This window comes from Rhizobium jaguaris, from assembly GCF_003627755.1.
Lineage (GTDB): Bacteria > Pseudomonadota > Alphaproteobacteria > Rhizobiales > Rhizobiaceae > Rhizobium > Rhizobium jaguaris.
Window position 1 is genome coordinate 1418360 of the sequence record NZ_CP032694.1, and the last position, 225308, is coordinate 1643667.

At 59.5% G+C, this 225308-nt stretch carries 207 protein-coding genes, 2 tRNA genes and 14 pseudogenes; 97 read left to right on the forward strand and 126 right to left on the reverse strand.

Annotated elements, in window-relative coordinates; translation table 11 throughout:
• Positions 1 to 111 precede the first annotated feature (111 nt).
• Both CCGE525_RS39540 and CCGE525_RS06915 read left to right on the forward strand, forming a co-directional pair.
• Positions 112 to 408: pseudogene (locus tag CCGE525_RS39540) on the forward strand (rhomboid family intramembrane serine protease); the annotation flags it as partial.
• Positions 409 to 564: 156 nt separating this feature from the next.
• Positions 565 to 1851 (forward strand): rhomboid family intramembrane serine protease, encoded by a 1287-nt coding sequence (locus CCGE525_RS06915; protein ID WP_245472101.1) that lies wholly within the window; start codon positions 565 to 567, stop codon positions 1849 to 1851.
• A 98-nt stretch (positions 1852 to 1949) separates the two neighbouring features.
• Here CCGE525_RS06915 and CCGE525_RS06920 read toward each other — a convergent pair whose 3' ends face one another.
• Together CCGE525_RS06920 and CCGE525_RS06925 are read right to left on the reverse strand one after the other, a co-directional pair.
• Complete coding sequence (locus CCGE525_RS06920) at positions 1950 to 3062, reverse strand: pyridoxal phosphate-dependent aminotransferase (protein WP_120703646.1); 1113 nt, start codon at positions 3060 to 3062, stop codon at positions 1950 to 1952.
• A 90-nt stretch (positions 3063 to 3152) separates the two neighbouring features.
• Entirely contained in the window at positions 3153 to 3545 is a 393-nt protein-coding gene (locus CCGE525_RS06925) for a PilZ domain-containing protein (protein ID WP_162950137.1), read from the reverse strand.
• 224 nt (positions 3546 to 3769) lie between these two features.
• On the opposite strand from CCGE525_RS06925, the gene CCGE525_RS06930 reads away from it, so the two are divergent.
• The 3 genes from CCGE525_RS06930 to CCGE525_RS06940 all read left to right on the forward strand — a co-directional run bounded on the left by CCGE525_RS06930 (position 3770) and on the right by CCGE525_RS06940 (position 6355).
• Entirely contained in the window at positions 3770 to 4216 is a 447-nt protein-coding gene (locus CCGE525_RS06930; RefSeq protein WP_120706298.1) for a baeRF12 domain-containing protein, read from the forward strand.
• A 265-nt stretch (positions 4217 to 4481) separates the two neighbouring features.
• Positions 4482 to 4919 carry a glyoxalase superfamily protein gene (locus tag CCGE525_RS06935; protein ID WP_120703648.1) on the forward strand — a complete coding sequence of 146 codons (438 nt, stop codon included), beginning with the start codon at positions 4482 to 4484 and terminating at the stop codon, positions 4917 to 4919.
• A gap of 68 nt (positions 4920 to 4987) precedes the next feature.
• Positions 4988 to 6355: an MATE family efflux transporter gene (locus CCGE525_RS06940; protein WP_120703649.1), complete on the forward strand. Its 1368-nt coding sequence runs from the start codon at positions 4988 to 4990 to the stop codon at positions 6353 to 6355.
• A gap of 46 nt (positions 6356 to 6401) precedes the next feature.
• Here CCGE525_RS06940 and iolB read toward each other — a convergent pair whose 3' ends face one another.
• From iolB to CCGE525_RS06965, 5 genes are all read right to left on the reverse strand, one after another.
• On the reverse strand, positions 6402 to 7199 hold the full coding sequence (gene iolB, locus CCGE525_RS06945; RefSeq protein ID WP_120703650.1) for a 5-deoxy-glucuronate isomerase: 798 nt from the start codon (positions 7197 to 7199) through the stop codon (positions 6402 to 6404).
• Positions 7200 to 7243: 44 nt separating this feature from the next.
• Positions 7244 to 8161, reverse strand: a complete 918-nt coding sequence (gene iolE / locus CCGE525_RS06950; protein ID WP_120703651.1) for a myo-inosose-2 dehydratase — start codon at positions 8159 to 8161, stop codon at positions 7244 to 7246.
• A gap of 68 nt (positions 8162 to 8229) precedes the next feature.
• On the reverse strand, positions 8230 to 10080 hold the full coding sequence (iolD, locus tag CCGE525_RS06955) for a 3D-(3,5/4)-trihydroxycyclohexane-1,2-dione acylhydrolase (decyclizing) (protein WP_120703652.1): 1851 nt from the start codon (positions 10078 to 10080) through the stop codon (positions 8230 to 8232).
• An 87-nt stretch (positions 10081 to 10167) separates the two neighbouring features.
• Positions 10168 to 12102, reverse strand: a complete 1935-nt coding sequence (locus tag CCGE525_RS06960; RefSeq protein WP_120703653.1) for a bifunctional 5-dehydro-2-deoxygluconokinase/5-dehydro-2-deoxyphosphogluconate aldolase — start codon at positions 12100 to 12102, stop codon at positions 10168 to 10170.
• Between the two features lie 181 nt (positions 12103 to 12283).
• Positions 12284 to 13159, reverse strand: a complete 876-nt coding sequence (locus CCGE525_RS06965) for a MurR/RpiR family transcriptional regulator (protein WP_120703654.1) — start codon at positions 13157 to 13159, stop codon at positions 12284 to 12286.
• A gap of 235 nt (positions 13160 to 13394) precedes the next feature.
• On the opposite strand from CCGE525_RS06965, the gene CCGE525_RS06970 reads away from it, so the two are divergent.
• The 5 genes from CCGE525_RS06970 to CCGE525_RS06990 all read left to right on the forward strand — a co-directional run bounded on the left by CCGE525_RS06970 (position 13395) and on the right by CCGE525_RS06990 (position 19479).
• Complete coding sequence (locus CCGE525_RS06970; RefSeq protein ID WP_120703655.1) at positions 13395 to 14507, forward strand: Gfo/Idh/MocA family protein; 1113 nt, start codon at positions 13395 to 13397, stop codon at positions 14505 to 14507.
• Between the two features lie 150 nt (positions 14508 to 14657).
• Complete coding sequence (locus CCGE525_RS06975; protein ID WP_120706299.1) at positions 14658 to 15875, forward strand: NAD(P)/FAD-dependent oxidoreductase; 1218 nt, start codon at positions 14658 to 14660, stop codon at positions 15873 to 15875.
• 126 nt (positions 15876 to 16001) lie between these two features.
• Positions 16002 to 16092, forward strand: a tRNA-Ser gene (locus CCGE525_RS06980).
• A 606-nt stretch (positions 16093 to 16698) separates the two neighbouring features.
• Positions 16699 to 17814 carry a porin gene (locus CCGE525_RS06985; RefSeq protein WP_120703656.1) on the forward strand — a complete coding sequence of 372 codons (1116 nt, stop codon included), beginning with the start codon at positions 16699 to 16701 and terminating at the stop codon, positions 17812 to 17814.
• 570 nt (positions 17815 to 18384) lie between these two features.
• Positions 18385 to 19479: a porin gene (locus CCGE525_RS06990; protein WP_120703657.1), complete on the forward strand. Its 1095-nt coding sequence runs from the start codon at positions 18385 to 18387 to the stop codon at positions 19477 to 19479.
• 128 nt (positions 19480 to 19607) lie between these two features.
• Here CCGE525_RS06990 and CCGE525_RS06995 read toward each other — a convergent pair whose 3' ends face one another.
• A complete protein-coding gene (locus CCGE525_RS06995) occupies positions 19608 to 20501 on the reverse strand; it encodes an alpha/beta fold hydrolase (protein WP_120703658.1) in 894 nt (297 codons plus the stop codon).
• Positions 20502 to 20587: 86 nt separating this feature from the next.
• Positions 20588 to 22642: a lytic transglycosylase domain-containing protein gene (locus tag CCGE525_RS07000; protein ID WP_120703659.1), complete on the reverse strand. Its 2055-nt coding sequence runs from the start codon at positions 22640 to 22642 to the stop codon at positions 20588 to 20590.
• Between the two features lie 218 nt (positions 22643 to 22860).
• Here CCGE525_RS07000 and dapA point away from each other — a divergent pair, with 218 nt between their 5' ends.
• Entirely contained in the window at positions 22861 to 23745 is an 885-nt protein-coding gene (dapA, locus tag CCGE525_RS07005) for a 4-hydroxy-tetrahydrodipicolinate synthase (RefSeq protein WP_120703660.1), read from the forward strand.
• A 138-nt stretch (positions 23746 to 23883) separates the two neighbouring features.
• The gene (gene smpB, locus CCGE525_RS07010; protein WP_120703661.1) at positions 23884 to 24363 is read left to right on the forward strand and encodes an SsrA-binding protein SmpB; all 480 of its coding nucleotides are present in this window, start codon (positions 23884 to 23886) and stop codon (positions 24361 to 24363) included.
• A 215-nt stretch (positions 24364 to 24578) separates the two neighbouring features.
• Here smpB and CCGE525_RS07015 read toward each other — a convergent pair whose 3' ends face one another.
• Entirely contained in the window at positions 24579 to 25163 is a 585-nt protein-coding gene (locus tag CCGE525_RS07015; RefSeq protein ID WP_120703662.1) for a LabA-like NYN domain-containing protein, read from the reverse strand.
• Between the two features lie 311 nt (positions 25164 to 25474).
• Between CCGE525_RS07015 and rpoZ the strand changes: the two genes are divergently transcribed.
• The 11 genes and pseudogenes from rpoZ (at position 25475) to recO (ending at position 34288) form a co-directional block, all read left to right on the forward strand.
• Positions 25475 to 25879: a DNA-directed RNA polymerase subunit omega gene (rpoZ, locus tag CCGE525_RS07020; protein ID WP_120703663.1), complete on the forward strand. Its 405-nt coding sequence runs from the start codon at positions 25475 to 25477 to the stop codon at positions 25877 to 25879.
• A 99-nt stretch (positions 25880 to 25978) separates the two neighbouring features.
• Positions 25979 to 28204 (forward strand): RelA/SpoT family protein, encoded by a 2226-nt coding sequence (locus CCGE525_RS07025; protein WP_120703664.1) that lies wholly within the window; start codon positions 25979 to 25981, stop codon positions 28202 to 28204.
• A gap of 192 nt (positions 28205 to 28396) precedes the next feature.
• Positions 28397 to 28546: a DUF3563 family protein gene (locus CCGE525_RS07030; RefSeq protein WP_120703665.1), complete on the forward strand. Its 150-nt coding sequence runs from the start codon at positions 28397 to 28399 to the stop codon at positions 28544 to 28546.
• 226 nt (positions 28547 to 28772) lie between these two features.
• Positions 28773 to 29360: a DUF2062 domain-containing protein gene (locus CCGE525_RS07035; protein WP_120703666.1), complete on the forward strand. Its 588-nt coding sequence runs from the start codon at positions 28773 to 28775 to the stop codon at positions 29358 to 29360.
• Between the two features lie 40 nt (positions 29361 to 29400).
• Entirely contained in the window at positions 29401 to 29805 is a 405-nt protein-coding gene (gene acpS, locus CCGE525_RS07040; protein WP_120703667.1) for a holo-ACP synthase, read from the forward strand.
• Between the two features lie 115 nt (positions 29806 to 29920).
• Positions 29921 to 30667 carry a signal peptidase I gene (lepB, locus tag CCGE525_RS07045; protein WP_120703668.1) on the forward strand — a complete coding sequence of 249 codons (747 nt, stop codon included), beginning with the start codon at positions 29921 to 29923 and terminating at the stop codon, positions 30665 to 30667.
• On the forward strand, positions 30664 to 31383 hold the full coding sequence (gene rnc / locus CCGE525_RS07050; protein WP_120703669.1) for a ribonuclease III: 720 nt from the start codon (positions 30664 to 30666) through the stop codon (positions 31381 to 31383). Before lepB ends, rnc begins: the two co-directional genes overlap by 4 nt.
• 123 nt (positions 31384 to 31506) lie before the next feature.
• Positions 31507 to 32451, forward strand: coding sequence for a GTPase Era (gene era, locus CCGE525_RS07055; protein ID WP_120706300.1), 945 nt, complete (start codon positions 31507 to 31509; stop codon positions 32449 to 32451).
• Positions 32452 to 32584: 133 nt separating this feature from the next.
• Positions 32585 to 32716, forward strand: a pseudogene (locus CCGE525_RS39545) (Crp/Fnr family transcriptional regulator); the annotation flags it as partial.
• Positions 32717 to 33051: 335 nt separating this feature from the next.
• Positions 33052 to 33429 carry a response regulator gene (locus CCGE525_RS07060; RefSeq protein ID WP_120703670.1) on the forward strand — a complete coding sequence of 126 codons (378 nt, stop codon included), beginning with the start codon at positions 33052 to 33054 and terminating at the stop codon, positions 33427 to 33429.
• Between the two features lie 79 nt (positions 33430 to 33508).
• Positions 33509 to 34288, forward strand: a complete 780-nt coding sequence (gene recO, locus CCGE525_RS07065; protein WP_120703671.1) for a DNA repair protein RecO — start codon at positions 33509 to 33511, stop codon at positions 34286 to 34288.
• A gap of 50 nt (positions 34289 to 34338) precedes the next feature.
• On the opposite strand, the gene CCGE525_RS07070 is transcribed toward recO, so the two are convergent.
• The 5 genes from CCGE525_RS07070 to CCGE525_RS07090 all read right to left on the reverse strand — a co-directional run bounded on the left by CCGE525_RS07070 (position 34339) and on the right by CCGE525_RS07090 (position 42807).
• Complete coding sequence (locus CCGE525_RS07070; protein WP_120703672.1) at positions 34339 to 35019, reverse strand: peroxiredoxin-like family protein; 681 nt, start codon at positions 35017 to 35019, stop codon at positions 34339 to 34341.
• Positions 35020 to 35092: 73 nt separating this feature from the next.
• Entirely contained in the window at positions 35093 to 38338 is a 3246-nt protein-coding gene (locus tag CCGE525_RS07075; protein WP_120706301.1) for an adenylate/guanylate cyclase domain-containing protein, read from the reverse strand.
• 133 nt (positions 38339 to 38471) lie between these two features.
• On the reverse strand, positions 38472 to 39320 hold the full coding sequence (locus tag CCGE525_RS07080) for an MOSC domain-containing protein (protein WP_120703673.1): 849 nt from the start codon (positions 39318 to 39320) through the stop codon (positions 38472 to 38474).
• A 9-nt stretch (positions 39321 to 39329) separates the two neighbouring features.
• On the reverse strand, positions 39330 to 39983 hold the full coding sequence (locus tag CCGE525_RS07085) for an HD domain-containing protein (protein WP_205587438.1): 654 nt from the start codon (positions 39981 to 39983) through the stop codon (positions 39330 to 39332).
• Positions 39984 to 40056: 73 nt separating this feature from the next.
• Positions 40057 to 42807, reverse strand: coding sequence for a DUF2339 domain-containing protein (locus CCGE525_RS07090; RefSeq protein ID WP_120703674.1), 2751 nt, complete (start codon positions 42805 to 42807; stop codon positions 40057 to 40059).
• A gap of 304 nt (positions 42808 to 43111) precedes the next feature.
• On the opposite strand from CCGE525_RS07090, the gene CCGE525_RS07095 reads away from it, so the two are divergent.
• The 3 genes from CCGE525_RS07095 to CCGE525_RS07105 all read left to right on the forward strand — a co-directional run bounded on the left by CCGE525_RS07095 (position 43112) and on the right by CCGE525_RS07105 (position 44995).
• Positions 43112 to 43441, forward strand: a complete 330-nt coding sequence (locus tag CCGE525_RS07095) for a hypothetical protein (RefSeq protein WP_120703675.1) — start codon at positions 43112 to 43114, stop codon at positions 43439 to 43441.
• Positions 43442 to 43584: 143 nt separating this feature from the next.
• Positions 43585 to 44091, forward strand: coding sequence for a superoxide dismutase family protein (locus CCGE525_RS07100; RefSeq protein WP_120703676.1), 507 nt, complete (start codon positions 43585 to 43587; stop codon positions 44089 to 44091).
• Positions 44092 to 44350: 259 nt separating this feature from the next.
• A complete protein-coding gene (locus tag CCGE525_RS07105; protein ID WP_245472104.1) occupies positions 44351 to 44995 on the forward strand; it encodes an EF-hand domain-containing protein in 645 nt (214 codons plus the stop codon).
• 59 nt (positions 44996 to 45054) lie between these two features.
• On the opposite strand, the gene CCGE525_RS07110 is transcribed toward CCGE525_RS07105, so the two are convergent.
• The 7 genes from CCGE525_RS07110 to CCGE525_RS07140 all read right to left on the reverse strand — a co-directional run bounded on the left by CCGE525_RS07110 (position 45055) and on the right by CCGE525_RS07140 (position 49217).
• Entirely contained in the window at positions 45055 to 45588 is a 534-nt protein-coding gene (locus CCGE525_RS07110) for a tyrosine phosphatase family protein (protein ID WP_120703678.1), read from the reverse strand.
• Entirely contained in the window at positions 45585 to 46205 is a 621-nt protein-coding gene (locus CCGE525_RS07115) for a YfbR-like 5'-deoxynucleotidase (RefSeq protein WP_120703679.1), read from the reverse strand. The genes CCGE525_RS07110 and CCGE525_RS07115 overlap by 4 nt, the downstream gene beginning before the upstream one ends.
• Positions 46202 to 47041 carry a CAF17-like 4Fe-4S cluster assembly/insertion protein YgfZ gene (gene ygfZ / locus CCGE525_RS07120; protein WP_120703680.1) on the reverse strand — a complete coding sequence of 280 codons (840 nt, stop codon included), beginning with the start codon at positions 47039 to 47041 and terminating at the stop codon, positions 46202 to 46204. Before ygfZ ends, CCGE525_RS07115 begins: the two co-directional genes overlap by 4 nt.
• Before the next feature lie 73 nt (positions 47042 to 47114).
• Complete coding sequence (locus tag CCGE525_RS07125; protein ID WP_120703681.1) at positions 47115 to 47879, reverse strand: hypothetical protein; 765 nt, start codon at positions 47877 to 47879, stop codon at positions 47115 to 47117.
• A 16-nt stretch (positions 47880 to 47895) separates the two neighbouring features.
• Complete coding sequence (locus CCGE525_RS07130; RefSeq protein WP_120706303.1) at positions 47896 to 48153, reverse strand: hypothetical protein; 258 nt, start codon at positions 48151 to 48153, stop codon at positions 47896 to 47898.
• A gap of 104 nt (positions 48154 to 48257) precedes the next feature.
• The gene (locus CCGE525_RS07135; protein WP_245472105.1) at positions 48258 to 48719 is read right to left on the reverse strand and encodes a TIGR02301 family protein; all 462 of its coding nucleotides are present in this window, start codon (positions 48717 to 48719) and stop codon (positions 48258 to 48260) included.
• A gap of 78 nt (positions 48720 to 48797) precedes the next feature.
• A complete protein-coding gene (locus CCGE525_RS07140) occupies positions 48798 to 49217 on the reverse strand; it encodes an NUDIX hydrolase (RefSeq protein WP_120703682.1) in 420 nt (139 codons plus the stop codon).
• A gap of 164 nt (positions 49218 to 49381) precedes the next feature.
• Here CCGE525_RS07140 and CCGE525_RS07145 point away from each other — a divergent pair, with 164 nt between their 5' ends.
• Complete coding sequence (locus CCGE525_RS07145; RefSeq protein ID WP_120706305.1) at positions 49382 to 49702, forward strand: YnfA family protein; 321 nt, start codon at positions 49382 to 49384, stop codon at positions 49700 to 49702.
• 36 nt (positions 49703 to 49738) lie between these two features.
• Here the strand turns inward: CCGE525_RS07145 and CCGE525_RS07150 are convergent, their stop codons facing one another.
• A complete protein-coding gene (locus CCGE525_RS07150) occupies positions 49739 to 50686 on the reverse strand; it encodes an IS110 family RNA-guided transposase (protein WP_120703185.1) in 948 nt (315 codons plus the stop codon).
• 328 nt (positions 50687 to 51014) lie between these two features.
• Between CCGE525_RS07150 and CCGE525_RS07155 the strand changes: the two genes are divergently transcribed.
• The gene (locus tag CCGE525_RS07155) at positions 51015 to 51779 is read left to right on the forward strand and encodes an SOS response-associated peptidase (RefSeq protein ID WP_120703683.1); all 765 of its coding nucleotides are present in this window, start codon (positions 51015 to 51017) and stop codon (positions 51777 to 51779) included.
• A gap of 77 nt (positions 51780 to 51856) precedes the next feature.
• On the opposite strand, the gene CCGE525_RS38250 is transcribed toward CCGE525_RS07155, so the two are convergent.
• From CCGE525_RS38250 to CCGE525_RS07180, 6 genes are all read right to left on the reverse strand, one after another.
• On the reverse strand, positions 51857 to 51997 hold the full coding sequence (locus CCGE525_RS38250) for a hypothetical protein (protein WP_162950138.1): 141 nt from the start codon (positions 51995 to 51997) through the stop codon (positions 51857 to 51859).
• A gap of 340 nt (positions 51998 to 52337) precedes the next feature.
• Entirely contained in the window at positions 52338 to 53198 is an 861-nt protein-coding gene (pssA, locus tag CCGE525_RS07160) for a CDP-diacylglycerol--serine O-phosphatidyltransferase (RefSeq protein ID WP_120703684.1), read from the reverse strand.
• A gap of 20 nt (positions 53199 to 53218) precedes the next feature.
• Positions 53219 to 53917 (reverse strand): phosphatidylserine decarboxylase, encoded by a 699-nt coding sequence (locus tag CCGE525_RS07165; protein ID WP_120703685.1) that lies wholly within the window; start codon positions 53915 to 53917, stop codon positions 53219 to 53221.
• A 303-nt stretch (positions 53918 to 54220) separates the two neighbouring features.
• Positions 54221 to 54919, reverse strand: coding sequence for an acid phosphatase (locus tag CCGE525_RS07170; RefSeq protein ID WP_120703686.1), 699 nt, complete (start codon positions 54917 to 54919; stop codon positions 54221 to 54223).
• A gap of 131 nt (positions 54920 to 55050) precedes the next feature.
• Positions 55051 to 56937, reverse strand: a complete 1887-nt coding sequence (locus tag CCGE525_RS07175; RefSeq protein WP_120703687.1) for an ABCB family ABC transporter ATP-binding protein/permease — start codon at positions 56935 to 56937, stop codon at positions 55051 to 55053.
• Positions 56938 to 57238: 301 nt separating this feature from the next.
• Positions 57239 to 59287, reverse strand: a complete 2049-nt coding sequence (locus CCGE525_RS07180; RefSeq protein ID WP_120706306.1) for a LysM peptidoglycan-binding domain-containing protein — start codon at positions 59285 to 59287, stop codon at positions 57239 to 57241.
• A 155-nt stretch (positions 59288 to 59442) separates the two neighbouring features.
• Here CCGE525_RS07180 and CCGE525_RS07185 point away from each other — a divergent pair, with 155 nt between their 5' ends.
• Positions 59443 to 60066 carry an LOG family protein gene (locus tag CCGE525_RS07185; protein ID WP_120706307.1) on the forward strand — a complete coding sequence of 208 codons (624 nt, stop codon included), beginning with the start codon at positions 59443 to 59445 and terminating at the stop codon, positions 60064 to 60066.
• Positions 60067 to 60094: 28 nt separating this feature from the next.
• Here the strand turns inward: CCGE525_RS07185 and rarD are convergent, their stop codons facing one another.
• The 10 genes from rarD to radA all read right to left on the reverse strand — a co-directional run bounded on the left by rarD (position 60095) and on the right by radA (position 70897).
• On the reverse strand, positions 60095 to 61006 hold the full coding sequence (gene rarD, locus CCGE525_RS07190) for an EamA family transporter RarD (RefSeq protein ID WP_120703688.1): 912 nt from the start codon (positions 61004 to 61006) through the stop codon (positions 60095 to 60097).
• 110 nt (positions 61007 to 61116) lie between these two features.
• Positions 61117 to 62733, reverse strand: coding sequence for a citramalate synthase (gene cimA / locus CCGE525_RS07195; RefSeq protein ID WP_120703689.1), 1617 nt, complete (start codon positions 62731 to 62733; stop codon positions 61117 to 61119).
• A gap of 101 nt (positions 62734 to 62834) precedes the next feature.
• Positions 62835 to 63794 (reverse strand): prolyl aminopeptidase, encoded by a 960-nt coding sequence (gene pip / locus CCGE525_RS07200; RefSeq protein ID WP_120703690.1) that lies wholly within the window; start codon positions 63792 to 63794, stop codon positions 62835 to 62837.
• Positions 63791 to 64267, reverse strand: coding sequence for a GFA family protein (locus CCGE525_RS07205; protein ID WP_120703691.1), 477 nt, complete (start codon positions 64265 to 64267; stop codon positions 63791 to 63793). The genes pip and CCGE525_RS07205 overlap by 4 nt, the downstream gene beginning before the upstream one ends.
• Entirely contained in the window at positions 64260 to 64742 is a 483-nt protein-coding gene (locus CCGE525_RS07210; RefSeq protein ID WP_120703692.1) for a GFA family protein, read from the reverse strand. The genes CCGE525_RS07205 and CCGE525_RS07210 overlap by 8 nt, the downstream gene beginning before the upstream one ends.
• Positions 64739 to 66130 carry a cysteine--tRNA ligase gene (cysS, locus tag CCGE525_RS07215; protein ID WP_120703693.1) on the reverse strand — a complete coding sequence of 464 codons (1392 nt, stop codon included), beginning with the start codon at positions 66128 to 66130 and terminating at the stop codon, positions 64739 to 64741. Before cysS ends, CCGE525_RS07210 begins: the two co-directional genes overlap by 4 nt.
• A 213-nt stretch (positions 66131 to 66343) precedes the next feature.
• Positions 66344 to 67084, reverse strand: a complete 741-nt coding sequence (locus CCGE525_RS07220) for an SDR family NAD(P)-dependent oxidoreductase (RefSeq protein WP_120703694.1) — start codon at positions 67082 to 67084, stop codon at positions 66344 to 66346.
• A gap of 51 nt (positions 67085 to 67135) precedes the next feature.
• Positions 67136 to 68620: an amidophosphoribosyltransferase gene (gene purF / locus CCGE525_RS07225; protein ID WP_120703695.1), complete on the reverse strand. Its 1485-nt coding sequence runs from the start codon at positions 68618 to 68620 to the stop codon at positions 67136 to 67138.
• A 164-nt stretch (positions 68621 to 68784) separates the two neighbouring features.
• Positions 68785 to 69399, reverse strand: coding sequence for a CvpA family protein (locus tag CCGE525_RS07230; protein ID WP_120703696.1), 615 nt, complete (start codon positions 69397 to 69399; stop codon positions 68785 to 68787).
• Positions 69400 to 69493: 94 nt separating this feature from the next.
• Positions 69494 to 70897 carry a DNA repair protein RadA gene (gene radA, locus CCGE525_RS07235; protein WP_120703697.1) on the reverse strand — a complete coding sequence of 468 codons (1404 nt, stop codon included), beginning with the start codon at positions 70895 to 70897 and terminating at the stop codon, positions 69494 to 69496.
• 155 nt (positions 70898 to 71052) lie between these two features.
• Here radA and CCGE525_RS07240 point away from each other — a divergent pair, with 155 nt between their 5' ends.
• Positions 71053 to 71688, forward strand: coding sequence for a LysE family translocator (locus tag CCGE525_RS07240; protein ID WP_120703698.1), 636 nt, complete (start codon positions 71053 to 71055; stop codon positions 71686 to 71688).
• Positions 71689 to 71703: 15 nt separating this feature from the next.
• Here the strand turns inward: CCGE525_RS07240 and alr are convergent, their stop codons facing one another.
• Positions 71704 to 72876 (reverse strand): alanine racemase, encoded by a 1173-nt coding sequence (gene alr / locus CCGE525_RS07245; RefSeq protein ID WP_120703699.1) that lies wholly within the window; start codon positions 72874 to 72876, stop codon positions 71704 to 71706.
• Between the two features lie 146 nt (positions 72877 to 73022).
• Here alr and CCGE525_RS07250 point away from each other — a divergent pair.
• The 3 genes and pseudogenes from CCGE525_RS07250 to CCGE525_RS07260 all read left to right on the forward strand — a co-directional run bounded on the left by CCGE525_RS07250 (position 73023) and on the right by CCGE525_RS07260 (position 75044).
• Positions 73023 to 73879, forward strand: a pseudogene (locus CCGE525_RS07250) (AraC family transcriptional regulator).
• 161 nt (positions 73880 to 74040) lie between these two features.
• Complete coding sequence (locus CCGE525_RS07255) at positions 74041 to 74745, forward strand: AzlC family ABC transporter permease (protein WP_120703700.1); 705 nt, start codon at positions 74041 to 74043, stop codon at positions 74743 to 74745.
• Positions 74742 to 75044 (forward strand): AzlD family protein, encoded by a 303-nt coding sequence (locus CCGE525_RS07260; RefSeq protein ID WP_120703701.1) that lies wholly within the window; start codon positions 74742 to 74744, stop codon positions 75042 to 75044. Before CCGE525_RS07255 ends, CCGE525_RS07260 begins: the two co-directional genes overlap by 4 nt.
• 45 nt (positions 75045 to 75089) lie before the next feature.
• Here CCGE525_RS07260 and CCGE525_RS07265 read toward each other — a convergent pair whose 3' ends face one another.
• Positions 75090 to 76586 (reverse strand): replicative DNA helicase, encoded by a 1497-nt coding sequence (locus tag CCGE525_RS07265; RefSeq protein ID WP_120703702.1) that lies wholly within the window; start codon positions 76584 to 76586, stop codon positions 75090 to 75092.
• Positions 76587 to 76931: 345 nt separating this feature from the next.
• Between CCGE525_RS07265 and CCGE525_RS07270 the strand changes: the two genes are divergently transcribed.
• From CCGE525_RS07270 to CCGE525_RS07280, 3 genes are read left to right on the forward strand one after another with little or no spacing between them, the layout of a single operon-like run.
• A complete protein-coding gene (locus CCGE525_RS07270) occupies positions 76932 to 77375 on the forward strand; it encodes a MarR family winged helix-turn-helix transcriptional regulator (RefSeq protein WP_120703703.1) in 444 nt (147 codons plus the stop codon).
• A gap of 8 nt (positions 77376 to 77383) precedes the next feature.
• On the forward strand, positions 77384 to 79030 hold the full coding sequence (locus tag CCGE525_RS07275) for an MFS transporter (protein ID WP_120703704.1): 1647 nt from the start codon (positions 77384 to 77386) through the stop codon (positions 79028 to 79030).
• 17 nt (positions 79031 to 79047) lie between these two features.
• Entirely contained in the window at positions 79048 to 80112 is a 1065-nt protein-coding gene (locus tag CCGE525_RS07280) for an HlyD family secretion protein (RefSeq protein WP_120703705.1), read from the forward strand.
• Positions 80113 to 80217: 105 nt separating this feature from the next.
• On the opposite strand, the gene rplI is transcribed toward CCGE525_RS07280, so the two are convergent.
• The 9 genes from rplI to CCGE525_RS07325 form a co-directional block, all read right to left on the reverse strand.
• The gene (gene rplI, locus CCGE525_RS07285) at positions 80218 to 80796 is read right to left on the reverse strand and encodes a 50S ribosomal protein L9 (protein ID WP_120703706.1); all 579 of its coding nucleotides are present in this window, start codon (positions 80794 to 80796) and stop codon (positions 80218 to 80220) included.
• A gap of 20 nt (positions 80797 to 80816) precedes the next feature.
• The gene (locus CCGE525_RS07290) at positions 80817 to 81797 is read right to left on the reverse strand and encodes a DUF2232 domain-containing protein (protein WP_120703707.1); all 981 of its coding nucleotides are present in this window, start codon (positions 81795 to 81797) and stop codon (positions 80817 to 80819) included.
• A gap of 163 nt (positions 81798 to 81960) precedes the next feature.
• Complete coding sequence (gene rpsR / locus CCGE525_RS07295) at positions 81961 to 82209, reverse strand: 30S ribosomal protein S18 (RefSeq protein ID WP_004122103.1); 249 nt, start codon at positions 82207 to 82209, stop codon at positions 81961 to 81963.
• 12 nt (positions 82210 to 82221) lie between these two features.
• Complete coding sequence (gene rpsF, locus CCGE525_RS07300) at positions 82222 to 82668, reverse strand: 30S ribosomal protein S6 (RefSeq protein WP_112797117.1); 447 nt, start codon at positions 82666 to 82668, stop codon at positions 82222 to 82224.
• A gap of 314 nt (positions 82669 to 82982) precedes the next feature.
• Complete coding sequence (locus CCGE525_RS07305; protein ID WP_120703708.1) at positions 82983 to 84041, reverse strand: adenylate/guanylate cyclase domain-containing protein; 1059 nt, start codon at positions 84039 to 84041, stop codon at positions 82983 to 82985.
• A gap of 164 nt (positions 84042 to 84205) precedes the next feature.
• Positions 84206 to 84652, reverse strand: coding sequence for an SRPBCC family protein (locus CCGE525_RS07310; protein ID WP_120703709.1), 447 nt, complete (start codon positions 84650 to 84652; stop codon positions 84206 to 84208).
• A gap of 149 nt (positions 84653 to 84801) precedes the next feature.
• Positions 84802 to 85650, reverse strand: coding sequence for a helix-turn-helix domain-containing protein (locus CCGE525_RS07315; protein WP_120703710.1), 849 nt, complete (start codon positions 85648 to 85650; stop codon positions 84802 to 84804).
• An 81-nt stretch (positions 85651 to 85731) separates the two neighbouring features.
• Positions 85732 to 86121 (reverse strand): nuclear transport factor 2 family protein, encoded by a 390-nt coding sequence (locus CCGE525_RS07320; RefSeq protein WP_120703711.1) that lies wholly within the window; start codon positions 86119 to 86121, stop codon positions 85732 to 85734.
• Between the two features lie 308 nt (positions 86122 to 86429).
• Positions 86430 to 87473 (reverse strand): aldo/keto reductase, encoded by a 1044-nt coding sequence (locus CCGE525_RS07325; protein WP_120703712.1) that lies wholly within the window; start codon positions 87471 to 87473, stop codon positions 86430 to 86432.
• A gap of 195 nt (positions 87474 to 87668) precedes the next feature.
• Between CCGE525_RS07325 and fabD the strand changes: the two genes are divergently transcribed.
• From fabD to gmk, 7 genes are all read left to right on the forward strand, one after another.
• Positions 87669 to 88613 carry an ACP S-malonyltransferase gene (gene fabD, locus CCGE525_RS07330; RefSeq protein WP_120703713.1) on the forward strand — a complete coding sequence of 315 codons (945 nt, stop codon included), beginning with the start codon at positions 87669 to 87671 and terminating at the stop codon, positions 88611 to 88613.
• A 28-nt stretch (positions 88614 to 88641) separates the two neighbouring features.
• Entirely contained in the window at positions 88642 to 89379 is a 738-nt protein-coding gene (gene fabG / locus CCGE525_RS07335; protein WP_120703714.1) for a 3-oxoacyl-[acyl-carrier-protein] reductase, read from the forward strand.
• Positions 89380 to 89673: 294 nt separating this feature from the next.
• Positions 89674 to 89910, forward strand: a complete 237-nt coding sequence (locus CCGE525_RS07340) for an acyl carrier protein (RefSeq protein ID WP_003547058.1) — start codon at positions 89674 to 89676, stop codon at positions 89908 to 89910.
• Between the two features lie 114 nt (positions 89911 to 90024).
• Positions 90025 to 91287, forward strand: a complete 1263-nt coding sequence (gene fabF, locus CCGE525_RS07345) for a beta-ketoacyl-ACP synthase II (protein WP_120703715.1) — start codon at positions 90025 to 90027, stop codon at positions 91285 to 91287.
• Between the two features lie 218 nt (positions 91288 to 91505).
• Positions 91506 to 92735 carry an endolytic transglycosylase MltG gene (mltG, locus tag CCGE525_RS07350; RefSeq protein WP_120706308.1) on the forward strand — a complete coding sequence of 410 codons (1230 nt, stop codon included), beginning with the start codon at positions 91506 to 91508 and terminating at the stop codon, positions 92733 to 92735.
• A gap of 106 nt (positions 92736 to 92841) precedes the next feature.
• Positions 92842 to 93729, forward strand: a complete 888-nt coding sequence (locus CCGE525_RS07355) for a YicC/YloC family endoribonuclease (RefSeq protein WP_120703716.1) — start codon at positions 92842 to 92844, stop codon at positions 93727 to 93729.
• 3 nt (positions 93730 to 93732) lie between these two features.
• Entirely contained in the window at positions 93733 to 94395 is a 663-nt protein-coding gene (gmk, locus tag CCGE525_RS07360; protein ID WP_120703717.1) for a guanylate kinase, read from the forward strand.
• 7 nt (positions 94396 to 94402) lie between these two features.
• Here gmk and rsmA read toward each other — a convergent pair whose 3' ends face one another.
• From rsmA to CCGE525_RS07395, 7 genes and pseudogenes are all read right to left on the reverse strand, one after another.
• Complete coding sequence (rsmA, locus tag CCGE525_RS07365) at positions 94403 to 95230, reverse strand: 16S rRNA (adenine(1518)-N(6)/adenine(1519)-N(6))-dimethyltransferase RsmA (RefSeq protein WP_120703718.1); 828 nt, start codon at positions 95228 to 95230, stop codon at positions 94403 to 94405.
• Positions 95230 to 96255 (reverse strand): 4-hydroxythreonine-4-phosphate dehydrogenase PdxA, encoded by a 1026-nt coding sequence (pdxA, locus tag CCGE525_RS07370; RefSeq protein ID WP_120703719.1) that lies wholly within the window; start codon positions 96253 to 96255, stop codon positions 95230 to 95232. The genes rsmA and pdxA overlap by 1 nt, the downstream gene beginning before the upstream one ends.
• A gap of 8 nt (positions 96256 to 96263) precedes the next feature.
• A complete protein-coding gene (locus CCGE525_RS07375) occupies positions 96264 to 97181 on the reverse strand; it encodes a SurA N-terminal domain-containing protein (RefSeq protein WP_245472135.1) in 918 nt (305 codons plus the stop codon).
• A gap of 236 nt (positions 97182 to 97417) precedes the next feature.
• A complete protein-coding gene (locus CCGE525_RS07380; protein ID WP_120703721.1) occupies positions 97418 to 99808 on the reverse strand; it encodes an LPS-assembly protein LptD in 2391 nt (796 codons plus the stop codon).
• Positions 99809 to 100893, reverse strand: a pseudogene (lptG, locus tag CCGE525_RS07385) (LPS export ABC transporter permease LptG).
• Positions 100890 to 102068: an LptF/LptG family permease gene (locus tag CCGE525_RS07390; protein WP_120706309.1), complete on the reverse strand. Its 1179-nt coding sequence runs from the start codon at positions 102066 to 102068 to the stop codon at positions 100890 to 100892. The pseudogene lptG and the gene CCGE525_RS07390 overlap by 4 nt, the downstream one beginning before the upstream one ends.
• A 103-nt stretch (positions 102069 to 102171) precedes the next feature.
• Positions 102172 to 102954 carry a phosphatase PAP2 family protein gene (locus CCGE525_RS07395; protein WP_120703723.1) on the reverse strand — a complete coding sequence of 261 codons (783 nt, stop codon included), beginning with the start codon at positions 102952 to 102954 and terminating at the stop codon, positions 102172 to 102174.
• 210 nt (positions 102955 to 103164) lie between these two features.
• Here CCGE525_RS07395 and CCGE525_RS07400 point away from each other — a divergent pair, with 210 nt between their 5' ends.
• Together CCGE525_RS07400 and CCGE525_RS07405 are read left to right on the forward strand one after the other, a co-directional pair.
• The gene (locus CCGE525_RS07400; RefSeq protein WP_120703724.1) at positions 103165 to 104658 is read left to right on the forward strand and encodes a leucyl aminopeptidase; all 1494 of its coding nucleotides are present in this window, start codon (positions 103165 to 103167) and stop codon (positions 104656 to 104658) included.
• 32 nt (positions 104659 to 104690) lie between these two features.
• Positions 104691 to 105140 (forward strand): DNA polymerase III subunit chi, encoded by a 450-nt coding sequence (locus CCGE525_RS07405; RefSeq protein ID WP_120703725.1) that lies wholly within the window; start codon positions 104691 to 104693, stop codon positions 105138 to 105140.
• 37 nt (positions 105141 to 105177) lie between these two features.
• On the opposite strand, the pseudogene CCGE525_RS07410 reads toward CCGE525_RS07405, so the two are convergent.
• Both CCGE525_RS07410 and CCGE525_RS07415 read right to left on the reverse strand, forming a co-directional pair.
• Positions 105178 to 105726 (reverse strand): annotated as a pseudogene (locus CCGE525_RS07410) (GrpB family protein).
• A 72-nt stretch (positions 105727 to 105798) separates the two neighbouring features.
• Complete coding sequence (locus CCGE525_RS07415) at positions 105799 to 106722, reverse strand: Gfo/Idh/MocA family protein (protein ID WP_120703726.1); 924 nt, start codon at positions 106720 to 106722, stop codon at positions 105799 to 105801.
• Between the two features lie 232 nt (positions 106723 to 106954).
• Here CCGE525_RS07415 and CCGE525_RS07420 point away from each other — a divergent pair, with 232 nt between their 5' ends.
• Both CCGE525_RS07420 and CCGE525_RS07425 read left to right on the forward strand, forming a co-directional pair.
• Entirely contained in the window at positions 106955 to 107530 is a 576-nt protein-coding gene (locus tag CCGE525_RS07420; protein ID WP_120703727.1) for a TRAP transporter small permease subunit, read from the forward strand.
• A complete protein-coding gene (locus CCGE525_RS07425; protein WP_120703728.1) occupies positions 107530 to 109296 on the forward strand; it encodes a TRAP transporter large permease in 1767 nt (588 codons plus the stop codon). Before CCGE525_RS07420 ends, CCGE525_RS07425 begins: the two co-directional genes overlap by 1 nt.
• Before the next feature lie 80 nt (positions 109297 to 109376).
• Here the strand turns inward: CCGE525_RS07425 and CCGE525_RS07430 are convergent, their stop codons facing one another.
• The 7 genes from CCGE525_RS07430 to CCGE525_RS07460 form a co-directional block, all read right to left on the reverse strand.
• Positions 109377 to 110483: a TRAP transporter substrate-binding protein gene (locus tag CCGE525_RS07430; protein ID WP_120703729.1), complete on the reverse strand. Its 1107-nt coding sequence runs from the start codon at positions 110481 to 110483 to the stop codon at positions 109377 to 109379.
• Positions 110484 to 110627: 144 nt separating this feature from the next.
• The gene (locus CCGE525_RS07435) at positions 110628 to 112688 is read right to left on the reverse strand and encodes a prolyl oligopeptidase family serine peptidase (RefSeq protein ID WP_120706310.1); all 2061 of its coding nucleotides are present in this window, start codon (positions 112686 to 112688) and stop codon (positions 110628 to 110630) included.
• A 123-nt stretch (positions 112689 to 112811) separates the two neighbouring features.
• Positions 112812 to 113702 (reverse strand): polysaccharide deacetylase family protein, encoded by an 891-nt coding sequence (locus CCGE525_RS07440; protein ID WP_120703730.1) that lies wholly within the window; start codon positions 113700 to 113702, stop codon positions 112812 to 112814.
• A gap of 207 nt (positions 113703 to 113909) precedes the next feature.
• Positions 113910 to 115799, reverse strand: a complete 1890-nt coding sequence (locus CCGE525_RS07445; protein WP_120703731.1) for an ABC-F family ATP-binding cassette domain-containing protein — start codon at positions 115797 to 115799, stop codon at positions 113910 to 113912.
• A gap of 49 nt (positions 115800 to 115848) precedes the next feature.
• Entirely contained in the window at positions 115849 to 116352 is a 504-nt protein-coding gene (locus CCGE525_RS07450) for a hypothetical protein (RefSeq protein WP_120703732.1), read from the reverse strand.
• Positions 116353 to 116544: 192 nt separating this feature from the next.
• Positions 116545 to 117564 (reverse strand): zinc-binding alcohol dehydrogenase family protein, encoded by a 1020-nt coding sequence (locus tag CCGE525_RS07455; RefSeq protein ID WP_120703733.1) that lies wholly within the window; start codon positions 117562 to 117564, stop codon positions 116545 to 116547.
• A gap of 36 nt (positions 117565 to 117600) precedes the next feature.
• Positions 117601 to 118020, reverse strand: coding sequence for a GlcG/HbpS family heme-binding protein (locus CCGE525_RS07460; protein ID WP_120703734.1), 420 nt, complete (start codon positions 118018 to 118020; stop codon positions 117601 to 117603).
• 347 nt (positions 118021 to 118367) lie between these two features.
• Between CCGE525_RS07460 and CCGE525_RS07465 the strand changes: the two genes are divergently transcribed.
• Both CCGE525_RS07465 and ndk read left to right on the forward strand, forming a co-directional pair.
• On the forward strand, positions 118368 to 118733 hold the full coding sequence (locus CCGE525_RS07465; protein ID WP_120703735.1) for a winged helix-turn-helix transcriptional regulator: 366 nt from the start codon (positions 118368 to 118370) through the stop codon (positions 118731 to 118733).
• 272 nt (positions 118734 to 119005) lie between these two features.
• Complete coding sequence (gene ndk, locus CCGE525_RS07470) at positions 119006 to 119428, forward strand: nucleoside-diphosphate kinase (protein ID WP_113229569.1); 423 nt, start codon at positions 119006 to 119008, stop codon at positions 119426 to 119428.
• A 73-nt stretch (positions 119429 to 119501) separates the two neighbouring features.
• Here the strand turns inward: ndk and CCGE525_RS07475 are convergent, their stop codons facing one another.
• Together CCGE525_RS07475 and CCGE525_RS07480 are read right to left on the reverse strand one after the other, a co-directional pair.
• Positions 119502 to 120011 carry a hypothetical protein gene (locus CCGE525_RS07475; protein ID WP_120703736.1) on the reverse strand — a complete coding sequence of 170 codons (510 nt, stop codon included), beginning with the start codon at positions 120009 to 120011 and terminating at the stop codon, positions 119502 to 119504.
• Complete coding sequence (locus tag CCGE525_RS07480; RefSeq protein ID WP_120706311.1) at positions 120008 to 120559, reverse strand: CGNR zinc finger domain-containing protein; 552 nt, start codon at positions 120557 to 120559, stop codon at positions 120008 to 120010. The genes CCGE525_RS07475 and CCGE525_RS07480 overlap by 4 nt, the downstream gene beginning before the upstream one ends.
• 64 nt (positions 120560 to 120623) lie before the next feature.
• Here CCGE525_RS07480 and CCGE525_RS07485 point away from each other — a divergent pair, with 64 nt between their 5' ends.
• Positions 120624 to 121520 (forward strand): branched-chain amino acid ABC transporter permease, encoded by an 897-nt coding sequence (locus CCGE525_RS07485; protein ID WP_120703737.1) that lies wholly within the window; start codon positions 120624 to 120626, stop codon positions 121518 to 121520.
• Positions 121521 to 121547: 27 nt separating this feature from the next.
• On the opposite strand, the gene CCGE525_RS07490 is transcribed toward CCGE525_RS07485, so the two are convergent.
• The 5 genes from CCGE525_RS07490 to CCGE525_RS07510 form a co-directional block, all read right to left on the reverse strand.
• Positions 121548 to 122015 carry a molybdenum cofactor biosynthesis protein MoaE gene (locus tag CCGE525_RS07490; RefSeq protein ID WP_120703738.1) on the reverse strand — a complete coding sequence of 156 codons (468 nt, stop codon included), beginning with the start codon at positions 122013 to 122015 and terminating at the stop codon, positions 121548 to 121550.
• A gap of 129 nt (positions 122016 to 122144) precedes the next feature.
• Positions 122145 to 122399: a molybdopterin converting factor subunit 1 gene (gene moaD / locus CCGE525_RS07495; RefSeq protein WP_120706312.1), complete on the reverse strand. Its 255-nt coding sequence runs from the start codon at positions 122397 to 122399 to the stop codon at positions 122145 to 122147.
• Positions 122399 to 122986: a CDP-diacylglycerol--glycerol-3-phosphate 3-phosphatidyltransferase gene (gene pgsA, locus CCGE525_RS07500; RefSeq protein ID WP_120703739.1), complete on the reverse strand. Its 588-nt coding sequence runs from the start codon at positions 122984 to 122986 to the stop codon at positions 122399 to 122401. The genes moaD and pgsA overlap by 1 nt, the downstream gene beginning before the upstream one ends.
• Before the next feature lie 212 nt (positions 122987 to 123198).
• Complete coding sequence (uvrC, locus tag CCGE525_RS07505) at positions 123199 to 125241, reverse strand: excinuclease ABC subunit UvrC (RefSeq protein ID WP_120703740.1); 2043 nt, start codon at positions 125239 to 125241, stop codon at positions 123199 to 123201.
• Entirely contained in the window at positions 125238 to 126005 is a 768-nt protein-coding gene (locus CCGE525_RS07510; RefSeq protein ID WP_120703741.1) for an SDR family oxidoreductase, read from the reverse strand. Before CCGE525_RS07510 ends, uvrC begins: the two co-directional genes overlap by 4 nt.
• Before the next feature lie 364 nt (positions 126006 to 126369).
• Between CCGE525_RS07510 and CCGE525_RS07515 the strand changes: the two genes are divergently transcribed.
• Positions 126370 to 127002, forward strand: a complete 633-nt coding sequence (locus tag CCGE525_RS07515) for an outer membrane protein (RefSeq protein ID WP_120703742.1) — start codon at positions 126370 to 126372, stop codon at positions 127000 to 127002.
• Between the two features lie 74 nt (positions 127003 to 127076).
• On the opposite strand, the gene CCGE525_RS07520 is transcribed toward CCGE525_RS07515, so the two are convergent.
• A complete protein-coding gene (locus CCGE525_RS07520) occupies positions 127077 to 127919 on the reverse strand; it encodes an oxidoreductase (RefSeq protein ID WP_120703743.1) in 843 nt (280 codons plus the stop codon).
• A 123-nt stretch (positions 127920 to 128042) separates the two neighbouring features.
• On the opposite strand from CCGE525_RS07520, the gene CCGE525_RS07525 reads away from it, so the two are divergent.
• On the forward strand, positions 128043 to 128945 hold the full coding sequence (locus CCGE525_RS07525) for a LysR family transcriptional regulator (RefSeq protein ID WP_120703744.1): 903 nt from the start codon (positions 128043 to 128045) through the stop codon (positions 128943 to 128945).
• 100 nt (positions 128946 to 129045) lie between these two features.
• On the opposite strand, the gene CCGE525_RS07530 is transcribed toward CCGE525_RS07525, so the two are convergent.
• A complete protein-coding gene (locus CCGE525_RS07530; protein ID WP_120703745.1) occupies positions 129046 to 129645 on the reverse strand; it encodes a glutathione S-transferase in 600 nt (199 codons plus the stop codon).
• Between the two features lie 31 nt (positions 129646 to 129676).
• Positions 129677 to 130528: a 23S rRNA (adenine(2030)-N(6))-methyltransferase RlmJ gene (locus CCGE525_RS07535; RefSeq protein ID WP_120703746.1), complete on the reverse strand. Its 852-nt coding sequence runs from the start codon at positions 130526 to 130528 to the stop codon at positions 129677 to 129679.
• Between the two features lie 63 nt (positions 130529 to 130591).
• Here CCGE525_RS07535 and CCGE525_RS07540 point away from each other — a divergent pair, with 63 nt between their 5' ends.
• The 3 genes and pseudogenes from CCGE525_RS07540 to CCGE525_RS07550 all read left to right on the forward strand — a co-directional run bounded on the left by CCGE525_RS07540 (position 130592) and on the right by CCGE525_RS07550 (position 134643).
• Complete coding sequence (locus CCGE525_RS07540) at positions 130592 to 132733, forward strand: molybdopterin-containing oxidoreductase family protein (protein ID WP_120703747.1); 2142 nt, start codon at positions 130592 to 130594, stop codon at positions 132731 to 132733.
• The gene (locus tag CCGE525_RS07545; RefSeq protein WP_120703748.1) at positions 132730 to 133323 is read left to right on the forward strand and encodes an NUDIX domain-containing protein; all 594 of its coding nucleotides are present in this window, start codon (positions 132730 to 132732) and stop codon (positions 133321 to 133323) included. The genes CCGE525_RS07540 and CCGE525_RS07545 overlap by 4 nt, the downstream gene beginning before the upstream one ends.
• A 151-nt stretch (positions 133324 to 133474) precedes the next feature.
• Positions 133475 to 134643, forward strand: a pseudogene (locus CCGE525_RS07550) (alpha-D-ribose 1-methylphosphonate 5-triphosphate diphosphatase).
• Positions 134644 to 134654: 11 nt separating this feature from the next.
• Here the strand turns inward: CCGE525_RS07550 and purN are convergent.
• Together purN and purM are read right to left on the reverse strand one after the other, a co-directional pair.
• The gene (gene purN / locus CCGE525_RS07555) at positions 134655 to 135332 is read right to left on the reverse strand and encodes a phosphoribosylglycinamide formyltransferase (RefSeq protein ID WP_120703749.1); all 678 of its coding nucleotides are present in this window, start codon (positions 135330 to 135332) and stop codon (positions 134655 to 134657) included.
• Positions 135329 to 136402 carry a phosphoribosylformylglycinamidine cyclo-ligase gene (gene purM, locus CCGE525_RS07560; RefSeq protein ID WP_120703750.1) on the reverse strand — a complete coding sequence of 358 codons (1074 nt, stop codon included), beginning with the start codon at positions 136400 to 136402 and terminating at the stop codon, positions 135329 to 135331. Before purM ends, purN begins: the two co-directional genes overlap by 4 nt.
• 223 nt (positions 136403 to 136625) lie before the next feature.
• Between purM and CCGE525_RS07565 the strand changes: the two genes are divergently transcribed.
• From CCGE525_RS07565 to ppx, 4 genes and pseudogenes are all read left to right on the forward strand, one after another.
• Positions 136626 to 137756, forward strand: coding sequence for an AI-2E family transporter (locus tag CCGE525_RS07565; protein WP_120703751.1), 1131 nt, complete (start codon positions 136626 to 136628; stop codon positions 137754 to 137756).
• A 2-nt stretch (positions 137757 to 137758) separates the two neighbouring features.
• Positions 137759 to 138471: pseudogene (gene hdaA / locus CCGE525_RS07570) on the forward strand (DnaA regulatory inactivator HdaA).
• Positions 138472 to 138548: 77 nt separating this feature from the next.
• A complete protein-coding gene (locus CCGE525_RS07575) occupies positions 138549 to 140750 on the forward strand; it encodes an RNA degradosome polyphosphate kinase (RefSeq protein WP_120703752.1) in 2202 nt (733 codons plus the stop codon).
• 11 nt (positions 140751 to 140761) lie between these two features.
• The gene (gene ppx, locus CCGE525_RS07580; RefSeq protein WP_120703753.1) at positions 140762 to 142282 is read left to right on the forward strand and encodes an exopolyphosphatase; all 1521 of its coding nucleotides are present in this window, start codon (positions 140762 to 140764) and stop codon (positions 142280 to 142282) included.
• 156 nt (positions 142283 to 142438) lie between these two features.
• Here ppx and CCGE525_RS07585 read toward each other — a convergent pair.
• The 4 genes and pseudogenes from CCGE525_RS07585 to CCGE525_RS07600 all read right to left on the reverse strand — a co-directional run bounded on the left by CCGE525_RS07585 (position 142439) and on the right by CCGE525_RS07600 (position 147884).
• Positions 142439 to 143796 (reverse strand): annotated as a pseudogene (locus CCGE525_RS07585) (esterase-like activity of phytase family protein).
• A gap of 127 nt (positions 143797 to 143923) precedes the next feature.
• A complete protein-coding gene (locus tag CCGE525_RS07590; RefSeq protein ID WP_120703754.1) occupies positions 143924 to 144976 on the reverse strand; it encodes an adenylate/guanylate cyclase domain-containing protein in 1053 nt (350 codons plus the stop codon).
• Between the two features lie 202 nt (positions 144977 to 145178).
• Positions 145179 to 146324: a ribonuclease D gene (gene rnd, locus CCGE525_RS07595; RefSeq protein ID WP_120703755.1), complete on the reverse strand. Its 1146-nt coding sequence runs from the start codon at positions 146322 to 146324 to the stop codon at positions 145179 to 145181.
• A 166-nt stretch (positions 146325 to 146490) separates the two neighbouring features.
• Positions 146491 to 147884, reverse strand: a pseudogene (locus tag CCGE525_RS07600) (multicopper oxidase family protein).
• A 164-nt stretch (positions 147885 to 148048) separates the two neighbouring features.
• Here CCGE525_RS07600 and CCGE525_RS07605 point away from each other — a divergent pair.
• Together CCGE525_RS07605 and aspS are read left to right on the forward strand one after the other, a co-directional pair.
• Positions 148049 to 148405 carry an endonuclease domain-containing protein gene (locus tag CCGE525_RS07605; protein WP_120703756.1) on the forward strand — a complete coding sequence of 119 codons (357 nt, stop codon included), beginning with the start codon at positions 148049 to 148051 and terminating at the stop codon, positions 148403 to 148405.
• A 397-nt stretch (positions 148406 to 148802) separates the two neighbouring features.
• Positions 148803 to 150593, forward strand: a complete 1791-nt coding sequence (gene aspS / locus CCGE525_RS07610) for an aspartate--tRNA ligase (protein ID WP_120703757.1) — start codon at positions 148803 to 148805, stop codon at positions 150591 to 150593.
• Positions 150594 to 150680: 87 nt separating this feature from the next.
• Here aspS and CCGE525_RS07615 read toward each other — a convergent pair whose 3' ends face one another.
• From CCGE525_RS07615 to CCGE525_RS07625, 3 genes are all read right to left on the reverse strand, one after another.
• The gene (locus CCGE525_RS07615) at positions 150681 to 151085 is read right to left on the reverse strand and encodes a hypothetical protein (RefSeq protein WP_120703758.1); all 405 of its coding nucleotides are present in this window, start codon (positions 151083 to 151085) and stop codon (positions 150681 to 150683) included.
• On the reverse strand, positions 151082 to 151864 hold the full coding sequence (locus CCGE525_RS07620) for a hypothetical protein (protein ID WP_120703759.1): 783 nt from the start codon (positions 151862 to 151864) through the stop codon (positions 151082 to 151084). The genes CCGE525_RS07615 and CCGE525_RS07620 overlap by 4 nt, the downstream gene beginning before the upstream one ends.
• A 239-nt stretch (positions 151865 to 152103) precedes the next feature.
• Positions 152104 to 153273 carry a serine hydrolase domain-containing protein gene (locus tag CCGE525_RS07625; RefSeq protein ID WP_120703760.1) on the reverse strand — a complete coding sequence of 390 codons (1170 nt, stop codon included), beginning with the start codon at positions 153271 to 153273 and terminating at the stop codon, positions 152104 to 152106.
• A gap of 66 nt (positions 153274 to 153339) precedes the next feature.
• Between CCGE525_RS07625 and CCGE525_RS07630 the strand changes: the two genes are divergently transcribed.
• Entirely contained in the window at positions 153340 to 153978 is a 639-nt protein-coding gene (locus tag CCGE525_RS07630) for a TetR/AcrR family transcriptional regulator (protein WP_205587440.1), read from the forward strand.
• Between the two features lie 84 nt (positions 153979 to 154062).
• On the opposite strand, the gene CCGE525_RS07635 is transcribed toward CCGE525_RS07630, so the two are convergent.
• A complete protein-coding gene (locus tag CCGE525_RS07635) occupies positions 154063 to 155250 on the reverse strand; it encodes a hypothetical protein (RefSeq protein WP_120703761.1) in 1188 nt (395 codons plus the stop codon).
• A 227-nt stretch (positions 155251 to 155477) separates the two neighbouring features.
• Here CCGE525_RS07635 and parC point away from each other — a divergent pair, with 227 nt between their 5' ends.
• Positions 155478 to 157733, forward strand: coding sequence for a DNA topoisomerase IV subunit A (gene parC, locus CCGE525_RS07640; RefSeq protein WP_120703762.1), 2256 nt, complete (start codon positions 155478 to 155480; stop codon positions 157731 to 157733).
• Between the two features lie 104 nt (positions 157734 to 157837).
• Here parC and CCGE525_RS07645 read toward each other — a convergent pair whose 3' ends face one another.
• From CCGE525_RS07645 to hemB, 6 genes are all read right to left on the reverse strand, one after another.
• On the reverse strand, positions 157838 to 158227 hold the full coding sequence (locus tag CCGE525_RS07645) for a type II toxin-antitoxin system death-on-curing family toxin (protein WP_120703763.1): 390 nt from the start codon (positions 158225 to 158227) through the stop codon (positions 157838 to 157840).
• Positions 158227 to 158448 carry an AbrB/MazE/SpoVT family DNA-binding domain-containing protein gene (locus tag CCGE525_RS07650; RefSeq protein ID WP_104822610.1) on the reverse strand — a complete coding sequence of 74 codons (222 nt, stop codon included), beginning with the start codon at positions 158446 to 158448 and terminating at the stop codon, positions 158227 to 158229. Before CCGE525_RS07650 ends, CCGE525_RS07645 begins: the two co-directional genes overlap by 1 nt.
• A 67-nt stretch (positions 158449 to 158515) precedes the next feature.
• A complete protein-coding gene (locus CCGE525_RS07655) occupies positions 158516 to 159400 on the reverse strand; it encodes a DMT family transporter (protein WP_120703764.1) in 885 nt (294 codons plus the stop codon).
• Positions 159401 to 160177: an arginyltransferase gene (locus CCGE525_RS07660; protein WP_120706314.1), complete on the reverse strand. Its 777-nt coding sequence runs from the start codon at positions 160175 to 160177 to the stop codon at positions 159401 to 159403.
• A 201-nt stretch (positions 160178 to 160378) separates the two neighbouring features.
• On the reverse strand, positions 160379 to 160837 hold the full coding sequence (locus tag CCGE525_RS07665) for an RDD family protein (RefSeq protein ID WP_120703765.1): 459 nt from the start codon (positions 160835 to 160837) through the stop codon (positions 160379 to 160381).
• 179 nt (positions 160838 to 161016) lie between these two features.
• Positions 161017 to 162030 carry a porphobilinogen synthase gene (gene hemB / locus CCGE525_RS07670; protein WP_120703766.1) on the reverse strand — a complete coding sequence of 338 codons (1014 nt, stop codon included), beginning with the start codon at positions 162028 to 162030 and terminating at the stop codon, positions 161017 to 161019.
• 145 nt (positions 162031 to 162175) lie between these two features.
• Here hemB and CCGE525_RS07675 point away from each other — a divergent pair, with 145 nt between their 5' ends.
• From CCGE525_RS07675 to CCGE525_RS07690, 4 genes and pseudogenes are all read left to right on the forward strand, one after another.
• Entirely contained in the window at positions 162176 to 162613 is a 438-nt protein-coding gene (locus CCGE525_RS07675; protein ID WP_120703767.1) for a DUF6163 family protein, read from the forward strand.
• A 131-nt stretch (positions 162614 to 162744) separates the two neighbouring features.
• Positions 162745 to 163260, forward strand: coding sequence for a transcriptional regulator LdtR (gene ldtR / locus CCGE525_RS07680; RefSeq protein ID WP_028753315.1), 516 nt, complete (start codon positions 162745 to 162747; stop codon positions 163258 to 163260).
• Between the two features lie 318 nt (positions 163261 to 163578).
• Positions 163579 to 164682, forward strand: a complete 1104-nt coding sequence (locus CCGE525_RS07685; RefSeq protein ID WP_120703768.1) for an IS110 family RNA-guided transposase — start codon at positions 163579 to 163581, stop codon at positions 164680 to 164682.
• A gap of 635 nt (positions 164683 to 165317) precedes the next feature.
• Positions 165318 to 166629: pseudogene (locus tag CCGE525_RS07690) on the forward strand (L,D-transpeptidase family protein).
• Between the two features lie 90 nt (positions 166630 to 166719).
• Here CCGE525_RS07690 and CCGE525_RS07695 read toward each other — a convergent pair.
• Entirely contained in the window at positions 166720 to 167145 is a 426-nt protein-coding gene (locus CCGE525_RS07695) for a hypothetical protein (RefSeq protein WP_120703769.1), read from the reverse strand.
• A gap of 327 nt (positions 167146 to 167472) precedes the next feature.
• Here CCGE525_RS07695 and glyA point away from each other — a divergent pair, with 327 nt between their 5' ends.
• The 4 genes from glyA to CCGE525_RS07715 are packed head-to-tail and all read left to right on the forward strand — an operon-like array spanning position 167473 to position 170989.
• Positions 167473 to 168771, forward strand: coding sequence for a serine hydroxymethyltransferase (gene glyA, locus CCGE525_RS07700; RefSeq protein ID WP_120706315.1), 1299 nt, complete (start codon positions 167473 to 167475; stop codon positions 168769 to 168771).
• A 9-nt stretch (positions 168772 to 168780) separates the two neighbouring features.
• Entirely contained in the window at positions 168781 to 169257 is a 477-nt protein-coding gene (nrdR, locus tag CCGE525_RS07705) for a transcriptional regulator NrdR (RefSeq protein ID WP_120703770.1), read from the forward strand.
• Positions 169258 to 169259: 2 nt separating this feature from the next.
• Positions 169260 to 170369 (forward strand): bifunctional diaminohydroxyphosphoribosylaminopyrimidine deaminase/5-amino-6-(5-phosphoribosylamino)uracil reductase RibD, encoded by a 1110-nt coding sequence (gene ribD / locus CCGE525_RS07710; RefSeq protein WP_120703771.1) that lies wholly within the window; start codon positions 169260 to 169262, stop codon positions 170367 to 170369.
• The gene (locus CCGE525_RS07715) at positions 170369 to 170989 is read left to right on the forward strand and encodes a riboflavin synthase (RefSeq protein WP_120703772.1); all 621 of its coding nucleotides are present in this window, start codon (positions 170369 to 170371) and stop codon (positions 170987 to 170989) included. The genes ribD and CCGE525_RS07715 overlap by 1 nt, the downstream gene beginning before the upstream one ends.
• 80 nt (positions 170990 to 171069) lie before the next feature.
• On the opposite strand, the gene CCGE525_RS07720 is transcribed toward CCGE525_RS07715, so the two are convergent.
• Together CCGE525_RS07720 and CCGE525_RS07725 are read right to left on the reverse strand one after the other, a co-directional pair.
• On the reverse strand, positions 171070 to 171588 hold the full coding sequence (locus tag CCGE525_RS07720) for a GNAT family N-acetyltransferase (protein WP_205587461.1): 519 nt from the start codon (positions 171586 to 171588) through the stop codon (positions 171070 to 171072).
• 53 nt (positions 171589 to 171641) lie between these two features.
• Complete coding sequence (locus CCGE525_RS07725) at positions 171642 to 172145, reverse strand: cupin domain-containing protein (RefSeq protein WP_120703774.1); 504 nt, start codon at positions 172143 to 172145, stop codon at positions 171642 to 171644.
• A gap of 201 nt (positions 172146 to 172346) precedes the next feature.
• Between CCGE525_RS07725 and CCGE525_RS07730 the strand changes: the two are divergent.
• The 3 genes and pseudogenes from CCGE525_RS07730 to CCGE525_RS07740 form a co-directional block, all read left to right on the forward strand.
• Positions 172347 to 172787 (forward strand): annotated as a pseudogene (locus CCGE525_RS07730) (6,7-dimethyl-8-ribityllumazine synthase); the annotation flags it as partial.
• An 18-nt stretch (positions 172788 to 172805) separates the two neighbouring features.
• Positions 172806 to 173288: a transcription antitermination factor NusB gene (nusB, locus tag CCGE525_RS07735; RefSeq protein WP_120706316.1), complete on the forward strand. Its 483-nt coding sequence runs from the start codon at positions 172806 to 172808 to the stop codon at positions 173286 to 173288.
• Positions 173289 to 173535: 247 nt separating this feature from the next.
• Complete coding sequence (locus CCGE525_RS07740; RefSeq protein ID WP_120703775.1) at positions 173536 to 175674, forward strand: sodium-translocating pyrophosphatase; 2139 nt, start codon at positions 173536 to 173538, stop codon at positions 175672 to 175674.
• 71 nt (positions 175675 to 175745) lie between these two features.
• Here CCGE525_RS07740 and CCGE525_RS07745 read toward each other — a convergent pair whose 3' ends face one another.
• Positions 175746 to 176255, reverse strand: a complete 510-nt coding sequence (locus CCGE525_RS07745; protein WP_120703776.1) for an outer membrane protein assembly factor BamE — start codon at positions 176253 to 176255, stop codon at positions 175746 to 175748.
• A 279-nt stretch (positions 176256 to 176534) separates the two neighbouring features.
• Between CCGE525_RS07745 and CCGE525_RS07750 the strand changes: the two are divergent.
• The 6 genes and pseudogenes from CCGE525_RS07750 (at position 176535) to CCGE525_RS07775 (ending at position 181039) form a co-directional block, all read left to right on the forward strand.
• Positions 176535 to 177114: pseudogene (locus tag CCGE525_RS07750) on the forward strand (ubiquinol-cytochrome C chaperone family protein).
• A 9-nt stretch (positions 177115 to 177123) separates the two neighbouring features.
• Complete coding sequence (locus tag CCGE525_RS07755; protein WP_120703777.1) at positions 177124 to 177681, forward strand: YceD family protein; 558 nt, start codon at positions 177124 to 177126, stop codon at positions 177679 to 177681.
• 102 nt (positions 177682 to 177783) lie between these two features.
• Complete coding sequence (plsX, locus tag CCGE525_RS07760) at positions 177784 to 178830, forward strand: phosphate acyltransferase PlsX (protein WP_120703778.1); 1047 nt, start codon at positions 177784 to 177786, stop codon at positions 178828 to 178830.
• A gap of 19 nt (positions 178831 to 178849) precedes the next feature.
• Positions 178850 to 179821, forward strand: coding sequence for a beta-ketoacyl-ACP synthase III (locus CCGE525_RS07765; protein ID WP_120703779.1), 972 nt, complete (start codon positions 178850 to 178852; stop codon positions 179819 to 179821).
• Between the two features lie 107 nt (positions 179822 to 179928).
• Positions 179929 to 180267 carry an integration host factor subunit alpha gene (locus CCGE525_RS07770; protein ID WP_107107687.1) on the forward strand — a complete coding sequence of 113 codons (339 nt, stop codon included), beginning with the start codon at positions 179929 to 179931 and terminating at the stop codon, positions 180265 to 180267.
• 229 nt (positions 180268 to 180496) lie between these two features.
• Complete coding sequence (locus CCGE525_RS07775) at positions 180497 to 181039, forward strand: MerR family transcriptional regulator (RefSeq protein ID WP_120703780.1); 543 nt, start codon at positions 180497 to 180499, stop codon at positions 181037 to 181039.
• A gap of 168 nt (positions 181040 to 181207) precedes the next feature.
• Here the strand turns inward: CCGE525_RS07775 and CCGE525_RS07780 are convergent, their stop codons facing one another.
• A complete protein-coding gene (locus CCGE525_RS07780) occupies positions 181208 to 181489 on the reverse strand; it encodes a hypothetical protein (RefSeq protein WP_120703781.1) in 282 nt (93 codons plus the stop codon).
• A 397-nt stretch (positions 181490 to 181886) separates the two neighbouring features.
• Here CCGE525_RS07780 and CCGE525_RS07785 point away from each other — a divergent pair, with 397 nt between their 5' ends.
• Together CCGE525_RS07785 and CCGE525_RS07790 are read left to right on the forward strand one after the other, a co-directional pair.
• Positions 181887 to 182987 carry a porin gene (locus CCGE525_RS07785; RefSeq protein ID WP_120703782.1) on the forward strand — a complete coding sequence of 367 codons (1101 nt, stop codon included), beginning with the start codon at positions 181887 to 181889 and terminating at the stop codon, positions 182985 to 182987.
• Between the two features lie 353 nt (positions 182988 to 183340).
• Positions 183341 to 183670, forward strand: a complete 330-nt coding sequence (locus tag CCGE525_RS07790) for a hypothetical protein (protein WP_120703783.1) — start codon at positions 183341 to 183343, stop codon at positions 183668 to 183670.
• Positions 183671 to 183784: 114 nt separating this feature from the next.
• Here CCGE525_RS07790 and CCGE525_RS07795 read toward each other — a convergent pair whose 3' ends face one another.
• A complete protein-coding gene (locus CCGE525_RS07795; RefSeq protein WP_120703784.1) occupies positions 183785 to 184045 on the reverse strand; it encodes a hypothetical protein in 261 nt (86 codons plus the stop codon).
• Positions 184046 to 184226: 181 nt separating this feature from the next.
• On the opposite strand from CCGE525_RS07795, the gene CCGE525_RS07800 reads away from it, so the two are divergent.
• A complete protein-coding gene (locus CCGE525_RS07800; RefSeq protein WP_120703785.1) occupies positions 184227 to 184610 on the forward strand; it encodes a BA14K family protein in 384 nt (127 codons plus the stop codon).
• Positions 184611 to 184786: 176 nt separating this feature from the next.
• On the opposite strand, the gene CCGE525_RS07805 is transcribed toward CCGE525_RS07800, so the two are convergent.
• The 5 genes and pseudogenes from CCGE525_RS07805 to CCGE525_RS39685 form a co-directional block, all read right to left on the reverse strand.
• Positions 184787 to 185011, reverse strand: coding sequence for an Sf3a2-prov protein (locus CCGE525_RS07805; RefSeq protein ID WP_120703786.1), 225 nt, complete (start codon positions 185009 to 185011; stop codon positions 184787 to 184789).
• 50 nt (positions 185012 to 185061) lie between these two features.
• Positions 185062 to 185295, reverse strand: coding sequence for a hypothetical protein (locus CCGE525_RS07810; RefSeq protein WP_120703787.1), 234 nt, complete (start codon positions 185293 to 185295; stop codon positions 185062 to 185064).
• A gap of 24 nt (positions 185296 to 185319) precedes the next feature.
• Positions 185320 to 185658: a hypothetical protein gene (locus CCGE525_RS07815; protein WP_162950139.1), complete on the reverse strand. Its 339-nt coding sequence runs from the start codon at positions 185656 to 185658 to the stop codon at positions 185320 to 185322.
• Between the two features lie 557 nt (positions 185659 to 186215).
• Positions 186216 to 187064: an autotransporter outer membrane beta-barrel domain-containing protein gene (locus tag CCGE525_RS39550; protein ID WP_342637438.1), complete on the reverse strand. Its 849-nt coding sequence runs from the start codon at positions 187062 to 187064 to the stop codon at positions 186216 to 186218.
• 35 nt (positions 187065 to 187099) lie between these two features.
• Positions 187100 to 188431 (reverse strand): annotated as a pseudogene (locus CCGE525_RS39685) (autotransporter outer membrane beta-barrel domain-containing protein); the annotation flags it as partial.
• Positions 188432 to 188713: 282 nt separating this feature from the next.
• Between CCGE525_RS39685 and CCGE525_RS38925 the strand changes: the two are divergent.
• Positions 188714 to 188932, forward strand: a pseudogene (locus CCGE525_RS38925) (hypothetical protein); the annotation flags it as partial.
• A gap of 1 nt (position 188933) precedes the next feature.
• Here CCGE525_RS38925 and CCGE525_RS07835 read toward each other — a convergent pair.
• The 3 genes from CCGE525_RS07835 to CCGE525_RS07845 form a co-directional block, all read right to left on the reverse strand.
• Positions 188934 to 189010 (reverse strand) — tRNA-Pro (locus tag CCGE525_RS07835).
• 177 nt (positions 189011 to 189187) lie between these two features.
• Positions 189188 to 189862, reverse strand: coding sequence for a thermonuclease family protein (locus CCGE525_RS07840; protein ID WP_120703792.1), 675 nt, complete (start codon positions 189860 to 189862; stop codon positions 189188 to 189190).
• A gap of 91 nt (positions 189863 to 189953) precedes the next feature.
• Positions 189954 to 190340: a hypothetical protein gene (locus tag CCGE525_RS07845; RefSeq protein ID WP_120703793.1), complete on the reverse strand. Its 387-nt coding sequence runs from the start codon at positions 190338 to 190340 to the stop codon at positions 189954 to 189956.
• 258 nt (positions 190341 to 190598) lie between these two features.
• Here CCGE525_RS07845 and CCGE525_RS07850 point away from each other — a divergent pair, with 258 nt between their 5' ends.
• Positions 190599 to 190811 (forward strand): hypothetical protein, encoded by a 213-nt coding sequence (locus CCGE525_RS07850; RefSeq protein WP_120703794.1) that lies wholly within the window; start codon positions 190599 to 190601, stop codon positions 190809 to 190811.
• A gap of 214 nt (positions 190812 to 191025) precedes the next feature.
• Positions 191026 to 192051 carry an extracellular catalytic domain type 1 short-chain-length polyhydroxyalkanoate depolymerase gene (locus tag CCGE525_RS07855; protein ID WP_245472106.1) on the forward strand — a complete coding sequence of 342 codons (1026 nt, stop codon included), beginning with the start codon at positions 191026 to 191028 and terminating at the stop codon, positions 192049 to 192051.
• A gap of 56 nt (positions 192052 to 192107) precedes the next feature.
• Here CCGE525_RS07855 and CCGE525_RS07860 read toward each other — a convergent pair whose 3' ends face one another.
• From CCGE525_RS07860 to CCGE525_RS07885, 6 genes are all read right to left on the reverse strand, one after another.
• A complete protein-coding gene (locus CCGE525_RS07860; RefSeq protein ID WP_120703795.1) occupies positions 192108 to 192398 on the reverse strand; it encodes a helix-turn-helix domain-containing protein in 291 nt (96 codons plus the stop codon).
• A gap of 95 nt (positions 192399 to 192493) precedes the next feature.
• Entirely contained in the window at positions 192494 to 193699 is a 1206-nt protein-coding gene (locus tag CCGE525_RS07865) for a glycosyltransferase family 4 protein (protein ID WP_120703796.1), read from the reverse strand.
• A complete protein-coding gene (locus tag CCGE525_RS07870; protein ID WP_120703797.1) occupies positions 193696 to 194958 on the reverse strand; it encodes an O-antigen ligase family protein in 1263 nt (420 codons plus the stop codon). Before CCGE525_RS07870 ends, CCGE525_RS07865 begins: the two co-directional genes overlap by 4 nt.
• A complete protein-coding gene (locus CCGE525_RS07875) occupies positions 194955 to 196517 on the reverse strand; it encodes an undecaprenyl-phosphate glucose phosphotransferase (protein WP_120703798.1) in 1563 nt (520 codons plus the stop codon). The genes CCGE525_RS07870 and CCGE525_RS07875 overlap by 4 nt, the downstream gene beginning before the upstream one ends.
• A 76-nt stretch (positions 196518 to 196593) precedes the next feature.
• Positions 196594 to 197739 carry a glycosyltransferase gene (locus tag CCGE525_RS07880; RefSeq protein WP_120703799.1) on the reverse strand — a complete coding sequence of 382 codons (1146 nt, stop codon included), beginning with the start codon at positions 197737 to 197739 and terminating at the stop codon, positions 196594 to 196596.
• A gap of 12 nt (positions 197740 to 197751) precedes the next feature.
• Positions 197752 to 198327 carry a polysaccharide biosynthesis/export family protein gene (locus tag CCGE525_RS07885; RefSeq protein ID WP_120703800.1) on the reverse strand — a complete coding sequence of 192 codons (576 nt, stop codon included), beginning with the start codon at positions 198325 to 198327 and terminating at the stop codon, positions 197752 to 197754.
• A 193-nt stretch (positions 198328 to 198520) separates the two neighbouring features.
• Here CCGE525_RS07885 and CCGE525_RS07890 point away from each other — a divergent pair, with 193 nt between their 5' ends.
• Complete coding sequence (locus tag CCGE525_RS07890) at positions 198521 to 200740, forward strand: GumC family protein (protein ID WP_120703801.1); 2220 nt, start codon at positions 198521 to 198523, stop codon at positions 200738 to 200740.
• On the opposite strand, the gene CCGE525_RS07895 is transcribed toward CCGE525_RS07890, so the two are convergent.
• Positions 200741 to 202018 carry a GNAT family N-acetyltransferase gene (locus CCGE525_RS07895; RefSeq protein ID WP_425375894.1) on the reverse strand — a complete coding sequence of 426 codons (1278 nt, stop codon included), beginning with the start codon at positions 202016 to 202018 and terminating at the stop codon, positions 200741 to 200743.
• A gap of 160 nt (positions 202019 to 202178) precedes the next feature.
• A complete protein-coding gene (locus tag CCGE525_RS07900) occupies positions 202179 to 202388 on the reverse strand; it encodes a DUF2842 domain-containing protein (RefSeq protein ID WP_120703802.1) in 210 nt (69 codons plus the stop codon).
• A gap of 112 nt (positions 202389 to 202500) precedes the next feature.
• Between CCGE525_RS07900 and CCGE525_RS07905 the strand changes: the two genes are divergently transcribed.
• The gene (locus CCGE525_RS07905) at positions 202501 to 203604 is read left to right on the forward strand and encodes a COX15/CtaA family protein (protein ID WP_120703803.1); all 1104 of its coding nucleotides are present in this window, start codon (positions 202501 to 202503) and stop codon (positions 203602 to 203604) included.
• A gap of 33 nt (positions 203605 to 203637) precedes the next feature.
• Here CCGE525_RS07905 and CCGE525_RS07910 read toward each other — a convergent pair whose 3' ends face one another.
• Both CCGE525_RS07910 and CCGE525_RS07915 read right to left on the reverse strand, forming a co-directional pair.
• Positions 203638 to 205179, reverse strand: a complete 1542-nt coding sequence (locus CCGE525_RS07910; RefSeq protein WP_120703804.1) for a tlde1 domain-containing protein — start codon at positions 205177 to 205179, stop codon at positions 203638 to 203640.
• A gap of 497 nt (positions 205180 to 205676) precedes the next feature.
• Entirely contained in the window at positions 205677 to 206543 is an 867-nt protein-coding gene (locus CCGE525_RS07915) for a LysR family transcriptional regulator (RefSeq protein ID WP_120703805.1), read from the reverse strand.
• A gap of 97 nt (positions 206544 to 206640) precedes the next feature.
• Between CCGE525_RS07915 and CCGE525_RS07920 the strand changes: the two genes are divergently transcribed.
• Positions 206641 to 207666, forward strand: a complete 1026-nt coding sequence (locus CCGE525_RS07920; RefSeq protein ID WP_120703806.1) for a zinc-dependent alcohol dehydrogenase family protein — start codon at positions 206641 to 206643, stop codon at positions 207664 to 207666.
• A 146-nt stretch (positions 207667 to 207812) separates the two neighbouring features.
• On the opposite strand, the gene argC is transcribed toward CCGE525_RS07920, so the two are convergent.
• From argC to CCGE525_RS07945, 4 genes are all read right to left on the reverse strand, one after another.
• Positions 207813 to 208739 carry an N-acetyl-gamma-glutamyl-phosphate reductase gene (gene argC / locus CCGE525_RS07925; protein WP_120703807.1) on the reverse strand — a complete coding sequence of 309 codons (927 nt, stop codon included), beginning with the start codon at positions 208737 to 208739 and terminating at the stop codon, positions 207813 to 207815.
• A gap of 135 nt (positions 208740 to 208874) precedes the next feature.
• Entirely contained in the window at positions 208875 to 209828 is a 954-nt protein-coding gene (speB, locus tag CCGE525_RS07930) for an agmatinase (protein WP_120703808.1), read from the reverse strand.
• Positions 209809 to 210186 carry an antibiotic biosynthesis monooxygenase family protein gene (locus CCGE525_RS07935; protein ID WP_120703809.1) on the reverse strand — a complete coding sequence of 126 codons (378 nt, stop codon included), beginning with the start codon at positions 210184 to 210186 and terminating at the stop codon, positions 209809 to 209811. The genes speB and CCGE525_RS07935 overlap by 20 nt, the downstream gene beginning before the upstream one ends.
• A gap of 669 nt (positions 210187 to 210855) precedes the next feature.
• Positions 210856 to 211521 carry a TetR/AcrR family transcriptional regulator gene (locus tag CCGE525_RS07945; RefSeq protein ID WP_120703811.1) on the reverse strand — a complete coding sequence of 222 codons (666 nt, stop codon included), beginning with the start codon at positions 211519 to 211521 and terminating at the stop codon, positions 210856 to 210858.
• A 179-nt stretch (positions 211522 to 211700) separates the two neighbouring features.
• On the opposite strand from CCGE525_RS07945, the gene CCGE525_RS07950 reads away from it, so the two are divergent.
• Positions 211701 to 212441 (forward strand): SDR family NAD(P)-dependent oxidoreductase, encoded by a 741-nt coding sequence (locus CCGE525_RS07950; protein ID WP_120703812.1) that lies wholly within the window; start codon positions 211701 to 211703, stop codon positions 212439 to 212441.
• 400 nt (positions 212442 to 212841) lie between these two features.
• Here the strand turns inward: CCGE525_RS07950 and rpsI are convergent, their stop codons facing one another.
• The 4 genes from rpsI to CCGE525_RS07970 form a co-directional block, all read right to left on the reverse strand.
• The gene (gene rpsI / locus CCGE525_RS07955; RefSeq protein WP_120703813.1) at positions 212842 to 213312 is read right to left on the reverse strand and encodes a 30S ribosomal protein S9; all 471 of its coding nucleotides are present in this window, start codon (positions 213310 to 213312) and stop codon (positions 212842 to 212844) included.
• A 2-nt stretch (positions 213313 to 213314) separates the two neighbouring features.
• Entirely contained in the window at positions 213315 to 213779 is a 465-nt protein-coding gene (gene rplM, locus CCGE525_RS07960) for a 50S ribosomal protein L13 (RefSeq protein ID WP_104822652.1), read from the reverse strand.
• Between the two features lie 238 nt (positions 213780 to 214017).
• Positions 214018 to 214854: an EamA family transporter gene (locus CCGE525_RS07965; protein ID WP_120703814.1), complete on the reverse strand. Its 837-nt coding sequence runs from the start codon at positions 214852 to 214854 to the stop codon at positions 214018 to 214020.
• An 877-nt stretch (positions 214855 to 215731) separates the two neighbouring features.
• A complete protein-coding gene (locus tag CCGE525_RS07970; RefSeq protein WP_120703815.1) occupies positions 215732 to 216061 on the reverse strand; it encodes a hypothetical protein in 330 nt (109 codons plus the stop codon).
• A gap of 112 nt (positions 216062 to 216173) precedes the next feature.
• Here CCGE525_RS07970 and CCGE525_RS07975 point away from each other — a divergent pair, with 112 nt between their 5' ends.
• The 7 genes from CCGE525_RS07975 to pstB all read left to right on the forward strand — a co-directional run bounded on the left by CCGE525_RS07975 (position 216174) and on the right by pstB (position 222533).
• Positions 216174 to 216602, forward strand: coding sequence for a CoA-binding protein (locus tag CCGE525_RS07975; RefSeq protein ID WP_120703816.1), 429 nt, complete (start codon positions 216174 to 216176; stop codon positions 216600 to 216602).
• A 171-nt stretch (positions 216603 to 216773) separates the two neighbouring features.
• Positions 216774 to 218057, forward strand: a complete 1284-nt coding sequence (locus CCGE525_RS07980; RefSeq protein ID WP_120703817.1) for an O-acetylhomoserine aminocarboxypropyltransferase — start codon at positions 216774 to 216776, stop codon at positions 218055 to 218057.
• 35 nt (positions 218058 to 218092) lie between these two features.
• Complete coding sequence (locus CCGE525_RS07985; RefSeq protein WP_120703818.1) at positions 218093 to 218437, forward strand: cupin domain-containing protein; 345 nt, start codon at positions 218093 to 218095, stop codon at positions 218435 to 218437.
• Positions 218438 to 218773: 336 nt separating this feature from the next.
• Entirely contained in the window at positions 218774 to 219745 is a 972-nt protein-coding gene (gene pstS, locus CCGE525_RS07990) for a phosphate ABC transporter substrate-binding protein PstS (protein ID WP_245472136.1), read from the forward strand.
• A gap of 75 nt (positions 219746 to 219820) precedes the next feature.
• On the forward strand, positions 219821 to 220804 hold the full coding sequence (gene pstC, locus CCGE525_RS07995) for a phosphate ABC transporter permease subunit PstC (protein WP_120703820.1): 984 nt from the start codon (positions 219821 to 219823) through the stop codon (positions 220802 to 220804).
• Positions 220805 to 220815: 11 nt separating this feature from the next.
• On the forward strand, positions 220816 to 221667 hold the full coding sequence (gene pstA / locus CCGE525_RS08000) for a phosphate ABC transporter permease PstA (protein WP_120703821.1): 852 nt from the start codon (positions 220816 to 220818) through the stop codon (positions 221665 to 221667).
• 107 nt (positions 221668 to 221774) lie between these two features.
• On the forward strand, positions 221775 to 222533 hold the full coding sequence (gene pstB / locus CCGE525_RS08005) for a phosphate ABC transporter ATP-binding protein PstB (protein WP_162950243.1): 759 nt from the start codon (positions 221775 to 221777) through the stop codon (positions 222531 to 222533).
• Positions 222534 to 222680: 147 nt separating this feature from the next.
• Here pstB and CCGE525_RS08010 read toward each other — a convergent pair whose 3' ends face one another.
• Together CCGE525_RS08010 and CCGE525_RS08015 are read right to left on the reverse strand one after the other, a co-directional pair.
• Positions 222681 to 223925 (reverse strand): cytochrome P450, encoded by a 1245-nt coding sequence (locus CCGE525_RS08010; RefSeq protein ID WP_120703823.1) that lies wholly within the window; start codon positions 223923 to 223925, stop codon positions 222681 to 222683.
• A 41-nt stretch (positions 223926 to 223966) separates the two neighbouring features.
• On the reverse strand, positions 223967 to 225220 hold the full coding sequence (locus CCGE525_RS08015) for a GGDEF domain-containing protein (RefSeq protein ID WP_120703824.1): 1254 nt from the start codon (positions 225218 to 225220) through the stop codon (positions 223967 to 223969).
• Between the last annotated feature and the right edge of the window lie 88 nt (positions 225221 to 225308).

A 225308-nucleotide genomic window follows, 5' to 3' on the forward strand; every position in this document is an offset into this window, starting at 1 on the left:
CGCAATATAATCGATCTATAGTTGTGAATATGGTTGTGATAAAGCTCTCAGAATTCGCTGTAAACGAGTAGACTGATGCCCCGTTGATGGCCCTTTCTTTGAGACCTCGAAATGAGCACCCAACTGTCGCTGAAATTTGAGTTTGCCTATGACAAGGGCAGACTGCTGCTATTTTCCTTGGTTCTGTCGGTTTTTGCTGTCGGCTGCGTGTGGATATCCTATCGTCCCGTTAGGACCGAAAACCCTCTGATCGGCCCGATCCTGATGTGGCCGGCAGCGGTACTTCTTGGCCTTGCTGCACTTAGCTTGCTAGCCAAGCTGTTTAGAAGCGCGCCGGGACTGGTGATTTCGGGCGCCGGAATTCACATCGAAAGCTTCGCTGCCGAAACAATACCATGGCTGGCCCTACGAGACCTCGAAAGAATTCAGAGCAGGGGAACGGACAACCTTGTACTTCGCCTCGATCCGGCTGTCGCCGGCACTCTGAACCGACGCGGATTGATAAGCAGGCTCCCGAAAGTGCTTCGGGGCTCAGGGACGAAGGCGGGAATTTCGCTGAAAATCTTGCAGGGCGATCCGGACTGGATATTCGAGCAATGCTGGGATTTTCTAAGAAGGGCCCGCGAGGACAACCGCACCGCCGCGACAAATGCCGGCTCCGCCGCGCTATTCGATAGCGATTACGAGACTGTGCATGCCGCCGCAATACATGGCCAGCCCCTGTTTACGTATGCGCTGATTGCCGTCCTGGCTAGCGTTTATGCAGGGGAACTCGCCTTTGGCGTCGACGCTCCCGACAAGGGTTCCCCGACAGTTCAAACGTTGCTGGTGTTGGGAGGAACCTTTCGCAACAGCGTTCTCGTCGCTGGTCAATGGTGGAGGCTTTTTACCGCGCCTTTCCTGCATGCGAACCTCCTTCACCTGGCCTTTAACTGCTTCGCGCTTTGGTTCGCCGGCAGGCTGCTCGAACGCCTCATCGGCTGGCGCTGGTTCGCTGGTCTGTTTTGCATCAGCGCCCTCGGCGGATCCGTAGCCTCCTTGCTGATCAATCCCGACAATCTCGTGGCCGTTGGGGCCTCCGGTGGGATCGTCGGCCTGTTTGCCGCCATTATCGTGCTGAGTTTTCATTTCCGCTCCGGTTCGCTCCCGACGTCGCTGCGAGTTGGAGCAATCCGAATATTGATACCGTCCTTGATACCGTTCATATCGCGAACGCAGGACGGCATGCACATCGACTACGCAGCGCACCTGGGAGGAGCCGTGGCCGGCGGAGCAATAGCCCTGATACTGTTGACTGCCTGGCCTCGCGTGCGTCCGCGTCCCCGTTTCAGTGCTGCAGCGTTAACAATCAGCATCGCGTTTGGTGTCATTGCAGCCGTCTCGCTCTGGCCCATCAGCCAGATCCGCGCCGACCTTCTCACGAACCCGTTTGCACAATATTTCCGGGGGCAATATCAACTGGCGGCACAGGACTTCGCCGTTAAAGCGCAGCAGGACGAGAAAGCCGCGCCCTATTATCATCTCTGGCGTTATCTCGCTCAAGAGCAGGGCAAGGACGCTGACGCAGCTGCCGACCTACGTGCCGAGGCCGGGAAGCTTGATCAAGCGAAATGGCCCTATCCCGTCTACAGGCTCTTGCTCGGCGAATTGAATCCCGCCGAGGTGATTGCAAAAGCCTCTGACAACAACGCTCTCTGCGAAGCGATCTTTTATGTCGGCGAATGGCATCTGATCCGGAAAGAGATTCCGGATGCCCGCCAGCAATTTCGGGCCGCGTCGCTGTCTTGCCCTTCAACCTTCATGGAATATGACGGCGCCCGAGGAGAGTTGCAGAGACTTCTCGCACAGTAGTTTTCAAAAACGACCCGACGCAAGTGACGGCTCCGGAAGTGAGGTCAATTGCTGTGCCGGCGACAGAAATCGCCGATGATTTTCAAACGCCGCTGTACTCAGCCGATCGCCTTCAACACCTTTGGCAGTGCTTCGGCCAGAAGATCGAGATCGCCCTCGGGACCGACGCTGATGCGGATGCAGCGATTGAGTGGCGCCACGCCCGGCATGCGGATAAAGACGCCATGCTGAATCAGCCCATCGACGATGGCACGTGCGTAGGCACCGTCGCGGCCGCAATCGACGGCGACGAAATTGGTAGCGGAGGCAAGCGGCGAAAGCCCGTTGTCACGGGCGATCATGCCGATGTGCTCGCGGGCAGCGTGAATCTTGCCGACGACTTCGGCGAGGTAGGCCTGATCCTTCAGTGCCGAGAGCGCGGCGGCCGTCGCCAGCCGGTTCATGCCGAAGTGATTGCGGATTTTGTCGAAAGCGAGCACCGTTTCCGGCACGCCGATGGCATAGCCGACACGGGCGCCGGCCAGGCCGTAAGCCTTGGAGAAGGTGCGGGTGCGCAGGACGTTCGGCAGGCCGATCAGCGCCAAGATATCGGGCAATGAACTGGCAGGCCCTGTCTCGCTGTAGGCTTCGTCGAGAACGAGAAGGCAGCTTTCCGGCAGAGCGCGGGCAAAGGCGACGATCTTGTCGGCATCCCACCAGCTCCCCATAGGATTATCGGGGTTGGCGAAATAGACCAGCGGCGCATTCTCGCGCCTTACCGCCTCCAGCAGGCCGTCGAGATCCTCGCGATCATTGACATATGGCACCGTCACCAGCCGTCCGCCGAAGCCGGCGACATGGAAATTGAAGGTCGGGTAGCCGCCGAGCGAGGTGACGACGGGTGTTCCCGGCTCGACGACCATACGCACGATCAGACCGAGCAGGCTGTCGATGCCTTCGCCGACGGCGATATTCGCAGGCTTGACACCGAGATGCGCGGCGAGCGCCTCCTTCAGCGCGAAATTTTCCGGGTCATTGTATTTCCAGATATCGCCAGCCTGCTCGCGCATGGTCTCGATGACGGAGGGGGCGGGGCCGAAGCCATTTTCATTGGCGCCGATGCGCGCCCCCACGGTCAATCCGCGCTGGCGTTCAAGGGCCTCCGGGCCGACGAAAGGCACGGTGGAGGGAAGGGCGCTGATCAGCGGCGTGAAGCGCGAAAAGGCGGACATTCTGGCTAGTTTTCCCCAACTCGTTGCAAGGCGCAGCACAATAGGCGCTTGGCGAGCCGTTGCAAGGGCGGAAAAACCTGAAGCCGAGACCTATTGGCGCTTGCCGCGCGCTGCAAGCGCCTCGGCGTTGCCGATCATGAAATCGGCGCGCACGACGCGTCTCAATGTTTCCGGCTCGATCAGGTTGATGAAGCGAACGTTGACGCGATTGTCCATCCGATTGATTTCGGCACAGCCGATGCGATAGGCAAGGCCAAGAATGTTCAGATAATAATGCGTCGGCAGGCCCACGGTCGTACCGACCACGAAACTGGCGCCGCCTTGTGAAATGTCGACGATCTCGGCGCTACGCACCGAAATGCCTGTCAGGCATGGGCGCACGGAAATGAGACGGGCCGGCCGTTGAACGAAGAACCGTTCCCACCTGTGCTCGTAGACTTCGGATTTGACTTTCGCCAGATGCGTTGCGCGAAGCATTGTCATTCCCCGTTTGAGGCCACCGAATTCATCTCGGTTACAGCATGAACCTTGCACGAAGATTTTGCATAAGCGTCAATTGCGCCAATCGAATTTTAACGAATCGGGCGTTTTTCACTCGGTTGGGCGATATCGCGCGCCAAGCATGCGGTTTTTGAACCCTTCGCGTCATGAGACGTTCTCCTTCGTCGGCGGTTTTTTACCGTGACATGCAGCATGAGGACGGGATGATGGTCGATATCAAAATTTCGCGAGGAACCTGGGTCGTGGTTTGCGACGGCGCAAAGGCGCTGATCCTGAAGAGTTCGAACGGCGGCCCGCATCCGGATTTGCGAACCTGCGAAACCATGGAGCAGCCGCATGCACCGGATCGGGAACTTGGCGCGGACAAACCGGGACGCACGCACCAGGCCGAAGGTTTCGCCGGCAGCGCCGTGGAAGAAACGGAATGGCATGAACAGGCAGCGGTCGAGTTCCTGAAGGGCGTTGCGGTGAAGGTCGATGCGCTCGTGCAGACGAAGGGTATCAACCGCCTCATTCTTGTGGCGCCGCCGCGCGCACTTGGCGTCCTGCGGCCCCATCTCGGGGCTCATTCGCAAGCGGTCATCGTGGCCGAAGTCGCCAAGGACTTGACGAATTTTCCGGTCGATCAGATTGAGCGCCATCTAGTCGCTTGAAGAGACGGGAGGGCGCGAAAACACCGCCGTCCCTCGACGCACGCGCCTGCACGGCGTCGCTTGCTGCAGGCGCGTTGCCTCGTCTTGACATCGGCTTTGGTTTCGATCATACGAAAATCCGGTTCGAGGCGCCGGCCGCTCGCGGATGAAAATCCATGGTGAAGTCCTCGCGAACATGGTCACAGCCATCTGGCGCATGCTGACTGGCGGTAATGCGAGCTCCGATCTGCAGTCGTAAACGCATGCCTTCTGAGAGGCTGATTTCGTGACGACGATCTATCCGTCCATTGATGAATTGAAAGAGCAGGCCAAACGTCTGCGGCAGGCAATGGCTGCGCGCGGCGGCGATGTGGCCCACAGCGCGGCCTTGGAACTGATCGCCAAGCAATATGGGCTGCGCGACTGGAACACGCTGTCTGCACTTGCGGCAAAACCGAATGCAGCGCCCAGCGCACCGGTTGCCGTGGGAACCGCGGTCCGCGGCCGCTACCTGAACCAGCCCTTCACCGGCAAGGTTCTGGCGCTGTCGGAGCAGTCCGGCGGGCTTTACAGGATCACCATCCATTTCGACGCTCCGGTGGATGTCGTGACCTTCGAGAGCTTCTCGGCCTTCCGCCAGCGCATCAACGCCCAGATCGATGTCAACGGCATTTCGCCGCGCAGGACCTCCGACGGCGTGCCGCATCTGGTGCTGGACATCTAGCATTCATCCTTTCATCAATCGATCGCAGCCGTCATCTGGCGGCGCGCGATGCTGCCTGGATTTTTTCCATGACGAATCATTCCGAAAGCAACATGTTCCTGAGCGGCTGGCTGCCGGGCGTCTTTGCCCGCGCCGCCACGCCGATCATCATGATCACGACCATCAACGGCCTGTTTGCCGTCGTCGACGCTTATTTTCTTGGCGTTTATGTGGGTGCCGATGCCCTCTCGGCGGTCAGCCTCATTTTTCCGGCGCTGATGCTCCTGATTGCGCTGCAATCCTTGGTCTTCAACGGCATGGCGAGTATCCTGGCGCGCCGATTGGGGGCGGGAGACCGAGCCGGCGCAAAACAAGTTTTTAGCGCCGCCCACGGCCTGGCCCTGGCGGTGGTCATCCTGGTCAACGCCGTCTATTGGACAGCCGGGCGGCAAGTCATCGCCGCAAGTGCGGAGGGTAACGCAGCCGTCGCCGGCAATGCCGCTGTTTTCATGAGCGTCATGGTCGGTTTTGCGCCTGTGAGCTTCCTTTTGTCGGTGCATATCGACGGCCTGCGTTGCGAGGGCAAAATCGGCTTCATGACGCTGGTGACGCTTGCCTCGACCCTGCTCAATATCCTCGCCAACTGGCTGCTGATGGCGGTCATGCATTGGGGCGTCATCGGCTCAGCCGCCGGTTCGATTGGGGCGCAATTCATTTGCCTGGCGATCGTCCTGTTCTATCGCTGGCGGCGGCCCGGTACGCTCGGGCCGTCGATATCATTTCCGATGGCTGAATGGCGCGGGATCGTCGCTTTCGGTGCGCCGATGAGCCTCGGGTTCATCGGCATATCCCTGAGTTCGGCATCGATCCTTTTCAACCTGTCGATCTGGCACCAAGGAGACTATGTCGCGACTGTCGGCGCTTACGGCATCATCACCCGTGTGATGACCTTCGCCTATCTGCCGCTCCTCGGTCTCGGCATCGCCCTGCAGACGATATCCGGTCACAATCACGGCGCCGCGCTTCCGGCCCGTGTCGGCCAAAGCCTGCAGATCGCCATGGTATCGGCGCTAGTCTATTGCACTGTTGTGGAGCTGGTCGTCGAAATGTTCGCGGGCAGACTGGGCGGCGTTTTCGTTAGTGATTCCGTCATCATCGCCGAGGTGGGACGGATACTGCCGTGGACGGTCGGTGCCTATTTCCTGTTCGGGCAGATGATTGTGCTGTCGTCCTATTTCCAGTCGATCGGCGATGCGAAGCGAGCAGCGATCTTCGGCCTGGCACGGCCCTATCTCTTCACGCTACCGCTGACATTCCTACTGCCTTTCATCTTCGGCGAAACCGGAATCTGGGTGGTGCCGGTCTTCGCCGAAACAGGAATGCTTCTGCTCGCCTGGTTGGTGTTATCGCGCAACGCCAGGGACCGCGGCTGGCGATACGGTCTGCTGCCGGCGTGAGCATAAAGGCCGCGTCTTGAGACGCGGCCTTCCAGTTCGGTGGCAACTAGGCCTTGAGAAGCCACTCATGTTCCGGCGCGTTATGGAACTTCCAGACGCGTTTCGGACCGGCCATGACGTTGAGATAATAGAGGTCGTAGCCATGGCAGGCGGCGCAGGGATGGTATCCTTTCGGCACCAGTGTTACGTCGCCGTCCTCCAGCACCATGACTTCGTCCAGCGAGCGATCGTCGGTATAGACGCGCTGGAAGCCGAAACCCTGCGGCGGGTTCAGGCGATGATAGTAGGTCTCCTCGAGGAAGCTTTCGTTCGGCAGATTGTCTTGATCATGCTTGTGGGGCGGATAGGACGAGGTATGGCCGCCCGGTGTGATGACTTCGACCACCAGCAAGGAGTGAGCCGCGCCATCGTCTTCCGGCATGATGTTGTTGACGTAGCGGACATTGGTGCCCTTGCCGCGCGTCAGGGCAGGGTGGGTGCCCGGTGGGATGGCGCGCGCTTCATAGGAGCCGCCGCCCGGTGCCGAGCAGACGGCAAGTTCCAGCTCGGTCTCTGCGGTCACCGACCAGTTCGATCCTGCTGGAACATAGAGCGCGTGGGGCGCGCCCTCGAAAGGAGACATGCGCTCGCCGAGCGAGCCGAAATCCTTGATACCTGCCTTGGCGCTTCCCTTGCCGCTGACCCATACGAGGCAGACCTCGCGATCGCCGGTTTCCGCCGAAGCCGTCTCGCCCGGCTTCAGGCGATGGAGGTCGAACCCGACATAGGTCCACCCGGCGCTTTCGGGCGTGACATGTGTAACGCGACCATGGGAGCCATCGGGTTTGACCTTTAGATTTGGCATTGGTGTTTTTCCTTCGTTGCTTGGGGAGAGGCCTTCGGTTCCCTCTATCCCTTGGGAAAGCCCTCTGTTTCCACCGCATAGCCTGCTGTCGTCATGACACGCATCAATTCGGCATGCCCGATCTCGGCCATTTTCTGCGGCGGCGCCTTGCGCGGGTCCTGTTCGGCCTCGACGACGAACCAGCCTTCATAGCCGTAATCCGCCAGACGCTGGACGATGGCGCCGAAATCGAGCGAGCCGTCGCCCGGTACCGTGAACGCGCCGAGCGCCACTGCGTCGAGGAAGGACTGTCGGCTGCGATCCAACCCATCAATAACCGGCTTGCGGATATCCTTGACGTGAACATGGTTGATGCGGGCGTGGTGGTTGTCGATGGCGCGCAGCACGTCGCCGCCGGCAAAGGCCAGATGCCCCGCATCGAGCAGAAGCGGAATGCCGTCGCCGGAATTGCGCATGAAGGCGTCGAGTTCCGGCTCGGTTTCCACGACGGCGGCCATGTGATGGTGATAAGAGAGCGGCATGCCTTGCTCGGCGCACCATTCGCCGAACTCGGTCACGCGGCGGGCATAGGCCTTCATCTCGTCATCCGAAAGGCGCGGCTTGGTGGCGAGCGGCTTGGAGCGGTCGCCCTGGATGGAACGGCCGACTTCACCATAGACGATGCAAGGCGCATTGACCGCCTTGAACAGCTCGATCATCGGAGCGATGCGGTCCTTGTTCGCAGCAAGCTCCTCATTGACAAGCGTGCCCGAGAACCAGCCGCCGCAGAGCGTCACGTCGGCGGCCCGTAGGATGGGCAGCATTTCATCAGGATTGCTGGGGAAACGCCGGCCCTGTTCCATGCCGGTGAAGCCGGCGCTGCGCGACTGGCGCAGGCATTCCTCGAGAGATACGTCGTCGCTGAGCTCAGGAAGATCGTCGTTCCACCAGGCGATGGGCGACATGCCGAGTTTGGCCTTCATCAATGGTCTCCTTGAAAGCATTGTTTGGAGGAGCAGGACCGCTCCTCCAGAAAAATGACGGAAATCGATCAGCCTATACGCTGGGCGTTGCGCGCTTGCTCGTAGGCGGCGCGGGCCTTGTTGACCTCGGCGCGCGGGCTGACCTCGGGAACAGCGACATCCCACCAATGCCCGCCTTCGTCCGTCGTGATCAGCGGATCGGTATCGATGACGATGACCGAAGTGCGATCGTTCTTCTTCGAAGCCTCGATCGCCTGCTCCAGCTCGGCGATGGACGCGACCTTGACGGCCACGGCGCCCATGCTCTCGGCATGCGCTCGGAAATCGATCTCCGGCATCACCTCGTGACGGGCATCCTTCAAGAGATTGTTGAAGTTCGCGCCGCCGGTCGCCATCTGCAGCCGGTTGATGCAGCCGTAGCCTCTGTTGTCGAGGAGGACGACGATGAGCTTCAGGCCGAGCATGACCGAGGTCGCCAGCTCCGAATTCAGCATCATGTAGGAGCCGTCGCCGACCATGACGACAACCTCCTTGTCCGGCCGCGCCATCTTCGCGCCAAGGCCGCCGGCGATCTCATAGCCCATGCAGGAGAAGCCGTATTCCATGTGATAGCTGCCGGGCGCGGTCGCCGGCCACAGCTTGTGCAACTCGCCGGGCAGACCGCCCGCAGCGCACAAGAGAATGCTTTTTTCGCCGCTGATCGTGCGGGTGACGGCGCCGATCACCTGGGCATCGGAGGGCAGGGCGGTATTCGTCGTCGCCATCGCCTTGGCGGCAGCTTCCAGCCAGATCTTCTTTTCCCGCGTTGCCTTCTCAACAAGCACTGCCGGCGCTTTCCAGCCAGCAAGGCCTGCGGACAGAACTTTCAGTCCTTCGCGCGCATCTGTCACCAAGGGGTGACCATTGTGCTTCAGCGCGTCATAGGCCGCGATGTTGAGGCCGACCATCGTGAGTTTTTCGTTCTTGAACAGCGCCCAGGAACCGGTGGTGAAATCCTGGCAGCGGGTGCCGACAGCGATGACCAGATCGGTTTCTTCAGCAATCGCGTTTGCGGCCGACGTCCCGGTGACGCCGACCGAGCCGAGCGCCAGCGGGTGCGTCTCGTCGATCGCCGATTTGCCGGCCTGTGTCACAACGACAGGTATGCTATGCGCTTCCGCGAAGGCTGCTAGCTCCTTCGTCGCCTGCGAATACAGCACGCCGCCGCCGGCGACGATCACGGGTTTTTCGGATTTGCGGATCAGCGCGATGGCGTTTGCCAGTTCGTCCGCATCCGGCTGCGGGCGGCGCAGCGCCCACACATGTTCCTCGAAGAAGCTCTCCGGATAGTCGAATGCCTCAGCCTGCACATCCTGGCAAAGCGACAGTGTCACTGGACCGCAATCAAGCGGATCGGTCAGCACCTGCATGGCACGCTTCAGCGCCGTGATGATCTGCTCGGGTCGGGTGATGCGATCGAAATAGCGCGAAACCGGACGGAAGGCGTCGTTGGCCGAAACCGTGCCGTCGCCGAAGTCCTCGATCTGCTGCAGCACCGGATCGGGCGCGCGGTTGGCGAAGACATCACCTGGCAGGAAGAGCACGGGGATGCGGTTGACATGCGCCACGCCGGCGGCAGTCACCATATTCAGCGCGCCGGGGCCGATCGATGTCGTGCAGGCCATGAAGCGTTGGCGGAAACTGGTCTTCGCATAAGCAATGGCAGCATGCGCCATGCCCTGCTCATTGTGGGCTCGGAAAGTTGGCAGCTCCTCGCGCACCTGATAGAGCGCTTCCCCCATTCCGGCGACGTTGCCGTGTCCGAAGATCGCCCAGACGCCGCCGAAGATCGGCAGCTTCTGGCCATCGATCACGGTCATCTGCTTTTTGAGGAAATGCACGACGGCCTGAGCCATCGTCAATCGGATCGTCTTGCCCATGGGGCGCCTCCCAAATGCATCTTAGTCCATTGTTTGCGTATCGCTTTACCCGAAAACCGGTATCCAGTTTTCCGAGCGATGCGCCAGCTATTCCAGGCCGCGGGTTTTCAGCCACGCCTGCGTCAATTGCCGGAAGCGGCCAGCCATGTCGGCGATCGCTTCCTCGTCGTTCATGCCGCCTGACATCCAGGCGCGTGCCGCATCGGAAAAGATCGTCCGTCCGACGGCGAAACCCTTGACGGAGGGCGCGGCCAGCGTCGCTTCGAAGCTGCGGATCAATTCCTCCGCCGGCGCTTCCAGGCCAAGCAGCACGATACCCCTGCACAATGGATCATTTTTGGCGATCACGGCATCGATTTTTTTCCAGGCCGTCGTCGATTCCTGCGGTTCCAGCTTCCACCAGTCCGGCTTGATGCCAAGTGCGTAAAGCTCTTCCATCGCCGTCGGGATCGTATCGTCGGTAAGCGGTCCGTTCTTGCCGGCGATGATCTCGACCAGCAACTCACGGCCGACCTTGCGGGCTGCTTCGAACAGGGTCCGCAGCTTCTCCTGCTGCTCGGCCTTCAATTCCGCGGGGTCGTCGGGGTGATAGAAGCAGAGGCACTTGATGCAATGGTTGAGCGGCCATTCGGTGAGCTGCGAACCGATATCCTGGCTGAATTCGAATTTCAGCGGTTTCGAGCCCGGCAATTCGACGGGGCGGCCGATCCAGGAGAAATTCTTGGTGGCGGCATCGAAGAATGCATCGCGGCCGAAGCGCTCGTCGATCAGCATGCCATAGCCGTCGCGCCCGCCCGAAACCCGCGCGGCCGCCTCAACCGCAAGCCGCTTGAAGGCAACGATCCTGTCGTGGGCGATGCCCAGCTCGTCGGCGACACTGACGAGCTGCGAACGATGATCGATGGCAAGCGCCATCAATAGCGGGATTTCGCCACGGCGTGTCGTCGCCCAATGGATGTGATTGATCGCCTCATCTTTACGCAGCGCCCGGTGCTTGCTGCCCGTCTTCAGGAAGAAATCGAGTTCGGCCCAGGTCGGATATTCCGGCGAGCAGAGCAGGCGCGAGACCGCGAAGGCGCCGCAGGCATTGGCCCAGGTGGCGCAGGTCTTAAGCGGTTCGTCGCGCAGGAAGCCGCGCAGGAAGCCGGACATGAAGGCATCGCCGGCTCCAAGCACGTTGAATACTTCGATCGGAAAACCCTGGCCGACAATGCCGGCCTCGAGGTCGTCGGAGATCGGGCCGTCATAAACGATGCAGCCCATGGCGCCGCGCTTCAGCACGATGGTTGCCGAAGAAAGGCGGCGGATTTCCTTCAATGCGCCAAGCACGTCATCGGCGCCCGAGGTAATCATGATCTCCTCTTCGGTGCCGACGATCAGGTCGCAATCCGGCAACGTCTCTTTCATCTTCGAGGAGACACGATCCGATTTCACATAACGTTCGAACCCTTCGGCGTGGCCGGCGAGGCCCCAGAGATTCGGCCGGTAATCGATATCGAAGATCACCTTGCGGCCGTTCGCCTTGGCGATGCGGATCGCCTTGTGCTGAGCGGCCTCCGTATTCGGCTTGGAGAAATGCGTGCCAGAAACCAGCACGGCGCGGGAGGACTTGATGAAATTCTCATCGATGTCACCCTCGTCGAGCGCCATGTCGGCGCAGTCGGAACGATAGAAGATCATCGGCGAGACGCCTTCGGCCTCGACCGCCAGCAATACCAGAGCCGTCAGCCTCTCCTTGTCGGTGGCGATCCCCGCCGTCGCGACGCCCTCGCGTGCCGCCTGTTCACGGATGAAACGGCCCATCTGCTCGTCGCCGACGCGGGTGATCAAGCCGGATTTCAAGCCGAGGCGAGCGGTGCCGATGGCGATATTGGCGGGGCAGCCGCCGACGGATTTCGCGAAGGAAGCGATATCCTCCAGGCGTGAGCCGATCTGCTGGCCATAGAGATCAACGGAGGAGCGGCCGATGGTGATCACATCGAGTGTCGGCTCCGGCTGGGCGCCAGGATTGTCGTGTGCCATGATGTCCTCCCGTCTAGGCATGATCCCGATAACTCTTCAGTTTTCGATGAGGTCATGCGTCATTGAAAGTGCCGGCCCGTCTTCGTTTCGTCCGGCTCCGGTAGATATTGCGGTCATCTCCCGTGGCCGCGATTATGATTTAATGAAACATTGGTTCCGTTATTTTGTCAATTCGGAATATTTATTCCATTTTGGTTTTGTGAAATTTTGCAACCGCATCTTTCCTGCGCCGTTCGGCAATGGCGACGGGGAAGGCCATGATGAGAGCCATGGAGGCCGAGAGCGACCGGAAGCCGGCAAAATCAGCCTCAGCCACTTCGAACCAGTGGGTGGCGCAGGCCGTCAGCGGCGAAAAGGCCGAATCGGTAATGGCGATCACCGGCACGTTGCGTGCGGCGAGATCCTGTGCCTGCGCCAAACTGTCGGCGGCATAGGGTGAGAAGCTGGCGGCAATCGCTGCGTCTCTTTCCGTGGCAAACCGGGCAAGCTCGCCATCGATGCCGTTTGGTGAAGCAACGATCTGATGACGGATGTTCAATTTGGAAAAGGCATAGGTCATATGCGCCGTCAGCGGATAGGAGCGGCGCTTGGCGATGAGGTAGATCGTCTCGGCGGCGGCGAGCACATCCACAGCCTTGGCGAACGTATCCGTCTCGATCGTGGCGGCAAGCTTGTTGATCGACTGACTGGCGGCAGAAAGGAAACCGGAGAGAATGCCGGCTTCTTCATCCTCGATGCCGGATTGTTCCAGTGTGATCAGCCGCTCTTCATAACTCAGCGTCCGATCGCGCAGCCTTTCGCGGAAAATGCTCTGCAGGTCGGAGAACCCCTCATAGCCGAGATGATGGGCGAGACGCACGAGCGTTGACGGCTGGACATCTGCTGCAGTGGCGATGCTTGCCGTGGTGCCAAAGGCGATTTCATCCGGATTCCCGAGCGCGAAAGCCGCGATCTGGGCCAGACGTTTCGGCATGGCGTTCTTGCGCTCGATGATAGTGCTGCGCAGACTTTCAAAATCCCGCGGCACCTTGGTTCGCGTTTCGATTCCGTTGTCCATGCCTTTACCCTTTTCGACGCCATGCCCGCCAATGAAACAAATATTCCATATTTTGCACGATAACGGATTTTGAATAGCTCGGCACGATTATTTTTAAGTCAATGAATTTACGGGAATAATTTTCATTCCTCCGATTCTGTGCTGCGATTGATCGGCCCGCCCGCTTGTCAAAACGGTCCAAATATTCCAAAAATCCATGAGAGTTTCGGGAGAAGGCTTGAGGAGGGAAATGCATATGAAGCCGTTGGGCGTCGGATTGATCGGAACCGGCTATATGGGCAAATGCCATGCGCTTGCGTGGAACGCGGTCAAGACCGTCTTCGGTGACGTCGAGCGGCCGCGCCTTGTGCATCTTGCGGAAGCCAATCCCGATTTGGCAAAGGAGCGTGGCGATGAATTCGGCTTCGAAAAGACGACCGCCGACTGGCGCGAGCTGATCGCCGATCCTGAGGTCGACGTCGTCTCCGTCACGACGCCCAATCAATTCCATCCGGAAATGTCGATCGCGGCGCTGCAAGCCGGCAAGCATGTCTGGTGCGAAAAGCCGATGGCGCCTGCCTATGCCGACGCCGAACGCATGTTGAGCGCCGCCAAAGCCTCAGGCAAGGTCGCTATCCTCGGCTATAATTATATCCAGAACCCGGTTATTCGGCATATCAAGGCGCTGATCGGCGAAGGCGCGATCGGCGAGGTCAATCATGTCCGTGTCGAGATGGATGAAGACTTCATGGCCGATCCGGAAGTCTTTTTCTATTGGAAGAGCGAGTTGGCCGGCGGCTATGGCGCGCTCGACGATTTCGCCGTGCACCCGTTATCGCTGCTCTGGTTTCTGTTCGGCCATGTGGAAGCTGTAATCACCGATATGGTGAAGCCTTATGCCGAACGGCCGTTGAAAGAAGGCGGGCGGCGCGCTGTCGAGAACCACGATCTCGCCAATGTGCTGATGCGGCTCGATGGCGGCATTTCCGCGGTGCTGATGGCGAATCGCTCCGCCTGGGGACGCAAGGGCCGCATTGCGCTGCAGATCTTCGGCTCGAAAGGCTCAATCACCTACGACCAGGAGCGCATGAACGAATTCGAGCTTTATCAGGCGGAGGGCAGGGGCAGCGAACAGGGGTTCCGTAAGATCCTCGCAGCACCGGCCCATAGACCCTATGACCGGTTCATCCCGGCGCCCGGCCATGGGCTCGGCTTCAACGACCTGAAGATCATCGAATGCCGCGAGCTGATTCGCGCCATCTCCGGCGATGCGGCGTCGGTCGTGAGTTTCACGGATGGCTTGCGCATCGAGAAGTCGGTTCATGCCATGGCGCAATCGTTCCATGAGCGCCGCTGGGTCGAGATATAGGCCTGAGTTCCGCCCTAATTTTCTCCCGATCTCGGGCGCAAGGTCAGCTATGATTGACGCTTGCAAGGGTAGGCGTTACCCCTGAAATCCGTGAGGGCAACGTCCTATATCAGGATGACGAGCCGCTATAACGATAATGGAGTAAGGATCGTGACGGGCAGATTGGTCATTGTCGGGGCCGGACAGGCCGGTTTCGCGCTTGCAGCCAAATTGCGGGCGCTCGGAGATTTGAGGCCGATCACCATCATTGGCGCGGAGGAAAACCTCCCCTATCAGCGGCCACCGCTTACCAAGAAATACCTTCTCGGGGAGATGGCCTTCGATCGCCTGCTGTTCCGCCCGGAACATTGGTACGCCGACAACAATGTCGAGATTCGCTTGTCTACCTGGGTCGAGCAGATCGACCGGACGGTAAAGCAGGTCGTCACACAGGACGGCTCGGTGCTGGATTATCACACGCTGGTACTGGCAACAGGCGCCGCGCCGCGCCCTCTGCCGCCCTCCGTCGGAGGCGCTCTCGAAGGCGTCTATCTCGCCCGTAACAAGCGCGATGCCGATCAGCTCGCCGGTGAAATGCGTGCGGGCCGCCGTGTCCTCATCATCGGCGGCGGCTATATTGGCCTCGAAGCGGCGGCAGTTGCCCGCCACCGCGGCCTCGAAGTCACGCTCATCGAAATGGCCGACAGGATCCTGCAGCGCGTCGCCGCCAAGGAGACGGCAGACATCATGCGGGCGATTCACAGACAACACGACGTCGTCATCCGCGAAAAGACCGGCCTCAAGCAACTCGTCGGCAAGAATGGCCATGTCGTTGCCGCCGAATTGTCGGATGGCTCCAGCATCGACGTCGATTTCGTCGTCGTCGGCATCGGCGTCGCTCCGAATGACCAGCTCGCCAAAGAAGCGGGACTGGAAGTCGGCAACGGCATCATCGTCGATTCCTTTGCCCGCACCTCCGATCCCTCCATCTTCGCCGTGGGCGATTGTGCCGAGCTGCCCTGGGACGGCGGCCGCATCCGTCTCGAATCGGTACAGAACGCCGTCGACCAGGCCGAAGCCGCAGCCGCAATCATTGCCGGCGGCGATGAGGCCTATGATCCGAAGCCATGGTTCTGGTCGGATCAATATGATGTGAAATTGCAAATCGCTGGCTTCAACCTTGGCTATGACGAAACCCTTCTGCGCCCCGGAACCCGCGAGGGATCGGCTTCGGTCTGGTATTTCAAGAAGGGCCGTTTCATCGCCGTTGACGCCATCAATGACGCGAAGGCCTATGTGACCGGCAAGAAGCTGCTGGAAACCGGCACCAGCCCGGACAAGGCCGTTCTGGCCGACCCCGCCGCAGACCTTAAGCAATTGCTGGCTTAACGGAACTGCTGGCAGGCTATCTGGTTCTTCCCGCAGGATGCGCGCATTGCCTAATGCAGGGAGAACGTGCACGGAGGCGAAAAAGCGCTTGCGTCGATAAATGATTGGCCGTATCAGGGCCGCACCGGAGAGGTGGCCGAGTGGTCGAAGGCGCTCCCCTGCTAAGGGAGTATACGTCAAAAGCGTATCGTGGGTTCGAATCCCATCTTCTCCGCCATCCTATTTCGCGTCGCGGACGCGCTAATTCCCCCGCTATCGATATCTTCCGCGATTTCTTAGATCCGTCCGCTGCCGATTCTCTTTTTGTCATCCCGCTGCAATCTTGCGGGCGGATAGTCGGTAACGACCGATTCTCCGTCGAATCGGTCGCAGCAGAATCACTTGCTGGCGATGTGGTGCTGAGTGATGAGAGTGGATTTGGCTTGCTCCGCGCCGCTGGTGGCTGTTTTTGAAATGGCGAGCATGACGTTGCGGAACCCATGAAATTGCCCTGAATCGGCCATTATGACGGCTGATCTAGTCTCCACGTCATCAATTAAAACCGGCCTGTAAGTGCTGGTACCGTAACGGCTTTCTTAACAAAATATAAATAAATGCGATGTCCGTGTGGCGGACTTGTGTCCTTTCGGCAACAGGACTTAGCGAAGGCTCATGTAAATCCCCCTTTCCGATAAGATGTAGATTGCGTGACAGTTCGCGTCTTGTATTTTCAATCTCGGAAGCAAGGGCGATTGATCGTCCACTTCTTGAAACACGAGGATGGGGCAGGGAATGCCTTCGGGTAGTTCTCATTCTCGATTGAAACTTTGACTGGAGGTCAATAATGAACATCAAGAGCCTTCTTCTCGGCTCCGCTGCTGCTCTTGCAGCAGTATCCGGTGCTCACGCGGCTGACGCTGTTGTTGCCGCTGAGCCGGAGCCGCTCGAATACGTTCGCATCTGCGACGCATACGGTGCAGGCTATTTCTTCATTCCGGGTACCGAAACCTGCCTTAAGATCGGCGGCAAGGTGCGTACGGAAGGCCAGTGGGGCGACGCTTATGGCAATCATGGCGGGGCTGGTAACTGGGACTTCGGCACGCTGTGGCATACCCGTGCTGAGTTGAACATCAACACCGCGACCGACACTGAATACGGTCCGTTGAAGACGAACACCATCCTTCGTTGGGATTGGCAGGAAGGCGGCTCCACGGGCACGAACCTTCTGTGGGCGTACATCAGCCTCGGCGGCTTCAGCGTCGGCAAGCAGGACTCCTGGTACAACCAGTTCGTTGGTTACGCCGGCGACGTCATCAACGACGACGTGATCTATGATGGTCCGTACGAACTCAACCAGATCACCTACAACTATGACGCCGGCAACGGCTTCACGGCTGTGGTCTCGGTCGAAGATTCCAACTCCGCTTCGGACATTTCCACCTACGGCGGTGCTTGGGAGCAGTCCAGGGCCAACCACTACGCTCCGAACGTTGTTGCTGGTGCTGGCTACAAGGCCGGTGCATGGTCCATCAAGGTCGTCGGTGGTTATGACTCCATCGTCGAAGAAGGCGCCATCAAGGCTCGTCTCGACGCTGACTTCGGCGTATTCTCGGCCTTCTTGATGGGCGGCTGGAACACGGACGGCTCCAAGCTGAACCAGTATGCTGGCTCGAACCTGGATTCGTCAGCTTGCACGCACTCGGACGGCACCATTCATGGCGCAGACTGCGGCTGGGGCGACTGGGCAGTTTGGGGTGGCGTTGGCGTTCCGATCAACGACAAGCTGAAGTGGAACCTGCAGCTCGCTTACACCGACTCCAAGATCTTCGCCGCTACGACGAACATCAAGTGGAACCCGGTTAAGAACCTGCTCATCGAGCCGGAAGTATCCTACACCAACTGGGATTCGATCGGCCAGGACGAGTGGGCTGGTATCCTCCGTTTCGAGCGCAACTTCTAATCTGATTTGACCTCGGTCAAAATCTGATTGTCACGTCAGTGACGAAAAGCCCGGCTTTCGAGCCGGGCTTTTTGCTTCTGGGCAATCGCGTCCAGCTATGGCATATCGCGCAAAAGTGCACGGAGGTTTTGCGATAATGATATGCGCAAAATCAGGAGCCTGAAGCGCAAGGACGGATCCCAAAGAGCGCGATGCGCTTTAAGAGGGTATAGGAAAGATGGCGTCCCGTTTCCTTTGAGTTAGAGTATTCTAATTAAGAATAGTTTTGCAACTTAAGTATTTTCGAAAGTAACTTAAAGTATAGTTCAATATTGAACATGACGATCATGTGACAATTTTGCGACGTGATTTTTGTGCAACGCGAAATTCGAAACAATCGTCACATATGATTATAGTTTGTCTCTGATATTGCTCTAAAAATTTCGATCTGTAGTTTCCCAAATCGGAAGCAAGGCTTAGCGTCTTGGTTCTCCCAGATCAGGGGTCAACTTTGAACACAAGGTGGGGTAGGGCACGTCGTTTTTCGGCGCGAATTCTCATACCTAATCGATATTTAGAACTGGAGTTATTATGAACATCAAGAGCCTTCTTCTCGGCTCCGCTGCTGCGCTGGCAGCAGTTTCCGGTGCTCATGCGGCTGACGCTATTGTTGCTGCCGAGCCGGAGCCGCTTGAATACGTTCGCATCTGCGACGCATATGGCGCTGGCTACTTCTTCATTCCGGGCACCGAAACCTGCCTTAAGGTTGGCGGCATGGTTCGTACCGAAGGTGAATGGTATAACGCTTACAATCCGGGCCCGAAGGGCGATCGCGGCACCTTCTGGCACACCCGCGCTCAGCTTTCCATCGACACGGCATCGGACACCGAATACGGTTCGCTGAAGACGGACACCGTCTACCGTTTCGACTGGTCTGAAGGCGGCTCCACGACCCCGAAGCTGCTGTGGGCTAACATCAGCCTCGGCGGTTTCCTGGTTGGTAAGCAGGACTCGCAGTACAACCTGTTCACCGGTTACGCCGGCGACGTCATCAACGACGACGTGATCTGGGACGGCCCGTACGAACTCAACCAGTTGACCTACAACTACGACGCCGGCAACGGCTTCACGGCTGTCGTCTCGCTCGAAGACTCCAACTCCGGTTCGGATTCGTCTTCCTTCGGCGGCGCTTGGGTTCAGTCCAAGCAAAACCACTATGCTCCGAACGTCGTAGCCGGTGCTGGCTACAAGGCTGGCGCTTGGCAGTTCCGCGTCGTCGGTGGTTATGACTCCATCGTCGAAGAAGGCGCTGTGAAGGCTCGTGTCGACGCCAACTTCGGCGCCTTCTCGGCCTTCCTGATGGGCGGCTGGAACACGGATGGCTCCAAGCTGAACCAGTATGCCGGCTCGAACCTGGACCCGTCGGCTTGCCCGGCTGACCGTGGCGATCTCTGCGGCTGGGGTGACTGGGCTGTTTGGGGTGGCGTTGGCTATAAGATCAGCGACCAGCTGAAGTGGAACGTCCAGCTCGCCTACACCGACTCGAAGATCTTCGAAGCCACGACGAACCTCAAGTTCAACCCGGTTAAGAACCTGCTCGTCGAGCCGGAAGTTACCTACACCAACTTCGATTCTGTGAACCAGGATCAGTGGGCTGGTATCCTCCGCTTCCAGCGCAGCTTCTAATTCGGTTCGCCGAATCGAATTGGACGTCGTCATACTCTGATCAGACCTCCGATCAGAAGAGGATTGGCCCGGTTTTCCCAACCGGGCCTTTTCTTTTTTACGCTGCGCCTTCTAACGATGCGTGCAATTCAAATCGTCGCCAGGAAATGCTGGATTGCAGCCGGAATATCCCAAAGGTGCAGAATCGGAGCATGTCCTTGCCCCACGGCAATTTTTGCCGCCATGCCCGGATGCCGCTTTCCCATCTCCTCGAGGGTAGCTGTCGTGAGCAGTTTCGAATTCTCTCCGCGAATCACCATCAACGGTATGTTCTGAAAGGCCTCGAACTGCGGCCAGAGATCCGGGATAGGAGCTTCAAGATCGAGGGACTCCATTTGTGCGGCAACGGCGGGATCGAAATCCGCAACGACTTTGCCATCAGTGGTGGCATAGATCGCCCGCGCCATGTCGCGCCAATCGTCTTCCGCAAGCGCCGTGAAGCTGCGACCATGATTTTCCTGCAGAATTTCGACGGCCTCGTCCCAATCCGTCGGCTTCTTGCCGCGGTTCAGATAGTCGCGGATATCGGCAAGCCCATCCTTTTCGAGAACGGGACCGATGTCGTTGAGAATGACTGCCTTCAGAACATCAGGTTGGCTGGCCGCCAGCAGATGCAGGACAAGACCACCGCGCGACGTGCCGATGAAGATAGCCTTCGGAATATCCAGCGCGGCGCATGTTGTGAGCACGTCCTGAGCCTCGACCGCGAGGTTATAGTGGCTCTTGTCGTCGTCCCAGGCCGACGAGCCGCGCCCGCGGGCGTCGAGAGTAATCACCCTGCGCGGTGCGGTTGAGTCACGCGACAAAAGCAGTGCCAACTGATGGAAATCCCGCGAATTGCGGGTCAGACCAGGTAAGCAGACGATCGGCGGCAGGTTTGACGTCACTGAATTGCCGCCGCTGTAATCGCGTGCATAGAGCCTTAGCCCGTCCGGTGCCGAGATAGTTCTGACAACAAAGCCGCTTTCATCGTCACTGCTCATGGATAACCCCTCGTGGTGAATAGCATTTCACGAGGGATGTAACGCCATTTTAGCGTTTCAAACAATCGCACTTGCCGACACAGAGATCAGCCGCGTCCGTAAATCAGATCGTGCTCGATATCAGTCTTCTGGCCGAGCCGGGCCTTGTAGACCTGATAATTTTCCATGACGCGCTGGACATAGTTGCGCGTTTCGGGGAAGGGGATGCGCTCGATCCAGTCGACGACATCGTCGATCGATTTGCCGCGCGGGTCGCCGTAACGGCTGATCCACTCCGGAACCTTGTTCGGGCCGGCATTGTAGGCAATGAAGGTCAGAATATAGGAGCCGCCGAAGGCGTCGATCTGTTCGCCGAGATAATGGGCGCCGAGTGTGGCGTTGTAGCCGGCATCCTGCGTCAGCTTGTCCGCGGAATAGGCCATGCCATGACGGCCGGCGACCGCCTTGGCCGTCTTCGGCAGAAGCTGCAGCAGGCCGCGCGCGTTGGCGGCGGAAACCGCTGCCGGGTTGAAGGCGCTTTCCTGCCGGGCGATTGCGTAGGCGAGCGCCTTGCCGGAGCCGGAGATATTGGCATTGTCCGGAATGACGCCGATCGGGAAGGCGAGCGCTGCAACATCGACACCGCGGCCATAGGCGATCTTGCCGACCTGAAGGGAAAGCTGGTGATTGCCGGAGCGTTCGGCCCGCGCCGCCAGCATGGCGATCTCGCCGGGGCTCTGCAATTGTTTGGCCAGCGCTCGATAAAGGGCGTCGGCCCGCCAGCCGTGACCTGCCGCTTCGAGATGCGCGATGGCCTCGACGGCTTCGCGGGATTGGAAGCGCTGCCGGTCCTCGGTCGTTGCGGAGGGGTACCTGACATTCAGCGTCCGCCGGCCCAGTTTCTCTGCGGAGAGCTGGCCATAAAACGTGGCCGGATAAGAGGCGGCCTTGGTGTAGAAATCCTCAGCCTTGCCCGGACCGCCGGCTTCTGCGGCGCGCCCGAGCCAGTACCAGGCGCGCGATTGCGAGATCGGACCGTTCGATACCTGCAGGATCTTACGGAAATGTGCTTCAGCCGTCGCACCGTCCTGCAGCCCGCGCAGGGCATACCAGCCGGCGTGGAATTCTGCCTCACCGACATCCTGTGGATTGTCCGCGACGCTGGCATCGACGATGCGGTAGGCGGTCTTGAATTCACCTTGATCCACCAGGCCGCGGCTGACGATGCGCTGCTCATCCCACCATTGGCTGGCATTGATGAGCGCGCCACGGTCGCGCGGCATTTGCATCAGAAGGTTGGCGGCATCGTCATATTTGTCCTGACGGCGCAGGTTCTCGATCCGCATGAAAAGATAGGCGGGGTCGTTTCGCCATTGCGGATCCATATTGGCAAGCAGTGTTCCGGCATTGGCCGAATGATTGTTGACCGCCGCCCAAGTTTTGTAGAGCGATAGCGCCCTTCCGAGGTCACCGAAACGCTTGGCCTGCGCGGTGCGGCCGCGATAGAGCAGATAGTCCATGCGCGCCTTGTGATCGGCCGGTGACAGGAGACCGGAGAATTCGGCAAGGATCTTGTCTTCGAAGGACTTGTCCAGCCCCTCATTGCGCCAGATCTTGCGGATGAGCTTGGCGGCTTGCGCCGAAGCACCCCGCGAAACCAGCGCACGTGATAGGATGACCGCGCCTTCCGGGGTTTCCGGCTGCGTATTGCCGAAGGCGGCAAGCACTTGATCGGCCGGCGGATTTTCAGTGTAAAGCGCGCGTTCGGAATTGCCGCGCAGGCTGGCGAGACCCGGCCAGCCGGCGAGTTCGCGCGCGGCCGCGGCGATTTCGCCGGAGGGAACGCCGGGTTGGCCCGAGGTGGCGATCGCCCAGGTCAGAATGTGACGGTCAAGTGTGCCCTGGCCCATGCTGTTGCGAATGGCGAGCGCTTGCAGCGGGTTCTTGTTGGAGAGAGCATCAAGGCCGGCTTTAAGGTCGCCACTAACGGGCGCGATGGCGGAGCCGCGCGGTATAGACCCGGTGCTTAACGGATCCGGCATGGTCATTGCGACGTCGGTCGTCTCTGGGGTCGATGTCTGTTCGCCGGGAAGTTGCGAGGCAAAAGTGCCCCATGCGACCGCCACGCCCACAGCGGCCAAGATCATGACAGGTCTTTTCATCCGGCTACTCACAACAAAAAACAGGCCCCCTCCATTTGCCGAATTTTATATTAACGAAACCTTAGCGTTGGCCCGAATTTCAATCAATTATGATATCGGAAACTGCCCTTTACCATCGAAAGCGCGCTTGTCGCCGTCAAGTGAGCGCTTTATGGTGCGCGGATTCATAACCATGGATTGCGGCTGAAGCATGAAAGCGGCGCCGCGAGGAGACTTGCATGTTCCAGGGGTCCATTCCCGCACTCGTCACGCCCTTCACAGACGCCGGCAAGGTGGATGAAGCGTCCTTTGCTTCCCACGTCGACTGGCAGATCAAAGAGGGCAGCAGCGGGCTTGTTCCCGTCGGCACGACGGGTGAATCTCCGACCCTGTCGCATGATGAGCACAAACGGGTTGTCGAGCTTTGCATCGAAGTGGCGGGCAAGCGCGTTCCGGTCATGGCCGGCGCCGGCTCCAACAATACCCGGGAGGCGATCGAGCTTGCCCAGCATGCCGAAAAGGTCGGCGCCAACGCAGTTCTGGTCGTCACGCCCTACTACAACAAGCCGACGCAGAAGGGGCTCTACGCACATTTTTCGGCCATCGCCGAAGCGGTGAAGCTGCCGATCTATATTTACAATATCCCCGGCCGCTCGGTCGTCGACATGACGCCGGAGACGATGGGCGCACTGGCCAAGGCGCATGCAAATATCGTTGGCGTCAAGGATGCGACCGGCAAAATCGAGCGGGTTTCCGAACAGCGCATCACCTGCGGCCATGACTTTCGCCAGCTTTCCGGCGAGGACGCGACAGCGCTTGGCTTCAATGCTCATGGGGGTCTCGGCTGCATCTCGGTGACGGCCAATGTCGCGCCGCGTCTCTGTGCAGAATTTCAGGCGGCGACGCTTGCCGGCGACTATGCCAAGGCGCTGGACTACCAGGACCGCCTGATGCCGCTGCATAAGGCAATCTTCCTGGAGCCGGGCCTTTGTGGCGCGAAGTACGGCCTTTTCCGTTTAGGCCGCATGAGCCGCAACGTGCGCTCGCCACTGCTTTCGACGCTGGAGCCGAGCACGGAAGCGGCGATCGATGCCGCCATGCGCCACGCCGGTGTCCTGAACTGACGGTACGCAAACGCACTCGCGAATCTTCTGACGCGACCGCTCTCTTCACAAGGAGAGCGGTCTCGCTTATTTAAGGTTTGACATCTTGGCGCGCCGACGGCCGCTGCCGGAATTGACGCACGAAAAAGAAGAAGAACCATGGCACCCAAAGGCAGCCAACGCGTGGTGAAGAAGATCGTCGCGGAAAACCGCAAGGCGCGCTTCAACTACGAGATCATCGACACCTATGAGGCAGGACTCGTGCTGAAAGGCACCGAGGTCAAGTCGTTGCGCGAAGGCAAGGCCAATATCGCCGAATCCTATGCCTCCGACGAGGACGGCGAGATCTGGCTCATCAATTCCTATCTGCCGGAATATCTACAAGCGAACCGCTTCAATCACGAGCCGCGCCGTCGTCGTAAACTGTTGCTCTCAGGTCGCGAGATCGGCCGATTGCGCTCGGCCGTAAACCGCGAAGGCATGACGCTGATCCCGCTGAAGATCTATTTCAACGACAGCGGCCGCGCCAAGCTGGAACTGGCGCTCGCCAAGGGCAAGAAGATCCACGACAAGCGCGAATCCGAGAAGGAACGCGACTGGAACCGGCAGAGGAGCCGGCTTCTAAAGGATAATGGGTGAGAAGCGGTCGGGCAAAGCCCGAGCAATCGATCCAGTGAATCGATTGCAGCGACGAACGCCGTGAGCCAAAGCGAAGGGCCGGCTGCTGCGGCGAACGCGGAACGCTAGCCAACGATCACAGCCGTCAGTGAATCGATTGCAATGACGAGCGCCCGGAACCTTAGCAAGGGACGGGCGGTGCGGCGAACAGGGAATGTACCTGCAGCAGTCCCAGATTACTCTTCGACATCCGCAGCGGCGGGAGTCGCTTCGACGGGACGCTGTGGACGCTCGGAGGGGTCGCGGCCGATTTCGGCCTTCAGCGACACGAGGTCGATGAAGTGATCGGCCTGACGGCGCAGGTCGTCCGCGATCATCGGCGGCTGGGTCGCCATGGTGGAGATGACGGACACCTTGCGCCCGCGACGCTGCAGCGCTTCCACCAGCGTGGTAAAATCGCCGTCGCCGGAGAAGATCACAAGATGATCGACAGTTTCCGATTGCTCCATGGCATCGATCGCCAGCTCGATATCCATGTTGCCCTTGATCTTGCGGCGGCCCATGGAGTCGGTGAATTCCTTCGCCGGCTTGGTGATGACCTTGTAGCCGTTGTAGTCTAGCCAATCGATCAGGGGGCGGATCGAAGAATATTCCTGATCCTCGATAAGAGCGGTGTAATAATAGGCTCGCAGCAAATATCCGCGCTTCTGAAAGGCCTTGAGCAGCTTACGATAATCGATATCAAAACCGAGGCTTTTTGAAGCGGCGTAAAGATTGGCGCCGTCTATAAAAAGTGCAATTTTTTCGCGTGGATCGAACATCGCTTACATATCCATTGTTACCATAACGCAATTACTTTTACTCAAAATGCAGTCAAAACAATGTCTTGTATGACGCCCAAGAATAATCCGCATTACTTTATGAATTATTCATATAAACGAGATTTAGGGCACGATTCGCGATATTCCAAGCAACCTATAGTTGAATGCGCAACTTGTCTAATGAATTTTAGCGCATTGTAGGGGGATTGGCAGCCCTGAAGCAGGAAAAACTTGAATTTGCCATCGTTTGCTTGTATCGGGCGTGTTACTCCGAGACATGATGAAGACATCACGACCGCAAAGGACAGGCAATGGCCCGTGTCACAGTAGAAGATTGCATTGATAAAGTAGAAAACCGGTTCGAGCTGGTGCTGCTCGCGAGCCACCGTGCCCGCCTGATTTCACAGGGTTCGTCGATCACTATCGATCGCGACAACGACAAGAACCCGGTCGTTGCGTTGCGCGAAATCGCCGATGAAACGCTGTCTCCCGATGACCTGAAGGAAGACCTAATCCATTCGCTGCAGAAGCACGTCGAAGTCGACGAGCCCGAGCCCGATCCGGCAAGCCTCCTGGCTGCCGGCGCCGCCGCTTCGGCTTCGGGTGACGAGGAAGAAGATCTGCCGGAAGCCGTCACCTTCGATCAGATGTCGGAAGAAGAGCTTCTCGCCGGCATCGAAGGCCTTGTTCCGCCGGAAAAAAGCGACGATTACTAATCGTCAAGCTTGATGCTCTAACCAAGAGCGATATGATGAAGTGATGCGTGCGCCGGTCGTATGACTGGCGCGCTTTTATTTTGCGGGAGTAGCTTGGGAATGATGCGGCAATACGAGCTTGTCGAGCGTGTGCAGAAATACAAGCCCGATGCCAATGAAGCACTTCTCAACAAGGCCTATGTTTATGCGATGCAGAAGCATGGGCAGCAGAAGCGTGCCAGCGGCGATCCCTATATTTCCCATCCCCTCGAAGTTGCCGCCATCCTGACCGACATGCGTCTGGATGAATCGACGATCGCCGTCGCCCTCCTGCATGACACGATCGAAGACACCACCGCGACGCGCGCCGAAATCGACGAGTTGTTCGGCGAGGATATCGGCCGCCTTGTGGAGGGGCTGACCAAGATCAAGAAGCTTGATCTCGTCACCAAAAAGGCGAAGCAGGCGGAAAATCTCCGCAAGTTGCTGCTTGCCATTTCCGACGACGTCCGCGTGCTCCTGGTCAAACTGGCCGACCGCCTGCACAATATGCGGACGCTCGACCATATGTCGCCGGAAAAGCGCGCCCGCATTTCTGAAGAGACGATGGAAATCTATGCGCCGCTTGCCGGCCGCATGGGTATGCAGGATATGCGCGAGGAGCTCGAGGAGCTGTCCTTCCGCCACATCAATCCCGAGGCGCACGATACGGTCACCAAGCGCCTCGAAGAGCTGTCGCGGCGCAATGAAGGTCTGGTAAAGAAGATCGAGACAGAACTGCGCGACCTGCTGGTGGCAAACGGTCTCGCCAACGCCATGGTCAAGGGCAGGCAGAAGAAGCCTTATTCGGTCTTCCGCAAGATGCAGTCGAAGTCGCTTTCCTTCGAGCAGCTCTCCGATGTCTATGGTTTTCGCCTCCTCGTCGACGACGTTCCGTCCTGCTATCGCGCACTCGGCATCGTGCATACGCGCTGGCGTGTCGTGCCTGGCCGGTTCAAGGATTATATCTCGACGCCGAAGCAGAACGATTACCGCTCGCTGCATACCACCATCGTTGGTCCATCCAGCCAGCGCATCGAGCTGCAGATCCGCACCAAGCGCATGCATGAAATCGCCGAGTTCGGCATCGCCGCCCACACGCTCTACAAGGACGGCACCAACAACAATGGCGATGGTGAGCTGCTGTCGCGCGAAAGCAATGCCTATTCCTGGCTGCGCCATACCATCGAGGCGCTGGCGGAAGGCGACAGCCCCGAAGAATTCCTCGAACATACCAAGCTTGAACTGTTCCAGGATCAGGTCTTCTGCTTCACGCCGAAGGGCAAACTGATCGCGCTGCCGCGCGGTGCCACGCCGATCGATTTCGCCTACGCCGTTCACACCAATATCGGCGACACCACGGTTGGCGCCAAGATCAACGGCCGCATCATGCCGCTGGTGACGCGCCTGACCAATGGCGACGAAGTCGAGATCATCCGCTCCGGCGTGCAGGTGCCGCCCGCCGCCTGGGAAGAGATCGTCGTGACCGGTAAGGCCAGAGCCGCCATCCGCCGCGCCACGCGATTGGCCATCCGCAAGCAATATGCCGGCCTCGGCCACCGCATCCTGGAGCGCACCTTCGAGCGCGCCGGCAAGGTTTTCTCGCGCGAGGCGCTGAAGCCGGCGCTGCACCGCCTCGGCCAGAAAGATGTGGAGGATGCGATCGCCGCTGTCGGGCGAGGGGAGATGTCGTCGCTCGATGTATTGCGCGCCGTCTACCCCGATCATCAGGACGAACGTGTCACGGTCAAGCCTGCCGGCGACGAAGGCTGGTTCAATGTCCGCAGCGTCGCGGGCATGATCTTCAAGATCCCTGGCAAGACCAAGGCCGATCTCGCTGCCAGTGTCGATGGGGTGGATGCCCTGCCGATCCGTGGTTTGGCAGCGGATGTCGAGGTGCATTTCGCTCCGACCGGTGCCGTACCTGGTGACCGCATCGTCGGTATCATGGAAAAGGCCAGGGGCATCACCATCTATCCGATCCAGTCGCCGGCACTGCAGCGTTTCGACGACCAGCCGGAGCGGTGGATCGACGTGCGGTGGGATCTCGACGAGGCCAACAAGTCACGCTTCGCCGCCCGTATTCTGATCAATGCGCTGAACGAACCGGGCACGCTTGCCAAGGTGGCGCAGACGGTCGCCGACATCGACGTCAACATCCGCGTTCTGAACACGGTGCGCGTCGCTGCCGACTTTACGGAGATGGCGCTGGATGTCGAAGTCTGGGACCTGCGTCAGCTCAATCAGCTCTTGGTGCAGCTGAAAGAGCTCGATTGCATCGCCACCGTAAAGCGGCTTTACGAATAATTATCCTTGGTAACAGCATCGATCCGGTGCGAGTTGCATATTTTGTGATCATTTTGTGACCAAATTTGCCTATCTCTGTGTCTAGCCATGCGTCAATCGCATGGCTGCGTGTATTTTAGAGCGGTGGTAATTAACCTTTGTCACGCCTATCTTCTGATCATCGAAGAAACGAAACAGAGAAGAGAGAAGACAATGTTTGGTCCTATCAAGAAATTCGCCCGTGCTTTGCGCGTTCCGAGTGCTGAAGAACGTGAACTGGCCTATTTGAATGGCTCGCACGACCGCTTTGACCTTGAATATCGTCAGCGCCAAGTCGATCGCGGCATGTTCCGCCAGCGTTAAACGCTGACAATACTTTTAAAATGGAATGGGCGCGCATGTTGCAGCGCCCTTGGAGCGTCCCGCTGAAAGCAGGCAGGATGTTCCGCATAAAAAACTAGAGCAGGCTTTTGCGGTTCTGTGAACACGCGGTCGCTCCAGGGCGCATAGGCGCCGCGGCTGGATAATCAGCGCATGATACGCTTCGCCGCTCTTGTCATGACGGCACTGGGTGCACTAGATAAGCCGCATGTTATTTCGTCGCAGAAAACCACTGACGTTGAAGGAAAAACTGCGGGATCATCTTTGGCCCCGTAAAGGTTTCATTCGCTCGTTCCAATATTTCGGAAAGCGCCTGGTGCGTCTTGCCGCTTCGCCGCATTCGGTGGCTGCCGGCTTTGCTGCGGGCATCGTCGTTTCCTGGACCCCGTTCATTGGCGTGCATTTCGTCATGGCGATCATCATTGCCTATCTCGTCGGTGGCAATGTGGTCGCGGCAGCACTCGGCTGTCTGGCTGCAGGCAATCCCATCACCTATCCCTTCATCTGGGGCTTTACCTGGGAAATCGGTCATCTGATCCTAGCGCGCGACAGCGGCGGCCAAGGTGGCGGCATCGATCTGCCTGCGCTCTGGCATAAGGGTGATCTCATGCAGATTTGGGACCCAGTCCTGAAGCCGATGCTGATCGGCGGCGTTCCGCCGGCAATCGTCACGGGCATCATCGCCTATGCGTTGACCTATTACGGGGTGAAGAGCTTCAAGACCCGTCGCAAGGCGCGGCTGATGGAGCGGGCGCGCGAGCGCCTGGCCCTTGCTGACAACGCATCGAGCGTCTGACGGAACGCGACATCGCCGCGGCCGGCTGGAGGGCCTTCTCATGATCATCGGGATAGGCAGCGACCTCATCGACATTCGCCGCGTCGAAAAGTCGATCGAACGCTTCGGCACACGGTTCACGGAGCGCTGTTTCACCGATATCGAGCGCGCCAAGTCCGAAGGGCGCAAGAACAAGGCTGCATCATATGCCAAGCGCTTCGCCGCCAAGGAAGCCTGCTCCAAGGCGCTTGGCACGGGCCTGGCGCAGGGCGTATTCTGGCGTGACATGGGTGTCGTCAACCTGTCGAGCGGCAAGCCGACGATGCAGTTGACCGGCGGCGCGGCCAAAAGGCTGGCGGCGTTGGTGCCGGAAAATCACCGCGCTGCCATTCATTTGACGATAACCGATGATTTCCCTCTCGCTCAAGCCTTCGTGATTATCGAGGCACTGCCGATTGCGGGCTGAATGACGATCATGTGTCGCTTTTAATATCTGTGCCATTGCCGCCGTGGTATGAAGCGGATAGAGAGTGCCTGAAAGTAAAGTGCGCCGGTGGGGTGCGAAAAAGGAATAAGACTGCGTGTCCGAGAAAGCCGAAAAACAGCAGAATGTCCTGTGGGAAAACTTCAAGGTCATAGTACAGGCTCTGGTCCTGGCTATGATCATCCGCACAGTACTGTTTCAACCTTTTACCATTCCGTCCGGCTCGATGATGCCGACGCTTCTTGTCGGCGACTATATCTTCGTCAACAAGTTCGCCTACGGTTATTCGAAATATTCGCTGCCTTTCTCGCCGGATCTGTTCAGCGGGCGTATCTTCGGCAGCGAACCGAGGCGCGGCGATGTCGTGGTCTTCCGCTTCCCGCCGAACCCGGACGTCGACTATATCAAGCGTGTTATCGGCCTGCCGGGCGATCGTATTCAGGTGAAGAACGATATCCTTTACATCAACGGTCAGGCTGTTCCGCGGCAACCGCACGGCACCTTCGCATCGGACTACAGCCAGGAGCCCGGCGACGATATTCCCGTTTACAGCGAGCGCCTGCCGGACACTGGCAAGGTCTACGATACGCTGGACCTTTCGCCGAACTCGCGCGGTGACAACACGCAGGAATATGTCGTGCCGCCGGGCAACTACTTCATGATGGGCGACAACCGCGACAATTCCGACGACAGCCGTTTCGATGTCGGTTATGTGCCGGCTGAGAACCTGATCGGGCGCGCCAGCGTCATTTTCTTCTCGCTCGGACACGACACCTCGTTCCGCGAAATCTGGAAATGGCCGACCAACATGCGTTGGGATCGCCTCTTTAAGGTTGTCGAATGACGAAAACGCAGACGCTCCAGCAGGCAGATCGTGTCAGGCTTGAAGCCGCAATAGGCCACGAATTCGCCGAGAAGGGGCGCCTCGACTGGGCTCTGACGCATGCCAGCGCCCGAACGCACAAGGCCGGCAATTACGAGCGGCTGGAATTTCTCGGCGATCGGGTTCTCGGCCTGTGCATCGCCGAACTGCTTTTCCAGACTTTCGGTGCGGCGACCGAGGGTGAGCTCTCGGTGCGCCTTAACCAGTTGGTCAGTGCCGAGACCTGCGCGGAAGTCGCCGACGAGATGCAGTTGCATCTCTTCATCCGCACCGGCGCCGATGTGAAGAAGTTGACCGGCAAGCGCATGCTGAACGTGCGTGCCGATGTCGTCGAAAGCCTGATTGCGGCGCTCTATCTCGATGGCGGCCTCGAAGTGGCGCGCAAGTTCATTTTGCGCTACTGGGAGCGCCGCGCCATCCGCCCCGATGGTGCAAGGCGCGACGCCAAGACGGAATTGCAGGAATGGGCGCATGCGAAATTCGGTGTCACACCCGTTTACAGGGTTGATGACCGCAGCGGACCGGATCATGATCCCCGCTTCACGGTGACGGTGGAAGTGGCCGGAACCGCGCCAGAGACCGGTATTGAACGCTCCAAACGCGCCGCCGAGCAGGTGGCTGCGACACGGATTTTGGAGCGCGAAGGCGTATGGCAGCTCCAGCCTGCTCAAAAATGACTGCCTAGAGCAATTCCAGGAAAAGTGCGAAGCGGTTTTCCGTCCGGAATTGCGTAAAAACAAAGGGTAGAGCGGGAAAGCGATTCCATGAAACGCTGAACCGCTCTAGAAATGACGGAAAAGATGACCAATCAGGAAGACATGGCCGCCGGCGAAGGCGCGGCTGAAAACATCAGCCCGACGCATTCCGGCTTCGTGGCTCTTATCGGCCCGACCAATGCCGGCAAGTCGACGCTCGTCAACCGCCTCGTCGGCGCCAAGGTGTCGATTGTCAGCCACAAGGTGCAGACGACGCGCGCCATCGTGCGCGGCATCGCCATCCATAATAATGCACAGATCGTCTTCATGGATACGCCCGGCATCTTCAAGCCGCGCCGGCGCCTCGACCGCGCGATGGTGACGACCGCCTGGGGCGGCGCCAAGGATGCGGATCTTATCATGCTGCTGATCGACAGCGAGCGGGGAATACGCGGCGATGCTGAAGCTATCCTCGAAGGACTGAAGGAAGTTTCGCAGCCGAAAATCCTTGTTCTGAACAAGATCGACCGCGTTCGCCGCGAAGACCTGCTGGCGCTTGCCGCTGCCGCCAACGAGAAGATCACCTTCGAGCAGACCTTCATGATTTCGGCCGAAAACGGTTCGGGCTGCGACGATGTGATGGACTATCTGGCAAAGACCCTGCCGGAAGGCCCCTGGTATTATCCCGAGGACCAGATTTCCGACCTGCCGATGCGCCAGCTTGCAGCGGAAATCACCCGCGAAAAACTGTTCCTGCGCCTGCATCAGGAATTGCCCTATTCCTCGCATGTCGAGACGGAGAAATGGGAGGAGCGCAAGGACGGTTCGGTGCGCATCGAGCAAGTGATCTATGTCGAGCGCGAAAGCCAGAAGAAGATCGCCCTCGGCAAATCAGGCGAAACGATCAAGGCGATCTCGACCGCCTCGCGCAAGGAACTGTCCGAAATTCTCGAGCAGCCGGTGCACCTCTTCCTCTTCGTCAAGGTGCGGGAGAACTGGGGCGACGATCCAGAACGCTTCCGTGAGATGGGGCTTGAGTTTCCGCGCTGACGGAACAGTTTCCCGTTGACTGTCTGACCTCTCGACAGCCGCTGGTAGATGGCGCCCTTCGGCGCGACGATTTTTCTCAAGGGCGCCTACAGCGCCCACCTCTTCCCGATTCTTTCAGACTGGGGCTTTCACTACGTTGAAAAAGCTCTCGGAACGCGGACTGATCCGCCGTCACGAGCGCGGTTGCGACGTGCTGAACGGCGAAGGACTTGCCGAACTCGCCGCATGGGCAGGGCTCGATTCGGGCAGACGGTCATTCATCTGATGTTCGATATTGACACGGACTACCCATGTCTTTTTTAAATGATAGCGAATGCTGTATCAGCATGAACTACATTCGCCGTCACTTTTCGACCAGTTTCACCTTTTACTAACCGCAGCGGCAAAAGCGATTGGAGCATGATGACGAGCCCATAGTGCCGCCGGGTGAAAAGTGCGAAGCGGGTTTAGGCAAGGTCATGTGACATGAGATCTAGCCAACACGGATGGGGGAATACCATCCATTCAACACGGGCCGATGATTGGCGCCGGAGGGATAGATGTGGGAATGTTTACGGGGCACCGCGCCGTTTGGCGTACGGACGCGGGGATGGCGCTGATATGACGGTTCAGCGCGTTCTCATTTTGGAAGACAATCTGATCATTGCGATGGAGGCGGAGGAAATCCTTCGTCTTGTCGGGGTCGAGCAGGTGGAAATCGCCTCGAACTTGGAGCAGGCGGTCAATGCCATTCATACCGAGCGTTATGATTTTGCGATGCTGGATGTCAATTTGGGGGATTCGATGAGTTTCGGTTTCGCCCGGTTGCTGGCAGGGCGCGGCATCGCCTTCGGCTTCGTCAGCGGTTACCCTGATACGCTCGACTTCCCACACGATATGCGGCACGTGCCGTTGCTCAACAAGCCCTTCGATGAAGCGGCCATGCGGGCATTCGTCGACAAGCTGGCGTCGATTAGCAGCCTGTCAAGCGACCAGTAGAGCCGATCGTCTCCCATGTGACAGCGCCTGCCGTTTGTCCTAAACTCGAATCACGACATTCTGCGGGATAAACCGGCCGATGCAGTGGCAGGATCAGGCGATCATTTTGGGCATCAAGCGCCTCGGCGAGACAAGCGTCGTCGCCGAGGTGATGACGCGTGATCGTGGCCGACATATGGGATTGGTGCGCTCCGGCCGATCGCGCGCCATGCAGCCTGTGCTGCAGGCGGGCAATCTGGTCGAAGTGACGTGGCGGGCGCGGCTGCATGAGCATCTCGGCGAGTTCCGCATCGAGCCGGTGCGGTTGCGGGCGGCACGGCTGATGGAAACGGCGACCGCCGTCTATGGCGTGCAGGCCATGGGGGCGCTGCTGCGCCTGCTGCCTGAACGCGATCCCCATCCGCATCTCTACGATGCACTCGATATCATTCTGGAAAACCTGCAGAACCCCATGGACGCCGGCGAGCTGTTCGTCCGCTTCGAGCTGGCGGTGCTCAACGATCTCGGTTTCGGCCTTGATCTGACCGCGTGTGCCGCGACGGGCGTGCGCGACGACCTCGCCTTCGTTTCACCGAAGACCGGACGTGCCGTCTGCCGTACCGCCGGTCTGCCTTGGGCCGACAAGATGCTGGCGCTGCCGCCCTTCCTTGCCGCCGGCGCCGTCGAAGCGGCGGATTGTGAAAGCCTCGCCGCCGCCTTTCGCCTGACTGGCTTCTTCCTGCATCGCCATGTCTACGAGCCGCGCGGCATCGAGATCGCCGCTGCGCGTGACGGGTTCATCCAGGCGGCGTTGAAAGCGCTGACTGCGGCGTCCTTGGAAATGCCGCAGGAGCGGCCGACCATTGCCGCCAAAAGATAGAGCATGATCCGAAAGGATCATGCTCCAAGGCGTGATTCCGAGCGCTGGCGTCAAACAGCCATATTCGATGCCGCTGACATCACTTCCCGAGGGGCGGGAATGCCGAACATATGGCGGCCAGACTCCTCCACTTCCGTGAAACACCACCGGATGACGCCGTCCCGATCGAGCAGGAATTCGCCGACGAGTTGACCTTCGCCGGTGGCGATCATGTGCTTGTCATCCTCGGTGAATTCATAGCCGTCCGCTTTGTCGAGGAACTCCATCGCCGCCATCGGGTCCATCGGCTGGGGAAGCTCATCCGGCATCTCGACGCGCATCGACCGCACCGTCTTCATGCCCACCTTGCGTGGCCAGTCAGTCTCGTCTTCGGTGAACTGGACATTCGGCAGGCCGAAAGCTCTGTGCGATACCCGTTCCGGATCTGAAGCGGCCAGCAGATTGGGAAGCGGATGGTAGCGGAAATAGAGGCGGGCACGGTCGATCGGCGTGTTGACGACGGTCAGGCTGTCGATGCCTTTTTCCTGCAACGCACCAGTGAGCTCGGACATGGCGGCGATCTGCCGGCGACAGAAGGGACAATGCAGCCCGCGGAACAATCCGACAAGCACCGGCTTCTGGCCGCGAAAATCGTCGATGGCTATCTTGCCCTGGCGGGTAATCGCATCCAGCACGACGTTCGGCGCGCGATCTCCAGGCTGCAATGGTCTTTCGGCGTGGTTCTCCGGCATCTTTCGTTCCTCCCTTTAAGTGCTTGAATCGATTCTCCTAATGGATCTCCGACGACCATCATGACGAGGGCAGTCAATCAAGAAACGGCAATACGACGAGCGTGCCTGGATCGAGGTTGTGTCGGGTGCACACATCCTGTGCAAGCGTGAAATACCGTTCCGCCTCATCCATGTCGTCGCGCTCGAGGCTCAATGTCGCTAGGCCATCATAGCACGGAAAGAGTAGTTGCGGCTCGTCAATTTCCTTCGCAACCTCAAGGGCTTCCTCGTAATACTTCTGAGCTAGCTTCGGCTGCCCGTGGCATTGATGGATCTGTCCAAGGACGATCAATGGCACGGAGAGATGGCCGCGCTGATCGAGCGCCCGGTCGATTTCGACCGCCTTCTCCGCTGCCGGCACACCCTCGGTGGCACAGCGATGGGTGAAGGTGCAGCAGGAAACGGCGAGATTGGCGAGAAGGCGGGCCTGGAAGCCGAGATCGCCGATCCGGGTCGCAACCTCCAGTCCGCGCCGGCAGACCTTGATGGCGGTGGCAGGATCGACAATCGTGTAGAGGACGCCGAGATTGGAATAGGCGCGACAGGCGGCACTTTGCAGATCGGCCTGTTCGGCCACGGACAAGCTGCGCTCCACTTCCTGTACGGCATCGCGACGACGTCCGAGCCGCGCAAGTGCCACACCCTTGGTATTCAGCGCCTCGGCCATGGCACGCGCCGCCTCCCGTCCAGCCTCGGTCGTCCCGTCGATCGGTAACGTTTGCAGACATTGCAGGGCCTGCGTCGCCCATTCGGCGGCGGCGGCCTGGTCGCCCATGCGGAAAGCCAGATAGCCGCGCTCCTGCAGAAGATGCGCATGTTCGACCGGCGCATTGATTGTCGCGATCATGGCTGCGGCCTCGGCGCAATGCGCCTCCGCTTGGTCGCGGCGCCCCGCATCGAGATGCAAACGGCCGACTTTTCGCAATATCCTCGCGGCAGAGATCCGATCATCTCGGGTGCGGTGGATCGCCAGCGCTCGCTGATAATGGTTGACGGCGGCATCACGGAGACCGGCTGGGCCGCAGAGATCGGCAAGCCGCTCCAGAAGCGCCAATTGCTCCGGCGTCACCTCCGGCTCGTCTGCAAAGGCGGCAAGTGCCTGACGGTAGAGGCGCATGGCATCGTCGTTGGCGTAGGTCTTGCGTGCCAGATCGCCCGCTGCCATCAGGTAGGTAGCCCCCTTGGCCCTCTCAGCGGTCAGACTGAAGTGATGGCCGAGTTGCGCCAGATGTTCGGGCCGGTCGGGCACCGAACCATATTGGCGTTCCAGAACCTGGCCGATCCGGCCATGAAGCTCCATGCGCCGTTGCAGCAGGAGATTATGGTAGATGACGGCGTGCAACAGGGACTGGCTGAAGCGGTAGGCGGGAGAAACGCCGGCATCAGGTCCGCGCATTTCCTCGATGATGTTGGCATCGCAAAGATAATCCAGCGCCGCGTCGACAGCAGCCGGGTCGGTGGCGACAGTGCGGAGCAGGGCGGTCTCGAACTTCGGGCCGACAACCGCCGCTTCCTGCGCCAACCGTCTTATCTCCTGCGGCAGGCGATCGACGCGGGCGAGCAACAGGGCCTGCAGATTCACCGGAATATCAACATCTGTGTCTTCCGCCGCAACATGCCAGCGCTGACCGTCATTGTGCAGCGTACCCATGTCGATCAGTCCCCGAAGGATCTCTTCGATGAAAAGCGGATTGCCGCCAGCGCGGTCGAGGATGCGCTTGCGCATCGTGCTCGGCAATTTGCCATGACTTTCGCCAAAAAAGGCAGCAAGCAGCTTCTGCCCATCGGCTGCGTTCAACGGGCCGAGACGTTGCACGGTGACGCTGACACGATTGGAGTCCAGCGGGTCCATCTGCGATGTCGGCCGGTAGATCGCAAGCAGCATCAGCCGGCTGCGCTCCAGCCGATCCAGCATGAAGCGAAGCACTTCCAGCGAGGCGGCATCCGCCCAATGCAGATCCTCGATGACAAGCAGCAGAGGACCCTGCGCCAGCCGCCGCTCGAAGACGGTGCGGACCGCATAGAAGATCTGCCGCCGCAATTGCTCCGGCTCGATATGCCGCATCGCTCCACTGGGGTCGCCAAGGCCGAGGACATGCAGAAAAAGCGGCAAAAGCCCGTCGATGTCCTGCTGCGTGAGATCGAGCGCGCGGAACCCCGCCGCTAGCAGCTGACGCGTCCTATCGAGATTATCCCGCTCGCCGATGCCGTAAGCGCTGCGTACGACAGCGCCAAGCGTGCCATAGGATTGTTCGCCAAGCGGGGAGCAGGTCGCTTTGCGGATGGCGAGGCCCTGGAAACGGGCGGCATTGCCGGCTATTCCAATGAATTCGTTGACCAGCCGCGATTTGCCGATACCCGCTTCGCCGATCAGGCGGACAAGCTGTGCCGCACCGCCGCAGGCGAGATCAAGGCACGTCAGCAGCCGCGACAATTCCGTATCCCGTCCGATCATCGGCGCCTGAAGGCCGAAACTTTCGAGCCCGCGCGCCGTATACGGCGCCTCCAATGCTCCCGTCAGCCGATGAACAAGAACGTTGCCGCTTTTGCCGCGCAACGTTTGCGCGCCGAGACTCTCGAAAGCAAAGGCATGTCGGGTGAGGCGATAGGTCAGCGGCCCGATGAGGATATCGTTTTCACCCGCCATGGATTGCAGGCGTTGAGCGGTGTTCACAGTGTCGCCGGTCACGGAATAGGATTTGGTACTGACCGCGCCAAAGCTGCCGGTGACAACAGGGCCGCTGTTAATGCCGATATGCAGGCGCAGCGGCACGCCGGCGCGTGATTGCCAGCGTTCGCCGACCTCAGTCGCCCGATCGATCATATTGAGTGCGGCGTTGAGCGCCCTTATCGGATCGTCCTCATGCGCGACCGGCGCACCGAACAGCGCCAACAGCGCGTCGCCAACGAATTTGTCGACGAAGCCGCCATAAGCCTCGACCGCCTGAGTCATCTCTTCGAACAATTCGTTCTGCAGCACCCGCATCACTTCCGGGTCGATCTGCTCGCTCAGTGTCGTGAAGCCGCAGAGATCGGCAAAGAGCACCGTCACCGGCCGCCGGTCGGCCTCACTATCCGATTTTGACGATATAGCCTCGATGTTCGGCTTGGTTGTGGGTTGGGCTTTGTCGGAAATCGAGGCGCCGCATCTGGGGCAGAAGGCAAAATCAGGCTGGCAGGGAAAGCCGCAGGCAGCGCAGGAGACAGGTTGCCTTGCGCCGCATCGCGGACAGAAAGCAAAACCACTCTGAATATCGAAACCGCAACCGGCGCACTCCAACGGACGCACCTCGCGAAAGCCCATGTGTTGCGGCTGTTTCAACCGCAACCAACGGGCTTCAAAATAAAGGACGACCATGAACATGAACCTGCTGCCCCGGGCCTGCAAGTACCAAACATGGGTGGCGGAGCGACTATCGCCGCTTGAATGCCCAGCCCTGCGGCCGTTCCTCGATTACCGTCACGTTATCGCCGATCTTCACCGAGCCTTCGCCGCGCGGTACGGCATTCCAGCCGAAGAGGGGGCCAGGGACACGGCGATCCGCGGACATGCGGACGCGCCCCATGGCGGGTATCGGGTTTGGAACGTCGCGCGAGCCGGTTTTCTGGTCCTGTGTCGTCATGATGCAGCGGGCGCAGGGCTTGACGAGATCGAGACGAATGCCGCCGATCTCGATCGCCGCCCAGCGATCCTCGGGCCAATCCTCATCGCAGTCGATGACGATGTTGGGGCGGAAGCGCTCCATGCCGACCGAGCCCTCGCCATGGGCGGCAAGGTCGGCATTCAGCGCCTTCAGCGAGCCGGTGGTGGTGATCAGGATCTGGTATCCGTCGGTAAAGGTGACTGGCGTCTCGGCACCAGCCCATTCCGGATTGGCGATGCGCTTCGCGAAGCTGTCGAAGAAGACAAGCTTGACCTCACGCCCGAGCCAGGCCGACAGCGCCTTGTTCGTCTCATCATCGGCGACGGAAGCGTTGACGACGGACTTCCAGACGTCCACCTCCATTCGGTTCTCCGGGTGCGGTGGCGGGACGATGATGTCGGCCTTGCCCTCCATTTTGAGGCGCAAGTGGGAGGGGCCGGGCTGGATGTCGATGCGCGCAAGATCCTGCAATTCGCGTTGAGTGATGAAATGACCGGAGGGGTCGACCAGCATGGCGCGACGATCGCCGATGAGGCCGAAAGCGTCGATAGTGGCGGATGGAATGGCAATGCCACGTGCGCTCTTGAGCGGATAGATGAAGAGATCGCTGACGCGCATGAATAGCCCTCAGATTTCGTCGATGAACATTGCCAGCACCGTTTTCAACCGGTCGTGCCGCTCGCCCGCGAACCTGCGGCCGGTTTCGGTCTGGAATCCATCCGCCAGTTTGAACAGCTTTGTCTCGAAATGGTCAATGGCAAAGCGCTTGTCGTCCAAAGGCCGCTCTGTGGCGAGAGGATCAAAGGGATCGTAGAGGCCGGAGCCCAGGCGGCCTGCGATATAGAAACAACGGGCAGCACCGACCATGCCGATTGCATCCAGCCGGTCGGCATCCTGCAGCATTTTCGCCTCCAAGGTTTCCGGCGGAATATTGGCGGAGAAGCTGTGCGTGGTGATGGCATGTGCCGCGGCGGCGATATCCTCGCCAGTCCACCCAAGCTCTCCTAAAATGCCCGAGGCCTTCTCGGCCGCAAGTCTCGATGCTTGCGCGCGATAAGGCGAATTCTTCTCCACTGCGACGCAGTCATGCAGCAATACGGCGGCGGCGAGGATACGGGCATTGCCGCCTTCTTGGGCCTGGATGGACATGGCGTTCTTGAAGACGCGCAGGATGTGAGCGATGTCGTGCGAGCCGTCGTCGCCATCGGCCGCATGCGGCATGAGGTCTGCAGCCAGCGTTTCGAACGGGGCAAAGGCCCGCGCCATTTTGTTGGTGTCCATCTTCGGCCCCGTATCGGAATGATCTGTCGGAATGATCCTGCGCGTTCCTATCGAGCGTAGAGATTCGCCGCAATCATTCCGTCGCTTTCTTGCCGGTGAGGACCTTCTGATAGAACAGTCCAATGCCGATCAGCACCGCGCCGAGGCCGATGAAGGACAGCGCGCGCAGAAAGCCTTCCAGGTTCGCCATGTCGATGAGGAAAACCTTCACGACAGCGACGAATACCAGCACAGCCGACGCGATACGCAGGCTGCGGGCATCGAAGCGCGCGCCGAGCCAGAGCAGGGCAATGCCGATCAGCAGCCAGACGACGGAGTAGGAATAGAGTTCTCCCTGGATGAAGCCGTTCCAGAACGGGATATATTCGCCCTGCCAGAAGCGGCGCACGGACAGCGTTGCCCACGCGAAGCCCATGACCGCGCCGGCGACCGCAAGCATCGTCACATAAGGCAGCGGCCGCCTGCTCCGCGCATAGAGCGCCAATCCGCCATAGGCGAGCGCCGGCAGAAGATAGCCAAGCATCAGGAGGTTGAAGAAAGGAATCCGGCCCGTGCTTTCGCCTGTCATGAAGGGATTGAGCCCGAACAGATGCAGCGTCAGGATCAGGATGACGGAGAGGACGCCGAGCGCCATTCCGCCATAACGAAAAACGGGGCTCGATGCGCTGAGATCGAGCGCCATCAGCGTCGCCGAGGCGCCGATCGCCAGCAATGTGTAGATCGATTGTTCGCCAAGTGTCGGAACGTTCGCGTTCAAGACGCCACGGTTCATCGCATGGCGCACCAGGATGGCGATGGTCAGCAGTACCAGGAAGCTCGCAAGCGCCTGCAGGGTGTTGCGCAGTTTGAGGTCCGGCGAACGCCTGACCTCGAAGGCAGACCAGACGGCGAGTGCCGCGGGGATACCGTAACCGGCAAGCAGCATGTTGAAGACTGGCGTGGTGCCGAGCTCACCGGGATCGACGATGGTCGGCCGCCAGGCGATGCGACCCAGGACGATGATCAACGCGGCGACCATCATCCAAGGCAAGGCCGGCCACGAGCGGGCGCGTCCAGCCCAGAGAAAGGCCATGCCAAGCACCGGCAGCAGGATCGTCGGGAGGGCATCATGGGTCAGTGCGTGCAGGGCGAAGACGAAAGCGGCGAAAGAACCGGCGGCGAGGATATTGGTCGGCAGCGCTATCTTCTCTTCGAGGGATCGGCGATCCTGCCATTCGGCGAGCGCCAGCAGAACAATACTAAGCCCGATGCCGTAGAACCCAAGCAGCCAGTCGCGCGTCCAATTGCCGAAGGTGACATAGCTGATCACCGCGATCGTCAGCGGCGTGGCGACCATGATGATGCTCCACAGCGCCGCAAAGGGTCTCTCGCTTTCGCCAAAACGCCTGAGAAAGAAGAAGCCGACAAGGACGAAGATCGCGCCGAGCCCGAGACCATCGTAGACCACAAGATGGGATAACGCCGGAACGATCTGCACTATGTTCAACTCCGCTCCGATCTCGGGCTGCATCAGAGCGACGAACATGCCGAATCCGGCTGACGTGGCTGCCAAGATCGCTGCCCAGGCCGCATATGTGCGGCTGGCGCCGAAGGCCGCGACCGTTGCAACAATCGCAGCAAAGGGAAAGGAAGCATTCGGGAGCGGGTAACCGTTCAAAAGACTGTAGGCAAGCAATGATAAGGCGACTGCGGCGGCGCCGATGGATGCTGTCAGCGTTATTCCAAGCGGCGCGCGCCTCAGGAACGCTGTCCAATGGCTGGCGGGCGAGGAGGCCGACGGTTCTTCGGTTTCGGCCGATCCGGCACTTTCCTCGGCCGTTGCTGTTGCTTCATAGCGTCCCGGCCAAATGAAAATCGTGCCGGTCATCATTGCCAGCATGGTTAGGGTGACCGGTGTCAAATCGGCCGCGTCGCTGTTGAAGATATACAGCAGCGGCCAGAGGCTGAGGAGAGCATTGGCGAAGGACGGCACGATGTGCCAGCGGCGCAGGCGCGATGCTGCAATGGTGGCGAGCCAGGTGAAGACGAGATAACCGAACAGCGTCCAGGGTCTCGGCGCCGTTGAGGCAATCAGCGCCGGTGTAATCATCGAGGCCAATAGCCCGAGACCCGCAAGCGCCTGTCCATGCAGCAGCGACAGCCCAAGCGTGGCGAGTGAGATCAGCCCCAGAAGGATGAAGGCGGCGGCCGGTCCGATAAAGCCGTAAATGCCATGGGCGGCATAGGTCGAGCCGAACAGCGCCACGACGCCAGCCGCTGTCAGTACGCCGGGAATCATCGCGTTCTGGAAGGTATTGGCGAGCACCGGCTCGGACCGGTGTCGGATGATTTCGCCGGTAGCAACGAGCACCAAGCCGAAGATGGCGGCAAGCACCAGCCGCACGGCAGGACTGAGCAGGCCGCTCTCGATCGAATATTTGACCAGGAAGATGCCGCCGAGCGCCAGTGCGATACCGCCCACCCAGACGGCCCAGCGGGCACCGATCGCGCTCTCCAGGCTTTCCTGTTTTTGCGCAAGCGCGGGGGCAATAACACCCGCCTCTTGCTGTTGAGCGCTACCTGCAGCGAAGGTCGTTTCTTTCACATCGGCGGCTGGCTCGGGGGCGGTTTCGGTCGATGGCTCTGTTGAAATGTCGGGGGGCTCGGAGACTGTCGCAGCGGACTCTGCCGCCGTTGCTGATTCGCCGATTCCGGCAGGCGGCACATGGCCGGCAAGCGCATTTTGCAGCTCTAGAACGCGGCTTTCCAGCCGTTGTAGCCTTAGATTGTAGCGCCGCAGGATCACAATGCCCACGACCACAACCAGAATCAGCAACAGGTCCATCATGTCCCTCCAAGGGCTTCTGTCGCCACATTATACGAAATGCGCGGAACAGTAAGGCTTATCAGGCTGATTTCCCCTATGATTTCAGAGGATTACGCAACGAAAAGTGATATGCTTCGCATAACGGACTACTGCAAGCTTATTAGTAAATTGCGATTTATAACTTGGGAACTATTGTTAATAGTCATTAACAATTCGTCTTTACCCGAGCGGCAAATCAGCCTATCAAACACATACAGCTTAACCAGAATGTATTGCGTACAAACGACGTCGCATGAGGCGGCTCCTACCCTAGGAGGTTTGTATGTCCCATGTATCTTCCACCAACAGTTCTTATCCTTATCGCGGCACGCTTTCGCGACTCGATGCGAATGGCGACGGAGTTTTGAGTCAAGAAGAGCGCAAAGCCGATGAGCGTCCGGGCATTCTCGAAACCGATGCGATCACAAGCGGCAAAACGAACGGCGCAATGGGCAGCCTTATGGCAAAGCTCATGCAACTGCCCGGTGGTGGCGCCACGCTGACGAACACATCGCCCGAGGCCGGTAACGCTGGCGATCTTGGCCTGCTGACGCCGATGGATGCCTATAACAGCACCTACGGTCAGTACGACACGGACAGCATGGCGGCCTGACCGACCGTTTTGCTCAAATCATTGTGGCGGTTCGCCGGTCAGCGGCGGACCGCTTATTTGTGTTCGGAACTCACTCATTTCTCCCTTGCGGGAACACCCATCCCCCTGATGCGTTGCATTGACGTCAAACGGGAGGATGTTCCATGAGGACTATCATTATCGCCGCAGCTCTGGCTTTGGCAGCAAGCCTGCCTGCGATGGCGCAGGACAGGCAGACGGCGGTTGCCAATTTCGTCGGTCCCGACGGCAAACAAGCCGGGCGCGCGGTTCTGACTGAGGCGAAGACGGGTGTCCTGATCGAACTCGACATCTCCGGCCTACCGGTTAACCGCTGGGTGGCTTTCCACATCCATGAGAACAACCGTTGTGATCATACGCACGGGTTCGAATCTGCCGGCGGCCATTACAATCCCACCAATGCCGAGCATGGCTTGCTCGCGGCAAACGGCCCGCATGCCGGTGACATGCCCAATCAATATGTCGATCAGGATGGCAAGCTACGGGCGCAGGTATTCAACGGCATGGTGAAGCTCGACGGCAAGAACGGCATTCGCGGCCGAACGCTGATGATCCATGCGGAGTCGGATGACTACCGCAGCCAACCCGTTGGCGGCGCCGGCAAACGGCTGGCTTGCGCGGTCATCGAATAGCTTGCGCAAGGGTGATTCGGGCATTCGTCTTGATTCTTGCCAAGCGCTGGTTGTCTTCCTTGCGCGGATGCCCACCGCCAATATGATTCGATGCCTGTCAATTGGGGTTAATGATCAATTAACACCTATCTTTGACCACTCCTGAAAATCGGCCTATCCTATCGGCATTTCAACGAACGTACTGCGTCTCACCGAAAACGCCCGATGGCGTTTACTTTAGGAGATTTGGATGAGTGGTATTTCTTCAGTTGGAAGCAGCATGACCGCTGCCTCGTACAATCCCCTTGATAAAAATGGCGACGGCATCGTCGACGCGCAGGAACTGCAGCAAGCAGCGCAATCCGGCCTTCTGTCGGCAAGTATCCTCAATGATGAAGACAGCAGCGACCCGAGCGCGACGGATGCATTTTCGAGCAATCTGGCATCTATGCTGCTGCAGATGCAGCAGAGCGGCGCCAGCGGCAGTAGTCAGACCGGTACGAATTCGTCGAGCGGCAGTTCGTCGAACCAGTCGCCGATGGATCAGTTGTTCGCCAGCCTCGATACCAATCACGACGGCAAGGTTTCGTCCGACGAGTTCGTTGCCGGACGGCCGAAGGACATGAGCGAAAGTGATGCGGCAAACCTGTTCAAGAGTCTGGATACCCAAGGCTCCGGCTCGCTGAACAAGGATCAGTTTGCCGAAGGCCTCGACGTGCTGAAGTCCACGGACTCGTCCGCCGCCGATATGTTGTCGCTGGAACAGACCTCCAGCGATAATAACGGTAGCGGCACGAGCACCAGCAGCAATAGCGGCCAAAATGCGCTGGAAGTTTTCATCAGCGAGATGCAAGCCTCGATGAATGTCTATCAGAATACCTATGGTCAGTATGACCCCGACCCGTCTGATAGTGCCGCCGCCTGATTGGCGCCCTCCGGATAGCCTAAAAGTAGACGGAGATTGCGCAAGCGCAGTCTCCGTTTTTATGTGACGTTGATTTCCGCCAGCAACGGCAGGACGAAGGATGCGTTGCCGTCCGCATCGGCGCCGCGGCCGATCGCTTTAACGGCGTCGACGAGCCGGCCTTTGCGGTCAAGTATCTGGTCGCCGATCATGATCAGCCGTGCATTCGGTGTCGCATAAGGCGAGGCGGCCCGCAGGCGATGGGCTAGCGCCAGATCGTCTTCCTCGGGATTGACGGCCAAGGCGGCGATCAGCGCTGCCGCCGGCGATCGTGACACGCCCATCCAGCAATGAATCAGCAGCGGCGAGGTCCGGTCCCAGCTCCTGGCGAAATCGATGATGTCGCGGACATGCGTCTCCTGTGGCGCGATGAGATCACCGGTACCGGCGAAGCTGATATCGTTCATGCCAAGCAGGAGGTGGCGTTCCGCCTTGATCACGGCCGGTCGGTGGAAGGTCTGCTCCTTCGCCATCAGGCTGATCATTTCGGAAGCGCCGTGGCGAACGGCCATCTCTGCAATGCGCGCCAGCGGTGATATCACGATCGCGGTCATGCCTCGGTCCTCACGGCGGCGGCGCGTTCGGCCTCGATCGCGTCGAAGCGCGCCAGGAAGAGCCGCTGCGCCTCGACTGCCGGCATCGGCTCGATCGGCAACATCTCCCGCGTGATGCCGCGAGGTTGACCAAAGAACTTTCGCGCTTCCTGCGGCGTAAAGCCTGCGAGCAGTGTCGCTTCGAAATAGGCCGAAACCGTATCGGCCTTCTTGATTCTTTCCTTCAGCTCCGGTCCACAATGCGGCGGTAAGGCAAAACGCCTGTAGATCGCGGCCTCCAGGCGCTTCTCTACCGCCTTGTAGTCGCCGCCAACCACGGATTTGAACGGCGAGATCATATCGCCGATGACATATTCCGGAGCATCGTGCAGCAGCGCCGCCAACAGCTCGTCAGGCGTTGCTTTGTTGAGATGGCGGAAGATTGCCTCCACCACAAGACTGTGCTGAGCGACGGAAAAGGCGTGATCCCCGGAGGTCTGGCCATTCCAGCGCGCCACGCGGGCAAGCCCGTGGGCGATGTCGCCGATCTCGACGTCGAGCGGTGAGGGGTCCAACAGATCGAGCCTGCGACCGGACAGCATGCGCTGCCAGGCGCGCGGGGTATCGCCCGCTGTCATGCCGAGGCCTCGTCGGCCTGCGCTGGGAAGGAGAGGCCGGACCAAGCCGGTAGCGTGAGCGAAACTTCGCGATCCGCCGCCAGGATCGGCGTGCCGGCCGCGATGGCTTCGCCGGCGCGGTCAATGCGGACAATGGCGAGGCCCTTGGCACCGTCGGTCGAGCCAAGCGCGCCGATCGGCTTGCCGCCGACGGTCAATTCGGTGCCGATGGCAGGCAGACCGGCGCTACCGGTCACAATGACGACCCGCCGGCGCGCCGTGCCGCGATGCTGCATGCGGGAAACCACTTCCTGCCCAACATAGCAGCCCTTGCGGAAGCCGAGGCCGCCGTTGAGATCCATCAGCACGTCATGCGGAAAAGCGTCCTGCAGGGCGAAATCCTGGCCGGAAACCGCAATGCCATTGGCGATGCGCAGCGTATGGTAGAGCGTCTCAGCATCGTCGCCATGTTGTCCCGGCGTACGCGTGAGCGTGATACCCGCCTTGGTGAAGCGGCTGTCTTTGCGGCTTTCAACCGCGTTCTCGCCCCAGGCGACAGTGACGCCTTGGGTTTCGACTGCAGAAAAATCGACGGGCGCTCGCAGCCGGTACATAGTGAGCCGCTTCAGAAGGCCGTCCTTTTGCACCGCATCGGTCTCCAGCAGAAAGCCGGAACCGTCGCGCCAGATCATGAAGTCAAAAAGTATCTTGCCTTGCGGCGTAAGCAGCGCGCCAGGGCGTGCCTCATCCGCGCTGAGCGAGGCAAGGTCGGTGGTAATGAGATTATGCAGGAAAGGCTCTGCCTCCGCGCCGGTGACGCGAAGAAAGGAGCGATCTCTGAGGAATACGGCTGGCATGGTGGACCCGCTGATTTGGCCTATCCATCAGAGGTAGGGCCTTCGGTCGAGAACCGCAAGTTCTGCGGCCGGATCATTCGCCGGAGGTGAAGAATTTCCATTTGCCGTCCGGCGTGATGCCGACGCGGTAGAAATTATAGCCACCGAATTCCAGCATGTCGGAGAAATCGCCTGCTGTAACGATGCGCATCAAATCGACCTTTTCCGGCGCAGCCAGCGTCTTGATGTCCTTTTCGGCGAAATAGGGCCAGACATACATTTCATCGGGCGTACCCTGGCCGATATGGGCAAAGCCGGTCGACATGATGTCGAGGAGAATCGACAGGATCTCGATGCCGTCAGGGTCGCCGGAAAGGTCATGCAATGTCTTGATCGGATCTTCGCTCGGATCGTCTGCCGTCACCTGCGTCTGGTTGAGGCCACCGCCGACGTTCATGAGCGGGCGCAGACGTTCAAGATCACCTGAGGCGGCTGCCTCGACGATCATCTCGCGCAGCTTGCGCACCGGCTCAGGTGCCTTGTTAATGTCGAAGAGAATCTCCACCGGCTTGCCGCCATTCGGGGCATTGCTGGATGCCGTGCTGCTCTGTCCGGCCTGGCTGTTGATCAGCGGGTCGGGCATGGGCAGTTTGTTTGAGGGGGCTTCAAGCGCTTCTTCGACCGGCTTGTCATTGCTGCTCTGGGCGGATTTCCCGTCAGCGCCTGGCCGGGTGGCGGGCGGATTGAGCTGGGAGAAGGCGAAGGCCGGCAAAGGCTGGGTGAGGCTGCCGAAAAACATGGCGGCGGCGGCGAGCAAGGCAATGGAACGTCGAGACTCATTGCCCGATACGGTGTGCATAAGGGATCTCTAGCTATTATTGCAGGGTGCGGTTCGGAGAGAATTCACCAGCAAGCATGCGTTCCCTAAGCGATTCGAGCAAGGCTTCCGCGCCTTGTTCTCCTTGATTGCGAATAGTCTCGCGGATGGCATGGGCAATTGCAGCGTCGGCGATGATTTCCGGCTCTATGCCGTCAGCCATCCCGTCAGCCCAGGCCTCGTTCTGGTATTCCAGCGCTGCCTGCCTTTTTTCGTGGACAATCATGTCGTCGATGTCGTTCAGGCTTGGTTCCATTGTTTCGTTCCTCGAGACGTCCATGTCCTTACCGCTTGATTAACGACTTTATCAGCCTTTTCCTAAAACGACACGGCTCGGTGGGAAAAGGGGTTAATAAATCGTCAATTTCCAAACCGAGCGGTTATTTCTGTGGCAAGTGTTGCACCTTCGTTACGGTATCGCTCCTCGGCGACGATGGCCTGCGGCGTGCAATCCGTGTAAACAGATGCGAAGGATCTATATCCCCGGTTGAACGAGGCGGTCAGTCTTTCTTTGCGTTTTGGCTCGTCTTTGGTCTCGGTGTCGAGCAATCGCTGCATATCGGTTCGCCAGGAATCTTCTTTTCCGGTGTGGCAGAGATTGCGCAGATAGTGGATCGAGCCAAGAATTTCAGCTAGCCGAGACAGCTGGTCGTCATAAGGCGTCGGCCGTTCGGTACCATCGCTTTGGTCCGGCACCTGTACCTCTGGAGCGGTCGCCGCAGGCTGCGCAAAGGCCGGAAATGCGGCCGCAAGCGCGGCGCAGATTGGAAGCAGCTTGATGAGGCGACGATAATTCATGGATCTAGTTGATATGGCAAGCATGACGGGAACAAGGCGAAAACCGCGCTTTCCACTCCGTTTTTGTCACGCATCGTTAACGCACGAGCCCTCGACGCGGCGTCAGACCCGCGCTGCCGCCAGCCGTTCGGCACATTCGAGCACGCTCACCGGAACGGGCAAGTGGCGGATCTCCTCCAGCGAATACCATCCGATCGCCGCGGCATCGTCGGCGGCCTCTGCGATCGCATCCTCGTCGGCATCGACCAGGAAGACCGACAGAACGAAATGACTGGTGAGCCTCCCGTCTGCTGCATGGCTCCCGAGATCGTAAGTTTCGAAAAGGCGGGGATTGCGAGCGGTTATTCCCGTCTCTTCCTTAAACTCCCGCAATGCCGTTTCCGCCGGCGTTTCGCCATCTTCGGCCCGCCCGCCCGGAAAGGCGTACATATCGGCGGATGGCGGATTGCGCCGCAACACCAGCAGGAAGCTGCCGTCACGTTCGAGGATGGCGGAGGAGGCGGGGCGGGGGATGGAGGTCATGGATCAATTCGCATTCTAATGGAAATATCGGCGACAATGACACGTGGTTATGGAAGCTTGCAGCTCCTTAAGATACGGCCCTTGTTGTCCGAAATGAAAGTCATTTTACTCGCGAACGAGAATGGCGGCGATTCGGGGCCGCCAGCAGGCCACAAAAAATCATGATGACCTATGGACTTTATGCTCTCGCTGCACTGGCTGAAATCGCCGGCTGTTTTGCCTTCTGGGCATGGCTCCGGCTCGCAAAACCGATTTGGTGGCTAGCACCAGGTCTGGTCTCGCTCGCACTGTTCGCCTGGCTGCTGGCACTGGTGCCGAGCGACGCTGCCGGGCGTACCTTTGCGGCCTATGGCGGTGTCTACATCGTCGCCTCCATTCTCTGGCTCTGGATGATCGAAGGACGTTTGCCGGATCGCTGGGATCTCTCTGGTGCTGCCGTCTGTCTTGCGGGAGCGGCCGTCATTCTCTTTGGCCCTCGCAGCTAGAGCAATTCCAGGAAAAGTGCGAAGTATCCGTCTTAGTCAAGCGTGTTCAGGTGTCCAAAATCGATCCTCTCGGATGAGTGCGTTTGCGAGAATGACGAGCTTTCGCATGATGGCGGTAATGGCGGCCTTGGCGGCTTTTCCGCCGGCGGTGAGTTGCTGGTATTTGCTCTTGAGGGGTGGATTGAAGCGAATGGCGACGAGGGCCGGCATATAGAGGGCGCGGCGAAGCTGGGTCCTGCCGCCTTGAATGAAGCTTTTGCCTTTCCATTGGCCGGACTGTCGCACGACCGGCGCGAGACCGGCCAGGCTGGCGGCCTGTTTGTTGGCCAGTGTTCCAAGTTCCGGCATGTCGGCAATCAGCGCCAGGGCGCAGGTTGCCCCGATACCGGGAATGCTGGTGAGGATGTCGAGACGGCGCTGCAATTGCGGCTCGGCGGCAATCAATCGACGGCTTTCGGCATCGACAGCCTCGATTTGGGCGTCGACCTGCCGCAGCCGTTGCTCGGCCTGGCGCTGCAGCAGGGGGATGGTCACATTCTTCTGCCGATGCAGGAGAGCGTTCCGGTCCTTAACGAGCGCGCGGCGAGCGGCGAGCAGTTCGGCGAGAAGATCAAGCACTTGGCTGCGCATTGGCCGGATGTCCGGGGCCATCAATGTGCCGAACCGGGCCATGACGCGCGCGTCGATGCGGTCCGTCTTGGCCAGCCGGCCACAGGCTTTGGCGAAGGCGCGTAGGCGCTGCGGGTTCACCTTGACGCCGGGCAGGTCCGCCGTTGCCAGCATGCGTTCGAGGCGCCGATGGTAGGCGCCGGTCGCCTCGAAGACAATGCGCTCGGGCGCGTAAGGCAACAGCCAGCGGATCAATGCCCGCAGCCCTTTGGCGTCGTTGGGGAACTGCTTGTCGATGCCGTCCGGCAGGAGATGGACATCGAGGCGATCTTTCGAGATGTCGATACCGAGGGTTCGTGCTATCGTATGAGCCATCTTTTCCGTGTCCCATGCTTGTCATGCGGGCCGTCAAAGCCCGGCTATCCGTTCAGGCCTCATGGAAAAGAAAGGGGCGATCCTACTGCGCAACGGTTCTGTCAAACCAGCGGTTTCTCGATCCCACCCCTCCCGCCGTCTGTGGGTGTTCAGGCCCACAGGCGGCAATCCATTGTCGCCTCAAAACAAGACAAAGTCATAAGACAAGCGGTTTTCCGTCCGGAATGCGTAAAAACAAAGGGATAGAGCGGGAAAGCGATTCCGCGAAACGCTGAACCGCTCTAGCCTTCTCCTTGACCCGACTCTTTGGGAGTGCAACACAAGCCCGATGTGCGGACGATTTGCATTGACGCAAACGGAGAAGGAAGTGCGGGAATTGCTCGGTTATCTCGAGCATGAAGATTTCCCCGCGCGCTACAATATCGCTCCGACGCAGCCGATCCTGGTCGTCATTTCGGGCGACCGGCCGGAACGGGGCAGCAATCTGCCGGACCGCCGCGCCCTGCTTGTTCGCTGGGGTTTTACGCCTGCCTGGGTGAAGGATCCAAAGGAATTTCCGCTTTTGATCAATGCCCGCGCCGAAACTGCGATCGGCAAGGCTTCGTTCCGGGCGGCCATGCGTCACAGGCGCATTCTGATCCCTGCGTCGGGCTTTTACGAATGGCGGCGCCCATCCAAAGAAAACGGCGAGAAATCGCAGGCCTATTGGATCCGTCCGAAGCGCGGCGGCGTCATCGCCTTTGCCGGCCTGATGGAGACCTGGTCGTCGGCCGATGGTTCCGAGATCGATACCGGCGCGATCCTGACGACATCGGCGAACCGAACGATGCGGCCCATTCACGACCGCATGCCTGTGGTCATCAAGCCGGAAGATTTTACCCGTTGGCTCGATTGCAAAACGCAGGAACCGCGTGAAGTCCAGGATCTGATGGTGCCGGTTCAGGAGGATTTTTTCGAGGCAATTCCGGTTTCGGATCGCGTCAATAAAGTAGCCAATATGGGGCCGGAATTGCAGACGCCGGTGGTAGTCGATCCTTCGATCAAGCCGTCGAAGGAGCCAGATGCTGGCGGCGGCCAGCTGAGCCTCTTTTGAACGGCGCTATATACGGATTGGCGTCGCTATGAACCACCGGTGGCCAACTTGTGTGGCCACTGGCAGATGCGGCAGGCTTAGGCGAGCTTCTTTTCCCGCGGCTTCGATTTCAGCATCAAATGCGCTGCCAAGACGGCCTTGAGGCCGAGCGGGCGATAGAGTGTGCTGGGGTCGATCTTAGCCTGCGGTTGTGCCGTTTCGATTTTCTTCGTGGTCATGTGTTACTCCTCAATGTGTTCCCTAAGGTGTCTTTTGATTCACCGCCGTGCATCAACCTTTTGTCATAAATCATGACAAATCAAAGGCATTCGCCAATCAGCTTTTGTAAACACCGACCATATTTCGCGAGCGCAACGCGAAATTTTGACGCATCATCTATCTAATTTAGATGTTTATTTTTCGTTAACAGGTTGCGCTAACTTAGCCAAATCTAACACGGACAGGCCTTTGAGGTACGGCTGTCGCGCATTGCCCCACGCCGGCTAATTTCCATGTTTGATAGTGACACCAATTGCATCGATGAGCGATCGAACGCGTCGAATTGCCGCTGCGTCTCGATTAGATATGCCGGCCGATGTCGTCGTTGGAATCGTCGACATCGGGATCGGCGGGGCCATTGATGGTGAAGGTGCCGTATTTGCGCGTCCAGGAACGGGCTCCCAAGGGCAACGACAGGAGATAGGCAACCACGGTCACCACCATGACATGCCAAGTATAGCTCATCAGCAGCGCCACATAGACGACGAGGGCAAGCATGATCGGCAGCACGAGATCGCGGCGGATGCGGCTGCTTTCCGTTTTTCCGGACCAGACGGGCAAACGGCTGACCAGCAGGAAGCCGATCAGCACGGTGTAGGCAGCACCCCAATAGGCAAAGGTCTTGGTAGGCGTCAGGCCCAGGAAACCGAGATAGACCGGCAACAACACCAGCATTGCGCCAGCCGGCGCCGGGACGCCGACAAAATATTCAGACTGCCAGGACGCCTTGTTCTCGCGTTCCGCCATGACGTTGAAGCGCGCAAGGCGCAGGCCGGCCGCGATGGCGTAGATCAGGGCTGCGATCCAGCCGAGCGAGCGTGCCTGATCCAGCAGAAAGACATAGACGACAAGCGCCGGCGCGACACCGAAGTTGACGATATCGGCAAGCGAATCCATCTGCGCGCCGAACTTGGATGTGGCTTTCATCAGCCGCGCCACGCGCCCGTCGATGCCATCGAGGAAGGCGGCGACAAGCACGGCAACCACGGCGAGCTCGTAGCGGTTCTCGAAGGCGAGGCGGATACCGGTCAAGCCCGCGCAGATCGCCAGCACGGTGATCATGTTCGGCACTATGAGCCGCAGCGGGATTTCCCGGAGGCGCGGTCCGCGCGCCTCGTCGTTGGGACCATGCGGCTCGAAAGGCGGAAAAGGCGTCTTCATCTCGCTCGTTTCCTCAGAGCTCAGCTACGGCGGCTAACGATGGGGCCCTTCAGCGAGCCGAATTCGGCAATAACCGTTTCGCCGGCGATCGCCCTTTGGCCGACCGAGACGCGCGCCACTGCCCCCGCCGGCAGGAAGACGTCGAGGCGCGAACCGAAACGGATGAGGCCGATGCGCTCGCCCGCGTCGACCGGCTCGTTTTCATTGACGAAGCAGAGGATACGGCGGGCGACGAGGCCGGCGATCTGCACGACACCGATCTCGCCATGTTTCGTCTCGACGACGAGGCCGTTGCGCTCATTCTGCTCACTCGCCTTGTCCAATTCCGCATTGAGGAAGCTGCCCTGGCGATAAGCGATATTGGTGATCCTGCCGCGCATCGGCGAGCGGTTCACATGGCAATCGAAGACGTTCATGAAGATCGAGATGCGCAGCATCGGCTCGTGGCCAAGATTGAGCTCGACAGGCGGCGTTACCATCTGCACGCCGGAAACCCTGCCGTCGGCGGGCGATATGGCGAGATCGTCGTCCTGCGGCGTCATACGCTCGGGATCGCGGAAGAAATAGGCACACCAAAGCGTGAAGATCAATCCCACCCAAAAGAGCGGCTTGAAGATCCAGCCGAGAACCAGCGATGCAACAAAGAAACCCGCAACGAAGGGATATCCCTCCTTGTGAACGGGGACGATCGTGTTGCGAACGCTATTCAACAAGCTCATCGATGGCCTACTCCGTTAGGGCACCCTCACCAAAAACCGGATTCCGGCTGCCGGACGAGATCATGCCAGTCAAAAGAATGAGAACAAGCGGTCTTGCTCTGATTACCAGATGAGCGTGACTACAGGCAAACTCTGTCATGGGCAATGCTTTCGCACGCTCGCCCCCAGCGCAATCCGCGCGGGGCCAAGATGCCAACGATCCGTAGCGTTGAAAAGCGTTGCCTGTGGAAACTCGCGCCGGGCGTAATAAAAAGGCCGCCGGGAAGCGGCGGCCTTACATGTCCAGTGACGGTCGGGCGGAAATCAGAGGCCGAGAGCGGCGCGCAGCTCAGCCTTGGCGCCTTCATATTCGCTCGTGTAGTCATCATGCGTCATGATGGTCTGAGCGATGACGGTGCCGGCGATGCGGCCAGCTTCGATGTCGGACGCGTAATGGATGCCGCCGACCACGCGGTTATGGCCATATTCCCAGGCGCGGGCCATGATGGCGGCGCGCTTCTCCGGCACCATGTTCGCCAGCACAATGCCCATCAGCGTGCCGACCGTGGTGTGGCCGGACGGATAGGAGCCGGACTTGGAGAGCGGTACGATCGGCTTTACGAGATCGCTGTAGAGGTGCGGACGTGGGCGCTTCCAGACATCCTTGGCCGGATCGACGACGGCGCCTTCGGTCTCGACGACGCGATCGAAGAATGCCGAGAACTTCGGCAGGTTTTCCTTGGTGAATTTCGGGCTGTCGATAACATCGGAGAAGCGCCAGACGTTCTCTTCGGCATCGGCCACGGCGCGTGCCGCCATTTCGGGCGTGCGGGTAACCTGGATCGTCAGGATTTCACCGAGTTCGGCCTTCATCTGCGCCGAATCATTGGCAGGCGGCGGCGGCAGCAGATCGAGGAGATTGATTTCCTTGGCATCGCTGAACGGCTTGGCATCCCCGGCGAAAACGGGCGAGGTGAAACCGACGACGAGCAAAAGGGTTAAAGCTTTGGCAAAAGTACGCATTTGGGGGCCCCCATGATGTGAGACCCGTACCTAGCAGGCTGTCATCTCAACCGCGTGACAAGCGAAGTTTGCAACGCCTCCGCGCCGCACTTGCCCACAACGATTACGCAACATCTCGGCGACGCCGTTCTTCAGTTCGCAGGCGCCAGCCGATCGATGACGCCGAGGTCGTCGCTTTCGCGCACCTGCTTCAGATGTTCCTCCGCCTGTGTCGCCTCGCGCTGGCGGTTCCACATCGAAGCGTAGAGGCCGTTCTGTTCCAGAAGGGCGGCATGTGTGCCGCGTTCGGCGATCTCGCCGCTTTTCAGCACGATAATCTCGTCTGCCCCGATGACGGTGGAGAGCCGGTGGGCGATGACTAGCGTCGTGCGGTTCTTGGAGACGACGTCCAGCGCCGCCTGGATTTCCCGTTCGGTCGTCGTGTCCAGCGCCGAGGTCGCCTCGTCGAGGATGAGCACCGGCGGAGCCTTGAGGACCGTGCGGGCAATGGCGACACGTTGCTTTTCGCCGCCGGAGAGCTTTAGGCCGCGCTCGCCGACCTTCGTGTCGAAACCTTCCGGCAGATGGCGGATGAAATCGCCGATCTGGGCGATCTCGGCCGCGGTCGTCACCTCGTCCTCACTCGCTCCCGGCCGGCCGTAGCGGATGTTGTAGGCGATGGTGTCATTGAAGAGCACGGTATCCTGCGGCACCATGCCGATCACCTTGCGCAGGCTCTTTTGCTTCACTGTGCGCAGATCCTGACCGTCGATAGTTATCGCGCCGCTCTGCACGTCGTAGAAGCGATAGAGAAGCCGCGAGAGGGTCGATTTGCCGGCGCCGGAGGGCCCGACCACGGCGACCGTCTTGCCGGCCGGCACGTCGAAGGAGATGCCCTTCAGGATCGGCCGGGCGCTATCATAGGCGAAATGCACATCCTTGAACGAAATGGCCCCGTGACCGATGGCCAGTTCCTTCGCGTCGGGGGCGTCCGTCACCTCCGGCCTTACTTCCAGCAGATCGAACATCTCTTCGATGTCGGTCAGGCCCTGGCGGATTTCGCGATAGACGAAGCCGATGAAGTTCAACGGCACCGAGAGCTGCAGCAACATGGCATTGATGAAGACGAAGTCGCCGACCGTCTGGTGGCCGTTCAGGACAGACCAGCCGGAAATGACCAGCATGACCGTTGTCCCTAGGCCGAAGATCAGGCCCTGGCCGAAGTTCAGCCAGCCGAGCGAAGTCCAGACATCGGTAGCGGCCTTCTCATAGCGCGACATCGACTGATCGAAGCGCCTGGCCTCCATCTCCTCGTTGCCGAAATATTTGACCGTTTCGAAATTCAGGAGCGAATCGATCGCCTTGGTGTTGGCGTCGGTGTCGCTTTCGTTCATCGAGCGGCGGATGGAAATGCGCCAGTCGCTCGCCCGGACGGTGAACCAGATATAGAGCCAGACCGTAACGGCTGTTACCGCAAGATAGGAAAATCCGTAGCCGCGCCAGAAGATGATGGCGGTCAGCAGGAACTCGATGAAGGTCGGCAGCGTGTTGAGGATGGTGAAGCGGACGATCGTCTCGATGCCCTTGGTGCCGCGTTCGATGATGCGTGACAAGCCGCCGGTCTTACGCTCGAGATGGAAGCGCAGCGACAGCTCGTGCATGTGCACGAACGTCCGGTAAGCGAGCTGGCGCACGGCATATTGACCGACGCTGGCAAAGAGCGAGTCGCGCAACTGGTTGAGGCCGAGCTGGATGAGGCGCGTAACGTTGGTGGCGACGATCAGCGCGATGGCGCCCACCATGAAGGCTGGCAGGATGCCCTGCATGTCCAGCTTGCCATTCAGGGCGTCGACAGACCATTTGAAGAAATAGGGGACCAGCAGCAGGAAGAATTTCGAGATCAAAAGATAAACGGTTGCCCAGACGACCCGCATTTTCAGGTCCATGCGGCCTGCCGGCCACATATAGGGCCAGAGATTGACGATCGTGTTCAACGGATTGCTGGAATCCGCCGATATGGTCTTCTTGCGATCTGCCATGTCCGTCTCCGGCAAATATCTGAGGCAGCCGGGCAGTGGCGCGCTCGCGCAGCCTGGCTGGAAGCCCCGTCAGGTAACGAACAGGGCGATAGGGGTCGGCGGCACGCTTATACCATTTTTATGTCAGGTAAAAGCAGCGGCCACGCGTTGATTGCGCATAGAGCGCCGCGTGTTCAACTGAACTCACAAAGGTCGCTCTAGCTTTTTGAATCCAGAGCATCTTATCCGCTTACAGGTGAATCACCTGAAAGCGGGATGCTCTGGCCGTATTGCATCCGGTCCTGTTGTGAGAGGTTATGCCTTAGAGATGCCCGCCTGAAAGCCGCTTGCGATGCAGCTCTTCCGCATTGGGCAGTGCATCCTTCGGCAGGCCGAAGACCTGACCGGGCAGAATGCGGTCTGGATTGTTGATCTTGTCCTCATTGGCGAGATAGATCGTCGTATAACGCACGCCGGCGCCGTAAGTGCGGCGAGAAATCTGCCAAAGCGTATCGCCACGGCGGATGATGACCGCATTGGTGTTCTGCGAGAGCGGCGCCTGCTGCAGGATCTTGGGACCGCCGCCGCTGGAGGAGGTTTCGACGCTCGCTGACGCCGGGGTCGCATTCTCCGGCTTGGTGACTGTGGCCATCATCTCCCCGAGATTGGGCAGCGCATCGCCGACGGACTTCGGATCCTTCGGCAGAGCTTGCAACACTGCTAGCGCCCGGCCGGCCGCGTTTGCGGCATCGGCGGCCGCCTGTTTCAGCGTCGCACTGGCATCGATCGCCGGACGGAATTCCGAAAGTGACTTCAGAGCAATTTCCGTCCCTGAGCGGGCCGCGGCGAGTTGTTCCGCAGTCGGCTGCTTGCCATCCGCAAACAGGTCCTTCAGCAGGGTGAAAGCCTTGGCGGCGTCCTCCCTCAGCTTGCCAAGCTCACCTTCGTCGAGCGGTACCATCGTGGTGGCCGCAGCATTACCGCTGGCGCTGGAAGCCGCGGGTGTTTGCGCCGCAACCGTGACCTGATTGCCCTCGGGGCGGGTGAAGTTGACGCTGGTACGCAACACGATCTTGCCGGTGCCGTCCAGGACGTCGACACGGATCTTGTGGTCACCGACCGCCAGCGGCATCACCCCGTCGACGACAAAATGGCCATCGGCTCCCGCCACGATCTCGCCGATCAGCTTGTCGTCTGCATAGGCTCGAACCTTGGCGTTCGGCTTTGTCGTACCGGCGACGAAGACGTGGTCGTTTTCAATCTCAACTGCATTGACCATGACTTCAGGCACTTGACCACCGGTCGGCGCTGCGGGAGAGGTCGCCGCGTTGCCGGCAGGATTGGTGGAGGCAACGGCGGTGTTGTCCTGCGGTTTGGCGCCGGTGCCATCGTTGGCGGTCGCGAGCGCATTGGTCCCCGGCGCTTGCTCGTCAGAAGCAACGCGCCCTTGCTTGGCTGACGGCGCGGTGATGATGCGGCTTGCCGTCCCAGGCTTGGTAACCATGGCTAGAAGCTGGCTCTTGTCGTCCTTCGGAACCGAAATGGTAGCAACTTCCTCGGAGGTGACGGCCTTGCCGTCCTTTCCGATTGCACGTAGCACCAGTTGATGATCGCCGGTCGGCAACGGATTGTCGAGCACAGCGGCAAAATCGCCGGTCGGTCCGACATCGGTCGTCGTCAACACCTTGTCGCCATCGATGATCTCCAGCTTGGAATTCGGCTCGGCCTTACCGGCGATGACGGTGGAGCCATCAGGCTCGACACGCAGTACATCGAAGGAGGGCATCACTGGTCCCGCTGCTTGCGTCTGCGGCGCAGTCTGGCCAGCGAGCGCTGCCCGCGCCTTATCGATCGCAGCGACAGCATCGGCGATGTTCTTGGGAAGCGACTGAATGATGGCGAGTGCCTTGCCGGCGCCGTCATGTGCCTTGTTGACCAAGGCGGTCGTCGCGGCATCCGTGCCTTGAGGAACGGCAAAATTGACGATCGCCTGCAGCGCTGTGATCACTTTCGTCTTGGCCGCGGTGAAGACATCTTCGGTCGGCCCCTTGCCATCGCTGAAGAGCGCCTGGAGATCGGCAAGAGAGGCAACGGCCGTGCTGCTGAGATCGGTGAGCTTCTTGGTGACATCAGCGGCGTTGGTGGCCGTTGCGGCGGCACCTTGCGTTGCCTCGCCGGCCTTTTGTGCGGCATCGCCTGCCTTCTGCCCATTCTCCGTAATTGTGTTCTTCACCGCGTTGCCGGCCTGATTGATGGCGTCGCCGATCGACTTCTTGTCGCCATTGATGCGCGGCATCACAAAGAAGACCATCAGGACGGTCGCAATTACCAGCACCAACAGAGCCAGCAATCCGGCACGGTTCTTCATCATCATTTATCTCCAAGCGGCGGAGTCGTCTCCACTCTTGAAATTGCTAACGATTTCGCCTGCTTTTACAAGCTTTCTCAGCCATTTCTGCATGCTCTGGCGCAAGTTTTCCTTTGAAAATTCTTGACTGAGCATTTGCAGCATAGTTGTTTGCATTCATGAGTGACGATTCTGTGCCAATTCGATCCATCTGCGTCTATTGCGGCTCCAGGCCGGGGCGCGATCCTTCCCACATGGCTGCAGGGCGCGAGCTTGGTAAGAGCATCGCCGAGAGCGGGTTACGCCTTGTCTACGGTGGCGGAACGAAAGGCATCATGGGCGCTGTGGCGAGCGGCGTCCTGTCGCATGGCGGTCAGGTCACCGGCATCATTCCGGAGTTCCTCGTCGATATGGAAGCGACGCGCCATTCGCTCGGTCAATTGGACGAACTTATCATAACTCCTGACATGCATACGCGCAAACACGCCATGTTCGAGCGCGCTGACGCATTCGTGGCGCTGCCCGGCGGCATCGGTACGTTGGAGGAGATCGTCGAGATCATGACCTGGGGCCAGCTCGGCCGCCATGAGAAGCCTATGGTTTTCGCCAATATCAACGGTTTCTGGAATCCGATGATGGAGCTCATCCGTCATATGACGGAAGAAGGCTTCGTCCATACTGCCCATCGCGTACAGCCGCTGGTCATCGACCAGGTCGCCGACATCATTCCGGCAATTCGCAAGCACGCCGCCGAAACGGTGGGCTCACGCGGTGGCGAAGAGGCTGTCATCGCAAAGCTCTGATTAGGGATTTGCTAACCATGTTCAGTGGTTAGCGCCCCCGGCTCTGACGCAGCATCGACCAGCTATAAAGCGCCAGCCCCGCCCAGATCAACGAGAAGGCGATCATCTGCGTCGTGCCGAAAGGCTCCTTGAACAGGAAGACGGCGATGAGGAAGACCATGGTCGGTACGATATACTGCATGATGCCGATGGTGGAGAGCCTCAGGAGCTTCGCTCCATTGGCGAAGATCATCAGCGGCAGGGCGGTCACGAACCCGCAACCGAGCAAAAGTGCCATATCCGAGATGCCCGTGCGATAGAGATGGCCCTCGCCACGCGCCTCCAGATAGAGGATGTAGAGCAGGGCGGGGATGCAGAGCAGCAGCACCTCGATGAAGAAGCCCTGATTGGGTCCAACCGGCAGCGTCTTGCGGAAAAAGGCGTAGAAGCCCCAGGAGAAGGTCAGCGACAGCGCCACCCAGGGCAGGGTGCCGGCTTCAACGGTCAGAATGACGACCGCTGCGGCCGCGAGACAGATCGCAACGATCTGCGTTGGCGCCAGCCTCTCTTTCAGCAGCAAAGCGCCGAGCGCGATGCTGAACAGCGGATTGATGAAATAGCCGAGGGCCGCATCGAGTGAATGCCCGGCGCCGATGGCCCAGACATAGGTGCCCCAATTGATGGTAATCAACATCGCCGTCACCGAAGCCATGGCGACCGTGCGTGGGTGGCTGAGCGCCGCTTTCACATCGCCCATGCGGCCGAGCGCCAGAAGCACGGCGCCGGCAACGGGAACGGACCAGAAAATGCGGTGAGCGATAACCTCCATGGCCGGAATGTGCGCCATGGCCTTCATGTAGAGCGGCAGTACGCCCCAGAGCAGATAGGCCGTCAGCACGAAACCGAATCCGCGCGCACTGTCCTCGTTCTTGATATCGGCTGCGACCGTATCGGTGGCCATTGATGTTTCCCGCCGTGCTGTTTTCTTTTACGACGGGCTTACTCCAACACGTGTTGCGGGGCCAATTCATTTCCTTGACGGCATCGTCAAGGTTTTTGATAGGCGGCGGATCACTCCGCCGCGATCTTGCCTGCCATATGCCGGTTTTTCATCAGCTTGTAGATGACGGAATCCATCAGCGCCTGGAAGGAGGCGTCGATGATATTTTCCGAAACGCCGACCGTCCACCAGCGTACGCCGCTACTGTCGGTGGATTCGATCAGAACGCGGGTTATGGCCTCCGTACCGCCATTGAGGATACGCACCTTGAAGTCGGCCAGTTCCAGATCGTCGATCTCATGCTGGTATTTGCCGAAATCCTTGCGCAGCGCCAGGTCGAGCGCATTGACCGGGCCATCGCCTTCGGCAACCGACATGATGGTCTGGCCGTCGATGATGATTTTGACCACCGCTTCCGAGACGATCTTTACGCGGCCATGGGAATCGAAGCGGCGTTCGACCATGACGCGGAAGCCGTCGATCGCGAAGAATTCCGGAATGGTACCGAGGGTACGGTGTGCCAGAAGCTCGAAGCTGGCATCGGCGCCTTCGTAAGCATAGCCCGACGCTTCGCGCTCCTTGACGATCTGGATCAGCCGATCGAGCTTCGGATCGTCCTTGCCGACCTCGATGCCGCGCCGCTTCAGCGCATTGATGAAGTTCGATTTGCCGCCTTGGTCTGAGACCATGACCTTGCGGAAATTGCCGACGCTTTCCGGCGGCACATGTTCATAGGTACGCGGGTCCTTCAGCAGCGCCGATGCGTGGATGCCGGCCTTGGTCGCGAAGGCCGAGGCGCCGACATAAGGCGCCTGATGATCCGGCGAGCGGTTCAGCAATTCGTCGAAGGCATGGGACAGTCTGGTCAGGCCCAAGAGCCGCTCGGCATCGATCGCGGTTTCAAAGCGCTCGCTATAGGCCCTTTTTAGCGCCAGCGTCGGAATGAGCGTGATCAGGTTGGCGTTGCCACAACGTTCGCCGATGCCGTTGAGCGTGCCCTGGATCTGCCGCACGCCGGCTTCGACGGCGATGAGTGAATTGGCGACCGCCTGGCCGGTGTCGTTATGGGCATGGATGCCAAGACAGTCGCCGGGCACGCCCTCGGCGATTACGGCTTCGATGATGGCGCGCACTTCCGGTGGCTGGGCGCCGCCATTGGTGTCGCAAAGCACGACCCACCGCGCACCGGCCTCATAAGCTGTCTTGGCGCAGGCGAGCGCATAGGTCGGATTCTCCTTGTAGCCGTCGAAGAAATGCTCGCAGTCAACAAGCGCTTCCTTGCCGGCTGCGATAGCCGCCTTGACGCTTTCGGCGATGCATTCGAGGTTTTCCTCGTTGGTGCAGCCGAGTGCGACCTTGACGTGATAGTCCCAGGTCTTGGCGACGAAACAGATGGCGTCGGCCTTTGCCTGGATGAGGCTTGCGAGACCCGGATCGTTGGACGCGGAAACGCCGGCGCGTTTGGTCATGCCGAAGGCGACGAAGGAAGCCGATTGCGTCCGCTTTTCATTGAAGAAGGCGGTATCGGTCGGATTGGCGCCGGGATAGCCGCCCTCGACATAGTCGAGGCCGAATTCATCCAGCATGGTAGCGATGGAAATCTTGTCCTCGACCGAAAAGTCGATGCCGGGCGTCTGCTGCCCGTCGCGCAAGGTCGTGTCGAAGAGATAGATTTTTTCGCGTGCCATTCTGTTTCCTCCGGCGAACCGGTTTCGTCTTATTCTGTGTCTCGCCCCGCCGTAGGAGTGCCAAAGAGGCGGGGAGAAAGCCAAGTGAAGGTCTCTTGGGCTCAAACTTTCCCGGCAAACTTATCCGTCGCGCGGATGAGCTGGTCGAGAATACCAGGTTCGGAAAAGGCGTGGCCGGCGCCTTCGATCAGGTGGAACTCGGCTCTCGGCCATGCCTTGTGCAGAGCCCAGGCGTATTTTGCCGGGCAGGGCATATCGTAGCGGCCATGAACGATGACGCCGGGGATATCCCGCAATCGGAAAGCGTAGCGAAGAAGCTGGCCTTCTTCCAGCCAGCCGCCATTGACGAAGAAATGATTTTCGATGCGCGCGAAGGCATGCGCATATTCGGCTTCCTCGAACTTTCCGCTGGTCGCAGGGTCCGGCAACAGGGTGATGGTTTCGCCTTCCCAGATCGCCCAGGCCTTGGCGGCCTCGAGGCGCACGGCCTTGTCCTCGTGGGTCAGCCGGCGGTGATAGGCGAGCATCATCTCGTGACGCTCTTCCGGCGGGATCGGCGCGATGAAGCGCTCCCATTTGTCCGGGAACATCTCCGAGACGCCGAACTGATAGTACCAGTCGAGCTCCGCCCTGGTCAGCGTGTAGATGCCGCGCACGATCAGTTCGGAGACACGCTCGGGATGCTTTTCGGCATAGGCAAGTGCCAGTGTCGAACCCCAGGAGCCTCCGAAGATCTGCCATTTTTCCGCGCCGGCCATCTCGCGCAGCCGCTCGATATCGGCAACGAGATGCCAGGTCGTATTGGCGTTGAGCTCGGCATGCGGCGTCGACTTGCCGCAGCCGCGCTGGTCAAACAGCGTAACATCGTAAAGTGCCGGATCGAATAGACGGCGATGCGTCGGAGAGATGCCGCCGCCAGGCCCGCCATGCAGGAAAACAGCGGGCTTCGCACCGGGCGTGCCGACGCGCTCCCAATAGATGACGTGGCCATCGCCGACATCGAGATGGCCGAAGGCGTAGGGTTCGATCTCGGGATAAAGCGTACGCAGTATTTCCGTCATATTTTCAATCCTTCGGAGGGCCAAATTTCCGTATCGTGATCGGGGTGCTGGAAGGAGATGATCTGCTCCTGCCGTGCGTAAAAATCCGGGTCCTGGTGGACGGGTTGCTCAAATATGGTTTCGACCCAAGGTAGGCGCGAGGCGTAGTTCACCTGGATCCGCGGCGCCAAATCGTCACGTTCGTCGAACGCGCCGATGGCGATCTCGAGCCCGCCGGGATGGCGATAGGTCAGTGGCGTGCCGCAATTCTTGCAGAAGCCGCGATCAATGTTGACCGAAGACTGGAAGTAGGTGGGCTCGCCGCGCGTCCATTCCAGGCCGTCATGCGGCGCCGTGACCAGGGCGGAGAAGAAGTTGCCGAATTGCTTCTGGCACATGCGGCAATGGCAGATCGAGGGGCGGCCGAGTTGGCCGCGAATGCGAAACCGCACTGCGCCGCATTGGCATCCTCCGCTTCGGATGGCTTCAGTCATGGCTCTCCTCCTCTGGCCAGGTTTGGGTATCGTGATCGGGATGTTGGTATGAGGCGATGTTCAGCACGAAGGGCGCCTGCTCGGCATCCTCATCCGTCCGGTGCCCCGGCAGCAGATGCAGCCGATCGACGAAGTCTATCTTGCCTTCCACGCCGAACTGCACCACCGGCGGCAGCTTTGAGGGTTCGTCAAAGGCGCCGGCCGCCACGGCAATACCGTCTGGCGCCTCATAGGTCAGCGGTGTGCCGCAATCCGCACAAAAGCCACGCTTCACATGGTTGGACGATTGAAACGTCTTCCGATCGCCACGTGTCCATGCGAGCTCGGCGCCACGCGTCGACACCAGCGGTGCATAATAGGCGCCGAACGCTTTCTGGCACATGCGGCAATGACAGATCGACGAGTCCTTGAGCTCACCCCGTATGCGGAAGCGAACCGCACCGCATTGACAGCCGCCGGTGTAGGTTGCACTCATCGCTTGACCTCCCACGTCGTGGTACGCTCGCCGGTCGCTGGGTCCTTGCCATCTTTCAACTGAATACCTTCAGCTAAAAGTACCTCGCGCATTTTGTCCGCTTCGGCAAAATTCTTCGCCTTCAGCAGTTCCAATCGTACTCGCACCCGCCTGTTGATCTCCGAGACGACGGCGTCATCGATCTCCACTTTCTCGGGTAGCAGGCCGAGAAGTGCTGCGCTTGCGGCGAAGGTTGGCAGGGCGCCGGTATCGGCATTTGCGGCTTGCGCCAAGGCGTGCAGCGCCTGGATCGCGGCGACGGTGTTGAGGTCGTCGGCGAGGGCCGCCATTACGGCGGCGTCCGGTATGGCATTCCCGGCATCCGCCGCCGGCCATTTTGCCAGCAGCCGTTCAGCTTCTTCCAGTCGCTTCATGGAAAAGTCGATCGGCTCGCGGTAATGCGTCATCAGCATGGCAAGGCGCAACACGGCGCCCGGCCAGGTGCGGCCGCCGAATTTTTCGGTGTGCAGCAGCTCGTAGATGGTGACGAACTTGCCTTCAGACTTCGACATCTTGCGGCCTTCGATCTGCAGGAAGCCGTTGTGCATCCAGACATTCGCCATCACATCGGTACCGTGGGCGCAACGCGACTGGGCGATCTCGTTTTCATGGTGCGGGAAGATCAGATCCAGACCGCCGCCATGAATGTCGAAGATTTCGCCGAGATAACGTCCGCTCATGGCAGAGCACTCGATGTGCCAGCCCGGCCGGCCGCGCCCCCAGGGGCTTTCCCAGCCGGGTTCGTTTTCGTCGGAGAGCTTCCAGAGCACAAAGTCGCCCGGGTTCTTCTTGTGTTGGTCGACGGCGATGCGGGCGCCTGCCTGCTGCTCATCGAGATTGCGCTTCGAAAGCTGTCCGTACTCCGCCATGGATTTTGTGTCGAACAACACTTCTCCAGCCGCCTGATAGGCATGGCCCTTGGCGATCAGCTTCTCGATGATCTCGATCATCTGCGCGATGTTTTCCGTCGCCCGCGGCTGCACCGTCGGCTCGAGGCAGCCGAGCGCGATCGCGTCTTGGCGATACTGCGTCTCGGTCTTCTCGGTGACCAGGCGGATCGCTTCGTTGAGTGGCAGACCGGGATGATCACGCAGTGCCCGCGCGTTGATCTTGTCGTCGACGTCGGTAATGTTGCGCACATAGGTGACATGGCTTTCGCCATAGACCTGCCGCAACAGCCGGAACAGCACATCGAAGACGATCGCGGGCCGGGCGTTGCCGATATGGGCGAAATCATAGACCGTAGGACCGCAGACATACAGGCGGACGTTCTCGCGGTCGATCGGCTTGAAGTCGACCTTTTCGCGCGTCAGTGTGTTGTAGAATTTCAGTTGCGGCTCGGTGCCCATTTCATTCTCCCAAGGCCTAGATCCAAAAAAATATCGTCACCGGCGGGCCCGGGACGTTTGTCATCTTGGATTTTGGGAGACGAAAACGGCCAGGCCAGCGAAACGCTAGCGAATAATCTTCCGGCAGATAATGCAGATAACCGTTTTCATGGCCGGCTTTATCGCGCGACTACGGTGATTGGTCAAGAGCCGCGATAGGGCACCGATGACCGATTATTCCGGCATTCGGTAGTCGACGAGCTTGTTCTCGCGCACGACGAAGAGCTTGCCGGTTTCGGTCACGTCCGGGCCGGCGAGCGGCAGGATGGCTTGGGCGACGTCGCGGGGATGCGGCAGCGTCTCCGGATCTTCGCCCGGCATCGCCTGTGCGCGCATTGCGGTTCGGGTGGCGCCGGGATCGACGCTTGTGATACGCAGCGTAGTACTCTGGGTTTCGCCGGCCCAGGTGCGAGCAAGCGCCTCGACGGCCGCCTTGGATGCCGAGTAGGGACCCCAGAAGGGCCGGCAGCGATGGGCTGCAGCCGATGACAAGATGATGGCGCGGCCTGCGTCTGCGCGCATCAGCAACGGCTCGACGGAGCGGATCAGCCGCCAGGTCGCCGTGACGTTGATGGTCATCACCTTCTCGAAGACCTTCGCTTCGACATGGCCGACGGGCGAGATGACGCCGAGCACGCCGGCATTGGCAACCAGGATGTCGAGCTTGCCCCAGCGTTCGAAGATCGAGCCGCCGAGCGCATCGATGGCATTCATGTCGGCAAGGTCGAAGGGCACCAGCGTCGCCGCGCCGCCGACTGCCTTGATGGCGTCGTCGAGTTCTTCAAGGCCGCCAACCGTGCGGGCGCAAGCAATCACATGCGCGCCAGCTTTGGCTAGTTCCAGCGCGGTGAAATAGCCGATACCGCGCGACGCGCCGGTAACGAGGGCGATTTTGTCCTTGAGATTTATGCTCATGCTGCCTTGGTCCGAGTGCACTAGGGAAAGAGAAGGGCGAAAGGCCTCATGTCAGCCATTGCTGGCGAGCACGGAAAGCTTGCGCACATTGCTGGTGCTTTCCCGGTCGAGCAGGCGGGTCGGATAATCACCGGTGAAATAATGGTCGGTGAACTGCGGCTGCGCGTTATCGCGTGGAGCGCCCCCGACGGCGCGATAAAGGCCGTCGATCGACAGGAACTCCAGCGAATCCGCACCGATGAAATCGCACATCGCCTTCAGGCTAGTGTACTGGTTGGCAAGCAGCTTGTCGGCATCCGGCGTGTCGATGCCGTAGAAATCCGGATGGTAGATCATCGGGCTGGCAACGCGGATATGCACCTCGCGGGCGCCGGCGTCGCGGATCATCTGCACGATCTTGACCGAGGTCGTGCCGCGCACGATGGAATCATCCACCAGAACGACGCGCTTGCCTTCGATGATGGCGCGGTTGGCGGAGTGCTTCAGCTTGACGCCGAAGGCGCGGATCTGCTGCGTCGGCTCGATGAAGGTGCGGCCGACATAGTGGTTGCGGATGATGCCGAGCTCGAAGGGAATTCCGCTCGCCTGAGCATAGCCGATCGCCGCCGGCGTGCCGCCATCCGGGACGGGTACCACGACATCCGCCTTGACCGGGGCTTCCTTGGCAAGATTGATGCCCATGTTCTTGCGGGCGACGTAAACATTGCGGCCGCCGACCACGGAATCAGGGCGGGCGAAATAGACATATTCGAACAGGCAGAGACGCTCGGGCTGAGAAACTTCCGGCTTGCGGGCATCGACCGTGATCGAGCCGTCTGGCTGGATTTCGCAGATGATGACTTCGCCGTTTTCGACATCGCGGATATATTTCGCGCCGATGATGTCCAGCGCGCAGGTTTCGGAGCAGAAGATCGGCTTGCCGTCGAGTTCGCCCATCACCAGCGGTCGGATGCCGATCGGGTCGCGCGCTGCGATCAGCTTGGTGCGCGTCATGGCCAGCATCGAATAGCCGCCTTCCATCTGGCGGATCGCGTCGATGAAGCGGTCGGAGGAGGAGGGATGCTTGGAGCGGGCGATGAGATGGAGAACGACTTCTGTGTCCGATGTCGACTGACAGATGGCGCCGTCGGCGATCAGCTGCCGGCGCATGGTCAGGCCGTTGGTGAAATTGCCGTTGTGAGCGATCGCGATGCCGCCGACTTCCAATTCGGCAAACAGCGGCTGCACGTTACGCAGGATGGTTTCGCCCGTCGTCGAATAGCGCACATGGCCGATCGAGCGATCACCGGGCAGCCGGGCCAGCGTGGCGGGATCGGTATAATGATCGCCGACGAGACCCATCCGCCGCTCCGAATGGAAGCGTTGACCATCGAAGGAGACGATGCCGGCCGCTTCCTGGCCGCGATGCTGCAGGGCGTGCAAGCCGAGAGCCGTCAGCGTCGCCGCATCCGGATGCCCGAGAATGCCGAAGACGCCGCATTCTTCGTGCAGCGTGTCGCCGTCGATATCATCCTCGATAGAAAGGGAATGGTTCATGGCTGCAGGCCTTTGCTCTCAACGTGGGCGGATCGGGGCGCCGTTGCGACTAAATGCAAAAATAACTGAAAATCCGGCCGGAAAGAATATCGGGCCGGATCTTCGTATTTCGTGCCGCTCACATGGCGATTATCGCTCGGCGGGTCAAGCCTGTAAACGCACTGTTAATTGTTCGTCTGCGGCGCAGGCGCGTCATCGGACGGCGCGGCATCGTTCGGGGTGCCATCCTGTGGCTGCGATTGCTGTTGCTGCTGGTTCGGTGCGATCTTGTTGAGGATCTCGGCTGGAAGCATCGCCTGGATGTTTTCCGGAAGCGCCGATTTGAGCTTTTCGACCATCGAATCGAGGAAAGGCTTCGATTTGGCGTTGTTGACCCAATCCGGACGTGCGGGCGGCGCGACCAGCCAGTTCCAGAAGGCCACCACGACGACCATGAGCAACAGGCCGCGGGCAGCGCCGAAAAGGAAGCCGAGCGTGCGATCAAGCGCGCCGATACGGCTGTCGATGATGAAATCCGCAATCCGGATGGTGATGAAGGAAATGACGATCAGCGCGATCAGGAAGATGACGGCGGCAGAGGCGACGGTCGCTATCCGGGTGTCTGCCGTGTAATGCATCGCATAGGGTACGAGCAGCGAATAGAGATAATAGGCGGCGACGGCCGAGCCGCCCCAACTGACGATTGAGAGAATTTCGCGGGAAAAGCCGCGCACCATGGCCAGAACGGCAGAGAACAAAACGACGCCGATAACAATACCGTCAAAAATCGTAATGGGCATGTATAATCCACTCCAAGACTTGCCGCGCCGAGCGTGGCTGCCATCGGGCCTCAATATGTGCCTCTCTCCCCGTCAAGAACGGCTGAAGTAAGGCTCAGTCTTCGTCTTCTGCGCGCTTGAGCGCGCCCTTCGATCCGGCTATGCGCACCACCAGGTCCGGCAGGCTGTCGATCTCGTTCCAGCGTCCACCATTGCCTTTCGGCAGGTCGGCGGAGGCGGTGGGGAGAAGCGCTGCAGAAAATCCCAGCTTCTCGGCTTCCTTGAGGCGCTGAGCGGTGTGCGCAACCGGCCGGACGGCGCCCGACAGGCTGACTTCGCCGAAATAAACACAATCAGCGGGAAGGGCAAGACCAGCCAGGGATGAAACCAGTGCAGAGGCGACAGCGAGGTCGGCAGCCGGCTCAGAAATACGATAACCGCCGGCAATATTGAGATAAACATCGTGCTGGCCGAGCCGAACACCGCAATGCGCCTCGAGTACCGCGAGAATCATCGACAGTCGTGCCGAATCCCAGCCGACGATGGCGCGCCGAGGCGTGCCGAGCGATGTCGGCGCGACCAGCGCCTGCACTTCGACCAGCACTGGGCGTGTGCCCTCCATGCCGGCGAAGACGGCGGCGCCGGGTGACTTTTCGTTACGCTCGCCAAGGAAGAGTTCGGATGGGTTGGGCACGTCGCGCAAGCCACTGTCGGACATTTCGAATACGCCGATCTCGTCCGTTGGACCGAAGCGATTCTTCACCGTGCGCAGGATGCGGTAATGATGGCCGCGATCGCCTTCGAAATAGAGGACGGCGTCGACCATATGTTCAACGACACGAGGGCCGGCGATCTGGCCATCCTTGGTGACGTGGCCGACCAGCACCATCGCAGTGCCGGTCTGCTTGGCAAAACGGATCATCGCTTGGACGCCGGTGCGCACCTGTGTGACGGTGCCGGGCGCGGATTCGGCAAGCTCGCTCCACAGCGTCTGGATGGAATCGATGATGACGAGATCCGGCCGCTTGCCTTCGGAAAGCGTCGCCAGAATGTCCTCGACATTGGTTTCCGCCGCCAGCAGGACTTCTGTGTCAGCCGCCTTGAGCCGCTGGGCTCGCAGGCGAACCTGAGCCACTGCTTCTTCGCCGGAGACATAAACGATTTTGTGCCCGCGACGGGCGAGCGCGGCTGCTGCCTGCATCAACAGCGTCGACTTGCCGATGCCAGGATCGCCGCCGACAAGAACCGCCGAGCCGCGGACGAAGCCGCCGCCGGTCGCCCGGTCGAGCTCGGATATGCCGGTATGGATGCGCGGCGCTTCCTTGATCTCGCCCGAAAGCGTCGTCAGCGTCACGGGCTTTCCCTTCCTCGGCGTCTTTGCGGGGCCGCCGCCGATCCCACCCATCGGATCTTCTTCAACGATGGTGTTCCATGCGCCGCAACTGTCACACTTGCCGGCCCAGCGATTGTGGACCGTGCCGCAGTTCTGGCAGATGAATTGTGTACGGGCCTTGGCCATCGGATGCTGTTCTCAAAGTTCAAATGCTTCGCTTTTCGCAGCGAATCGCGATCGGTTGTCAGATAATGTCTTTCCCTGCCTATCAAAACTAATGATTTCCGTATCAACGGCGATTGTGTCAGCCTTTATGCCGGGTTTTCGATCGGTGATGACGGATGTTCGACTATACGCTTGCGCATTGGATCACATTTCTTTCGGCCGCAACGCTGCTCAATCTGTCGCCGGGGCCGGACATCGCCTTCATTCTCGGCCATACGTTCAGAAGCGGCAGGCGCTCCGGCTTTGCCGCGCTGTTTGGCATATGGAGCGGTGCCTGCCTTCATGTGTTGATGGCCGCAGCCGGGCTGTCGGCGATATTGGCGGCCTCGGCCATCGCGTTTTCGGCAGTAAAATGGGCAGGTGCCGCCTATCTCATCTGGCTTGGAATACAGGCACTGCGCTCGAAGGGCGAGGGCGCCTGGATCAAGGAGGCGGGGAAGGTATTGCCGTGGAGCCGTATCTATCGGCAAGGTATCCTGGTTTCGCTGCTCAACCCGAAAGTAGCCGTCTTCTTTCTCGCTTTCCTGCCGCAGTTCGTTGTTGAAGGCGCAGGCCCGGTCTGGGCGCAGCTCTTGCTCCACGGCAGCCTCATCATCGTGGTGGCCGCCTTCATCGAACCGCCGCTCATTCTTCTCGGAGGTCGCCTTGCCGAGGCATTGCGGCGCAACCGAACCGCGGGTCTGTGGCTGGATCGGGGGCTTGGAACATTATTCGTAGCGCTGGGTGTCCGCTTGGCGATCAGTGCGCGTTGAGCCGCGCTGACACTACTACTCGTCGGCCTCTTCCCAGACATACCGGCGCTCATGTCTGAGGCCCAGCCCGGTCAGCATCTCATAGCCGATCGTGCCGGCCACGCGGGCGGCGTCGTCAATCAGGATATTCTTGCCAAAGAGCTCGATATAATCGCTGGCACGGACCAGTTTTTCAGGCACGTCGGTCACGTCGAAGATGGTCAGGTCCATGGTGATGCGGCCGGCAACGGGCACCTTGTGACCGGCAATGAAGCCTTGGCCGCCGGGCAGGCCGGTCTGACGCAGCGGTACGCCACCGCTTGACAGGCTGCGCATATAGCCGTCGGCATAGCCGGCCGAGACGATGGCAAGCCGGCTGTCGCGAGTAAGCTCCAGCGCCCGGCCGTAGCTGACCGTCTCGCCGGCTCTGACGGAGCGGGTCTGGATGATCCGCGCCTCGGCGGTTGCGACCGGCCGCATCGGATTCGCCGCTCCGTTCACCGCCTGGCCGCCATAGAGGGCGATGCCGGGACGGGTGAGGTCGAAATGATAGTCCGAGCCCAGGAAGATGCCGGCAGAGTTGGCGAGACTCGCCTCGATGCCCTCGAAGGCGGCGCTGACCGTGCGGAATGCCTCGAGCTGCTGCTTGTTCATCGCATGGGCGGGGTCGTCGCCGCAGGCGAGGTGGCTCATCACCAGGACAGGTGCGAAACTCGCGGGGCGTGAGACGTCGTTGGCGAGTGCGACAGCGTCCTCCACGGTTAGTCCCAGCCGATTGAAGCCGGTATCGACCTGCAGCGCGCACGGGTAGTCCCCGTAGTCGGCGAGCACCGACATCCAGAAGGTCAATTGCTCTTCGGAAGCGATGACGGGCACAAGATCGTTTTCGAAAAATAGCCGCTCGGTCCCCGGCCAGATGCCGCAGAGCACGAAGATGCGGGCTTCCGGTGCGTAGAGCCGTAGTGTCACGCCTTCTTCGGCGGTGGCGACGAAGAAATCGCGGGCGCCGGCGAGATAAAGTGCCTCGCCGACATCTTCGATTCCCAGGCCGTAGGCATCGGCTTTCACCGCCGCCCCGGTCCGGGCCTTGCCGGAGCGGCGGGCCATGTCCCGCCAGTTCTCGACCAGGGCGCCTAGATCGACCGTCAACCGAAGGCCGGCGGAAGCGAAAGCGTCATTGTCTTCGAAGGGAAGGGAAAAGTCTGTCATGGATCGCCGCGATGAAAAGGAAGTTGTTCAGAGCACTGTAGAGAGCATTGTGGCAAAGAGAAAGCGGGGACAGTCAGATACCAGCCTTTCATACGGCGATCACTTTTGTTCAAGACGCGCGGGAGCCGGCGCGCTAATGTGCCAGGATGCAAAATGTTTCGCAGAAAGAGGCGGCTGACGCCATGCCGCTTGCCAAGGTGGAATCGACCCGCTTCTGGCGGGACGGCCGCTTTCGCGACATGGAGTGCCTGAGCGCGAGCTTCGTGACCCATGAATATGCGCCGCATGCGCACGACACGTTCAGCATCGGGCGATCGAAAGCGGCAGCCAGATTGCCACATTGCGCGGCAGGCGGGAAGAAACCGGACCGGGCGATCTCTATCTGATCGATCCTGGCGTGGTTCACGACGGTGCTCCGGGAGGCGAAGGCTATCGCTACCGCATGATCTACCCGGACACGAAGCTCTTCGTCGAGATTCTGGAAGATGTCACGGGCAAGGCCTTCAACGCGACGCCATCCTTTGCGGGTTCGTTGTCGCGCGATCCGCAGCTTGCCAGGGCCTTCCACAAAGCGCACCGCACGCTCGAGAGCGGCGCCGGCGCGCTGGAATCCGATGAAGGTATGTTCTCGGTGCTGGCTGCGCTCTTTGCGCGCTACGGCAGCACTATCGTTCTGCCTGTCGATACCAAGGAGCGTAGCGCCGTCGCCCGCGCCCGCGATTACCTCATTGAGAATTTCGACAGCGATGTGGGATTGGAGGAGTTGGCCAAGGTCGCGGGGCTGAGCCGCGCCCACCTGATCCGCGCTTTCCGCAGGGAGTATCACATTACGCCCCATGCCTTTCTGACCGACCGGCGGGTGATCATTGCCCGCCGATTGCTCAGAGAAGGCCGCATGCCGGCCGATGTTGCCATGGAATGCGGTTTCGCCGATCAGGCGCATTTCACCCGCCACTTCAAATCACGCACCGGAGTCACCCCGGGCCAGTTCCGCGTCGGCTAGGGCATTTTCGCTTTTCTTTGAATCGCGAAAACGATTGTCTTGCGCGTTCTGGACCGAAAAACGCTTCGCCCTTTTCCTGGAAATGCTCCAATCACTTTCGTTCAATACAGCGCCGCTGGGTGTCGGCTACCTATCCAACATTGTTGAAGTAGAGGTTGCCAATGTTGCAGCAAAACCCGTCGGCCGGTGAATTCAGAGCCGGAATGCGTGCCATTTTTCCGCTGATCGTCGCCGTTCTGCCGATCGGCCTTGTCTTCGGCGCGGTTTCGGTGACCAAGGGGCTTTCGCCGCTGGAGACCACACTGATGAGCGCGCTCGTCTTCGCTGGTGGCTCGCAATTTGTGGCGATGGATATCTGGACACATCCCGCAAGCTGGATTGGCGCCGGCTTCGCGGCCCTGCTCGTCAATATCCGCCACTTGCTGATGAGCGCTTCGATTGGCACGAAGATGCAATCTTTCTCCGGCATCAAACGCTACATCGCCATGCTGTTTCTCGCCGATGAGATTTGGGCCATGGCGGAATTCCGCGCTGGCGCGACGCGGCTCACACCCGCCTGGTATGCAGGCGTCGTCACGCCCTTCTACTTGACCTGGGTCGGCTCGTCGCTTGCGGGTGCTTTGCTTGGCGCCTTTCTCGGCGATCCCGCCGTCATCGGTCTCGACTTCGCCTTTCCGGCCGTCTTCATCGTGCTGGTCATGGGCTTCTGGAAGGGACCGGAAACCGGCGCCGTGCTTGCCGCAAGCGGAATTGCAGCCGTTGCGGCCCACCAGTACGTGCCCGGTGTCTGGTATATTGCAGCCGGCGCGCTGGCGGGGCTGGCAATGGCTTTCTGGAGAGGCAGAGCGCGGGAGCAGGCGGCATGACGCTCGATCTCAACACTCTACTCGCCATCTTCGCCATGGCTGCTGCAACGATCTTCACCCGTGTTGGCGGTCTTGTCTTGATTCGCTACGTGGAGATTGACGAGCGCCGGCGAACCGCAATCGAAGCCATTCCACCGGCCGTGCTGATGGCTGTCATTGCCCCGACAGCCTTTGCTACCGGCTGGGCGGAGACGCTGGCCTGTGCCGCCACCGCAATCGCCTCCCACCGCTTGTCGATGCTGGCAAGCGTTGTTGTCGGCGTTGCCACGGTGGCTTTGCTGCGGGCTGCGGGACTCTGAAGCGTTTCCGGGAAGAGCGCGTAGCAGTTCTCGGCAAGCTTCATGTCAATGTTCCTCGTACTGCGTGAAGGACGGGTCGGCGAGATCGGCAAAGCGTGTGAACTCCGACTGGAAGGCGAGCTTGACGGTACCGGTCGGCCCGTGACGTTGCTTGGCGATGATAACGTCGGCCGAACCCTTCACCTTGTCGAAGAGAACTTCCCATTCCGCATATTTCGGATCGGCCGGATCGCGCGGTTCGCTGTTCTTGACGTAATACTCCTCGCGGAACACGAAGAGCACCACGTCGGCGTCCTGCTCGATCGAACCGGATTCGCGCAGGTCCGAAAGCTGCGGCCTCTTGTCATCGCGGCTTTCGACGGCGCGCGAGAGCTGGGAGAGCGCAATGATCGGAACGTTCAGCTCCTTGCCGAGCGCCTTCAGGCCGGTGGTGATCTGGGTGATTTCTTGGACGCGGTTCTCGTTTGATTTGCCGGAGCCGGTCATGAGCTGAACGTAGTCCACCACCAGAACGTCGAGGCCGCGCTGGCGCTTCAGGCGCCGCGCACGCGCGGAAAGCTGAGCAATGGAGATGCCGCCGGTCTGGTCGATATAGAGCGGCACTTTCTGCATCATCATTGAGCAGGCGACCAGCTTTTCGAAATCGGCATCGTTGATATCGCCGCGGCGAATCTTCGATGAGGAGACTTCCGTCTGCTCGGAAATGATACGCGTGGCGAGCTGTTCAGACGACATTTCCAGCGAATAGAAGCCGACGACGCCGCCGTTCTTCGCTTTGGTGGAGCCATCCGGCTGCACCTCACCTTCATAAGCGGCGGCGATGTTATAGGCGATATTGGTGGCGAGCGAGGTTTTGCCCATACCGGGACGGCCGGCGAGGATGATCAAGTCCGAGCGCTGCAGGCCGCCCATCTTGCTGTCGAGCGAATGAATGCCGGTGGAAATGCCCGAAAGGCCGCCATCACGCTCCTTGGCGACGGCCGCCATGTCGATCGCCAGCGCCACGGCGTCGTTGAAGGCCTGGAAGCCGCCGTCATAGCGGCCGTTTTCCGCGAGTTCGAACAGCCGGCGCTCGGTATCCTCGATCTGCGTCTGCGGCGGCATGTCGAGCGGCGCGTCATAGGCGATGTTGACCATGTCCTCGCCGATGGTGATCAGCGCCCGGCGGAGCGCCAGATCGTAGATGGCACGGCCATAGTCCTCGGCATTGATGATCGAAACGGCTTCGGTCGCAAGACGGGCGAGATATTGCGCCACCGTCATGTCGCCGACTTTCTCTTCCGCCGGCAGGAAAGTCTTGATCGTGACCGGATTGGCAGTCTTGCCCATGCGGATGATGTCGCCCGCCACCTCGAAGATTTTTCGATGCAGCGGCTCATAGAGATGAATGGGTTTCAGAAAATCGGAGACACGGTAATAGGCGTCGTTGTTGACGAGGATGGCACCGAGCAGGGCCTGTTCGGCCTCGATGTTATTCGGCGCTTCGCGGTAATGCGGTTCGGCGGGAGCAATGGCGGCGATCTTTCGCGCTGCTTCGTTCATTTTCCGTCTCTTCGTATTTTGGAGTGCGGAATGGTTTGCGACGATCCGATGTCGCGGTCAATTGCAGAAGGGCGATGCCGTGTCGCGGGGCATCAATTCCTTCGGCCTATTCACATTGTTCCACTCATCCACAGGGACAACCTCTCCGAAATAAAGATAGCTGTTGTCGCCACTTTGCAACGGAATGACCGACACACGAATCACATACGAGAACTTCCATGAATCATTTTAGCTTGGTCCGCCGCCGGTGACATCCCGCAAGCTGGCAATCGCGCTTGAAAAGATGTGAGAACCCGGTTATTTCGTTCAAATAGGGTAGGTTACTAATAGTATAAAGCAGCAATAATGTCTGGAGCGCCGCCACGCCGAGAACTGTTCGACGAACTTTCCGCTTTCAATCGGAAGCTGAGAGCGGCGTTCGACGGCATGGTGCGCGAGCACGGCATGACGCTGGCGAGGGCGCGGGTTTTCCACAAACTTTCGAAGCGCGACGGCATCAATCAGAGAGAGCTGGCCGATGAGCTCGAGCTTGAGACCCCGACGTTAGTGCGCATCCTCGACGCCATGGAGGCGCAGAACTTCATCGAGCGCCGCGCGGTGCAGTCGGACCGGCGCGCCAAGCAGATATTTATGACGGAATCGGGAAAAGTCGTGGCAGCGGAAATCGAGGCTCTTGCCACTGGCGTGCGCGCGGATATCCTGCAGGGGATTTCGGACGATGATGTCGGCATGGCCCTCAAGGTCATCCGCGCAATGACCGCAAATCTGCAGAATGTGGGCAAGTCATGAGGTAGCGTATGAGCGGCGAGCCTGGCCCGGTCAATGTGGAAGCCAACGCCGCCGCGCCTGCCGCCCCGCCGCCGGTGCCGCGCTGGAAGGTCCCGCTTTACATTGGCGCCTCCGTCATGTTCTTCCTGACGCAGGGCCTCGGTCTCAATCTTGCCTTCGCCAATCTCACGCAAATCCAGGGAACGATCGCCGCAACGACGACTGAAGCCGCGTGGCTATCGGCGGCCTACATGGCGCCGAATGTCAGCCTCGCCATCGCACTGGTGAAAATCCGCCTGCAATATGGCGTGCGCAATTTTGCCGAAGTCAGCATCCTCGGCTTCGTGGTCGCCTCGCTGCTCAATCTCTTCGTCTCTGACCTGCATTCGGCCATCGTCGTCCGCTTTTTGAGCGGCATTGCGGGCGCGCCACTGTCGACACTTGGCTTCCTTTATATGCTGGAGGCCTTTGAGCCGGCCAAGAAGCTCACGATCGGCGTCAGCCTGGCGATGATGAATACGCTTCTGGCAGCGCCCATCACCCGTCTCGTTTCGCCCTCGCTCCTCGATTACGGCGAATGGCGCGGGCTCTATACGCTGGAAATGGCATTGGCACTGCTGGTGATGCCGATCATCTACCTATTGCCGCTCACGCCACCACCGCGGGTGAAGGTGATCGTCTTCGGAGACATTATCGTCTATCTGCTGGTCGCTATCGGTTTCGGTAGCCTCGCCATCGTCTTTTCCGTCGGGCGACTTTATTGGTGGCTGGAAGTGCCTTGGCTTGGCGTGCTGCTGGCGGTCAGCATCGCCACCGTGACGCTCGCCGCCGTCATCGACCTGCGCCGGGCAACGCCGCTGATCGATGTCCGCTGGCTGCTCAGCCCGGAGATCCTGCATCTGACCGCCATCCTCTTGATCTTCCGTATGATCGCTGCCGAGCAGACCTCGGTGATCATGACTTTCTATCAGAATGCCGTCGGCCTGCTCTACGATCAGCTGGCGATGCTCTACTGGATCATCCTGGCCTTCTCGGTTATCGGCGGCCTCGTTTGCACAGTGCTCATGAGCTATGGCTTGAGTTGGCAGATCCAGTTCATAGCACTCGTCATGATGGCCATCGGCTCCTTCATGGATGCGCAGGTCACCACCCTCACACGGCCCGAACAGATGTATCTCAGCCAAGCGCTGGTGGCAGCGGGCGCCGCCCTCTTCCTGCCGCCTTCCATGTCCGCCGGTTTCAAGGCTGCCTTTGCGAAGGGCGCGCCTTATCTGGTGACCTTCTTCGTGGTCTTCACCTTCACGCAAAGTATCGGCGGCCTGATCGGCTCGGCTTTCTATGGTACGCTGATCATCATCCGTGAAAAATTCCATTCCGCCGTGCTGACCGAGCGTGTGTTGCTGATGTACCCCCATGTCGCCGAGCGCGTTAGCCAGCTTTCCGCGTCTTACGGCAAGGTGATTGGCGACAGCGCACTGCTGAAGGGCGAGGGATTGGCATTACTCGCCGCGCAGGTCACCCGCGAGGCCAACACGCTCGCCTATGGCGATGCCTTCTTCGTTGCAGGTGTCATCGCGGTCGTGTCCCTTGTCGCACTCTCGCTGCATGTCTTCTACCGTTTCATCAAAGCGCGGCTCGCCGTTTTGCCGCCGCAGACCATGGCATCCAACCCCTGAGGAAATAAAATAGCTCCATGTCGAAGCTCGTTCGCTCCCCCATCGAAGTTATCGCCGTCCTCGCCGGTATCGGCGGTGTCATGCTCGTGCTTTATGCTTGGCATTTGCCGCCTTTTCAAAGTTCTGTCGAGACAACGGACGATGCCTACGTCAAAGGCTATGTCACGACCATCAGCCCGCAGGTCAGCGGCTATATCACGGACGTTCCGATCAAGGATTACAAGCTCGTCAAGCAGGGCGACGTGCTGGCCAAGATCGATGACCGCATCTATCGGCAGAAGGTGGCGCAGGCACGCGCGACGCTGGATGGCCAAAAGGCGGCGCTCGCCAATTCGCAGCAGCAGGAGCAGGCCGCGCGAGCCGGCATCGCCTCAAGCCAGGCGCAGATCGATAGCGCCAATGCCTCCTTGAAGCGGGCGCAACTCGCCTATGATCGTATTGCGACGCTGGTCGCCAAGGGCGTGTCGACAGCCGCCGATTCGGAGCAGGCTCAGGCGACGCTGGAGGAGGCGAAGGCGGCGGTCAATCAGGCGAAGGCGGCCCTGGACGTGTCGCAACAGAATCTGACGACGATCATCGTCAACCGCGCCTCGCTGGAAGCCGGCGTCAGTGGCGCGGAAGCCGCCGTGCAGCTTGCAGAGATTGATCTGCAGAATGCGACGATCGTCGCGCCAATCGATGGCCGCATTGGAGAGGTCGGCGTGCGTCTCGGCCAGTACGTGACGGCGGGAACGCAGCTCATGGGGCTGGTTCCGAAAGACGTCTGGGTTATCGCCAATTTCAAGGAAACTCAGCTCGACGGCATGAAGGTCGGCCAGCCCGTGACGATCTCCGTCGATGCACTCGGTCACCGCGAGTTTAAGGGCCATATCCAGCGCTTCTCGCCGGCGGCGGGCTCGGAATTTGCCGTCATCAGAGCTGACAATGCCACGGGCAATTTCACCAAAGTGGCGCAGCGCGTCGGCGTACGCATCAAGATCGACGAAAATCAGCCCCAGGCGGACGATCTTGCGCCCGGTATGTCCGTGGTCATTTCCGTCGACAAGAAATCGGCGCCGGTACAGGATACCGCGGAGAATTGAGGCAGCAGCGGGTAAACCTGCCGCCGCAGGCGAACAAGATTAGCAAAAAGCCTGGGTCGCGAGACCCAGGCTTTCCCATGTTCGCAGCCGATGCGAAGGCTTGAATCAAGCTTCGTCTTCGGCGTTGCCGTCAGCTTCCGGATCGAAGAAGTCTTCCGGACGCAGGGCATCTTCGTCGACGCCGTAGATGGCGTCAGCGGAGGTGAGCGTTTCGCCCTTGGCCTGACGCTCGGCTTCTTCAGCGGAACGGGCAACGTTGAGCTCGACGGTGATTTCGACTTCGGCGTGAAGTGCGATCACGACGTTGTGCAGGCCGATAGCCTTGATCGGCGTGTTCAGGTGAACCTGGTTGCGGCCGATGTTGAAGCCTTCTGCAGCGAGGATTTCAACGACGTCACGGGCGGCGACGGAGCCGTAGAGCTGGCCGGTTTCGCCAGCAGAGCGAACGACGATGAAGGACTTGCCGGCGAGAACGTCGGCAACCTTCTGGGCTTCGCTCTTGCGCTCGAGGTTGCGAGCTTCGAGCGTTGCGCGCTCCGATTCGAAGCGAGCCTTGTTGGCGGCGTTGGCACGCAGAGCCTTGCCGAGCGGCAGCAGGTAGTTACGGGCAAAGCCGTCGCGAACCTTGACCACTTCGCCCATCTGGCCGAGCTTGGAGATGCGCTCGAGGAGGATGACTTCCATTTTGTTGTTCCTTTCTGATGTCAGATTTTCGTGTCTGGTTGTTTGGAATTATCGGCATTCTTGCTCGGGGTCAGAGCGATCGCTTTGCGCGTATCGGAAAGACCGAGAATGAGGATGACTAAGGCGGGCAACGTCAGCATCAGCGACGTCAGGTAGCAGAGGATGAGCACGGGTAAGCGCCAGTCCTTGCCGCGTGTGCGGTAGTGGAGTGCCGCGAAGCCGGAGACTAAGAAGCCGGCGCCGAACGCGCCGAAAGCGGCAGCGCCGATCAATGCCGGGATGCCGCCGAAAAAGAGGGCGACGATGGCAGCGAGAAAGACGAAGATTGCATTCCGGTTCATACGCAGCGCCGACGGAATATCTTCGCGCGGACGCAAATTGCGGCTCGATGCCGCAACGATGCGGGTGGCGATGTGATAGGCGGCTAACAGCATCAGGACCCAGACGATGCCCCAGACGACGGGGACGGCGTAGAGCATAAAGGATTTCGTTCTGGCGACCGCTTCCGGATCGAGCTGCAGCGTGGGCTGCTGATCCTTCATGACCGTGACGTAGAGATCGACGACCTGTCCGACCAGTTCCGTGCCGTAGCCCATGATCGCGCCGACGATGACGATGACGGCAGTCGCCAGGCCGCAGAGATGCAGCATGATGTCCGATAGCGGGTACCAGGCCATCAAATGGTCGGGACCACCGAGTTCGGCGGCCGGACGTGCGAGATTGGCAAGGTGGCTGAGCCAGGCCGGAACCAGCGTCAGCAGGACGACGAAGAGCCCGAAATAGATCGACTGCGCGATCGTGCCAACAACCCCGGCAGCGACGACGGCGACGATGACGGCCATGTTGCCCCAGCCGAGGCCGACGATCAGGATCGGGAGAGCAGAAAGCGCACCGAACAGGATGAACAGCAATGGTTGCACCGTCGCGCCATACACAAGTAGGGCGGCGGTCAAACCGGCGAGTGCACCGATTCCAAGCTCTTTTGCGTTCAACTTTTTCACGTCGCTGTCCTGCTTCGTATCGAGCAGTTAGAGGATGCTTTCGCCACTCGGGCCTGAAAGCCGTCCCCAACATGGGGTTTCAAGGTTCCGATCCGCGCCCATCGCGGAAGGGAGAAGGGAAGGCATGACTGCCTTCCCCTAATTCATAAAGCGTCGGTCGCGATTAAGCGACGACGTAGGGCAGCAGGCCGAGGAAACGGGCGCGCTTGATCGCCTGAGCGAGTTCGCGCTGCTTCTTCTGGGAAACGGCCGTGATGCGGGACGGAACGATCTTGCCACGCTCGGAAATGTAGCGCTGCAGGAGGCGGACGTCCTTGTAGTCGATGCGCGGCGCATTGGCGCCCGAGAACGGGCAGGTCTTGCGGCGGCGATGGAACGGACGGCGGACCGGTGCGGAGGAAACTTCAGACATTCTCAAATCTCCTTATGCGCGGTCTTCGCGCGGACGGCGCGGACGGTCTTCGCGGTCACCACGATCCGGGCGCGGACCACGATCGCCGAAGCTGCGCTCCGGACGGTCGCCATCGCGGCGCGGACGGTCGTCACGGTCACGCTTCTGCATCATGGCGGACGGGCCGTCTTCATGCTTTTCAACGGCGATCGTCATGTAACGTAGGACGTCTTCGCTGATGCGCATCTGGCGTTCCATTTCCTGGATCGCAGCGGCCGGTGCATCGATGTCCATCAGGGCGTAATGAGCCTTGCGGTTCTTCTTGATGCGGTAGGTGAGGGACTTGAGGCCCCAGTTCTCGATACGCCCGACTTTACCGCCGTTAGCTTCGATAACACCCTTGTACTGTTCTACGAGGGCGTCGACCTGCTGAGCGGAAATATCCTGCCGGGCAAGGAATACATGTTCGTAAAGAGCCATGGATAGCTTTGCCTTTCTTGCGTTGGTCTGAACCCGATATTCGGCGGCTAAGCCTCAACGACTGCTCCTGAGAGGGGTGACCCCAAGCAAGAAAAGCGTTTCCGAGACGGTCGAGAGCGGAGACACGGGAGGCTGGAACGCTTCCGTTCCGAACGATTTTCAATGAAGAAAACCGGCCCTCCGTTCAGCCACCAGCCAGAAGACCGGGTTGCGAACAGGGCGGCTTATACGGATTTTTGCGCGAAAGGCAAGGGGAGGAGGTAAATTGTGCTGATTGGCTGCGGACATCCTGGCCTTGCCCGCCGTCGGTCGGCTTAATCCTCCGGCAATGTGAAGACGGCGCAGGGGTCGGCGATACCGCGCAATGGGTGCTTGCCCAACGGGATCAAAGCCATTGTCGTCTCGGCCGCCACTGCGCCCGAGATGAGCACACTGCGGCCAAGCGGCTTGCATAGCCCTTCAAGCCGACTGACCAGATTGACCGCAGGGCCTATGGCGGTAAAGTCCAGCCGGTCGGCCGCGCCGATATTGCCCCAGAGCATCTCGCCGAAATGCAATGCCGCACCAAAGGGTAACGGCGGCAGCCCCTGCGTCTGCCGCACCGCATCGAGATGGGCCATGCCGGCGCGGGCGGCAACGACGGCGCGCAGCGCGGCCTCGCAGGCCTCGCCCGGTGCGCCGGTGACCGGGAAGATCGCCAGCGCGCCGTCACCGATGAATTTCAGCACCTCGCCTCCGAAAGCGTGCACCGCCCCGGCAACGCGGTCGAACCAGGCATCAAGGGCGGTGATCATCGCCGCCGGCTCCGTCGCTTCGGACAGGGCGGTGAAATCGCGCAAATCGGCGCAGAGCAGTGCAGCGCGGATGGTCTCCCCGGTGCCGCGGTGCAGCGCGCCGGCTTGTACACGGGCGGCGCTGCGCCGGCCGAGATAAGCTTCGAGCAGCGCTGCCAGCGCCGCCTGCGCGGCCAGGGCAGCCAAGGGCGCTGCGGCGAAGCGCACGATCTGCCGCAGCCGATTGGTCTCGGCGGGCTCGAATGACCGCGTCCCGGCCCAGCCCAGCACCGGGCTGTCCGCCGCTGCGCCGACCGCGTCCTCCTGCACCGGGCCAAGCCCGGTCAGCCAGTCGTGTCCGGCTTGGCTGGGTGGACCGCCGGCGAAGCCCAGTGCCTCAATCACGGTCCCCGTTTCCGCCCGCCATAGCCAAATCCGCCGGGCGATGATCGGATGCGGTACCGCGAGCGACAGGGCCCCGCCTGCAAGCGGCAGACCGTCGGCGAGCAGCCGCCCGCCGAGCTCGGCCAAGAACCGTTCAGCGCCGGGCGAGGCGCCGGCCTCGTCAACCAGCCAGGCAAGGGGGGCGGGCAGATCCATGTGTTGATCATGCCACGGCGGCCGCAGGCTGTCATCTGCGGTGGCGATGACGCTTCTGCGTGTAATGCAAGCCCACGGGCCTGCCGCTGTCGCAACGTCGGCAGGTCGTATTTGCCGGGAACTGTAATCGGCTCAAGACCGACAAATTCGGGATTGGAAAGCGATCATTTTCTGCCGGCCATAGGATCCGGACCCGGATCGCGCCCGGCAGCGGCCTCGGATAGCCGTCCGAGATAGTGAGCCCAGCCTTCGGCATGACCGGCGCATTGTTCGGCATTGGGCAGGCCGGTGTGGGTCAGGCGCAGCAGCGTTCCGTCCGGTTGCTCGATCAGGTCGATCTCGACCAGGCTCGACCCCGGCGGAACCACTTCGCTGCCATCCCAGCCGAAGCTGTAGGCCAGCCGATGAACCGGTACCACCTCGCGAAAGGAGCCGCGAGCGAAGCGAGCGCCCGTGACGTTGACGAGATAGAGCCCCTCGGGCTGCGGCTCAATCTGCGCCTCCGTTCCCATCCAGCGCAGAATCTTCTCCGGATCGGTCAAGAGGGCGAACACTGCGGCTGGTGGCGCCGGGATGCGCCTTTCTTGGCGGACGACGAGGGGTTCTGGCATCGGTCTCTCCTTTGGTTGCATGGCCTGCCTCACCGGAGGCGGAGAATGGACAAACACATCCTATCGCGGAACGTCCTCAGGCGACAGCATGTAGTGGCAAATGCGCTCTCAACAAGGGTGGTGCCGACGCCTGCGGAAGAATGGATTCGTTAGTGATCCGCTGGAAAATTCGGCATCGGCGCATCCTCCATCATCTTGGCGTAAAGTCGTTCGGTCTGCTGATCGGTCGGGAACATGCATTCGAGCCGGAGCTCCTGCGATGCGATGGTCATCGGGGTGCCGACTGTCGTTATCAATGAAAAGAAGCCAAGCTTCTGGCCGTCCTTCACAAAGACTAGGGGGACGACGGGCGTGCTAGCGGGCGCTGTGAGCGCTTTCCAGTCGACATCGACATCTGGATAGGCGAGCAGCGTTTTCAGCAACTCTCGGGTCTTGTCGTCGACGACCCGACCGATGGACTCACGATGGACGCGCGCGAGCAAGCTTCTCGATGTCTCCGGCCAGTCGCGAATGAAGGGGCGCATCCCCGCGGGATCGAACATCAAATGCAGCAAATTGCGTGGCGATTTGCGCGCTGTCATGTCGACGAAACAATTGAAGAAGCGGGGCGCAGCAGTGTTGGACAGGAGGATGTTCCAATAGCGATCCATGACGATTGCCGGGAAAGGTTCATGCTGACGCAGCATGCGCCGCAGAGCATCCGTAACGGGTTGCATGTCCGGCGCGTCCCAGGAATCGTCCGAATAGATCGGCGCGTAGCCTGCGGCGAGCAGCAGAGTGTTGCGTTCGCGGAACGGCACATCGAGAGCCTCCGCAACGGTCAGCAGCCTCTGACGGCTGGGTACGCTGCGGCCGCTTTCGACGAAGCTGATGTGGCGCTGCGAAACGCCCGTCTCCATCGAAAGGTCGAGCTGGCTTTTGCCGCGTACCTCCCGCCAGTGGCGTAGCAACGGGCCGAGTTGTTTCGAGACAGATATCGCTGTGTTGCCGTTAGCCATGGAGGGCCTCTCTGAACTATGCCGTGCGGCTCCGCCCAAAGCGGCGGCTTCGCACAGCATCTTATGTCAGGCATGGGAAGGTTAGAATTGCACCGGCCCGACAGAACCGAACCAGTGACGCACTTTGGTGTGATCGGCCTCATCCATGTAAAAGAAGTGTGTCATGACGGGCTTGACGACGGGGTGGTTCGGATCGTCCGGGGTCATGGTAACGAAGCCGCGGAAGACCTTGAGGAACCCGCCGTCCCAATATTCGGTCACATCATGAAGGGCGGTAAATCCCGTATCGATGAAAGCGCGCAGACTTTCGCGGATAGTCTCACGGCCCCTCCACTCGGCGACGCCTAAATTGGCGGTGGCGTCTTCTGCGAAGCAGTCAAAGCCGGGGCCGAAGGTCTTGTCGTCAATTTCCTTCCAGAAGGCCAACAGCCAGTCCGGTGTTTCGCGCTTGCTGAAAATCATCTCACTCATTATCTGTCTCCTGATGTGTCGCTTAGGCAAGAGGCTACATCCGCCAGGGCAAAACCGCCGGCGCTTGGTGTCTACTCTCTCTCGTTCGGTGCTTATCTCTTGTGGAGATGCCCCGAAGTTACGCGCCGCTACGACACGTCTCAATTACATCAGGGGTCATATTTTCGCGGCTTGATCGGCCGCCCTTGCACCGACATTGGCTTACGCGTCGGGGCAGATGCTATCGGGCCTCGCAAGGGGATTTGGAATGCAAAGATATCCTGCGGTCGCTGCGCCTTGCCGCCGTGGCAAGGCGCTTTCACCGGACGTTACATCGGCCAGGGGTACTGCCGGTGTACCTTTTCGATCTCGGCAATCGCTTCTTCCGGCAGCGTGAGATAAGCCGAAGCAATATCGGTTTCGAGCTGCGCCATCGAGGTCGCGCCGATGATGACGGAGGTCATAAAGGGCTTGGTCAGGCAGTAGGCGAGCGCGAGCTTGGCCGGGTCGAGGTGATACTTAGCGGCGATCTCCAGATAGGCCTTAACCGGCGGTTCCTGTAGCGGCTGCAAGCGGCCGCCGATGTCGGTATTGATGGAGCCGCGCGAGCCGGCCGGCCGTGCGCCACCGACATATTTGCCGCTGAGAATGCCGCCTGCGAGCGGCGAATAGGCGAGCAGGCCGACATCTTCGTAATGCGACAGCTCGGCCAGATCGAGATCGAAGTGCCGATAGAGCAGATTGTATTCGTTCTGCGTCGAGACAACGCGGGGCAGGCTCCTTTGCTCGGCGATCGTCAGATACTTCTGGATGCCCCAGGTCGTTTCGTTGGAAAGGCCGATAGCGCGGATCTTGCCGGCCTTCACCAGCTCGCCCATCGTCTCCAAGATGTCGGTGATGTTGGCGATCGCCTTTTCGCGGTCCTGGGTGAAGGGGTTGTACCGCCAGTTCTGGCGGAAGTGGAAATGGCCGCGGTTCGGCCAGTGGACCTGATAGAGGTCGATATAATCGGTCCTCAGTCGCTTCAGGCTGCTGTCGATTGCGGCGCGGATATTGGCGGCATCCGCACCCTGGCCGCCACGCAGATAGTCGCGGCCGACACCCGCGACCTTGGTGGCGAGCACGATATCCCCGCGCTTGCCGGTCTTTTCGAGCCAGGTGCCGATATATTCTTCGGTACGGCCCTGAGTCTTCGGGCCGACGGGCGTCGTCGGATACATTTCCGCCGTATCGAAGAAATTGATGCCTTTATGCAGGGCATAATCCATCTGCTCGTGCGCTTCGGCCTCGCTATTCTGCGTGCCCCAGGTCATCGTGCCCAGGCAAATCTGTGAAACGGAAATATCGGTACGGCCTAAATTCTTATACTTCATGGAGAAACCTTGAGTCTGGCAGGAAAAGTCCTTTGGGAAGAGTCGGGCAAATCTAGGCGGGAAATGAGTGAGCGCAAGAAGAAAATCGAGAGTTCTCGCATCTGCAAAAGGCAGTGACTGCAGGGTTTGCGCTATTGACTCCACCGCAAACAATGTCATTGGGAAGCGAAACGACCCCGAAGGAAGCCTTATATAATGACTGTTGCTTTCACATTTCCCGGCCAGGGTAGCCAGACCGTTGGCATGGGCAAGGATCTCGCGGACAATTTCGCTGAAGCGCGCGCCGTTTTCGAGGAAGTCGATGAAGCGCTCGGTGAAAAGCTTTCTGACATCATCTTCAATGGCCCCGAAGACAAGCTGACGTTGACTGCGAACGCGCAGCCGGCGTTGATGGCCGTATCGATCGCCGTCACGCGCGTTCTCCAGGCAAGGGGCCTCGATCTGAAGAGCAAGGTCGCTTATGTTGCCGGTCATTCGCTCGGCGAATATTCGGCGCTGTGTGCCGCCGGCACTTTCTCGCTCGCCGATACGGCGCGGCTTCTGCGCATTCGCGGCAATGCCATGCAGGCCGCGGTTCCGGTTGGGGTCGGCGCAATGGCGGCGATCATCGGTCTGGAACACGCCGACGTCGTCACGGTTTGCGCCGAGGCTTCGGCCATAGGTGCCTGTCAGATCGCCAATGACAATGGCGGCGGTCAGATTGTCATTTCAGGCGAGAAGGCCCCGGTCGAAAAGGCTGCCGAACTGGCGACAGTCAAGGGTGCCAAGCGCGCCATTCTGCTTCCCGTGTCCGCACCCTTCCATTCGTCGCTGATGGCGCCCGCCGCTGAGGCAATGCGCCGGGCTTTGGCAGAGGTTGCGAAATCCAATCCGGTCGTGCCCGTCATCGCCAATGTTCGCGCGGCTCCGGTAACGGACGCCGGCACGATCGCCGATCTGCTGGTCGAGCAGGTTACCGGCCAGGTGCGCTGGCGCGAAACGGTGGAATGGTTTGCCGCCAACAACGTGACAACATTATATGAAATCGGCGCCGGCAAGGTGTTGACGGGCCTGGCCCGCCGCATCGACAAATCGGTTACCGGCATCGCGGTGAATTCGACCGCCGATATCGACACTGCGCTCGCCAGCTTGCTCGGCTGATACGATAATTAGGAACGAGGGAAATCACATGCTTGATTTGACCGGCCGCAAGGCCATGGTAACTGGCTCTTCCGGCGGTATCGGCGAAGAGATCGCAAGGCTGTTGCATAAGCAGGGCGCCATTGTCGGCCTGCATGGCACGCGCGTCGAGAAGCTCGAGGCTCTGGCCGCCGACCTTGGCGATCGCGTCAAGATCTTCCCGGCCAACCTTTCCAATCGTGGTGAGGTCAAGGCACTCGGCGTCAAGGCCGAAGAGGAGCTCGGCGGTGTCGACATCCTCGTCAACAATGCCGGCATCACCAAGGACGGCCTGTTCGTTCGTATGAGCGACGAGGACTGGGACAGCGTGCTGGAAGTCAATCTCACCGCAGTCTTCCGGCTGACGCGGGAGCTGACCCATCCGATGATGCGCCGCCGCTATGGTCGCATCATCAACATCACCTCCGTCGTCGGCGTCACCGGCAATTCCGGCCAGGCCAACTATTGCGCCTCCAAGGCCGGCATGATCGGCTTTACCAAGTCGCTGGCGCAAGAGATCGCGACGCGCAACGTGACCGTCAATTGCGTCGCCCCCGGTTTCATCGAGAGCGCCATGACCGGCAAGCTGAACGACAAGCAGAAAGAAGCGATCATGGGTGCCATTCCCATGAAGCGTATGGGCAGCGGCGCCGAAGTCGCATCCGCTGTCGCCTATCTGGCATCCTCCGAAGCAAGCTACGTCACCGGCCAGACGATCCACGTCAACGGCGGCATGGCAATGATCTGAAATAGCAAAAGTCTCTTGGGGGGAACTTTCCCTCCAATAGCATGTTGAGCAACCTGGAAGCGGCGATTTTCTGGCTTTGCGACAGACTTAAACCGTGTTAAGCGGGCCATGACTGTGTTCAGTGGTCCCGTAAATGCAGACGGACTGGGCCGCGTGTACGGCGGCCCGGCCGGATCTCAAGGCCGGGTTGAACGGGTTTGCCAGCGGCGCCAATGCAGGCGCTGCAGGCTTGAACAGGGTAGGGATGTCACACGGCATTCTGATCAGGACATAAATAAGGTCGAGGAAACCGACATGAGCGATATCGCAGAACGCGTAAAGAAAATTGTTATTGATCATCTTGGCGTTGACGCCGACAAGGTTGTTGAAAGCGCCAGCTTCATCGACGATCTGGGCGCGGATTCGCTCGACACCGTCGAACTGGTCATGGCCTTTGAAGAAGAATTCGGCGTTGAAATCCCCGATGATGCTGCCGACTCGATCCTGACGGTCGGTGACGCGGTAAAGTTCATTGAAAAGGCCCAGGCCTAATTATTTGCGCTTTGTAAGGGGCGGGCTCTCTGAGTCCGCCCTATTTCGTCCGGCTGGGTCGGACGGATCATATTCATACGCATGGCATTATAAAAAGACGGGGGTCTGCGGGCGATGAGACGTGTCGTTATCACGGGTACCGGCATGGTATCACCTTTGGGCTGTGGCACTGAGGTGTCATGGGCGCGCTTGATCGCTGGACATAACGGCGCGCGTCTTGTGACGGAATTCGAGGTCGAGGATCTCGCGGCGAAGATTGCCTGCCGCGTTCCCGTCGGCGATGGCAGCGACGGCACATTCAATGCCGATGACTGGATGGAGCCGAAGGAACAGCGCAAGGTCGACCCTTTCATCATTTACGGCATGGCTGCCGCCGATATGGCGCTGAACGATGCCGGCTGGCATCCGACATCCGATGAAGACCAGATCGCCACCGGCGTGATGATCGGCTCTGGCATTGGCGGCCTGGAAGGCATTGTCGAGGCCGGCTATACCCTGCGTGACAAGGGGCCGCGGCGGATCTCGCCCTTCTTCATTCCCGGTCGCCTCATCAATCTCGTTTCCGGCCAGGTTTCTATCCGCCACAAGCTGCGCGGCCCGAACCATGCGGTGGTCACGGCATGCTCGACCGGCGCACACGCGATCGGCGATGCAGCCCGCCTGATCATGCTCGGCGATGCGGACGTCATGGTCGCCGGCGGCGCAGAAGCTCCGGTTTGCCGTATCGCGCTCGCCGGCTTTGCCGCCTGCAAGGCGCTGTCGACGCAGCACAACGACGATCCGCATAAAGCTTCGCGCCCCTATGACCGCGACCGTGACGGCTTCGTCATGGGTGAGGGCGCGGGGATCGTCGTGCTGGAAGAGCTGGAGCATGCTAAGGCGCGCGGCGCCAAGATCTATGCCGAAGTCGTCGGCTATGGTCTTTCCGGCGACGCCCATCACATTACTGCGCCATCGGAAGACGGCGAAGGCGCGTTCCGATGCATGACCTCGGCCCTGAAGCGCGCCGGGCTGACGCCGGCAGACGTCGACTACATCAATGCGCATGGCACCTCGACAATGGCCGACACGATCGAGCTCGGCGCTGTCGAGCGGCTGGTCGGCAATGCTGCCTCCAAGATTTCGATGTCGTCGACCAAGTCGGCGACCGGCCATCTCCTTGGAGCCGCCGGTGCGATCGAGGCGATCTTCTCGACGCTTGCCATTCGCGACAATATCGCGCCGCCGACACTGAATCTCGATAATCCGGAACGCGAGACGGCCATCGATCTCGTTCCGCATAAGGCCCGTAAGCGGGACATCAATGTCGCACTGTCGAATTCCTTCGGATTCGGCGGTACGAACGCATCACTTGTCCTGCGTCGTTATGAGGCATAAAAACAGCGCGTAATTCCGAAAAGCAGGGAGTGCTTTTCGGCAAGGCCATGCGCCATCCTTGAATGTTACTGCGTCCTTCGCGTGTCCCATGGGATGCGCGAAGGAATGTCTGATCGGTCGAAAGCGGATCTTCAGCAGGCTCCGCTTTATCTTCTGAACCTGCTTTTTGCCGCATTGATTGGTCAAAGAGCAGGCAACGACAAATGAAGGGATTGCCGGTGAGCGATACGAACCAGAACAACGGAACTCCGAACGGGCAGAAGGGGCCGATCATCCCGAAATCGGCCAATGAAGCTCTGCGTCCGGAGCGTGTTCCGGACCCGCCGAAGCGCTCCCGCAAAGCCCGCAGCCAGATGGTGATCTTCCTGAACTTTCTGATGACGCTGGTCGTTTTCGTCGTCATTGCAGCTGTCATCGGAACCTACTATGCGATTTCGACTTATCAGGCAGCCGGGCCGCTGACCACCAACACCAATTTCATCGTACGCCCTGGCGCCAGCGTCAACGAGATCGCCACCCGCCTGGAGGCCAGCAACATCATCTCCGATGCCCGCATCTTCCGCTATCTGACGGCAACCTATCTGCACAATGGCGAAACGCTGCGGCAGGGCGAATACGAGATCAAGGCTGGCGCTTCCATGAAGGATATCATGGAGCTTTTGAAGTCCGGCAAGTCGATCCTCTATTCGGTCACCTTGCCGGAAGGGCTGACGGTACGGCAAATATTCAACAAGCTGCAGGCCGACCCGGTACTGGAAGGCGATCTGCCCTCTGCCTTGCCACCGGAAGGCAGCCTGGAACCCAATACCTATAAATTCACACGCGGCGCGAAGCGCACGGAAATCATCGATCAGATGAAGGCAGCGCAAGAAAAACTGATCGATGAGATATGGGACAAGCGCGATCCGGCACTGCCGCTGACGAATAAGCGGGATCTGGTCACCTTGGCGTCGATCGTTGAAAAGGAGACCGGGCTTGCGGATGAGCGCGCCCATGTGGCGTCCGTCTTCCTCAACCGTCTCGGCAAGGGCATGCGCCTGCAATCCGACCCGACGGTCATCTATGGGCTCTTCGGTGGCGACGGCAAGCCGGCCGATCGCCCGATCTTCCAATCGGACCTCAAAAAAGAAACGGCCTACAACACCTACCTCATCAAGGGCCTGCCGCCGACTCCGATCGCCAATCCGGGCAAGGATGCGCTCGACGCGGTTGCCAACCCCTGGAAGACACAGGACCTCTATTTTGTTGCCGACGGCACGGGTGGCCACGTCTTCGCCGCGACGCTGGAAGATCACAACGCCAACGTCAAGCGCTGGCGTAAGCTCATAGCGGAAAAGGGTGAGGATCCGAGCGCGATCGCGGTTGACGGTCAGCCGGACGACAGCGGCGCTACCGCCGCTGGTGGGGGCGCTGCTTCCGGCACACAGCAGAAAAAGAAGACGAACTAATCTTAGCTGCGCAGTGCTTTCGGGCGCACGGCGTAGCCTCACCTTGCATTGGTCCATGGTCTTCTGATTTTCAAGGGATTTTGGACGAGAACTATCGGAGGCTTGCATGGTATTGCAGTCCATGACCGGTTTTGCCCGGCGTGAAGGAACGAGCGGCCGCTCGCGTTGGGCCTGGGAGCTGCGATCGGTCAACGGCAAGGGTCTGGATTTGCGTCTGCGGCTGCCGCCGGGGTTGGAGCGCGTGGAAACCGATGTACGCAAGCTCATCACCGACAAGTTTTCGCGCGGCAACCTGCAGGTCGGCCTCTCCCTATCCGTCGATGAAAGCCGCGTCGAAGCGGTCGTCAATCAGGACGCGCTGGCGACGGTAATGGCGTTGCGCGGCCAACTCGCCGGCGTCATCGATCCTGCGCCGCTGCGCCTGGACACGCTGCTCGCCATCCGTGGCCTCGTCGAATTCAAGGAAGCCGAGGAGAGCGAAGAAGCGCTTGCATCGCGCGACGCCGACATCATGGCGGGCCTCGAGGCTGCGCTGGTCGATCTCAGCGATATGCGCCGGCGGGAAGGGCAGGCGCTTGGGCAAATCCTGCTCGGCCATGTCGCCGTTATCGAGACGCTGACGCTGACGGTGGAGCGCGACCCGTCGCGTTCGCCGCAGGAGATCGCTGCGAGGCTGCAGACGCAGGTTGCCATGCTCCTGGACGGGACCTCCGGCCTGGACCGTGACCGGCTGCATGCCGAGGCCGCTCTCATCGCCACCAGGGCCGATCTGCGCGAGGAAATCGACCGGCTGAAAGCGCATGTCGCGGCGGCTCGCGATCTTATCGCCAAGGGCGGACCTGTCGGACGTAAGCTTGATTTCCTTGCACAGGAATTTAACCGGGAATCGAATACTATCTGTTCGAAGTCGAATGCCGCAGCGGTCACTGCCGCCGGCATCGAATTGAAGGTGGTCATCGACCAGTTCCGCGAACAGGTCCAGAACTTGGAGTAAGCTATGAAGCCGGCGACATCCACATCCATTTCGATTGCCCGCCGGGGGCTGATGCTTGCCATTTCCTCGCCCTCAGGTGCGGGGAAATCGACGATCGCGCGCACCTTGTTGGAGACCGACAAGCAGATTGGTCTATCCGTCAGCGTCACGACGCGGCAACGGCGGCCGAGTGAGATTGCCGGCATACATTATCATTTTGTCTCGCTGCGGGAATTCGAGCGGCTTCGCGATTCCGACTCGTTGCTCGAATGGGCAGAGGTGCATGGCAATTTCTACGGCACGCCGCGCGAGCCGGTGGAGACGGCGATGGCCGAGGGCCGCGACATGCTCTTCGATATCGACTGGCAGGGCGCGCAGCAACTGCAGGAGAAGATGCCTGCCGATGTCGTATCGATCTTCGTGCTGCCGCCTACCATGACGGAGCTGCAATCGCGCTTGCACCGCCGCGCCGAAGATTCCGAAGAGGTAATCGCCACGCGGCTTGCCAATTCCAGGGCCGAGATCGCCCATTGGCGCGAGTATGATTATGTCATCATCAACGATGATCTGGACGCTGCTTTCGACGCGGTTCAGTCGATCGTCAAGGCCGAGCGCCTGCGCCGCGACCGCCGCCACGGCATGTTCGACTTCGTTCGTGGTCTGCTGGAAGAAACGCCGAAGCTCTGAACAGCCATCAAAGGCAGTTTGCCAGCCGGCAGAATTCTTCGACGGAAAGCGTTTCGGCGCGTCGCTGAGGGTCGATCTCGGCTTTTCGCAGTAGTGCTTCACCACCGAGCGGCTTCAGGCTCTGCCGCAGCATCTTGCGCCGTTGACCGAAGGCGGCCTGCGTCACCTTTTCCAAATTGTCGACGGAGCAGGGGATCGGATTTTCCTTAGGCGTCAGATGCACGACCGTCGAGACTACCTTCGGCGGCGGCGTGAAGGCCTGCGGCGGCACGTCGAACGCCATGTGCGCATTCGTGCGCCAGCCGCAGAGAACGCCGAGACGGCCATAGTGATCATCATCCTCATCGGCGACGATCCGTTGGCCGACCTCCTTCTGGAACATCAGCGTCAGCGATTGCCAGAAGGGCGGCCAATGATTTGGCAGGAGCCAGTTCACCAGCAACTGCGTGCCGACATTATAGGGCAGGTTGGCGATAATGTTGACCGGACCTTCGGGCGCCAGCGCCGCAAAATCCGTCTTCAGCGCGTCGCCCTCGATGACGTCCAGCCGGCCGGGATAGTGATCGGCAATCTCGGCGAGCGCCGGCAGGCAGCGCGGGTCGCGCTCCACGGCAATGACCTTGGCGGCTCCGAGAGCTAGAATGGCACGCGTCAGCCCGCCTGGCCCCGGTCCAACTTCGAAGACGGTAACGCCGTCAAGCGATCCGGCAGTGCGGGCGACCTTTTGTGTCAGATTGAGATCGAGCAGAAAGTTCTGCCCGAGCGCTTTGCGCGCATCGAGGCCGTGGCGCTGGATCACGTCGCGAAGCGGCGGCAGACCGTCGAGTGCGGCCATCAGTGATTGCTTTCCGTCGCGCGACTGATCTCACAAGCCAGCTTGAGGGCTGCCACGAGACTGTCCTCCTTGGCGACGCCCTTGCCGGCGATGCCGAAGGCGGTGCCATGGTCGGGCGAGGTGCGGACAAAGGGGAGGCCAAGCGTAACATTGACGGAATCGTCGAAGCCGAGCGCCTTGGCCGGAATCAAAGCCTGATCATGATACATGCAGACAGCGACGTCATAGCGACGGCGGGCATCGTCATGGAACATCGTGTCGGCGGGCAGGGGGCCAAAGGCATCGATGCCTTCGTTACGAAGTACTTCGATCGCCGGGCGGATGATGTCCTCATCCTCCTTGCCGATGGCGCCGCTCTCGCCGGCATGCGGATTGAGACCGGCAACGGCAAGGCGCGGCTTTGCGATGCCGAAACGCGTCTTGAGATCGTGGTCGGTGATCCGGCAGGTTTCGACGATGAGGTCAGAGGTTAGAGCCTGCGGCACATCCTTCAGCGGAATGTGGATGGTGACGGGAATTGCCCGCAGCTTCGGTCCGGCCAGCAGCATGACCGGCATCACTGGCTTGCCTGTGGCGCGCGACGCAAGATCGGCAAGGAATTCGGTGTGGCCGGGAAAGCCGAAACCGGCGTCGTAGAGAACCGATTTTGCGATCGGATTGGTCACAACCGCGGCGGTTTCTCCCTTCATGCTGAGCGAGACAGCCATCTCGATCGCTGCAATCGTCGCTTTGGCCGTTACGACATGCGGTTCGCCGGCAACCACATCCATGCCGGCAGCGATCGGCAATATCGGCAGCGCTTCTGAGAAGACATCAGTGGCAGTCGACGCATCGGCTTCCCGCAGCGGCACGGTCAGGTTCAACTGGCGCGCTCGCGCCGCAAGAACATTCGGGTCGCCGAGAAACAGAAAGGGCGTCAAACCAAGCTCGCGGCGGCGAAGCCAGGCGGCGAGCGTGATATCAGGTCCGATACCTGCTGGATCCCCCTGCGTGAGTGCGAGGGGGCGGGAAGGGCGCGAGGGCATCGGAGCGATCAGCGATAAAGGATCTGCGCCTTGGAGCGCAGTTCGTCGACGTACTTCTTGTCGTTGGCGCTGACGCCCTGGGCATTCGCCTTGCCGATATCTTCGGCGCGGAAGACGGCGGCCGCGGCAACGTCGTCGTTGACCTGGCGCTGTGAGCAGATGGCGACATATTCGACGCCGCGATCGGTCACGATCGCATCGGTCGTATTGCCCTTGGCCTTCTCAAGCAGCGGCTTCCACGCTTCCGGAAGATCGGGGGCGAGGACGCGGCCCAGATCCTGGACGGAGACGTCATGCATTGTTGCGGCAAAGACTTTCGCCTGATCGCAACCGGGGAACTTTGCCCGTGACGCCTCCGCTTCGGCCTTGCGTTGGCCGAGAATTGCGTTGCGCTTTGCAGTCGGAACAACGAAGACCATCTGCTTCAGGAAATATTCCGTCGTGACCGGCTTCGTCTTGTTTTCCGTCATGCGCGTCACGAGGTCGTCATTCGACATGCGGCCGCCGCTCGAGCCGAAGCGGGCATTGACGACGCGCGGCCAGCTCATGGAAATGGCAATATAGGATTTAAAGTGATCGACGGTGACGCCCATCTTGTCCAGGATCTGTCCAAGCTGCTGCGGCGACATTTTGTTGCTGGTGGCGAAACGGGCAAAAGCGTTGTCGACGTCCGTCGTCGACACCGACATGTGCACGCGGGCAATTTCCGAACGCTTCAGCGTCTCATCGACGAGTTGCTCTTGCGCCAGCTTGTTGAGATCGCCTTTCGCATGCTGCAATTTCAGGAAGTTGATGCGCTTGGCGATATCGCCCGATGTGATGACCGTGTTGTTGACGACGACCTTCACCTCACTTGCCGCGAAGGCAACATCGCTGCTTGGTACGGCAAAAGTGGCCATAACCAACGCTACGGCGCCGAATAGCATAGCGCGCTTCGGTGTCTTTCCAGAGAACATCAACTACCCCTTCCCAAAGGTCCTTGTCCGCACCGCGTCATATTGGGACGCCTTTGGCGCAATACGGTAATTTTGCGCCAATATCTACAACAAGCACGACGAATTGCAAAATCCTTGCGGCGAAACAATGACGCGGAGGGGAATGGCGATCCGATTCAAAGCAAAAGGGCCGGCTTCTAAGCCGGCCCTTTTTAAGATTTGATTGATCAGAACGTAGCGTCCTGGACGTTGCCAAGATTGACGTCGCCGAGCGTGCGGAATGTTATGCGGGCTCCAATAGACCAATCGCTTCCCGATTGGTTCGTTGAATCCTTCTTGTCCAGGAAGGAAACGGTGAAGATCGTGCATTCGTCCGCATAGGACAGGCCGACACCCTGACGCGTGATCTGGCTGTCGTTGAGGTCGTAGCTGACCGTGCCAAAGACAGACCAATATTCCTTGAATTTGATCTGGGCGCGAGTCTGGATTTCGTCCTGATCCGTGGTGAAGCCATATTGCGGCTGAGCGGCGATATGGGTGTAGGTCAGCGAGGTCTGGAAGGCGTCGTTCGCAAAGCCCACCTGGGTATCGCCGCGACGGAATGCGAAATCCTTTTCGTCGAAGCGGTAGGACGTCGAGAGCGAGATGCCCTGCGGAGTGGTGAGACCGAACATGGTCACATAATCGGAGCGGGTGGTTTCTAGCCCTGATTCCGAACCGGCCCAGACCAGATCGTCCGATGCGAACGAATTGCGCCCGGCAAGCTGGAACGATTCACCGAAGATGCTCTGCAACTTGTAGCCGCTGTCGAAGCTGCCGGTATAGCGCCAGCCAACGTTGGCGCGGGTGCCACCCTCGATGCGATCATAGCCGGAGAACTTGTCGCGGTCGAACAGATTGGTCGCATCGAAGACGAAGCTCTGCGCGTCCTCATTCGGCAGTTGCCCGGCCAGCGTCTCGTTCGGACGCACATAAATCTGCGCGATCGGCTCGAACACATGCGTGCTGTTGCTGGTCGTGATGAGGAAGGGATATTTGGCTTCGAGGCCGGCCGTCAGCATGCCACGCGTGGCATAGTCGCTGGTATCGAAATTGCCGGGATAGCTGAAGGATGAACCCAACGAGTTGGGCGAATCCATATTCAGGCCATAGACGTCGCCGCGGGCTGCGAGCAGCGGTGTCAGCACCAGACCTTGATCGGTGGTAAAGGTACGCTGCCACTGCAATTCCGTGCTGAGGCGCGTATCGCTGCCGGGAAGACCGAGAAAGCGGTCGTTCAGGTTGGCGTCGCCGAGATTGTTGACGTTATCCAGCACGGAGGCCTTGTCGCGCGATAGGTGCGTGAAATTCACGTTTGCGGACAGTTCGCCGCCGTAGACCGACTTCGGATCGACATAGTGATAGTCGATGGTCGGATAGACGACCGCTTGCTGCTTTTCAGCAGTGCTGTTGTTATCGGCATCCTGAATGTCATAGTAGAAGGCGCGCATATCGAAAAAATTGCGCTTGCCAAGACCGGTCAAATAGATGTCGTTCGTATGGGTGCTCTGGTTGAGACCTTGTAAGCCATAGGTGCGCGAAAAGTTATTGTCGCTTTGCACCATGACATCCCAGCCGAATGTCCAGCGAGGGTTGATCCTGAAATCGGCTTTCGAGTTGATCACGCCGCGGGTCTTGTTTTCGGCATCACTGGTGCCGGCGGTGAACTGCCCGGGGCTCATCTGATTGATACCGGCGACGCGCAGAATATGCGTACCGTTTTCAAAGCGTTGCCGGAATTCGCCTTCGAGCAGCAAGCCTTGGCTTGTATAGCCTGTGGCGCTGATCGTCGCGTCCATGCTCGGCGAGATCACGTAGTAATAAGGAATCTTCAGACCGAAGCCGAGATTCTGCGAGATGCTGGCAGACGGAAACAGGAAGCCGGACTTGCGCTTCACCGTATTGTCGGGAACCTCGATCCACGGAACGTAAGCGATCGGCTGGCCGAACAGCTCGAAGCGGGCATGCTCGAGGCGGACGGTATGTGTTACGCCGTTCTGCACCACGCGCTGCGCCTTGACCTGCCACAGCGGCGCACGGCCTTGTTCGGAGCAGGGCAAACAGGCGGTGTAGACGCCCTTTGTCAGGATCAATTGGTTGCCGCCAACACGTTCGCCCTTTTCGGCGACCATGCGCGTATTGTCAGGCATTTCAATCCGCAGAGCGTTGACGAAACCGTCGGAGAAGCTGTCGGTGACATCCATTTTGTCGCCGTACATGCGATTGCCGTCCGGAGTGATCAGCTCGACATTGCCGATCGCCGTCATCCGCCCGCTTTTCTGATTATACTCAACCTTCTGCGCGACCATCCTATAGCCGCCATAGTTGATCTGGACCGCGCCGCTCGCGGTGACGATCTGTGTATCCTTGTTGTAGACCAATTCGTTCGACGAAAGGATCAGCTTGGAGCCTTCCGGCACTTTGACCTTAATGGGAGAGGTCGCAGCGCCAGCGCCGCCGTTATTATTGTTGTCCTGGGCGTAAGCTACGACCGGGCTCATGACAAATGCATACGCAGCCGCGCCCATGACGAGGGCAGCCACAAATTTCCTGATACTCTTGCGGTTGCCTGCCGCCACTTAGCCGTCCTCCTGATGAAGCAGGATCGTTGCTCCGAATGCCAAAGCGACGATCACGGGTATCCATGTCGCCACGAAAGGAGGAACCACTCCGCTGCTCCCGAATGCCTTTACAAGCACGGTGACAACATAAAGCACGAAGCCTGAGAGGATTCCACCCAGAATCACGGAGCGCGATTGGTTGAATCTACTGAATTTTAAAGACACGGTTGCTGCAATCAGCGTCATTGCCACCAGGAGGAATGGCTGCGACAGCAGCGAGTGAAATTGCGTCTCAAGAGCCTTGGTTGAGATGCCAAAAGACCTTGCGATCGCAATTCGATTAGAAAGATCATAAAAAGCAATGGTTTCCGGCTGCGCCAAACGTTCGGATACGAAATCCTGTTTCAGATTCGTACGAACCTTTGCCGTCCCCTTATGATCTGGAATTTCGCCAGGGCTGCGCTCGACAACACCATTAAGAAGCCAGTAACCATCTTCCAACTTTGCCGACTGCGCGTCCTGCCTGAGAACGATATTCCCCTGTGAATCGAAGTGGATAAAGACGACGTTCATCAGCGTCGTTCCGTTGTCGAGAATGGCCTTGGCGCCAATGATGACGTCGTCTTTGCCATCCGACTGGCGCAGCCACGGAATCGAGAGTTTATTGTGATAGGACGGATCGCCGCGCAGATCGGCTTCCATCGTTTCCGCCTGCCGTTGTCCCCATGCTGCAACCGGATTGAGGGCAAACATCGTCAGAAGACCGACGAAGAAGGCGCCGACCACGAAGGGTGTCATGAATTGCCAGACGGAGATGCCGGCCGCGCGGGCAATCACCAGTTCGCGACGCCGGTTGAGGGCAATCAACACCGTCATGCCGACGAAGAGGGCGATGAACGGCACTGTCTGCTGCAGGATGAACGGCAATCTGACGGCCGTCATCAGCAAGCCGATGCTGACCGTATATCCGGGAAGGCCGGCAAGCCGGCCGGCGGTTTCGCTGAAGTCGACAAGATAAACGATCGAAATCACACCCAGGAAAAACCAAAGGTGGTGATGATGTAACGCATGAAGAAGTAGCGGCCGAGCGTACTGAAGATCATACGCCACCCCCGTTCGAGTTGTCGGGTGCTATCGGCATGCGATCCTGGATCTTCTGACGCCAGTTGCTGAAGCGGTTGCGGATCGACGCCGGCATCGACATCTTTCTGTTCCTGAACAGCAGAGCGATGGCAATCAGAGCCGCGCCGATGTTGACCGCATAGAGAACGCCGACGAAAGAGGGTGCGTTCTCGATCTGATTTACCGCATAAAAATTCGCCCACCGCAGTGCAAAAGCGATGGTCAGTGCCGAAACCATCGGATGCAGGCGCGCTTCACGATGAGATCGCGCATCGCCGGCAATGACCAGAGATATTAGAGCAAAGATGGCGGGCAGCGCCCAGTCGGTGAGACGCCGGTGCAACTCGGCACGGTAGCCGCCTGGTTTTGCTTTGTAATCCGCGTCGTTCGGGTCCGGATTAAGCAGAAAGCCGAGGCCGCGGTCGCTGGCGCGCAGCGTTGCCTGACCGCGGCTCTGCGTCATATCGGAAAGATCGAAGGAATAGGAGTCGAAATTAATGACGGAGACGTTGCCGTCCGGCGTCTTGCGGTGGACTTCGCCATCCCTCATCAGTAGCGACGTGCCGCTCGGGTCGACTGCACCTTCCTTGGCATAGTAGATGAGATCGAACGCCGGATCGCGCGAATCGACCACGAAGAGGCCTTTCAGGATACGTCCCGACAGGCGCTGGGTGATCTGCACATAAAGCCCGTCTTCGATCCGCCGAAAATTCTTCTCTTCGATAACGGTCGAGAGCAGGTCGGCATAGGCTTCGGCGACCATCTCGCGGGCGGCAACTCGGGCCTTCGGCTCGACCACATTGCCGACGACGAAAGAGAAAACGCTGATGGCCATCGCCAGAATCATGATCGGGCGGATGATGATGCTGCGCCGTGCACCCGCCGCCTCCATGACGGTCAGTTCCGAATCGGTGTTCATCGCAGTCAGCGTCTGCGTGATGCCGATCACCAGTGCAAAGGGCAGGACCACGGGGATGATCGTCGGCAGGATGAGGGTCGCTAGCGTAGCGAACGAACCAATCGACTGGCCGCTGTCGGTAACGAGATTGATGCGCTGCAGCACCTGGGTCGTCCAGATGATAGCGAGCACCGGCAGCAGCGCTACCAGGAACATCATGCCGACACGCCGTACGATATATGTTTCGAATAACTTCATGCCGGCCCTTAAACGCAATACCCCACCGTGCGAGCCGGCAGAGATTCATCCTCCTCTACGCTGTTTGCGTTTTTTTGGCGACAACCCACTCGCAAAAAAATCGTTAATTTTCCGAATTTCTTCTGCTGTGTGTCGTTTGGGATAAAGCCAGAAGAGCGGCAAATACAACCAGCGAAGAAAGCCAGCCCAGAACGGCATCCGACAGGTAGTGGCCGCCGAAGGCCACTCTAAGGGCTGAAATGAGAATCGAAGCGGCTGCGATCGGCAGGGCAAGTGCCGTCCGTGCCGGCTGTGGGATGATGAAGATCAAGCAAAACAGCCAGCCGGCGGCAGCAGCTTCGCCGGAAATGAACGAGCAGTTGCTGACACATTTTCCGGCGAAGGAACCGGCGTGAACGAAATCGAGTGCGCCGCCGAAAAGATCGGTCTGGCGAGGCCGCGGACGGCCCGAGAAGGCTTTGAGCCACAGATTGACGATAAGCACAGGGCCGAGGAGCAGCGAGCCGAGCGCGATCTTCAGATTGCGGGCCCTCAACGTTTTGAAGGTTGCGCCGTGCTGCTCCCAACATTGGACCAGCATCCAGCAGAGGCCCGCCGCGACGATATAGGGTACCTGGAAGAAAATCTCCCTGAGCAGACGCAGATGCGGATCGTCGCCATACGGGAAAGTGCCGCAGATCTGGCCGGCCCTGGCGGGGGCGACGCATTGCTCTGGCACGAAGAACATACTGGCGACGGCAAGATCGATCTGTGGAAAAACCGAAAACAGCCAGAGCAGTGCCCACCAGAGACAGAAGAGAACGACGAAAGCATCCCCCGCCGAGCGAGGTCGCAGGATTTCGGGGAAGCGATTCCGGCGATCGAAGCTGCTGAAATCTATGATCAATGTGGCATTCCGATAATTGATCGCGCCGGCCGGGCGGCGATACCCAGTATCTGAGATGACAGCCTATAGACCGTAGATGACAGGGATTTGAATGTGGCAAAGGTGTTTCTTCGCGGAATGCCTCGCCAAAAGCTTGTATTTGATGAGGAAACCTTGAATGATCGAAAGTGTATAATTCTATTTTGCACTACGCTTATTATCGGAGCAGAAATGTCTGTGAAATTCGAGATTTCCTTTGCCAAATCGGTTCGGCTGAATGGTGGCCTGGCCATTCTCCTGAAAGATACGGACAGCGAGCTGCCGGCAGGAGCTGAAAGCGCCGATCCGGCGAATGTGTTCGCCAAGGCCGCGCGCATCGCCCGTTTCACTGCGAAGGGTTTGAGCAGCCTTGATATCGTTGCGCCCGAGGGCTCGCCGGTCGATCGAATTTTCGTCATCGGCACCGGCAAGGCGAAGGAGCTGAATGCGCATGATTGGCTGAAGCTCGGCGGCGGCGCGGCTGCCAAGATCCGCAATGTCGACAAGGTCGCGATCTTTGTCGACATGCCTGGTGTCGAGGCCGGTGCCAAGGCGGCTGCCGATTTCGCCCTCGGCATGCTGCTGCGCGCCTATAGCTTCGATACCTACAAAACGAAGAAGAAAGATGACGAGGACAACGGCGCGCAGAAGACAGTCAAGGTTACGATAGTCACCTCGAATGTCGTCGCCGCAAAGAAGCTCTTCTCCGCATCGGAAGCGATCGCCGACGGCGTTATCCTGGCTCGCGATCTCGTCAATGAGCCGCCAAACGTTCTCGGCCCGGTCGAGTTTGCCGCGAAAGCCAAGGCGCTGGAAAAGCTCGGCGTCGAAGTGGAGATCCTGACAGAGCGTGAAATGCGCCGGCTCGGCATGGGCGCGCTGCTTGGCGTAGCGCAGGGTTCCGTGCGTCCTCCGCGCCTGGTGATCATGCAATGGAAGGGCGGCAAGCCGAAGGACAAGCCGGTCGCCTTCATTGGAAAGGGCGTGGTGTTCGACACCGGCGGCATTTCCATCAAGCCGGCTGCCGGCATGGAGGATATGAAGGGTGACATGGGCGGAGCCGCCGCCGTTACGGGCCTGATCCACACGCTCGCTGCCAGATGCGCCAAGGTCAACGCCATCGGCGTCATCGGTCTGGTCGAAAACATGCCTGACGGCAATGCCCAGCGTCCTGGCGACATCGTTACATCGATGTCCGGTCAGACGATCGAAGTGATCAATACGGATGCTGAAGGCCGGCTCGTGCTCTGCGATGCGCTCTGGTACACCAACGACCGTTTCAAGCCGCAGTTCATGATCAATCTCGCGACGCTGACCGGCGCCATTCTGGTCGCGCTTGGCAACCTGCATGCCGGCCTGTTCTGCAATGACGATAAGTTGGCGAACGAGCTGACTGCCGCCGGCCTTGCCACCAATGAGCGCCTGTGGCGCATGCCGCTCGGCAAGGAATACGACAAGATGATCGACAGCAAGTTCGCCGATATGAAAAATACCGGCGGTCGCCATGCCGGTTCGATCACTGCGGCACAGTTCCTCAAGCGTTTCGTGCAGGAAACGCCGTGGGCGCATCTCGACATTGCCGGCACTGCGATGGGCTCGATCCAGGACGAGATCAACCAGTCCTGGGGCTCGGGTTTCGGCGTGCGCCTGCTCGATGAGCTGGTCCGCGCGAACTACGAATCGTGACCTTCGAAGGTGTTTGAGATAGAAGGGGCGGCATGACCGACGTTCTCTTCTATCACCTGACCGAATCGAAGCTGGAGGATGCCCTGCCGCCGCTGATCGACAAAAGTGTCGAGCGCGGCTGGCAGGTCGCCATCCAGATGCGCGAGCCGGCGCGGCGTGATTCGCTGGATGCTCATCTCTGGACCTATCGCGAGGACAGCTTTCTGCCGCACGGCACGGACGAAAACGAGATGGCAGACAAACAGCCGGTGTTGCTCACCGTCTCGTCCGACAACCCCAACAGAGCCACCGTCCGCTTCTTCGTCGACGGCGCCGAAGCGTCAGGGATCGAGACCTATCAGCGCGTCGTCTTCATGTTCGACGGTTACGACCAAGAGCAGTTAGAAGGCGCCCGGGTGCAGTGGAAGAAGCTGAAGGGCGAGGGGCATAACCTCACCTATTGGCAGCAGACTCAGGATGGACGCTGGGAAAAGAAGGCGTAATCATTCTCCTCTCTCCCCGCTGGGGCGAGGGTAAGGCTCAGTCGCCAGACGCTGCAACGACCTCGTCGATGAACACTCTCTTCGCCTCGGTATAGGCGGCGCGATTGTCGGCCTATTCCTCGGCCAGATCGATTTTCAACGCCTCATAAGCTTGGGCAAGATCGGGTCGAGCGCGAAGCCTGTCGCGAAATAAGATAAACCGGGTCCAATGGGCGCCGCCATATTCAACAATATGAACAAGATGCGTGCGCGTCTCGCCTTTGATGCCGCGGCCGAAAATATGATCGTCGGGAATGATGTCGTTGCCGGCGTAATCATAGCCAAGCCCTTCCATCGGCTTGATGCAACGGAAACCGTCGTCGAAACGCCTGACGCCGATGGTGATATCGATGATCGGCTTGGCCTTGATCGCCGGTATCGAGGTGCTGCCGAAATGCTGGATATCGACGGCGAGATCGCCGAGGACATTGCGAATGGCGGTCTCTTCCAGGACATAGGCTTCCTGCCAACAGGCATTCGGCTCTGCTAGCGCGACAAGCTTGTGCTTCACACCCAGCCCAAAACTTTCCTCGCTTTCCGACGGCATCGCAGTCTCCCTGATCAATGAAGATACGCCACTTTAGCATTCCGCGCGGCGCATCTCATCGGTCGATGGAGTTTAGTCGTGGAAGGCCTCGACGAACTTGCGCTTGCCGAGCATGAAGGCGTCGGCGACGTGGCGAAGCGGCGCGAGGTCGACATCCGAGGTGCCGGCTTTGACGATATCGGCGAAGCGGCGATAGAGCGAAGGATATTCCGCCTCCGGGGCGGTGAACTTCAATTCGCCGTTCACGGAAAGCTTCGATCCGCCCTCGGAGAGCACCATCTGGCCAGCTTCAGTTTCAGCGACGATATCCCAGCTCTGCTTGCCGGTCTGGCGCCAGTCGAATTCGGCATGTACCGGCAGCCCCTCTGCGCTTTTGAAATGGAGGTCGGCGGCGATCGGCGAATCGCGGTTTTCGGGAAATTCTAGTACTGCGCCCGTGAGGAAGAGCGGCGGGAAGATGTACGTGACGATCGACAGCGCGTTGATGCCCGGATCGAAGACGCCGAGACCGCCGGCCTGCCAGATCCATTCCTGATTCGGATGCCAGTGGCGTACGTCTTCCTTCCAGCTGACATGGACGCTCTTGATGGTCGTCCCGGCGAGGAAGGCCTTGGCGGCTTCGACAGCAGGCGCGTAACGCGAATGCCAGCTGGCAAACAGGGAAACGCCCTTCGCCTTGGCAAGCGTCTCGAGATCGGCAACTTCGCTCAGCGTCGCGCCTGGCGGCTTTTCCAGGAAGACATGCTTGCCAGCCTGGAGAGCCTTATAGGCGGCCTCGTAACGATATTGCGGCGGCATGCAGAGCGAGACGGCGTCGATCCCGGGAACCGCGTCCAGCATGGCCTCTATGGATGTGAAGGCCGGAATGCCGTCGACGGTGCCGTGGCGGCTTGCCGTGGCGATCAGTTTGAAATCCGGATTGTTCGCGATGGACGGAAGATGCTGGTCGCGGACGATCTTGCCGACGCCGACGATGGCGAGGTTGATGGGGGACATGGGGTGTCTCTCGATTAGTATGATTATTTGTATGATCTTTTATCAGAATGCCGCAGGCGGGCAAGGCCGGGCAAGCGTAATTGCGAGCGATCCACTTGATGTGCAGCTTTCTCTGTGCTCCGCCATCACATTTGGAAAACCAGCTTACGCTCTTGATTCACAGTCTGAAATCGGCACTCTGCCTGTGCGCGGCAAGAGGATCTTGGGGAGACCGCTGCGGGGGAGAAAAATGATGAGAGCATTGCTCGGCTTCAGCCGGCTCGTGGATGCTGTGACGGAAATCATTGGCAAATCGGTTTCCTGGCTCATTCTGGTCGCCGTGCTGGTCAGCGCCGGAAACGCCATTGTCCGCAAGGTGTTCAATACCTCGTCCAACGCCTGGCTGGAAGCGCAATGGTATCTGTTCGGCGCCGCCTTCATGCTCGCTGCCGCCTATACGCTCAGTCAGAACGAGCATATTCGCATCGATATCGTCTACGGCGCCTTACCACGGCGGGTCCAGCACTGGATCGATCTGCTCGGTCATTGCCTATTTCTCATGCCCTTCGCGCTTTTGATGGTCTATGACCTCGCGCCCTATGTTCGCATGTCCTTCATGTCCGGCGAGGTTTCGTCCAGTGCCGGCGGCCTGATCATCTGGCCGGGCAAGGCGCTGTTGCTCGCAGGCTTCTTTCTGCTGGCGCTCCAGGGTGTTTCCGAAATCATCAAGAAGATCGCCGTCATGCGCGGCGATAAAGAGGACCCGACACCATACGTGCCGACGCATGCGCCTGTCGATGCCGAGACGCCTGCCGGGGAGGCGCGCTGATGATCGAATTCATCGCGGTGAACATGGCCCCGATCATGTTTGCTTCCCTGATCATCTTCCTGCTGATCGGATATCCCGTTGCCTTCGCGCTCGCCGCCAACGGACTGCTGTTCTTCTGGATCGGCGTCGAGCTGGCGCCTTATTCGGGCGGCGCCATCAATCTCTCCTGGCCTTTGCTCAACGCGCTGCCGGATCGGTTCTGGGGTGTAATGTCCAACGACACGCTGCTGGCGATCCCGTTTTTCACCTTCATGGGCATCGTGCTGGAACGCTCGGGGATGGCCGAGGATCTGCTCGATACCGTCGGCCAGCTCTTCGGTCCGATCCGCGGCGGTCTAGCCTACGCGGTGATCTTCGTCGGCGCGCTGCTTGCCGCCACCACCGGCGTCGTCGCGGCCTCGGTCATCGCCATGGGGCTGATCTCGCTGCCGATCATGCTGCGCTATGGTTATGACCGCAGCCTGGCATCCGGCGTCATCGCGGCGTCGGGCACGCTCGCGCAGATTATTCCGCCCTCGCTGGTGCTGATCGTGCTGGCGGATCAGCTCGGCCGCTCGGTCGGCGACATGTATGCCGGCGCGCTGATCCCCGGCCTGGTGCTGACCGGCATCTACATGCTCTATGTGCTGATCATGTCGATCGTCCGGCCGACATCGATGCCGGCGCTGCCGAAGGAGGCGCGCTCGCTCGGTTCCGGCGTGACCTCGCTTTTCATCGCACTACTGGTCTCCACTGGCGTTGCCTATGCGGCTCATGTCTACCTGACGCCGGCCTATGGTGAAAATGCCGATATTCTCGGCGCAACCGTCGGCGTCGCCTTCATCTATGTCATCGCCGTCATCGACAAAGCGATGAAGTTCAACCTGATGTCGCGGCTGGCGCAGCAGGTGATCATCGTACTGATTCCGCCGCTGGCGCTGATCTTCCTCGTGCTCGGTACTATCTTCCTTGGCATCGCTACGCCCACAGAGGGCGGCGCGATGGGCGCGGTCGGTGCGCTGGTCATGGCCGCGGCAAAGGGTCGGCTGAGCATGGATGTCGTACGCTCCGCATTGGCATCGACGACGCGGCTCTCCTCCTTCGTGCTGTTCATCCTGATCGGCTCGCGTGTCTTTTCGCTGACCTTCTACGGCGTCAACGGCCATGTCTGGGTCGAGCATCTGCTGGTGTCGCTGCCGGGTGGCGAGATCGGCTTCCTCGTCGCCGTCAACCTGCTGGTCTTCGTGCTGGCCTTCTTCCTCGATTTCTTCGAGCTTGCCTTCATCATCGTGCCGCTGCTGGCGCCCGCTGCCGAGAAGCTCGGCATCGACCTGATCTGGTTCGGTGTCCTGCTCGGCGTCAATATGCAGACGAGCTTCATGCATCCGCCCTTTGGTTTCGCGCTGTTCTACTTGCGCTCGGTGGCTGCAAAGGTGCCTTACCTCGACAAAGTTACGGGCAAGAAGACGATGCCGGTAACGACGGGGCAGATCTATTGGGGCGCTGTGCCCTTTGTCGGTATTCAGATCCTGATGGTGGCGCTGACGATCATGTTTCCGCAGATGGTCATGCACTACAAGGGAGCGGGAGCCGCCATCGATCCCAATACGATCAAGATCGAAGTGCCCGGCTTTGGTGCGCTCGGCCAGGATAATGGCGGTCTTGGTTTGCCGGGTGGCCTGCAGCTGCCGGGCGCCAATCCGCTCGACGACAAGCCAGCGGATCAGGGCGGGGAAAAGAAAAATCCGCCTGCTATCGATCTCAGTCAGCCGCCGTCATTCAATTGAGCAGGGAGCGATACCGCTGCCGTATTCCAACGAAAAACCCCGGAACGTCGTTCCGGGGTTTCTGATTTCCAATCCAATAATCAAATCTTCCCGGCTCGCTGCTGCGTCATCATATACACGTCGTAGCTGTATTCTGCGACCTGGGCATAGAGATAGTGGCCGCCGCGGAACGCCTTGATCGATTCCCAAATCTTTTTGAAGGTCGGGTTCGATGCTTCCATCTCGGCATAGACCTCGTTCGACTTGTCGAAGCAGGCGTTCATGATGTCAGCACTGAATGGACGCAGCTTCGCGCCTTCGGCCACAACGCGCTTGATGGCCGCCGGATTGAGGTAGTCGTATTTTTGCAGCATGTCGGCATCGGTTGCCTGGGCGGCCGTGCGCAGCAGCGACTGATAGGCCTTCGGCAGACCTTCATAGGCCGCCTTGTTGAACATCACGTGTACGGTCGGACCGCCTTCCCACCAGCCGGGATAGTAGTAATAGGGTGCGACCTTGTAGAAACCGAGTTTTTCGTCGTCATAGGGGCCGACCCATTCGGCTGCATCAATCGTGCCTTTTTCCAGCGCCGGATAAATGTCGCCGCCGGCGATCTGCTGCGGCACGACGCCGAGACGCTCCACCACTTTGCCAGCGAAGCCGCCGATGCGCATCTTCAGACCCTTGAGGTCCGCTACCGTATTGATTTCCTTGCGGAACCAGCCGCCCATCTGCACGCCGGTATTGCCGCTCGGAAAGCCGATCAGCCCTTGCGTCGCCAGGAATTCGTTGAACATGTCGATTCCGCCGCCGTGGTATTGCCAGGCATTCATGCCGCGGGCATTGAGTGCGAAAGGAACGGCGGCGCCCAGCGCCCAGACGGGATCTTTGCCCCAATAATAATAGGAGACTGTGTGGCAGGCTTCGACCGTGCCCGCCGATGTCGCATCGGCGGCCTGCAGGCCGGGCACGATTTCGCCGGCGGCGAAGACTTGGATGGTGAAGTTGCCGTCGGTCGCTTCTGAGACAAATTTGGACAGCACCTCGGCGCCTCCATAGATCGTGTCGAGCGATTTCGGGAATGACGAGGTCAGGCGCCAGTTGATTTTCGGATTGCTCTGAGCAATGGCCGGAGCTGCAAGAGCTGCCGCGGCAACCGAGCCGGCGCCGGCCACGCCGGCTTTCCTCAGAAATGAACGACGATCCATCTATTAACTCCCCCCAAGATGTGAGCGGGCGGGTTGGCCCGCTCTTCGTGATCACGCTGCAACTAATCATGTCATCCGACGCGTTTCAAGTGCATCGAAAAATCATGCAACTGCTGATTTTGCATAATCCTTAAAGGACGAAAGTCAGGTGTCGCTGAGTTTCACGATCGTCTCCCGAAGGAAACTGTAACCCAGTGCGATACGCGCCGCGAGCTGTGTCGATGCGCCGTCGCCGCCATGGCCGCCCGAGTGGAATTCATGGAACAGCGGATGATGGCCGAGGTCCTCCATGCGTGCCGCAAACCGCCGTGCATGTGAGGGATGAACCCGGTCGTCATTGCTGGAGCTTTCGATATAGATGGGTGGATAGGCGATCTCCGAGGCCGGCTTCAGATTCTGCAGCGGCGAGTAGGAAAGCAGATAGTCCCGGTCCGTCTGATCGTCGGGATTGCCATATTCGTCGATCCAGGCCTGGCCGGCCGGGAAGACATGGAATCGGGTCATGTCGAGCACCGGCACCTGGCACCAGATCGCGCCGAAGTCGCGCGGATAGCGGGTCAGCATCACGCCGGTCAGCAGCCCGCCGTTGCTGCCGCCATTGGCGGCGATGCGCGACGGCTTGGTGTAGCCGCGGGCAACGAGATCGCGGGCAACAGCAGCAAAATCGGCGAAGGCTCTGTGGCGGCCATGACGTTTGGCGGAGCGATGCCAGTTCGGGCCGAGCTCGCCCCCGCCACGGATATAGGCCTGCACATAGGCGCCGCCCTGTTCCAGCCAGCGACCGATGACGCCGGAATATTGTGGACGGACCGAGAAATCGAAGCCGCCATAGCCGTACATCAGCACCGGCAGTTCGCCGCCGGTCCACGTCTTCGGCAAGACCAGCCGGTACGGCACCCGCGTCCCGTCTTCGGAAGTAGCTTCGAGCAATTCGGACGTCATGCCGTCGGTATCGAAGTATGCCGGCGAACTCGCGGTGTGAACGAGTTCGAGCGGCATCCTGCGGTCGGCAAGATCCAGGCGATAGCAGGAGGGCGGCTGCAGGAATCCTTCGCCATAGACCTGCAGCGTGTCGTCGCCGAGATGCAGATCGGAATAAAGCGGCCAGACCGTCACTGTCTGGACATCGGTCGGCAGCGGGATTTCCTTGACGCCCGCATCCGTCTTGGTCAGGTCGAAGACGAAAAGGCGTGGCTGCAGGTTGTCCGAAACGACGAAGACGCACCATTCGCGCATCAGCAGGAATTGCGATACCGACTGGCGTTCGCCCGGCACGAACAACACACGCATCGCCTCAGCGCCGGCATCGGTGGCCAGCCGCGGCAAGGGTTGTATCGCCAGACTGCCGGCGGGTATGCGCTCATCGGTCTTGGCGAGCCAGAGGCAATAGGAATAGCTGAGGTGGACGTCGATATCCTTCGGCAGATCGACCCGTCGCAGCGAAAAATCCTGCTCTTTGACGAAAACGCTGGAATTGCCGATTTGGTGGCCTGTGATGAACAGGCGGATCGGTTTGGCCGTACCTTTCTTTGCGATGCCGGCAAGCACCGGATCGAAGACCAGGCAGGAACCATAGACGTCGGTATCGGCGGTTGCGTAAAGCAGGGGTGCCTTTGCTGGTGGCTGACCACGTTTCAGACGGCGGCCGACGCGGGGCCAGCCTGAGCGCGTCGAAGAGAGGCGGTCGATCGAGCCGAAATACGCAATCTCGTCCCGGCTGAGCCAAGTTGCATGGCAACGCGCCGGCGGCGTGTCGAACCCACCTTCAACGATGCTCTTGGCCTCGCAATCGAACTCCAGGAGACGTCCAAGATCTGAACCGCCGTCGGAGAGGCAAAGCAGCACCCGCGTCGGCTCCCAGGGGCAGGTTATCGCACCCCGCCAGAGCCAAAGCTTGTTCTCCGCTGCACAGAAAGCGTCGAGATCGAAGATCGGCTCCCAGGGCGCATTGGGCAAGGGCGTGAGACCGGCCGGCAGCCGAAACCACATGCCGAGGGGGTGATCTGGGCTGCGATGGAAGTCGAATAGCCAATTACCACGGCGCACCGCCTGGATCAGCCGGTCCTCGCGCTCGATCAGCGCTTTGATCGCCGCACTGTCCGCTTCGAATTCGGGCGTCATCAGGGCCTGCTCAGATTTTGCATCCCTCTCGGCGACGAATTGTAGGGTCAGTGGATCGTCGGCATGCTCGAGATGGAGATTCATAAGGGACCTGATACGCCATTGATGAAGTGAATCATATATAATCAAATCAAAATACATTCGGGGAAGCAACAGGGCTTCCCCGAATGTATTCTGTCAAAGAGTTTTGGGAGGCTTATCCCGCCCTCAGCGCATAACCCTGGCACTGGCCTCAGCGATCAAGTTAGTTGCAGGCGCGGAGCTGCCTTTGTACTTGAGCGTCACGACCTTGTAGCCCTCTCTTTCGAGGCGCGTTAGAAGGGTCGGGAGCATGATGGCAGTGCGCTGGTGGATGTCGTGCATCAGGATGATGCCGCGTCCGCGCTGGTGCAGCTGATTCATGGTGCGCGTCACGACGGCGGCGGGCGTCGAGTTGAAATAGTCCTTGCTGTCGATATCCACATCCATGACGACAAGATCGCGCATGGCGACGGCGGTGCGCAGGCGCTTGGAATCGGCGAGATAGGGGAAGCGGAAGAAGGAGACATCCGTGCCGATGACCTTGGCGACGGCGTGTTCGCCGTGAACGATCTCGGCCATCGCCATGTCGAAGCTCATCTTGTCGAGATCGGGGTGGCGGAAGGTGTGGCTGCCGATGGTGTCGCCGTCATCAAAGACCTTGCGGGCCGTCGCCGGATGCGCTTGCGCCATCTCGCCAACCATCATGAACGTCGCCTTGACGCCGAATTTGTCGAGCGTGGAGAGGATGCGCTCCGTCTTGCCTGGTGCCGGACCGTCGTCGAAGCTCAGAATGACTTCCTTGTCGCCAAGTTTGAGGTCGTGCAGCGAGGCGACTTCGAGTGTGCGTCCGGCCAGGTGATGCGGGCCGCCGGTATCGCCTGTTTCTCTGGTTTCAAGCTCGGCGCCGGCCCATTTGGTCGGCTCCATGTCGACGGGGTCATTGGCCTTCAACGGCTTATGATGCGGCTCGTCCGCAGCATAGCTCGTCTTCAGCGACGCGTCGTTGCCCGGCTTTGTAGCGCAGCCGGCAAGAGTTAGGGACACGGCAAGGCCGGCCAGGAGAAGACGAAAGGTCATCGGAATCGCTCAACAATATATTAATGAATGTTGGGCGCATTTTTTCCGATTATGGTTAATGATCGGTTAGTTTTGATGCACGGATGCCACAGGAATTAACCGTTTTTAGAGCGCTGCGCGTTCATGCGAACGAGCAAAGATTTATATAACGCTTTGAAATTTAAGCATCTTAACCGCTGAAGGTGATTTCATCTGAAGCGGCGTGCTTTAACCGGCCATCCCGCTCTCATACTCCGATGAGAGCTCAAGCCACTGCTCTTCGGCGACAGCCAGCTTTTCAGCCGCGTCGGAGCGCTGTTTGGCTTTCTCGGCTGCCTTGGCGGGTGCTTTCTCATAGAGAGCAGGATCTGCAAGTTCCGCATCAAGCGCCTGAATCAGTTTCTCCAGCTTGCCGGTCAAGGATTCGATTTCGTTGATCTTTTTCTTGAGCGGCGCGAGCGAGGCGCGGCGGTCGGCGTTGAGCTTGCGCTGATCTGCCTTGGAGACCGAATCATCGGCGCCGTTCGTCTTGGCCTTGTCGTCCCTCGGCTTCGGGCTGGCGACAACGAGGCTGCGATAATCTTCCAGGTCGCCGTCGAAGGTGGAAACCGTGCCGTCGCGCACCAGCCACAGCCGGTCGACGGTCGCCTCGATGAGATGGCGGTCGTGCGAGATCAGGATGACCGCGCCGGAATAGTCGTTCAGCGCCTGGATCAGCGCATTGCGGCTGTCGATGTCGAGGTGGTTGGTCGGTTCGTCGAGGATCAGAAGGTTGGGTGCATCGAAGGCGGCGAGACCCATCAGCAGCCGCGCCTTTTCACCACCGGAGAGATCCTTCACCTGCGTGTCCATCTTCTCTGTCGCAAGCCCCATCTGCGCGACGCGGGCGCGTACCTTCGCCTCCGGCGCGTCGGGCATGCGGCGGCGCACATGCTCGACAGCCGTCTGGTTTGGGATGAGATCGTCGAGCTGATGCTGCGCGAAAAAGCCGATCTTAAGATTCGACGCCAGCTTCACATCGCCGCTTTCGGCATCGAGACGACCGGAAACGAACTTCGCGAAGGTGGATTTGCCGTTGCCATTGGAGCCGAGTAGGGCGATGCGGTCGTCGGCATCGATGCGCAGGTTGAGGCGTTTCAGGATCGGCTTGCCGGGCTCGTAGCCGACCGCGCCGCCACTGACGGCGATGATCGGCGAGGCTGCCTGCTTTTCCGGCTCGGGAAAGCTGAAACCCATAACATGATCTTCGATGACGGCGGCGACTGTGCCCATGCGCTCCAGCGCCTTGACGCGCGATTGCGCCTGCCGGGCCTTCGTCGCCTTGGCCTTGAAGCGGTCGATGAAGCTCTGCAGGTGCTTGCGCGCCGCTTCGTTCTTCGCTTTCGCCTTCATCTGCAGTTCGTCGGCCTCCGCCTTCTGCCGCTCGAACTGGTCGTAGGAACCGCGATAGAAGGTGAGCTTCTTCTGATCGAGATGGACGATGGAATTGACGGCCGTGTTCAACAGGTCGCGGTCATGCGAGATGATGATGACCGTGTGCGGATAGCGGCGGATGTAATCTTCCAGCCAGAGCGTGCCTTCGAGGTCGAGATAGTTGGTCGGCTCGTCCAGCAGCAGCAGGTCCGGCTCAGAGAACAATACGGCCGCGAGCGCCACGCGCATGCGCCAGCCGCCGGAAAAGGAGGAGGCGGGGCGCAGCTGTGCGTCATGGTCGAAACCGAGACCGGCCAGGATGCTGGCGGCGCGCGCTTCGGCGGAATGGGCGCCAATATCGGCAAGGCGTGTCTGGATGTCGGCGATGCGATGCGGATCGGTCGCTGTTTCGGCTTCCGCGAGCAGGGCGGTGCGTTCCTTGTCGGCCTTCAGCACGATCTCGATCAGCGGCTCTTCAGTGCCAGGTGCTTCCTGTGCCACCTGGCCGATGCGGGCATTGCGCGGGATCGAGACCGAGCCGCTCTCGGCAGCAAGATCGCCTGTGATGACCCGGAACAGCGTCGACTTGCCGGCGCCATTCTTGCCGACAAGCCCCGCCTTCGTGCCCGCCGGAAGCGTCACGCTGGCATTGTCTATGAGGAGGCGGCCGGCAATGCGGGCGGAAAGCTCGGAAATCGAAATCATGGCGCGGTTTTGGCCGAACTCCGCGCCGAAGGCAAGAGCCGGAGCGCGCTTAGGCGTGAGTGCTGCCCGCTTGCTCCAACGGGCCGGCGCGGTCCTTCAGCCTCTCCGTCAGTTCGGTTTCATAGAGCAGCAGATTGCTGAGGAACGCATTGAGTCTGTCCATGGCCGCGGCATGCGCCGCCGTTTCGGTCTTGCGGGCGAAGCTCTGTTTTTTCACCAGTCCCTCGGCCAGTTGATCGGCGACCTCGCGCAGCATCTCGGCGGCGTCGATCTCGGATTTCCGGGCGACCAGGCCGCAATGGCTGACGAGGCGATATTTCAGGCCGATCTCGTCGAGACTGGCTTGCGAAGGGGCAGGGCCGAGCGCTGCGATCTCGCTGGCAATCGTACGATCCGAGCCGTGGAGAGCCTCATGGAAAAGCTGGTAGTTGCGCGGCAGGGCCTTGACCCTCAGCTTGGCCATGTGGCGGCCGATCATCTCGAGATCAGTCGCTGCCTCGCCGTCGTCATTGCCGATGGGATACGCCGAAACACCCGCGTGCGAACTCTTCATGCCTACTCTCTGACTGCTATCCGCTGATATATCTTGTCAACCTGCAGGCCCGCAGGTTAATACGACATGAACGCAGCTTCATATCGATGTGATCTTGCAGCAAAATTAGACAATCGGGCAACGCGTGACTGTATCGAGGAACAGTGGCTCGCGCAGCGACGGCCCCTAGCGGGCCGTCGCTGGGATTCAGGATCAGGCGAAGCCTTCGAGGACGACCTTGCCGATCGTCGATCCGCTTTCGAGCTGGGCATGCGCCTTCTTCAGGTTTTCCGCGTTGATCGGTCCGAGATGCTGCGTCGCGGTCGTCCGGATCCTGCCTTCGTCAGCGGCAGCGGAAACCTCGTCGAGGATCCGGCCCTGCTCGCCCATGTCGGGCGTCCCATAGATCGGCCGGGTGAACATCAGCTCGTGGTGGATCGACACCGCCTTGCGCTTGAACAGCATGATGTCGAATCCGGCCGGATCGTCGATCAGGCAGAAGCGTCCCTGCGGTGCGATCAGTTCCGCGATCTCGCTGACGTGTTCTTTCGTCTGCGTCGTGGAGAACACGAAGGCGGGCGCACCGATGCCGAGCGTGGCGATCTGCTGGGCGAGCGGCTTTGTATGGTCGATGACGTAGTGGGCGCCGAGCGAGCGGACGAATGCCTGCGTCTCCGGCCGAGAGGCGGTCGCGATCACCGTCAGATCGGTGAACTGACGAGCAATCTGGATGGCGATCGATCCGACGCCGCCGGCTCCGCCGATGATGACAATAGCGGGCGCGGCACCGGGCACCGGCTTCTTCACCTCGAGGCGGTCGAAGAAAGCCTCCCATGCCGTGAGCGAGGTCAGCGGCAGGGCCGCCGCATGCGCCCAGCCGAGCTTGGCGGGCTTGTGGCCGACGATGCGTTCGTCGACGAGGTGGAATTCGGCATTGGTGCCGGGCCGGGTGATCGACCCCGCATACCAGACCGCGTCGCCGACCTTGAACTTGGTCACCTCGGGGCCGACGGCGGCAACGATGCCGGCCGCGTCCCAGCCGACGATCTTCCACTCCGCGCCGGGCGCCGGCGGCGTGCTGCGGCGGACCTTGTAGTCGACCGGGTTCACGGAGATGGCCTTGACCTCGACGAGGATGTCACGGCCCTCAGGGGAAGGTTTCGGAAGGTCGATATCGACGAGCGAATCCGACGCGGTGATCGGCGACGGGGTTTTGTATCCGACTGCTTTCATGGGAATTTCCCTTCGATTTGAACGTGGTGTGTCGAGTCACTGACCGAACTTGCGCAGTGCTTCCTCGCCGGCTTCCTGGTCCTGGGCCCAGCTACCGCCGGAAATCCCGAGGCCGCCGATAATCGCGCCGCCTTCCATGATCGGGAAGCCGCCCGCGGCCGCCATGACGCGGGGAACGTGCCTGAGGTTCGACGCACCGCGATCGTCCAGCAGGTCGACCCACTGGGCGGTCGACAGGCCGAACGAGGCCGCGGTGTAGGCCTTGTCGATTGCGATGTTGACCGCCAGGTACGAGCTTCTGTCGCTGCGCTCGAACGCCTTCAGGTTGCCTGCGGCGTCAACGATGGCGACGACCGGCTCGAAGCCGACGCGTGCAGCGGCGGCGATGGTCTCTGCGATCAGCCTTGCGGCGGCCTCGCGGGTGATCGAACGGGATGTAAAACTGTTTTCCGACATGGATCATTCCTTTGCGCTGCTGGTGTTTCCCGGATACCGGTGGTGGCCGGAACATCCTTCCAGTGAGCGCCATGTAGCGGTTCCTGCCCGACCGGGGGATACGCACAACGTTTGCCTATAGTATCGTTCTGGATACCGTCGATCGGTCGCGCCGGCCGCCATGCAACGAGAAAGTCTATTTTATATCAGTGATTTGCGTAGTGGTCCCGTGGAACCTGTGAAGTGGAGGCTGCACCGATGGCGCCTCCGCGGCTGCGACGAGCCGCCTTGCAGCGGCATCCGAAATCCAATACGCAAATGCGAGTGGTACATGCCAACACGTATGTACATATCAGAAGGATACTGTCATGGCCAAGGTCCGCCATTCGCGTTTCGACTGCAATCCCGGCTGCTCGGTGGAAGCCGCCATCAGCCTGATCGACGGCAAGTGGAAGTGCGTCGTCCTTTTCCATCTGCTTGCAGGCACGATGCGCTTCAACGAGATCCGCCGGCAGGTCAGCGGTGTCACTCAACGGACGCTGACAAACCAGCTGCGCGAACTCGAGGAGGACGGCCTCATCGAGCGGAAGGTCTACGCGCAGGTCCCGCCCAAGGTCGAGTACAGCATCTCGCCACTCGGCAGGAGCCTCGAGCCGATCCTCATCGCACTGAAGGCCTGGGGTGACGGCAACATCGGTCGCTTCGGCAAGCCCACGGCCGCAAACGCCGCCTGATTGCCCGGATGCGGTATGTGCCGCTCTCCGTTGCTCGCTGTGTGACCGCCTCCGACACTTTCTACGGTGCGGCTGACGGCGCTCAATCGCTATTCTATGAATAAATCAGAGCGAGCCCAGTGGCGGTTTCCCGTTGCCGGGTCACCTTTGGCTGGCTCCGAATCGGTCACGCCGACTATGACAGCAGCGTGAAATTGGCGCATCCCCCTTGTTTTCAGGCTGTGGGGCGGGTAAACACCGCCCACTTTTCTCTGACGACAAGGAATTGACCCATGGCGATTGAACGCACTTTCTCGATGATCAAGCCGGACGCAACCAAGCGTAACCTGACCGGCGCCATCACCAAGGTTTTTGAAGACAACGGCCTGCGCGTCATCGCCTCCAAGCGCGTCTGGATGAGCAAGCGCGAAGCCGAAGGCTTCTACGCCGTTCACAAGGAACGTCCGTTCTTCGGCGAACTCGTCGAAGGCATGACCTCCGGCCCGACCATCGTTCAGGTCTTGGAAGGCGAAAATGCAATCCTGAAGAACCGCGAAATCATGGGTGCCACAAACCCGGCCAATGCCGCGGAAGGCACGATCCGCAAGACCTTTGCTCTTTCGATCGGCGAAAACTCCGTTCACGGCTCGGACGCTCCGGAAACTGCAGCCGTGGAAATCGCCTACTGGTTCTCCGAAACCGAAATCGTCGGCTGAATCAGTCATTCAGCCTTCGCGCTGAAGAGATTGAATTAATGGAAGAAAGCCGGGGTCAAGAACCCCGGCTTTTTCATGCCGGACAAGCCTCGTCATGCCCATAATCGATGCTGCCGTCGGCTTTGAAGACATCCGGGTTTTTCGTATAGCTCGGACCGACCACCAGCGGCTTCGTCGGCAGCACGGTCTGGTCGAGATCGGATTTCACCTCGGTCTTGATGGTCTGGATCGTTTTGTCGCTGGCATCGACCAACTTGATCGAGACCGAATAGGGGCGGTCCTTGCGCACGCAGCGCAGATCCGGGCTTTCGAGCGTGATCTTGTCCCAGAACGTATAGATCTTCTCGTGCACCACCAGGGGATCGCCGCCCATCGGGTTTTCAAATTCCGCGACCGCCGTTGTGCCTTCCGGGATCGGCGCGATCTTCTTCAGCGTAATCATGTAGCTGGCCGTCGCGACGCGATAATTGAAGACGAAGAGCCGGCCGCTGAGTTCGGTCGGGCCGTCGTCGGCCTGCCGCTGGCAGCCGGCGAACGTCAAGCCCGCAATTGCGGCCATCAAAACGATCGCCTTGGTTCTCATGGTGGGCTCTCCTCCTTCTTGCGCCGATAATACCGGTTCGCCTTGGCGCGGTTGCCGCAGACCGCCATGTCGCACCAGGCCCGGCTCTTGTTCTTGCTGCGGTCGATGAACAGCCAGCCGCAGTTGCGGCAGATTTTCATGCGGTCCGGATCGGGCATGGCAATCAGCCGCAGGGTGGAATGCACCGTCGCGGCATCGAGCCCGTCGGGCGAGGCAGCCCGTCGCCGCACCTTCGACAGTGCCTCCAATAGATCGGCCAGTAGTGCATCAGCGTCACGATCGAGCACGCGGGCTCGGAAATAACCGTCGATCGCTTCACGCAGGTCGATGAAGTCCGATTTGTTCTCCTGCCGCACCGGCAGTATATCGCCGAACAAAGCCCGCTCGGCACAGAAATTCGCTGCCGCTTTCGGAAAACTCTCCATCTGTCCCGGCGCTTCAAAACGATCGATGCGCCGCTCGTCGTCATGACGCAGGATGACGCTGTTGGCGACATCCAGTGCCAGCGCACCGCCGGAAAACCGATGTGGGGTCCAGGAAAAGCTCATGCTCAAAATTATAACTGGTAAAATGGATTTTACTAGTTACTATTCGTCGACGTCCGGAGGTTCCATGGCCTATCTCCTGCAGCAATTGGCGAATGCCGTTCCGCTCGCCGCACTCTACGCGGCGCTGGCCTTTGGCTATGCTGTTGCCTTCGGGGTGATGAAGCGCGCCGATATCACCTATGGAGCCCTTTTTGCCTTTGCCGGCCAGATGCTGGTTCTGTTTGCCGACGTCGGCTACACGAGGATGTTTCTTATTCTGCCGGCTGCGCTCGCCTTTGGTGCGGTCATCGCGCTCGCCTATACGCTGGGCTCGAGCTTTCTCATCGGCCGTTCGATCATGTTGCCGCTGTCGCGCAAATCGCCCAATACGATCATCGTCGCCGCACTCGGCATGACGATCATACTGATGGAAACGGCGCGGCTGGCTTCCAACACGCGCGGCATTTGGCTGCCGCCCTTCATGAACGAGATGATCGTCTTCTGGGATAGCGGCGGTTTCCGGGTAACGCTCACTGAGATCCAGCTCATCAACACGGCGCTAATGATCCTGGTGATCCTCGGCGGGGCCTATGTGCTCAGATATACCGGATGGGGCCGTGTCTGGCGGGCGGTGACGGACGATGCGCTCGCTGCCGAGCTTTGCGGCACAAGCGCCAATCGTGTCTTCCTCTCGGCTTACATAGCCTCGGCATTGGTCGCAACCTTTTGCGGCCTGCTCGCGACGTCGTATTACGGCACGATGGATTTTGGCGCCGGTTTGATGTTCGGCTTGAAGGTGCTGATGATCGCCGCTGTCGGCGGCTATTCCGATCCGTTGAAGTCGGCGGGTGGAGCCGCACTGCTTGGCCTGTTCGAGACCATGTGGGGTGCGTACGGGCCGTTTCTGTGGCGCGATTTCGTAATCTTCTCGCTGCTCGTGCTGCTGCTGGTGCTGAGCCGGCGCGAGCGCGTGGTTCCTTAGATCAATGCCAGAATTGCGCTCTAAAGCCTATTTTTCATCAGCCCATTTGGCCCGCGCGGCATCGTCTGCGTCCTTGGCAGAAACCCAATCGCCCTCTTGGCCGTCTTTCGCATGTTCCTTTTTCCAGAAAGGCGCTGAGGTCTTCAGGAAATCCATGACGAAATTGGCGCCGTCGAAGGCCGCTTGCCGATGCGAGGCGGCGGCTACGACGAGGACGATGTTTTCTCCGGGCGCAATCTTGCCGTAGCGGTGCATGGCGGTCAGGCCACGAAGTTCGAAGCGCTCGATGGCGAGCTTAGCAATACGGGTGATCTCCGCTTCCGCCATGCCGGGATAATGTTCGAGTTCCAGCGCGCCGAGGGTTCCGCCTTCGTCGCGGCAGAGGCCGGAAAACGTGACAACCGCTCCGATATCACGTCGTCCATTCGTGAGGCGGTCGATCTCGGCCTGCAGATCGAAATCTTCGCGCTGGACTTTGACGAATGGTGAAGTCATCGCAATTTCCTTATCGCCCCTTTGAAAGAGTTCACGAGACTTCCGGCCCTTCGCAAGGGCATCCTGAGCCTGCCGAAGGGGGCGTTCGTCGCTACAATCGATTCACTGGATCGATTGCCCGACCGCTCCTCACCCACCGGTCATTGGTGGAAACAGCCCGATCTCCCGGGCTCCGGCGATCGGCTCGTCATGATCGGCATGTTCCATATCGATAGCCACGCGGATCGCCTCCGGAAATTGAAGCGCCGTCTCGTATTCCTCGCCCAACGTCTTCAAATGATTCAGGAGATCGCCAACGGTGATCACCTCGGCGGGGAGCGAAATCTCTTCCTCTCCCTTGCCGATCCGTTCACGTACCCAGGCGAAATAGACGAGCTTCGTCATCATTCCTCATCCACAACATGTTTCAGCCCGGCTCGGAAATAATCGTAGCCGGTATAGATCGTCAGCAGCGCCGCGATCCAGAGCAGGACGATGCCCATCTCCGTCGTATAGGGTAGCACCTTGTCGCCCGCCGGCCCAGCCAGCAGGAAGGCGATGGCAACCAACTGCGCGGTGGTCTTCCATTTCGCAATGCGCGTCACCGGCACGCTGACCTTGAGCGCCGCCAGATATTCGCGCAGGCCCGAGACGAGGATCTCGCGGCAGAGGATGATGATTGCGGCCCAGAGCGACCAGCCAGCAATGGTGCCGTCGGCTGCCACCAGCAGCAGGATCGCAGAGACCAGCAGCTTGTCGGCGATCGGGTCCAGCATACGGCCGATATTCGAGGTCTGATTCCAGATGCGCGCGAGATAGCCATCCAAGAAGTCGGTGATCGAGGCAATGATGAAGATCCAGAGCGCTATCCAGCGTGCGAAGTCGGAGCTGTCCAGTTTGCCTTCGATGAAAAAGCACACGACGATCAACGGCACACAGAGAATGCGGCCATAGGTGAGCAGATTGGGAATGCTGTATGTGCGCGAAGCCATGGAAATCGTTTCGTTTCGGTTGTTCACTGGGTCAAAATGGCCTTGTCCCCCAAGGCGTCATCTCGTTCCAGCTATTTGATTTAGCATGATCTTATCCAAAAACCGTTCTGCACGTCTGGGGATCGTGTCTTAGATGGCGGTTTGAGGACCTTATCGTCAATATTGTTTCCGTTTTTTCATCGTCATTGCGTGGAATTTGCGACCAGCTTTTTTTATTTCGCGGCGTCCTCGTGAAAATGGTTGTAGACCTGCCGCGCCACGGCTTCCGATATGCCCTCGACGGCCATCAGGTCGGATAGTGCCGCGCGAGACACGGCCTTGGCGGTGCCGAAATGTTGCAGCAGCGCCCGCTTGCGCGAAGGACCGATGCCGCCGATCTCGTCCAGCGGGTTCTTCACCATCTCTTTTTTGCGGCGCGCCCGGTGCGAGCCGATGGCGAAACGATGCGCCTCGTCGCGCATGCGCTGGATGAAGTAGAGCACGGGATCGCGGGGCGGCAGGGTGAAGCTCTCGCGGGCGGGCGCAAAAAAGCGTTCGCGTCCGGCATCACGGTCGACACCCTTGGCGACGCCGATGGCAATGACGCTGTCGGTAATTCCCAGCTCTTCGAGGATGGCGCGCACCGCGGTCATCTGCCCTTGACCGCCATCGATGAGGATGACGTCCGGCCAGGCGGGGAAGGGCTGATCCGCAGCGTCAACGGTCGCGGTCTCCGCGTCGAGGCTCCGATCGGGCTTTCCCTCCTCCTTCAGAAGGCGGGAGAAGCGCCGTGTCATGACTTCGCGCATCATGCCGAAATCGTCGCCGGGCGTGATGTCGGTCGATTTGATGTTGAACTTGCGGTACTGGCCTTTGACGAACCCTTCCGGCCCGGCCACCACCATGCCACCGACCGCATTCGTGCCCATGATATGCGAGTTGTCATAGATCTCGATGCGCTGCGGCACGTAGGGAAGCTGGAATGTCTCCTTGAAGCCTTCGAGCAGCCGCGATTGCGAGGCGGTCTCGGCGAGCTTGCGACCATGCGCTTCGCGGGCATTGGCGACGACATGATCGACCAGATCGCGTTTCTCGCCGCGCTGCGGCACCAGGATCGTGACCTTGTGGCCCGCCTTTTCACTCAGCGCGGCCGCCAGCAGCTCGATCTCCTCGACCGTCTCCGACAGCAGGATCTGCCGCGGCACGGGCTTGTCGTCATAGAACTGCGCGAGGAAGGCATTCAGCACCTCGGCGCCGGAAAGCGACGGATCGGCTTTCGGGAAATAGGCGCGGTTCCCCCAGTTCTGGCCGGTGCGGAAGAAAAACACCTGGATGCAGGAGATGCCGCCTTCGTGATGGATGGCGAAGACATCCGCTTCCTCGACGCCAGCGGGGTTGATGCCCTGGTGGCTCTGCACATGCGACAACGCCGCCAATCGGTCGCGATAGATGGCGGCGCGCTCGAAATCGAGGTCTTCGGCGGCGGCGTTCATTGCCTCCGCCATGTGCGCCTTGACGTTCTGGCTCTTGCCGGAAAGGAAGTCCTTCGCCTCCTGCACCAGCTCGGCATAGCCTTCATCACTGATCTCGCGAGTGCAGGGCCCCGAGCAGCGCTTGATCTGATAGAGCAGGCAGGGCCGGGTGCGTGTTTCGAAAACGCTGTCGGTGCAGGTCCGGATCAGGAAGGCGCGCTGCAGCGAATTGATCGTGCGGCCGACGGCACCGGCCGAGGCGAAAGGACCGAAATAATCACCCTTGCGGGCGCGCGCGCCGCGATGCTTGAAGATCGCAGGCGCGCGATGATCGCCGGTAATGAGAATGTAGGGAAAGGATTTGTCGTCCCGCAGCAATACGTTGAAGCGCGGCCGTAAGCGCTTGATCAGATTCGCTTCCAGCAGCAGCGCTTCGGTTTCGGTGCGGGTTGTGACGAACTCCATATTGGCGGTTTCGCGCACCATGCGGGCGATGCGGTTGGAATGCACACGGCCCATCGCATAATTGGCGACACGCTTCTTCAGGCTGCGTGCCTTGCCCACATAGAGCACGTCGCCGTCTTCGTTGAACATGCGGTAGACGCCGGGATTGTTCGGCAGGCGTTTGACGAATTCCGCGATCAGCTCGGCGCCCCGAAGGCCGGTTTCGTTCTTGCCGCCTTCGTTCCAGTCGACGGGCGCGACAGGGGAGGCGCCGGCATCGCCTTCCACCTCGATGTCGTCTTCAATGTCCTCTGATTCGTCATAGAGAATGCCGCCGTCGGGCAGCTTTCGTCCGTTCATTCCATGCTCTCCGACACATCGGGCGTTTCCCAGGCAAGATGCTGGCCGCCATCGAGCGCTATCATTTGGCCCGTGATCGAAGGCGTGTCAAAAAGAAAGCGGATGGTACGGCCGAATTCCTCGAGCCCGGGCGCGGCCTTCAATATGAGCCCATCGATCTGCGCCTGGAAGTCCTCTTCCGTCTGGCGGACGCTGCGCACCGTCGGACCGGGTCCGATAGCGTTGACGCGGATACGTGGCGCAAAGCTCTGCGCCATCGTCTGCGTAGCCGTCCACAGAGCAGCCTTCGACAGTGTGTAGGAATAGAAGCGCGGGTTCAGCGCCCACACGCGCTGGTCGACCATATTGACGATCAGCCCCGGCACACCCCGTGGAAGTTGTCGCGCGAAATCCGCTGCAAGAATCGAAGGCGCGCGGACATGCACGGCGAAGTGCGCGTCGAAGGCTTCGGCGTCGAAACGGTCGGCAGAATCACCCTGGAAAATGGAGGCATTGTTGACCAGCAGATCCAGCGGCCCAAGCTCCGCAACGGCCCTTTCGATCAGCGTCGATGTCTCTGCGGAATTTTGCAGGTCGGCCTTGATCGCAATCGCCTTTCTGCCCTGCTGCCGCAATTTCGCCACAAGCTCGGTCGCTTCGGCGAGTGACTGATTGGCATGCAGCGCGACCGCAAAGCCATTAGCCGACAAATCCTCTGCGATCGCGCGGCCTATTCTTTTCGATGCACCCGTTATCAGCGCGGTGCGTAGTTTTTCCTGGCTCAAGATGCTGCCTTTTCGTCGCCATTACCCAACTAGAGCTCATATAGGGCGCCGATACACCATATGAAAAGGTGCTTCTGCAGGGCGAAATAGCGCTAATGACCTATGTAAAACTTAAGTTATATTTCGACATAAATAAGTATATGTTCTTTAATTAGTCATTAGGGTTAACAATTCGTCTGTTGCACTCAAGCAACATCGAAATTCAGCCACCTCTGTGCCACAATGATATCATATTTTAGCTCTTTGAATTCCTCAATTGCATTCCAATTTCAGTGTCGATCCGGGAGGGACATCTAGTAATTGCTCGTGGTGCTTCGAAGTCGAGGACAGTAAACGAAGAACACGGGACTGAAAGGAGAAAAGTATGCGTACTCTTATTGCGACCCTCATGGTCTCTGGTTTCGCTCTCGGGGGCTTCACCGCGGCTCATGCAGCCGATGCTGTGGAGCAGGTTCCGCAGCCGCCCGTTGCCCAGGAGGCTCCGCCGGCTATTAACAACTGGTCGGGCTTCTACATCGGTGGCACCGGCAGCTACAACATGGGCCATTTCAACCACAACGGTAACTCCTATGCTTGGGGTGGCTCGGCCTTCACCGGCTACAACTGGCAGCAGGGCCAGATCGTATATGGCGTTGAAGGTGACCTCGGCTATGCCGACTCCGAAGCGACCCGCAATGGCCTGACCGCCAAGAACGGCGTAAACGGCTCGGTTCGCGGCCGTATCGGTTACGACTTCAACCCGTTCATGCTGTACGGCACGGCTGGTCTGGCAATCGGCCAGAACAAGCTCGAGGACGCTACCTCGTCTGAAAGCAAGACGGCTGTCGGCTACACGGTCGGTGCCGGTGCTGAAACGTTCATTACCAACAACATTACGGCTCGTCTCGAATATCGCTTTACCGACTACGGTCGTAAGGATTTCCACCTCGACTCCGGCAGCTTCTCGCGTGGCTACGACGAGAACAGCGTCAAGGTCGGTATCGGCGTCAAGTTCTGATAATTTGATGGCATAATCTGACGAAAAAGCCGGGGTTCGCGCCCCGGCTTTTTCCGTTTCATGGTTCTGAATATTTATCCGGCGTCTCTCGGGAAGTCCGTGGAGGCGGCCAGTTCACGCCAGTCGGCCAGTTCTTTGGCGACATACTCGTTCTTCGCCTCGATCGCGCCGATCGTATCGGTGCCGAATGGCATGCGTAGCGGCGGATTGGCCGAATGTGCAAGCGTGATCATAGACTTTGCAAGCCGTGCCGGATCGCCGGGCTGGCCGTGGTTGTGACCGGCTGCGAAATCGCGCATGGCGCCGGCAGGGGTGTCCTTGTAGTCGGCAATCGAACTCGGGCTGACGGCGAGCGAGCTTTCGTCAAGGAAGTCGGTCCGGAAGAAGCCGGGTTCGACGACGGTGACTTTGATGCCGAGCGGCTGCAGTTCCGCCGCCATTGCTTCGGAGAGGCCTTCGACTGCGAACTTCGTCGAAGAATAGATGCCCCAACCGGCAAAGCTCTGATAGCCACCGACCGAGGACATGTTGATCACATGACCGGAACGCTGCCGGCGCATATGCGGCAGCACGGCGCGAGTGACCTTCAGCAGGCCGAAGACGTTCGTCGCATAGAGCTTCTCGATTTCCTCGGCGGTTGCCTCTTCCACTGCACCTAGCAGCCCGTAGCCGGCGTTGTTGAGAAGAATGTCGATCTTGCCGAAGCGCTTGACGGCTTCCGCGGCAGCTTCATGGGCCTGCGCCTCGTTCGAAACGTCGAGGGCGACGGGCAGGAGGTTCGGATGGTTGCCGAAGTTCTCGGCCAGCCCGGCAGGATTGCGGGCCGTGGCGACAACGCCGTCGCCAGCATTGAGAGCTTCTTGAGCGATGAGGGCGCCGAAGCCGCGGGATGCACCCGTGATGAACCAAACGCGCATGACTTTCTCCTTCGTGGGTTTGCAATTCCGTGGGTGGAATTGGCTTGCAGGAGAAAGGTAGCTTGATGGCTTCGTTGAGATAATCTACTTTTTCCTCCATGAAGTACTGAGAAAATCTCATCAATGCGACGCATCCGTTCGACCGATCTGGCGATCTTCCTGGCCATTGCCCAACACCGCAGCTTCCGCAAGGCCGCGGTAGAGCTCGGTGTGACGGCTTCCGCGCTCAGTCATTCGCTGCGGGCGATCGAGGAACGTCTGGACGTGCGGCTGGTCAATCGCACCACCCGCGGCGTCGGGTTGACGGAGGCCGGCGAGCGCCTGTTCGAGCGCATCCGCCCGGCTTTCCTCGATATCGACGATGCGCTCGAGGATCTCGATAAATTCCGCAGCCAGCCCTACGGCAAACTGCGCATCAATACGCCGCGCCCCGCCACCAAGATGGTGTTGCTGCCGATCGTGTCACGGTTCTTGAAGGCTTATCCGGCGGTCGAAATGGAGATCGTGGTGGACGATGGGCTGGTGGATATGGTCTCCGGCGGCTTCGACGCCGGCATCCGGTTCGGAGAAAGCATCGCCGCCGATATGATAGCCATCGCCATCGGTCCTCGTCAGCGGACGGCGATCGTCGGCTCGCCCGAACATTTTCAACGTTTCCCCAAACCGGTCACGCCGCATGATCTGAAAGATCATCCCTGCATCCGCTACCGTTTCCCGAGCGGCACCTATTATCGCTGGGAATTCGAACGCGGTGGCATCGAGCTGGAGATTGAGGTACAAGGGCCGCTGACGCTCGGCGATCATGAGATGATGTTCGACGCCGCCGTCAACGGCTCCGGTCTTGCTTTCATGTTCGAGGATCTCGTGCTGCCGGCTTTGCAGGACGGCCGGCTGATCCGCGTGCTGGAAGACTGGTGCCCCTATTATCCCGGCTTCTTCCTCTATTATCCGAGCCGCCGGCAGTTGCCGACGGCCTTGCGCGCCTTTGTCGATTTCGTGAAGAGCGACAGTGTCCGCCAGAGCTAAAGCATGTCGCGCAAAAGTGGGCAGCGGTTTTGCGATAACGACATGCGCAAAATCAAAGACCTAAAGCGCAAGGAGCGAATCTGAAAGATTGCGATGCGCTTTAGGCCTGCCGCGGCTTCATCGCCTGATAATCCGGAAAATGCTTCTCGAACTTGCGTGCCCAATCGATCAAGTCAGCATGATCCGCTTCCCACTGTCCTTCGAAGCGCAGTTGCAGATAGCCCAGCATGGATGCGAGTGCGAAATGCCCGCCGTGCAACTTCTTGCCGATCTTCGGCGGTTCGGCGTTGAGATGGGTCAGTGTGCGGCTCACCTTCGTCCACTGCCGGTCGATCCAGGGCTGATGCTGCTTCTCCTGATCGCGGAAACGCCGTTCGTAGACGATCGACAAGAGGCACTCGTTGGTGCCGTCGCATAGCGCTTCCAGCACTTCGGCCTCGGTGCGCTTGCCGTCCTTGGCCGGATAAAGCTTCTTGCCCTTCAGCCGATGGAAATGATGCATGATCGCGCGGCTGTCGAAAATGGCTTCACCGTCGTCGGTCAGCAGCGTCGGGATCTTGCCGAGTGGATTGTTATCGATCAGCACGGCCGGACCGGCATTGGTATCGACATGAATTTCGTTAAGCTCGATGCCGAGATGGCGCGCTGCCATCCGTACCTTGCTGGAGAAGGGGGAAGCGGGTGCGCAGAGAAGTCTCATGGAATCACCTATGCGATGTGCGAAAGAAATATCAGTGCTCACCGCGCAGCCAGAAGGCGCGCTGCGAGGCGAAACGGTCCTGCGCCAGCATATCCTTCAGGGCCGGCAGCAAGGCATGCAGCTCGTCCTTCAGCGTAAATGGCGGGTTGACAATGATGAGGCCGGAGCCGGTCAGACCGGTGAAGCCGCGATCGCTTTTGACCGCCAGCTCGGCGCAAAGCATTTTCGGAATCTCCAAAGCCTGCAATGCCTCGTGAAAGGCCTGGAGCGGCGCATCCTTCTTGAGCGGATACCAGAGGCAATAGGTTCCGCCGGGGAAACGGCGCCAGGCTTTCGCAAGGCCGTCTGCCAGCCGCTCATATTCGCCGTCTTCCTCGAAAGGCGGATCGACCAGGACGATGCCACGCTTCTCCTTCGGGGGCAGATGCGCGCCGAGCGCCAGCCAGCCGTCAAGTTCGGTGATGCGCGCATGGTGATCGCCCTCGAACAACCGATGCAGCCGCTGGAAATCTTCCGGATGCAGCTCCATCGCCGATAGCCGGTCCTGTGGACGAAACAGCATGCGTGCGAGCTTCGGCGAGCCGGGGTAGAACCGCAGGCCGCCTTCGGGGTTGAGTTCGCGGACGGCGGTCAGATAGGGCTCAAGCAAATCCGCCACTTGCGGCACGAGCTCTGCTTCCAGCAGCCGGCCGATCCCGTCTCGCCATTCGCCGGTCTTCTGCGCCTCCTCCGAAGAGAGATCGTAAAGGCCGATGCCGGCATGGGTATCGAGAACGCGGAAGGCCTTGTCCTTGTTCTGCATGTAGCGGACGAGACGGGCAAGCACCGCGTGCTTCAGCACATCGGCGAAATTGCCCGCGTGGTAGATATGCCGATAGTTCATTGTCGGTGAAGTCCGCATGAATTGTTGCGATGGGCCAGATTATGCCTTTTGGCCGGACAAGGCATGAAATATACAAACGCCATGAACATTGCGACCCCTATTCACGCCAAATCCCGTATCGGCCACACCGCCTGTCCACACGACTGTCCCTCCACCTGCGCGCTAGAGATCGATTTGACGGAGGATGGCAAGATCGGCCGCGTGCGCGGCGCCAACGACCATTCCTACACGTCGGGCGTCATTTGCGCCAAGGTCGCCCGCTATGCGGAGCGGCTTTACCATCCGGATCGGTTGATGCAGCCGCTGCGCCGCGCCGGTGCCAAGGGCGAGGGGCGCTGGCAGCAGATCTCTTGGGATGACGCGCTGGACGAGATCGCCAATGCCTTCATCAAAGCCGAGGCCAAGGACGGCAGCGAAGCGATCTGGCCCTATTTTTACGCCGGTACCATGGGCTGGGTGCAGCGCGATTCCATCGAGCGGCTGCGCCATGCAAAGCGCTACTCGGGCTTCTTCTCCTCGATTTGCACCAACCCCGCCTGGACCGGTTTCACTATGGCAACGGGTGTGCTGCGCGGTCCCGATCCGCACGAGATGGGCCGCACCGATTGTGTGGTCATCTGGGGCACCAACGCGGTTGCCACCCAGGTCAACGTGATGACCCATGCGGTGAAGTCGCGCAAGGAGCGCGGCGCCAAGATCGTCGTCATCGACGTCTACGACAATCCGACGATGAAACAGGCCGACCTGGCGCTGATCGTCAAGCCCGGAACGGATGCGGCCCTTGCCTGCGCGGTCATGCACATCGCCTTCCGCGACAGCTATGCCGATCGCACTTATATGGCGAAATATGCCGACGACCCCGCCGGCCTTGAGCAGCATTTGAAGACGAAAACGCCGGAATGGGCGGCTGCGATCACCGGCCTGTCCGTCGATGAGATCGAGGCCTTCGCCAAGCTCGTCGGCACGACGAAGAAGACCTATTTTCGCCTCGGCTACGGCTTCACCCGCCAGCGCAACGGTGCGGTCGCCATGCACGCGGCAGCCTCGGTCGCCACCGTGCTCGGTTCCTGGCAGTATGAAGGCGGCGGCGCCTTCCATTCCAACAGCGATATCTTCCGCATGGATGCGAGCGAACTGACCGGCCGGTCGATGAAGGACCCGGATATCCGCATGATCGACCAGTCGCAGATCGGCCGCGCGCTGACCGGCGACGCCGTCGCCTTGCGCCATCGCGGCCCGGTGACGGCCATGCTGATCCAGAACACCAATCCTGTGAATATCGCGCCGGAACAGCGGCTAGTGAAGCGCGGCTTTGCCCGCAACGATCTCTTCGTCGCCGTGCACGAACAATTCATGACCGATACCGCCGAGATGGCCGATATCGTCATTCCCGCCACCATGTTCGTCGAGCATGACGATATCTATCGCGCCGGCGGTCAGAACCATATCCTGCTTGGCCCAAAACTGGTCGAGCCGCCGCCGACGGTGCGCAGCAATCTCTTCGTGATCGAGGAACTGGCAAAGCGCCTCGGCGTTGCCGACAAGCCAGGTTTCGGATTTTCGGCCCGCGAGATGATCGACAGGGTTCTGGAGCGAAGCGGCCTGCCGGATTACGATTATTTCCTCGAGCATAAATGGTTCGATCGCCAGCCGGCTTTCGAGGACGCGCATTTCCTCAACGGCTTCGCCCATCCCGACGGCAAGTTCCGCTTCCGTCCCGATTGGGTCAACCAGCCGGCTCCGAACCGGCCGCCAGCCGCTGTCGGCCTGCTCGGACCCCATGTTGCGTTACCGGAGTTTCCGGATCAGGTCGACGTCATCGAGGTTGCCGATCCTGACCATCCGTTCCGGCTTGCCACATCGCCGTCGCGCAATTTCCTGAATTCGAGCTTTGCGGAAACGAAGACCTCGCGGCAGAAGGAAGGTCACCCAGAAGTAATGATCAATCCGGCGGACGCTGCGGCGTTGGACATCGCCCATGGCGATCTCGTTCAGCTCGGCAATCTCAGAGGCGATATCCGCATCCATGCGCGCATCACGACGGAGGTAAAGCCGGGCGTGCTGATCGCCGAAGGTCTGTGGCCGAACAAGGCGCATGTCGATGGAGAAGGCATCAATGTTCTGACCGGCGCCGATCCCGTCGCGCCCTATGGCGGCGCGGCCGTTCACGATAACAAGGTTTGGCTGCGCAAGGATAAGGCATGAGCAAGTTTGACAAGGCCAAGGTCGAGATCGTCCGCGAGAAGACGCTTTCCAATCAATGGACGCGGCTGAGCAGCCTCGACATCGACTACACGGATTCAACGGGCGACACGCATCGGCTGAAGCGGGAAATCTATCACCGCACGCCGGCCGCCTGCATCCTGCTCTATGATCCCAAGCGCGAGACAGTCATCCTCGTGCGGCAGTTCCGTCTGCCGGCCCACCTCACCGGCTTTCCCGGATGGATGATCGAAGTGCCCGCCGGATTGCTCGATGGCGACCATCCGGAAGAGGCGATCCGCCGCGAAGCGATTGAGGAGACTGGCTTCCGCGTCCGCGATGTCCATTTTCTTTTCAAGGCATTCACCTCGCCAGGCGCGGTCACTGAGATCATGCATTTCTTCGCTGCCGTTGTCGACACCACGGACCGTATTGGTAGGGGCGGCGGACTCGCTGACGAACACGAGGATATCGAAGTGCTGGAAGTGAAACTCGCCGACGCCATGGCGATGATCGAGGCAGGCGAGATCTATGACGCCAAGACGATCATGCTACTGCAATGGGCGACGTTGAACAGGCCAGGCCTGAAATAGCGTCGTTTGGCGGTGTTTAATTGCTGCCAAAATCAATGCGGCAGCATTCATCATGATGTCACGAATCGCGGCTACCGAGGGGCGCTCGCCGGATAGGTCCGGACCATCACCATACCTTCAAAACGATTGATGCTATTTCAGGAGAAAGCCGATGTGGCTCAGCAATTTCTCGCTCGTTCTTCCCGATGAGGTCGTCGATCAGGGATCTGTTCGCATAGAAGATGGTGTGATCGCGGAGATCCGACCCGAGCTGGTGGAGGCTGCGACGTTCGATGGCGGCGGGCGGCTGCTGATGCCGGGCTTCGTCGATCTGCATGGTGATATGATCGAGCGCGAAATCGCGCCGCGGCCGAATGCGACGATGCCCATCGATTTCGGCATCCATGAACTCGACAAGAAACTTGCCGCCGCCGGTGTCACGACCGCCTATGCCGCTGTCTCTTTCGCCACCGAAAGTGTCTACGGCCATGTCCGCTCGCTGGAGACCACCTCGGCCGTGATCCAAGGCATCAACAGCCTGCGCGACCACCTGCTGATCGACCACCGCGTCCATGCCCGTTATGAGATCACCAACGTCGGCGCAGCGCCGACGCTGGAGCGTCTGCTGGAAGGCGGTTTCGTCGACATGGTGTCGTTGACGGACCATACCCCGGGCAGGGGCAATATAACAACATCGAAGCCTACCTTCTCAGCATGTCGGAGCGCCGCGGCATCACCCGCGAAGCTGCCGAGGAAGTGTTGGCCCGGCGCATCGCCCTGCGGCACGATCCCGATATCGAACACAAGCTCCGCGATATCGTCGGCCTGACCTTGAGGCACAAGCTGTCGCTTGCTTCGCATGACGATGACAGCGCGGAAAAGGTGGCCGAGATGTTCGACCTTGGCGTAACGATCAGCGAATTCCCCGTGACACTGCCGGCCGCCGAAGAGGCGCGTCGCCGCGGTCTCTGGACGCTGATGGGCGCGCCGAATGCCTTGCGTGGCCAATCCATGTCCGGGAATCTGAGTGCGCTCGATGCCGCCGGCGCCGGCCTTCTCGGCATCATCGCCGCCGATTATCATCCGGCCGCCTTCGTGCCGGCGATTTTCAAGATTGCTGACGTCGCCAGCGGTGGCCTGCCGGCGGCGGTTGCCATGGCGACGGCTGGTGCCGCGCGCGCAGCAGGTCTCACGGACCGTGGCGAGATCGCAGTTGGCCAGAAGGCTGATTTGGTGGCCGTCGAGCATGGCGCGGTTCATCGCATCCGCGCCACCTTCCGCAACGGCCGCATCGTCTACAGCGATGGCACGCTGCATCCACTGATGGCAACGGCTGCGTAAGGGGAACGCAGCTAGATTTGGTTGATGTCACCGAGCAGTGAAATGATCTGTCGCCCATCGGCAACGGGTATCTGGGCGGCAGCAATCGCTTTGCCGCCCTCCATGCGCACCTTGCCTTGTGCCAGTAACCGGAGCGACTGCGGATAAAGCTGATGCTCGATCGTGAGCACGCGGGCGGCGAGCGTTTCCGCCGTGTCGTCGGTCAGCACCGGCACGGCTGCTTGGCCGATCGCCGGCCCTTCGTCCATGCCCTCGGTGACGAAATGCACGGTGCAGCCGGCGATCCGCTGGCCTGCGTCGATGGCGCGCTGATGCGTGTGTAGGCCGGGAAAAAGCGGCAGCAACGAAGGATGGATATTGATGATGTGGCCTTCGTAGCGCTGGATGAAGCGGCCGGAGAGCAGGCGCATATAGCCGCCAAGGCAGATAATGTCCGGCGAAAGCGCATCGAGCTGCGCGAGGATTGCCTCCTCATGCGCGTCCTTGCTGGCAAAATCCTTGCGGACGAAAGCGAAGGTGGCGATGCCCTCTGCAGCGGCTTTCGCCAAACCGCCGGCATCGGCCTTGTCGGAGATCACGCCGACGATCTCGGCCGGATAATCCGAAGCCGCCGCAGCCTTGACCAGCGCCATCATGTTGGAGCCGCTGCCCGAGATGAAGACGACGACGCGTTTGCGGGCCGAACTCATATCGCCAGCGTGCCCTTGTAGACGGTGCCGGCAGCGACGTCGTCGCGAGCGATCATGCGACCCAGCGTGACGATGGTTTCGCCCTCGGCCTCAAGTGCCGCCTTGACGGCACCGACATTCTCGGCCGCGACGACGGCAATCATGCCGATGCCGCAGTTGAAGGTGCGCAGCATTTCCTTGGCCTCGACGCCGCCTGTCTTGGCAAGCCAGGAGAAGACCGGCGGCACCTTGACCGCGGCAAGATCGATTTCGGCAGCAAGATGCTTCGGCAGCACCCGCGGAATATTCTCAGGGAAGCCGCCGCCTGTGATATGCGCAAGCGCCTTGATCGCATGCGTCTCGCGGATCGCTTTCAACAGCGGCTTGACGTAGATGCGTGTCGGCGTGAGCAGGGCTTCGCCGAGCGCCTTGCCGTCGGCAAAGGGAGCCGGCGCGTCCCAACCAAGGCCGGAGAGACCGACGATCTTGCGCACCAGCGAAAAACCGTTGGAGTGAACGCCGGAGGAGGCGAGGCCGAGAATGACGTCACCCTCGGCGATGTCGCCGGAGGGGAGAAGCTGCCCACGTTCGGCAGCACCCACCGCAAAGCCCGCCAGATCGTAATCGCCATCGGAATACATGCCCGGCATTTCCGCTGTTTCTCCGCCGATCAGCGCGCAACCAGCCTCTCGGCAGCCGGCCGCAATGCCGCCGACGATCGCGGCACCCTGGTCGGGATCGAGCTTGCCGGTGGCGAAATAGTCGAGGAAGAACAGCGGTTCAGCGCCTTGGACGACGAGATCGTTGACGCACATGGCGACGAGGTCGATGCCGACCGTGTCATGATAATTCGCATCGATGGCGATCTTCAGCTTGGTGCCGACGCCGTCATTGGCGGCAACCAGTACCGGATCGGTGAAGCCCGCGGCCTTCAGGTCGAAGAGGCCTCCGAAACCGCCGATTTCGCCGTCTGCGCCAGGGCGCCGGGTCGAACGAACCGCCGGCTTGATCTTTTCGACCAGCAGGTTACCGGCATCAATATCGACGCCCGCATCGCTATAGGTCAGACCGTTTTTTCCAGACTGGCTCATACTTCCGCCTCCGATTGGCCATCATTCCAATTGGAACAATTTTAATCGGGTCGCCATTGCATGACAGGAACCTTTATGCAAGGCGCTAGCGCAGGCAAACCCTCGATTTTCCCCGCTTCACAGCGCCCAAAGGCCGATTTCGGGCCGCAGGCTTGACCATAATTGCGGCGTCATCCTATGTCCTAAGCGAGCGGCCGGCGGGCGGCAAATAATGGGGAAATAGATGGAGCAGCAAGTCAGCGGGGCGAGCCTCAAGCGCCAGATCATCTTCTGGGTGATCGTGCTCGCGGTCTTGATTGTCTTTCTCTATCTCTTCAGCTCGATCCTCTTGCCCTTCATCGCCGGCATGTCGGTCGCCTATTTCCTCGATCCGGTCGCCGACCGGCTGGAAAGGATCGGCCTCAGCCGTTTCATGGCGACGGTGGTGATCCTCGTCGCCTTCGTGCTGGTCTTTGCGCTGGCACTGACGATTTTCATTCCGATCATCGTCAATCAGTTCAATGATTTCATTCAACATATACCGGGCTACGTACAGCAATTCCAGAAGTTCATCGCGCATACGCAGACCACGATGCTGCCGGATTGGATTCGCAATCAGCTCGGTGCCATCAAGGACAATTTCTCCAGCATATTGTCGGATGGACTGAGCTTCGTCGGCGGCTTGTTCGCGCAGATATGGAGCTCCGGCAAGGCGCTGGTCAACATCATCTCACTGATGGTCGTCACTCCGGTCGTCGCCTTCTATATACTGCTCGACTGGGATCGCATGATCGCCAAGGTGGATGCCTGGGTGCCACGCGATCACGTCTCGACCGTGCGCGAAATCGCCCGGGAAGTGGATCAGGCAATCGCCGGCTTCATCCGCGGCCAGGGCTCGCTCTGCATCATCCTCGGTGTCTATTACGGCGTCGGCCTGTCGCTGGTGGGTTTGAATTTTGGCCTGCTGATCGGTTTGTTCGCCGGCATGATCAGCTTCATCCCCTATGTCGGTTCGCTCGTCGGCCTCTTCCTGGCGGCCAGCGTCGCGCTGGTGCAGTTCTGGCCGGATTATCTCTGGATCGGGCTCACGCTCGCCGTCTTCTTCACCGGCCAGTTCCTGGAGGGCAACGTGCTGCAGCCGAAGCTGGTCGGCGAAAGTGTCGGCTTGCATCCGGTCTGGCTGATGTTCGCCCTTTTTGCCTTCGGCGCACTCTTCGGTTTCGTTGGCCTGCTGATCGCCGTTCCGGCCGCGGCAGCCTGTGGCGTCCTTGTCCGTTTCGCCCTTTCGCGGTACCTTCAGAGCGACCTCTATCATGGACGCTCGGAAACCGGTAAAGCGCGCAAAACCAAGGCCGGCAATCCTGAGAACAAATAGACATGACCGACGCGAAGAACGCTGATCTGAGGCGCAAGCCCGCCGAACAGCTGCCCCTGGCCTTCACCCATGACGCCGCGAGTGGCCGCGATGACCTGCTGGTGGCCAATCCCCTGAGCGCGGCCGTGAAGATCGTCGATTCATGGCCGCACTGGCCGTCGCCGGTGGTTATCCTCGCCGGGCCGGTCGGTTCGGGAAAATCGCATCTCGCCAGCATCTGGCGCGAGAAAAGCGGTGCAATCGCCATTCATCCGAAAGCCGGTTCCGCTGCCGCGGTGGCGGCGGCGGACGGCCCGGTAATCTTCGAGGATGTCGATCGCCTGGGCTTCGACGACACCGAGCTTTTTCACGTCATCAACAGCGTCAGGGAAAACGGCACGGGCTTGTTGATGACCAGCAGGCTCTGGCCAATGTCCTGGCCTGTCGCGCTACCCGATCTGCGCTCGCGGCTGAAAGCGGCGACGGTGGTCGAGATCGGCGAGCCGGACGAGGAGCTGTTGTCGCAGGTGATTGTAAAGCTTTTCGCCGACCGGCAACTTTATATCGATGACAAACTGTCCTTTACATTGTCAATCGAATGGAGCGGTCCCTGAACGCCGCGCAGTTGATCGTCGACCGGCTGGATCGGTTGGCGCTTGGTCGCGGCACCAGGATAACACGCCTTTTGGCTGCTGAAGTATTGAACGAATTCGGCAATTCCAACCCGGCTGATTGAGCGATAGGTGACTGTCACAGTTCCGTCGTCAAACTGCTATACGTGGCACAAAGTTCTAAGATGAGGGCAGGTGGAGCATGGACTCGGCGTTAACGGAACATCAGGACACCAACCAGCAAGCCCCGGAGGCCGCGCCGCCGATCAACGAATTACTGACCAGCCCCGAGCGCTTCATCAATCGCGAATTCTCCTGGCTGCAGTTCAACCGCCGCGTTCTCGAGGAAACGTTGAACACGGCGCATCCGCTTCTGGAGCGCATCCGGTTCCTCTCCATTTCCGCCGCCAACCTCGATGAGTTCTTCATGGTGCGCGTCGCCGGCCTCGAAGGCCAGGTCCGCCAGAAGATCCTCATGCGCACGCCTGACGGCAAGACACCGGCCGAACAGCTCGACGACATCCTGCGCGAAATCGACAATCTGCAGATGGAGCAGCAGGCATCGCTCGCCGTGCTGCAGCAGTATCTCGCCAAGGAAGACATTCTGATCGTCCGCCCGCCGGCACTTTCCGAGGTCGACCGGCAATGGCTCGCCAATGAATTCGAGCAGGCGATCTTCCCGGTACTGACGCCGCTTTCCATCGATCCGGCGCATCCGTTCCCGTTCATTCCGAATCTCGGCTTCTCGATCGCGCTGCAGCTGAATAGCAAGAACGGCCGCGAGCCGATGACGGCGCTGCTGCGCCTGCCGCCGGCGCTCGACCGATTTGTCCGCCTGCCAGACGCCAGCAACGTCATCCGCTATATCACGCTGGAAGATGTGGTGAACATCTTCATTCACCGGCTCTATCCAGGCTATGAGGTACAGGGTTCGGGTACCTTCCGCCTCATCCGCGACAGCGATATCGAAGTCGAGGAAGAGGCCGAAGATCTGGTGCGTTTCTTCGAAACGGCACTGAAGCGCCGCCGCCGCGGCTCGGTAATCCGCATCGAGACCGACTCGGAAATGCCGCTCGAGCTGCGCCAGTTTGTGGTGGAATCGCTGAACGTGCCGGAAAACCGCATCGCCGTTCTGCCCGGCCTGCTGGCCCTCAACACGCTGTCTGAAATCGCCAAGGCCCCGCGCGACGATCTGCGCTTCGAGCCTTACAATGCCCGATTTCCTGAGCGCGTCCGCGAACATGCCGGTGATTGTTTCGCCGCGATCCGCGAAAAGGACATGGTGGTCCACCATCCCTATGAATCCTTCGACGTGGTGGTCCAGTTCCTGCTCCAGGCTGCGCGCGATCCTGACGTTCTGGCGATAAAGCAGACGCTCTATCGTACCTCCAATGACAGCCCGATCGTGCGGGCGCTGATCGACGCTGCCGATATGGGCAAGTCGGTCACGGCGCTGGTCGAGCTTAAGGCTCGCTTCGACGAGGAGGCCAACATCCGCTGGGCGCGCGACCTTGAACGCGCTGGCGTGCAGGTTGTCTTCGGCTTCATTGAGCTCAAGACGCATGCGAAGATGTCGATGGTCGTGCGTCGGGAGGACGGCAAGCTGCGTACCTATTGCCATCTCGGCACCGGCAACTACCACCCGATCACCGCCAAGATCTATACCGACCTGTCCTACTTCACCTGCGATCCGAAGATCGCGCACGACATGGCGAACATCTTCAATTTCATCACCGGTTACGGTGAGCCGGAAGAGGGCATGAAGATCGCCGTCTCGCCCTATACGTTGCGCCCGCGCATCCTTCAGCACATCGAAGAGGAAATCGAGCACGCCGGGAACGGCCAGCCGGCGGCGATCTGGATGAAGATGAACTCGCTGGTCGACCCCGATATCATCGACGCGCTCTACCGCGCCAGCAACGCCGGCGTCGAGATCGATCTCGTCGTGCGCGGCATCTGCTGCCTGCGTCCGCAGGTGGTCGGCCTCTCCGAGAACATCCGCGTCAAGTCCATCGTCGGCCGCTTCCTCGAACACAGCCGCATCTTCTGTTTCGGCAATGGCCAGGGCCTGCCGTCAGAAAAGGCGCTTGTCTATATCGGCTCGGCCGACATGATGCCGAGAAACCTTGATCGCCGCGTTGAAACCCTCGTTCCGCTGACCAACAAGACCGTGCATGAGCAAGTTCTTGCACAGATCATGCTGGGCAACATCATTGACAATCAGCAGAGCTACGAGATATTGCCGGACGGTACTTCGCGGCGCATGGAAGTGCGCAGAGGGGAAGAGCCGTTCAACGCGCAACAGTATTTCATGACCAATCCCAGCCTGTCGGGCCGTGGTGAAGCTTTGAAATCCAGCGCGCCGAAACTGATCGCCGGGCTGTTGTCGGGCCGCAAGATATAAACTGGACCTGCATGGTTGAATCAGAAGCCCAGGGGCGCCTTCCCGGTATAGCCCCTGTCTCCGTCGTCGATATTGGATCGAACTCGGTTCGTCTTGTCGTCTATGAAGGACATTCGCGGTCGCCAACCATTCTTTTCAACGAGAAGGTGCTTTGCGGCCTTGGCAAAGGCATAGCGCTGACCGGAAAGATGGATGAGGAGAGCGTTGCGCGCGCACTCGCAGCCCTGCACCGGTTCAAGGCGCTGTCCGATCAGGCGCGTGCATCGACCATCTACGTTCTGGCGACGGCTGCTGCTCGCGAGGCAAGCAATGGCCCGGAATTCATCCATCAGGCTGAATCGATCCTGCAGCGCAAGGTGCGCTTGCTTTCGGGCGAGGAAGAAGCGCAGTTTTCCGCGCTCGGTATCATCAGCGGCTTTTTCAGTCCGGACGGCATTGCCGGCGACCTCGGTGGCGGCTCGCTCGAACTCATCGACATCAGGGGCAAGGAGATCGGCAAGGGCATCACCCTGCCGCTCGGGGGCCTCAGGCTTTCGGAATATGCCAACGGTTCGCTTGCCAGGGCGCGCAGCTTTGCCCGCAAGCATGTGAAAACAGCGAAATTATTAAGCAGGGGCGAGGGACGCACCTTCTACGCTGTTGGCGGTACCTGGCGAAACATCGCCAAGCTGCATATGGAGATCCGCAAATATCCGCTGCATATGATGCAGGGCTATGAAGTGCCGCTGGACGAGATGATGCGCTTCCTCGACCAGATCAGCGAGGCAAGGGAAACGAAGGAGCCGGCGCTGCTGTCGATCTCCAAGCATCGTCGTTCGCTGCTGCCCTTCGGCGCGGTGGCGATGCGCGAAGTTCTGGCGGAGATGAGGCCTTCCATCGTGTCCTTCTCGGCGCAGGGCGTGCGTGAAGGCTATCTCTATTCGCTGCTGACCGAGGCGGAACGCCATAGCGATCCGCTGCTGGTTGCCGCCGGTGAGCTTGCCATCCTGCGTGCCCGCTCGCCGGAACATGCCCGCGAGCTCGCCGAGTGGACCGGCCGGATGATGCCCTTCTTCGGCATCACCGAGACGGAGGAGGAAAGCCGCTATCGCCAGGCCGCGTGCCTGCTTGCTGATATTAGCTGGCGCGCCCATCCTGACTATCGCGGCTTGCAGGCGCTGAACATCATCGCCCACACCTCCTTCGTCGGCATCACCCATGCCGGCCGCGCCTTCATTGCGCTTGCCAACTACTATCGTTTCGAGGGCCTTAACGATGACGGCGCCACGGGGCCGTTGGCGACGATCGCCACGCCGCAATTCATCGAGCGGGCCAAGCTGCTCGGCGGCCTGCTGCGCGTCGTCTATCTTTTTTCGGCTTCCATGCCGGGCGTCGTCCGCCACCTGTCGTTCCGCCGCTCGCTGAGCCCGGACTTGGATCTCGAATTCGTCGTGCCCGCAGAATACCACGATTTTGCCGGCGAACGGCTGGAAGGCCGGCTGCAGCAGCTCGGCAGGCTGACAAACAGAAGATTGGCGTTTCGGTTCGAGTAGGAAGATACCTTCTCCCGTGGGGAGAAGGTCGCGCAAATGCCCGGGTTGAGGGTGGCTTGCACTGTAGGACGGCCCGCAACCCTCCAAAGGGCCGTCGCTCTTGCTCTGATCCGCTCGTTGGGTACCTTCTCCTCTCGCGGGGAGAAGGAAACACTGTTACTTGGCGTTCAGGAAATCACCGACTTCGAGAATGCTGAACTCGTTGTCGTCGGCCTTGTTGACAGCGCGGCCGGCCGAGAAGGGCAGGTTGTTGTCGTTGCCGATGATGATGTGAGTAGCATCGACGCGGTCGACGTTTTCGATGGTGACGAAGGGCATATCGTAGAAGCCGTCGCCGCCGCCCTGGCGCCGCTTGTGATCGGGATCTTCGATGTGCAGCAGATCGATATAGCCGATCTTGCGGACAGCCTTGCCGGCATTGGCGTCGTTAAATTCGATCTTGTAAACGCGCTTCAGTTCGGCCGGCGCTTCGAAGCAATCCGGCTTCGGCTGCTTCGGATCGGCGCAGACCTTGTCCTTTGTGCCGGCGCCGTTGTCGCGCTCGATCACCAAGGCGGTGCTGGCGTCCAGCATATTGAAATCGCCGATCGAGGCGCCCTTGTCTTCGAAGGGGTAAAGCCAGCTACGGCCGGTCCAGCTCTTGGAAGCGACGTCGAATTCGATGACACGGATCGCGGTATGGCCGTCGACACTCTCCATCTGGCCGTCATCCTTGTAGATCGCGCCTTCCAATAGACCATAGAGCTTGCTGCCGTCCTTTGACATGGCGAGGCCTTCGAAGCCACCCGAGCGCTTCAGGTTGAAGGCCGGCATCTTCTGCGTCGGATTGCCGGGCAGTTGCAGCAGGGGATTGTCCGGCGACATGACGGGCTTGCCGTTGAGCGTGGTCGGGAAAACGTCGGTCAGCGCGCCGTTCGTATCGAATTTCAGCAGGTAGGGACCGAATTCGTCTCCGATCCAGAAGCCGTCCGCGACCGGTTGGATCGACTCAATGTCGAAGTCGGCGCCGGTCAGATAGCGCTTGCCGGCGCCTTCGAGAACGATCGGGAAGGGCGCTTCTTGTTCGGGTCGGACAGGAACAGGTTCTTGACGACATCGACCTTGCCATTGTCCCAGTCGAATTTGACCTGGTGCAGGAACAGCATGGAATCGCTCGAATTTTGCTTGGAACCGAATCCGTTGTCGGTCAGCGTCCAGAAGGTGCCATCCGGCATGGTCTTGATCCCGGAAAAACCCTGGATCGCCTGGCCGTTGAAAGGCAGCTTCAGGTCGGTCATGCGGGCGCCGTCCATGCCCGGAACCGTGCCAAGGGCTTCGGTGCGCTTGCGGTCAGGCGTCGTGAACTTGCCGGACGTTTTGAGGAAATCCGGTGCATCGGCCGGCGCCGGCACAATGGTATTGGCCGGCAGAATGGCCTGCGAGGTCAGCTTTGCAGGAAATTGGGCTTCATCGGCCTTGGCCGCAGCGGCAATCAGAACAAAAAGTGCCGTGGAAGCGAAAAGAATTCGGGTCATCGTGTCACCTTGTTGAGAGGGATTGGCAAAACAACCCCCGCTTAACAGGCGAGCTATGTCGGCGAATTAACGCTTAGGTGAAGCTTTGGTGACTGTGGACAACTCATAGGGTGTAAATCCCAGGCGATTATTGCCCCTTGCTTATGGCCTTCCGCACCTGCTCTCTCGGCATATGCAGGGCGATCACGCCGAGCGTCTGGTCGCGGCCGCGAACGGCGTGATCGCCCAAATCTTCCGTGGCGATCTCCTCCGGAAGCTCTATCCGTCTTGCAAGGTCGGCCGAGATCAGCACTTGGCGTTCCAATGTCTTGCACAGAGATTCCAGCCTAGCCGTGGTGTTCACCGTGTCGCCGAAATAGGCAATCTTGTGGTGGTCGACGCCGATTTCGGCGGTGACGATGCCGCCGCCATGTAACGCCGCCCTCAGGCGCGGCACTCTGCCGTAGGATTTCAGCCAGGTTTCGGCATTCGCCTCGATATCGGCAAGGATGTCGAAGACACAGCGAATGCAACGGGCATTCTTCACGCCACGTTCAAGCGGCCAGGTGATGATGGCGGCATCGCCGATATAGTCGTCGATCGCGCCCTTATGCCGCCGCACCGGCTCGGCAAGCGCGCCAAATATGGAGCCCAGGTATTGCTGTGCTTTAAGGTCGCCACGCTCTTCAGCAAAAGCCGTCGAGCCGACGAGGTCGATGAAGAGAAACACGCGCTCTTCCTGCACCGGATTGCGGTAACGGCCGGTCAACAGACTGAGGAAGACGTCGCGGCCGAGCAATTCCCTGACGCGCCCGACGAAGATGACGACCGCGGTCACCATGACGGCGTAGATGTAGATATCGACCTGCAACAGCATGACGTTGGCCCAGCTGTCGGTGATCAGGTTCAAGGATTTCAGCAGGCCGCCGGCCACCGCAAAGCCGAAGGCGATCAAGGCGAAATCGGCAATCAAGGCCGAGACGATAAACGCCGGCGTGGGCAGGCGATGCATCCAACGGTTCAAGCGCGGCAGGATCATGCGGCGTTCGAAGGCCAGCGCCGGCACGCCGCAGAACAACGCGTAGACAGCGCCGATATAAAGCGGCGACGCATGGAAAAATAGCTTGCCGTAGACGACCCCACTTGCGGCGACGAAGATCGAGGTCACAATCCAGTTGAGCGCCGAAGGGAATCTTCCCATGCTGCCGATCCGCCAAGAGCTGGCGCATGCCCCCAAACCGGGATTGGTTTCGGAAAAGACCTGTGCACCATCAAGTATGTGATTGCGCTTCCATTTTGTCGGATGCGAGGCACAATCGCATTCGAAACCAACATCGCCATTTTTGGCGGATGTGCAACAGCCAAACGTTCGGTATTGCTGACGGTTGATAAAGGTCGCGCGGTTACAGGCTGACCGTCTCGACTCGCTTACCGACGAAGCGCAAGGCCACCTGGCCCTGGATCAGCTGCAGCGCCGTTTCGCCGAAAAGATCGCGTCGCCAGCCGGTGAGGGCGGCCACGTCGGCCTTCTCGCCTTCGGCGGCGATCTTATCCAGATCTTCGCTGTTGGCGATGACTTTCGGGGCGACACCGTGCTTTTCAGCGATGAGCTTTAGGAGAACCTTCAGCAGTTCAGCCGCCGCGGCCGTGCCCTCCGGTGCCTGCTGATGACGCGGCACATGCGGCATCTCGGCCTTGGGCAGCGCCAAAGCCTGGTTGATTGCATCCAACACGGCCGTGCCGGAAGCGGATCGTTCCCAACCCTTCGGGATTGTGCGCAGCCTGCCAAGCGCTTCCATGTCTTTCGGTTGCTGCTGGGCGATTTCGTAGATGGCGTCGTCCTTCAGCACGCGGGCGCGCGGCACATTGCGCGCACGTGCCTCGCGTTCGCGCCAGGCAGCGACGTATTTCAAGACGACCAGTTCCTGTGGTTTGCGCAGCCGCATCTTCAGCCGCTGCCAGGCGTCGTCCGGATGCAGATCATAGGTCTCGCGGGCTTCGAGGATCGCCATTTCTTCGAGCAGCCAGGAGGCGCGGCCCTCACGCTCAAGCTGCTCTTTTAGCGAAAGATAGACATCGCGCAGATGGGTGACGTCGGCGAGCGCATAGTCGAGCTGTTTCTCCGACAGCGGCCGGCGGCTCCAGTCGGTGAAGCGCGAGGACTTGTCGATATGGACGTTCTTGATGCGGCTGACGAGCTGGTCGTAGGAGACCGAATCGCCGAAGCCGCAGACCATGGCGGCGACCTGGGTGTCGAAGATCGGGTGCGGTATGAGGTTGCCGCGATTGAAGATGATTTCGATGTCCTGGCGGGCTGCGTGGAATACCTTCATGACGGCCGGATTGGCCATCAGCTCAAAAAAAGGTTTCAGGTCCAGGCCTTTTGCCAGTGGATCGACCAATACTTCGGTCGTCGGGCTCGCCATCTGGATCAGGCAAAGCTCCGGCCAGAAGGTCGTCTCGCGCAGGAATTCGGTGTCGATGGTAATGAATTCTGACTTGGCCAGCTCTTGGCAGGCCGCCTCCAATTGGGCGGTAGTTTCGATCATATCAACACATTCATGGTAAAATAGTTCGTTAACCTTCCTTCTCCTTTCGATCGGATATGTCAATACGTCGAAAGCCTAAGCCTCGGGCAGACGCCGCTTTTAAGTGGAATCGCTCAAAGCCCGGAAGTCGCCCTAAGCGAGCGTGGCGCAGGTTTCCGATTCCTGCCTAAGCCACGCGCACATAGCTGGTCATGCCCGTCTTCTGATGTTCGATGATATGGCAATGCAGCACCCAATCGCCGGGATTGTCGGCTACGAATGCGAGCTGCACCTTCTCGTTCGGCTGGATGAGGTAGGTGTCGGAGACGAAGGGCTGCACCTGGCGCGTCGAGGAGGAAAGTACGGTGAAGCTCATGCCGTGCAGATGGATCGGATGCGCATGCGGCGTTACGTTTTCCATGTCGATAACATAGCTCTTGCCGAGCTTCAGTTCGGCGAGCGGTGCGGTCGGATCAGACGTGTCGCCCGTCCACGGCACCTTGTTGATCGCCCAGAAACTGTAGCCGAGCGAGCCGCAAATGCTGTTGTCGGCGGTATTTTCGGCTGTGGCGCTGAGGATCAGAGGAATATGCTGGGCCGCGCCGATATCGGCCTTTGCGACCGGATTGTCTTCGAGAGGAGCCAAATCGCGAACATCGCGCTTCAGCGAGCTGCCGACCGACCGCAGCGTTGCCAGCACCTTCGGGTCTGTACCCCTTATATCCTCAAGCTTGACGATCGCGCCTTCGTCATCGGGCATGCGCACGGCCAACTCCAGGCGTTGACCGGGCCCGAGCTGCAATAAATCGAGCGGAAAGCGCTGCGGCACCGGATTGCCGTCGATGGCGATCACCGTTGCCTCAGCCCCTTCCATGCGGAAAGAATAGATGCGGGTAACGTCTGTCATGGCGAGGCGCAGCCGCACCAGCCCGCCGGAGGGGGCGTCATATTGCGGCTGTTGGCGCCAGTTCGCCGTGCGCACCGTCCCGTAGGTGCCCGACTTGGCGGAATCGCGCGGTCGGAACTGCGCGATGAATTGACTGTCGCCGCCGAGCCGCCAATCGCGCAGATTGAGGACCACTTCTGAGTCGAATGTCGGGTCTTTCGGATTTTCCACGACAATGACGCCGGTCATGCCATGTCCCATCTGAATCAGCGTGTTGCAATGCGGATGATACCAGAAGGTGCCGGCGTCCGGAGGCATGAAAGCATAGTCGAAGTGATCGCCGGTATAGACGTAAGGCTGCGTGAGGAAGGGCACTCCGTCCATCTTGTTCGGCACGCGGATACCGTGCCAATGGATCGTCGTCGGATCGTCGATGCCGTTGATCAGGCGTGCGGCGAAGGGCTCCCCCTTCTTCATGCGCAGGACGGGCGGCATGCCGGCGTCGCCATAGCTCAAAACGTCCTTGGTCGCCCCGGCATCCATCAAATCGGCTTGGGTATTCGCGGTCTTCAACACCTGCGGCTCCGGCGCCGCTATCGCGCTGCCGCCAAACCTGCCGGCGATGCCTAGCCCCACCCATAGGCACCGGCAACGGCAGAGGCTTTCAGAAGATTGCGGCGGGTGAGGATGGGCATGCGAGGCTCCGGAACACGGTGATTTACATGCTTGTTTAAAGTTGACTGTGGTATTCAGCAATAGCGCTGGGGTGGCTGAATTGCCGCATGGACTACTAGCAGTGGCACTGGCAGCTGGACCGGCTTCGTGCTTCGTTGGCAAGGCGAATAAAGCAGGAGGACCTATGCATCGCGACGTTCCGGACCAACACCGACAATTCGCCAAAGCCATGCGTCGCGACGCCACGAAGGCCGAGAACATGCTTTGGCAGGCACTGCGAGGTCGGCAGCTCGAGGGGTTCAAGTTCAGGCGGCAGGTTCCGGTCGACGGGTATATTCTGGACTTCGTGTGTTTCGAGGCGCGGTTGATCGTTGAGGTGGACGGTGCGCAACATGCGGAAAATAGGCGTGACGAGCGCCGGGATGCACACTTCGCAAGCCAAGTGTTCTGCGTTCTACGGTTCTGGAACGACGAGGTCGTTCAGAATCTTGATGGTGTTTGTTTGAGGATATTAGCGGAGTTGAGGAATATCGGAGAGTGAGTCAAACGCCGGCGCCATCCCGCCCTTGGCGGGCGGGAAAGCAATTTCATTGATTTAGGAATTGCGATATCGGCAGCTCCACACATGAGAGGCCCAGCGCAATTTCTAAGTCATTGAAATTGCAAGGGCGGGGGTCCGTTTCTTGCTCAACCCTGTTCAAGGGTTCTGCGCGCCCCTACCTACCCCCGCCCTTGCAAAAACTAAGGCTTAGACGAGGGACAAACCCTCATCTAAACCTAAGTTTTTGCTTTCCCGCCCGCCAGGGGCGGGATACGGCTCCGCATTCCAGCCTTGACAAATCGGGCGCACCATGCGCTTTTCCGCCCGATTTTCTCGTCGGCAGGCGAGGGGCTTTCGTCCGCATTCGCCGCCGTCCGCCAAGTCCAGGATATATACTATGCATCGCTATCGCAGCCACACATGCGCCGCCCTGCGCAAGTCCGACGTCGGTTCGACCGCCCGTATTTCCGGCTGGGTTCATCGCGTCCGAGATCATGGTGGCGTGCTGTTCATCGATCTGCGCGATCACTACGGCATTACCCAGGTTGTCGCCGATCCGGACTCTCCGGCTTTCAAGCTGGCCGAGACCGTGCGCGGCGAATGGGTTATCCGCATCGACGGCCTAGTGAAGGCCCGCACGGAAGATACCATCAACAAGAACATGCCGACCGGCGAGATCGAGCTTTATGCGCAGGAGATCGAAGTGCTCTCCGCCGCCAAGGAGCTGCCGCTGCCGGTTTTCGGCGAGCCGGAGTATCCGGAAGACGTTCGCCTGAAGTATCGCTTCCTCGATCTTCGCCGCGAAACGCTGCACCGGAACATCGTCAAGCGCACGCAGGTTATCTCCTCCATGCGCCGCCACATGGGTGAAGTGGGCTTCACCGAATATACCACGCCGATCCTGACGGCCTCCTCGCCGGAAGGTGCGCGTGACTTCCTGGTGCCAAGCCGTATCCACCCCGGCACCTTCTATGCCCTGCCGCAGGCGCCGCAGCAGTACAAGCAGCTGCTGATGGTCGCCGGCTTCGATCGTTACTTCCAGATCGCGCCGTGCTTCCGCGACGAAGACCCGCGCGCAGACCGTCTGCCGGGCGAATTCTACCAGCTCGACCTTGAAATGAGCTTCGTCACCCAGGAAGACGTCTGGAACACGATGGGACCGCTGATGACCCAGGTGTTCGAGGAGTTTGCCGACGGCAAGCCGGTCACCAAGGAATGGCCGCGCATCCCCTATGACGTCGCGATCCGCAAATATGGAACGGACAAGCCGGACCTGCGCAACCCGATCGTCATGGAAGCGGTGACCGACCATTTCGCCGGCTCCGGCTTCAAGGTCTTCGCCAACATGATCGCCTCGAACCCGAAGGTTCAGGTCTGGGCAATCCCCGCGAAAACCGGCGGCTCCAGAGCTTTCTGCGATCGCATGAACGCCTGGGCGCAGAGCCAGGGCCAGCCCGGCCTCGGCTATATCTTCTGGCGCAAGGAAGGCGAGAAGCTCGAGGGCGCCGGCCCGCTTGCCAAGAACATTGGCGAGGAGCGCACGGATGCGATCCGCACCCAGCTTGGTCTCGGCGACGGCGACGCCTGCTTCTTTGTCGCCGGTGATCCGGACAAGTTCTACAAGTTCGCTGGCGAAGCCCGCACCAAGGCCGGCGAGGAGCTGAACCTGGTCGACCGCGACCGTTTCGAGCTTTGCTGGATCGTCGACTTCCCGTTCTTCGAATGGAGCGAGGAAGAAAAGAAGGTCGATTTCGCTCACAATCCCTTCTCGATGCCCCAGGGCGGCCTTGAGGCACTGCAGAGCCAGGATCCGCTGACGATCAAGGCGTTCCAGTACGACGCCGTCTGCAACGGTTTCGAAATCGCTTCGGGCTCGATCCGTAACCAATCGCCGGAAATCATGGTCGCCGCGTTTGAAAAGATCGGCCTCAGCCAGGCGGATGTCGAAGAGCGCTTCGGCGGCCTCTACCGCGCCTTCCAGTACGGCGCGCCTCCGCACGGTGGCGCCGCTTTCGGTATCGACCGCATCATCATGCTGCTGGTCGGCGCCAAGAACCTGCGCGAGATCTCGCTGTTCCCGATGAACCAGCAGGCACAGGACCTGCTGATGGGCGCTCCTTCGGCCGCAACGCCGACGCAACTGCGCGAGCTGGCGATCCGCCCGGTGCCGCCGGTGAAAAAGGACTGAGGCTTTTAGTCATATCGAGATGACCCGGCGGTGTGTTTCACGCCGCCGGGCTTCCCTTCCGAAGACGCCTCTCCAATCGTTCCCTGCCTAGTCGTTTGATGTGACCTTCAGGCCGATCATCTTCGGGATCGACTCTCTTGCGTTTTTAGCGGCTTCTATGACCGTCGACATGGGGACGGGCTTGGCGGGCGTGGCGCTGATCGTCAGGCTTTTGGGATCGTTGAAATATTCGACGACGGCCATTGAGAGCGCTTCCCGGAGATCGGGAATTCCGAGCTGAGCGGTCGACGCCAGTATTTCTGCAGCAAGGGAGTTTGCCGATTGCGCGCGCGTCACATGATCCCATTTGCTCATATAATCGAATGCGCGATTGGTGAATGAAGCATCGTCGAAACGGATCTGAGCGCTATTCAAGGTCAGTTGCTGAACGAACGCGAGACCCAACAAGTATTTAGCATTCTTGGTATTTTGATCGTCCTCGGTGTCGGTCATGGAGGAGTATAGAGCCTCTGCGGTATTGTAGAATGCGGGGTAAGACCGGAGAGGCTGAGCTGGACATTCAGTTTCCCTATGTTCTCTAAATCAAACGTGTATTCCGTCAGGTCATACTTGCCCGTGGAAAGCTCCCAACTGCTTTTCATGGAAAACGCCGCGTGTACGTGCTGGAGCTCGAATTGCCTGATTGCTTCGGAGCTTACAGGCATCTGAGCCATGGAAAGATCGGCAACAATTCCGTCAATTGTAAAACTGGAGTCGATGCCCTTTTTGTCCGGACGTTTCATTGCGACGGAATCAGCGCCGGAGATGGAAAAAAGCTCTTCACCCAGCCTTGAGTAGGACACCGGGCCTACATGGGCATGATAAACGAATACCGAGTTTATATCGCTCAGGGTCGCATTCGCGGGAATTTCGAGGTCATCCACCCTTAGTCCCGCGGCACTGGCACTGAAGTCTTTTTGCTTTATTGAGACATCGGGAATAAGCACTTTTTTTATCGCATAACCGCCGGACTGTTCGGTCACGCCAGTCATCGCGACGTCGCCGAGGGCAATGCCGGTTCTTCTTCGCGGCGTATATGTCACGTTTCTCAGGACGATGGTTGAACCATTAACATCGACGTTTCCGGCCTCGATCGAGTCGCCTATTTGTGCGACTATGGCATTGTTGAGCTTCTTCAGGACGTCGGCTCCATCGAGCGCGAAAGCGGAGTTCGCAAAGAACATAAGGCCGGCGCCGACGACTGTTAGTTGACTCGTCCGATAGAAGATCATGATGGAGCATCCCGGCTGGAAAGGCTTTGATTTACACGGTTGGATTGCACATATCGCTGCAATCTCTAGCAACAGCTCGCATAAATTCCAATAGTAGTTGTATTTGCAATCTAGAATTTCCGGCCTTATCTCCGCTATCCGATGGGGCGTTGCGGTCTCGTGTTTTCACACGGCCCATTCTCCTGAAACGCAAAAACACGGCGACCGAAATCGCCGGGTTTTTTGTCGTTGGCAGAGAACTAAAGGGCAGCGTAGATCGCGTCGCGAAGATCAATGGTGAACTGTCCCCACATGCCTTCCAGCGTGGTGTTGGTAAGCGCCACGACTGTCAGCTTTTTCTGAGGGTCGACGAACCAACTGTGGCCGTAGACTCCACCCCATTTGATCGTGCCCACAGAAAACGGGGCTTGTGCTGCAACGGGGTCGATGACGACGGACCAGCCATAGCCGAAGCCGAAGCCGGCTTGCAGTGCCTGCATATGGCCGCCCGCCTGATCGGCCATCATCGTCTTCACAGTATCGGCCGACAGCAGCGGTGCCCCGCTCTTGCGCATCGTTTCCAGAATGGCCAGCACGTCGCTTGCCGTTCCGGCCATGCCGGCGCCACCGGAGTGATAGGAGGCGGGATCGAATATCCTGTCAGGCGCGAAACGGATCACGCCATCGAGTATCGGAACGAGCGCGTCATCCCCCATCCGCTCCGGCTCCGATGCGCCATTCATATAGGCGGCGGCGAGGCGGCTGCGATCACGAACGGAGAACGCGGTATCGGAGAGGCCAAGCGGCTTCATCACCAACTCCGCGACGGCATCGCCGAGCGCGCCGCCGGTTTCCTTTTCGATGATGCCGCCGAGCACATCCATCGCCAGCGAATATTGCCAGCCCTCGCCGGGCGGAAAGAGAAGGGGAGCGCTGCCGAGGCGCTTGAGGTTATCAGCAAGTGACAGGCCGGGCGTGTCGAGGCCATCGGATACGCCAGCCCGATGGTAGGGGCCGTCTTGCTCCTCCGCGAATGTGTAACCCAGTCCGGATGTGTGCGTGAGAAGGTGCCGGATACGGATAACGGCCTCACTTCCATCAGGCAGCCGCGGCTTAAAGTCCGGTAGCCATTTGGTGATAGGATCCTCGAGCCCGATGCGGCCCTGTTCGACGAGCCGCATGGTAGCGATGGTGACGATCGGCTTGGTGATGGAGGCAAGCCGGAAGATGGCATCTTCCTGCATCGCCGCCGCGTTTTCCCGATCCGCCAGACCGGCAGCTCGACGATAAATCAGTTCTCCATTTCGGGCGATGAGAACCACTGTCCCGACCAGCCTCTTGTCCGCCAGGGCGGAATCAATCGCAGCATCGACGCCTTCAGCAAGGCTGCCGTCGCGTGGACGCATGGAATTTTCCAGGGGAAGACTCATGGGGCAAAACCTTCTATAATCACAATGACCATTCCTGAATAAACCAGATTGGAGATTATTTCTAGAGTGACCATTGTGAAAAATAAAGAAGAGGCAGAAAATTCCTCGCCGCGCAAACGTGGGCGCCCGCCGGCTTTCGATCGGGAGACGGTTCTTGCCGCCGCGCGGGACACCTTCTGGAAGCATGGCTATGACGGTTCCTCCATCGCCGATCTGACGGCCGCTATGGGGATCACGCCGCAAAGCCTCTATGCTGCCTTCGGCTCCAAAGCCGAGCTCTACCGAGAGACGCTCGAGCAGTATCGGCGCATGCCACGAGCGGAGCCCGGTAATCCGTTCATGGACAAAGTGGATACGGTGACCGCCTTCGAGCGCTTTCTGACGAATTCCGCCAAGATCTTCACGGCGCCGGAGCATCCAAAAGGCTGCATGATATCGACGGCGGTGCTGAATTGTGCGGAGGAAAACGAGCCGATCGCTCACTATGTCGCATCGATGCGCCTGCAGGCGCTGGCTATCTTCACGGCACGGATCGAACGCGGTATCGCGGAGGGCGATATACGGCCGGATGCCGACGCCAAATCGCTTGCACGCTTTCTGGGCGCAATCGTGCAGGGCATGTCCGTCCAGGCGCGCGATGGTGCAACCACGGATGAATTGCTTGCCCTATTGTCTCATGCTCTCGGCGAACTGAAAAAATATTAGTTGCGGCCGGAGATATAGCCGGCGGCAAAGAAAAACCCGGCGATCGAGATCGCCGGGTTTCTGAATAGCTTGGAGATCGGCAGCTTAGTCGTTGGACGAAACCTTGAGGCCGATGACCTGCGGGATCGACTGCGGGGCTCCCATGGCGGCGCCGATGATCATCGGCAGCGGCACCGGCTTGTCCGGCGATGCCTTGACCGTCAAGCTCTTCGGATTGTCGAGATAGGCGCTGACGGCCGCGGAGACCGCATTCTGCAGCTCCGGAATGTTGAGCTGAGCCATCATGATCGGCGTCATCGCCTTCAGCGTGTCAGCCAACTGCTTGCCGGAAACGCCCTGCTGCTTGCCGGCAAATTCGAGTGCGCGGGAGGTGATCGAGCTATCGTCGAAGCGGATCTGCGCACTGTTGAAGGTCAGCTGCTGCAAAAGACCGAGCATGGCAAGACCGGCGGATTGCTGGGCATCCTGCTGGTTCGGATTGGAGCGGACGGTCTTGAGCGCATCCTGCAGCGACTTGGAGAAGGCGGGCGTGTAGCCGGAGAGGCTGAGCGCGATGTTCAGCTTGCCGACATCCTTGAAGTCCAGGGAATATTCGGTGATGTCAATCCTGCCCGGAGCTATCTCCCAGCTTCCCTTCATGGCGATCTTGCCGCTCAACTGCTGTAGATTGAGCTGGTTGATGGCCTCCTTGGTCTGCGGATCGGCGACCTTGCTGAGATCGGCCGTGATGCCGTTGACGTTAGCATTGAAGTCGAGACCGGACTTGTCGGCTCGCTTGTTCAGCGTGGCGTCGGCGTCGGTGAACGAGAAGACCTTCGTGCCATCCTTGGTGAACGAGAGGGAGCCGGCATGTGCGGTTTTATAGAGCAGCAGGGAGTCGAGATCGCCCTTGGTTGCATCGGCCGGGATTTCGACGCCACTCATCTTGAGATCGGAGGCTGCGATGGTCACGTCGTCCTTAGTGGTGGCAACGTCGGGAAACGCGATCTGATCGACCGTGTAGCCGCCGCCTGCTTCCGCGACGCCAGTCAAGGTGATATCGCCCACCTTGACGCCATCAGTCGTGCCAGCCGCTTTGACGCTCGCGCCTTTCAGCGTCACCGTCGTGCCGCTGATATCGATGCTTTCGGCTGCGATCGAGCCGCCCTGCTGAGCGTAGGCGTCATTGATCTTTTTCAGGAGGTCGTTGCCGTCGAGCGCAAAGGCCGAGTTGGCGAAGGACAGAATGGCGGCGCTGGACAGCATCAGCCGTGTTGTCCGATAGAAAGTCATGGTGGCTTTTCCTCATTGAGCTGGTGTGGCGGGCGTACATATTTTGCGCGTACTGCGGCGAGTTATATTCACGTTCGCCTAAATTTCCAATGACAATGGCGATAGCAAATACTTGCATTAGAATTGTGTCCAACGTTACCTCAGATCGTGCTTGAATTGAGGCGTCATCCACAAGTGCCTTCCACTGATTTCTTGCCGAAAACGGGTATCTCCGCTAGTCAAGAGCCATGGGACAAAATCTTTTACCGCCTGGTGGCGGCGACGATGACAGCATCCTTCCGGTCGATCTCAAGGCCGCGCTCGAGGAACGTTACCTGGCCTATGCCTTGTCGACGATCATGCATCGCGCCCTGCCGGATGTTCGCGACGGCCTGAAACCGGTTCACCGACGCATCGTTTATGCGATGAGCGAGATGGGCCTGCGCCCCAATGCTGCCTTCCGCAAATGCGCCAAGATCGTCGGCGAGGTGATGGGTAACTATCACCCGCATGGCGACCAATCGATCTATGACGCGTTGGCTCGTCTGGCGCAGGATTTCTCGCAACGCTACACGCTGGTCAACGGCCAGGGCAATTTCGGCAATATCGACGGCGATAGCCCCGCCGCCATGCGCTATACCGAATCCAAGATGACGGCGGTTTCAGAACTGCTGCTCGAGGGCATCGACCAGGATGCCGTGGATTTTCGCGATACCTATGACGAGTCGAATTCCGAGCCCGTCGTTCTGCCTGGCGCTTTCCCGAACTTGCTCGCCAACGGCTCCTCGGGCATCGCTGTCGGCATGGCGACCTCCATCCCGCCGCATAACGCCCACGAACTCTGTGACGCGGCGCTGCACCTGATCCGCGATCGCGATGCGACCGTCGAGAAACTGGTGGAATTCATTCCCGGTCCGGATTTCCCGACCGGCGGCATCATCATCGACGACCGCGACAGCATCATCGAAAGCTACAAGACCGGTCGCGGCGGTTTTCGCGTCCGTGCCAAATGGGAAACCGAAGATCTCGGCCGCGGCGGCTATCAGATCGTCATTACCGAAATTCCGTTCCAGGTGCAGAAGTCGCGGCTGATCGAAAAGATCGCCGAGCTGCTTCTGGCGCGCAAGCTGCCGCTGCTTGAGGATGTTCGCGATGAATCCGCCGAGGATATCCGCGTCGTCCTGATACCGAAGAGCCGCACCGTCGATCCGATGATCCTGATGGAATCGATGTTCAAGCTGACGGAGCTGGAAAGCCGCTTCCCGCTCAACATGAACGTTCTGTCCATGGGCCGCATCCCGAAGGTCATGGCGCTGAATGACGTGCTGAAGGAGTGGCTGGATCATCGCCGCGAAGTTTTGTTGCGCCGCTCGCGCTTCCGGCTTGCCGCTATCGAAAAACGCCTGGAAATCCTCGGTGGCTTCCTGATCGCCTACCTCAATATCGACGAGGTCATCGCCATCATCCGCGAGGAAGACGAGCCGAAGCCCGTCATGATCGAGCGGTTCGGTCTGACGGACAATCAGGTCGAGGCGATCCTCAACATGCGGCTGCGCTCCTTGCGCAAGCTCGAAGAATTCGAAATCCGCAAGGAATTCGACGGCCTGACTCAGGAGAAGGCCGATATCGAGGCCTTGCTCGCCTCCGACGACAAGCAGTGGCAGACGGTCGCCTGGGAAATCGGCGAGGTAAAGAAGAAATTCGCCAAGGCGACCGAACTCGGCCGCCGCCGCACGCAATTTGCCGAAGCGCCTGAGGCCGATGACGCGGCGATCCAGCAGGCGATGATCGAGAAGGAACCGATCACCGTTGTCGTCTCGGAAAAGGGCTGGATCCGCGCGCTGAAGGGCCACATCTCCGACACATCGACGCTCACCTTCAAGGAGGGTGACGCCCTGAAGGTCGCTTTCACGGCGCAGACGACCGACAAGATCCTGATCATTACGACGGGCGGCAAGGCCTACACGCTCGGTGGCGACAAGCTGCCTGGCGGCCGCGGCCACGGCGAGCCGCTGCGTATCATGGTCGACATGGAAAATGACCAGGACGTGCTGACCGCCTTCGTCCACGATCCTCAGCGTAAGCAACTGGTCGTCTCGACTGCTGGCAACGGCTTTATCGTGCCGGAAGTGGAACTGGTCGCCAACACCCGCAAGGGCAAGCAGATCATGAACTTGACGACGCCGGATGAGACCAAGCTGCTGGTGCCCGTCTCTGGCGATCACGTCGCCGTCGTCGGCGAGAACCGTAAGATGGCGGTTTTCCCGCTGGCGCAGATCCCGGAAATGTCGCGCGGCAAGGGCGTGCGCCTGCAGCGCTACAAGGATGGCGGCGTCGGCGACATCAAATGTTTTGCGATCGCCGACGGCCTGACCTGGGAAGACAGCGCCGGCCGTACGTTCACCAAGACCAAGGACGAGCTGGTAGAATGGCTTGGCGACCGTGCCGCAGCCGGCCGCACTGTGCCGAAAGGCTTCCCCAGAAGCGGCAGGTTCTCAGGCTGAGGTCAGCGGTGGCAAAGTCCGAGCAATCGACCCGGTAGGCCGCGATTGCAACGACGAATGCTTTGGGCGGAAGCAAAGGTTGAGAGAGACGGAACGCGAGCCCGTTATTCCTCGTAGGGAATGCAAACGTCTCTAAGGAAACGCGTAGCGCCTTCTTCATCAATTTCACCGGCGGCAACGGCAAGCACAAAGCTGTAGAGATTGGCGTCCGTTGTCTGGATCTTGTAACCATTGTCCATAAGGAAGATAGCCGCGGCCACGATGGCGATGCGCTTGTTGCCATCCACAAATACATGGTTTTTGGCCAAGCCAAAAAGATAGGCTGCAGCGAGTTCGGCAACATCCTCGCTACCGTATTGGGCTTTATTGATAGGACGCGCCAAGGCGGATTCGAGGGCACCTTCGTCTCGTAATCCGTATGAGCCTCCAAATCGTTTGATTTGTATCTTGTGCAATTGTTCGACGAGCGTTCGCGTCAAGAAGATGACAGGCATTATTCTGCCAACTTCTTCAGCGCCACTTTGTATTGATCCATGAAACGCTGCGCATGTTCCATTTGACGCGCAAAGTCCGCGTCCGTGGGCTGCAGGCGCAGTTCACCGTCTTGCATGCTGAGTTCGAGCGTATCGCCGGCCTCAAGGCCCATTCGATCAAGAATTTCTCTCGGAATAATCACGCCTTCGGAATTGCCGATCTTGCGGATAACGACGTTCATGGTTTTGCTCCTCATGTAATAACGGCGTTATAACACTTCGAATGGGCTGCTGCAAATATGCAGTTCGCTACCCCAACGCAGCCGCCATTCTCGCCCTGACCAGCGCCTGCCATAACGAATGAGCAGCGAGCGCCAGGATCAGCACCAGCCCGCCGGTAAGCGTCATGTTGCTTGGCGCTTCGGCAAAGATCAGCCAGACCCAGATCGGCGCCAGGATCGTTTCCAGCAGATAGAACATCGCCACTTCCGGCGCCGAGAGAAAGCGTGTGCCGGTGGCAAGGCACCAGAAGGAGAGGGGCATCAGGACCGCGCCGTCGAGCAGGATCCAGGCGGGATGATCGATGGCGATGCTTGACGGAATGACATGGTAGAGGCCGACCGCGGCAGGGATAATGGCGGACAATAGAGATGCAAAGCCCATATCCCGGCGCGAGGCTCGGGCGATTGTGATGGCGCAGGCGATGAAAAAGGACGCGAGAACCGACAGCGCGTCACCGAGGAAATGGCCGCCCTCCATGCCATCCTGCACGATCAGGCCGACGCCGAAGATCATCGCGATCATGGTGACGATGGTGGAATGAGCAGGGCGCTCCTTCAGGAAAATCCAGGAGAGGAGTGCGGCAAACATCGGATTGAGAGCGATGATGAACACCACATTCGCTGCCGTCGTATAGTAGATGGCGAGGAGAAAGGTGATGGTCGTCAAACCGTAGAAGAGGCCGACTGGAAGCCCGATCCAGCCCGGCAGAATGCTGCGCAGCGACCCGGTGACGCGGCGGATGACGATAAGTGCAACCAGCGACACGAAGATCGTCGCAAGGCTGCGCACCGACAGGACAGACCAGACGTCGCCGCTCGAAAGCCGAATCAGTGGGATATCCATCGACAGCGCGAGACCGCCGATCGTGGTCAGCAGCAAGCCTTTTCCGTGATGCGAGAGATGGGAGACCATTCAGTGAGAGATGTCTTCGACGGCATCCGCCGGGTCGAAGCGCTCCCAGCCGCGTGGCGTCAGATGCTCCTGCGGCTGGAACCGTGTCTTGTAGTCCATCTTGCGCGAGCCTTTGACCCAATAGCCGAGATAGACGTGCGGCAGGCCGAGCGCCTTGGTCCGCTTGATGTGATCTAGGATCATGAATGTGCCAAGCGAGCGATGGTCGAGATCGGGATTGAAATAGGAATAGACCATCGACAGCCCGTCGCTCATCACGTCGGTTAACGCCGCTGCCAGTAGCTCGCCCTTCGGCCGCTGCTCCAGTCCGGAGCCTTCCTCGCGCCGGCGATATTCGATGATGCGGGTGTTGACGTGGGTATCTTCGACCATGATCGCGTAGTCGAGTACGGTCATATCGGACATGCCGCCTTGCTGATGGCGATCATCGAGATAGCGGCGGAAGAGGGAATATTGTTCGCTCGACGGCTGCGCGGGAAATTCGGTGGCGATGATATCGCTATTGGACGCCAAAACGCGCTTCATGGACCGGCTGGGAATGAATTCCTGAGCGAGAATGCGAACGGAAATACAGGCGCGGCAGGATTCGCAAGCGGGGCGGTAGGCGATGTTCTGCGAGCGACGGAAGCCGCCCTGGGTCAAAATGTCGTTCATTTCCGCGGCGCGCGGACCGACGAGATGGGTGAAGACCTTGCGCTCCATCTCGCGCGGCAGGTACGGGCAGGCTGCCGGTGCCGTCAGATAAAACTGCGGGGATGGCGTCGACTGCGTGTTCATCTGCCGCTGATTGACCTTTCGTTCGGCATTCGGCTTCTCATTTTTACAAGCATGGCCCAAGTTTAGAAAACGTCAACTATGTCCTTTGTGCAAGGTCACAGTTTCCCGGCTTGTTTAGAAGCAAAACGCCCCTTCGTGCATGGTGGTCGGTCCGGACGACCGGACCGTTCGGATATGGTATTGGGTTGATATCGGCGTAATTTAGGCCGTTCGGATGATGACGGTGCCGAGCAACAGGTCATGGACCAGGCGGCTGCGTTCTATGAACAGGCCCGCCAGCAGAATGAGCGGCGTCAGAACCGAGTTCAGGATCCAGAACAACGCCAGATGCACGATCGCGGTGAGAAAATCCATCGGCCGGCCATCCAGTCGCACCATGGCGATGCCCATAGCCCGCATGCCGAGCGAGGCCTGATGCGGCCCACCAAGCGTCCAGCCGAAATAGAAACCGGCGACGATGATGAACAGAACGGGGTAGAGCACGAAGCCCAGCCCAAGCGTCAGTATCGAAACGAAGAATAGGAGGACCGCTGCCGGGATGCAGAGCAGACCGACGATGACGTAATCGAGGATGAAGGCGAAGATGCGCCGGCTCAGCACACCACTATAGGCGCGCCAGTCGTCCGGTGCTGCATAAAGCGGGCTGGGGTTCAGGCTCATTGTCTTCCTCCTTCGCGAATAACCCCTTCAATCGTTCCGATTTAAGGAAAGGCTTGTCCGCAGGTTAAAGATTCTACTACGACCTTTACGCATCCGACAGGACGCGCGGCGCAGTAGGGAAACATTTGCCGAACATATGGTGAGAGGTCCGGCAAATGCAATAAGCTTGTGGCCAGTGATTACCTCTTTGCCAGCTGTCTCGCCACTTCCACCGCAAAATAGGTAAGGATACCGTCGCAGCCGGCGCGCTTGAAGGCGAGCAGGGTCTCCAGCATCACCCGTTCGCCGTCGATCCAGCCGTTGGCGGTGGCCGCCTTGATCATCGAGTATTCGCCGGAGACTTGATAGGCGAAGGTCGGAAGGCCAAACGCCTCTTTCAGCCGCCAACAGATGTCGAGATAGGGCAGGCCGGGCTTGACCATCAGCATGTCGGCGCCTTCCTCGACGTCGAGGGCAGCGTCTCGTACCGCCTCGGTGCCGTTGGCCGGGTCGATATAATAGGTCTTCTTGTCGCCTTTCAGCAGGCCGCCGGTCGAGATCGCCTCGCGATAGGGGCCGTAGAAGGCCGAGCTGAACTTGGTGGCATAGCTCATGATGCCGACGCTCTGGTGGCCGGCAGCGTCGAGCGCATGGCGGATGGCGCCGATGCGCCCATCCATCATTTCCGACGGTGCAATGATATCGGCGCCGGCATCTGCCTGGTAGACGGCGGCGCGTGCCACCTGTTCGACGGTCTCGTCGTTGACGATCTCGTTGCCGCGCAGAATGCCGTCATGGCCATGGCTGGTGAAGGGATCGAGGGCGACGTCGGTGATGACGCCGATATTCGGCACAGCCTTCTTGATGGCAGCGCTGGCGAGATTTATGAGGTTGTTCTTTTCCAGGCTGTTCGAGCCGGTTTCGTCGCGCAGTTCCATTTCGATATTCGGGAATGTAGCGAGCGCCGGAATGCCTAGGTCGGCCGCTTCCTTTGCGGCTTCCACGGCCTTGTCCACGGTCATGCGATTGACGCCCGGCATGGCCGGGATCGGCTCGATGATGCCGTTGCCGGGGATCACGAAGATCGGCCAGATCAGGTCGTCGACAGTCAGCCGGTTTTCCTGGACAAGGCGGCGCGTCCAATCGGCCTTGCGGTTACGCCGCATGCGCCGATGCCCCGTGATCTCGTCAACAAGGTGCGTCTTGTCTTCCATGGTCCCGCCATCCTTTTTGGTCTATCTATGGCCTTAATTTGCAAGCAGCGTACCTATCACGCTGTCCCCAGGATTTAAAACCCGGCGAAAGGCCGGAGCCATTATAGCTCTGGCGAGCCTGTGGCCTCCTACGTATTGTTCGCACATGGAACCTGATTCTTCGACCTTACCCAAGAACACGCTGACGGACATCCTGTTCGTGCTGTTCCTGCGGCTGATTGCGATCGGCTGTTTCTGGCTCGGCCTGCAATATTGGTCGATGCTGGTCGGTTATTCGCTGGAAGGTCATGCCCGTTTCGATCTGCTCAATCTGCCCTGGAAGGTGGCAGGCGCCGGTCTTGCCGTCGTCTTCCCGGTCGCAGCCCTTGGCTTGTGGCTGACGGTCTCCTGGGGGCCGGTGATCTGGGTGCTGGCAGCCGGTGGTCAGGCACTCATGTACGGGCTCTGGCCGCAGATCTTCGGCTCCAATCCGCTGATCGTCATCCTGCATGCCTGCGTCGCCGTTCTCTATTGTATTTTCCGCATTTTGCTCTGGCAGGAACATCGCCGGCGCCAGCAACAGGTAATGGTTGATTTACCCTGAGACACCAAGACTTCGCGGTAAGGTGCTGTTAAGCCTGCAGTTTAAGTAGAATTTTATGTGTATTCGATAGGGTCTCATTCAAGGCGGGAAGAAAACGACACCGCCAAACAAAACAGTGAGGCCAAGTCATGATGAACACGAAAATCAAGCCGCAGGCAGTTGCGAATGCTCGGGACCAGCAGATCGAAGATATCCGTGGTCTCTATATGGAATCGCTCCACCTCGTGGAGCGCCTCCACCGCCGTCTCCTCGATGTTATCAAGGACGAGTTCGACCGCCAAGGCCGCGACGACGTCAACGCCGTCCAGGCGCTGCTCCTTTTCAACATCGGCAATTCAGAACTGACCGCCGGCGAACTGCGCTCTCGCGGTTTCTATCTCGGCTCCAACGTTTCCTACAACGTCAAGAAGCTGGTCGACCTCGGCTTCATCAACCATCAGCGCTCGCGCATCGACCGCCGCTCGGTTCGCATCAGCCTGACGGAAACCGGCCAGGACATCGCCGAAACCGTCGCCAAGCTCTACGAGCGCCACATCGCCTCCATCGACAAGGTCGGCGGCATCGGCACGGACGAGTTCACTCAGATGAACAAGCTCCTGCAGCGTCTGGACCGCTTCTGGAACGACCAGATTTTGTATCGCCTGTAATTAACGGCGGCAGATCTACGACACGACTCTCCAGTAGAATAAGCCGGATACGTTCCCTGCGTGTCCGGCTTGCTCTTGTCAGAGCGAGGATAGTACTCGTACTGGCTGTGGGCTTTTTGCCACGTCCCGCCGTGACCTTGCGGTGCACAACAGCATCCGCGCCATCTGTGCCATTGACGCCAAAGTATCAGGCGCTATTAACCTCGCCCATCTAGACTAAATGTTCGCCTGGGACCGGGTGACCCGTCTCACAATATGCAGGTATCGAGGGTTGCGAGAGCGATGCCCTCGTAGAGCCTCATGCATAGGAGACGGGCCATGGACGAGACTATCACATATGTCGGATTGGATGTTCACAAAGAGACGATCGCGGTGGCGCTCGCTGACGGCGGTGGGCGCGGTGACGCGCGCGCGTTTGGCCAGATCGTCAATACGCCAACGGCCTTGACCCGCATGCTGGCCAAGCTTTCGCAGCCGGGTCGGACATTGAAGTTTTGCTACGAAGCGGGACCTTGCGGCTACGGCATTCAGCGGCAACTGTCTGCCGCAGGTCATGATTGCGTGGTCGTCGCCCCTTCTTTGATCCCGCACAAACCAGGCGATCGCATCAAGACAGACCGTCGGGATGCCAACAATCTGGCAAGACTTCATCGCGCTAGAGAACTGAGCGCTGTTTGGATACCAGATACAGCCCATGAGGCGATGCGTGATCTGGTTCGGGCACGGCTTGCCGCTGTGCGCAGCTTGCGGCAAGCGCGCCAGCAGCTCAGCGGATTTCTGCTTCGTCATGGCTTTCACTACAGCCGGCCGGCCTGGACGCAGATGCACCGCCGTTGGTTGGCCGGTCTTTGCTTTGAACAGCCAATCCACCAAATCGTTCTCCAGGATCACATCGCCACAATCGAGGCGGCAACTGAGCGGCGGGATCGGCTGACGAAGCAGATCGAGACCATGTTGAGTGACTGGTCATTGGCTCCGGTGGTCGTCGCGCTGCAATCACTGCGCGGCATGGCTCTGGTGACGGCCGCTACGATGATTGCCGAATTGGGCGATCTCAGCCGCTTCACAAACCCGCGCCAATTAATGGCCTATCTCGGGCTGGTACCATCGGAGCATTCAAGCGGTGGAACTCGGCGGCAGGGCGGCATTACAAAAGCAGGCAATACAACGGCGCGTCGAATGCTGATTGAAGCCGCTTGGAGTTATCGGTTTCCCGCAAAGATCAGCCGTGATCAGTTGATCCGCCAGGAGCAGCTCCCAAAAGCGATCCGCGACACGGCATGGAAGGCGCAGGAGCGGCTGTGCGGCCGCTATCGCAAGCTCACGAAGGCCGGAAAGCCGGCAACGACCGTAACCACGGCGATCGCTCGCGAATTATCCGGATTCGTCTGGGCGATTGCATGCCAGGTCTCACCGCGTTGAGTATAGCTCAATCCTGAACTCAACAAGGAGGACAGAAGAGTCAAAAAGCCATATGCGCCTGGGCAAGGCTGGGGGCACGGTCACGGCAGGAGAACCCTCGATTCCACTATCAGCCGGTTACATTCCGACGCTGCGAACTAGACAGAGGAAGCTCCGCGACGCATCAGGTCCGGCGGTAACCAACCCGCGCATCAGAGCATGATCAACCGTCGTTATATGACCGTGCTTCCTGCTTTCCCCAGGATGCATCCACACCAAACGAAACGCCCTGACGACAGGGCGACGATTTTTCTATTCCTGCATCTTGTAAGGGCGAACATGAGAGTGGTATTTTAGCAACGCAAAAAGGTGGTTCTTCCGCTACGGCAGGCCAAAGCAAGTTTCATGCCGGGCGACACGAATTGGCCATATTGCTATGACAGCGGAAACGAACGGCAAACGGCGCTTTTCAAGTCTTGATCTTCATGCCTTAGCGCTTTGGGCTCGCAACATTGTGATGGTCCGGAGCGAAGTTTTTGTGGTGCTTTAAGGCGTTGGATTGATAGTGAGCTGCGTTACTTGGAGCGAGCTGCTGAATTTACTGCTTTCTCTCTTGGCTGCGGATGAAATCGATCGCAGCGTCGAACGGTAGGGATATGTCGAAGAAAAACGGAATTGAACCTTTCTCGCGCCGCTCCTTCCTGCGGTCTGCGGCAACTTTTGGCGTGGCAGCTTTGGCAGCTCCGGCAATTGCACAGGACCAGACGCCTCTCGATGCGCTGATCAATAATCGTGCCCGCGGCAATTGGGACGATCAGTTCGATGCGAAGGCCGCCGCGCGTACCGCCGCAGCGGTTGTTTCCAACACGCCGATCCTCGGGCCAGATTCCGTACCGAACATCCAGCAAGCGATCGCCCAGTATCAGAGCATCGTTGCCAATGGCGGCTGGCCGCAGATCAACCCGACGAGCCAGCAGCCGCTTCAGCTCGGCGCTACTGATCCTGCCGTGCAAGCGCTACGTCAGCATCTGATGATAACCGGCGACCTGCCGCGTGGGGCAGGCATGTCGTCTTCCTTCGACTCCTATGTCGACGGCGCCGTCAAGCGCTTCCAGGCTCGCCACGGCCTGCCGCCGGATGGCGTTCTCGGCGAATTCACGCTGAAGGCGTTGAATATCCCGGTTGATGTTCGCCTGCAGCAATTGAACACCAACCTCGTTCGCCTGCAGACTTTCCCGGCCGATCTCGGCCGCCGTCACGTCATGGTCAACGTCCCGGCGACCTATGTCGAAGCCGTGGAGGATGGCCAGGTGGCGCTGCGCCATGAGGCGATCGTCGGCCGCCTCTCACGCCCGACGCACCTCATCAATTCAAAGATCTACGAGGTCATCCTCAACCCTTACTGGACGGCACCGCGCTCGATCATCGTCAAGGACATCGTGCCGCTGATGCGCAAGGATCCGACCTATCTGAAGAAGAGCAATATCCGCCTTCTCGACGGCAAGGGTAACGAAGTTGCACCTGAGACGATCGACTGGAATTCGGACAAGGCGCCGGATCTGATGTTCCGCCAGGATCCGGGCAAGCTGAACGCTATGGCGTCCACGAAAATCAACTTCCATAACCCCAATAACGAATATGCACGACACGCCGGAGCAGGGCTTGTTCAACAAGCTGATGCGTTTCGACAGCTCGGGCTGTGTGCGCGTTCAGAACGTGCGCGACTTGGCGACCTGGCTGCTGGCCGAAACGCCGGGTTGGCCGCGCCAGCACATCGAGCAGGTCATCTCCACTCGCGTCAACACGCCGATCACATTGGCGACGGAAGTCCCAGTCTATTTCGTCTATATTTCCGCCTGGGGCGCTGCCGACGGCATCGTTCAGTTCCGCGACGATATCTACCAGCTCGACGGCAATTCCGAGTTGGCGCTGGATACGACGCAGGGCATGGAGCAGCCGGTTCAATAATCGGCCTGATTGCCACCGACATTCGGAAAAGCCGCGTCTTCGGATGCGGCTTTCGCGTATCGGGTAGCAACGGCCACTGGATTTAACCGCCTACTTGTGTTTGCCGCCACCGTGTCCTTTTGCAGAGGATGCGCTAGACCGGTTGCCTGTGATGGTTGGGTCCGCCGGTGCAGAATTGTCCTCTATCAATGCGTTGGCTTGATACCCCTGCACATCTGCCTTCTTCAGGCCGGCATTACCTTCGCCAGTCGTGCAGCTATAGGAGGTGGAAAGGCCGTTCCGGATGAGGGTGTCGCTACCGGGGCCATTGTGAACGAAGACCATGTCGTGTCCGACAAGACGCGCCGTCTTCTTGGAGAGTTGCTCCTTCTTCATTTGAAAGAAGGTACCGTCGATTTCAATGATTTGCTTCTGCCACATCACACGAAGATGCGGTTTTCCATCGCATTCCTGAAAGGCGTGGGCAGTGTCGCACGCGAAGCCTGCAATAAGAAACAAAATCACTATGAGGCGCACCTTCGATCCCTCCGTGATTTTTACTTCGGGGACAATAAATTGTGCTTGGCGTATATTAAATTATAAAGCCGACACACCGTAAAGTACCTCACGGTGATTAGTCCAAAGAGACGGCATGAGGAAGAACTGCGCCCGGAGACCGTTGTTCTGGCGGGAGTCGATCGGTATTTGGAGCTGGTGGCAGTTGCTACCTAATTGCGCTTTTTCGCTTGCTGAAGGCGTTCATCGTAGAATGCCCAGCAAATGTCGCTGATCGTATTGCTCTCGGGCGACCCTGACGCTAATACCGTCTCCATTGCCGTTCCGGCCCGTTCAGGAGCTTCCACGATGACCAATGCTTCCACCGAACCCTTCTTCAATCGCTCGCTTGCCGATACCGATCCGGAAATCTTTGGCGCGATCAATAAGGAATTGGGTCGTCAGCGGCATGAGATCGAGCTGATCGCCTCGGAAAACATCGTTTCCCGCGCCGTATTGGAAGCGCAGGGTTCGATCATGACGAACAAATACGCCGAGGGTTATCCGGGCAAGCGCTATTATGGCGGCTGCCAGTTCGTCGATATCGCCGAAGAACTCGCCATCGAGCGCGCCAAGAAGCTGTTCGGCGTCAATTTCGCCAATGTTCAGCCGAATTCCGGTTCGCAGATGAACCAGGCAGTCTTCTTGGCGCTGCTGCAGCCGGGCGACACGTTCATGGGTCTCGATCTCAATTCGGGCGGTCATCTGACGCATGGTTCGCCGGTCAACATGTCCGGCAAGTGGTTCAACGTCGTTTCCTACGGTGTGCGCGAAGGCGACAACCTGCTCGACATGGATGCGGTTCAGCGCAAGGCCGAAGAGCATAAGCCGAAGCTCATCATTGCCGGCGGCACCGCATATTCCCGCATCTGGGACTGGAAGCGCTTCCGTGAGATCGCCGATAGCGTCGGCGCCTACCTGATGGTCGACATGGCCCATATTGCCGGCCTCGTTGCCGGTGGCCAGCATCCGTCGCCGTTCCCGCATTGCCATGTTGCAACGACCACGACCCACAAGTCGCTGCGTGGCCCACGCGGCGGCATGATCCTTACCAATGACGAGGATCTGGCAAAGAAGTTTAATTCGGCCGTGTTCCCCGGCCTGCAGGGCGGCCCGCTGATGCACGTCATCGCTGCCAAGGCCGTGGCGCTCGGCGAAGCGCTGCAGCCGGAATTCAAGGAATATACCGCGCAGATCGTCAAGAATGCTAAGGCGCTTGCCGAAACGCTGATCGCCGGCGGACTCGACGTCGTTTCCGGCGGCACGGACAATCACCTGATGCTGGTCGACCTGCGCAAGAAGAACGCCACTGGCAAGCGCGCCGAGGCCGCTCTCGGCCGCGCCTACGTGACCTGCAACAAAAACGGCATCCCGTTCGACCCGGAAAAGCCCTTCGTCACGTCCGGCGTTCGTCTCGGTACGCCGGCCGGCACGACGCGCGGTTTCAAGGAAGCCGAATTCCGCGAGATCGGCAATCTCATCATCGAAGTGCTCGATGGCCTGAAGGTCGCCAATTCCGATGAAGGCAATGCCGCCGTCGAGGCCGCAGTGCGCGAGAAGGTGGTCAATCTCACCGGCCGCTTCCCCATGTACGGCTACATGGGCTGAGGAGACCGCATGCGCTGCCCTTATTGCGGTTCGGAAGATACCCAGGTCAAGGATTCGCGCCCGGCGGAGGATAACACCTCCATCCGCCGGCGGCGCATCTGTCCGGATTGCGGCGGCCGTTTCACCACCTTCGAGCGCGTGCAACTGCGCGAGCTGATGGTTATCAAGAAAACCGGCCGAAAGGTGCCCTTCGATCGGGATAAGCTGGTGCGCTCCTTCGAGATCGCACTGCGCAAGCGCCCGGTCGACCGCGATCGTATCGAGCGTGCCGTCTCCGGGATCGTTCGCCGCCTGGAGAGCTCCGGCGAGACGGAAATCAGCTCCGAGCAGATCGGCCTGCAGGTGCTGGAAGCCCTGAAGAGCCTCGATGACGTCGCCTTCGTGCGCTATGCTTCCGTCTATCGCGATTTCTCGCATGCGGAGGATTTCGAGCAGGTGATCACCGAAATCAATGCCAAGATCGCCCGCGATCCGCTGGACACCTGATCATGGCGCCCCGGCCTGAGGACGAACGTTTCATGGCCGCGGCGATCCGCCTGTCGCGCTGGCATTTGGGTCTCACCTCTACCAACCCGTCCGTCGGTTGCCTGGTCGTCAAGGACGGCACCGTCATCGGCCGCGCCGTAACAGCGCTTGGCGGCAGGCCGCATGCCGAGCCGCAGGCCTTGGCCGAGGCCGGCGAGGCGGCGAGGGGAGCCACCGCCTACGTCACGCTCGAGCCCTGTTCCCACTACGGCAAGACGCCGCCCTGCGCTGAGGCGCTCATTGCCTATGGTGTCGCCCGCGTCGTCATCAGCGTGACCGATCCCGATCAGCGTGTTTCCGGTCGCGGCATCGCGATGCTGCAGGATGCGGGGATCGAAGTCGATGCGGGTATTCTTGAGGAGGACGGCAGGCGCTCGCTTGCCGGCTATCTCATGCGTCAGACGAGAAACCGGCCGTATGTGACTCTCAAACTTGCCGTTTCCGCAGACGGGATGATCGGCAAAACGGGCGAGGGGCAGGTGCGCATCACGGGCGATATCGCCCGCGCCCAAGTGCAGGTCTTGCGCGCCGAAAGCGACGCCATCCTTGTCGGCATCGGCACTGCGATCGCGGATGACCCGGAACTGACCTGCCGTCTGCCGGGGCTGGAAGGCCGCACGCCGTTGCGTATCGTCATCGACGACCAGCTTCAGCTTCCGCTCGACAGCAAGCTCGTGAAGACTGCACAACGGTACGGGCTCATGGTCGTCGCCGGCGATCCGCCGCCCTTCGATCAAAATACCGACAAGGCCTTCATAGGCCGCCGCGCCGCGCTGGATGCCGCCGGTGCCGAAGTGCTGCAATCCAATTCCAGCGAACCGGGAGAATTGCTTGAAGCGCTGGGGACGCGGGGCATTTCTTCTCTATTGGTCGAAGGAGGAGCCAGGACGGCGCAGCGTTTTCTCGCCGCCGATCTCATCGACCGCATCCTTCTGTTCCAGGGGCCGGGTACGATCGGCGAGGGCGGTATTGAATCGCCGGTCACGAAGACCAATATCCCACCCAGTTTCAGACACATCCGCGCGAGCCGGTTTGGCGACGATCGCTGCGACGAATTTGAAAGAGGTTTTTAATGTTTACCGGAATTGTCACCGATATCGGCAAGGTCGAATCGGTCTCGCCGCTCAAGGAAGGCATCAAGCTTCGCGTGGCAACAAATTACGATCCGGCAACGATCGATATGGGGGCCTCGATCTCCCATTCCGGCATTTGTCTGACGGTAACAGGCTTGCCAGAAGCCGGCAGCAACGGCCGCTGGTTTGAGGTAGAGGCTTGGGAGGAAGCCCTGCGGCTGACCACCATCGGCACCTGGGAGGCCGGCAGCAATATCAATCTCGAGCGCTCGCTGAAGATTGGCGACGAGCTCGGCGGCCACATCGTCTCCGGTCATGTCGACGGCAAGGCGGAGATCCTGTCAGTGACGGCGGAAGGCGACGCCACCCGTTTTCGTCTGCGCGCGCCTGGGCATCTCGCAAAATTCGTCGCTCCCAAGGGCTCGATCGCGCTCGACGGCACGTCGCTGACGGTAAACGCTGTCGACGGCACGGATTTCGACGTGCTGCTGATCCGTCATACGCTGGAGGTCACCACCTGGGGTGAACGCAAGGCTGGCGATTTCGTCAATTTCGAAGTCGACACCATGGCCCGCTATGCCGCGCGACTGGCGGAATTTCCGGCTGCCCGCGAAAGCTGATCCCGGACACCTCAATAATGCTCATTGTCCGCCGCCATCGGTTCGATGGCGGCGTTTTTGTGCGAGCACTTTTTCCGCCGTTACCGCTCGAACATGACGTTGGGCTTGTCCTTGTACATCACTTCGCCGATCCGGCGGAAACCGACCTTCTCCGCAACCCGCAGCGACGATGTATTTTCCGGATCGATGATGCAAGTCATACGCCGCCCAGAAAACTTCTCGTCGGCCCAGGCGATGGCCGCGCTGACGGCTTCCGTCGCATAGCCCTTGCCGTGCAGCGATGGTGTGATCCCCCAGCCGGCCTCCAATGTGCCCTCCGTGGTCGGGACCATGTCGCGGTGCAGGTCGAGAAAGCCGACTTCGCCGATGAAACGACCGCTGTGACGCTCTTCGACAGCGAAGAAACCAAAGCCGAGGTAATGCCACATGCCGGCATAACGCAACAGGCGCGACCAGGCTTGTTCGCGTGTCGACGGCTCGCCGCCGATATAGCGGACGAGGTCTTCCTGCGTCCAGAAGGCCGCATAGTCCTCGAAATCCTCCAGCCGATGCGCGCGGAGAATGAGGCGTTCGGTCATCAATGTCGGAACCATGGTCATGGCGGGAGCAGCTTCCTTCCGGTCTACCATTTCTAGATTCATGCTCATTCGTTTCACGCTCCCGTTTCGCCGTCCCAATAGTCCACGGCGCCGCCCTCGCGCCCGATGAAGCTGAATCGCCGCGGCGTCTCGCCGGCGCGATTGGTCTTCGCCATGAACTTGCCGGAGTCGGGATATTCGACAATCTCTGTCTGGGCCTTGGTCGAAATGACGAGATAGATCAGCACGCCCGGACCGATATTGATGAGCTGATGGGCGGTTTCCTGACCGCCGGCGGGTGCTCCTAATACATCGCCTTTCGCGACCAGAATACGCTCGCTCCCGAAGCGATATTCGCCTTCGCCGTCGAGAATGACGAAAAGCTCCTCCTCGACGTGGTGATTGTGAAATGGACAGCCGGATTTGCCGGGCGGCACTTCGTTATAGCTGATGCCGAGATCCTTCAGCCCGAGCAGCGCGCCGAAGGAGACATCGCTGCCCGCAAAAAATTCTCCCTGCTGCCAATGATCGAGCTGTAGCTCGCCAAGGTTGACAGCGTGTCTGGTTTTCTCCGTCATCAGGTTCCTCCCTGCCAGTGCGAAATTATTAGCGAAGCGAGTGAGCTGGCGGAAGATACAATTTCTGGCACGCTTCAATGTTCCCCAAATCCGGATCAGAATCAGCGCAGGCATCCGAAAAACACTTGCCAAGCGCGGCCCGCCGTGGTTTGACCCGCCCTTATCAAGGTGCTGCCCGCCCTCTCACTCAGCAGGTGACGTATGTCCAGCTCTACCAATGCCCACATCCTCATCGTCGAAGCCCGCTTCTACGATGACATGGCCGATGCTCTTCTCGATGGCGCCAAGACTGCGCTCGAAGAGGCCGGCGCGACATACGAAGTCGTCACCGTGCCCGGTGCGCTGGAGATTCCGGCCGCAATCGCCATGGCGCTTGATGGAGCCGATAACGGCGGCACCGAATATGATGGCTATGTCGCCCTCGGCATGGTCATCCGCGGCGAGACCTATCATTTCGACATCGTCGCAAACGAATCTTCGCGTGCGCTGATGGATCTGGCCGTCAGCGAATCTCTAGCGATCGGCAACGGAATCCTGACTGTCGAAAACGACGATCAGGCCTGGGTGCGCGCGCGCCGTTCGGATAAGGACAAGGGCGGTTTTGCCGCCCGTGCAGCGCTGACGATGATCGCGCTGAAACAAAGTTGGGTGCATAAGTTCATGGGTAATCAGGATAACGAGCGACCGGCAAAGACCGCGAACCAGCGGGGCGCAGCACGCCTCGCCGCCGTTCAGGCGCTCTATCAGATGGACATTGGCGGAGCCGGTGTGCTGGAGGTGGTGGCTGAATACGAGGCACACCGTCTTGGGCAGGAACTGGACGGCGAGACCTATCTGAAGGCCGACGCATCCTGGTTCCGCTCCATCGTCTCCGGTGTCGTGCGCGAGCAGACCCGGCTTGATCCGCTGATCGGTTCCGCTCTGCAGGACGATTGGGCGCTGTCACGCCTCGACAGCACCGTGCGCGCCATCCTGCGCGCCGGCACTTTCGAGCTTCTCGACCGCAAGGACGTACCTGTCCCGGTCATCGTCACCGAATATGTCGAGATCGCTCACGCCTTCTTTGAAGAAGATGAGCCGAAGCTCGTCAACGCCGTGCTCGACCGAATCGCCAAGCAGGTCCGCGGCGAAGCCAAGAAATAAGGCTCGACCTCAGCGCCGGTACTTGTGCCGGGCCGCTTTCGTTTTCTTCGTTCGCGCTCGATTTCATCGACGAATATTCTTTTGAACCTTCATCGGGTGTTTTCCCCGTGGATGGTCTTGACGCGACGTTTTCCCAAACGCAATCTCGCGCTGCACATTTGCCGACCCTTGGAGGAGGGGCTGGCGATTGTTGCAGGCGGCCGGACGAGGGAGTGAACTGCCGGCTTTTTTGGAGGGAAAAAGCGAAATGTCGATTCTTTTAGGTGTTATCGCGTGCGGACTGCTCTCGGTGATTTACGCCGTCTGGGCAACTCGGTCAGTGCTTGCCGCTGACCAGGGCAATGCACGCATGCAGGAAATTGCAGGTTATATTCGGGAAGGCGCGCAAGCCTACCTGGCGCGTCAATATAGAACCATTGCCTTAGTCGGCATCATCGTTTTCATCCTGGCCTGGGTGCTCCTGTCGCGCGAAGCCGCCATCGGCTTCCTGATTGGCGCTGTTCTGTCAGGCTCCGCAGGGTTCATCGGCATGCATGTCTCCGTGCGCGCCAATGTTCGCACCGCGCAGGCCTCGTCCCACAGCCTGTCGGCCGGTCTCGACATCGCTTTCAAGTCCGGCGCGATCACCGGCATGCTGGTCGCCGGCCTCGCCTTGCTCGGAGTCTCCATTTATTTCTATGTGCTGACCAGCATTCTCGGTCATGAGCCGGGCTCGCGCGACGTTATCAATGCGCTGGTGGCGCTCGGTTTCGGCGCTTCGCTGATTTCGATCTTCGCCCGCCTCGGCGGCGGTATCTTCACCAAGGGCGCCGATGTCGGCGGTGACCTCGTCGGCAAGGTGGAGGCCGGTATTCCCGAAGACGATCCGCGCAATCCGGCGACCATCGCCGATAACGTCGGCGACAATGTCGGCGACTGCGCCGGCATGGCCGCCGACCTCTTCGAAACCTATGCGGTCTCCGTGGTTGCCACCATGGTTCTCGCCGCGATCTTCTTCGCCGGCACGCCGGTTCTTGCCTCGGCCATGGTCTATCCGCTGGCGGTCTGCGGCGCCTGCATCATCACATCGATCATCGGCACCTTCTTCGTCAAGCTCGGCACGAACGGTTCCATCATGGGTGCGCTCTACAAGGGCCTGATTGCCACCGGCATCCTGTCGATCATCGGTCTCGCGGCCGCCACGTCGCTGACAATCGGCTGGGGTTCGATCGGGACCGTCGCGGATTTCAATGTCACCGGCGCGAAGCTGTTCATCTGCGGCATCGTCGGCCTGATCGTCACGGCGCTGATCGTCGTCATCACGGAATATTATACAGGCACCAACAAACGCCCGGTCAATTCCATTGCCCAGGCCTCGGTCACCGGCCATGGCACCAACGTCATCCAGGGCCTTGCTATTTCGCTCGAATCGACGGCGCTACCGGCGCTCGTCATCGTCGGCGGCATTCTTGCCACCTATCAGCTCGGCGGCCTGTTCGGCACCGGCATCGCGGTCACCGCCATGCTCGGCCTTGCCGGCATGATCGTTGCGCTCGACGCCTTCGGCCCGGTCACCGACAATGCCGGCGGCATCGCTGAAATGTCGCACCTTCCGCCGGAAGTGCGCAAATCGACTGACGCGCTGGATGCGGTCGGTAACACCACCAAGGCGGTGACGAAAGGCTATGCCATCGGCTCGGCCGGTCTTGGCGCATTGGTGCTGTTCGCTGCCTATTCGAACGACCTGAAATATTTCGCGGCCCATGGCGATCAGTTCCCTTATTTCACGAATGTGGGCACGATCTCCTTCGATCTCTCCAACCCCTATGTCGTTGCCGGTCTGCTGTTCGGCGGCCTGATTCCCTATCTCTTCGGCGGCATCGCGATGACGGCCGTCGGCCGTGCGGCCGGCGCGATCGTCGAAGAAGTACGCAAGCAGTTCCGCGAAAAGCCGGGCATCATGAAGGGCACCGAACGTCCCGATTACGGCCGTGCCGTCGACCTTCTGACCAAGGCGGCCATTCGCGAGATGATCATTCCATCGCTGCTGCCCGTGCTGGCGCCGATCGTCGTCTATTTCGGCGTACTGCTGATCTCCGGCTCGAAAGCTTCGGCCTTTGCCGCGCTCGGTGCCTCGTTGCTGGGCGTCATCATCAACGGCCTGTTCGTCGCCATTTCCATGACGTCGGGTGGTGGTGCCTGGGACAATGCCAAGAAGAGCTTCGAAGACGGTTTCGTCGACAAGGACGGCGCGCGTCACATGAAGGGCTCGGAGGCGCACAAAGCTTCCGTGACCGGCGATACCGTCGGCGACCCCTACAAGGACACGGCCGGCCCCGCCGTTAACCCGGCGATCAAGATCACCAATATCGTGGCGCTGCTGCTGCTTGCCGTTCTCGCTGGATAAAGGCGAGCACCGGACAAATGAAAAACCCGCGAAGCCTGCGCTTCGCGGGTTTTTTATGCGGTATATCCGACTTATTGGCCAGGGTTGAGGTTGTTGAGGAAGTTCTTCGCACCGTTGATGCCGTTGCCGCCGCCCTGCAGAATCTGTTGCAGGAAGGTCAGGTCGCGGCCGCCGGTCGGCGTCGTGCGGCTGATCATGTCGAAGACCTTGCCGTCCTTCAGCGTGTAGTTGGCCTGCTGCTTCACCACGCCGTCCTTGTCGAAATAGATCGCCAGAATGTTTTGGTCGACCAGCTTCGGCTTCATGAAGGCCACCGGGCGCACGCGCTTCTGGGAGATATAATAGAAGACTTCGCCGTCGAAGGTCGCCGTCGTCGACGGCGTCCCCAGCGAAAGCAGCACCTGCTCGCGGCTCGAGCCGACGGGCACGAGATTGAGCGATTGCTGGTCGAAGATGTAGCCGTTGTTCATGACCTCGCTGGTCTGGCAGCCCGTGAGCCCCGCGGTCGCAATCACCAGGGCGATAGCGGCACTACTGATGAAAGTTCTGTCAGACTTGAAATACCGTCTCGTCAACGACATCTCATCTCCCCTAATGAATCAAACCGATGGCCGAGCGGCCGATGTGACCTTGCTGTGCACATCATTGTGGCCTTTCCGCGATTGCGGAAGCCCCAACAATGTTGTTCGGCACTCTTCATCACCAATCATGCACAGCGTGACGACGGCTTGGGGCGGGACCTTGAAGTGGGCACAAACGGCATTGCAATTCGCGCCTGCTTCGGTAAACCAGCTTTCACGTGGATGCAACAAGGCCAAGCGCAACGGGGCGCTCTGAATGAGCCAATTCCGGGAATTTTCATGATTTTTGGGCTCTTCCGCAAAAGAAGTCACAACCAAATCATTGTCGTCAGGCAATATGACACCCTGACCTCGATGGCGCGCCAGCCGGTTTTTTATACGGACTATGACGTGCCGGATACGGTCATGGGCCGTTTCGAGCTGTTGTCGCTGGTGATGATCCTGTTTTTTCCGCCGGACGCGCTCGTCCGAGACCAGCGGACAGGAGCTTGCGCAGGAAATCGTCGATGCCTTTTTTGAGGATATCGACTATTCCATCCGCGAACTTGGAATCGGCGACAACAGCGTACCGAAGCGCATGAAGAAACTAGCCGGTATGTTTTACGGGCGGCTGGAAAGCTATGCCGCCGCGATGGACGGCAACGACCGCGAAGCGCTGGCTGCCGCACTTCGGCGCAATATCCATCCCAAGGCAGGCGAGGGCGCTCCTTCGATGATCGGTCTAGCGGATTGGATGATGACAGCAGAGGCGCATCTTGCGAGGATCACGGAAGCGGAGATCGCTACCGGCTCGGCAACGCTCCCGCAGCCGCCGCAGATCGGCGAGGCCTCGCCTCACGTCGGCGTAGACGCACCTTAGGAGACAAAAATGAAAAGACCTTACTCCGATGAAACGCCCTTTTCCTATCCGGTGAAAGTCGGCCATATCTCCGCCAACCCGGTGGATGTGCATGTCGAAGCGGACGACCGCGAGCTTGCGGGCCTGGCCAAGCTTTGGGATGTGCTCTCTGTCGAAAAGCTGGAAGCGGATCTGAAGATTTCCCGCTGGAAACGCGATGGCGTGCGCGTCAAGGGCACTGTTCGCGCGAAGATCGTCCAGGCCTGCGTCGTAACCCTCGACCCGGTCGAATCGGAGATCGACGAGAATTTCGAGCATATCTTCATCCCGGAGGATTCGAAGCTGGCGCGTGCGCCCTCGATGGATGCCGGCGAAATGGTGCTCGATCCCGATGGTCCAGATCTTCCCGAAACCTTCACTGGCGACACGATCGATGCCGGCGCCGTGGTGACCGAATTTGCCGCGCTTGCCATCGATCCTTACCCGCGCAAGCCCGGTATCGAGTTCGAAGATCACATCGAGGACACCGGCGAAGATGACAAGAAACCCTCGCCATTTGCTGTCTTGAAAGACTGGAAAAAGGAATAGCCCCCCCTGGCAATTGAAGATAATTCAGTTGTAACGCGGAGAGAAACCGGTATTTTGACGCCAATTTCGCCAGGCCCGGCGGATAAAAAGGACTAGGGACGCGTGATCAGAATTTCTCTTGACCTAATGGGTGGCGACTTCGGCCCTGAGGTTGTTATTCCTGGCGCGGCCAAGGCGCTGGATAGGCATCCCGATATCACATTCATCATGTACGGACAGAAGGATCGCTGCGAAGCGATCCTCGCCAAATATCCGAAACTCCGCGAAAAATCCGTCTTTCACGAGTGCGATGTCGCCATCAGCATGGATGAAAAGCCGAGCCAGGCGTTGCGCCGCGGCCGCTACATATCCAGCATGTGGCGGTCGATCGAGGCGGTGAAGGCAGGCGACGCCGATGTCGTCGTTTCCGCCGGCAATACCGGGGCGTTAATGGCGATGGCGAAGTTCTGCTTGCGCACCATGGCCAACATCGAACGTCCTGCAATCGCCGCGATCTGGCCGACATTGCGGGGCGAAAGCATCGTGCTTGATGTCGGCGCGACGATCGGCGCCGATTCGCAGCAATTGCTCGATTTCGCCTTGATGGGCGGCGCCATGGCGCGCGCGCTCTTCGAGATCGAACGGCCGACCATCGGCCTCCTGAATGTCGGTGTCGAAGAAATCAAGGGTCAGGAAGACGTCAAGGAAGCCGGCCGATTGATCCGCGAGGCCAATCTTGAGTCGCTCGAATATTCCGGCTTCGTCGAGGGCGACGATATCGGCAAGGGCACGGTCGATGTGGTGGTGACGGAGGGCTTTTCCGGAAATATCGCGCTGAAGGCGGCCGAGGGCACGGCAAAGCAGATCGGCACTTATCTGCGTGCCGCCATGACGCGCACGCTGCTCGCCCGCATCGGCTACATCTTCGCCAAAGGCGCCTTCGACCTGTTGCGCGAGAAACTCGATCCGAGCAAGGTCAATGGCGGTGTCTTCCTTGGTCTCAACGGTATCGTCATCAAGAGCCATGGCGGCGCCAACGCCGAGGCCTTTGCGGCTGCCATCGATGTCGGCTATGACATGGCCAAGAATGGCCTCACTCAAAAAATCGAAAACGATCTGAAAAAATATCATGCCAAACGGCAGCCGCCGATCGGACCGGAAGCGGCATGAGCGACAGGGTATAACCAGAATGATCCGTTCAGTTGTTCGCGGATTTGGGTCGGCGCTCCCCAAGCGCGCCATGACCAATCGCGAGATGGAGCAAGTCGTCGATACCAGTGATGACTGGATTGTGCAGCGCACTGGCATTCGCCAGCGTTATATTGCCGGCGAAGGCGAAACGACCGCCTCGCTCGGCGAGCAGGCGGCGCGGTCAGCACTTGCCAATGCCGGCCTGACGGCTGATGATATCGACCTGATCATCGTCGCCACCTCCACGCCGGACAATACTTTTCCTGCTACCGCGGTAAACATCCAGAACCGTCTCGGCATGCATCATGGCTTTGCCTTTGATGTCCAAGCCGTCTGCTCTGGCTTCGTCTATGCGGTGACGACAGCCGACGCTTACATTCGCGGCGGTGTGGCCAAGCGCGTGCTTATCATCGGCGCCGAAACATTCTCCCGCATTCTCGACTGGACTGACCGCACGACCTGCGTCCTCTTCGGCGACGGCGCCGGCGCGCTGATCCTGGAAGCAGGCGAGGGGACCGGCGCCAGCACCGACCGCGGCGTGCTGACGGCCAGCCTGCGCTCCGATGGGGCGCATAAGGACAAGCTCTATGTCGATGGCGGCCCTTCCACGACAGGAACGGTCGGCGTGCTGCACATGGCGGGCCGTGAGGTATTCAAACATGCCGTCGGGATGATCACCGATGTCATCCAGGCCACCTTCGACGCGGCAGAGGTCACGGCCGACGATCTCGACTGGTTGGTACCGCATCAGGCGAACCGCCGTATCATCGATGGCTCGGCCAAAAAACTCGGAATTGCTCCCGAAAAGGTTGTGGTTACCGTGGACCTTCATGGCAACACTTCAGCGGCGTCGATCCCGCTCGCGCTTGCCGTTGCGGCAGGCGACGGCCGAATCAAGAAAGGCGATTTGGTGATGCTGGAAGCCATGGGCGGCGGTTTCACCTGGGGCGCCGTCTTGCTGCGCTGGTAGGCCGCGTCTCTAAAATCCGATTCCTAACAAGAGCTTGACCGTTTGGCGCAAGGGCAATAGTCTCTTGCAGCTTAGATATAATTACGTAGCAATATGGGCGGGGAACTATGACGGGCAAGACAGTGACGCGCGCGGACTTGGCGGAGTCGGTATTCCGGAAAGTCGGCCTCTCCCGGACCGAGTCGGCAGAACTCGTCGAAACGGTGATCGATGAAATTTGCAACGCCATCGTGCGTGGCGAGACCGTGAAACTCTCCTCCTTCGCGACGTTTCAAGTGCGCGATAAGAATGAACGCATTGGTCGTAATCCGAAGACCGGCGAAGAGGTGCCCATCTCTCCGCGCCGCGTCATGACGTTCAAGGCGTCCAATGTCCTGAAGACGCGCATCCTGAAGGCCCATGCGAGCCGCAAGGCAAAAGCCCGGCCGGTAAACCCCGTTTCCTGATCCACGCTTAGCAGACATCGGCGGTGGCTGCGGTACGCGCGCTGGCACGCTGTTTTCAAAGTCTTTCGCGGTTATTTTTCGGCTTGCTTGTGAAAGAGCCGAAGAGACGACTTGAATTTCTCCCGGCAAACCGTTGAAATATGATGAGTCGTATCGCGATAAGCAGCGGTGCGAATATCCGGTTTCGCATGATCCTGCCTGAATGGCGCTGGAGTCATGCTGTGGGAGTATGACGATGGACAAGAGCCCGGATGCATTTCGCACGATCAGCGAAGTCGCGGAAGACCTTGATCTACCGCAGCATGTCTTGCGTTTCTGGGAAACGCGTTTCCCGCAGATCAAGCCGATGAAGCGGGGCGGCGGCCGGCGCTACTATCGTCCGGAAGACGTCGACCTGCTGAATGGTATCCGGCATCTACTGTATGACCACGGCTATACGATCAAGGGTGTTCAGAAGCTTCTGAAAACCAATGGCAACAAATTCGTCATCGCCGTCGGCCATGGCGATCTCGCGAGCGTCGAGGCGCTCGCCTCTGCCGCGCAAGAGCCGGTTGCGGCCGAGCCGCGCGTCGGCTCTCCCGATGACGATCAAATCGTTGGTCGCCCCAAAGCGCCGATCAGTCGCCGCTTCTTTAATTTCGTCAGCGGTGAAGACGACGTTCCCGATGTTTCCATCGGTAAATCGAGCGTCGGCAAGGAGGATCGGGCGCTGTTGCAGGAGACGCTCTACGACCTGCTGGAATGCAAGCGACTGCTCGATCAAGTGCGGTAAGGCAACGGCCGCTCGCTGACCTCTTCTGCTTTTACCTGGTGTTCGTGGCGTCGCTGACAGGTGGGAGGGACCGTGCTTTGAGAGGCGCGCAATCGGATGGCTTCCGCTGGCCCCTGGAGGCGGGAGCGACAGTCCGTCGAAATCTCCGCGCATTTCCGAATGTGGAGATCAGTTACACCTGCGTGGAACGATGGGATTTGCCTGGCTCGGCGCGACGATCGATTTGCCGTCGGCAGAGCGGGGCAGCGTCCAGCACGCGTTCGGGTCTTTTTCCTCTGGGGCGCTCGTATTGCGGTCACCGATAATGGTGTTGCGATAATTGCTGTAGTCGCCTGCCCCGGGACTGTCGCCCGAGCCGCCGCGATCGCCGCCATAGCTGCTAGAAGCCGCCATTGCCGTCGAGACCATGCCGACGGTGAGGAGAAATACGCTCAAGATTCTGAGAAACATGGGTTTTTCCCGCTGATTCAGCCATCTGCGCCGGAGCCCGGTTGCACAGACATCGCAATCCCGGCCCGTGGATTGTATTTATCTATCACGATCATTCAATACAACTAAAATATGTTCCGGACGAGGAGCCGGCATTTTTGAGGTGCTCGGTTTGAGCAAATGCTATTGGTAATGGCAAATGTAAGTGGCATTTTTGTCACTTACGGAATTCTACATTAATGTGACAATTAGCTTGCTTCGCTTATTAACTTGCAAGCTCACCGTGCCGGGTCCAGCTTCAACGGCGAAGCTTCGTTGCTTCACCCTCGATATGAGGGGGATTTAAATCAGGTTATGGCGCGGCCCGATATAATCCGCCGCAAAGCCCGATCCTGATGGATATTCGAATGGAGACACCATGAACATCAAGAGCCTTCTTCTCGGCTCCGCCGCTGCATTGGCGACGGTGAGCGGCGCCCATGCGGCAGACGCAATTGTCGCGGCAGAACCCGAGCCGCTGCAATATGTGCGCATCTGCGACGCCTACGGCACCGGTTATTTCTTCATTCCCGGCACGGAAACCTGCCTCAAGATCGGCGGCAAGATCCGTACGGAAGGCCAATGGTACGATGCTTATAATCCGACGAGCAGGGTCGGTACGCTCTGGCACGACCGCGCCGAGCTCAAAGTCGATACAGCGACGGACACGGAATATGGCGCCCTGAAGACCAACCTTATCCTGCGTTGGGAATGGAATGATGGAGGGGACACAGCTTCGAAGCTGCTGTTTGCCAATATCAGCCTCGGCGGCTTCACTGTCGGCAAGCTCGACTCGCAGTACAATCTCTATGTAGGTTATGCCGGCGATGTGATCAACGATGACGCGATCTATGACGGTCCCTACGAGCTCAACCAGTTGACCTACAATTATGATGGCGGCAACGGCTTTACCGGCGTCATCTCGTTGGAAGATACCAACTCCGCGTCGGATGAAGACAGTTATGGCGGCGCCTGGGTCACCTCGAAGGCAAACCATTACGCACCGAACGTCGTCGCGGGCTTGGGCTACACGACCGGCACGCTAGGTTTCAAGGTCGTCGGTGGTTATGACTCCATCGTCGAAGAGGGCGCAATCAAGGCCCGCGTCGATGCCAAGTTTGGCGGCGTGGAAGCATTCCTGATGGGTGGCTGGAACACGGATGGTGACAAGCTCAACCAGTATGCCGGCTCCTATCAGAATGAATCGGCCTGCACGACCTCCGATGGTGTTGTCCACGGGGCAAAATGCGGCTGGGGCGATTGGGCCGTATGGGGCGGCGTTGGCGTTCCGATCAATGACAAGTTGAAGTGGAACCTGCAGCTCGCCTACACCGACTCGAAAATTTTCGAGGCCACCACCAACGTCAAGTTCATGCCGGTCAAGGAACTGCTCATCGAGCCGGAACTGACCTACATGCACTATGACTTCATCAATGATGATACGGTTGCCGGTGTCCTCCGTTTCGAGCGGAATTTCTAGTTGGGTCCGATTGGACCGGTCTTCGATCGCTAGAGCGCAGTGCGTTCATTTGAACGCACGAAAGTTGTTAGTGCATAGTGATCTCTCAAAGCACGGCCATTTCATGCGGCCACGGATATAAGATTCGAAATGGAAGAAGGGCTGGCCATGGTGCCGGCCCTTTGTTTTTAAAGTCGTTTTGACTGGGCGCTTCATCCAAACAATTCTTGGCCGCTGGCGTCGCGCTACAATGGAAAAATACTAAAGCGATAGTGTCATCTGGTTAACTAGCCGGTGAGTGGGGGCTTGCGCTTGCTTACTCCCGGCTGTATTCAGCTGCGTAGTTATATTACTTTAAATTGCCGGAGAGAAATATGCGCATTCATACCGTCATGGCGATCAGTCTTTTCGCCATGTCGACCATTTTGTCTGGCTGCCAGACGCCGGAACAGTCTGCCGCCAGTGCTGAAATGACCTGTCAGGCTCAGGGATTACGCCCGGGCACGCAGCGCTACGGCCGCTGCGTCGGCACCACCTACCAGGCCAACCGCGCTCAGGCGCAGCAGGCCGAAAATCAGGCCGCTGCAGGTATCGCTGCCGGTATCATCGGCGGCGTCCTCGTCGGCGCTGCGGTCAGTGACAATCATTATCATCATGGCTACTACGGCCATCCCTATTATCATCGTTGCTATCGCTGCTGGTAAGCCGGGCGAGCCGCTCGTTTCAAAAATGAAAACTCCGCCAACATAGCGTCGGCGAAGTTTTGTAGGCCGTTCTTCTCCGTGTCGGCGCAATTCCACGCTAAAGGCTGAACCCTCCTAGAACGGCCGGGTCATCTCTTCCCTGCTGACCAGCTTCAGACTGCGATCGGGTTGGACAATATAGGTTTCGTAGACATCCTGGCCCCACTGATTGACGAAATGGTGCGGCACCCGCGTGCCTGGGGGCGATTGCGTCAGCTTCATTCGCGGCTGGCCGCCATAGGTGATGCTACCGGGGACCGGCTGCAGAGATTGTTCGGATGTCGTGCATGCGGCAAGCAGTGGCGCGCATAGCAAAAAGGCAATAAGTGGCTTCATCGCCGTAACTTTCTAATCACTTCTTATTCAATGAAAAACCGCCTTGGAAGAAAGACGGGAAAGCATCTGTGAGCGTGGCTGGAAGCCACTATATAAAGCTAATGCCGGTGCGGTTGGTGGCAAGGTTTTTTCACGCAGTTGTGCTTGGATCTGTCGCCCTTGCAATTCGAAGGAGTAAGACATGCGAACGATCACCAGATCTATGGCTGTGGGTTTTGGTGTGTTGCTGGTGGCAGGTACCGCGATGCCCGCCGGTGCCGTTACTATGCCCACGCTCACGGTACCGGAACAATCCGACATCATCCAGGTCCACGATCACGGCCACAACCACAACCGTATTCGCGGCGGACACAACAATAACCATGGCTTCGACGGCTATTATGACGATGACTATGACAGCGGCGTGCTGTTCAAGTCCTTCGTGACCGGCACGCTCTTCAACAGGCAACGCACGGAAGGCTATTACGCCGGCCACGCGCAGGCCTGCGCTGACCGCTACCAATCCTACCGCGCATCGGACAACACATACCAGCCGAGCCACGGGCCGCGGCGGGAATGCCGGTGAGTTGCCTGGCCTTCAACGACCCCTTCGCGTCATGCTCGCGCTGCAGGTCGATGAATATCTTTGAAGCCGTTTTGATGCGTGCATAAGGGCAATAAAAACGCCGCAGACCGATAGTTGCGGCGCTTCGCGCTCGGTGTTGATGCAGATGTCGCGAGCTGTAAAGGCAAGCTCAAAAACTAGGGTCCAACGTTTGTATTGCCCGGCGGCTTGTCGTCGCTTCTAATTTTCTGTCCATCCAGATACCCGTGCTCGAATGCCTTCGCCTCTGGACTGCCTTCTGGATAGGGATTCTCCTCGGGTTCGCCCGATCTTTTTCCAGCCTCTATCCAACGGGCATATGCGGCAGCCTCTTCATCGTGAGGAGCGTCGGCCATGGGAGATTGATCCTCGTGCTTTGCCATGTTCATCTCCGCAGAGAATGCCGCCGAAGGCCTTCTCCTCCCTTGGATTATCAGGATTGCTTCTTGATTGCTTCCATTATGGCCTCAAGCTCACCCACCGTAATGAGATCCAGCATGTGACGATCGGCCAGATCGACGAGAGCTGCGGCAACTTCACGCTCGTCCCATCCGGCCGCGACGGCACGTTTCGCTACTTCGGCAAAGGCGGAATGCAGTGCGAACTGGCACCAGGAATAGCGATCAGGGTCGGTTTGCTCGACAGGGGGCGGCTGAATATCCATCATACCTGAAATATCGTGATAACGTGCCTAAACATCAAGGGAACCGACGCGCTGAACCTTCATGTAAAAACCCGCCATTGCCGGCGGGCCTTCCCTTATTGCTGTGCAGGTGCCGTTGCCGGCGGCGTTGACGTTGCCGGTGGCTGCGTCGTGGTGGTTTGAGCCGGTGGAGTTGTTGTATTCGTCGGGCCTGTGCGAGGCCAGAGGCTCCACGCCAGTGCAGCTAGGATAATCGCCGCCAGGATAACCACCCACTGCGCCCAGGGAGGGCGGCGCGAGAGCGGTGTCGTTCTCAGGTCTGGGCTTGGCCCATTGGTATCGTTGCTCATGGTAATACTCCTCCACATCATAAACCTTTGGCTGCACCAAAGGTTCCGGTGATGAAGATGTGGTGTAGTATTTGCAGGTGTCTTACTGTCGACGCAGAACCGATCCTGTGAGACATGGCGGCCGAAGAGCCGATTAATCTCTGCTATACCATTTTTGTCCCACAATTTAGCGAGCCCGCCGCTGCAGCGTTGTTCATCCGCCAGCAGATAAGGAATACACTTTCATAAATCGCGGTAATCGTAGTTTTTACTTCTGACATACGCCTCAATAAAAAGAAAAGTAATCCTCGCCGCTTGCGTTAGATTGTGCTCACATAAATGACCCACATCACGACCTCCCCCCTGTGCCCCGTCATTATAGGCGGGGCTTTTTTTCTGGCCGGCTCGTAGAGGCTAGGATTTCTCAGCTTCAGCTCATTTTGATATGGCAATGAGGAGTTGCCGCAGCCCTCGCGGTGCCCCTGGCGGTCAGGTCGATAGTGCCCAACAATACGACCTGACCGCCGCCCCAGCTTGCCAGGAGCCTTACCGATGCGCACCGCTTCCCGTATGGAGCGGCAGGGTCATACTGGGGTTCTTCGCTGATGCGTTCGGCTACCACGTGTAGCGGAGGCCGAAATCTCCTCGAACGCCATCGCGCTCGCCGCCATCGGTGTTGCCTACCGCGAACTGATAGCCGGCCTGGGCATAGAAGCTCAGCCGGGCGTTGATCTTGGTTGTCACCCCGGCGCTTAGATCCACTCGCGTTCCTTCCTCCAGCAACGGAACCCGGTCGATGCCCGAAAACGTCGTGGTGGCCTGTGCCGCCCAATCCTGCCATAGGTTTGCCCGCACATACGGTTGCCAGATCTGGCCACCATCGCTGACGACCGTCCAGCGGCCGCGCAGACCGATCCGCCCGCTCGCTCCTGAGGTGTCGCCGATCGCGACCTCGCCCAGTCCGTCATTGTCATCGTTGAACGAGACATGTTGCCAGACGATCTGGGCCTGTGGCTCCAGCACGAAGCCCGAACCAAGCGTTGGGATGGGAATTGGATAGCCCGCTTCCAGCGAGGCAGCGAAGCCGGCGCCATCGGTGTCGAGACTGGCATAGCGCGTGGAAGCCGAACCTTGGTAGGCTGTCCCCTGCAACACCGCTTCGAGATACCAGCCGGTCGGACCGTAGTGCGTCCAATAGGCGCCGCCAGTCCATCCATTGAGATTGATGCTACCGGTCTTTCGCAGCTCATAGTTTGTCATGGCGTCGTTAGTAACCAGGCCAGTTACGTCGACATTGGCGTGTCCGTAAGCGAAATATATGCCGGCAACGTCGCTGTGGCCGGGCAGCCATTCGCCGTGCAGGAGATCGACGCCGGCCTGAAAGCCGCCGAGGTTGCCGTCGGTGTGCGGGTCGGCGAAAGCGCGATAGTGGTTATTGATCTGCTCACCGAAAAACGCCCCCAGACGGAACTGGTCCGGCTCCCGCCGTTACCCTGACCATCTCCGATCGCAAGCGTGTCGCCAATGCGCTCGTGCAAAGTGCCGAGCGTGGCGAGGCCGAGCTGCCGGGCAGTCGGCTGCACCGCGCCGTAAGTTGCAATCTCTGGCCCGATGATCGGGTATTCGCCCGGCGGCAGTACCGGCGGCAAATCCTCTGGCAACGCATCTGGCGGCAACTCGTCCGGCGGCGTGATCGGCCCATTCCCGCCATCACCTCCATTGGTTCCATTGCCACCATTGCCGCTCTCACCACCGTTACCGCCTTCGCCGCCGTCGCCGCCGCCCCCAAGAAAGGTCGAACGAAGGAACCAGTCGTTCGGATTGCCGCCATCGACGCCGCCGCGAAAGAGACGATAGTCGAAGGCTCCGCCGCGCACCTCGCTTCCTAACGTGAAGGCGCCATCATCCGTAGTGCCTCCGTTGGTTGCATCAACCACCAGGATGCCATTTGCCACCGTGTAGGCGCCGGGACTGTTCGGGCCGGGGGTGATGAACAGAAGCGTGTCGCCGGTGGCGTGGGCCGCGCCGTCGATGGTGACCGTGCCGCCATCGATGACGAGCTTGTCCGACGCCGAGTTGTCATCTCCGAGATCCGTTCTCAGGTAGATGGAGCCGTCTTGGCCATTGTAGGGTCCGAATACGGTGAGTTCGTTGCCGACGCTATTGGCGTCGCTGTTCGTAATGATAATCCTGCCGGCATTGTCGATCGCGCCTGCGGTCATCCCGTTCGGTGTCGCACGACCCGACATGTTGAGCGTACCGTTGGATGCGATGACGAACTTCGCAAGGCTTCCTGTGGAGGCATTCGTGAAGTTGATTGTGCCGCCGCCGATGACGCCGACATCGACGATCGGTCTATTGGCCGGATCGTCGATCACGAAACCGGTGCCATGAACCGTCATGACGGTGCTGTTCTCCAAGCTCAACAGATAATTCGGCGCGGCGAAAATGAGCTGACCAATCGATTGGCTATTCTGGTCGCGGACCGTCGTGTTGGCTGTGAGGCCGGTAAAGTATGCGGTTACGAGCGGGACCCCAGCACCACTGCCGGACGCGGGCACCCAGTTATTTTGGTTGTTCCACTGATTTGTCCCCGTTCCGCCGACCCATGCCTGCGGAGCCAATGTGGTCCCGAACGGCGCTACCGGCACCTGCTGCGCCGAGGCCGGTACGGAAAGCCCGAGCGATGCGACAAGAGGCAAGACAGAGATCCACGGAAGCAGGCATCGCCGCGGTATGGAAGCCACCACTGGCAATCCGTGGCGATGGCTGTGTGCATTGAAAAATCCGCGATTATTGAAACAGAATGCCCTGAAACCTAGTTCACGCATGCTGGTCCGCCCCCGGACTACGTCGCGACGACTCTAAAATCGCCGCGCGCCTTCGTGCTTCGGATGCGCATTGCGCTACCCACCGTACTCGTCTTTGGCAGCAGAATGCGGGTTGTACAATTAAAGATAGCATTTGCAGGAAATGCGCCTGCGTACAATCTTTATTAGAAAACACTTTTGCAATATGATTTGTCGATCGCTGTTGCCGTCGCGTCACAGTGATCGACGCCACTCTCCTTTGGGACGTGTCTGTGCCAGGACAGAGCGCGCGCGGCCAAACTGGCCCGACTGACTTTCGAGGTGAGCGATGGCGTGAGGCCAATGCAGCTCTACAGTGCCGGACCTCCAATTCTTCGGGACGGTGCAGTGCGCGTTGATCTGGCGCTTCGTCCTGCGAACTTCAAGCCGAGCGACCGCTCGCCAGCCGAACAGGGTCCCGGCCTCAGGGTCGAGGTGGCTAACAAGTTCAGAGGAAATTTGATTGGGAGTTCAAGGAGATAAATGGTCGGGGCGACTGGACTCGAACCAGCGACCCCTTGACCCCCAGTCAAGTGCGCTACCGGGCTGCGCTACGCCCCGACCTGCCGAAAAGGCTTGTTTCGTTTATGGTTTCGGCCTTCAGGATGCAAGTGGAAAATGCGATCGTCGGAATAATAATGGAACAAACGGCGCCGGAAGGCTGCTGCCATGTCCGTTCTCGCCAAGTTTCGCACCATGATCGAGGGCTTAACTTTTGTTTGGCCCCCGATCATTGATTCAGCCGCACCACGACGCGGTCTGCCCCGTCCAATGGCGGGCCAGCCCCTCAGCTACCAGCCGATCGCCAATGGACCGGCCGGCGCGCATCGCGATGCGGTACACGCCGCCATGCTGATCGTCACCGCGCCCACTGGCGGAGAGCACGAAAGTGTCGTCGTTGAGAAGCGCTTGCAGCCGCAGTTTGGCGGCGGTGGCTTTTTGCCGTTCGCCGACGCAATGCGATGGCTCGATATCGGGCACGTCAATGTCCGCCAGACGGATTTTGACTCCATTCTGCCAGAAAGTGTTGCCGTCGACGACGCAGTTCATGCCGGTTTCGCCGCCGCACAGGCCGAATCGCCCGCTGGCTTCAGGCGGGGCAGCGGCAGGTCTCCGGTCTGCCGGCACCGCTACGGGAATGACTTGGGGAGGGACCGGCAGCGTTGAAGCCGGCCGTTCGGGAACGACGGCAGCCGTTCTTATTTTCGGCTTGGCAGTCGGCAACGGCGCATCCACCGGCACATGCCGAACGCCGATGGCGCCGGCATAGGCCTGCAATGACGGCATATCTCTGCGATGCTGATAGGCGAAAATACCCGCCACGGCCGCTAGACCGACTATGCTCCATAGCCACATCGAATTGCCCGCTTTGGACTGTGGCTTGCGCCGCGCGCGCCGTTTCGCTTTTGCCATGGCTTCATTCCTCGATTACGAGGGAATTATCGCCAAGATTTCTTACCGATCCGTTGGCTTTCCGGTTGTCGGCTTTGTGCCGGACCCTTCTTCACTTCGTGGCGGCTGCCGCAGGCTTCAGCTTGACCGCCATTGTGACCTGGCCGCGCACCGTCAGCTTCGGCCCGCGGCCGTCGATATTGATGACATCGGTGTTGCTGGTGAGGCCGTTGATCTGGCAATCATCCGCGATGGTGTCGAGCAGCGCGGCGCAGTTGGTGGCGGCAATCCGATAGAAGGATTTGATCGCATCCTGCTGCTGTTTTTCGTCGTTGCCATCAGCGATCGGAATGGAGAGCGATATCCCGGATTGCACAGAAATATAGCCATCGGGAATCGGGTGGGGATTGCGCAACGGCAATGCCGAAAGGGACTGTGAAAAGGCCGGCGCCGCCGCGCCGAGCAGGAGCAGTGCCGCCGAGATCATACGCTTGTTCATCAGCAGGTCTCCGTTTCTTCGGCTCCTTTTGTCACGTTCCGATGAAGGCTTGGTGATTGCGTAACTTAAAATTGAAGTATCGTGAAGATCGAGGCGCATATTCCGCGAATCAGCAATGCTTCAACATTAAAGGCCGCATCCACAAAACCTTCCTTGCCAAGCCCCCGAGCAAAGCGCATAGTCACGTTATATTTCGTCGGTTTAAATGCGGGCACCGGCGAGTGTGTTTGCGTCTGCCCGACGGACGAGGCGGCGCTTATGTTGGAAACCTCCATCCATCCTCAGGATTTACCCTTGTTTTCTGACGATTTGGATCGTTTGGAAAAGGTGTTGGATGCCGTCTGCGAGGATCGCGGCATCAGTTTCCGCAGCCGTGAAGCCGAGCGTCTCGGCGCGCTGATCATCCAGCTCTATCGCCAGGGCGTGAAGGAAGACGCGAAGCTTCTCGCGCTTGCGAGAGCCTATCTCTGACGCCTCCGCCGTCAGCTCTCTAATCGATTTAAGCCGATTTCACATAGCAGCAATGATGCTTTGTGCCTGTTCGAATCCTTTTCGCTACCCTATATTTGCTGCATCGCACAAACAGAGTCGACTGCTCGATTTGCTTACCCCTGCGGGGTTGATGTGCGGCCGCCGCCCACCAAACAAAATCAACAACGGCGGGCGCGGATAATTTGAAAGGTCCATGATGAATTTCAAAGTTCCGAGCCGGCTTCGCCGTCTGCTCGTTGATTCCGTCGAGTTGCCACAGCTCAAATTTCCCATGACACGGCCGCATTCGCAGCCGGCGCGCCGGCGTGTATCCACGCAACTGGTACCGCAGCGTCTGACGGAGGTCTTGTGGTTCGGGCGCAATCCTGGCGACCTGCGCATGCTGGAATATGTGCCGCCCGGCGTCGAAGGTCCGATGCCGCTTGTTGTCGTCTTGCATGGCTGTCACCAGAATGCCGAGGATTTTGATCGCGCCAGCGGTTGGACCGCCTTGGCGCGCCAGCATGGTTTCGCCGTCCTCTACGCCGTGCAGAAGCCCTCCAACAACGCCAATCTCTGTTTCAATTGGTTCCGCCCGAGCCTGGTGACACGCGATCGCGGCGAACTGGGTTCGATCCGCGAGATGATCGATTTCAGCCGCCAGCTACACAAAATCGATAGCACCAAGATCTTCGTCATGGGCCTGTCGGCCGGCGGCGCCATGGCTTCGGCGCTGCTTGCCACCTATCCGGAGCTCTTCGCAGCCGGTGCCATCATCGGCGGCCTGCCTTTCGGCGCCGCCCGCGATGCCATGTCCGCGCTGGACGTAATGAAGAGAGCTGCCGCGCGCCCGGCCGACAAATGGGCGGAACTCGTCCGCGAAGCCTCGCCGGATGCCCCCCGCTTTCCGGCAATCTCCATCTGGCACGGGACCGATGACGACGTCGTGTCGTTTGGCAATGCCGAAGCGTCGGTGGCGCAGTGGCTGGCCGTACACGAGCGTCCGCAGACCAAGGGTCGGTTGCGCTTGTTCGAGGGCGGCGAGCGGCGCGAATGGCGTAACGACTATGGCGATAAGGTGCTGGAGTTGGTGACCCTGAATGACTTCGGCCACGGCTTGCCGATCGGCCCTGTCGTCGAAGGCAGGGAGCCGGCCAATGATACCGAGCGCTTCATTTTGCCTGCCGCTATCTCCGCACCCGCGGAACTGGTTCGGAGCTGGGGGCTGGCTAAGGTGTAGCGCCGAGACGCTCAGCCTAAATCGGTTGGGGAAAACCCGCCTTCAATGCGCGGATTTCAATCGTCGTTGGTGGCGTTGAGGTTTTCCGGCCGGATGCCGCCGTCTTCTGCCCAATGCTTGAAGCGAATGCCGGCGCCGCCGGCTTCGTCGCTTCCGCTGGCCATGAACGATATCCCCCGGGCTTCGAGAACGGAACGAACCGCGACAAGCGCTTTTGCTTCCGCCGAACTGACGTCAGTCTCCAGCGCTTCAATGGTTGTCACGGGCAGCTTGCTCTCAATGGCAAGCGTTTCTGTTGTCAGTCCGAGCATGGCGCGTGCGCCGCGTAATTGCGCTGATGTGATCATGACTCAAATTTAGCGCATAAACCTGAAAATCGGAACCGATTTCAGGCAGGAATCCTGTGCGAACCTGAATTGGTGCTGCATTCTTCCCTCATCCCTCAGGAAGCGCTGCGTAACACCATTTTCTCCGGCGTTCTTAGGATGTTAGGAACGCGATAGCCAAGCAATTCGAAGTAGATTTCCTCGGTCGCATCGGCCATGCCGGCGAGCGTATAGCCGTCCTTGCGCAGCCGCGCCTCGGCGGTGAAGCTTCGCAGCAATTTGGGGTCGGCAAAGCGCGTCATCGCTGCGACCAGTTCCGAGGAATCGTCGCTATTGGCGACGATGAAGCCGTTCTTACCGGGTTCGATCACCGTGCGCGCGCCGCCGACATCGGTCAGCAGCAACGGTTTGCCGCCGGCGGCAGCTTCCAGCATGACATAGGACATGGCCTCGTAGCGGCTCGGCATAACGACGACATCGAAGGCATCGACCGCGGTGGCGCCGGGAATAGCGCCATCAAGGTGCGCGCGATTTTCGAGGCCGGCGGCCTTGATCATGTCGCTGACGGTGTCGGCCAGTCCGCCGATCCCGATCATCAGCAGGTGTGCTTGCGGCAGGGTCTTGGCTATGCGGGCAAAAGCTTCGACAAGCCGCTCCGGCGCTTTCTGTGGCGTCAGCCGGCCGACGAAACCGAAAAGCAGCGCGTCCTGCGGTATTCCGTAGCGTGCACGGATGGCGGCGCGTTGACCGGATGGCGGCGCGCTGACGCCGTTGACGACGATCCGCAGCCGTTCCTCGGGAATTCCGAGCGACAGCGCGTGATTATATTCATCGCGGGACACGCAGATCAGGCGGTCGGACAGCCAGGCGCCGAGCAGTCTCTCAATGCCGCCATAGATCATCCGACCCCTAGGCCCGAGCGTCGGATCCATGGTGCGGAAAGCATGCGGCGTGTAAATCACGGGGATATGCGGACCCGGCAATCTCAGCCGCGTCAGCGCTCCAGCCTTGGAACTGTGGCCGTGAATCAGATGGAAGGGCCCATGCCGGGCAACAATCTTGCGAATTTGCCACCAAGCGGTGACATCCCATGGTCCCGGCGCGCGCCGCATGGCGAGGGGGATGACACTGTCGAGGCCCATACCCTCCAATTCAGCGACGAAAGCGGCTTCGGCACGCACCGGCGAATAGATCGCCGTCACCGAATGGCCGCGACGCTGCATGGCTAGACAGAGATCGAGGAAATGCCGCCCGGAACCGCCGCCGCTTGGTTCGAGAACTTGCAGCAGCGACAGGCGTTTGATGCCGACATTGATGGTCACGGTGCTGCTTCCCTTCGAGCCAAGCTGCGCTGATACTGTTGCTCGAGTGCCCCGCAGCCCCAGACGATGCCGATCAGCATGTAGAGATGGCGCCAATGGTCGGTGTCGATGACGTTGCCGATGCCGACATGGCCGAGAATGACGATCCAGGCGATCATCAAATAGGGCTGCCAGGGCCGTTCCTTCAAAAGGTTGCGGAAGCCGATATAGATGGTCCAGCAGATCATGCTGACCCAGCAGAGAAAGCCGAGCCAGCCGTAGGTGGTCAGCGTTTTCAGCCAGATATTGTGTTCGTCCTCCCGAAAGAGGGTGGAAAAGACGAGCGGTCCGATGCCGAGCGGCCGTTCCATCGACAGCATGAAGCCGATGCGATGACGCTCGAAACGGCCGAGATGACCGCCATCGTAGTCCTGCACGAGTTGCGTGCGCGTCGAGAACAGGTCGCTGACCTGATGGAATTGCAGCGCGACGATCAGAAGGACGACCATGAGAATAATCGCCGTCAGCGACATCACCAGAATGCGCAGCCGGAAAGCATTGCTGCGATGTTTCAGCAGCATGCAGAAGATCAGCATCGCCGACGCGAAGGAAAACAATCCCCAGGCGGCGCGCGAAAAGGAGAGGAAAATGCCGAAGGCCAGAACGAACAGACCTACCCCCTTGATCGGCGCCTTCTTCAAGTCACCGATCAGGATGCCGTGCATCAGGTAGATGGTCGGTGTCACCAGATAGGGACCAAAGACGTTGGGGTCTTGGAACGCGCCCATGGCGCGATCGTAACGGGTGAAGATTTCAGCGCCGGGAAAAGCGTGGAAGTAGCCGAGAATGCCGAGGCTTGCCGTGATCAGCGCGGCAATCACCCAGATATTGAAGATCAGCTTCAACCGCTTTTCGCTGTCTTCGATGATCGCGGCATAGAAGACCGAACTCAGCGCCAGGAAGGTGGAGACGGCGATGTAGATCGGTCCGTCCAGATGGGCGTTTGCGCCGAGATCGCGCATCTGCGTCAGCGACAGCATGCCGCCGACATTGAAGGTCAGGAATAAGGCCAGGAGCGGCGCGACATTGCGCGAGATTTTCAGCCCAAGGATGAACCAGATGCCGATGAGGAAGGCGACCCACAGCTCATAGGGCGCCGGTTCGGCGATGACGAAGCCTGACAGAAAGACCCCGAAGGCAACGCAAGCCGTGCCGATCAGCCGCAGTGCTGCGAGCTGCGGCCGGTCGACGCGCGGATAGGGGAGATTGATCGCGCTCAATAGGCGTTTTCCGTGTTGAGCAGACGGAAGGGCGTCAGGAACAAGATCTTCAGATCGAAGAACAGCGACCAGTTCTCGATGTAGTAGAGATCATAAGCCGTGCGGAACTTGATCTTGTCGTCACTATCGATCTCGCCGCGCCAGCCATTGATCTGCGCCCAGCCGGTAACGCCGGGTTTGACGCGATGACGGGCGAAATAGCCTTCAACTACATCGGCGTAAACGCGATTGTGGCTGGCCGCCAACACGGCATGCGGGCGCGGGCCGACGAGCGACAGGCTGCCGAGCAGCACGTTGAAGAGCTGCGGCAGTTCATCAATCGAGGTCTTGCGGATGAAACGTCCGACAGGCGTCACACGCGGATCGTTCTTCGTGACGGCATTACGGGCCGTCGGGTCGCTCATATTGGTGTACATCGAGCGGAATTTGAAGACTTTGATGATCTCGTTGTTGAAGCCATGGCGCTTCTGCATGAAGAAAACCGGCCCCTTCGACGTCGTTTTCACGGCGATCGCAGCGCCAAGCATGATCGGCCAGAGCAGGCAAAGCGCCAGCAGGCTGAAGAAGACATCGAAGACGCGCTTGGCGACGCCATCCCAATCGCGGATCGGCTTGTTGAAGATGTCGAGCATCGGCACCGCGCCGACATGCGAATAGGCGCGCGGGCGGAATCGCAACTTGTTGGCATGCGCCGCCAGGCGGATATCGACAGGCAGCACCCAAAGCTTCCGAAGAAGCTGCAGAATACGGTCCTCGGCGCTGATCGGCAGCGCAATGATCAACATATCGACGCGCGTCAGCCGGGCGAATTCGACCAGCTCGGCAACGGTGCCGAGCTTCGGGTAGCCGGCGACCATTACGGGCGAGCGCTTTTCGCCGCGATCGTCGAAGATGCCGCAGATGCGGATGTCGTTGTCGGGCTGATGTTCAAGCGCGCGGATCAGTTCCTTGGCCGGTTCGCCGCCGCCGACGATGACGGCGCGTCTCTCCATCACGCCATTGCGCGCCCAATGGCGGATGCCGTAGGCAAACACGGCACGCGCCACGGCGAGGAAGACTGCGCCGGCGGCGAACCAGATCCCGAGAACACGGATCGAATAGATATGGTTGAGATCGAAGGGCAGCAGGGCAAGGGCCATCACCGCAAACGCGGCCACCCATGACGCCAGGATCCGGTGCGGGAAACGGTGGGGTGCGCGCAGAATGGGAATCTGATAGGCATCCGCCACCTGCAAGAAGACGATGGCGAGACCGCAGAGCGCGATTGTCACGGCCGCTTCCGTCAGAAAGGGATGGGCGCCGGGCATGATCTGGAAGAAAAGGACCGCAAGCCCGACGGCGAGCAGCGACAGGAATTCGAAAAGCCGGTATTGCCCGATGATGATTGCCGGCGTCTGATTGTCCTCACGGAACTGTTCGGCGATCTGGCGGGCATAAGCGTTAATGTCGCCGGCCTGATGATCGCCGGTTTGTTCCTCAGCGCTGCGGGTGCGGATTTCCGAAACCTGCCTGCGAATATTGTCCAAGTTAAATTGCTCGGACTTCTCAATATGGCTCATGGCAATTCATCCGGTCGTTACCGGACATGGCCTAACAGATATGAGCTAATAAACGTTTACAACACTTGTTTGTATTCTAATGTTTGCCTCTGTATTCAAGTATATCGTAATATAACTCGATAGTATCTCTCGCCATTACCGCGGCCGAAAATGTCGATCGGACCGACTCGGCATCGGGCATGGTCTGCTGGCGCCATTTCGGCTCGGTAACCGCAACCGCCATGATGCGCGCAAGGTCGTCGGCGTTGCCTGCTTCGGCGAGGGCAGGGCTATGCTCGCCAAGCGCTTCGGCGATACCTCCGACACGCGAAGCGATCACTGTTTTTTCGGCGGCCAGCGCTTCGAGCACGATGTAGGGCATGGCTTCAGCGCGCGACGGAACGACGACGTTCTGCGACATGGCAAAGGCTTCGTGCACGCGCATGGCCGGAAGCATGCCTATTCGGTGGCCAAGGCCGCGCTGGATCATCATCGTGCGGTATTTGTCCTTGTCCGGTCCGTCGCCGATCATCAGCGCAGACAAAGGCCGACCGACCCGCCGTTCGGTCTTGGCAAAGGCGTCCACAAACAGATCGGGACCTTTTAGGTCCCGCAGCATGCCGATATAGACGAAGTGCACCGAGTCCGATCGTGTGGGTATGTTCCGGAAATCGCGCTCGCTGATGCCGTTATAGATCATCGCGGTGCGCGTTCGCGGCTTGCCGATCTTGCTTTCGTAACTTCGGCGCTCGAATTCACAGATGAAGATCAGCCCATCGGTGAAAAATTCCAACAGCCGCTCCAAGCTGTGGACCAGCAGGCCTTGTGGCGAAGCGCGCGAGAAATGCAGGCTGCCGCCATGCGCGGTATAAAGGCGGGCTACGCGATACTTGTTCACCCGCAGGGCTGAGCCGATGATGCGCGCAAGCAGGCCGCCCTTGGCGCCGTGCCCGTGCAGCACATCCGGCCGCAAACTTTTGACTTTCTTATAGCTGCTCCAAAGCGTCGTGGCGTCGGACAGGCTGATCTGACGCCTGATCGGCAGGCGCGTCACGCCGAGCGAGAGGAAAGGTTTGACATCGTCGAACAGCAAGTCCTCATGCGCCCCACCGGTAAGGCTATCACAGAGAATGCCGACCTCATGTCCTGCCCTGCTCTGTTCCTCCGCAAGATCGCGGACGTGACGGAATATCCCGCCGACCGGAGACCTGAAGCAATGAAGGATGCGGAGCGGTTTTGCCATGGTCGGGAACGGTCAGAATAGCCGTTCGCGGACATAGATCGTATCGCCCGCCAGGACGGGATCGGAGATCCCGACCCGCCCGGTCATGACATGACCATTGATCTTGCGCGTAACGTCGGCATTGGATTGGTTCGCGCGGCTGGTAAAGCCGCCGGCAACTGCGATGGCGTTCTGTATCGTCATACCAGGCACATAGGAATACTGACCGGGCTGACCGACTTCGCCCATGATGTAGACCGAACGGTAGCGATCGATGTCGATGGTGACATCGGGATCGCGGATGTAGCCTTGGCGAAGTTTCTGCGCGATCTGGCCGGAAAGCTGCTGCAGCGTGCGACCGCGGGCAGGGACCTGGCCGATCAGCGGGAAGGCGATGTAACCGGCCTGATCAATCGTATAGGTATTCGTCAAACCTTCCTGGTCGAAGACGGTGATGCGCAGGCGGTCGCCGCTGTCCAGCGCATAGGGCTGGATCGTTGCTTCGCTAAAGGCTCTCGGCGCCGGCTGATAGGTGTTGCAGCCGCTGAGCGCAGCGCTGACGGCAGCCATGCCGAGTGCCAGGACAATCTTGGGCTTTGCGAAGGGCATTTCGCGCTCACAGGAGAGGAAAATCGTTGACGCCGTTATCGATCCGTTAGGGTTAACGGCCGGTAAAGACCAAGAAAAATTCTCCAATCTTTATTAGAAAAATCGAAAATAATACATGGAAATTACTATTAACGCTTGGGTTACCATAGTCGTTTACGCTTAATTTTGGCTTTATATTACGGAGTTCTTGTATATGCCCGGCGCCAACAACAGCCAGCAGGATGTCGATATCGACCTCGCACAGCTTTTCCGCGCCGTTTGGCAGCGTCGGCTGCGCGTCATCGCCATCACGCTCGTGGGGGCTTGCCTAGCATTTGCCGTCGCCAAGGTCGTCTCGCCCGAATATCGCAGTGAGACACGCATCCTGATCGAGCAGCGCGCCCCGGCTTTCGCGACAACGACGCAGAACAACGATGCCAGCTCCGGTCCGCTTCTTGATGAACTCAACATCGCCAGCCAAGTGCAGATCCTGCAATCGGCCGATCTTATCAAGCAGGTAATTACCAACCTGAAGCTCTACGAGCATCCGGAATTTGCTGCCGCCACCAAAAGCTCGGCTCTTTCCGACATTCTCGTCATGCTGCATCTGAAAAAGAGCTCGCTCGACAAGGCGCCGGAAGAGCGGATGCTCGACGCCTTCACAAATCAGCTTCAAGTCTACCAGATCAACAGCTCACGCGTCATCGGCATCAGCTTCACGTCCCGCGAACCGGGTTTGGCTGCCAGCGTCCCGAACGCCATGGCCCAGGTCTATCTGTCGATGCAGAGCGGTGCCAAGCTCGATTCCAACACCGAGGCGACGCGTTGGCTGGAGCCTGAGATCGCCAATCTGCGCGAGAAGGTGAACGAGGCCGAAAAGAAGGTTGCTGATTATCGCTCCGCCAACGGTCTCCTACAGACCAGCGACAGCAATACCTTTGCGACGCAGCAGCTTGCCGATATTTCCGGTCAACTGGCACAGGTGCGTGGCGAGAGGGCCAATGCCGAGGCCCGGGCTGAGGCCGTGCGCAACGCGCTCGCCACCGGCCGCTCCACCGATACGCTTGCCGACGTTTCGGGCTCGCAGACCATCCAGCGGCTGAAAGCGACGGAGTCCAATCTGGAATCGCAGATCTCGGATCTTTCGACGACCCTGATGGATGGCCATCCCAAGCTGAAGAGCCTGCGCGCTCAGCTCGCCGATATCCGCCAGCAGGTCGACCGCGAAACAAAGAAGATTCTTGCCAGCATCGAGAATGAAGCCAAAGTGGCACAATTGCGCGAGCAGCAGCTCGTGGCGCAGTCGAACGCGCTGAAGGCCGATAGCGCCCGGGCAGGGGAAGACGCCGTCGGTCTCAACGCGCTGCAACGCGAAGCGACCGCCGAACGGCAATTGCTGGAAACCTATCTTGCCCGCTACCGCGAGGCCGCTTCCCGCATCGATAAGAATTCGAGCCCGGCGGATGCCCGTGTGGTCTCCAAGGCTGTCGAACCGGTCGATCCCTCCTTCCCGAAGATCGGACCGATCGTCGTCGTCGCCACGCTGGCGACCTTTATTCTGACCTCCATTGTCATCATGCTTGCGGAACTCTTTAGCGGCCGCGCGTTGCGGCCGATCGGTCCCATAGAGCGTGGGGTCGTTGCCCGGAAGGAAACCGCGGCTCATTCGGAGACCGTGATTGAAGCTGTCCCTGCGAAGGTCGCAGTCACGCCGCGCGAAGGGGAAATGCCGGCAAGCATGCTCTCCGTCGCTGCCGATGAGACGTTGGCGCGCGAAATGGAAGGAGCAATCGATCTTGGGCATCGACCGGAAGGGGCTGTTGAGCCGGCAGAAGAGGAAGAGGATTTTTCGATCCAGTCGGTCGCCGACTATCTGATCGAACGCGACTCTCGTCTTGCTATCGCCATATCACCGACTGGCGACAATGGCTCGACAGCGACCGTGATGTTGGCTCGCACTGTCGCCGACGCCGGACGCCGTATCGTGCTGGTCGATATGACCGGAACCGGCTGCCCGTCACGGCTGATGGCTGAAACCGCCGGTCTTTCCGGAGTGACCGATCTGCTTTGCGGGGAGGCCGCCTTTGCGGATACCATTCATCCCGACCGCCTTTCCGATGCCCATCTCGTGCCGCAAGGCACCAGCGATGTCACCCGCGCCATGCGTGGCGCCGACCGCCTGTCGCTGATCCTCGATGCGCTCGGCTCGGCCTATGATATCGTCCTGGTCGAATGCGGCGCAGCCGACGTCTCGGGTGTCGCGAGACTAACGCGCAGCAAGGATACGGAGATCATTCTCTCCATGCCGGAACCGGATGAGAACCAGTTCATGACGGCAATGACGGAATTCCAGAAGGCCGGCTATGAGCACATCATCCTGATGTCCGGCTGGCGCGAGGAACATGGCCCCGACGCTCGCCAGCACGCGGCCTGATCAATCCTTTTCAGCCTCTTCCGCCGGGGCGTCGCTGCCGCCTTGCCGCGCCCTGAGCCGCTGGATGAACCCATAAAGCTGCGGATTGGCTTTGATGGCCGCTTTGGCGTGCGTTATTCCACGCTGGGCGAAGGCCGCGATATGGCCGATCCGCGAAATCGGCAGGATCAGGTCGTGCTGCACCGTTTCCACCGGGCACCAGGAGCGTTTGTAGCCCTGGTCGCCAATGCCGAAATCGAAGAGGGCGGCGCCTTCATGGTGGAGCCGCTCGATCATCAGCCAGAACAGCAGCTCGCCAGGACTGGCTTCGGGAACCAGCGCCTCGTCGATCGAGGCAAATTGGCAGATGACGTGATCGCCCTTGCGTGACAGGGCGGCGACTGCGGGAATATGTCCCTCGTGCTCGCCCTTCAGCCGCAAGGCGTGCATCTCCAGCGCGGCATAGGACCGCTCGCCATCTCGAAGCGCCAGCAGCCGGTGCAGCGCCGCTTGGGTCGGCCCAGCCTGAAACACATCCGGCAGGCCGGCCGCTTCGAAGCGAACTGCCTTTTGCCGGAAGAACAGATCGAGTAGTGCATCCCGCTGATCAGGCGCCGCGATCACATACTCGTAACCGCCCTTCTCATTGAGAATGCGGGTCTGATGTTTGAATTTCTTGCGCCGCCGCTTGGCATTCACCTGCTTGAGGGTCGTTTCGAAGGCACCAAGGAACGGCAATTGAAAAGCATGGTTCTGGTTCTCGACGGCGGGTATCGAGGCGAGGGGGCTTTTCCGGCCGCGCCAGTCCAGCGGCACATTGCGTAGGACCATTAGATCGGCCTTACCCCGCATCATCAGCGCAATCTCCGCCTGCTGCCGCGCCGTAAGGCCATTGGCCGCTGTTCCCAGAAATTCGGCGGAAAATAGGCCGGTATTGATGTTGCTGTGACGCGCACCGATGAATTCGGCACGCCGGATACCCTGGGTGCGGATGATTTCGAGCGGCAGGATAAAGGCGGTGCGGCCATTGAAGCGGCCATTGAAAGAGCCGCGGACGATGGCGAGCGGGTGCCGAAAGGTCTCGGCCCAGGCGGCGCACCAGTCGTAGCTCTGATGAAGGGAGGCAAGATTATCTTGCTCCAGCGCCCGCCATTCGGCCTCCAGCGGAGCCATGCTGTCGAAGATTTCGACGCGCATGCCGCTATCAGCCAGCGCCTGCGCAGCAGCAGTAGATGCTGCCTCTCCGCGCACTGCACCGGCGATGGGCATGTCTGCAATGTCAAGCTTCGGTGTTTGCACCTTCTGCGCCTGCATTTGGGCGTCTCCAATCGGACAGCATTCGCATGCAGTCTTCGCGGCAGGCGGCTTATTTTTAGTTTATGGCGAAGTGGCCGAGCAGATTTCCCGTTGATCACGGTTATCTCCACGTAAATCCGAAATCACTTGAATAGGACGGTTTCTATTGCGGACGAGGCCCGGCCATCCACTTGATGATCCCCATCGCTGGCAGTACCCAGATCATGCCGCTGAAAAGGAAATAGAGAAAATGCACCCAGCCTGGCTGGTCGCCAAGCGTGCGCACCGCCACGATCATCGCCACGATCGCATAGATGACGACCAGCAGAACGAGCAGAATCATGCCGATGAATTTGCGCAGGCGAAGGGGCAAGGGTGGTCTCTCCTCTCTCGACGGCGTGCCGCGACGGCATGCCGCAAAGTCTCGGGACTTGTTTTGCACGCCCCTATAAGGCAAATCAACAGCCGGATTGAAGGGAGATCCCATGGTTGTCGCTAATTTCACGCCGGAACAGGCCGTTTTGAACGAAGTGGCCCGCCAGGACCGTAATCGCCGCGCTATCCGCATCTGGCTTGCCTGCGTGCTTTTGGCACTTTTTGGCTTGGTGCTGGTCGGTGGGGCGACGCGCCTCACCAATTCCGGCCTGTCGATCACCGAATGGCAGCCGATCCATGGCGTCATCCCGCCGCTCAATGCGCAGGAATGGCAGGAGGAGTTCGACCTCTACAAGCGCATCCCGCAGTTCCAGCAGTTGAACAAGGACATGACGCTCGGTGAGTTCAAAGGCATCTTCTGGTGGGAATGGGCGCATCGGCTGCTTGCCCGCGCCATGGGCGTCATCTTCGGCGTGCCATTGCTGTTCTTCGTTCTGACCGGCCGGGTCGAGCGGAAGCTGTGGCTGCCGCTAGGCGGCATTTTCGTGCTCGGTGGTCTGCAAGGCGCGATCGGCTGGTGGATGGTGTCGTCCGGCCTCGAAGCGCGCACCGACGTCAGCCAGTATCGTCTCGCCACCCACCTGGTCACCGCTTGCCTGATCTTTGCCGCCTGCATGTGGTTTATGCGCGCACTTTCGCCGCATTCGAACGACCCGGCTCCCACGCGTTATTCGGCGAAACTTGCCGGTGTCATCGCATTCATGGCGCTGTTCCAGATCTATCTCGGCGCATTGGTTGCCGGTCTCGACGCCGGTCTCTCCTATAATACCTGGCCGATGATGGACGGCGCGGTGGTACCGGGTGGGTTGTTCGCGCAATCACCGGGTTGGATCAATTTCTTCGAGAACCCGAAGATGGTGCAATATGTCCACCGCCTCGGCGCCTATGCGCTCTTCACCGTGGTCGCGATCAATATGATCATCTCGCTGCGCGCCGCAGCGCACACGACGCATGCCCGCCGATCGGTCGTGCTGTTCGTGCTGGTGCTGATCCAGGCGATCCTCGGCATTTCGACACTACTCTTGCAAGTGCCGCTGCATCTGGCGCTGACCCACCAAGCTGGCGCCCTCTTCGTCTTCGGCTTTGCTATCGCCAACTGGCGCGGTTTCTATGGCGAATATCCGCATCAGACGGTGATTGCTGTAAGGAACTGAGGCGGATCACCGCCTCTCTCCTGTTTTGAAAGCTCAGCGCGACGCAACATTGCTATTGCTGGGCGCCGACGACAGACGGGCCACCACCTGCAGGCGCTTGATTTCGCCACGCTTGAAGGCAGCCAGGAAGCGGCTGTAATCCCTGAAGACCACGCAGCCATTCGAATCGCCACCACGGGCTCCTCTGAGCATGTACGTGTGAGCCAGCAAACCGTCGCGGCCATAGACGCGGGCGCCGTTTGCGGGTGTCAGGCGCAGCGCCTGCACGCCATGGAACAGGCTTTCCCTATATGTCAGGTTATAAGTTTCAGGCGGCGTCGGGCCGGTGTTTTTTCGGTCGACATAGTGGGGATTGTCACGCATGTGGCCGAGGCCGGAATGCGCCTCAAGGCGTTCGCCGCTCGGCAGGTAGACAGTTTTGGCCGAGATATCGTAGATGGCGGTTCCGCCCCGCGGGCTAAGGGCGGCGAACGGGTTGAGGAGCGGCCGCGATTGTTTGACCTCTTCGTCCGGGTTTGCATAGGCCAATGCGTGCGTCGGCGGCGTGCCAGTTTCGTCAGTAGCGTCCTGCGTGCTTGCGCTGGCCCTTGCCACGACATGGGCCGGACGCGGCAGCGGCACGACGCTAGGTAGTTCCTCGACAACAGACGCGTCTTCCGCGTCTGCAAGATCGATGGTTCCGGCGTCCGACGATCCGGCACTATCTGTGGCGGACGTCTGGTCTGGACGTGGCATCGGGATAATGTCGAAAGGCTGCGATGCAGGATCGCTGGAGGCGCTCGTCGCGAGGCTCTCCGCAACCGCGCGGTCGATCGTTCCGGCAGGGGGAGCGGCCGACGCCATCTCGGTGGGCGGTGCATCGCTTGCGGATGGTGCGATCGGCAGACTGTCCTTGCCCGGATGATCCAGGGCAGCCGTATTTGGCCCTGCGGCTTGGATTGAGGGTTTGCTCAGTGCAATCTCTGCCGGCTGCGGCATGGAAGCGGTGGAGGCCGTGATCGAGACTGCTGTTCCAGCAATATTGCTCTGTCCGACGGACTTCCCGGCATTTGTCAGGGGGAGGGCGGCGGCATCGTCCTGATGCGCAACCGTTGCCGGCAAGACCGGTGCGTCGTTCTTAGCGACGGCCGAAGCGGTTTGAGCCCGCGCGAGATCTGAGGCCTGCTGCGATAGTGCGCTCGCCAATTGCTGCTTGACCAGCCCGCGCGCCAGGATCGCTTTCGAACGTGCGATGGCCTCCTGCTTCTCCGCATCGGCGGACGTACTGCTTACCCGTATTCTTCCGCCCATGGGCACGGTTTGACTGGCAAGGCGGGCCGGATGCAGGACGTGCTCTTGGGGAACGATGAAGGCAGACGCTTTCGGCGTCAGCAAATCCCGAGATGAGATATCTGCACCGGGGAGGGACAGGACCATCGATTGCGTGGTGATCAGCGTTGCGGCCACCCATGCGGAAACCACCACTGCGACGCCAGTAACGACGGTACCAGGACTGAGCCCTGGAGACTTTTTCCGGCGCGAAGATTGTCCGGAACGGGAATTGATGTCACCGAAAGTCTCGGTCGCAAACGCCATGTTACTCGTTATCCAAACTATATACGCACCCCACCGGCTCACAAAAGCGCCTACGCCGGGACGCAAAACTGCGTCCGGCCGTCACTTTGCCGGCTGTCGGGAAGCATGCCGAATTATGGTAACCAATTCCTTTACGCCGACCCGATCTTGGAATTGACTATGCTGATCACCGCGAATATTGCGGCGGCAAAAGCCGAAACAGGCGATATGGGCTGATTTGTGACAAAAAATTAACAATAGCTAATAAAGTTACGCAAAATTTATTCGAAAGCGGGTGATCGGCCGGATCAACACCGATGCGGCATTTCAAATCGTTACCGCCAATGATCCCGAATGCCGTCAAGTTGCAGGCGTACCGAAGATGACCTCAGCTGGAATAAGTCGAGCCCCGCGGGCTGCCTTCATGAGACTGTCGCTGCCACGGTGACTGACCTCGCCTGGAAGATGTTATGCGGGGTAGAGAAGATCCGGTAGTCGGTCTTGCGCGGAGCAGAAGGCTAGCTGATATCGGACTGTCTGCCGGCAATGAAGCCGCGCGCGATGGCCGAAACGGCACCGGCGACCTTTGACATGGAACCGAGATGCGGAGACCGCAGCATCACGACATCAAGATGCAGATCCCGGTCGCTTATCCTGATCTCCTCGATGCCCTCCGGCCTCATGCTTTCAAAGAGGCGCATGGGCATCAGCCCGAACCCGAAACCCTTGCGCACCAATGCGAGCTGCATGCCGGCATCCTCGACCTCGGCAGCAATCGTCAGCTGCTGACGTTGGCCAGCCAGCAGGTCCGCAAGACGACGGCGGGCGTCGCAGGGTTCCGGACTCAGCACCCACGTCCTGTCCTCCGGATCAGGGAAGTTGCTGGCCGCTCCGATGATGACCAACCTCTCGTCACCGATATGTTCGGCATCCGGGTAACGCGATCCGTCGGACAATAGGATTGCAGCATCGAGATGTCCCGACTGGAACTGCTCGGCAAGTTCATGGCTCCATCCCGATTTCAGCCGCATCGAGACCTTCGGAAATTGCGCCATCATCGAGCCGAGCTCTCCCGCGAGACTTTCATGCGCAAGGCCCTTGGCCACTCCGAGCCTGAACAATCCGCTGGGCTCCGGCGCCCCTGCAATGGCCTTCATCTCTTCGAAATCAGCGAGGATGTCACGGCTTCGGGCCAGCACCTCACGTCCTGCTGGCGTCAGCACAGGCGGCTTCTGCCGGCGGTCGAGCAATGTGACTCCGAGCGCCTGTTCAAACCGCTGGATCTGGCGGCTGACAGCGGGCTGGGTCAGCGGCAGACGTTTCGCGACCTTCTGGACCGATCCTTCGTCTGCAAACAGCACAAATGTCCGCATTTCTTCAAACATGTTCAATCCGCATAATCATTTTTCTTATAATGAATTTGAATATGCTGAAGATCAAGTCCACTCTCCCGGCACAGCCACGTCAGCCAGGAGAAATTTCATGAAAGCGATCGTCCTCAAACCGCCGGCCGGCCTTGAGAATGTGACACTCGAAGAGCGTGACATGCCGCAGCCGCGGCGCCAGGAACTTCTGATCCGCGTCAAGGCGACCGCGCTCAACTATCGGGATCTCGAAATTGCATGCGGCACCTACCACACCGCGTTCCGCCTGCCGCTCGTCCCGTTGTCGGACGGCGTCGGCGAGGTCGTTGCCGTCGGCGAGGACGTCACGCGGTTCAAGATCGGCGACAGGGTCTGCAGCACGTTCTGGCAGCGCTGGACCGGCGGCTCCTTCCGGATGGCGGAGCCGTCTTACCAACGCGGCGGACCGCTCGATGGACTTCTTTCAGAATATGCTATTCTCGATGAACAGGCGGCCGTTTTCGCTCCCCGTAATCTGAGCGACATCGAAGCAGCGACCTTGCCATGTGCAGCCGTCACAGCCTGGCAAGCCCTTGTGACCGAGGGCCATATCAGGGCCGGAGATACGGTACTCGTTCAGGGAACCGGGGGCGTTTCCCTTTTTGCTCTGCAGTTTGCGCGCGCAAGCGGTGCCCGCGTGATTGTCACCTCCAGCAGCGATGAAAAGCTGGAACGTGCAAAGGCTCTCGGGGCGGCCGACGGGATCAACTATCGACGCGTTCCGGAATGGTCCACCGTGGTGCTCGATATGACAGAGGGGCGCGGCGTCGATCACATCATCGAGGTCGGCGGTCCACTGAGTTTCGAGCAATCGCTGAAGGCGGCCTCCCGTCGCGGCCAAATCAACATTATCGGCTATCTCGGTGGATCGCAGGGCGCCATCAACCCCCTGGATATCTTCCGGAAGCAGGTGGATGTTCGCGGCATTCCTGTTGGATCGCGCGAATCCTTCGAAGCGATGAACCGCGCTATTGAGACACTTGATCTCAAGCCGGTGGTCGATCGTGTATTTCCTTGGACTGAAATTAAAGACGCGATGCGATACTTTGCGGATGGCTCGCGGTTTGGAAAGGTGGCATTGGAACTCCAAGACAACCGGCCGTAAACCGAGGTTGCCGCGGAGAGTGGTGGCCGGCGGATGGCGGCCCGGGTCGATCGGGATTCGGCCTTGCCGAAACACATCCGCCGGCCCGGTTGGCGATCGGGCCGGCGGAGATTTCCAATGTTCAATATGCTGCAGTCGGCAGCGGCTCAGGCGCCCAGCATCAGGTCCATGTTCTGGACCGCTGCTCCCGATGCGCCCTTGCCGAGATTGTCGTAGACCGCCACGAGCATGGCTTGCGCTTTGTCGTCATTGGCAAAGACGTGCAACCGCATGCGATTGGTGTTGTTGTAGATTTCCGGATTGAGCTCGGGCGTCCGCTCAGGATTGTCGAACGGCGCGACTTCGACAAAGCCGCCTTTCCGCCCCGCATAATAATCGGCGATAGCCGCGTGCAATTCAGCGCCCTTAGGGATTGTCGGCAGCACCGAAAGCTGCAGTGGCACGCTAACGACCATGCCCTGAGCGAAATTGCCGACGATCGGCTGGAACAGCGGGACGCGCGAAAGCTTCGCGTAGGCCTTTAACTCCGGCAGATGCTTATGATTGAATGTCAGACCGTAGGGCATATATTCCGGAGCGTCTTCGCCCTTCGCCTGATAATCCTCGATCATCGAGCGTCCACCGCCGCTGTAACCGGAAATCCCGTGGACGGTGACCGGATAGTCTGCAGCGACGAGCCCGGCCTCGACGAGCGGACGAAGTGTGGCAATGGCCCCCTGCGGCCAGCAGCCAGGGTTGGCCACCCGCTTGGCCTTAGCAATGACATCCGCCTGGTCCTTGCTCATCTCCGGAAAGCCATAGGCCCAGCCTTCGGCAACGCGATACGCGGTCGAGGCGTCGATCACTCTCGTCGTGTCATTGGAAATCAGGCTGACGCTTTCCTTGGCCGCCTCGTCCGGCAGGCAGAGGATGGCAATGTCGGCAGCATTGAGCAGTTCCGCACGCACCGCCTTGTCCTTCCGGCTCTCGGCCGGAATGGATAAAATCTCGATATCGCGGCGGGTAGCCAAACGCTCACGGATTTGCAGACCCGTCGTTCCAGCTTCGCCATCGATGAAGATTTTCGGTGCCATTTTTCCTGCTCTTTCAATCAGTTCGGAGTATTTCCGGACTCAGTTTGCCATGAAGTTGATTCAAAATGATAACGGCTGTTTTCGAGTAAGCATGATCTTGTCCGAATACCGCGTCACCCTTTTCGGGATCATGCTTTAGCGACCTGCCGCACGCCGTTCGGCGTGGAGACCGAGCATATACATCGCCACCGTTGCCCCTGCAATGGCGGTGATGTCGGCATGGTCATAGGCAGGCGATACCTCGACGACATCCGCCCCTCTGATGTCGAGCTGATGCAGCCGTTGTAGCGTCGACAGGATTTTCGCGCTCGAGGGGCCGCCGGCCACGGGCGTTCCGGTGCCTGGCGCATAGGCGGGATCGAGGCAGTCGATGTCGAAGGTTAGGTAGGTGGGCGCCCCCTTGGTGTGGGAGATGATCGTCGAGGCGATCTCCGCCGCGTGCATATCCTCGACTTCATGGCCGTAGAGGACCCGAATTCCGTAATCGTCCGGCGCATGGGTACGAATACCGATCTGGATGGAACGGTCTGGATCGATCAGGCCATCGCGGGCGGCGCGGGCGACGAAGGAGCCATGATCGATGCGCTTGCCGTCGTCGAACCAGGTGTCCTGATGCGCGTCGAATTGCACCAGCGCTAAGGGGCCATGTTTTGCTGCATGTGCCTTCAGCAATGGCCAGGTGACGAAATGGTCGCCGCCGAGCGTCAGCAAAAAGGCGCCGCTGTCGAGGATCGTGTTCGCTTGCCGCTCGATCGCCGCCGGCGTTTCCTGGTGATTGCCGTAATCAAGCAGGCAATCACCATAATCGATGACGGCCATGTCAGCGAAGAGATCGCGATGGAAAGGATATTGCGGATCATTGTCGAAGATCGCGGAGGCGCGGCGAATCGCCTGCGGCCCAAAACGCGTTCCCGGCCGGTTGGATGTTGCGGCGTCAAAAGGAATCCCCCAGACGACGGCGTCGATGCCCTCGATCGATTTGGTGAAACGCCGGCGCATGAAAGAGAGCGCACCCGCAAAAGTCGGGTCGCTGGCCGCGGACGTCAGGCTGGCGGCAGTAAAGGCATGATCAATCGAGGTGCTCGGCAAGGGATTCTCCTTCGCTCGCATGGAAACCATAAGCCCGCTCGACCCTGGCGACCCGGACTTGATATTGCTCGTACCAGCGCTCCCGCCCGAGTTGTTGGGCTGCCATATGCGAGACGACATTCTTCCAGGCGAGAATGCTTTCCTCGTCCCGCCAGAAGGAAATCGTGATGCCGAAGCCATCCCAGCGTCGGGCGCTCTCGAGACCGAAGCAGCCGTCTTGCGCCAGTGCCAGCGTCTCCATTTTCTCCCCCATGGCGCCATAGCCATGATCGCCCTCCTTACGGATGGAGGAAAATGAGACGATGTAGTAGGGCGGCTCAGGTGTTGCCGCGAAAGGCGATGCTCTACCGTCGGTCATGGCATGTCTCCTGTGACAAAGAGAAATAGGGGACGGGGGGTACGGATTGCAAGCAGGATCAGCCGGCGATTATTGGCTTGGTGGGATCGTGCATTGGTATGCCTTTTTCACACAAGCGATTTGCGGCGTGGAACATTGCGCCTTTCCGTCGACAACGGCACAGATCGAACATTGGTCGGTAAATTGCCGGCAATCCGGATTGGCACGCATGAAGTCCTTCATGCTTTCCATGTCCGCTGCGGTTGTTGCCTGTCCGGCATCTTCGCAACTAGCCGGCGATATGCCGGCTATCACAAACATAATAGGCAAAGCGAATCTGAGCATGTGTGATTCTCTGCAGGAGGCACGAGCTTGCCACAAAAAATATGGCCTAGCCCAAGAGACATGAACTTTTGCCATGCAAACCGAAAAAAAGAAAAGGCACACAGCCACAACGCAAATGTGGAATCGCTAAAATTTCACGGTTCCACATTTCTTAGCCATGACGGCAGTCGGGCCCTCAGCGGACATTTGATCCTTGTTCAAGGATGCGGCTGTTTTGCGCCCTAGAAGCGGTCATGTGATGAAGGATGGTCGTGTGAAAATTCTTTGATTGCCAGCAACATCGCATGCGTTCTCGTCCCGCTCACCGCATGCTCATCGCGATCCGCTTCAGTCAGAAGGCTCAATTCACGTCTTTTGGTCGGTGCCTATGTATGCATCCCAACCAAGCATTGAGGCTCGGGCCACCGCTTCAAGCTCCTCGCGGCTTGCTCCATCGCGAGCCAAGATCGACATCCCACTTTGAACCGTCTGAACGTAACGGGCGAGCGCATGAATGTCTGTCGAAGCCGAAATCTCACCCTTCGAAACAGCGTCCGCCAACCGGCCCTTGACGCTTTGAAATAACGCCGCTCTTTCTGCTCTCACCAGCTCCCCGAGTTCCACATGTCCTTCATCGCCAACAGACGACAAGGTCACCATGCAGCCGCGCGGGACATCGCAGAGCGATCCGGTCAATGCAGCGGCGGACGTCAACAGGTATGCTTCGACCGCCTCCCGCACGGTCTCAGCAGAACGGAATTGCATCCAGGCCTGTCGTCCAAACGTATCGACGTAATATCGGACCGCTTCTGCGAACAGTGCTTCCTTGGAGCCGAAGGCCGCGTAAAGGCTAGGCGAACCTATCCCCATTGCATCCTTAAGGTCGGAAATTGAGGTGGCCTCAAAACCCTTTAGCCAGAAGACACGCATGGCTTGCGACAGCGCGGCCTCGCGATCGAATGCGCGAGGCCGCCCACGCGGGCGTGTCCGATCCCTTTCAGCCGTCAAGGCGTCATTTTTCGAATTTTGCATCGACCGTTATATATATACTTGTTGAAACATCTTCGCAATCGCGGTGGCTTACGAACCGAACCATGAACGTCATCATTGCTGAACTGCCGAGATTTATGAAACGATCGATATAAAAATCTTGACAGGCGCGAAGGGTGAATGTAGCTAATTCTGTATCGTTCAATATAGAAAGATTCAGAATGAGTGAATTGATTGGAAAACGTGCCCTGGTGACAGGTGCATCTCGGGGTATCGGTGCAGCGATTGCACTGGGTCTGGCCGACAAGGGTGCGGATGTCGCAATCACCTATGCAGGCTCCGCCGATCGCGCGGCGGCGGTGGTCAGAACGATTGAACAAAAAGGACGCAGGGCCGTCGCCATTCAGGCCGACAGTGGCGATCCCGCAGCTATCAAGCGATCTGTTGACGAAACCCTAAGCGCCCTTGGGGGGCTGGACATTCTGGTGAACAACGCCGGAATAGCGCTCTACAATCTGATTGCCGACATCAGCGTTGATCAAATCGATGAAATGCTGAAGGTCAACGTGCGAGGGCCAATCCTAGCTGCTCAGGCAGCGATCCCGCACTTACAAGCAGGCGGACGTATTATCTCGATTGGGTCGGCCGGTGCGGATCGCATCGTTGGCGAACCCGGCTCGGTGTACTACATGACAAAGTCCGCGCTTCAATCCATGACGCGTGGCCTCGCACGTGAACTTGGCTCACGGGATATCACTGTTAACCTCGTTCAGCCAGGATCGACCAATACGGATATGAACCCCGCTGATGGCGAATTCTCCGATTGGCAGCGCTCGTTGATGCCACTTGGTCGCTATGGTGAGCCCACAGACGTTGCTGCTGCCGTTGCATTCCTCGCAAGCCCCGCAGCAAAGCAGATCAGCGGAGTAATACTCAATATCGATGGTGGGTTGAACACCTGATCAAAAGCGTCCGGGTCCAGGTGAGAGCCCTTGCTGAGCCGGGCATAGTTGCCCCGTTCGGCTATTGAGCTGTGCACGGACCGGACGTCTCAGCCGGTCCGAGAATATATCTTTTCCGTCCCTTCAAGGCCGCTTAAAGACATGAGTAGACATCCGCTCAAATGACTGGATTCGTCTCTCATTGTGTTCAGATTGACTGGGACAGACGCTGCAACAACAAAAAGTTGCTGCGGCTTATCTGTCTGCGGAGCTGATGCTTCCCATCATATGGTCCTTTGCGGCCTCGACTATTCCGGAGGCGTTGCGGCTTTCTATCAGCGCCGACCGGATGCGACAACGCACACAAGCAAAAAGGCCGGGCAAAACCCGGCCTTTCCAAAATCCGATCTCGGATAAGCGATTAACGCTTGGAGAACTGGAACGAACGACGTGCCTTGGCACGGCCGTACTTCTTGCGTTCGACGACGCGGCTGTCGCGGGTCAGGAAGCCGCCCTTCTTCAGGACCGAGCGCAGGCCCGGTTCGAAGTAGGTCAGCGCCTTGGACAGGCCGTGACGAACGGCACCGGCCTGGCCGGAAAGACCGCCGCCGGCGACGGTGGCAACGATGTCGAACTGGCCGTCACGGGCAGCGGCGACGATCGGCTGACGCAGGATCATCTGCAGAACCGGACGGGCGAAGTAAGCCGTGTAGTCCTTGCCGTTGACGATGATCTTGCCGGAGCCGGCTTTGACCCAAACGCGGGCGACAGCGTCCTTGCGCTTGCCGGTCGCGTAGGAACGGCCAAGCGAGTCGACCTTGCGGACATGAACCGGAGCAGCAGCAGCTTCCGACGTCGTGCCGAGATCCTTCAGGGAAGAGAGATCAGCCATTATCAGGCGCTCCTTACGTTCTTCTTGTTCAGCTTGGCCACGTCGAGAACGACCGGCTGCTGGGCTTCATGGGGATGGTTGGAGCCGGCGTAGACGCGCAGGTTCTTCATCTGGCGACGGCCGAGCGGGCCGCGGGGAACCATGCGTTCGACAGCCTTCTCGAGGACGCGCTCCGGGAAGCGGCCTTCGATGATCTGGCGAGCGGTGCGCTCCTTGATGCCGCCGGCATAACCGGTGTGCCAGTAGTAAACCTTGTCTTCGTACTTCTTGCCGGTGAAAACGACCTTGTCGGCATTGATGACGATGACGTTGTCGCCGTCGTCGACGTGCGGCGTGAAGGTAGCCTTATGCTTGCCGCGCAGACGCATTGCGATGAGAGAAGCGAGACGGCCAACGACCAGCCCTTCGGCGTCGATGAGAACCCACTTCTTCTCCACCTCTGCAGGCTTCTGGGAGAAGGTTGCCATGTTGAATACTCTCTTTTGGGACCCTGGACCCGAAGGCGTCAGGGCGTTTCTTGTTGCTTGGTTTGGCGAGCGTAACGCACACCAAAAAGAAAGCAGCCCGGAAAGGCTGCGATCTGGCGCGGCTTATAAAGGGAATAGGCGAGGAGGTCAATAAGGCGGGATTTTGCCGTCTGAAAAATTCACATTTAAAATCAATATGTTAAACGTATGGTATTTTGATACCCCATATTTCTCGCCTTCAGGCCAGCTTCATAACCAATACGCCTGCAGCAATAATGGTGCCGGCCACATAGCGCCAGACGCTCGATCGCTCCTTCAGAACGACCACGGAGATCACCAGCGCGAACAGGATCGAGGTCTCGCGCAGCGCTGCCACGCTGGCGACAGGGGCCTTTGTCATGGCCCATAGCGCAAGGCCATAGGAGGCGATGGAGCCGCCACCGCCGGTAAGGCCGCGCCACCAGTTGTAGCGTATATGGGCGGCGACGGCATTTATGCCACGCCGCGAGATCGCCCAGGCAAACAACAGCACTGGCGGCAAGAGCGACATCCACAATGTATAGGAAATGGAATTGCCGGAGATCCTGGCACCGATGCCGTCGACATAGGTATAGCTGGCGATGACCACGGCATTGGAAAGCGCCAGGGTGACTGCCTGCCTGCCGCCCTTTCGCGCTTCGAAAGCGAGCGTCAATATGCCGGCGCAAATGATCGTGGTGCCGATCAGCGCTCCGCCCGACAAAGTTTCTTTGAGGATGAAGCCGCTGGTCGAAACGATGATCAGCGGCGCGACTCCACGCATCAGCGGGTATACGAGGCCGATGTCTCCGGCGCGGTAAGCGGCCGCTACCAACTGGAAATAAGCAAACTGCAGGATCGCTGACGTGCCGATAAAGGGCCAGGCGGCGGAAGCCGGCAGCGGCAGAAAAGCCAGGAAGGGCAGGGCACTGACCGCGCCGCCCGCTGCAACCAGCGCGGCATCCAGCGACTTGTCCGTTCCAGCCTTGATGATCGCATTCCAGGTCGCATGCAGCAGCGCACCGAAGAGAACGAGAGCGATGACGTCAAGCGACACAAAAACCTCGAAAATTGGAAACGACGGTCAAAATCTAGGCGATTTGTGGAAATGCCGCCGCCATTTGATCCTCAATGCTCCAGAAAGCAACACATATGCGGGCTTATAAGCTTTTGGTAGTAGCCGCTGCTGCGGCAGATAAATGGAAAAGCATAGTTCCATCGTTCCTCGTTCGTTCTGTTTTGTCGCTCAACTATAAGGTGTTTCTAATTGACATGTGAATGAAGCAAGAACAAAAATTGCATGCCGGGGGAACGTATGACAGAGCTTGTGATGATAACATCCAAAGCGCTGCAAAATGTTATTCAAATATCATGATTACGAATATATTGACTGTGATTGGGAGCGGTCACTCATAGCCCAATTTGGTGATTCCGACGGACCTGGTATCCCCCATATGGACTATGAATTGTCTTACTGCGCCGCGAGAAGCCGCAGTCGGATCGAGGTATCGGCAAAGATCGCGGATAGATATCTCTTGTCGCGGATTGGTATTTTTGCTGTGTCTTTTTAAGATTGTTGTCAACAAAGCAGCAGGCACCGATGTGCGCTGCAAAAAATAGTCATTTCTGTCGAAAATCTTGAGTGACTGCTCATCTCTCATACTTCCAACCGGGTCTCATCTATCGTCTCACCATGAGGCTTCGCTAATTAATGTCCGAATAAATAGTGAACAAAAATCGCATTTCATGAGAACGTGGCCACTCGATTCGGTACGACATCGTTTCAAAGCGCTTTGGAGAATCAAAATCGCGCGCGAGAGACTACTCGGCGCTGCAAGGCCAGCGAAAGGCAGGGCCGCAGGCCGAAACCCAGGCTGAGGTGCAAAATCGATGTAAGATAATGGCCGCTGGTGCGCTGCCGTATCGGACCGCCCTCAATGCGGGATAATCAGCAAATCATGGCGGTCGAAGTCGGTCGACGGACGGCAGATATAGACGGGGCAATCGGACCTGTCTTTGGTCGGCAAATAATCCTGATAGGCATAGTAGCCGGAATCACAGGCATTGCTGTCTGAAACGAAGCGATCATAAAGCGTCATGTTGCGCACTCTGCTGGCCGGATAGCGCATGATCACCGCGCGTTCGCGGTTGATGATCGCCTTGGCTTGGCTGCAGGTGAAAGACATGGAGTTATAACGCGAGATCGCCAAAGCCGGCGTGGTGGCCGACGCAACCAGCAGGGCCAGCAGCATGATTTTTTTCATCGGGGCAATCCTCCCTGAAATTGTTATAATGCAATATATATACGCAAAAGCCGCGGCCGAGGTTTCGGGAATTGTGGCAAAACGCAAGTGTGATCGAACGGGAGGCCTTGTGATGAACCATGACCGTTATGACGATTCTTATATCGCTGATATTCTTTTATCCGTACGGACCATCGCGCTCGTCGGCGCCTCACCCAATCCGGCCCGCCCGAGCAATGGTGTCATGGCCTATTTGCTGGCGCGGGGCTATCGAGTTATTCCCGTCAATCCCGGACAGGCGGGCAAGGAGATCCTCGGCCAGTGGGTCTTTGGCCACTTGGCCGATATCCCGGAACCGGTCGACATGGTCGATGTCTTCCGCGCGCCGGAATATCTAAGGTCGGTTGTTGAAGAGACGATCATGATAGAACCGCGCCCACCGGTCATCTGGGGGCAGCTCGGCGTGCGCGACGATGCCGCCGCAGCAAGAGCGGAAGCGGCTGGCGTCAAGGTCGTCATGGATCGCTGTCCGGCCATCGAATATCCGCGGCTGGTCGCCTGACGCAGGCTATGCCGCGTCCGGTTGCTAAGCCTGCCCATTCGTCGCGTGATATTGTCGAAAAAGGGCAGGTTTTTTCAACCCGAGCAAAAGCTTGGCAAAGTTCGCGGTTAACTTTCAGACCCGGGACGCTATGATCTTCCTGTCATAATAATATTGGCGGGAGGAGAAGGCATGCCGACAAACAATCCGGGTTTCGATACGTTGGCGATCCATGCGGGGGCGCAGCCGGACCCCACGACGGGCGCCCGCGCGACGCCGATCTATCAGACAACCTCCTTCGTCTTTCAGGATTCGGACCATGCCGCCGCGCTCTTCGGGCTGCAGCAGTTCGGCAATATTTATACGCGTATCATGAACCCGACCCAGGCCGTCCTTGAGGAGCGGGTGGCTGCCCTCGAAGGCGGCACGGCCGGCCTTGCCGTCGCCTCCGGCCACGCCGCGCAGATGATCGTCTTTCACACCATCATGCAGCCGGGCGACAATTTCGTCGCCGCCAGGCGGCTCTACGGCGGCTCGATCAATCAGTTCGGTCACGCCTTCCAGAATTTCGATTGGCATGTGCGCTGGGCCGACCCCGCCGATCCGGCCTCGTTCGAGGCTGAGATCGACAGCCGCACCCGCGGCATCTTCATCGAAAGCCTCGCCAATCCCGGCGGCACCTTTGTCGATATCGAGGCGATCGCCGCAGTTGCACGCAGGCACGGCCTGCCGCTGATCGTCGACAACACCATGGCAAGTCCCTATCTCATCCGGCCGTTGGAACATGGCGCCGATATCGTCGTCCATTCGCTGACCAAATTCATCGGCGGTCACGGCAATTCCATGGGCGGCATGATCATCGACGGCGGCACCTTCGACTGGTCGGCCTCCGGCAACTATCCGATGCTGTCGACGCCGAGGCCGGAATATAACGGCATCGTGCTGCACGCGACCTTCGGCAATTTTGCGTTCGCCATCGCTTGCCGCGTCCTTGGCTTGCGCGATCTCGGCCCTTCCATTTCTCCTTTCAACGCCTTCTTGCTTCTCACGGGCATAGAGACGCTGCCGCTGCGTATGCAGCGGCACTGCGACAATGCGATCGCCGTCGCCCGATGGCTGAAAGAGCAGGATAAGGTGGCCTGGGTGAACTATGCCGGGCTTGAGGCCGATCCGAACTACGCGCTGCAGCAGCGCTATTCGCCCAAGGGGGCGGGTGCCGTTTTCACCTTCGGGTTGAAGGGCGGCTATGAAGCGGGCAAAGGGCTGGTGGAAGGCCTGGAGCTCTTTTCCCATCTCGCCAATATCGGCGATACGCGCTCGCTGGTCATTCACCCCGCCTCGACGACGCATAAGCAGCTCACCGACGAGCAGAAAATTGCCGCCGGTGCCGGCCCCGATGTCGTGCGCCTGTCGATCGGTATCGAGGACGTCAAGGACATCATTGCCGACCTCGATCAGGCGCTGGCGAAGGTTTGACAAGGGAGCGTTCCGGGTTTCGGGATCGGAGATTTATGACAGCCTATTTACGATTGGACACCCATGGCATCGAGCCGGAAGTCGGCTCCCCGGCCGACGATCGCATCGTTGCCGGCGCACCGAAGTTCCGCACCTGGAATATCGATGAAGCCGGCGGCGGGCTCTATGCCGGCATATGGGAGGCGACTCCGGGAAAATGGCGGATCGTCTATGACGAGTGGGAATACTTCCACATTCTTTCCGGCTATTCGGTGGTAACCAGCGAAAATGGCGAGGTTTTTCACCTGCGCGCCGGTGATCGGATGATCTTCAAGCCCGGCTTCAGGGGAACCTGGGAAGTCATTGAAATGACTCGAAAGGATTATGTGATTCGTCTCTGAAAGCGTTTCGAATCATGTCGTAAAGCCAGCAGTATCAAGCCCTGAAGGCCGGTGCCGTTCGGATGCGATCCGGCCTTCGCGGCAGAGTCTGCAGGGCGGCCGTTTCGCTTGCCGCAAGTTGTGTCACCGGCCTTTCACCAAATTGTCATCAAACTGAAACACTGCGGCATTAGAGCCATCACTGTCGCCAGGAGATTGAGGTGGGAGTTACTAACCGATGGGACCCTCTACGCTAATCTCCTGCTCGCCATCCTTTCATCACTCTGGGAAGTGAGTTCAATCATGTTGAATCAAAAATTTCGTTCGCTTTGCCTGACTGCAGGCTTCATCGCGGCTATGTCCGTTTCGGCCTCGGCTGCCGACGTCACGGGCGCCGGCTCGAGCTTCATCGCGCCTGTTCTGTCCAAGTGGGCCGAAGGCTACAAAGCTGCAACGAACAATGTCGTCAACTACCAGTCGGTCGGTTCGGGCGCTGGCATCAAGCAGCTCCTCGACAAGACCATCGTATTCGGCGCTTCGGATAAGCCGATGAGCGACAAGGACCTCGAGAAGAACGGCATTGCCCAGTTCCCGATGATCTCCGGCGGTATCGTCGTTTCCTATAACATCGCTGGCGTGAAGCCGGGCGAACTCGTTCTCGACGGCAAGACGCTGGCTGACATCTTCCTCGGCAAGATCGCCAAGTGGGACGATGCGGCCATCAAGGCCCTCAACCCGGACCTGAAGCTGCCTTCCACGCCGATCTCCGTCGTTTATCGCGCCGACAGCTCGGGCACGACCTTCAACTTCACCGATTACCTGTCGAAGGTTTCGCCGGAGTGGAAGGAAAAGGTTGGTTCGGACACCGCGGTTGAATGGCCGACGGGCTTCGGCGCCAAGGGTTCCGAGGGCGTTTCCACCACCGTCAATCAGACGGCTGGTTCGATCTCCTACGTTGAATATTCCTACGTCGTCGCCAACCACATCGGTTTCGCGAAGATGAAGAATGCTGCCGGCAAGGTTATCGAGCCGAGCCTCGACACGTTCAAGGCCGCTGCTTCCAACGCCGATTGGGCCCATGCCAAGAACTTCAACCTGATCATCACCAATCAGCCGGGCGACAAGAGCTGGCCGATTGCAGCTTCGACCTGGGTTCTGCTCTACAAGAAGCCGGCTGATGCTGCTAAGAACGAAGACGCGCTGAAGTTCTTCAAGTGGGCCTATGAGAAGGGTCAGAAGGACGCGACCGATCTGTCTTATCTTCCGGTTCCGGAGAATGTCGCCGAGGTTGTCCAGAAGTCCTGGAAGCAGGACTTTGGTGCGAAGTAATTTGTGCTAGGCGAGAAGATGCGGCGGACAGGGCACGGCCCTGTCCGCCTTTCGTGATAGGACAAGGGGAAATCGATGGCTGACGCGACTCAGACGGCTGGTCGGACGGCTGGCTTCCAGGCAATGGATACCACCGCCGCCACCAGAAAATTCCGGACACAGGATCGGATTTTCTATTTTATGACGCTTGGCTCGGCTGCTCTTGTCGTGCTTATGCTACTGGCAATCCTTGCGGTTCTTGTCGTCAATGCCTTGCCAACCTTCGAAACCTTCGGGTTTTCATTCCTCTGGGGCACGAAGTGGAGCGCTCCCGCCGATATCTATGGTGCTGTGCCTGCTGTGGTCGGCACGCTGGTGAGTTCGCTCATCGCCATGCTGATTGCTATTCCCCTGGGCATCGGCATCGCCATCTTTCTCACGGAACTTTGCCCCGGCAGGCTGCGACAGCCGATCAGTACGGCCATCGAGCTTCTGGCCGGTGTTCCCTCTATTATCTACGGCATCGTCGGTCTGTTCATTCTTGTACCGTTGATGCAGAACTACATCCTGCCCTTCCTTATGATGACGATCGGCCAGGTGCCGTTGATCGGCCTGCTGTTCCAGCCGCCGGCGCCGGGCGTGGGTTTGTTGACCGCAAGCCTCGTGCTGGCTATCATGATCCTGCCGTTCATCACCGCTATCGCCCGTGACGTGTTTAGCACCGTGCCGCCGATGCTGCGTGAATCCGCTTACGGTATGGGTATGACCACATGGGAAGTGGCTCGTCACATCCTGATCCCCTATACACGTCGCGGCCTCGTCGGCGGTATCATGCTCGGCCTAGGCCGCGCGCTCGGCGAAACGATGGCCGTCACCTTCGTTGTAGGCTCGGTGAGCCGTCTGCAAGCGTCGATCATCTCGCCGTCCACCACCATTTCCGCCCAGATCGCGAACAACTTCGGCGATGCCGACGGTCTGCAATTGTCCAGCCTGATTGCGCTCGGCCTGCTCCTATTCATTCTTTCCTTCTGCGTGCTTGCAGCGGCGAGGTGGATGATCGGCCGCGTCGATTCGCTTTGAGGAAAAAGCCTATGGAAAATGCAATCCGTCAGAACCTCGTGTCGAGGCGCTATGGGAAGAACCGGGTGATGATGGCCTTGTGCTTCATCGCGGCCATCCTCGGCATATTCTTTCTCAGCGTGATCCTTGTGACCCTGCTTTATCGTGGTGTATCGGCGCTCAGCCTCGACGTGTTCACCATGTCGATCCCGGCCCAGGGCTCGCGCGGTGGCCTGATCAACGCAATCTACGGCACCGTGCTGGTCACAGGCCTCGCTATCCTGATCGCTGCGCCGATCGGCATTCTCGCCGGCACTTATCTGGTGGAATATGCCAACGGCACCAAGATTGCCGAGGCTGCCAAGTTCATCAATGACATCCTGCTGTCAGCGCCCTCGATCATCATCGGTGTGTTCGTCTACGGCATCGTGGTCGTGCCCATGCACGGCAACTCTGCCATTGCCGGCATCTTCGCGCTGGCGCTGATCGCCCTTCCGGTCGTCAACCGCACGACACAGGACATGCTGTTGCTGGTGCCAAATGCGCTTCGTGAGGCGACTGCAGCGCTCGGCGCGCCGCGCTGGAAGTCCATGATGATGGTGATCTACCGTTCCGCCTGGACGGGTATCCTCACCGGCATCCTGCTGGCCGTCGCCCGCATCAGCGGCGAAACCGCACCGCTTCTCTTCACGGCCGGTTACAGCAAATTCATGAATGCGGGCCTGACCGGTCCAATCGCCACGCTGCCGGTTGCCATCAACACGCTCGCCGCCGATGCAGGCGAGGATCTTAAACAATTGGCTTGGGCCGGCGCGCTGATTATCACTGTTGCCATCCTTGCCCTTAACATTCTTGCCCGTGTCTTGAGTGGGCGCCGCCACTGACGTAGCGGCCGAACGATAGGAATGAAACCATGAACATGAGCGATAGCAATTTCCAGAGTGTCAAAACACAGCCGGGGAAGGACGCCGTCTCCCAGTCGGATCTCGGCATGATCGCGAAACTTGAGGTGAAGAACCTCGATTTCACCTATCAGAACTGCCATCGTGTTCTGAAGGGTGTGAATATGAACATCCGCAAAAATGCGGTCACCGCCTTTATCGGCCCTTCGGGTTGCGGCAAGTCCACGCTGCTGCGCACCTTCAACCGGATGTATGATCTCTATCCGGGCCAGACGGTTGGGGGCGAGATCCTCCTGGACGGCCGCAATATTCTCTCCAAGGATGTTGATCTGAACGATTTGCGCGCCAAGGTCGGCATGGTGTTCCAGAAGCCCACGCCGTTCCCGATGTCGATCTATGAAAACGTCGCTTTCGGCATCCGGCTCTATGAGAAGATTTCCAAGGCGGAAATGGACGCCCGCGTCGAAGCGGCGCTGACGGAAACGGCGTTGTGGAGCGAAGTGAAGGAAAAGTTGCACCAGAGCGGACTTGGCCTTTCCGGCGGTCAGCAGCAGCGTCTCTGCATCGCCCGCGCCATCGCGGTCAAGCCGTCCGTGCTGCTTCTCGACGAGCCGACCTCGGCTCTCGATCCGATCTCGACCGCCAAGGTCGAGGAATTGGTGTCGCAGCTGAAGGGCGAGTTCACGGTCGTCATCGTGACGCACAACATGCAGCAGGCAAGCCGCATCTCTGACAACACCGCCTTCATGTATCTTGGCGAGCTGATCGAATACGGCCCGACCGAGCAGATTTTCCAGGCGCCGAAGGTGAAGCGCACGGAAGACTACATCACCGGCCGCTACGGCTGATATGGCGGGCGATGCCGCCTACTGCAAGCGATTTTGCGATGGCGCGCCGGCCTGGCGCGCCTTTTTTGCGTTTTAGACGAAACGGTGATCCCGGCCAGCGGGCGAACCAGGAGCCCTCGGTATCTGGTTTCGGCGAGAGGCCTTAACTCACCAGTTCAGTTCGAGCTTGTCGAGGCCATGGAATTGATAGACATCCTTGACCGCGGGCGTCTTCTTAAGCCTCAGGCCAGGCAGGCGTTCGAAGAGAATCGGCAGCACGACATTCAGTTCCAGCCGCGCCAGCGGCGCGCCGATGCAGAAATGGATGCCGGCGCCGAAAGAGAGGTTCGGCGCTTCGTTGCGATCGGGCTTGAAGGTGAGGGGATCGGAGAATTTCGCGGGGTCCAGATTAGCGGCGGCAAGAATCAACGCCACCTTCTCGCCGCGTTGGAAGGAAATGCCGTCAATCTCAGCTGGCTCCAGGCACCAGCGCTCGAAGATGTGCACCGGTGCGCAGATGCGCAGCGACTCCTCCACCGTCCGCTCGGTGGTCATCTCGTCCTTGAAAAGTTCGGCCCGTGCATAGCCGCTCTCCAGGATGACGCGGACGGAATTGCCGATCTGGTGTACCGTCGCCTCATGCCCGGCATTGAGCAGCACGATCGTCGTCGAGACCAGCTCGTCCTCGGTAAGATATTGGCCCTTGTGCTCCGTCGTGATCATGTGCGTGAGGAGGTCGTCGCGTGGATCGGCGCGGCGCTCGCGAATGACGGTTTTCACATAGTCGGCAAATTCCTTGGACGCTTGATCGGCGGCAAGTTCGTCTTCACGTGTGCGGCCGAACATATACATGCGCACATAGGCATGCGACCACTTCAGCAATTGCGGTCCCATCTCTTCCGGAATGCCAATCATCCGCGCGATCATGGTGACAGGAATGATATCGGCAAAGGCCGACAGCAGTTCGACCTCGCCGTCTTTCTCGAAACTATCGATCAGCCGGTTGGCCAGCTCGGCTAGCTCCGGCTTCATTTTCTCAACATGCCGGGAAACGAAGGCGCGGTTGACGAGGGTTCTAAGCCGCGTGTGTTCCGGCGGCTCCAGTTCCAGCAGCGAATGTTGTTCGGCAAGATCGAAGTTTTTCAGATGCGGCAACGGCGCGGGCTGGCCCAGCTCTTCGCGGCTGGCGATATGCAGGATCTGCCGGCCGAAGCGACGGTCGCGGAGCAGCCCGTTCACATTGTCATAGCCGATGAAATACCACCGCTTCTGCTCCTCCCAATAGAAGGTGGGACATTCGGCATGCAAGGCGGCGTAGACTGCGTTCGGATTGCTGTAGAAGGCGGGATCGCGGCCATTGAGGGACAGGCGGCGCGCCAAGGGATCGACGGAGAAGACAGAGGGTAGGGTCATGACGAAAGGATTATCCCATTAAATCGGATGGGAAAAGACCGTTACATCCGCGACAGTGTGCCGAGGCGGCGCAGCGCATGGATCTGGTCGTCGAGCGTCGGCACGAGCTCGCCGTCATTTGGATCGGGCGGCATGTCCGTCGCCATTGCCGCTTCCGCCTCGCTAAAGACGATCGTGCAGTTGCGGCCAGCGCGTTTGGCGGCATAGAGCGCCCGATCGGCGGCTGAAACGAGCCGGTCCCAATTGGCGGTGTCGCGGGGCATGATCGCCAGGCCGATGCTGACGGTCGCCGGCACCAACGAGCGGCCTGCAAGCAGCGGCACCCGGCAGAAATCCGCGCGGATTGTCTCGGCGATCGCCTCGGCCTCCGCTTGGTCGTTGACGAGGATGAAGGCGGTGAATTCCTCGCCACCCATGCGGCCGAACGCGCCGCTGCGGGGAACGAACTGCCGTCCGATGCGGGCGAATTCGGCAAGCACGATGTCACCCGTCTGATGGCCATAGCGATCGTTGATCGCCTTGAAGTGATCGAGGTCGAACAACAGGGTGGCGATCTTCTGCGACTCCTTGGTGGCCTTTCCGGCGACAAGCTCGAAATAGTCCTGCAAGCCGCGCCGGTTCAGGACGCCTGTCAGCGTATCGGTGATCGAGAGGGCTCGCCAGCGTCGCTCGGACCGCTCCATCAACAGGCGGCCGCTCAGCGCGATGGCCATGGTGACCACCAGCGCGGCGCCGAGGGCGGTGTAACCGCGATAGACTATCGCGTCCTCGAGACTGGGCCGCAGAAGCGTCATCGACATGGCTGAAGCGAAGTTAACGCAGGCAAGTGCCATGAAAACGAAAGCGAGCTGACCGCGCACCGCTTCGCGCCGTCCTTCCGCCGGGCGAACTGCAGAGGCAAGCAGCGTGGCGCCGACGGCGCCGGCGAGACCGTAAAGGACGACGCGATTGACGAGGCTCTCGTGGATCCATGGCAGCTCGACGCCGGCAAACCAGATGGCCGGCGGCAGCAGCGCCGACCAATCGGGCCTACGTTTGTCCAACGAGCAGAAGCCGGCGATCCAGGCGCTTTCGCCGAAAAGGGCGACACCATTGCCGATCTCGATCGACAGGATATCCGGAATGAAACCGCGCGCCGCCACAAGCGCAAATCCAACGGCACTCACGGTGAAGCCCATCGCCCACGTCAGATAGGCGGTTGTCTCGCGATCATGCCGCCAGGCAAAGAAAAGCACGGTAGCGAGCGTAATCGCTTCCGAACACCAGATGGTCAGTCCCGTCGTGATATTGAGCACGATATGCGTTTCTCCCTTACCGCGGCGCAGATATCGTCGGCGCAATGGACGCGGTAACGCTTGCAATGGACGCATTATCGCCGAATAA

What these genes read in the sequence shown, in the direction of transcription:
- CCGE525_RS07460 (WP_120703734.1), bottom strand. Translation starts at nt 118,020, where the DNA reads ATGTCGGAAAACAGTTTTACATCCCGTTCGATCACCCGCGAGGCCGCC.
- fabG (WP_120703714.1), top strand. Translation starts at nt 88,642, where the DNA reads ATGCTTGATTTGACCGGCCGCAAGGCCATGGTAACTGGCTCTTCCGGC.
- CCGE525_RS07685 (WP_120703768.1), top strand. Translation starts at nt 163,579, where the DNA reads ATGGACGAGACTATCACATATGTCGGATTGGATGTTCACAAAGAGACG.
- CCGE525_RS07885 (WP_120703800.1), bottom strand. Translation starts at nt 198,327, where the DNA reads ATGCCCTTCGCAAAGCCCAAGATTGTCCTGGCACTCGGCATGGCTGCC.
- CCGE525_RS07480 (WP_120706311.1), bottom strand. Translation starts at nt 120,559, where the DNA reads ATGAGCTTTTCCTGGACCCCACATCGGTTTTCCGGCGGTGCGCTGGCA.
- CCGE525_RS07620 (WP_120703759.1), bottom strand. Translation starts at nt 151,864, where the DNA reads ATGATCTTCTATCGGACGAGTCAACTAACAGTCGTCGGCGCCGGCCTT.
- CCGE525_RS07025 (WP_120703664.1), top strand. Translation starts at nt 25,979, where the DNA reads ATGATGCGGCAATACGAGCTTGTCGAGCGTGTGCAGAAATACAAGCCC.
- CCGE525_RS07155 (WP_120703683.1), top strand. Translation starts at nt 51,015, where the DNA reads ATGTGCGGACGATTTGCATTGACGCAAACGGAGAAGGAAGTGCGGGAA.
- CCGE525_RS07310 (WP_120703709.1), bottom strand. Translation starts at nt 84,652, where the DNA reads ATGCCAGAACCCCTCGTCGTCCGCCAAGAAAGGCGCATCCCGGCGCCA.
- CCGE525_RS07090 (WP_120703674.1), bottom strand. Translation starts at nt 42,807, where the DNA reads ATGGACCTGTTGCTGATTCTGGTTGTGGTCGTGGGCATTGTGATCCTG.
- CCGE525_RS07590 (WP_120703754.1), bottom strand. Translation starts at nt 144,976, where the DNA reads ATGGGAAGATTCCCTTCGGCGCTCAACTGGATTGTGACCTCGATCTTC.
- CCGE525_RS07085 (WP_205587438.1), bottom strand. Translation starts at nt 39,983, where the DNA reads ATGGACACCAACAAAATGGCGCGGGCCTTTGCCCCGTTCGAAACGCTG.
- CCGE525_RS07775 (WP_120703780.1), top strand. Translation starts at nt 180,497, where the DNA reads ATGACGATGGACAAGAGCCCGGATGCATTTCGCACGATCAGCGAAGTC.
- fabF (WP_120703715.1), top strand. Translation starts at nt 90,025, where the DNA reads ATGAGACGTGTCGTTATCACGGGTACCGGCATGGTATCACCTTTGGGC.
- CCGE525_RS07060 (WP_120703670.1), top strand. Translation starts at nt 33,052, where the DNA reads ATGACGGTTCAGCGCGTTCTCATTTTGGAAGACAATCTGATCATTGCG.
- CCGE525_RS07450 (WP_120703732.1), bottom strand. Translation starts at nt 116,352, where the DNA reads ATGAAGAGTTCGCACGCGGGTGTTTCGGCGTATCCCATCGGCAATGAC.
- CCGE525_RS07520 (WP_120703743.1), bottom strand. Translation starts at nt 127,919, where the DNA reads ATGCGCGTTTGGTTCATCACGGGTGCATCCCGCGGCTTCGGCGCCCTC.
- CCGE525_RS07130 (WP_120706303.1), bottom strand. Translation starts at nt 48,153, where the DNA reads ATGGAACCAAGCCTGAACGACATCGACGACATGATTGTCCACGAAAAA.
- CCGE525_RS07430 (WP_120703729.1), bottom strand. Translation starts at nt 110,483, where the DNA reads ATGGATCGTCGTTCATTTCTGAGGAAAGCCGGCGTGGCCGGCGCCGGC.
- CCGE525_RS07840 (WP_120703792.1), bottom strand. Translation starts at nt 189,862, where the DNA reads ATGGCAAAAGCGAAACGGCGCGCGCGGCGCAAGCCACAGTCCAAAGCG.
- CCGE525_RS07875 (WP_120703798.1), bottom strand. Translation starts at nt 196,517, where the DNA reads ATGAGCCATATTGAGAAGTCCGAGCAATTTAACTTGGACAATATTCGC.
- CCGE525_RS07315 (WP_120703710.1), bottom strand. Translation starts at nt 85,650, where the DNA reads ATGGCTAACGGCAACACAGCGATATCTGTCTCGAAACAACTCGGCCCG.
- CCGE525_RS07985 (WP_120703818.1), top strand. Translation starts at nt 218,093, where the DNA reads ATGACAGCCTATTTACGATTGGACACCCATGGCATCGAGCCGGAAGTC.
- pssA (WP_120703684.1), bottom strand. Translation starts at nt 53,198, where the DNA reads ATGAAGACGCCTTTTCCGCCTTTCGAGCCGCATGGTCCCAACGACGAG.
- CCGE525_RS07780 (WP_120703781.1), bottom strand. Translation starts at nt 181,489, where the DNA reads ATGTTTCTCAGAATCTTGAGCGTATTTCTCCTCACCGTCGGCATGGTC.
- CCGE525_RS07890 (WP_120703801.1), top strand. Translation starts at nt 198,521, where the DNA reads ATGCCCGGCGCCAACAACAGCCAGCAGGATGTCGATATCGACCTCGCA.
- rsmA (WP_120703718.1), bottom strand. Translation starts at nt 95,230, where the DNA reads ATGGCCGCACTCGACGGTCTGCCGCCGCTTCGCGACGTGATCCAGCGC.
- era (WP_120706300.1), top strand. Translation starts at nt 31,507, where the DNA reads ATGACCAATCAGGAAGACATGGCCGCCGGCGAAGGCGCGGCTGAAAAC.
- CCGE525_RS07355 (WP_120703716.1), top strand. Translation starts at nt 92,842, where the DNA reads ATGGTATTGCAGTCCATGACCGGTTTTGCCCGGCGTGAAGGAACGAGC.
- CCGE525_RS07415 (WP_120703726.1), bottom strand. Translation starts at nt 106,722, where the DNA reads ATGTCCCCCATCAACCTCGCCATCGTCGGCGTCGGCAAGATCGTCCGC.
- CCGE525_RS07465 (WP_120703735.1), top strand. Translation starts at nt 118,368, where the DNA reads ATGGCCAAGGTCCGCCATTCGCGTTTCGACTGCAATCCCGGCTGCTCG.
- CCGE525_RS07205 (WP_120703691.1), bottom strand. Translation starts at nt 64,267, where the DNA reads ATGACTGAAGCCATCCGAAGCGGAGGATGCCAATGCGGCGCAGTGCGG.
- iolE (WP_120703651.1), bottom strand. Translation starts at nt 8,161, where the DNA reads ATGAAGGCCAAACTCGGCATGTCGCCCATCGCCTGGTGGAACGACGAT.
- CCGE525_RS06930 (WP_120706298.1), top strand. Translation starts at nt 3,770, where the DNA reads ATGGTCGATATCAAAATTTCGCGAGGAACCTGGGTCGTGGTTTGCGAC.
- CCGE525_RS07260 (WP_120703701.1), top strand. Translation starts at nt 74,742, where the DNA reads ATGACGCTCGATCTCAACACTCTACTCGCCATCTTCGCCATGGCTGCT.
- alr (WP_120703699.1), bottom strand. Translation starts at nt 72,876, where the DNA reads ATGACAGACTTTTCCCTTCCCTTCGAAGACAATGACGCTTTCGCTTCC.
- CCGE525_RS07115 (WP_120703679.1), bottom strand. Translation starts at nt 46,205, where the DNA reads ATGACAGCGGGCGATACCCCGCGCGCCTGGCAGCGCATGCTGTCCGGT.
- CCGE525_RS07100 (WP_120703676.1), top strand. Translation starts at nt 43,585, where the DNA reads ATGAGGACTATCATTATCGCCGCAGCTCTGGCTTTGGCAGCAAGCCTG.
- CCGE525_RS07910 (WP_120703804.1), bottom strand. Translation starts at nt 205,179, where the DNA reads ATGGCGTTTGCGACCGAGACTTTCGGTGACATCAATTCCCGTTCCGGA.
- CCGE525_RS07805 (WP_120703786.1), bottom strand. Translation starts at nt 185,011, where the DNA reads ATGGCAAAGCACGAGGATCAATCTCCCATGGCCGACGCTCCTCACGAT.
- CCGE525_RS06960 (WP_120703653.1), bottom strand. Translation starts at nt 12,102, where the DNA reads ATGGCACACGACAATCCTGGCGCCCAGCCGGAGCCGACACTCGATGTG.
- iolD (WP_120703652.1), bottom strand. Translation starts at nt 10,080, where the DNA reads ATGGGCAAGACGATCCGATTGACGATGGCTCAGGCCGTCGTGCATTTC.
- CCGE525_RS07180 (WP_120706306.1), bottom strand. Translation starts at nt 59,287, where the DNA reads ATGATGAAGAACCGTGCCGGATTGCTGGCTCTGTTGGTGCTGGTAATT.
- radA (WP_120703697.1), bottom strand. Translation starts at nt 70,897, where the DNA reads ATGGCCAAGGCCCGTACACAATTCATCTGCCAGAACTGCGGCACGGTC.
- CCGE525_RS07660 (WP_120706314.1), bottom strand. Translation starts at nt 160,177, where the DNA reads ATGAACACGCAGTCGACGCCATCCCCGCAGTTTTATCTGACGGCACCG.
- ldtR (WP_028753315.1), top strand. Translation starts at nt 162,745, where the DNA reads ATGAACACGAAAATCAAGCCGCAGGCAGTTGCGAATGCTCGGGACCAG.
- CCGE525_RS07655 (WP_120703764.1), bottom strand. Translation starts at nt 159,400, where the DNA reads ATGGTCTCCCATCTCTCGCATCACGGAAAAGGCTTGCTGCTGACCACG.
- CCGE525_RS07665 (WP_120703765.1), bottom strand. Translation starts at nt 160,837, where the DNA reads ATGAGCCTGAACCCCAGCCCGCTTTATGCAGCACCGGACGACTGGCGC.
- CCGE525_RS07145 (WP_120706305.1), top strand. Translation starts at nt 49,382, where the DNA reads ATGACCTATGGACTTTATGCTCTCGCTGCACTGGCTGAAATCGCCGGC.
- purN (WP_120703749.1), bottom strand. Translation starts at nt 135,332, where the DNA reads ATGAGTTCGGCCCGCAAACGCGTCGTCGTCTTCATCTCGGGCAGCGGC.
- CCGE525_RS07745 (WP_120703776.1), bottom strand. Translation starts at nt 176,255, where the DNA reads ATGTCGTTGACGAGACGGTATTTCAAGTCTGACAGAACTTTCATCAGT.
- CCGE525_RS07490 (WP_120703738.1), bottom strand. Translation starts at nt 122,015, where the DNA reads ATGACTTCACCATTCGTCAAAGTCCAGCGCGAAGATTTCGATCTGCAG.
- CCGE525_RS08010 (WP_120703823.1), bottom strand. Translation starts at nt 223,925, where the DNA reads ATGACCCTACCCTCTGTCTTCTCCGTCGATCCCTTGGCGCGCCGCCTG.
- CCGE525_RS07270 (WP_120703703.1), top strand. Translation starts at nt 76,932, where the DNA reads ATGTCTGGAGCGCCGCCACGCCGAGAACTGTTCGACGAACTTTCCGCT.
- pstC (WP_120703820.1), top strand. Translation starts at nt 219,821, where the DNA reads ATGGCTGACGCGACTCAGACGGCTGGTCGGACGGCTGGCTTCCAGGCA.
- CCGE525_RS07165 (WP_120703685.1), bottom strand. Translation starts at nt 53,917, where the DNA reads ATGAGCTTGTTGAATAGCGTTCGCAACACGATCGTCCCCGTTCACAAG.
- CCGE525_RS06940 (WP_120703649.1), top strand. Translation starts at nt 4,988, where the DNA reads ATGACGAATCATTCCGAAAGCAACATGTTCCTGAGCGGCTGGCTGCCG.
- rpsF (WP_112797117.1), bottom strand. Translation starts at nt 82,668, where the DNA reads ATGGCTCTTTACGAACATGTATTCCTTGCCCGGCAGGATATTTCCGCT.
- CCGE525_RS07790 (WP_120703783.1), top strand. Translation starts at nt 183,341, where the DNA reads ATGCGCATTCATACCGTCATGGCGATCAGTCTTTTCGCCATGTCGACC.
- CCGE525_RS06965 (WP_120703654.1), bottom strand. Translation starts at nt 13,159, where the DNA reads ATGGACAACGGAATCGAAACGCGAACCAAGGTGCCGCGGGATTTTGAA.
- glyA (WP_120706315.1), top strand. Translation starts at nt 167,473, where the DNA reads ATGACCAATGCTTCCACCGAACCCTTCTTCAATCGCTCGCTTGCCGAT.
- CCGE525_RS07445 (WP_120703731.1), bottom strand. Translation starts at nt 115,799, where the DNA reads ATGATTTCGATTTCCGAGCTTTCCGCCCGCATTGCCGGCCGCCTCCTC.
- pgsA (WP_120703739.1), bottom strand. Translation starts at nt 122,986, where the DNA reads ATGGCTTCGCGCACATACAGCATTCCCAATCTGCTCACCTATGGCCGC.
- CCGE525_RS07185 (WP_120706307.1), top strand. Translation starts at nt 59,443, where the DNA reads ATGAGTGACGATTCTGTGCCAATTCGATCCATCTGCGTCTATTGCGGC.
- CCGE525_RS07275 (WP_120703704.1), top strand. Translation starts at nt 77,384, where the DNA reads ATGAGCGGCGAGCCTGGCCCGGTCAATGTGGAAGCCAACGCCGCCGCG.
- CCGE525_RS07135 (WP_245472105.1), bottom strand. Translation starts at nt 48,719, where the DNA reads ATGCTTGCCATATCAACTAGATCCATGAATTATCGTCGCCTCATCAAG.
- CCGE525_RS06925 (WP_162950137.1), bottom strand. Translation starts at nt 3,545, where the DNA reads ATGACAATGCTTCGCGCAACGCATCTGGCGAAAGTCAAATCCGAAGTC.
- uvrC (WP_120703740.1), bottom strand. Translation starts at nt 125,241, where the DNA reads ATGAACGGACGAAAGCTGCCCGACGGCGGCATTCTCTATGACGAATCA.
- pstB (WP_162950243.1), top strand. Translation starts at nt 221,775, where the DNA reads ATGATCGCGAAACTTGAGGTGAAGAACCTCGATTTCACCTATCAGAAC.
- CCGE525_RS07230 (WP_120703696.1), bottom strand. Translation starts at nt 69,399, where the DNA reads ATGCCCATTACGATTTTTGACGGTATTGTTATCGGCGTCGTTTTGTTC.
- CCGE525_RS07755 (WP_120703777.1), top strand. Translation starts at nt 177,124, where the DNA reads ATGAAAAGACCTTACTCCGATGAAACGCCCTTTTCCTATCCGGTGAAA.
- CCGE525_RS07375 (WP_245472135.1), bottom strand. Translation starts at nt 97,181, where the DNA reads ATGCTATTCGGCGCCGTAGCGTTGGTTATGGCCACTTTTGCCGTACCA.
- CCGE525_RS07785 (WP_120703782.1), top strand. Translation starts at nt 181,887, where the DNA reads ATGAACATCAAGAGCCTTCTTCTCGGCTCCGCCGCTGCATTGGCGACG.
- CCGE525_RS07605 (WP_120703756.1), top strand. Translation starts at nt 148,049, where the DNA reads ATGCATCGCGACGTTCCGGACCAACACCGACAATTCGCCAAAGCCATG.
- CCGE525_RS07425 (WP_120703728.1), top strand. Translation starts at nt 107,530, where the DNA reads ATGATCGAATTCATCGCGGTGAACATGGCCCCGATCATGTTTGCTTCC.
- CCGE525_RS07650 (WP_104822610.1), bottom strand. Translation starts at nt 158,448, where the DNA reads ATGAACGTCGTTATCCGCAAGATCGGCAATTCCGAAGGCGTGATTATT.
- CCGE525_RS07485 (WP_120703737.1), top strand. Translation starts at nt 120,624, where the DNA reads ATGGCCTATCTCCTGCAGCAATTGGCGAATGCCGTTCCGCTCGCCGCA.
- CCGE525_RS07920 (WP_120703806.1), top strand. Translation starts at nt 206,641, where the DNA reads ATGAAAGCGATCGTCCTCAAACCGCCGGCCGGCCTTGAGAATGTGACA.
- acpS (WP_120703667.1), top strand. Translation starts at nt 29,401, where the DNA reads ATGATCATCGGGATAGGCAGCGACCTCATCGACATTCGCCGCGTCGAA.
- CCGE525_RS07525 (WP_120703744.1), top strand. Translation starts at nt 128,043, where the DNA reads ATGCGACGCATCCGTTCGACCGATCTGGCGATCTTCCTGGCCATTGCC.
- rplI (WP_120703706.1), bottom strand. Translation starts at nt 80,796, where the DNA reads ATGGAAGTCATCCTCCTCGAGCGCATCTCCAAGCTCGGCCAGATGGGC.
- CCGE525_RS07945 (WP_120703811.1), bottom strand. Translation starts at nt 211,521, where the DNA reads ATGCAAAATTCGAAAAATGACGCCTTGACGGCTGAAAGGGATCGGACA.
- purM (WP_120703750.1), bottom strand. Translation starts at nt 136,402, where the DNA reads ATGAGCCAGTCTGGAAAAAACGGTCTGACCTATAGCGATGCGGGCGTC.
- CCGE525_RS07975 (WP_120703816.1), top strand. Translation starts at nt 216,174, where the DNA reads ATGAACCATGACCGTTATGACGATTCTTATATCGCTGATATTCTTTTA.
- CCGE525_RS07795 (WP_120703784.1), bottom strand. Translation starts at nt 184,045, where the DNA reads ATGAAGCCACTTATTGCCTTTTTGCTATGCGCGCCACTGCTTGCCGCA.
- CCGE525_RS07105 (WP_245472104.1), top strand. Translation starts at nt 44,351, where the DNA reads ATGACCGCTGCCTCGTACAATCCCCTTGATAAAAATGGCGACGGCATC.
- CCGE525_RS07530 (WP_120703745.1), bottom strand. Translation starts at nt 129,645, where the DNA reads ATGAGACTTCTCTGCGCACCCGCTTCCCCCTTCTCCAGCAAGGTACGG.
- CCGE525_RS06995 (WP_120703658.1), bottom strand. Translation starts at nt 20,501, where the DNA reads ATGAGCAGTGACGATGAAAGCGGCTTTGTTGTCAGAACTATCTCGGCA.
- CCGE525_RS07915 (WP_120703805.1), bottom strand. Translation starts at nt 206,543, where the DNA reads ATGTTTGAAGAAATGCGGACATTTGTGCTGTTTGCAGACGAAGGATCG.
- rplM (WP_104822652.1), bottom strand. Translation starts at nt 213,779, where the DNA reads ATGGCAACCTTCTCCCAGAAGCCTGCAGAGGTGGAGAAGAAGTGGGTT.
- iolB (WP_120703650.1), bottom strand. Translation starts at nt 7,199, where the DNA reads ATGCCAAATCTAAAGGTCAAACCCGATGGCTCCCATGGTCGCGTTACA.
- gmk (WP_120703717.1), top strand. Translation starts at nt 93,733, where the DNA reads ATGAAGCCGGCGACATCCACATCCATTTCGATTGCCCGCCGGGGGCTG.
- CCGE525_RS06970 (WP_120703655.1), top strand. Translation starts at nt 13,395, where the DNA reads ATGAAGCCGTTGGGCGTCGGATTGATCGGAACCGGCTATATGGGCAAA.
- rnd (WP_120703755.1), bottom strand. Translation starts at nt 146,324, where the DNA reads ATGATCGAAACTACCGCCCAATTGGAGGCGGCCTGCCAAGAGCTGGCC.
- CCGE525_RS07850 (WP_120703794.1), top strand. Translation starts at nt 190,599, where the DNA reads ATGTTGGAAACCTCCATCCATCCTCAGGATTTACCCTTGTTTTCTGAC.
- CCGE525_RS07545 (WP_120703748.1), top strand. Translation starts at nt 132,730, where the DNA reads ATGAGCAAGTTTGACAAGGCCAAGGTCGAGATCGTCCGCGAGAAGACG.
- smpB (WP_120703661.1), top strand. Translation starts at nt 23,884, where the DNA reads ATGGCACCCAAAGGCAGCCAACGCGTGGTGAAGAAGATCGTCGCGGAA.
- CCGE525_RS07210 (WP_120703692.1), bottom strand. Translation starts at nt 64,742, where the DNA reads ATGAGTGCAACCTACACCGGCGGCTGTCAATGCGGTGCGGTTCGCTTC.
- CCGE525_RS07140 (WP_120703682.1), bottom strand. Translation starts at nt 49,217, where the DNA reads ATGACCTCCATCCCCCGCCCCGCCTCCTCCGCCATCCTCGAACGTGAC.
- rpsR (WP_004122103.1), bottom strand. Translation starts at nt 82,209, where the DNA reads ATGTCTGAAGTTTCCTCCGCACCGGTCCGCCGTCCGTTCCATCGCCGC.
- CCGE525_RS07880 (WP_120703799.1), bottom strand. Translation starts at nt 197,739, where the DNA reads ATGGCAAAACCGCTCCGCATCCTTCATTGCTTCAGGTCTCCGGTCGGC.
- nrdR (WP_120703770.1), top strand. Translation starts at nt 168,781, where the DNA reads ATGCGCTGCCCTTATTGCGGTTCGGAAGATACCCAGGTCAAGGATTCG.
- CCGE525_RS07175 (WP_120703687.1), bottom strand. Translation starts at nt 56,937, where the DNA reads ATGGCAGATCGCAAGAAGACCATATCGGCGGATTCCAGCAATCCGTTG.
- CCGE525_RS07935 (WP_120703809.1), bottom strand. Translation starts at nt 210,186, where the DNA reads ATGACCGACGGTAGAGCATCGCCTTTCGCGGCAACACCTGAGCCGCCC.
- pdxA (WP_120703719.1), bottom strand. Translation starts at nt 96,255, where the DNA reads ATGCCCTCGCGCCCTTCCCGCCCCCTCGCACTCACGCAGGGGGATCCA.
- CCGE525_RS06985 (WP_120703656.1), top strand. Translation starts at nt 16,699, where the DNA reads ATGAACATCAAGAGCCTTCTTCTCGGCTCCGCTGCTGCTCTTGCAGCA.
- CCGE525_RS07030 (WP_120703665.1), top strand. Translation starts at nt 28,397, where the DNA reads ATGTTTGGTCCTATCAAGAAATTCGCCCGTGCTTTGCGCGTTCCGAGT.
- aspS (WP_120703757.1), top strand. Translation starts at nt 148,803, where the DNA reads ATGCATCGCTATCGCAGCCACACATGCGCCGCCCTGCGCAAGTCCGAC.
- rpsI (WP_120703813.1), bottom strand. Translation starts at nt 213,312, where the DNA reads ATGGCTGATCTCTCTTCCCTGAAGGATCTCGGCACGACGTCGGAAGCT.
- CCGE525_RS07095 (WP_120703675.1), top strand. Translation starts at nt 43,112, where the DNA reads ATGTCCCATGTATCTTCCACCAACAGTTCTTATCCTTATCGCGGCACG.
- ribD (WP_120703771.1), top strand. Translation starts at nt 169,260, where the DNA reads ATGGCGCCCCGGCCTGAGGACGAACGTTTCATGGCCGCGGCGATCCGC.
- CCGE525_RS07635 (WP_120703761.1), bottom strand. Translation starts at nt 155,250, where the DNA reads ATGACTTTCTATCGGACAACACGGCTGATGCTGTCCAGCGCCGCCATT.
- CCGE525_RS07950 (WP_120703812.1), top strand. Translation starts at nt 211,701, where the DNA reads ATGAGTGAATTGATTGGAAAACGTGCCCTGGTGACAGGTGCATCTCGG.
- CCGE525_RS07320 (WP_120703711.1), bottom strand. Translation starts at nt 86,121, where the DNA reads ATGAGTGAGATGATTTTCAGCAAGCGCGAAACACCGGACTGGCTGTTG.
- CCGE525_RS07070 (WP_120703672.1), bottom strand. Translation starts at nt 35,019, where the DNA reads ATGCCGGAGAACCACGCCGAAAGACCATTGCAGCCTGGAGATCGCGCG.
- CCGE525_RS07860 (WP_120703795.1), bottom strand. Translation starts at nt 192,398, where the DNA reads ATGATCACATCAGCGCAATTACGCGGCGCACGCGCCATGCTCGGACTG.
- CCGE525_RS38250 (WP_162950138.1), bottom strand. Translation starts at nt 51,997, where the DNA reads ATGACCACGAAGAAAATCGAAACGGCACAACCGCAGGCTAAGATCGAC.
- argC (WP_120703807.1), bottom strand. Translation starts at nt 208,739, where the DNA reads ATGGCACCGAAAATCTTCATCGATGGCGAAGCTGGAACGACGGGTCTG.
- pstS (WP_245472136.1), top strand. Translation starts at nt 218,774, where the DNA reads ATGTCCGTTTCGGCCTCGGCTGCCGACGTCACGGGCGCCGGCTCGAGC.
- CCGE525_RS07970 (WP_120703815.1), bottom strand. Translation starts at nt 216,061, where the DNA reads ATGAAAAAAATCATGCTGCTGGCCCTGCTGGTTGCGTCGGCCACCACG.
- CCGE525_RS07110 (WP_120703678.1), bottom strand. Translation starts at nt 45,588, where the DNA reads ATGACCGCGATCGTGATATCACCGCTGGCGCGCATTGCAGAGATGGCC.
- parC (WP_120703762.1), top strand. Translation starts at nt 155,478, where the DNA reads ATGGGACAAAATCTTTTACCGCCTGGTGGCGGCGACGATGACAGCATC.
- CCGE525_RS07725 (WP_120703774.1), bottom strand. Translation starts at nt 172,145, where the DNA reads ATGACGGAGAAAACCAGACACGCTGTCAACCTTGGCGAGCTACAGCTC.
- CCGE525_RS07080 (WP_120703673.1), bottom strand. Translation starts at nt 39,320, where the DNA reads ATGCGCGTCAGCGATCTCTTCATCTATCCGCTCAAGAGCGCACGTGGC.
- CCGE525_RS07000 (WP_120703659.1), bottom strand. Translation starts at nt 22,642, where the DNA reads ATGAAAAGACCTGTCATGATCTTGGCCGCTGTGGGCGTGGCGGTCGCA.
- CCGE525_RS07255 (WP_120703700.1), top strand. Translation starts at nt 74,041, where the DNA reads ATGTTGCAGCAAAACCCGTCGGCCGGTGAATTCAGAGCCGGAATGCGT.
- CCGE525_RS06990 (WP_120703657.1), top strand. Translation starts at nt 18,385, where the DNA reads ATGAACATCAAGAGCCTTCTTCTCGGCTCCGCTGCTGCGCTGGCAGCA.
- CCGE525_RS07770 (WP_107107687.1), top strand. Translation starts at nt 179,929, where the DNA reads ATGACGGGCAAGACAGTGACGCGCGCGGACTTGGCGGAGTCGGTATTC.
- CCGE525_RS07340 (WP_003547058.1), top strand. Translation starts at nt 89,674, where the DNA reads ATGAGCGATATCGCAGAACGCGTAAAGAAAATTGTTATTGATCATCTT.
- pip (WP_120703690.1), bottom strand. Translation starts at nt 63,794, where the DNA reads ATGACGGAAATACTGCGTACGCTTTATCCCGAGATCGAACCCTACGCC.
- CCGE525_RS07675 (WP_120703767.1), top strand. Translation starts at nt 162,176, where the DNA reads ATGGAACCTGATTCTTCGACCTTACCCAAGAACACGCTGACGGACATC.
- ndk (WP_113229569.1), top strand. Translation starts at nt 119,006, where the DNA reads ATGGCGATTGAACGCACTTTCTCGATGATCAAGCCGGACGCAACCAAG.
- hemB (WP_120703766.1), bottom strand. Translation starts at nt 162,030, where the DNA reads ATGGAAGACAAGACGCACCTTGTTGACGAGATCACGGGGCATCGGCGC.
- CCGE525_RS07715 (WP_120703772.1), top strand. Translation starts at nt 170,369, where the DNA reads ATGTTTACCGGAATTGTCACCGATATCGGCAAGGTCGAATCGGTCTCG.
- CCGE525_RS07125 (WP_120703681.1), bottom strand. Translation starts at nt 47,879, where the DNA reads ATGCACACCGTATCGGGCAATGAGTCTCGACGTTCCATTGCCTTGCTC.
- rnc (WP_120703669.1), top strand. Translation starts at nt 30,664, where the DNA reads ATGACGAAAACGCAGACGCTCCAGCAGGCAGATCGTGTCAGGCTTGAA.
- fabD (WP_120703713.1), top strand. Translation starts at nt 87,669, where the DNA reads ATGACTGTTGCTTTCACATTTCCCGGCCAGGGTAGCCAGACCGTTGGC.
- rpoZ (WP_120703663.1), top strand. Translation starts at nt 25,475, where the DNA reads ATGGCCCGTGTCACAGTAGAAGATTGCATTGATAAAGTAGAAAACCGG.
- cimA (WP_120703689.1), bottom strand. Translation starts at nt 62,733, where the DNA reads ATGGCACGCGAAAAAATCTATCTCTTCGACACGACCTTGCGCGACGGG.
- CCGE525_RS07150 (WP_120703185.1), bottom strand. Translation starts at nt 50,686, where the DNA reads ATGGCTCATACGATAGCACGAACCCTCGGTATCGACATCTCGAAAGAT.
- CCGE525_RS07455 (WP_120703733.1), bottom strand. Translation starts at nt 117,564, where the DNA reads ATGAAAGCAGTCGGATACAAAACCCCGTCGCCGATCACCGCGTCGGAT.
- CCGE525_RS07810 (WP_120703787.1), bottom strand. Translation starts at nt 185,295, where the DNA reads ATGATGGATATTCAGCCGCCCCCTGTCGAGCAAACCGACCCTGATCGC.
- CCGE525_RS07440 (WP_120703730.1), bottom strand. Translation starts at nt 113,702, where the DNA reads ATGACCTTTCGTCTTCTCCTGGCCGGCCTTGCCGTGTCCCTAACTCTT.
- CCGE525_RS07845 (WP_120703793.1), bottom strand. Translation starts at nt 190,340, where the DNA reads ATGAACAAGCGTATGATCTCGGCGGCACTGCTCCTGCTCGGCGCGGCG.
- CCGE525_RS07515 (WP_120703742.1), top strand. Translation starts at nt 126,370, where the DNA reads ATGCGTACTCTTATTGCGACCCTCATGGTCTCTGGTTTCGCTCTCGGG.
- ppx (WP_120703753.1), top strand. Translation starts at nt 140,762, where the DNA reads ATGGTTGAATCAGAAGCCCAGGGGCGCCTTCCCGGTATAGCCCCTGTC.
- CCGE525_RS07720 (WP_205587461.1), bottom strand. Translation starts at nt 171,588, where the DNA reads ATGACCATGGTTCCGACATTGATGACCGAACGCCTCATTCTCCGCGCG.
- CCGE525_RS07535 (WP_120703746.1), bottom strand. Translation starts at nt 130,528, where the DNA reads ATGAACTATCGGCATATCTACCACGCGGGCAATTTCGCCGATGTGCTG.
- rarD (WP_120703688.1), bottom strand. Translation starts at nt 61,006, where the DNA reads ATGGCCACCGATACGGTCGCAGCCGATATCAAGAACGAGGACAGTGCG.
- nusB (WP_120706316.1), top strand. Translation starts at nt 172,806, where the DNA reads ATGGGTAATCAGGATAACGAGCGACCGGCAAAGACCGCGAACCAGCGG.
- CCGE525_RS06920 (WP_120703646.1), bottom strand. Translation starts at nt 3,062, where the DNA reads ATGTCCGCCTTTTCGCGCTTCACGCCGCTGATCAGCGCCCTTCCCTCC.
- CCGE525_RS07645 (WP_120703763.1), bottom strand. Translation starts at nt 158,227, where the DNA reads ATGCCTGTCATCTTCTTGACGCGAACGCTCGTCGAACAATTGCACAAG.
- CCGE525_RS07420 (WP_120703727.1), top strand. Translation starts at nt 106,955, where the DNA reads ATGAGAGCATTGCTCGGCTTCAGCCGGCTCGTGGATGCTGTGACGGAA.
- CCGE525_RS07855 (WP_245472106.1), top strand. Translation starts at nt 191,026, where the DNA reads ATGATGAATTTCAAAGTTCCGAGCCGGCTTCGCCGTCTGCTCGTTGAT.
- CCGE525_RS07625 (WP_120703760.1), bottom strand. Translation starts at nt 153,273, where the DNA reads ATGAGTCTTCCCCTGGAAAATTCCATGCGTCCACGCGACGGCAGCCTT.
- CCGE525_RS07220 (WP_120703694.1), bottom strand. Translation starts at nt 67,084, where the DNA reads ATGAGCATAAATCTCAAGGACAAAATCGCCCTCGTTACCGGCGCGTCG.
- CCGE525_RS07540 (WP_120703747.1), top strand. Translation starts at nt 130,592, where the DNA reads ATGAAATATACAAACGCCATGAACATTGCGACCCCTATTCACGCCAAA.
- CCGE525_RS07980 (WP_120703817.1), top strand. Translation starts at nt 216,774, where the DNA reads ATGCCGACAAACAATCCGGGTTTCGATACGTTGGCGATCCATGCGGGG.
- CCGE525_RS07325 (WP_120703712.1), bottom strand. Translation starts at nt 87,473, where the DNA reads ATGAAGTATAAGAATTTAGGCCGTACCGATATTTCCGTTTCACAGATT.
- CCGE525_RS07305 (WP_120703708.1), bottom strand. Translation starts at nt 84,041, where the DNA reads ATGGATCTGCCCGCCCCCCTTGCCTGGCTGGTTGACGAGGCCGGCGCC.
- CCGE525_RS07240 (WP_120703698.1), top strand. Translation starts at nt 71,053, where the DNA reads ATGTTCGACTATACGCTTGCGCATTGGATCACATTTCTTTCGGCCGCA.
- CCGE525_RS07575 (WP_120703752.1), top strand. Translation starts at nt 138,549, where the DNA reads ATGGACTCGGCGTTAACGGAACATCAGGACACCAACCAGCAAGCCCCG.
- CCGE525_RS07565 (WP_120703751.1), top strand. Translation starts at nt 136,626, where the DNA reads ATGGAGCAGCAAGTCAGCGGGGCGAGCCTCAAGCGCCAGATCATCTTC.
- CCGE525_RS07435 (WP_120706310.1), bottom strand. Translation starts at nt 112,688, where the DNA reads ATGAATCTCCATCTCGAGCATGCCGACGATCCACTGACCCTACAATTC.
- CCGE525_RS07905 (WP_120703803.1), top strand. Translation starts at nt 202,501, where the DNA reads ATGGTTGTCGCTAATTTCACGCCGGAACAGGCCGTTTTGAACGAAGTG.
- dapA (WP_120703660.1), top strand. Translation starts at nt 22,861, where the DNA reads ATGTTCCAGGGGTCCATTCCCGCACTCGTCACGCCCTTCACAGACGCC.
- CCGE525_RS07015 (WP_120703662.1), bottom strand. Translation starts at nt 25,163, where the DNA reads ATGTTCGATCCACGCGAAAAAATTGCACTTTTTATAGACGGCGCCAAT.
- CCGE525_RS07170 (WP_120703686.1), bottom strand. Translation starts at nt 54,919, where the DNA reads ATGCGTACTTTTGCCAAAGCTTTAACCCTTTTGCTCGTCGTCGGTTTC.
- CCGE525_RS07740 (WP_120703775.1), top strand. Translation starts at nt 173,536, where the DNA reads ATGTCGATTCTTTTAGGTGTTATCGCGTGCGGACTGCTCTCGGTGATT.
- CCGE525_RS07615 (WP_120703758.1), bottom strand. Translation starts at nt 151,085, where the DNA reads ATGACCGACACCGAGGACGATCAAAATACCAAGAATGCTAAATACTTG.
- CCGE525_RS07765 (WP_120703779.1), top strand. Translation starts at nt 178,850, where the DNA reads ATGATCCGTTCAGTTGTTCGCGGATTTGGGTCGGCGCTCCCCAAGCGC.
- cysS (WP_120703693.1), bottom strand. Translation starts at nt 66,130, where the DNA reads ATGGGCACCGAGCCGCAACTGAAATTCTACAACACACTGACGCGCGAA.
- CCGE525_RS07280 (WP_120703705.1), top strand. Translation starts at nt 79,048, where the DNA reads ATGTCGAAGCTCGTTCGCTCCCCCATCGAAGTTATCGCCGTCCTCGCC.
- CCGE525_RS07400 (WP_120703724.1), top strand. Translation starts at nt 103,165, where the DNA reads ATGTCTGTGAAATTCGAGATTTCCTTTGCCAAATCGGTTCGGCTGAAT.
- purF (WP_120703695.1), bottom strand. Translation starts at nt 68,620, where the DNA reads ATGAACCATTCCCTTTCTATCGAGGATGATATCGACGGCGACACGCTG.
- CCGE525_RS07390 (WP_120706309.1), bottom strand. Translation starts at nt 102,068, where the DNA reads ATGAAGTTATTCGAAACATATATCGTACGGCGTGTCGGCATGATGTTC.
- recO (WP_120703671.1), top strand. Translation starts at nt 33,509, where the DNA reads ATGCAGTGGCAGGATCAGGCGATCATTTTGGGCATCAAGCGCCTCGGC.
- CCGE525_RS07035 (WP_120703666.1), top strand. Translation starts at nt 28,773, where the DNA reads ATGTTATTTCGTCGCAGAAAACCACTGACGTTGAAGGAAAAACTGCGG.
- CCGE525_RS07800 (WP_120703785.1), top strand. Translation starts at nt 184,227, where the DNA reads ATGCGAACGATCACCAGATCTATGGCTGTGGGTTTTGGTGTGTTGCTG.
- CCGE525_RS07405 (WP_120703725.1), top strand. Translation starts at nt 104,691, where the DNA reads ATGACCGACGTTCTCTTCTATCACCTGACCGAATCGAAGCTGGAGGAT.
- CCGE525_RS07475 (WP_120703736.1), bottom strand. Translation starts at nt 120,011, where the DNA reads ATGAGAACCAAGGCGATCGTTTTGATGGCCGCAATTGCGGGCTTGACG.
- CCGE525_RS07265 (WP_120703702.1), bottom strand. Translation starts at nt 76,586, where the DNA reads ATGAACGAAGCAGCGCGAAAGATCGCCGCCATTGCTCCCGCCGAACCG.
- moaD (WP_120706312.1), bottom strand. Translation starts at nt 122,399, where the DNA reads ATGACGAAGCTCGTCTATTTCGCCTGGGTACGTGAACGGATCGGCAAG.
- ygfZ (WP_120703680.1), bottom strand. Translation starts at nt 47,041, where the DNA reads ATGCCAGCCGTATTCCTCAGAGATCGCTCCTTTCTTCGCGTCACCGGC.
- pstA (WP_120703821.1), top strand. Translation starts at nt 220,816, where the DNA reads ATGGAAAATGCAATCCGTCAGAACCTCGTGTCGAGGCGCTATGGGAAG.